This window comes from Aequorivita sp. 609 (assembly GCF_014212065.1).
Lineage (GTDB): Bacteria > Bacteroidota > Bacteroidia > Flavobacteriales > Flavobacteriaceae > Aequorivita > Aequorivita sinensis.
On sequence record NZ_JACJVM010000002.1, the window covers coordinates 57672 to 251936 of the forward strand.

General features: G+C 35.2%; 159 protein-coding genes, 3 tRNA genes and 2 pseudogenes (1 of these 164 cut by a window edge). 57 read left to right on the plus strand and 107 right to left on the minus strand.

The features are described 5' to 3' along the window. From sprA to H4O20_RS00320, 3 genes are all read right to left on the minus strand, one after another. Window positions 1-2390: the 5' portion of a cell surface protein SprA gene (gene sprA, locus H4O20_RS00310; RefSeq protein WP_139855563.1), read on the minus strand. The gene continues 4873 nt to the left of window position 1, outside the view; 2390 of the gene's 7263 nt are visible here — the first part of the coding sequence; it begins with the start codon at window positions 2388-2390; the stop codon falls past the left edge of the window. Between the two features lie 3 nt (window positions 2391-2393). Beyond that, the gene (gene ruvA, locus H4O20_RS00315; RefSeq protein ID WP_139855564.1) at window positions 2394-2975 is read right to left on the minus strand and encodes a Holliday junction branch migration protein RuvA; all 582 of its coding nucleotides are present in this window, start codon (window positions 2973-2975) and stop codon (window positions 2394-2396) included. A gap of 251 nt (window positions 2976-3226) precedes the next feature. Continuing rightward, window positions 3227-5509 carry an NADP-dependent malic enzyme gene (locus H4O20_RS00320; protein WP_185097904.1) on the minus strand — a complete coding sequence of 761 codons (2283 nt, stop codon included), beginning with the start codon at window positions 5507-5509 and terminating at the stop codon, window positions 3227-3229. A 196-nt stretch (window positions 5510-5705) separates the two neighbouring features. Between H4O20_RS00320 and H4O20_RS00325 the strand changes: the two genes are divergently transcribed. After that, window positions 5706-7580, plus strand: a complete 1875-nt coding sequence (locus tag H4O20_RS00325; RefSeq protein ID WP_282032552.1) for a hypothetical protein — start codon at window positions 5706-5708, stop codon at window positions 7578-7580. Window positions 7581-7609: 29 nt separating this feature from the next. On the opposite strand, the gene queG is transcribed toward H4O20_RS00325, so the two are convergent. The 11 genes from queG to H4O20_RS00380 all read right to left on the minus strand — a co-directional run bounded on the left by queG (window position 7610) and on the right by H4O20_RS00380 (window position 22857). Continuing rightward, on the minus strand, window positions 7610-8536 hold the full coding sequence (gene queG, locus H4O20_RS00330; protein ID WP_185097905.1) for a tRNA epoxyqueuosine(34) reductase QueG: 927 nt from the start codon (window positions 8534-8536) through the stop codon (window positions 7610-7612). 3 nt (window positions 8537-8539) lie between these two features. Beyond that, window positions 8540-9871 (minus strand): cytochrome P450, encoded by a 1332-nt coding sequence (locus H4O20_RS00335; protein WP_185097906.1) that lies wholly within the window; start codon window positions 9869-9871, stop codon window positions 8540-8542. Window positions 9872-9879: 8 nt separating this feature from the next. Next, the gene (gene ruvB / locus H4O20_RS00340) at window positions 9880-10902 is read right to left on the minus strand and encodes a Holliday junction branch migration DNA helicase RuvB (RefSeq protein ID WP_139855568.1); all 1023 of its coding nucleotides are present in this window, start codon (window positions 10900-10902) and stop codon (window positions 9880-9882) included. Window positions 10903-11122: 220 nt separating this feature from the next. After that, the gene (locus H4O20_RS00345; RefSeq protein ID WP_139855569.1) at window positions 11123-12952 is read right to left on the minus strand and encodes a cbb3-type cytochrome c oxidase subunit I; all 1830 of its coding nucleotides are present in this window, start codon (window positions 12950-12952) and stop codon (window positions 11123-11125) included. A gap of 29 nt (window positions 12953-12981) precedes the next feature. Further along, entirely contained in the window at window positions 12982-14043 is a 1062-nt protein-coding gene (locus H4O20_RS00350; protein WP_139855570.1) for a cytochrome c oxidase subunit II, read from the minus strand. Window positions 14044-14072: 29 nt separating this feature from the next. After that, on the minus strand, window positions 14073-15443 hold the full coding sequence (locus H4O20_RS00355) for a quinol:cytochrome C oxidoreductase (RefSeq protein ID WP_139855617.1): 1371 nt from the start codon (window positions 15441-15443) through the stop codon (window positions 14073-14075). Between the two features lie 39 nt (window positions 15444-15482). Next, entirely contained in the window at window positions 15483-16127 is a 645-nt protein-coding gene (locus H4O20_RS00360; protein WP_241836853.1) for a cytochrome c, read from the minus strand. Window position 16128: 1 nt separating this feature from the next. Further along, entirely contained in the window at window positions 16129-16665 is a 537-nt protein-coding gene (locus H4O20_RS00365; protein WP_139855572.1) for a DUF3341 domain-containing protein, read from the minus strand. 2 nt (window positions 16666-16667) lie between these two features. Beyond that, window positions 16668-18404 carry an NrfD/PsrC family molybdoenzyme membrane anchor subunit gene (gene nrfD, locus H4O20_RS00370; RefSeq protein ID WP_139855573.1) on the minus strand — a complete coding sequence of 579 codons (1737 nt, stop codon included), beginning with the start codon at window positions 18402-18404 and terminating at the stop codon, window positions 16668-16670. Window positions 18405-18440: 36 nt separating this feature from the next. After that, window positions 18441-21506, minus strand: coding sequence for a TAT-variant-translocated molybdopterin oxidoreductase (locus H4O20_RS00375; protein ID WP_139855574.1), 3066 nt, complete (start codon window positions 21504-21506; stop codon window positions 18441-18443). A gap of 31 nt (window positions 21507-21537) precedes the next feature. Beyond that, entirely contained in the window at window positions 21538-22857 is a 1320-nt protein-coding gene (locus H4O20_RS00380) for a c-type cytochrome (protein WP_139855575.1), read from the minus strand. 224 nt (window positions 22858-23081) lie between these two features. On the opposite strand from H4O20_RS00380, the gene H4O20_RS00385 reads away from it, so the two are divergent. Then, a complete protein-coding gene (locus H4O20_RS00385; RefSeq protein ID WP_139855576.1) occupies window positions 23082-23477 on the plus strand; it encodes an SPOR domain-containing protein in 396 nt (131 codons plus the stop codon). 126 nt (window positions 23478-23603) lie between these two features. Here H4O20_RS00385 and H4O20_RS15280 read toward each other — a convergent pair whose 3' ends face one another. After that, window positions 23604-23735, minus strand: a complete 132-nt coding sequence (locus tag H4O20_RS15280) for a DUF5916 domain-containing protein (RefSeq protein ID WP_368856694.1) — start codon at window positions 23733-23735, stop codon at window positions 23604-23606. Between the two features lie 614 nt (window positions 23736-24349). Between H4O20_RS15280 and H4O20_RS00390 the strand changes: the two genes are divergently transcribed. After that, window positions 24350-24511: a hypothetical protein gene (locus H4O20_RS00390; RefSeq protein ID WP_185097907.1), complete on the plus strand. Its 162-nt coding sequence runs from the start codon at window positions 24350-24352 to the stop codon at window positions 24509-24511. 3 nt (window positions 24512-24514) lie between these two features. Then, window positions 24515-25177: a T9SS type A sorting domain-containing protein gene (locus H4O20_RS00395; RefSeq protein WP_185097908.1), complete on the plus strand. Its 663-nt coding sequence runs from the start codon at window positions 24515-24517 to the stop codon at window positions 25175-25177. Between the two features lie 198 nt (window positions 25178-25375). On the opposite strand, the gene infB is transcribed toward H4O20_RS00395, so the two are convergent. Genes infB through rimP form a run of 3 tightly spaced genes read right to left on the minus strand, consistent with a single transcriptional unit; the run spans window position 25376 to window position 29995 of the window. Next, the gene (gene infB / locus H4O20_RS00400; RefSeq protein ID WP_185097909.1) at window positions 25376-28231 is read right to left on the minus strand and encodes a translation initiation factor IF-2; all 2856 of its coding nucleotides are present in this window, start codon (window positions 28229-28231) and stop codon (window positions 25376-25378) included. 59 nt (window positions 28232-28290) lie between these two features. After that, window positions 28291-29523, minus strand: a complete 1233-nt coding sequence (nusA, locus tag H4O20_RS00405) for a transcription termination factor NusA (RefSeq protein WP_139855581.1) — start codon at window positions 29521-29523, stop codon at window positions 28291-28293. Between the two features lie 10 nt (window positions 29524-29533). Further along, window positions 29534-29995 (minus strand): ribosome assembly cofactor RimP, encoded by a 462-nt coding sequence (gene rimP, locus H4O20_RS00410; protein WP_139855582.1) that lies wholly within the window; start codon window positions 29993-29995, stop codon window positions 29534-29536. A 161-nt stretch (window positions 29996-30156) separates the two neighbouring features. On the opposite strand from rimP, the gene H4O20_RS00415 reads away from it, so the two are divergent. Continuing rightward, window positions 30157-30978, plus strand: coding sequence for a universal stress protein (locus H4O20_RS00415; protein WP_185097910.1), 822 nt, complete (start codon window positions 30157-30159; stop codon window positions 30976-30978). A gap of 8 nt (window positions 30979-30986) precedes the next feature. Here the strand turns inward: H4O20_RS00415 and H4O20_RS00420 are convergent, their stop codons facing one another. The 32 genes from H4O20_RS00420 to hutH form a co-directional block, all read right to left on the minus strand. Continuing rightward, complete coding sequence (locus H4O20_RS00420; protein WP_185097911.1) at window positions 30987-32288, minus strand: phenylacetate--CoA ligase family protein; 1302 nt, start codon at window positions 32286-32288, stop codon at window positions 30987-30989. Between the two features lie 62 nt (window positions 32289-32350). Beyond that, complete coding sequence (locus H4O20_RS00425; RefSeq protein WP_185097912.1) at window positions 32351-34009, minus strand: C45 family peptidase; 1659 nt, start codon at window positions 34007-34009, stop codon at window positions 32351-32353. A 2-nt stretch (window positions 34010-34011) separates the two neighbouring features. After that, on the minus strand, window positions 34012-34899 hold the full coding sequence (locus H4O20_RS00430) for a cupin-like domain-containing protein (RefSeq protein WP_185097913.1): 888 nt from the start codon (window positions 34897-34899) through the stop codon (window positions 34012-34014). An 11-nt stretch (window positions 34900-34910) separates the two neighbouring features. Then, on the minus strand, window positions 34911-36449 hold the full coding sequence (locus H4O20_RS00435) for an NAD(P)/FAD-dependent oxidoreductase (protein WP_185097914.1): 1539 nt from the start codon (window positions 36447-36449) through the stop codon (window positions 34911-34913). After that, a complete protein-coding gene (locus tag H4O20_RS00440) occupies window positions 36446-40144 on the minus strand; it encodes a 1-acyl-sn-glycerol-3-phosphate acyltransferase (protein ID WP_185097915.1) in 3699 nt (1232 codons plus the stop codon). Before H4O20_RS00440 ends, H4O20_RS00435 begins: the two co-directional genes overlap by 4 nt. Next, complete coding sequence (locus tag H4O20_RS00445; protein ID WP_139855589.1) at window positions 40137-41330, minus strand: DUF2062 domain-containing protein; 1194 nt, start codon at window positions 41328-41330, stop codon at window positions 40137-40139. The genes H4O20_RS00440 and H4O20_RS00445 overlap by 8 nt, the downstream gene beginning before the upstream one ends. A 114-nt stretch (window positions 41331-41444) precedes the next feature. Next, entirely contained in the window at window positions 41445-41936 is a 492-nt protein-coding gene (locus H4O20_RS00450; protein ID WP_185097916.1) for a hypothetical protein, read from the minus strand. Window positions 41937-41991: 55 nt separating this feature from the next. Next, window positions 41992-42357, minus strand: a complete 366-nt coding sequence (locus H4O20_RS00455; RefSeq protein ID WP_185097917.1) for a 3-hydroxyacyl-ACP dehydratase — start codon at window positions 42355-42357, stop codon at window positions 41992-41994. A 1-nt stretch (window position 42358) separates the two neighbouring features. Beyond that, window positions 42359-43000: a hypothetical protein gene (locus tag H4O20_RS00460; protein WP_185097918.1), complete on the minus strand. Its 642-nt coding sequence runs from the start codon at window positions 42998-43000 to the stop codon at window positions 42359-42361. Next, a complete protein-coding gene (locus H4O20_RS00465) occupies window positions 42978-43607 on the minus strand; it encodes an outer membrane lipoprotein carrier protein LolA (protein WP_185097919.1) in 630 nt (209 codons plus the stop codon). Before H4O20_RS00465 ends, H4O20_RS00460 begins: the two co-directional genes overlap by 23 nt. Continuing rightward, on the minus strand, window positions 43600-44376 hold the full coding sequence (locus tag H4O20_RS00470; protein WP_185097920.1) for a polysaccharide deacetylase family protein: 777 nt from the start codon (window positions 44374-44376) through the stop codon (window positions 43600-43602). Before H4O20_RS00470 ends, H4O20_RS00465 begins: the two co-directional genes overlap by 8 nt. Beyond that, complete coding sequence (locus H4O20_RS00475; RefSeq protein ID WP_185097921.1) at window positions 44370-45434, minus strand: beta-ketoacyl synthase N-terminal-like domain-containing protein; 1065 nt, start codon at window positions 45432-45434, stop codon at window positions 44370-44372. The genes H4O20_RS00470 and H4O20_RS00475 overlap by 7 nt, the downstream gene beginning before the upstream one ends. After that, window positions 45434-46636, minus strand: coding sequence for a beta-ketoacyl-[acyl-carrier-protein] synthase family protein (locus H4O20_RS00480; protein WP_185097922.1), 1203 nt, complete (start codon window positions 46634-46636; stop codon window positions 45434-45436). Before H4O20_RS00480 ends, H4O20_RS00475 begins: the two co-directional genes overlap by 1 nt. Window positions 46637-46702: 66 nt before the next feature. Next, complete coding sequence (locus H4O20_RS00485; protein ID WP_185097923.1) at window positions 46703-46960, minus strand: phosphopantetheine-binding protein; 258 nt, start codon at window positions 46958-46960, stop codon at window positions 46703-46705. Beyond that, on the minus strand, window positions 46957-47574 hold the full coding sequence (locus tag H4O20_RS00490) for a 3-oxoacyl-ACP synthase (RefSeq protein ID WP_165146123.1): 618 nt from the start codon (window positions 47572-47574) through the stop codon (window positions 46957-46959). Before H4O20_RS00490 ends, H4O20_RS00485 begins: the two co-directional genes overlap by 4 nt. 52 nt (window positions 47575-47626) lie before the next feature. Continuing rightward, window positions 47627-48700 carry a methyltransferase gene (locus tag H4O20_RS00495; RefSeq protein ID WP_185097924.1) on the minus strand — a complete coding sequence of 358 codons (1074 nt, stop codon included), beginning with the start codon at window positions 48698-48700 and terminating at the stop codon, window positions 47627-47629. 9 nt (window positions 48701-48709) lie between these two features. Continuing rightward, entirely contained in the window at window positions 48710-49858 is a 1149-nt protein-coding gene (locus H4O20_RS00500; RefSeq protein ID WP_185097925.1) for a beta-ketoacyl synthase N-terminal-like domain-containing protein, read from the minus strand. Between the two features lie 2 nt (window positions 49859-49860). Then, window positions 49861-50289: a thioesterase family protein gene (locus H4O20_RS00505; protein ID WP_185097926.1), complete on the minus strand. Its 429-nt coding sequence runs from the start codon at window positions 50287-50289 to the stop codon at window positions 49861-49863. Beyond that, window positions 50279-51562, minus strand: coding sequence for an ABC transporter permease (locus H4O20_RS00510; RefSeq protein WP_260402620.1), 1284 nt, complete (start codon window positions 51560-51562; stop codon window positions 50279-50281). Before H4O20_RS00510 ends, H4O20_RS00505 begins: the two co-directional genes overlap by 11 nt. Next, window positions 51540-52283: an ABC transporter ATP-binding protein gene (locus H4O20_RS00515; RefSeq protein WP_185097927.1), complete on the minus strand. Its 744-nt coding sequence runs from the start codon at window positions 52281-52283 to the stop codon at window positions 51540-51542. The genes H4O20_RS00510 and H4O20_RS00515 overlap by 23 nt, the downstream gene beginning before the upstream one ends. A 39-nt stretch (window positions 52284-52322) precedes the next feature. After that, window positions 52323-53342 carry a BtrH N-terminal domain-containing protein gene (locus H4O20_RS00520; RefSeq protein ID WP_246051405.1) on the minus strand — a complete coding sequence of 340 codons (1020 nt, stop codon included), beginning with the start codon at window positions 53340-53342 and terminating at the stop codon, window positions 52323-52325. Between the two features lie 160 nt (window positions 53343-53502). Next, window positions 53503-53901, minus strand: a complete 399-nt coding sequence (locus H4O20_RS00525) for a hypothetical protein (protein ID WP_139855604.1) — start codon at window positions 53899-53901, stop codon at window positions 53503-53505. A 2-nt stretch (window positions 53902-53903) separates the two neighbouring features. Further along, the gene (locus tag H4O20_RS00530) at window positions 53904-54362 is read right to left on the minus strand and encodes an ABC transporter permease (RefSeq protein WP_185097928.1); all 459 of its coding nucleotides are present in this window, start codon (window positions 54360-54362) and stop codon (window positions 53904-53906) included. Then, a complete protein-coding gene (locus H4O20_RS00535) occupies window positions 54362-54799 on the minus strand; it encodes a hypothetical protein (protein ID WP_185097929.1) in 438 nt (145 codons plus the stop codon). The genes H4O20_RS00530 and H4O20_RS00535 overlap by 1 nt, the downstream gene beginning before the upstream one ends. Continuing rightward, window positions 54800-55933 (minus strand): beta-ketoacyl-ACP synthase III, encoded by a 1134-nt coding sequence (locus H4O20_RS00540; protein WP_139855607.1) that lies wholly within the window; start codon window positions 55931-55933, stop codon window positions 54800-54802. Then, window positions 55933-56850: a dialkylrecorsinol condensing enzyme DarA gene (locus tag H4O20_RS00545; protein ID WP_185097930.1), complete on the minus strand. Its 918-nt coding sequence runs from the start codon at window positions 56848-56850 to the stop codon at window positions 55933-55935. The genes H4O20_RS00540 and H4O20_RS00545 overlap by 1 nt, the downstream gene beginning before the upstream one ends. Window positions 56851-56984: 134 nt before the next feature. Beyond that, window positions 56985-57866 (minus strand): lipid A biosynthesis acyltransferase, encoded by an 882-nt coding sequence (locus tag H4O20_RS00550; RefSeq protein ID WP_185097931.1) that lies wholly within the window; start codon window positions 57864-57866, stop codon window positions 56985-56987. A 16-nt stretch (window positions 57867-57882) separates the two neighbouring features. Then, window positions 57883-58125, minus strand: coding sequence for an acyl carrier protein (locus tag H4O20_RS00555; RefSeq protein WP_139855619.1), 243 nt, complete (start codon window positions 58123-58125; stop codon window positions 57883-57885). Window positions 58126-58127: 2 nt separating this feature from the next. After that, complete coding sequence (locus tag H4O20_RS00560; RefSeq protein WP_185097932.1) at window positions 58128-59348, minus strand: beta-ketoacyl synthase; 1221 nt, start codon at window positions 59346-59348, stop codon at window positions 58128-58130. 12 nt (window positions 59349-59360) lie between these two features. Continuing rightward, window positions 59361-60113, minus strand: a complete 753-nt coding sequence (gene fabG / locus H4O20_RS00565) for a 3-oxoacyl-ACP reductase FabG (RefSeq protein ID WP_139855611.1) — start codon at window positions 60111-60113, stop codon at window positions 59361-59363. 488 nt (window positions 60114-60601) lie between these two features. Beyond that, window positions 60602-61735 (minus strand): WG repeat-containing protein, encoded by a 1134-nt coding sequence (locus H4O20_RS00570; RefSeq protein WP_139856644.1) that lies wholly within the window; start codon window positions 61733-61735, stop codon window positions 60602-60604. A gap of 61 nt (window positions 61736-61796) precedes the next feature. After that, window positions 61797-63323 (minus strand): histidine ammonia-lyase, encoded by a 1527-nt coding sequence (gene hutH / locus H4O20_RS00575; RefSeq protein WP_185097933.1) that lies wholly within the window; start codon window positions 63321-63323, stop codon window positions 61797-61799. A 101-nt stretch (window positions 63324-63424) separates the two neighbouring features. On the opposite strand from hutH, the gene H4O20_RS00580 reads away from it, so the two are divergent. Continuing rightward, window positions 63425-64702, plus strand: a complete 1278-nt coding sequence (locus H4O20_RS00580; protein WP_185097934.1) for an NAD(P)/FAD-dependent oxidoreductase — start codon at window positions 63425-63427, stop codon at window positions 64700-64702. A 2-nt stretch (window positions 64703-64704) separates the two neighbouring features. Here the strand turns inward: H4O20_RS00580 and H4O20_RS00585 are convergent, their stop codons facing one another. The 9 genes from H4O20_RS00585 to H4O20_RS00625 all read right to left on the minus strand — a co-directional run bounded on the left by H4O20_RS00585 (window position 64705) and on the right by H4O20_RS00625 (window position 77899). Beyond that, entirely contained in the window at window positions 64705-65304 is a 600-nt protein-coding gene (locus H4O20_RS00585) for a hypothetical protein (RefSeq protein WP_185097935.1), read from the minus strand. A gap of 209 nt (window positions 65305-65513) precedes the next feature. Further along, on the minus strand, window positions 65514-67829 hold the full coding sequence (locus H4O20_RS00590; RefSeq protein ID WP_185097936.1) for a GEVED domain-containing protein: 2316 nt from the start codon (window positions 67827-67829) through the stop codon (window positions 65514-65516). Window positions 67830-68896: 1067 nt separating this feature from the next. Then, window positions 68897-71749: a type I restriction endonuclease subunit R gene (locus H4O20_RS00595; RefSeq protein WP_185097937.1), complete on the minus strand. Its 2853-nt coding sequence runs from the start codon at window positions 71747-71749 to the stop codon at window positions 68897-68899. Window positions 71750-71753: 4 nt separating this feature from the next. Beyond that, window positions 71754-72671 carry an Abi family protein gene (locus tag H4O20_RS00600; protein WP_185097938.1) on the minus strand — a complete coding sequence of 306 codons (918 nt, stop codon included), beginning with the start codon at window positions 72669-72671 and terminating at the stop codon, window positions 71754-71756. 192 nt (window positions 72672-72863) lie between these two features. Further along, the gene (locus tag H4O20_RS00605) at window positions 72864-74060 is read right to left on the minus strand and encodes a restriction endonuclease subunit S (RefSeq protein WP_185097939.1); all 1197 of its coding nucleotides are present in this window, start codon (window positions 74058-74060) and stop codon (window positions 72864-72866) included. Window position 74061: 1 nt separating this feature from the next. Continuing rightward, entirely contained in the window at window positions 74062-75675 is a 1614-nt protein-coding gene (locus tag H4O20_RS00610) for a type I restriction-modification system subunit M (RefSeq protein ID WP_185097940.1), read from the minus strand. A 254-nt stretch (window positions 75676-75929) separates the two neighbouring features. Beyond that, window positions 75930-76619 carry a nucleotidyl transferase AbiEii/AbiGii toxin family protein gene (locus H4O20_RS00615; protein WP_185097941.1) on the minus strand — a complete coding sequence of 230 codons (690 nt, stop codon included), beginning with the start codon at window positions 76617-76619 and terminating at the stop codon, window positions 75930-75932. 1 nt (window position 76620) lies between these two features. Next, the gene (locus H4O20_RS00620; protein ID WP_185097942.1) at window positions 76621-77133 is read right to left on the minus strand and encodes a hypothetical protein; all 513 of its coding nucleotides are present in this window, start codon (window positions 77131-77133) and stop codon (window positions 76621-76623) included. Window positions 77134-77826: 693 nt separating this feature from the next. Then, window positions 77827-77899: transfer RNA gene (locus H4O20_RS00625), tRNA-Gln, on the minus strand. 196 nt (window positions 77900-78095) lie between these two features. Between H4O20_RS00625 and H4O20_RS00630 the strand changes: the two genes are divergently transcribed. Beyond that, window positions 78096-81419 carry a DUF2723 domain-containing protein gene (locus tag H4O20_RS00630; protein WP_185097943.1) on the plus strand — a complete coding sequence of 1108 codons (3324 nt, stop codon included), beginning with the start codon at window positions 78096-78098 and terminating at the stop codon, window positions 81417-81419. A 123-nt stretch (window positions 81420-81542) separates the two neighbouring features. Further along, a complete protein-coding gene (locus tag H4O20_RS00635) occupies window positions 81543-82184 on the plus strand; it encodes a polysaccharide deacetylase family protein (protein ID WP_185097944.1) in 642 nt (213 codons plus the stop codon). Between the two features lie 31 nt (window positions 82185-82215). On the opposite strand, the gene H4O20_RS00640 is transcribed toward H4O20_RS00635, so the two are convergent. Both H4O20_RS00640 and H4O20_RS00645 read right to left on the minus strand, forming a co-directional pair. Next, entirely contained in the window at window positions 82216-82512 is a 297-nt protein-coding gene (locus H4O20_RS00640; protein WP_139856137.1) for a co-chaperone YbbN, read from the minus strand. A gap of 138 nt (window positions 82513-82650) precedes the next feature. After that, entirely contained in the window at window positions 82651-83904 is a 1254-nt protein-coding gene (locus tag H4O20_RS00645; protein ID WP_185097945.1) for a metallophosphoesterase, read from the minus strand. Between the two features lie 209 nt (window positions 83905-84113). Here H4O20_RS00645 and H4O20_RS00650 point away from each other — a divergent pair, with 209 nt between their 5' ends. Further along, window positions 84114-86066, plus strand: a complete 1953-nt coding sequence (locus H4O20_RS00650) for a histidine kinase dimerization/phosphoacceptor domain -containing protein (protein WP_185097946.1) — start codon at window positions 84114-84116, stop codon at window positions 86064-86066. A 19-nt stretch (window positions 86067-86085) separates the two neighbouring features. Then, window positions 86086-86769: a LytTR family DNA-binding domain-containing protein gene (locus H4O20_RS00655; RefSeq protein ID WP_185097947.1), complete on the plus strand. Its 684-nt coding sequence runs from the start codon at window positions 86086-86088 to the stop codon at window positions 86767-86769. 431 nt (window positions 86770-87200) lie between these two features. Here H4O20_RS00655 and H4O20_RS00660 read toward each other — a convergent pair whose 3' ends face one another. Beyond that, window positions 87201-88586 carry a T9SS type A sorting domain-containing protein gene (locus tag H4O20_RS00660; RefSeq protein WP_185097948.1) on the minus strand — a complete coding sequence of 462 codons (1386 nt, stop codon included), beginning with the start codon at window positions 88584-88586 and terminating at the stop codon, window positions 87201-87203. A gap of 179 nt (window positions 88587-88765) precedes the next feature. Between H4O20_RS00660 and pyrH the strand changes: the two genes are divergently transcribed. The 3 genes from pyrH (at window position 88766) to H4O20_RS00675 (ending at window position 91544) form a co-directional block, all read left to right on the plus strand. Next, window positions 88766-89473, plus strand: a complete 708-nt coding sequence (pyrH, locus tag H4O20_RS00665; RefSeq protein ID WP_139856142.1) for a UMP kinase — start codon at window positions 88766-88768, stop codon at window positions 89471-89473. Between the two features lie 142 nt (window positions 89474-89615). Next, window positions 89616-90170 carry a ribosome recycling factor gene (frr, locus tag H4O20_RS00670; RefSeq protein WP_139856143.1) on the plus strand — a complete coding sequence of 185 codons (555 nt, stop codon included), beginning with the start codon at window positions 89616-89618 and terminating at the stop codon, window positions 90168-90170. A gap of 90 nt (window positions 90171-90260) precedes the next feature. Then, window positions 90261-91544, plus strand: coding sequence for a DUF5686 family protein (locus H4O20_RS00675; protein ID WP_185097949.1), 1284 nt, complete (start codon window positions 90261-90263; stop codon window positions 91542-91544). Window positions 91545-91575: 31 nt separating this feature from the next. Here H4O20_RS00675 and H4O20_RS00680 read toward each other — a convergent pair whose 3' ends face one another. Beyond that, window positions 91576-91908 carry a hypothetical protein gene (locus H4O20_RS00680; protein WP_185097950.1) on the minus strand — a complete coding sequence of 111 codons (333 nt, stop codon included), beginning with the start codon at window positions 91906-91908 and terminating at the stop codon, window positions 91576-91578. Between the two features lie 181 nt (window positions 91909-92089). On the opposite strand from H4O20_RS00680, the gene H4O20_RS00685 reads away from it, so the two are divergent. The 4 genes from H4O20_RS00685 to H4O20_RS00700 all read left to right on the plus strand — a co-directional run bounded on the left by H4O20_RS00685 (window position 92090) and on the right by H4O20_RS00700 (window position 98190). Continuing rightward, window positions 92090-94495, plus strand: coding sequence for an RND family transporter (locus tag H4O20_RS00685; RefSeq protein ID WP_185097951.1), 2406 nt, complete (start codon window positions 92090-92092; stop codon window positions 94493-94495). 106 nt (window positions 94496-94601) lie between these two features. After that, a complete protein-coding gene (gene asnS, locus H4O20_RS00690) occupies window positions 94602-96044 on the plus strand; it encodes an asparagine--tRNA ligase (protein ID WP_185097952.1) in 1443 nt (480 codons plus the stop codon). Window positions 96045-96133: 89 nt separating this feature from the next. Beyond that, window positions 96134-97585: an RNA polymerase factor sigma-54 gene (rpoN, locus tag H4O20_RS00695; RefSeq protein ID WP_185097953.1), complete on the plus strand. Its 1452-nt coding sequence runs from the start codon at window positions 96134-96136 to the stop codon at window positions 97583-97585. After that, complete coding sequence (locus H4O20_RS00700) at window positions 97585-98190, plus strand: hypothetical protein (RefSeq protein ID WP_185097954.1); 606 nt, start codon at window positions 97585-97587, stop codon at window positions 98188-98190. Before rpoN ends, H4O20_RS00700 begins: the two co-directional genes overlap by 1 nt. Here H4O20_RS00700 and H4O20_RS00705 read toward each other — a convergent pair. From H4O20_RS00705 to H4O20_RS00740, 8 genes are all read right to left on the minus strand, one after another. Next, the gene (locus H4O20_RS00705) at window positions 98185-98877 is read right to left on the minus strand and encodes a porin family protein (RefSeq protein WP_185097955.1); all 693 of its coding nucleotides are present in this window, start codon (window positions 98875-98877) and stop codon (window positions 98185-98187) included. The genes H4O20_RS00700 and H4O20_RS00705 overlap by 6 nt on opposite strands. Window positions 98878-98967: 90 nt before the next feature. Then, window positions 98968-99438 (minus strand): biopolymer transporter ExbD, encoded by a 471-nt coding sequence (locus tag H4O20_RS00710; protein WP_139856151.1) that lies wholly within the window; start codon window positions 99436-99438, stop codon window positions 98968-98970. Window positions 99439-99448: 10 nt separating this feature from the next. After that, window positions 99449-100078 (minus strand): biopolymer transporter ExbD, encoded by a 630-nt coding sequence (locus H4O20_RS00715; protein WP_139856152.1) that lies wholly within the window; start codon window positions 100076-100078, stop codon window positions 99449-99451. Beyond that, on the minus strand, window positions 100078-100503 hold the full coding sequence (locus tag H4O20_RS00720) for a hypothetical protein (protein ID WP_185097956.1): 426 nt from the start codon (window positions 100501-100503) through the stop codon (window positions 100078-100080). Before H4O20_RS00720 ends, H4O20_RS00715 begins: the two co-directional genes overlap by 1 nt. Window positions 100504-100521: 18 nt before the next feature. After that, the gene (locus H4O20_RS00725; protein ID WP_139856154.1) at window positions 100522-101325 is read right to left on the minus strand and encodes a MotA/TolQ/ExbB proton channel family protein; all 804 of its coding nucleotides are present in this window, start codon (window positions 101323-101325) and stop codon (window positions 100522-100524) included. Between the two features lie 302 nt (window positions 101326-101627). Further along, a tRNA-Ser gene (locus H4O20_RS00730) sits at window positions 101628-101715 on the minus strand. Window positions 101716-101874: 159 nt separating this feature from the next. Beyond that, on the minus strand, window positions 101875-102903 hold the full coding sequence (locus tag H4O20_RS00735) for an asparaginase (RefSeq protein ID WP_139856155.1): 1029 nt from the start codon (window positions 102901-102903) through the stop codon (window positions 101875-101877). A 73-nt stretch (window positions 102904-102976) separates the two neighbouring features. Beyond that, window positions 102977-103741, minus strand: coding sequence for a TatD family hydrolase (locus H4O20_RS00740; protein WP_185097957.1), 765 nt, complete (start codon window positions 103739-103741; stop codon window positions 102977-102979). A gap of 48 nt (window positions 103742-103789) precedes the next feature. On the opposite strand from H4O20_RS00740, the gene H4O20_RS00745 reads away from it, so the two are divergent. From H4O20_RS00745 to H4O20_RS00755, 3 genes are read left to right on the plus strand one after another with little or no spacing between them, the layout of a single operon-like run. Continuing rightward, window positions 103790-104236, plus strand: a complete 447-nt coding sequence (locus H4O20_RS00745; RefSeq protein WP_185097958.1) for a retropepsin-like aspartic protease — start codon at window positions 103790-103792, stop codon at window positions 104234-104236. A gap of 59 nt (window positions 104237-104295) precedes the next feature. Continuing rightward, window positions 104296-106305 carry an ATP-binding protein gene (locus H4O20_RS15285; protein WP_185097959.1) on the plus strand — a complete coding sequence of 670 codons (2010 nt, stop codon included), beginning with the start codon at window positions 104296-104298 and terminating at the stop codon, window positions 106303-106305. Beyond that, window positions 106302-106943 (plus strand): response regulator transcription factor, encoded by a 642-nt coding sequence (locus tag H4O20_RS00755; protein WP_139856157.1) that lies wholly within the window; start codon window positions 106302-106304, stop codon window positions 106941-106943. The genes H4O20_RS15285 and H4O20_RS00755 overlap by 4 nt, the downstream gene beginning before the upstream one ends. Before the next feature lie 90 nt (window positions 106944-107033). Here the strand turns inward: H4O20_RS00755 and odhB are convergent, their stop codons facing one another. Both odhB and H4O20_RS00765 read right to left on the minus strand, forming a co-directional pair. Further along, window positions 107034-108254: a 2-oxoglutarate dehydrogenase complex dihydrolipoyllysine-residue succinyltransferase gene (gene odhB / locus H4O20_RS00760; RefSeq protein WP_139856158.1), complete on the minus strand. Its 1221-nt coding sequence runs from the start codon at window positions 108252-108254 to the stop codon at window positions 107034-107036. An 87-nt stretch (window positions 108255-108341) separates the two neighbouring features. Then, entirely contained in the window at window positions 108342-111119 is a 2778-nt protein-coding gene (locus tag H4O20_RS00765) for a 2-oxoglutarate dehydrogenase E1 component (RefSeq protein ID WP_185097960.1), read from the minus strand. A 112-nt stretch (window positions 111120-111231) separates the two neighbouring features. On the opposite strand from H4O20_RS00765, the gene H4O20_RS00770 reads away from it, so the two are divergent. Continuing rightward, window positions 111232-111762 (plus strand): alpha-ketoglutarate decarboxylase, encoded by a 531-nt coding sequence (locus H4O20_RS00770; RefSeq protein WP_139856160.1) that lies wholly within the window; start codon window positions 111232-111234, stop codon window positions 111760-111762. Here H4O20_RS00770 and H4O20_RS00775 read toward each other — a convergent pair. Continuing rightward, a complete protein-coding gene (locus H4O20_RS00775; RefSeq protein WP_185097961.1) occupies window positions 111759-112733 on the minus strand; it encodes a polyprenyl synthetase family protein in 975 nt (324 codons plus the stop codon). The two genes, H4O20_RS00770 and H4O20_RS00775, sit on opposite strands and share 4 nt — an antisense overlap. A 227-nt stretch (window positions 112734-112960) precedes the next feature. Between H4O20_RS00775 and H4O20_RS00780 the strand changes: the two genes are divergently transcribed. The 11 genes from H4O20_RS00780 to H4O20_RS00830 all read left to right on the plus strand — a co-directional run bounded on the left by H4O20_RS00780 (window position 112961) and on the right by H4O20_RS00830 (window position 126585). Then, on the plus strand, window positions 112961-113572 hold the full coding sequence (locus H4O20_RS00780) for a TetR/AcrR family transcriptional regulator (RefSeq protein WP_185097962.1): 612 nt from the start codon (window positions 112961-112963) through the stop codon (window positions 113570-113572). After that, window positions 113565-114944 carry a TolC family protein gene (locus H4O20_RS00785; RefSeq protein ID WP_185097963.1) on the plus strand — a complete coding sequence of 460 codons (1380 nt, stop codon included), beginning with the start codon at window positions 113565-113567 and terminating at the stop codon, window positions 114942-114944. The genes H4O20_RS00780 and H4O20_RS00785 overlap by 8 nt, the downstream gene beginning before the upstream one ends. A 26-nt stretch (window positions 114945-114970) precedes the next feature. Beyond that, window positions 114971-116131 carry an efflux RND transporter periplasmic adaptor subunit gene (locus H4O20_RS00790; protein WP_185097964.1) on the plus strand — a complete coding sequence of 387 codons (1161 nt, stop codon included), beginning with the start codon at window positions 114971-114973 and terminating at the stop codon, window positions 116129-116131. Between the two features lie 14 nt (window positions 116132-116145). Next, window positions 116146-119643 (plus strand): efflux RND transporter permease subunit, encoded by a 3498-nt coding sequence (locus H4O20_RS00795; RefSeq protein WP_185097965.1) that lies wholly within the window; start codon window positions 116146-116148, stop codon window positions 119641-119643. A 189-nt stretch (window positions 119644-119832) separates the two neighbouring features. Next, the gene (locus H4O20_RS00800; protein WP_185097966.1) at window positions 119833-120153 is read left to right on the plus strand and encodes a hypothetical protein; all 321 of its coding nucleotides are present in this window, start codon (window positions 119833-119835) and stop codon (window positions 120151-120153) included. 3 nt (window positions 120154-120156) lie between these two features. Then, complete coding sequence (locus tag H4O20_RS15075; RefSeq protein ID WP_260402621.1) at window positions 120157-121113, plus strand: T9SS type A sorting domain-containing protein; 957 nt, start codon at window positions 120157-120159, stop codon at window positions 121111-121113. A 205-nt stretch (window positions 121114-121318) separates the two neighbouring features. Beyond that, a complete protein-coding gene (gene aspS / locus H4O20_RS00810) occupies window positions 121319-123073 on the plus strand; it encodes an aspartate--tRNA ligase (RefSeq protein ID WP_185097967.1) in 1755 nt (584 codons plus the stop codon). An 83-nt stretch (window positions 123074-123156) separates the two neighbouring features. After that, window positions 123157-123702, plus strand: a complete 546-nt coding sequence (locus H4O20_RS00815) for a hypothetical protein (RefSeq protein WP_185097968.1) — start codon at window positions 123157-123159, stop codon at window positions 123700-123702. After that, window positions 123674-124546 carry a tetratricopeptide repeat protein gene (locus H4O20_RS00820; protein ID WP_185097969.1) on the plus strand — a complete coding sequence of 291 codons (873 nt, stop codon included), beginning with the start codon at window positions 123674-123676 and terminating at the stop codon, window positions 124544-124546. The genes H4O20_RS00815 and H4O20_RS00820 overlap by 29 nt, the downstream gene beginning before the upstream one ends. Then, on the plus strand, window positions 124519-126315 hold the full coding sequence (locus H4O20_RS00825; protein WP_185097970.1) for a chloride channel protein: 1797 nt from the start codon (window positions 124519-124521) through the stop codon (window positions 126313-126315). The genes H4O20_RS00820 and H4O20_RS00825 overlap by 28 nt, the downstream gene beginning before the upstream one ends. A gap of 21 nt (window positions 126316-126336) precedes the next feature. Further along, window positions 126337-126585, plus strand: a complete 249-nt coding sequence (locus H4O20_RS00830) for a hypothetical protein (RefSeq protein ID WP_185097971.1) — start codon at window positions 126337-126339, stop codon at window positions 126583-126585. A 22-nt stretch (window positions 126586-126607) separates the two neighbouring features. Here H4O20_RS00830 and H4O20_RS00835 read toward each other — a convergent pair whose 3' ends face one another. Then, entirely contained in the window at window positions 126608-127057 is a 450-nt protein-coding gene (locus H4O20_RS00835; protein ID WP_139856172.1) for a nucleoside deaminase, read from the minus strand. Between the two features lie 105 nt (window positions 127058-127162). Here H4O20_RS00835 and H4O20_RS00840 point away from each other — a divergent pair, with 105 nt between their 5' ends. Continuing rightward, a complete protein-coding gene (locus tag H4O20_RS00840; RefSeq protein ID WP_221442657.1) occupies window positions 127163-128956 on the plus strand; it encodes a 1-deoxy-D-xylulose-5-phosphate synthase in 1794 nt (597 codons plus the stop codon). Window positions 128957-129008: 52 nt separating this feature from the next. Here H4O20_RS00840 and H4O20_RS00845 read toward each other — a convergent pair whose 3' ends face one another. Both H4O20_RS00845 and H4O20_RS00850 read right to left on the minus strand, forming a co-directional pair. Continuing rightward, on the minus strand, window positions 129009-131624 hold the full coding sequence (locus H4O20_RS00845; RefSeq protein ID WP_185097972.1) for a T9SS-dependent M36 family metallopeptidase: 2616 nt from the start codon (window positions 131622-131624) through the stop codon (window positions 129009-129011). Window positions 131625-131794: 170 nt separating this feature from the next. After that, window positions 131795-133123 (minus strand): deoxyguanosinetriphosphate triphosphohydrolase, encoded by a 1329-nt coding sequence (locus H4O20_RS00850; RefSeq protein WP_185098006.1) that lies wholly within the window; start codon window positions 133121-133123, stop codon window positions 131795-131797. Window positions 133124-133296: 173 nt separating this feature from the next. Between H4O20_RS00850 and H4O20_RS00855 the strand changes: the two genes are divergently transcribed. The 4 genes from H4O20_RS00855 to H4O20_RS00870 all read left to right on the plus strand — a co-directional run bounded on the left by H4O20_RS00855 (window position 133297) and on the right by H4O20_RS00870 (window position 141364). Beyond that, window positions 133297-136122, plus strand: a complete 2826-nt coding sequence (locus H4O20_RS00855) for a TonB-dependent receptor (RefSeq protein WP_185097973.1) — start codon at window positions 133297-133299, stop codon at window positions 136120-136122. 93 nt (window positions 136123-136215) lie between these two features. Next, on the plus strand, window positions 136216-137481 hold the full coding sequence (locus tag H4O20_RS00860) for a hypothetical protein (RefSeq protein WP_139856175.1): 1266 nt from the start codon (window positions 136216-136218) through the stop codon (window positions 137479-137481). A gap of 347 nt (window positions 137482-137828) precedes the next feature. Further along, a complete protein-coding gene (locus H4O20_RS00865) occupies window positions 137829-139043 on the plus strand; it encodes an OprO/OprP family phosphate-selective porin (protein WP_185097974.1) in 1215 nt (404 codons plus the stop codon). Between the two features lie 77 nt (window positions 139044-139120). Then, the gene (locus H4O20_RS00870; protein WP_185097975.1) at window positions 139121-141364 is read left to right on the plus strand and encodes an inorganic phosphate transporter; all 2244 of its coding nucleotides are present in this window, start codon (window positions 139121-139123) and stop codon (window positions 141362-141364) included. 91 nt (window positions 141365-141455) lie between these two features. On the opposite strand, the gene H4O20_RS00875 is transcribed toward H4O20_RS00870, so the two are convergent. The 5 genes from H4O20_RS00875 to hemB all read right to left on the minus strand — a co-directional run bounded on the left by H4O20_RS00875 (window position 141456) and on the right by hemB (window position 145186). Next, entirely contained in the window at window positions 141456-141932 is a 477-nt protein-coding gene (locus H4O20_RS00875) for a methylated-DNA--[protein]-cysteine S-methyltransferase (RefSeq protein WP_185097976.1), read from the minus strand. Continuing rightward, window positions 141932-143032 carry a CNNM domain-containing protein gene (locus tag H4O20_RS00880; protein ID WP_185097977.1) on the minus strand — a complete coding sequence of 367 codons (1101 nt, stop codon included), beginning with the start codon at window positions 143030-143032 and terminating at the stop codon, window positions 141932-141934. The genes H4O20_RS00875 and H4O20_RS00880 overlap by 1 nt, the downstream gene beginning before the upstream one ends. Before the next feature lie 116 nt (window positions 143033-143148). Then, window positions 143149-143619, minus strand: a complete 471-nt coding sequence (locus H4O20_RS00885; RefSeq protein ID WP_139856180.1) for a hypothetical protein — start codon at window positions 143617-143619, stop codon at window positions 143149-143151. 82 nt (window positions 143620-143701) lie between these two features. Continuing rightward, complete coding sequence (locus H4O20_RS00890) at window positions 143702-144061, minus strand: hypothetical protein (RefSeq protein ID WP_139856181.1); 360 nt, start codon at window positions 144059-144061, stop codon at window positions 143702-143704. 135 nt (window positions 144062-144196) lie between these two features. Continuing rightward, entirely contained in the window at window positions 144197-145186 is a 990-nt protein-coding gene (gene hemB, locus H4O20_RS00895; protein ID WP_139856182.1) for a porphobilinogen synthase, read from the minus strand. A gap of 189 nt (window positions 145187-145375) precedes the next feature. On the opposite strand from hemB, the gene H4O20_RS00900 reads away from it, so the two are divergent. Further along, complete coding sequence (locus H4O20_RS00900) at window positions 145376-148030, plus strand: DEAD/DEAH box helicase family protein (RefSeq protein ID WP_139856183.1); 2655 nt, start codon at window positions 145376-145378, stop codon at window positions 148028-148030. Window positions 148031-148169: 139 nt separating this feature from the next. Here H4O20_RS00900 and hemF read toward each other — a convergent pair whose 3' ends face one another. The 8 genes and pseudogenes from hemF to hemA all read right to left on the minus strand — a co-directional run bounded on the left by hemF (window position 148170) and on the right by hemA (window position 155067). After that, window positions 148170-149072, minus strand: coding sequence for an oxygen-dependent coproporphyrinogen oxidase (gene hemF / locus H4O20_RS15080; RefSeq protein WP_246051423.1), 903 nt, complete (start codon window positions 149070-149072; stop codon window positions 148170-148172). 321 nt (window positions 149073-149393) lie between these two features. Beyond that, window positions 149394-149747 (minus strand): annotated as a pseudogene (locus tag H4O20_RS15290) (transposase); the annotation flags it as partial. 99 nt (window positions 149748-149846) lie between these two features. After that, on the minus strand, window positions 149847-150620 hold the full coding sequence (locus H4O20_RS00910) for an EI24 domain-containing protein (protein WP_139856185.1): 774 nt from the start codon (window positions 150618-150620) through the stop codon (window positions 149847-149849). Between the two features lie 42 nt (window positions 150621-150662). Then, a complete protein-coding gene (locus tag H4O20_RS00915; RefSeq protein WP_185097978.1) occupies window positions 150663-151145 on the minus strand; it encodes a hypothetical protein in 483 nt (160 codons plus the stop codon). Further along, on the minus strand, window positions 151146-152174 hold the full coding sequence (hemE, locus tag H4O20_RS00920) for a uroporphyrinogen decarboxylase (RefSeq protein WP_139856187.1): 1029 nt from the start codon (window positions 152172-152174) through the stop codon (window positions 151146-151148). 50 nt (window positions 152175-152224) lie between these two features. Then, the gene (locus H4O20_RS00925; protein WP_185097979.1) at window positions 152225-152869 is read right to left on the minus strand and encodes a uroporphyrinogen-III synthase; all 645 of its coding nucleotides are present in this window, start codon (window positions 152867-152869) and stop codon (window positions 152225-152227) included. An 18-nt stretch (window positions 152870-152887) separates the two neighbouring features. Continuing rightward, window positions 152888-153802 (minus strand): hydroxymethylbilane synthase, encoded by a 915-nt coding sequence (gene hemC, locus H4O20_RS00930; RefSeq protein ID WP_185097980.1) that lies wholly within the window; start codon window positions 153800-153802, stop codon window positions 152888-152890. Between the two features lie 2 nt (window positions 153803-153804). Next, window positions 153805-155067 carry a glutamyl-tRNA reductase gene (gene hemA, locus H4O20_RS00935; RefSeq protein WP_185097981.1) on the minus strand — a complete coding sequence of 421 codons (1263 nt, stop codon included), beginning with the start codon at window positions 155065-155067 and terminating at the stop codon, window positions 153805-153807. Between the two features lie 274 nt (window positions 155068-155341). Between hemA and H4O20_RS00940 the strand changes: the two genes are divergently transcribed. The 10 genes from H4O20_RS00940 (at window position 155342) to H4O20_RS00985 (ending at window position 165756) form a co-directional block, all read left to right on the plus strand. Then, window positions 155342-156253 (plus strand): helix-turn-helix transcriptional regulator, encoded by a 912-nt coding sequence (locus tag H4O20_RS00940; protein ID WP_139856191.1) that lies wholly within the window; start codon window positions 155342-155344, stop codon window positions 156251-156253. 25 nt (window positions 156254-156278) lie between these two features. Then, window positions 156279-156863, plus strand: coding sequence for a Crp/Fnr family transcriptional regulator (locus H4O20_RS00945; protein WP_185097982.1), 585 nt, complete (start codon window positions 156279-156281; stop codon window positions 156861-156863). Between the two features lie 81 nt (window positions 156864-156944). Beyond that, entirely contained in the window at window positions 156945-157757 is an 813-nt protein-coding gene (locus H4O20_RS00950) for a type 1 glutamine amidotransferase domain-containing protein (protein WP_185097983.1), read from the plus strand. Window positions 157758-157779: 22 nt separating this feature from the next. Further along, a complete protein-coding gene (locus H4O20_RS00955) occupies window positions 157780-158412 on the plus strand; it encodes an NAD(P)H-dependent oxidoreductase (protein WP_139856193.1) in 633 nt (210 codons plus the stop codon). 210 nt (window positions 158413-158622) lie between these two features. Then, window positions 158623-159660: a ferrochelatase gene (gene hemH / locus H4O20_RS00960; RefSeq protein WP_165145909.1), complete on the plus strand. Its 1038-nt coding sequence runs from the start codon at window positions 158623-158625 to the stop codon at window positions 159658-159660. Between the two features lie 64 nt (window positions 159661-159724). Next, window positions 159725-161068 (plus strand): MATE family efflux transporter, encoded by a 1344-nt coding sequence (locus H4O20_RS00965; protein WP_185097984.1) that lies wholly within the window; start codon window positions 159725-159727, stop codon window positions 161066-161068. Window positions 161069-161111: 43 nt separating this feature from the next. Next, window positions 161112-161660: a CopD family protein gene (locus tag H4O20_RS00970; protein WP_185097985.1), complete on the plus strand. Its 549-nt coding sequence runs from the start codon at window positions 161112-161114 to the stop codon at window positions 161658-161660. Window positions 161661-161776: 116 nt separating this feature from the next. Then, complete coding sequence (locus H4O20_RS00975; protein WP_221442659.1) at window positions 161777-163189, plus strand: ATP-binding protein; 1413 nt, start codon at window positions 161777-161779, stop codon at window positions 163187-163189. A gap of 161 nt (window positions 163190-163350) precedes the next feature. Continuing rightward, on the plus strand, window positions 163351-164133 hold the full coding sequence (locus tag H4O20_RS00980) for an enoyl-CoA hydratase/isomerase family protein (protein WP_185097987.1): 783 nt from the start codon (window positions 163351-163353) through the stop codon (window positions 164131-164133). 57 nt (window positions 164134-164190) lie between these two features. Next, the gene (locus H4O20_RS00985) at window positions 164191-165756 is read left to right on the plus strand and encodes a hypothetical protein (protein WP_185097988.1); all 1566 of its coding nucleotides are present in this window, start codon (window positions 164191-164193) and stop codon (window positions 165754-165756) included. Window positions 165757-166003: 247 nt separating this feature from the next. On the opposite strand, the gene H4O20_RS00990 is transcribed toward H4O20_RS00985, so the two are convergent. From H4O20_RS00990 to H4O20_RS01000, 3 genes are all read right to left on the minus strand, one after another. Then, a tRNA-Asn gene (locus H4O20_RS00990) sits at window positions 166004-166077 on the minus strand. A gap of 162 nt (window positions 166078-166239) precedes the next feature. Then, window positions 166240-167565 (minus strand): RIP metalloprotease RseP, encoded by a 1326-nt coding sequence (rseP, locus tag H4O20_RS00995; protein ID WP_165145891.1) that lies wholly within the window; start codon window positions 167563-167565, stop codon window positions 166240-166242. A 228-nt stretch (window positions 167566-167793) separates the two neighbouring features. Next, window positions 167794-169725, minus strand: a complete 1932-nt coding sequence (locus H4O20_RS01000) for a M1 family aminopeptidase (RefSeq protein ID WP_185097989.1) — start codon at window positions 169723-169725, stop codon at window positions 167794-167796. Between the two features lie 123 nt (window positions 169726-169848). Here H4O20_RS01000 and H4O20_RS01005 point away from each other — a divergent pair, with 123 nt between their 5' ends. The 4 genes from H4O20_RS01005 to H4O20_RS01020 all read left to right on the plus strand — a co-directional run bounded on the left by H4O20_RS01005 (window position 169849) and on the right by H4O20_RS01020 (window position 173316). Beyond that, complete coding sequence (locus tag H4O20_RS01005) at window positions 169849-170523, plus strand: SCO family protein (RefSeq protein WP_185097990.1); 675 nt, start codon at window positions 169849-169851, stop codon at window positions 170521-170523. 174 nt (window positions 170524-170697) lie between these two features. After that, the gene (locus tag H4O20_RS01010; RefSeq protein WP_139854388.1) at window positions 170698-170922 is read left to right on the plus strand and encodes a FeoA family protein; all 225 of its coding nucleotides are present in this window, start codon (window positions 170698-170700) and stop codon (window positions 170920-170922) included. Window positions 170923-170962: 40 nt separating this feature from the next. Beyond that, window positions 170963-173062, plus strand: coding sequence for a ferrous iron transport protein B (gene feoB, locus H4O20_RS01015; RefSeq protein WP_185097991.1), 2100 nt, complete (start codon window positions 170963-170965; stop codon window positions 173060-173062). 107 nt (window positions 173063-173169) lie between these two features. Next, window positions 173170-173316 carry a hypothetical protein gene (locus tag H4O20_RS01020; RefSeq protein ID WP_158319109.1) on the plus strand — a complete coding sequence of 49 codons (147 nt, stop codon included), beginning with the start codon at window positions 173170-173172 and terminating at the stop codon, window positions 173314-173316. 215 nt (window positions 173317-173531) lie between these two features. Here H4O20_RS01020 and H4O20_RS01025 read toward each other — a convergent pair whose 3' ends face one another. From H4O20_RS01025 to H4O20_RS01055, 7 genes are all read right to left on the minus strand, one after another. Next, on the minus strand, window positions 173532-173945 hold the full coding sequence (locus tag H4O20_RS01025; protein ID WP_139854384.1) for a hypothetical protein: 414 nt from the start codon (window positions 173943-173945) through the stop codon (window positions 173532-173534). Window positions 173946-174084: 139 nt separating this feature from the next. Next, window positions 174085-175245, minus strand: coding sequence for a metal ABC transporter permease (locus H4O20_RS01030; protein ID WP_139854382.1), 1161 nt, complete (start codon window positions 175243-175245; stop codon window positions 174085-174087). Beyond that, window positions 175238-176356, minus strand: coding sequence for a metal ABC transporter permease (locus H4O20_RS01035; protein WP_185097992.1), 1119 nt, complete (start codon window positions 176354-176356; stop codon window positions 175238-175240). The genes H4O20_RS01030 and H4O20_RS01035 overlap by 8 nt, the downstream gene beginning before the upstream one ends. 155 nt (window positions 176357-176511) lie before the next feature. Next, complete coding sequence (locus H4O20_RS01040; protein WP_260402622.1) at window positions 176512-176832, minus strand: four helix bundle protein; 321 nt, start codon at window positions 176830-176832, stop codon at window positions 176512-176514. Between the two features lie 70 nt (window positions 176833-176902). Further along, a complete protein-coding gene (locus H4O20_RS01045) occupies window positions 176903-177640 on the minus strand; it encodes a metal ABC transporter ATP-binding protein (protein WP_139854376.1) in 738 nt (245 codons plus the stop codon). A gap of 141 nt (window positions 177641-177781) precedes the next feature. Then, on the minus strand, window positions 177782-178690 hold the full coding sequence (locus H4O20_RS01050; protein WP_185097993.1) for a metal ABC transporter solute-binding protein, Zn/Mn family: 909 nt from the start codon (window positions 178688-178690) through the stop codon (window positions 177782-177784). Window positions 178691-178733: 43 nt separating this feature from the next. Then, the gene (locus H4O20_RS01055) at window positions 178734-179387 is read right to left on the minus strand and encodes a metal-dependent transcriptional regulator (protein ID WP_139854442.1); all 654 of its coding nucleotides are present in this window, start codon (window positions 179385-179387) and stop codon (window positions 178734-178736) included. Window positions 179388-179583: 196 nt separating this feature from the next. Here H4O20_RS01055 and H4O20_RS01060 point away from each other — a divergent pair, with 196 nt between their 5' ends. Continuing rightward, entirely contained in the window at window positions 179584-181029 is a 1446-nt protein-coding gene (locus H4O20_RS01060) for a M17 family metallopeptidase (protein ID WP_139854372.1), read from the plus strand. 56 nt (window positions 181030-181085) lie between these two features. Further along, complete coding sequence (locus H4O20_RS01065) at window positions 181086-181403, plus strand: hypothetical protein (protein WP_139854370.1); 318 nt, start codon at window positions 181086-181088, stop codon at window positions 181401-181403. A 17-nt stretch (window positions 181404-181420) separates the two neighbouring features. Here the strand turns inward: H4O20_RS01065 and H4O20_RS01070 are convergent, their stop codons facing one another. The 4 genes from H4O20_RS01070 to H4O20_RS01080 form a co-directional block, all read right to left on the minus strand. After that, a complete protein-coding gene (locus H4O20_RS01070; protein WP_185097994.1) occupies window positions 181421-184069 on the minus strand; it encodes a carboxypeptidase-like regulatory domain-containing protein in 2649 nt (882 codons plus the stop codon). Between the two features lie 14 nt (window positions 184070-184083). Then, window positions 184084-184869, minus strand: coding sequence for a GLPGLI family protein (locus H4O20_RS01075; RefSeq protein WP_185097995.1), 786 nt, complete (start codon window positions 184867-184869; stop codon window positions 184084-184086). Between the two features lie 9 nt (window positions 184870-184878). Then, window positions 184879-185064, minus strand: a complete 186-nt coding sequence (locus tag H4O20_RS14965) for a hypothetical protein (RefSeq protein WP_221442661.1) — start codon at window positions 185062-185064, stop codon at window positions 184879-184881. A gap of 123 nt (window positions 185065-185187) precedes the next feature. After that, window positions 185188-185919, minus strand: a complete 732-nt coding sequence (locus tag H4O20_RS01080) for a TerB family tellurite resistance protein (RefSeq protein ID WP_139854362.1) — start codon at window positions 185917-185919, stop codon at window positions 185188-185190. Window positions 185920-186196: 277 nt separating this feature from the next. Between H4O20_RS01080 and H4O20_RS01085 the strand changes: the two genes are divergently transcribed. The 3 genes from H4O20_RS01085 (at window position 186197) to H4O20_RS01095 (ending at window position 188521) form a co-directional block, all read left to right on the plus strand. Further along, a complete protein-coding gene (locus H4O20_RS01085; protein ID WP_139854360.1) occupies window positions 186197-186607 on the plus strand; it encodes a BrxA/BrxB family bacilliredoxin in 411 nt (136 codons plus the stop codon). Window positions 186608-186927: 320 nt separating this feature from the next. Then, entirely contained in the window at window positions 186928-187671 is a 744-nt protein-coding gene (locus H4O20_RS01090; RefSeq protein ID WP_185097996.1) for a 1-acyl-sn-glycerol-3-phosphate acyltransferase, read from the plus strand. 169 nt (window positions 187672-187840) lie between these two features. Next, window positions 187841-188521, plus strand: coding sequence for an HD domain-containing protein (locus H4O20_RS01095; RefSeq protein ID WP_185097997.1), 681 nt, complete (start codon window positions 187841-187843; stop codon window positions 188519-188521). Between the two features lie 163 nt (window positions 188522-188684). On the opposite strand, the gene H4O20_RS01100 is transcribed toward H4O20_RS01095, so the two are convergent. From H4O20_RS01100 to H4O20_RS01110, 3 genes and pseudogenes are all read right to left on the minus strand, one after another. Beyond that, window positions 188685-190955 (minus strand): S9 family peptidase, encoded by a 2271-nt coding sequence (locus H4O20_RS01100; protein ID WP_185097998.1) that lies wholly within the window; start codon window positions 190953-190955, stop codon window positions 188685-188687. 439 nt (window positions 190956-191394) lie between these two features. After that, window positions 191395-193110: a helix-turn-helix domain-containing protein gene (locus H4O20_RS01105; protein ID WP_185097999.1), complete on the minus strand. Its 1716-nt coding sequence runs from the start codon at window positions 193108-193110 to the stop codon at window positions 191395-191397. Window positions 193111-193252: 142 nt separating this feature from the next. After that, window positions 193253-194149 (minus strand): annotated as a pseudogene (locus H4O20_RS01110) (PA0069 family radical SAM protein); the annotation flags it as partial. Window positions 194150-194265 lie beyond the last annotated feature (116 nt).

Below are 194265 nucleotides of genomic sequence, written 5' to 3' on the forward strand. Positions count from 1 at the left end.
TACGATGATTTTTGAGTTAGCGGACGCTCATTTAAGTTTAAATACGTAGCACCAATCATAAATTTATCACTGAATTTATGCTCGACATTTAAACCTGTAAATCGCTTACTTTGTTGACCAAAAAGTGAATTGTTTTCAGTGCTAATAGAAATTGGCGTTTTGCTGTTTAACAAACTTGGGTCTATAATTTTAACTCTACCTAATTGATAGTTTACTGTATAATCTACACCTTCAACTAAAGTACGACCACCAGCGGTAACAGTAACGGAACCTTGGGGAATGTTAAATGCCCCAATAGGAATACCATCTGCACCTGTAGATTTATAACTACCTTTTAGTTGGAATTTATTTTTCTCACTTTCTAATTGTTCAGCTCTAGTTTTTGTAGAAGTATAAAGCGATCTAAAAACGTATTTATGCTGGTTTGCATTATACGTTTCGGGAATATCATAGCTTGCAGGAGGAACTCCTGTAGTTGGTGTTTGATTTAATTGATCGAATAAGTGCTTACCGAAAGGCTCAACAGTAGGGAATATAATTCGACCATTTTGTGAATCTACGGTAATTCCATCTAAGAAATCAAAGAAACCATCCCCTCCATTTTGAGGATCGTTGTTAAAGTTAAGTCTATCTAAATTAAATACTCTAAGAAGAATTTCATCTTTTACATCTTCAGGAAGTTGTGCATAAGGATGACCAGGAGATGCTTGCGCTTCAGTAATGAAGTTTACAGGAGAAGGATCTGTATAGAAAATATTTAATTTAAAATCTTCCTTTTCAAGTTGGTAAGCTCCAATTGGATAGATGTTTTTCATCATCAAATCCCAAATTGGTTCGGTTACACTAGTAATATTACTCTTTAGAAGTTTTACTACCAGGTTTTGCGCCATTCCTACTTCATTGTTTCCTCCCGGAGGATTGCTGCCTCCTAATTCTCTTGGCCCTCCATTCGCTTCAACCCCGTCGCTAGAAAACTCTCCAACTTGGTAAACCTTTCCGTTTGCAGTAAATTGATAAGAAACCGCAAGAACTTCATCGTTTGATAAACTTTGATTTAACGAGATATACCCTAATTCAGCGTTTAATTTGTACTCGCTCTGGTCTAGTCTTCTCGCATTCTCAAGCGTAGCATAATCGATACCTTCACTTACTTGAACTCCAGAAAAACCTTGCCCTACAGTAGCAACGTCTCGAATAGCTGGGGTTAGTAAAGAAGATGCTCCACCATTTATTCCAAATGGGTTAAAATCGTTGTTCGCGTTATCTGGATATGCATTTCTTCCTACATTAATAAATCCTCCTGGAGGAGTGTTTAAACCAATGTTTAAAGGATCTGATTCCCCAATATCCTGAATTGCAACAATATTTCTTACGTTTTCAGTACGAGAGGTACGGTTTGTAACCCATACTTCCATACGCGTTACTTGTACATTGCTATTTACAAATGGATATTGCGCCAATGCACGATCGTAGTTATCTCTAAAATAATGTGCTAAGAAGAAGTGACGGTTTTCGTCGTAATCTAATGCATATAGTTCAAAATCGGTGACCGTAGCTCCACCTTCGGCAGTTACAGTTCGCGATTCAGATTTTTGTTCAGAAAACACCCCGGTTATGGTTGTTTTACCAAATTGTAGTTGTGTTTTTACACCAAAAAGACTTTGCGCTCCTTGAATTAAAGAACTGTTAAGCGGCATACTAACATTACCAACTTCAATTTTTTGAATAATATCGTCTTCTGTTGGGGTATATTCAAGTTTTATTTGGTTTTGGAAGTCGAAAGTACTTTGCGTATCGTAGTTTGCGTTTACCTGAAGTCTTGTTCCAACTTTCGCTAAAAGGCTTAAACTGATTCGCTGGTCAAAATCAAAAGAAAAATTTGTTCGGTTTCTCGGTGAAAAAGATGGGTTATCTTGCTTTGTATACAAAACACCAAGATCCATTTCAACAGAACCTTGAGGAATTACTTCAATTGAGGTACCTCCAAAAACAGTTTCAAAGAAGTTTGAATTCACATAAAACGTAGGAAGCAAGTTTTTCTGTTCTTCTTCAGAACCTTCTTTTCGTCCATCAGCAGCGTCGATTTTCTGCTTGAAGTACGATTTCATCTGCTCCTTTTGAATTAAATCTTGATATTCTTTAGGCGTAAGAATAGTTGGATAATTTATATTAAAACCGCCAAGAGTTTGCGAATAGATATACCTGTCGGTAATAGGGTCGTATGTGTATAAATCCTGGATGCTGGTTGGGTTTGGAAGTATCATATTCCCCATTTCATTACCAACTGCGGTTGAATCTTGTGCTAGCGAAGAGTTGCTAACCAAAATGAAACTTAACACTGCTAAAAGCTTGAAAAAGCTACCCTTGTAAACGTAATTTTTTGCCTTCAAATTTTATAAATTTTTTAAAGCTTGTTTAATAATCAATTCTACCGAAGCCTGTGGAGTTTCCTTAATAATGGCATCCACCACCTTTTCAGCCTTTTTGCGAATAAAACCTAGCGTCTCCAAAGCAGATAACGCTTCATTTTTATTCGTATTGCTTGTACCGGCAGAATTTCCTGACAAACCGTACACTTTTAAAATTTTATCTTTTAAATCCAACACTACTCGCTGAGCTGTCTTGGCTCCAATTCCTTTTACCGACTGTATAACTGCAATATCATTCTGTGCGATAGCATCAATAACTTGATCTGGGGATAATGACGAAAGCATAGATCTAGCCGTACTTGCTCCCACTCCTGATACGCTAATTAACAATCTAAATATTTCTCGTTCTGCAACACTGGTAAAACCATAAAGAATATGGGCATCTTCACGTACCTGCAAGTGAGTGTAAAGCTTTATACTTTCACTGGCGGGAATTTCGGAAAATGTATGCAAAGATATATTGATGAAATACCCTACACCATTGCAGTCTATCACTACGTCAGTTGGGTTTTTTTCAACTAATCTGCCCTGTATATGGGTTATCATATGTTAATAAAAACTAAAGGGTTCAAATATAGTATAATTATTTGCAACTGCCATTGGGGATTTTTGGAAATATAAATAACATATTAAGCTTAAAAACAAGGTGATTTGAATTATAAAACTTCAACAATAACTATCTATATTGTAGCTTTTATATAATTGTAAATAAAAAAGCATTGCTCTAAATCTAGGCAATGCTTTTTTAATGTGTATAAACTAACTTATAGAATTAATATAAAAATATCGAATTCTAATTATAATTTACCTCGTTTCTCCTTCTGCTGCGCATCCACAACGGCAACGGCACTCATGTTTACGATTTCATCTACACTAGCTTTCATCTGTAATATATGCACTGGTTTACGCATTCCCAACATTATTGGTCCGATAGATTCAACACCGTTTAGTTCTTTTAAAAGCTTATAATTGCTGTTTGCAGAATCTAAGTTTGGAAAAATTAATGCATTCACCTTTTTTCCAGCCAATTTTGAAAATGGGAACTTCTTCTTTAATAGCTCTGCGTTCAAGGCAAAGTCTGTCTGTAGTTCTCCATCCAAAATCATATCTGGATTACTCTTGTGAATGATATCAACCGCTTCTCTAACTTTAGTTGCGTGAGGATCCTTTGAAGAACCGAAGTTTGCATACGAAATCATCGCTATTACCGGCTCCATACCAAACATTTTGATGGTGTAATTGGTCATTCGAGCAATTTGGGCTAGCTCTTTTGCTGTAGGGTCAATATTTAAAGACGTGTCTGATATAAATATCGGACCACGTTTTGTGATCATTAAATTGGTTGTAGCAACTTTATTTACACCATCAAATTTTCCTATAGTTTCAAATACAGGTTTTACCACAAGTGGGTAAGAACGGGAGAACCCTGAAATCATCGCATCTACATCCCCTTCACTAACCATCATCCCTGCAAAGTAATTACGCTCTGTCATCAACTTTTGAGCATCGTATAGCGTAACACCTGTTCGCCTTCTCTTCATCCAGAATTTTTCGGCGTATTCATCAAATTTTTCAGGTTTTATATCACTCTTTGGATCAATAATTTCTATATCGGCATCAAACTCCAATTGCTCCATATAATCCTTAATAACATCTTTTCTTCCTAATAAAACTGGAATACCGATACCTTCTTCATATACAATTTGAGCCGCTTTTAACACGTCTAGATGATCTGCTTCTGTATATACAATACGCTTAGGTTTTAGCTTTGCTCTATTGATTAATAAACGAATGGTTTTATTGTCACTACCCATACGTTCGTATAGTTCATCTTGATACTTCTGCCAATCGGTAATTTCGTGTGTTGCCACTCCGCTTTCCATTGCAGCTTTTGCAACTGCCGGAGGAACAGCAGTTATTAATCTAGGGTCAAAAGGTTTTGGGATTATATATTCTCTACCAAACGTAAGCTTCGTTTCCCCGTAAGCAATATTAACCTGCTCTGGCACTGGCTCTTTTGCAAGATTTGCAAGTGCTTTTACAGCTGCCATTTTCATAGCTTCGTTTATTTTTGTTGCCCGTACATCTAGTGCTCCTCTAAAAATAAATGGGAAACCTAGAACATTGTTTACTTGGTTAGGATGATCACTACGTCCCGTAGCCATTATAATATCTTTTCTAGTTTTTACAGCTAAATCGTATTCAATTTCCGGGTCAGGATTAGCCATAGCAAATACAATAGGATTTGCTTTCATGCTCAACAGCATTTCTGGAGTTACAATGTCTTTTACTGAAAGCCCTACAAACACATCTGCATCTTTCATAGCTTCCTCCAAGGTGTCTATTTTTCGATGAGAAGCAAATTCTGCTTTTTCGTCCGAAAGGTTTTCGCGATCATCCCTAATCACTCCCTTGCTATCCAACATTACAATATTTTCTGCCTTTGCTCCGCATGATTTGTAAAGTCGCGTACAAGAAACCGCGGCAGCACCTGCACCACTAATTACGATAACAGCATCTTCAATTTTCTTATTTGCTAATTCCAAAGCATTGAGCAATGCTGCTGCCGAAATTATTGCTGTACCGTGCTGGTCGTCGTGCATTACAGGAATATTCAACTCTTCTTTTAACCTTCTTTCAATCTCAAAGGCTTCAGGAGCTTTTATATCCTCTAGGTTTATTCCTCCAAAAGTTGGCGCTATATTTTTTACGGTAGCGATAAATTCTTCAATATCTTCTGTACCAATTTCAATATCAAACACATCGATGTCTGCAAAAATCTTAAACAGCAAACCTTTACCTTCCATTACAGGCTTAGACGCTTCAGGGCCAATATTGCCCAATCCTAACACCGCAGTTCCATTAGAGATAACTGCTACTAAATTCCCTTTGTTAGTATATTTATATGCGTTTTTTAAATCTTTTTCTATTTCAAGACAAGGTTCTGCAACTCCTGGCGAATATGCTAAGGAAAGATCACGTTGTGTAGAATAACCTTTGGTTGGAACTACCTGAATTTTCCCAGGTTTTGGTTTTGCATGATATAATAATGCTTCTCTGCGTTTGCTCTGTTTGCTCATATTTCTTTACAACATTTATTTATAAAAATCACCAATCAATAAATCTAGTGATGATACTCCAAAGGTACGAGTTTTGAAATAATCCGTAGCATGAATAGCTTCTCGGTTTTTAATATGAATATTTAGAAATGTTTAAAATTTTAAAGCAAAGAAAATGCTTAGCTTTCAATACTTTTGAAAAGAATTAATCTTAAAGGTGAAATTGAAAAAGCTTTTATTTCTCATATTATTATTTTATACATCCTCCCAACTTTCCGCTCAAAACAAACAGACGGAAAAGGATAGTACTGGGATTTATCAAGAAATAGAGTCGTATTCTAAAAAGAGTAAGTTTACAAAAATGGTTCATCGGTGGCTATTTAGATCTACTGCTAATAAATCTAAGGTGGAACCTACCCATAAAAAGAACCCTAATTATAAAAAACACGAAGGAAAAATAATCCGTAAAATAATAATCAACACTAAAGATCCTTTTGGGTATTCTATAAATGATAGTACTCAAACTGCAAATAGTTGGCTAGAGAAAACTGGAAACAATCTACATATTAAATCTAAACCTTTAGCTATTCATAATTTCTTGCTTCTAAAAGAAAAGAAACCTTTAGACACCTTATTGCTTTTAGAAAGTGAGCGTTTGCTTCGTTCACAAAACTACATTCGTGAGGTTAAGATTGAAACCCAGGAAATCCCTAATTCCAAAGATTCTGTAGACGTAGTTATTACTGCGCTGGATTCGTGGAGTTTAACACCTAAGGTTCAGCTTTCTGGTTCTCAGACGAAATTCAAACTAAAAGAGCGGAACATTCTTGGTACAGGGCATCAGTTAAGACTAGAATTTTCAAATAGATTGGATGATGGAAGAGACGCCTACAAAGCAAGTTATAGCGTTCCAAACTTCTTGAATACTTTCATAAGTGCTGATGGAAGGTATTCTATTGATTACGAAGGTTATTTTGAAAAAACCCTAGCACTCGACCGCATATTCTACTCACCATTAACCCGTTGGGCGGGAGGAGTATTTTTACAAGAACGCTTTTTAGGAAGAGAACTAAAAAACGACACCGCAGGCTACGCAATAAAAAATATGAAATTTATTGCCCAAGATTACTGGGGCGGACATTCATTTCGGCTATTTGAAGGTAATTCCGAAAGAGAACGAACAACAAACCTTATTTTAAGTGCGCGTGCTTTACTAGTAGATTATAGAGATATCCCTCCAATTGAATACGATAGCATCCGATTCTTTTCCGATGAAAAATTTTATCTAGCAAGTATAGGAGTAGCCTCTAGACAATTCGTGAAAGACAATTATATTTTTAAAGATGGGATTACCGAAGATGTTCCGGTAGGCGTAGTCTATTCAATTACTGGGGGGATTCAGAATAAAAACAATAAAAACAGACCTTATCTTGGAGCGAAAATAGCCTATGGAAATTATTTTAAATTTGGGTTTTTAAGCACCAATTTTGAACTTGGAACATTCTTTAACGATGCGCATACGCAGCAAACTGTATTCAATTTTGAAGCCACCTATTTTTCGCACCTACTACAACTTGGAGACAAATGGAAAATAAGACAGTTTGTAAAACCTCAATTTGTAATAGGAATGAACCGTCTAGAATCTGAAGTGGATAGGCTAAGCCTAAATGAGCGAGGTTATTTTAATGGAGCATATGGTAACCTTTATTCCAATTATAGAAATGGAGCCATTCACGGCTTCGACGCCTCAATTGTAGGAACTCAAAAATATGTTCTTGCCTTGCAAACCCAATTTTACTCACCTTGGGAGCTCTTAGGTTTTAGATTTAATCCTTTCGTGAATGTTACCCTAGGAATGCTTGCAGAAAGTAATAGAAGTTGGAAACGAAATCCTATATACTCTTCGTTTGGACTAGGGTTTATTATCAGAAATGACTATTTGGTTTTTAGTTCTTTTCAGTTGTCGTTTGCATATTACCCTCAAATTCCTGGACAAGGAAAAAATATCTTTAAATCTAATGCTTTTGAAAGTGAAGACTTTGGCTTCCAAAACTTCCAAATTGGGAAACCTAGAACTGTAATCTATAATTAACCTTCAACTTCTTTATTCTGAAGCAGAAATCAATCTTTTAAAAATTGAATGTTTCTTGTGAGTCCGGTGTACTTTGTTCGCTTTACTGCACTCTTTTTAAATATTTCACGAAAAACGTCTTCGGTAATTTCCTTCCAATCTTTTTTCGTCATAGAAAGTAATTCAGGATGAGGATTAAAAAGCGGTTCGTTATGTGGTTTACTGAAACGATTCCAAGGGCAAACATCTTGACAAATGTCACAGCCAAACATCCAATCTTGAAATTTTCCTTTTTCTGAAATAGGAATTTCGTTTTTTAATTCGATAGTGAAATATGAAATGCATTTGCTTCCATCTACAACCCTATCTGCTACAATAGCATTTGTAGGGCAAGCATCGATACAAGCTGTACAAGTGCCGCAATGGTCTGTAACGGGATTATCGTTTTCTAAGTCGAGATCGACGATTAACTCGGCAATAAAATAAAATGACCCAGATTGTTTGGTGAGTAAGTTACTGTGTTTTCCTATCCACCCCAATCCACTTTTTGCAGCCCATGCTTTATCTAAAACTGGAGCAGAATCGACGAAGGCTCTTCCATTCACTTCACCAATTTCTTCCGATATAAAGTGCATTAGTTCTTTTAGCTTATCCTTTATAATAAAATGATAGTCGGTGCCGTAGGCATATTTAGAAATTTTATATGAATCAGGGTTTTGAATTTGAGTAGGGTAATAATTTAGCAATAATGAAATCACACTTTTAGAACCTGGCACTAGAACTGTTGGGTCTAGTCTTTTATCAAAATGGTTTTCCATATATCCCATTTCGCCATTCATATTATTTTTAAGCCATTTTTCTAATCGAGGCGCTTCTTCTTCAAGAAAAGCTGCTTTGCTTATACCACAAGAAAGGAACCCCAAGCGTTTTGCTTCGGATTTTATTAATTGCGAATATTTTGCTGCATTTTCAATCAAAACTTATCTTAAATAAAACTTCAAAATTGCATTTTTTGGTTTTAAGGTTATTAGTGGTTTTATTTCTATTGGTGAATTCTTTTCAGAAATCTTATATGTTTTTACAATTTCTGCAATCGCTAGTATCATTTCATACATTGCAAAGTTATTACCAATACACATTCTTGGGCCAGCGCCAAAAGGAAAATAGTGCCCCGAATACTCTTTAGCGTTCACATCGGAAAACCGTTCTGGCCTAAATTTCTCAGGCTCATCCCAGTTTTTTGGGTTGGTATGAATCTCTAACAATGAAAATAATAAACTTGAATTTTTCGGAATAAACATCCCTTCAAAAGTATCGTCTTCAATATTCACTCTATCTATAAAATATGCCGGAGGGTAAAGACGAAGTGATTCTTCTATTACATTCTTGGTATACGAACAGTTTTTAATGAAGTCCATTAAGCCTGTCGAATTCTCGGATGCGGCAGTTATTTCGGCATAAATCTTATCTTGTACTTGAGGGTTTCGAGCTAATAATTCACAAGTAAATGTAAGTGCATTTGAAGTTGTTTCGTGACCAGCAGTAAACAATATTAAAATTTCATCTATCAACTGCTTATCGTCCATTCCACTTCCATCTTCGTATCTAGCGTCTAAAAGCATATCTAGTAAGTCATCCTCACGAACGCTCGATTGTCTCCTTTCATTAACAAGTTTCTTAAGAATGTTTCTCGCTTCTTTAGTTTCAGCAAGATGTTTAGAAAGTTCGCCGCTCAACTTAAACCACCAGCCCAAGTACGGCATACGCAATTCCTTTACCAGCATGTGTTGAGCAGATTCGGTGATATGTTGAAGCCTTTTTATTTCTCGACTGTCAACGGCACTACTAAAAAGAGATTTTACTACCGTTTGAAAAGCGAGGTCGTTGAAAACAGGAAAGATATCTTTCGCTTTAGCCGTTTCAATTTTGGAAAGTTCAATTTCAATTGCACTTTGAATAGCGTCTAGTAAATTAACCAACTGTTTTTTATGAAAAGCAGGTTGAATTAGTTTACGTTGTTTTTGCCAAAACTCTCCTTCTGAAGTAAGAAGTCCGTTACCTACATACTTAACAAGATCTCGAGTTTGTATGGGAGATTTTTTATAATTCTTATGATTTTTCTGAAGTGCATATTGTGCTAAGCCAGCATCACGAGAAAAAATCACAGATTTTCCAAACCCGAGCTTCAACCGAAATGTGTCCCCCTTATTTTCAAAATTACTATGATGAAATGGCAGAGGGTTTTTTAAAATCTGAGTGGAGTGAATCAGAAATCGGAAGGCAGAAACCGATGGGATTTTCTTTACTTCCATAGCACAAATTAAAACAATTCACTTTGAGTTGAACCTCTATTCTTGCCAAGATGCTTATAAGCCGCCTCAGTAACTTCCCTTCCCCTTGGAGTTCTCATAATAAACCCTTGTTGAATTAAGAAAGGTTCGTATACTTCTTCTATGGTTTCAGGACTTTCCGAAACAGCGGTTGCAATAGTAGTAATTCCAACAGGTCCGCCTTTAAACTTTTCGATTATTGTAGAAAGAATTTTATTGTCCATTTCATCTAAACCGAAGGCATCTACATTCAAGGCGTTTAATCCAAACCTTGCTATTTCAATATCAATTTTTCCATTTCCTTTTATCTGAGCAAAATCTCTAATTCTACGTAAAAGAGCATTTGCAATACGAGGTGTACCACGGCTGCGTCCTGCTATTTCTATAGCAGCTTCCATAGCGATAGGCACATTTAAAATACTTGCACTACGCTGTATTATTGTAGTTAACAATTCGGTAGAATAGTATTGAAGTCTGGAAGAAATTCCAAAACGTGCACGCATAGGCGCTGTAAGTAAACCTGAACGGGTTGTTGCACCTACTAGCGTAAAGGGATTTAAATTAATTTGAACCGAGCGCGCATTAGGCCCAGATTCAATCATTATATCAATCTTATAGTCTTCCATTGCTGAATAAAGATATTCTTCAACAATGGGGCTTAAACGATGTATCTCGTCAATAAAAAGTACATCCCGTTCATCCAAATTGGTGAGTAATCCAGCAAGGTCACCCGGTTTGTCTAATACAGGACCAGAAGTTACTCTAATATTAACGTCGAGCTCATTTGCAAGAATATGTGCTAATGTTGTTTTACCTAATCCTGGAGGCCCGTGAAATAGCGTATGATCTAAAGCTTCACCTCTTTGATTTGCAGCTTGCACAAAGATTTGAAGATTTTCCAGTGCTTGATCTTGTCCTGTAAAGTCTTCAAAGCTTAATGGACGTAGTTGTTTCTCAATATCCAATTCCTGTGGGGATAAATTTTCGCCGGTGGGATCAAGGTTTTCATTCATAAAACAAATATAAGGAATCGGCAGATAGGAAGTGTAATTGTAATACCTGTAGAAATAAGAAAAAGCAGAAAAAACAACAAGCCGTGCTTTTTAGCACGGCTTGTCAAATAACTTGTAGTCTCCTCACTTCCTACTCATTATTATCTATTCAAAGATAACATGGTTTAAACTACTAGGAAATACGTGTTACTACTAATATTTTGCGTTAAACAGAGATTAATTAGTGTTCTAATTCATCCTCATTGTCCTGTAATGGCACGTTTTGAGGAACATAATCTTGACCAGCAATTACGTAATCTGTTTCGTCTTTATTAAGTTTACTATAATCGTAAGCCCAACGGTACACATGTGGTATTGGACCAGCCCAGTTTCCATGGATGTGTTTTTGTTCGGCTGTCCATTCTAATGTTGTAGAATTCCAAGGGTTCTTTGGACCTATCTTTCCGTAGAACATAGAGTGGAAGAAGTTGTAAAGGAATACTACTTGTACTGCAATCGTCATAATTGCAAATAGCGTCATAACAACATTAATATCATGTAAGTCATCAAAATATGGGAAACTTGTGTTGTTGTAGTATCTACGAGGTAGACCTGCTAAACCAACAAAGTGCATTGGGAAGAAAATCCCGTAAGCTCCAATTGCTGTTACCCAGAAGTGGATGTATCCTAATTTTTTATTCATCATACGTCCTTCAAACATTTTAGGGAACCAGTGGTAAACCCCAGCAAGAAGTCCATAAAGTGCCGAAATACCCATCACTAAGTGGAAGTGAGCTACAACGAAATAAGTATCGTGAACGTTAATATCTAATGCACTATCTCCAACGATAATACCTGTAAGACCACCAGTAATGAAAGTAGAAACAAAACCGATACTCCATAGCATAGCTACGTTCATCTGTAAGTTACCTTTCCATAAAGTTGTAATCCAGTTAAATGCTTTTACAGCAGATGGAATTGCAATAAGTAATGTGGTAAAAGTAAACACAGAACCTAAGAATGGATTCATCCCTGAAACGAACATATGGTGACCCCATACAATTGTTGAAAGGAATGCAATTGCAAGGATAGACGCAACCATCGCACGGTAACCGAAAATTGGCTTACGAGCATTTGTAGCCATAATTTCAGATACAATACCCATTGCAGGTAGAATTACAATATATACTTCAGGGTGTCCAAGGAACCAGAATAAGTGTTCAAACAATACTGGAGAACCTCCTTGGTGATGCAATACTTCACCCGCAATATAAATATCTGATAAGAAGAAAGAAGTACCAAAGCTTCTATCCATGATAAGCATTAAAGCAGCTGAAAATAATACTGGGAAGGCAACTACACCAATAATAGCAGTTACAAAGAATGCCCAAATTGTTAAAGGAAGACGCGTCATGGACATTCCTTTAGTACGCATATTTAATGTTGTAACGATATAGTTAAGCGAACCTAACAATGACGATGCAATAAATATTGCAATAGAAATCAACCATAATGTCATACCTGCTCCAGAACCTGGAATAGATTGAGGCAAAGCACTAAGTGGAGGATAAATTGTCCAACCTGCTGATGCCGGTCCTGCTTCAACAAATAATGAGAAAACCATTATAGCACTAGAAATAAAGAACAACCAATAAGAAACCATGTTTAGGAATCCTGAGGCCATATCTCTTGCACCAATCTGTAAAGGAATTAATAGGTTACTAAAAGTACCACTCAATCCAGCCGTAAGTACGAAGAATACCATTATAGTACCGTGAATCGTAACTAATGCAAGGTAAACACTAGGATCCATAACTCCATCTGGAGCCCATTTCCCTAGTAACATTTCAAAAATTGTAAAACTTTGGTCTGGCCATGCTAGTTGTATTCTAAACAATAATGACATTAGAATACCAATAGTCCCCATAAACAAACCTGTAATTAGGTATTGCTTAGAGATCATTTTATGATCTTGGCTAAAGATATATTTAGTTACAAATGTTTCTTTATGATGATGCCCATGATCTTCGTGATGATCTTCTATTGCGTGAGCCTGTGCGTGTGCTGACATATCTTTTTAAGCTAAATTTTCTATTAATATTATTTGCTAAGTTGTTCTGCCAAGGTAGGCTGTTCTGCCAACCAAGCATTATATTCTTCTTCAGATTCAACTACAATCTTCATTTGCATATTATAGTGGCTAATACCACAAATCTTATTACAAAGAATCATATAATCAAATTCATAAGGGTCTAGAGGTTCTTCACCAGCAGCTTGAAGCTCTTTACTCTTCTCGGCTCTAATTTCATTAATGTTTTGAACCTTGTTTATAATATGATCTTCTTGACGCATTTCCTCAGTTGTAACTGTAGGGGTAAATGCAAATTGAGTAATCATACCAGGAACACAGTTCATTTGCGCTCTAAAGTGTGGCATGTAAGCAGAGTGTAATACATCCTGAGAACGTATCTTAAACAATACTTTTCTACCAACTGGTAAGTGAACTTCAGTTACAACTTTGTCGTCTTGACCGTTAGGGTCTGAAGGATCAACACCTAAAACGTTAACACCTTCGATTAATCGAACGTTAGCATCACCTAGCGTGTTATCATTACCTCCGTAACGTGCTTTCCAATTAAATTGTTGAGCATATAGTTCTATAACAAGTGGATCATCATCCTTATCAACATTCATGATATCTGTCCAAGTGAAAAGACCATAAATAATAAGACCGGCAAGAACAATTACAGGAATAATAGTCCAGATAAATTCTAATTTATCGTTATCGGCATAGAAAGTTGCTCTTTTCGTTTTGTTACCTCTGTAAACAAATGCAAAGTAGTGTAACAACCATTGAGTTAGAATACCAGCCGCGAAAATAACGATCATTGAAATCAACATTAAGTTGTCAATTTGCTCACCGTGTTCTGATGCAGACTTTGGTAACAAGGTATCATACCATAACCAAAATGAAACAATAGTTAAGATATAGATAAAGGCTAAAAATGCTAACATTAAATAACCTTGGTGGTTATTGTCTTCATCCGAGGCAATATCAGAATGAGTTGTCGATTTAATCTGAGCCAATCGAAATATCCTGCTTATTTGCCAAACGGAGATTCCAAAAAGGAGAATTACTAAAATTACTAAAAATGCGGTCATCTTTAAATTTCTTCTTTTAAACTAAATGATTAAAAATGGTAGTTTTCACTTTCTTTAATAAATGGGTCGTTCTTAGGTCTAAGAGATACTTTTCCAAGTCCATTTCCAACAACCAAAATGAAAAGCCCTGCAAAGAATAACAATGCAGCTATTTCAGGTATTCCAAAGCCCCAGTTGTGTCCAACTGTTGATGGCATAACTAATAGGAAGACATCTATATAGTGACCTACCAAGATGAATACTGCTGCTATAACAACAAACCATGGAACTTTTTTGAAATCGCTATTCATTAACACAAGCATTGGGAATACAAAATTAAGTATTAGCATTCCAAAAAACAATCCTTGATACTCCTGAATTCGTATAATAAAGTAAGTTACCTCTTCTGGAATATTTGAGTACCAGATTAGCATAAACTGGCTAAACCATAGGTAAGTCCAGAAAATACTAAAAGCAAACATATACTTAGCTAAGTCGTGTAAGTGTCTATCACTTACAAAAGACAATAGCCCTTTGCTCTTTAAGTGAATTGTTACTAAAGCAATCACAGTGATTGAAGAAACAAACATAGTTGCGAATACATACCATGCAAACAATGTACTATACCAGTGTGGAGTCATAGACATGAACCAATCCCAAGCCATTGTAGCTTCAGTTAATAGGAAGAAGATAAGGAAGAAAACTGATGCCTTAAAGTTCTTTCTATAGTGATCGAAGTTATTTGCTTCAGCTTGTGCTAAAGAGTTTTTTCTTGAGTAGTAACGGTAAATATTCCATCCTAAAAGATAGATTGCGGCACGGATAACAAAGAATGGGAAGTTAAGGTATCCCGACTTTCCTTGTAAAATTTTATCTTCTGCAACTAAATCAGCATTTTGCCAAGGATAGAAATGTTCTCCTGCAAAAATTACAAGAACAAAAACAATAATTGACCCTGGTAATAAATAAGATGTTATTCCTTCCATTACTCTATATAGTACTGGAGACCATCCTGCTTGAGATGCAAATTGAATTGCGTAAAACACAAGTACACCTAAAGCAATCATCATAAAGAAGAATGCAGCTACGAATGTAGCAGACCAAGGTCTTGTTTGTAATTGGTGTAGTACGTGTTCTTCATGTGATGAAGCTCCGTGACCTTCAGCACTTAAATCGGTTGCGTGCTCCATTGCAGCTCCTGAGTACCCTTCTTCACCTCTTGCAATATCAATGAAGTTAGCAGTATCTTCTTTATGATCTACTGCATGGTTTTCGCCATGGTGAGCCTCTTGTTCTGCTAAAATCTTTTTAACATCATCAATGGTCTTGGGAGTAGTCATAAACCCAAAGATTATTCCTGCAAGCCCTAGGACCATTAGAACAATAGAAAACAGTTTTAATTTACTTGGTAGCGTATACATATCTTTAGCCATTCTCTTTAATAAATCATTAATTACGTTCTACTTTTGAGTAGAGTTGTCATCTGTAACTGAGGTAAGAGACTCCGTTAATTCTTTCTCAGCTTGCACTGTTTCAAGAACACCAGGTTCACCTTTTAAGGATGCTTTTAAGTCCATTACATGCATTGCTATTTGCCAACGTTCTTTTTCAGTTGTTTGCGAAGCATATGAACCCATTGCATTCAATCCATAAGTTTGTACGTGATAAATCCCTCCTGGTACAATTGTACGTCCCGCATCAGCAAAACTTGGAATACCTAAAAACTTTTCACGAGTTGCTAGGATTCCTTTTCCATCTCCTTTATCACCGTGGCAAACTGCACAATATATATTGAATAAGTCTGCTCCAACTTTTAAGTTTTCTTCAGTAACCTTATAAGGATTATCAAGTTCAGCTTTAGCTAAATTTAAACCTTCTGTACTGTTTTCATATTCATAAGGAACAAAACCACGAGGAACAGTATTTTCTACTGGCATCATTGCTGATTGTTGCCCTGGGAAAATTTCATACTCTCCATAGGTTTCGTAACCTACCGACTCATACATATTCGGGAAGTACTGATAATTTGGCTTTTTGTCATTAAAACAAGAAGTCAAAACTACAGAGGCACAAATTGCGATTGCTATGTTTTTTAATGTTTTCATACTAGTGGTCCTGCTCATTTTCAATTAAACTAATCTCTGATGCACCTGTGTCATACAAGAATTTAGAAAGCGTTTCAACATCGTGATTGTCTACATCTACTTCCATTAAGAAATGGGCATCAGTAGTACGTGGATCTGGATTTTCTGCTTTTCTAAAAGGCCAAAGCTTACTTCTCATATAAAATGTAATTACCATTAAGTGACCAGCGAAAAATACAGTCAACTCAAACATAATTGGGATGAAAGTAGGCATGTTTTGGTAGAAAGTAAAACTTGGTTTTCCACCAATATTTTGAGGCCAATCTTGAATCATCATATAATTCATCATCAGCACAGCAACTGTTAAACCACATAATCCATAAAGGAAAGATGTAATGGCTAGTCGCGTTGGAGCTAGACCTAATGCATGGTCTAATCCGTGTACTGGAAATGGAGTAAATATTTCAGAAATATGATATTTTGCCGCACGGGTTTGGTTTACAGCCTGCAATAACAGGTCGTCATCCGTGTAAATAGCGTGTATTTTCTTTGCAGCCATAATTATTTGTTGTTTTTTAGGATTAGCGCCTGTCCAGCCCAATCATCACGTTTGGCTCTTCCAGGGAATTCACTAACAATCTCATCTAATAAATCGTATTCACGGTCAGTCATTCTACTTACCTGATCAAAAGTAAAGATACCTATCTGATGCAGTTTTTGCTCCATTACAGGTCCAACTCCATTAATCAACTTCAAGTCATCTTGCTCTTCAACATCAGGATTAAATGTTCCTATAGTTGAAAGTAATGAGTCTACTTTTGCTTTATCAGACACAACATTTTGTGAAGCTACAGGCTTTTCAACTACCGGTCCACCGTCAAGTGCTCTTACGTGACTAACATCATTCCCGTGTTTCGCACGTAAATTCTTGAATTTTTCACCTGAAGATTTCAATATTGTTTTCACCTCTGCTTGTGCAATTACAGGGAAGGTACGAGCATATAGAAGGAATAGAACAAAGAAGAAACCAATAGTTCCTACGAACGTTCCTATATCAACAAATGTTGGTTGAAACATTGTCCATGAAGAGGTCAACCTATCTTTTGTAATGTTTACAACGATAATGTTGAAACGCTCGAACCACATTCCGATGTTAATCACTAATGCAACAATAAATGTCCAAATAATATTTCTTCTCAATTTCTTAACCCATAATGTCATTGGAACAACAAAGTTACAGATAATCAATGCCCAGAATGCCCACCAGTAAGGTCCTGTTGCAGCACCGTATGAAAGGTAAGTGTAATCCTCATAAGGAACACCAGAATACCACATCACAAAATACTCAGTAGCATAAGCAACTGTTACAATACCTCCCGTTAGTAGGATTACTTTGTTCATATATTCAATATGAACTATTGTAATATAGTTTTCTAGGTTAGAAACTTTTCTCATTATTATAAGAAGCGTTTGTACCATTGCGAATCCTGAGAAAATCGCACCTGCCACGAAATATGGAGGGTAAATAGTACTATGCCATCCAGGAACTACAGAAGTTGCGAAGTCAAAAGATACAATGGTGTGTACAGAAAGTACAAGTGGAGTCGCTAAACCTGCTAACACAAGTGAAACTTCCTCAAAACGTTGCCAGTCTTTTACACGCCCACTCCATCCAAAACTAAGGATTCCGTAAATCTTTTTCTGGAAAGGGCTTTTAGTCTTATCACGAATCATTGCGAAGTCAGGAAGTAATCCTGTCCACCAGAACACTAGTGATATAGATAAATAGGTAGAAATCGCGAATACGTCCCAAAGAAGAGGTGAGTTAAAGTTAACCCATAGCGATCCAAATTGGTTAGGTATTGGAAGTACCCAATATGCTAACCACGGGCGACCCATGTGTATAATCGGGAATAAACCTGCTTGAACAACGGCGAAAATTGTCATTGCTTCCGCAGAACGGTTTACAGCCATTCTCCATTTTTGACGGAAAAGTAAAAGTACTGCAGAAATAAGTGTTCCTGCGTGACCAATACCTACCCACCAAACGAAGTTAGTAATATCCCAAGCCCATCCAACGGTCTTGTTCAAACCCCAAACTCCAATTCCAGTAGAAACTGTATAAATAATACAACCTAATCCCCATAAAAATGCAATAAGGGCTATGGTAAAAACAATCCACCAAGATTTATTTGCTTTTCCTAGTACAGGAGCTGCTACATCTGCACTGATGTCTTGATAGGACTTTTCGCCCAGAACCAGTGGTTCTCTTATAGGTGCTTCGTAGTGTGACGACATATTTAATTATTAAATAATTGGTTCTTGATTAAATTATTATGCTTCAGAAGTGTTTTTAACTATCATTTGGTAGAAAACGTTTGGTTTAGTACCAACATTTTCAAGAAGATAGTACATTCTGTCATCTTTTTTCTTCTTAAGTATTTCTGATTCTTCATCATTTACATCTCCAAATACCATGGCTCCAGTTTCACAAGCATTTGAACATGCTGTTGCAAATTCACCATCTCTTACTGGCCTACCCTCACGCTTAGCGTCTAGTATAGTTTTCTGAGTCATTTGGATACATAAAGAACATTTCTCCATTACTCCACGAGAACGAACTACCACATCTGGGTTAAGTACCATTCTACCAAGGTCGTTATTCATGTTGTAATCAAACTCATCATTTTCACTGTATAAGAACCAGTTGAAACGACGAACTTTGTAAGGACAGTTGTTAGCGCAGTAACGAGTACCAACACAACGGTTATAAGCCATATGGTTTTGCCCTTGACGCCCATGAGATGTTGCCGCTACTGGACAAACAGTTTCACAAGGTGCGTGGTTACAGTGCTGACACATTACAGGCTGGAATGCTACTTCAAGGTTTTCATAGTTTGGCACCTCTACGGCTTCATAACTATCAAAAGCAGGAAGGTTTTCATACATCTCAGCTTCTTCCTTAAAGGTTTCCCCTGCAGAGTAATATCTATCGATACGCAACCAGTGCATATCACGGAACTTTCTAACTTCAGTTTTACCAACTACTGGTACGTTGTTTTCGGCGTGACATGCAATAACACAAGCTCCACATCCCGTACAAGCATTAAGATCTATAGATAAGTTAAAGTGAGTTCCGATAGTAGTATCGAATGGACTCCAGATATCCGCTTTTTTATCGCGAATTGAAATCGGAGCGTGATCGTAATCTACAACTGGAACAGCATTCCACTCGCTTACATCTTTAGTATTAAAAATTTCTAAAGTAGTATCTTTTATAATATCGTTACTACGTCCAGCCATTGTGCTTTGCAACTGCACACAAGCAAACTCGTGCATTCCGCTAGCTTTTTCGATATTTACCTTTTGAACATCAGAGAAATTCTGGTAAAGCGGGTAGGCATTAATACCTGTTTGCATTTCTTCTTGAATAGCAGCCGTTTTACCATAACCTAAAGCTAGACCAACAGATCCTTTAGCTTGTCCAGGTTGGATAATAACAGGAATTTTTTCAAGAACAACACCACCTACCGATACGTTTACATAACTACCGTTTAAGGCACCATTTGCAACGTTCTTATTAACAAGTCCTAACTCCTTAGCGTCTGCAGCTGAAACCGTAAGGTAGTTATCCCAAGATGCTCTTGTAATTGGATCTGGAAACTCTTGTAACCAAGGGTTGTTTGCTTGTTGACCATCACCAATACCTGTTGATGTATACAATGTCAACTCGTAACCTCCTTCTTGAGATAAAGCTGCAAGCGCACCATTAGATGTACTTTCTTGCATTAAACCAGAACCTTCAGTAGCTGGCTTAATTTCTTCCATTTTCATTTCTACATCACTAGAAACAAAACCATCGTGAAGCGCTTCATTCCAAGAACCTCCAGACAAAATAGAACTTGTCCAAACTTCTTTAATGTAATCGTAATATTTTTTTGAATTACCTGTCCACTGTAATATGCTATCTTGGAATTGACGCGTATTGAATAATGGACGGATAGTTGGCTGAGTAAGGCTATAAGTACCTTTCTTAATTTGTGCATCACCCCAAGACTCTAGGTAGTGAGGAGTTGCAGCAACTAATTGTGCCAATGATGCTGTTTCATCTTGCTTCATACTGAATGCAAGACTCATTTCAAGCTTTTGGTAAGCTTCAGCAAATTCTTTGCTATTTGGTAGCGAGTAAACTGGGTTTACACCTACTGTAATTAATCCTTTTATACTTCCCGAAATAACGCCGTTAACAACACTCATCACTTCGCTAGTACTTCCTTGTCTAACAAGTAATGGTTTATTAACATCAATTGCCTCACTATTAGCATTGAAATCCAAAGCTAACGTTTGCGAAGCTACATCTGGTAAGCCAGTCACTAATAATGCTTTTCCTCCAGCTTTCTGAAGTTGAGCTTTTGCTTTATTTACTGCGTCAGCAATATTTTCTGGTAAACCAGAAGTACTTCCACCAGTTAAAGCCTTAAGTATTTGTAATTGTTGAGATGGAGTTGCAGCAACACGCTTATCAGCTTTAGCACCAGTCAATGTAAAGTTAGCCTCAAACTGAATATGTCGAGACATTTTTCCATTTTTAGGCACTCTTCCTTGAGCATATCCTTTGCTATAGCTTCCTCCTTGCCAATCTCCTAAGAAATCTGCACCCACAGAAACAATAACTTCAGCTTTTGAAAAATCGTAATCTGGTAATGCGCGAGTTCCGAATTTATTTTGGAAAGCATCTAATGCAGCTGAACTAGACACGGTATCATAAACAACGTGACGCACATTAGGATACTTAGTAGTAAATTCAGAAATTAACTTAGATGTAGATGGACTCGCGAATGTTTGAGTAAGTAGAACTATGTCTTTCCCAGACATTTCGTTCATCTTCTGCGCAATAGCAGTATCAAACTCCGGCCACGACACTTCAGATCCACCAACCATAGGACCAGTTAATCTGTTTTTATCATATAATGATAAAACCGATGCGTGAACACGAGCATTTACACTTCCTCCATTTTTAGCTAAATCATTCTTCTCAATTTTGATAGGACGACCTTCGCGTGTTTTTACCAATATATTGGCAAAATCGAAACCATCCGCCATTGTAGAAGCATAATAATTTGCTACACCTGGAACAATTTCATCTGGCTGAACAACATAAGGGATAGATTTCACTACAGGTCCTTCACAAGCCGCTAAAGTTGCAGCCGCTGTAGAAAAACCTACATATTTTAAGAAATCACGACGCGTGGTAGAAGAAGCAGATAAAGCTTCTTTGTTTCCAAGAAATTCGTCCGTAGGTATTTCAGTTACAAACTCATTGTCTTGTAGCGCCTTCACAATAGTGCTGTCTTCATTCAGCTCTTCAACACTTTTCCAGTATTTCTTGTTTGATGCCATATTGCTATTTGTAATTATCCTTTTTTATTTATTAATAGTGACACTTGCCACACTCCAATCCACCCATTTCGGCGATTGTCAATTTTTCCACACCGTACTTCTTAGAAAGCTCTTCGTGTATCTTAGCGTAGTACTCATTAGACTCTAAGTTAACATTGGTCTCTTTGTGGCAATCAATACACCATCCCATTGTAAGTGGCGCAAACTGCTCCATAACCTCCATGCTCTCAACTTCCCCGTGACACTTTTGACAATCAACTCCCGCTACTGTTACGTGTTGAGAGTGGTTGAAATACGCGAAATCAGGAAGATTGTGAATACGAACCCATTTTACAGGCTTGGTTTCGCCAGTATATGCTTGTTGCTCTGGATCCCATCCAACAGCATCGTACAACTTAGCGATCTCACCATCGTAAAATTCTTTTGAGTACTCTTCAGTAGCAGTATCTTCTGCAACTTCAGAAATATTTTTATGACAGTTCATACAAACGTTTAACGAAGGTATACCTGCTGTTTTACTCTTTCTAGCTGAACTATGACAGAAGTTACAATCTATCTGATTGTCTCCTGCGTGAATTTTATGCGAATAGTGAATTGGCTGAACCGGAGCATATCCTTGGTCAACTCCTACTTGCATTAGGTACCCGTAAGCGAAGTAGCTTCCAAAAAGAATAAAGAAAATAGACGTAACTAATACCAAGAATTGATTCTCAGCAAAAGCCTTCCAGATTGGAGTACGCTTTTCTCTTTCTTCATAAACCACACCGTTAGCTTCAGCAATTCTCTTCAAGGTAGTAGATACCATATAAAGAAGAATAACCAACAACAAGAACACAAGAACTAGCGCACCTAACACTAAAGCATTAGAAACACCCTCACCTCCTCCTGTACTTGCAGCACCTCCAGCAGGAACTTCAGCAACAACAGGTGCAGCTTTTGGCTGACTTGTATACGCAAGGATGTTATCGATATCCTCATCAGACAGTCCCGGGAAAGCCGTCATGACAGCTTTGTTATTTTCTTCAAATAATCTCACTGCAGTTGCATCACCTGAAGCAATAAGAGCCGAACTATTTCGAATCCAGCTGTACAACCAATCACGGTCAAACTTATCGGCCACACCTCTTAAGGCAGGACCAACCGCTTTTTTGTCCATCTTGTGACAGGCAGCACAGTTTGCCTTAAATAATGATTCACCCGCAGCAACATCACCTCCAGCATCAGCCGGCGCATCCGCAGAAGTAGCTTCCGCTTCATCTTGAGAATACGAGGTAGTTGAAAAAGTTAGTGTAAGCACTAACAATAGAAGTGGCAATTTTGATCGTAGATGTATAAAATTCACCTTTTTCATACTAATGGTTAAATTATTGTCGATAGTTTGGCACAGAATTAGTTAGGTTATGTTTTAACAGAATTACTCTTTCCGTACCGCAAATAAAGGAGCAAAAATACATTATTAAGTCGATTTTGGAAATGCAAACAAAGTGTTAACCATTAATTTATATTAGTTCTAAATAATAAATTTGCGCTTCACTCAGTTATTAAGTTTTACATTTGCATTAAAGATATAATTATATGAAATCAACAACTTCTCACAAGATTTTTATAGCCAGCATTTTACTGATTTTAATATCAGCTAATAGCTATTCACAGAGCGCAACGCTTCAGGTAAATCAGGATCCAAAAATCACACAATTGTTAGATTTGAAAAAGAGTCTTGAAAAAGACAATAAGCTAACAGATGGCTACACCATACAACTTTATTACGGTGAATTGGATAAAGCCAACCAAATACTACGAAAATACAAGGGTAGTTTTAGCAATTGGCCTGCTTCTATTGAATACGAAACCCCGAACTACAAAGTATGGGCTGGAAGTTTTGATACCCGTATAGAAGCGGAAAGAGCTTTACTTAAAATACAACAAAGCTTTAGTTCTGCTTTTATCTTAAAGCCAGAAAGAAGAAAGTAACTTTACACTTCCAATTACTCCAGTCTAGAAAACGAAATTTTATCCATTTTTCTAGACTTCTCAATTTCCATCGATTTATTTTTAAACCAATTTATCATGCAGTAATAGCCGAAAATACTAGCTTACTCATAATGAAATATTATTAAGTTGGGGTTCGTCAAATAGGTTTTTGAAGTTACGGTGAAAGCTAATCCTAGCATCGTTTACACAACCTTTCATAGCATTTGGATAAAACAATATAAGTTGGTTACCTGGAATAAACTACCAAGAAAAACCCAGGCCATTTATATCATAATCTTTTGTTAGGAGACATACTTGGTCATTATATCTATGCTCGCAATTTATTTTACCCAAACCAGCAGTATCTTCCTCCTTAAATTTTGTCACTCCCTCCATTGCCCAACTTCCTTCTAGGTAAGTAAATAAATTAATTGTTTTTGCTTAAGTAGTTTTTAGGATAATAATATCCTCCCGCGGAATAGTCTCGGTAGTTTGTAATCTAGTCAAGACGCCAATAACAAAAATCGAAATATATAGACCTTTTTGAGCGACAGTTTCATTCGGATGGTTGGTTTACTAATAGACTTTTAAATAATGCAATTGCCAAACTATTATTTAAGAAATAGTTAAAGTATACAAATCTGAAAAAAGGGAAAATCCCCAGCATAATACAGGGAATAACCTATTTTAATTTTGAAGATTTTTGCATAATTTTAAGAAACTAATTAACTTTAATCCTCAAATTATCACATTACAAACCACAAATATTAAAAGCACCAATTCTTTTACTGTTTTTATTTTATTCTTTTTTCCTATTTGCTCAGAATAAACAAGATTATTATGTTGCCCAGGATGCCAGTTCTGCCTATTTAATGATAACAAGTACTAGCAACGGCACCAGCAACAATTATATTATAGATACTACTACAAATAGTGTTACAATAGACGTTTCTACCTATCCAAGCGGCACTTACAATATAGCATTGGTTTGCGATGGCCAAATACAAGATTCGAAAAACCTTTTAAAACAATAGATTATGAAAAAGACATTTTTATTATTTATTATGTGTGCTATATGTTCAACCAACTTTGCTCAAGATATAAGATTGTTTAAAAATCAATGGTTCTTATATTCTCTAGAGATTGAGGGAGTAAATCACCCCGTTCCGCAAAATAACGAAGTAGGTGATGTAGAGTTGAACGTTATGGAACTATTATTTACAACAGAGTTTTGTGATTTTCTTATTCAAGGAGACGAGATAACTATTTCCAACACCGAGATAATAATACCAAATTTTATTATTACCGGCTTAATTAGTTGTGAAATTCAAGAAAACATTGATTATATTGATTTATATTTCTTCCAATTCTTCAACGTTGAATTTGAAAATAGAATTTTTGAGTATGCTATTGACACAGACGGTAGTGGATTTGCACTAACCATCACTAACCAAGAAGGCTACAAAGCATATTATGGCAGTGTACCTCTAGGAGTTTCTAAGTTTAAAACCGCAGGGTTAACGATATATCCGAATCCCACTAATGAATTGTTAGTGATAAAAGCATTAAATGGAACAGGCAAATTTAAAATCCAAATTTATTCAACGGAAGGAAAACTTCTAAAATCACAAAATTTACATTCAAATGGTCAATCATCAATAAATGTCTCAAACCTTTCCAGCGGTATCCATTTTTTTTAAATATTGAAGATGAAGAAGGGAATACTGAAACAAAAAAGTTCCTTATAGAGTAAACTGTTAATTATACCTACAAGGAGATTGCTTAGTGCCTCGCAATGACACCTTTCAGGATACTTAGGATTTAAAATAGTTTAAACAAAAAAAACGCTCTGGAAAGTTAATTTTCAGAGCGTTTTAAATATTTATAGAAACTAGTAATTACTTCAACTTCTTTTTCACTGCTACTTCTTGGAAAGCTTCAATAATATCGTTTTCTCTAATATCGTTGTAGTTTTTAATTTGAATACCACAGTCGTACCCTTTAGATACTTCTTTCACATCGTCTTTGAAACGTTTTAAAGAAGCTAGTTCACCTGTGTAAACCACAACACCTTCACGAATCAATCGAATACCCGAGTTTCTAAAGATTTTACCTGTAAGCACCATACAACCTGCAATGGTTCCCACTTTCGATATTTTGAATGTTTCACGAATTTCGGCTGTACCAGTAATCTCTTCTTTCATCTCTGGAGATAGCATTCCTTCCATCGCATCCTTTACGTCGCCAATTGCATCGTAAATGATAGAGTATGTACGGATATCTATTTCCTCCTTATCAGCTATCTGACGCGCATTACCCATTGGACGCACGTTAAATCCAATTATAATTGCATCGGAAGCAGAAGCTAACAACACATCGCTTTCGGTAATTGGCCCAACAGCTTTATGGATTATATTAACCTGAATTTCTTCAGTAGATAGTTTTTGGAATGAATCTGTCAATGCTTCCACCGAACCATCAACATCACCCTTAAGGATAATATTAAGTTCTTTAAAGTCTCCAAGAGCAATACGTCTTCCAATTTCATCAAGTGTAATGTGACGTTGTGTTCTTACCGACTGCTCACGTTGTAATTGGGTACGTTTAGTAGCGATAGATTTTGCTTCACGTTCATCTTCAAACACATTAAACTTATCACCCGCTTGAGGCGCTCCATCTAAACCTAGTACGGATACTGGAGTTGACGGACCTGCTTCCTGAACATTTTTACCACGTTCATCTTGCATAGCTTTAACTTTACCACTATGCTGACCAGCTAGTAAGTAGTCTCCTACCTTTAATGTACCTCCTTGCACTAGAACCGTTGAAACATAACCACGACCTTTGTCAAGGAATGCCTCTACTACAGTACCATCTGCTTGGCGGTTTGGATTTGCTTTAAGCTCTAATAATTCAGCTTCAAGCAATACTTTTTCTAGTAATTCTTTAACACCAACTCCTGTTTTAGCAGAAATATCGTGTGATTGTATTTTTCCACCCCAATCTTCAACCAATAGGTTCATTTGAGCTAGTCGTTCTTTAATCCTTTCTGGATTAGCAGTAGGCTTATCTATTTTGTTTATCGCGAAAACTATTGGCACACCCGCAGCTTGTGCGTGACTTATTGCCTCCTTAGTTTGTGGCATAATATCATCATCTGCCGCTACAACAATAATTGCAATATCAGTTACTTGAGCACCACGAGCACGCATCGCTGTAAACGCTTCGTGACCAGGAGTATCAAGGAAAGCCAGTTTTTGACCTCCATCAAGCTCTACGGCGTACGCACCAATATGCTGCGTAATACCTCCAGACTCACCTGCAATTACATTTTCCTTACGTATGTTATCTAGCAATGACGTCTTACCGTGATCAACGTGACCCATTACTGTTACAATCGGAGCTCTTGGCAATAAATCTTCAGGAGCATCCACGTTGCGCTCTATAGACTCTTCAATATCTGCAGTTACAAATTCAACGTCGTATCCAAATTCATCTGCCACTATACTTAGTGTTTCTGCATCTAGACGTTGATTCATCGTTACCATCATTCCCAAACTCATACAAGCTGAGATAATTTTGGTAACAGGAACATCCATCATAGTTGCCATTTCACTAGCAGTTACAAACTCAGTAACCTTAAGAAGCTTACTTTCTGCTTCTTGTTGCGCCATTTCATCCTCAGTTTTCTGACGGTGGAAATCTCGTTTTTCACGACGGTACTTAGCACCCTTCCCTTTAGAAGACTTCCCTTGAAGTTTTTCTAAAGTTTCGCGCACTTGTTTTTGTACTTCTTCTTCGCTAGGCTCTTCTTTAGGAGTATTTGGACGCGGCTTTCTGCCTTTTCCACGATTATCTCTAAAGTTTCCACCTCCGGCAGTTTTAGGAGTTTCTTTACTTATACGACGACGCTTACCTTTTTTGTCTTTGTTAGCGTCGGTCTTAGGATCTTTTTTCTTTTCAGGTTTTTTAAATTGAGAAAGATCAATTTTTTGACCTGTAAAGTTTGGACCTTCTAGTTTGCGGTATTTTGTAGTTACCGTATCCGAATCTTTTTTTGAAGGCTCCTCTTTGGCTTCTTCTTTAGATTCAACCTTAGGCTCGACTTTCGGTTCTTCTTTAATTTCTTTTTTAGAAACAGGAGATTCAGCAGGCTTTTCTACTTCTTCTTTCTTAGTAGGAGGAGTTGGTTTTGTTTTTGGCTTTTCTTCTACAACCTTTTCTTCTTTAGCCTTTTCTTCTACCTCAGGTTTTTCCTCAACCTTTGGTTTTTCGGCTTTAGGTTTTTCTACTACAACTTCAGGCTTTTCTTGTTTTTCAACCTTTACCTTTTCTTCTTTAGCAGGCTCCACCTCAACTGGCTTTTCAGCAGCTTTAGGCTCTTCTTTTTTAGGTTTCCCTGTAGAAAGATCAATCTTACCTATTTGTTTAGGACCCTCAAGTTTAGCGCCAGCTCTGATTACTCGAGAGGCTTCTTCTTTCTTTTGCTTTTCTTCAAGCTCACGCTCACGCGCTAATCGAAGCTCTTCTTTCTCCTTGCGCTTTTCCTCACCAATTTCCTTGGATTCTACTTTTTTACTTTTGTCGGTTTCAAACTCTTCAAAAAGAACTTCGTATTCATCGCCCGTTATTTTAGTGTTTGGACTTGCGACCACATCGAAACCTTTTGTGCTCAAAAATTCCACGGCACGATCCAACGAGATATTAAATTCACGTAATACCTGACTTAGTCTTTTTTTCTTTACTCCAGCCATAAATGCTTTTTCCTGTTTTTCTTTTTAAAAAATTTGTATAAAAGTAGTCAAAGTTTCAACTACTCTTCAAATTCTTCTTTTAATATATTAATTACATCAAGAATGGTTTCTTCTTCCAAATCGGTTCGTTTAACCAAATCCTTGATATCGTGTTCTAGTACACTCTTAGCTGTATCTAGACCTATTTTATGGAATTCTTCGATGATCCAGCCTTCTATTTCATCTGAGAATTCACGCAACTCTACGTCTTCTTCTGCGCCTTCACGAAGCACATCTATTTCATAACCTGTTAATTGACCTGCAAGGCGAATGTTATGCCCTCCACGACCAATTGCTTTACTCACTTCTTCAGGACGAAGAATTACTTCAGCTCGCTTAGTCTCTTCATTTATTTTAATTGAAGTTACTTTTGCTGGGCTTAATGCACGAGTAATATATAGGTTAATATTACTTGTATAATTTATAACATCGATATTTTCGTTTCCAAGTTCACGTACAATACCGTGTATTCTTGAACCTTTCATACCAACACAAGCTCCTACAGGATCAATACGATCATCGTATGAATCTACAGCAACTTTTGCTTTTTCACCAGGAATACGAACTACTTTTTTAACAGTAATTAAACCGTCAAATACTTCTGGAATTTCTTGTTCGAATAATTTTTCAAGGAAAATTGGGTTTGCGCGCGACATAATAATTGTCGGTTTATTTCCTTTTAAATCAACGCTTTCAATAATTCCACGAACGTTATCTCCTTTTCTGAAAAAGTCTGAAGGAATTTGTTTATCCTTTGGAAGGATAACTTCATTCCCTTCATCGTCTAACAATATAACGGCACGGTGACGAATGTGATGAACCTCAGCAGTGTAAATTTCTCCTTCAAGATCTTTAAATTGCTTATAGATGATAGTATTATCGTGCTCGTGAATTTTTGAAATAAGGTTTTGACGCAATGCCAAAATAGAACGACGCCCTAGGTCGATTAACTTTACTTCTTCCGAAACATCCTCTCCAATCTCAAAATCCGGCTCAATTTTTTGTGCTTCGCTTAAAGAAATCTCTTCGTTTGGATCCTCTACTTCTCCATCTGCAACCACAACACGGTTTCTCCAAATCTCCAAATCCCCTTTATCAGGGTTTACAATTATATCAAAGTTATCGTCACTTCCATATTTCTTTTTCAGTGCATTTCTGAAAACGTCTTCAAGTATCGCCATAAGCGTTACTCTATCTATTTGCTTATCATCTTTAAACTCTGAAAAAGAATCGATTAGTGCTAAGTTTTCCATATCAATTCTATTAAAATGTTATCATCACTTTTGCTTCCATAATATCTTCATAAGGCAGTGTTGCCTCTTTTTGAACGGTAACTTTCCCCTTTCCTACTGGTTTAGGCTCTCGCACAGACCACTTCAAGGTACAACTTTCTTCGTTCGCAGCGATTAATTCGCCTTCAATTTTTTCTTCGTTTTTAGTTTTTATTTTAAGCGTTCTTCCTAAGTTCTTTTTATACTGCCTAGGTAAAGTCAATGGTTCTGAAACACCCGATGACATTACTTCTAAAGAGAAATCATATTCCTCACGGTCCAAATTATGTTCAATTTGTCGGCTAACAGCTATACAATCTTCAACCGTAACGCCTTTATCGCCGTCAAGGATGACCCGTATTTGGTTATCTTCAGTAATATTTAGGTCGATCAAAAACAGAGATTGGTTTTCTGCTAAAGCAGTTTCTAGTAGTTGTGCTACTTTTTCTCGCATCGTTTTTTAGCTATAAAAAGAGGGGACTTTTAGTCCCCTCAGATATTTTCGTATCAAAATCGGTGCAAATATACTATAATTTTTTAATATTATAAAAATCAAGGGTAACCGATTTATTTTTGTAAATTATCATCGCTTAAAAATTAATCCCAAATCTATTTATGAAACGTATTTTAGTTCCCACAGATTTTTCCGAACAAGCTGAAAACGCCCTTAAAGTAGCTATAAAATTAGCTAAAAAGCACCATAGTGAAGTTTACGTTTTGCACTCTTTGGAAATTCCAATGCAATACGCTACTGCTAAAGATTCTGGCAGCCTTCCCGAATCGTTGTATTTTATAAAACTTACTGAAAAACGCTTTAACGACCTTAGAAACAGCGAATTCCTTGAGGGAATTACGATAAACGAGACAATTGGTCACAACGAAATTTTTGAAGATATTAATGAAGCTTGTAAGAATTATGACATAGATCTTATAGTTATGGGATCTAATGGTGCTAGTGGATTTAAAGAAATGTTTGTAGGAAGTAATACAGAAAAAGTTGTTCGCACCGCCGAAGTTCCAGTATTGGTGATAAAAAATAATCATTCGGAATTTAATGTGGAAGATTTTGTATTTGCAACTGATTTTTCTGAAAATTCACGCGGTACATTGATTAAAGCTTATGATTTCGCTAAAAAAATTGACGCAAAACTACATTTGCTATACGTGAACACGCCTGCAGGTTTTAAAACTTCTGGCCAAGCTCAGAAATTAATGGAGGATTTTGTAGATGGTATAGGAATTGAAAATTACTCTCTAAACATCTATAACGACACTACCGTGGAAAAAGGAATACTAAATTTCACAAAATTTATAAATGGTGAATTAATTGGAATGGCCACTCACGGACGCAAAGGTATTTCACACTTTTTTAATGGAAGTATCAGTGAGGATATGGTAAACCATGCTAATATGCCAGTAATTACATTTAAGAAATAAAGAAATACCTACTTATTTTTTTGAAGCCTGTGATCTATCAAGTCCACAGGCTTTCTACTTAAAGGTGGAAACCTTAGTGCTTGAATCTCTTCAGATGAGGCATATTCTAACTTAGGCGCTACTCGTAATTTTGCTCTAAAATGATCTTTGATATCTAAAAGAAGCTCTTCGGAAATATTATCGGATGCAATCTTTATTAAAATTTCATCGGTACCTAATTCATTGTGAAACACTTCAATAACGTAGCTTTCAACTTCTGAAAAGTTATTTAAAATATTATACATCGCCGGCGGATACAAGGTAGTTCCCTTATATTTAATCATTTGCTTTTTACGCCCAACAACCGGCCCTAAGCGCATGGTATTACGCCCACACTTGCACTTTTCATCATTTGCTTGAACCATATCACCTGTTTTAAAACGCAATAACGGCATCGCTTCAACACCTAATGTGGTAATTGTAAGTTCGCCCACTTCACGATTTTTTACCGGATTATTATTTTCATCCAAAATTTCAGCAATAATCAATTCCGGATGGTGATGACCGCCAACGTGATATTCACATTCATTAAATGCTGTACTCATTTCGGTAGAAGCATAAGTTGAAAACAACTCAATATCCCAATCTTTTTTAATTTTTTTTGACAGTATATTCAAAGAAAAATCTTGATCGCGAATAGGTTCACCAATGCATATAGCTGCTTTAACACCTGTATTTTTTAAATCTATATTATGCTGTTTGGCATATTCTATAAGTTTTAAAAGAAACGAAGGCACTGTAATTAAGTAAGTAGGATTAAATTTTAAAATTGAATCCCATTGTAGCTCAGGAATCCCAGATCCAACTCGAATGATTCCCGCTCCCAATTTTCGAGCACCTAAAAAGTAAGCCAACCCTGCCATAAACCTGCGGTCGATAGTGGTCATCAACTGCATCACATCGGTCTTCTTAACTCCTGCACACTCAAATGAAATCGCTTCGTTATAGGCTAAGCGATTTAAATCGTTATCGGTAAGTGCAAATATTACAGGGTCACCCAAAGTTCCAGAGGTTGTAACATAGTCTATAATCTCAGCTCTTGGTACACATATAAAATCATCATTGTAACGCTGCAGAAAATCTTTAGTAGTAACAGGAATTTTATAAAGGTCTTCGAGCTTCTTTATTTCTGAAACATTAATATTGTTTTCCTTAAAAAAGCGCTTGTAAAATGGAGATTTCTTATTTAGATATTCTAGCGTGTCTTTAAGCTTCTCTTCTTGAAAGACTTTTATTTCTTCTTTGGATGCTTTTTCTATTTTTGGAATCATTTACTGTTCTTTTTGGAAGCAAGACTTTAAGGCTTACTAAACACCACGCCTTTTTAATTCTGTTAGTTTAATTTCCGAAGATATTTTTTAATTGTCTGTCTATCGGTAACTGTTGTTATTTCTTTGGTCAACGCTTTTTCAAAAGCAAGTTTTGCGGCGGCGTCATATTTTTTTCCAAAGTAATACTTTCCTATTAAATAATAGGCTTTCCAATACTCTGGGTTTTTTTGTTGTAAAGTTAAAATTGTTTCCTGGGAAAGTGTATCTTTTTTCGAAATAGCTTTTTCAACTTTCCGCTCCAAAACTCGGTATTCTTGGTAGTCTTTAAATTCTTTTGAATGTATAAACTTATCTTCAGGAATATTCCCATTCCCGTTTGAAACGGAAGTAATTGCTGGATTGTCTTCCCTATTCATAAAAATCTCGTTTAAATCGTATTCCACAAATTCACCCAATTGATAGGGATTTGAAGAAACCCATACTTTTTTACTTTCAGGTTTAAAAACAATCCCGTGATGGGCCAAAAGTTGGTTTAAGGCTTTTTCATTTCCAAAACCTATTTCTTTGTTACCTAACCCCTTTTTATTTCGAAGAATGGAAACCGCATCTTTAACATCAATTTTTTCTTTTTCTGAAATCAGTTCTAGCATTCTTTCAAAACGGTACATAGAATGACTCTCTTCTATCCATTTTATATTGCGTTCGTCATTTTGATATTCTTCACTTTGAAAGTGATTACTGCATATAAGTTTATTGGTGTTTTCTACTTCATAAACACCAAAATTATCCGGTGAAACTTCAATAACAATTGCTTTTTTATCCTTAGCACTGCCAATAAAAATAGCTTCAGATACAAATACTTCACGCTTTTTTGCAATAGCAATTGCCTCATCTATAGTAGATGCATATTGAAGAATTTCGCGTGTTACTATAGATATTGGTGTTTTAGCAACTAATGGAATTTTAGATTTTCCGGCATTTATAGTAACCGTTAAACCTTGCTCGTTCATTCCAGAAACAACGCCTATCATTCCGCCCCAAGTTACCGACATAAACTTGTGCCCTTTTGAAGGGTTTACAAAAGAGATTATTTTCTCCTTCGCAAAATCATCTCCAGCATAAAAATCAAAATTTCTTCCAATTAGCAGGTCATTATCGACTGTTTTATCTCCCCAAACAGCGAAAGATGAACAACCAACCAGCATTAAATCTTGCATTGCATGGCCTATATCGTGAGCGCCGTGCAAGTATAGTATTCGCAAATAAGGCTCGCCAATTTCACTGAAATTTGATGATGAATATTGTGAAAGACCATAAATTTCGGTTTTATATTCCTCAGGGATATGTTGATACATTTGGCGATTGTACCAAGCCAAAAACTTACGAAGTAAGAATTGTTGAAACTTTGAAGGGATTATATCTTCCACCATATTGAAGATATAGGCCTCCTGTCTTTGAAGTTGTTTCTGCGTAAGGCTTCCAGTTATTTCCCCAATTTGTAAGGGATTTCCTTCTACATATAACTCCCACAGACCTTGTTTGTTTTTTAAGAAGAAGTTATTTCCAGCTATAAAAGTAGAATCGTTGATTTTAATTTTTTCAGGAATTGAAGAATTGTAGCCACTAACATCAGGTCTATTATTAATAGATTTTGACACTCCACACGAATTCAAAAGAAATATTAACAACGCAAATGCAAGTAACTTTCCTGAAATCTTCATCCTTATAAATTTTGATTATTCAGCTTGGCTACCCTATTATTTGTTTTCTTATAAGTACGATTTTCTTTATAATCAATCCACTTCTGCCCAAATGATTTACGCATTATATTTTCGAAATGTCGCATAAAGAATACGTTGTAAAGCATATTCCCAAAACGCCCTAAATGCCGTGGAAAAGCCCGAAGTGTCATAGAAAAACCTCCATTTAGATATTTTATATAGTGCCAGTAGCCGCTTGGCATATAAAGCGCATCACCGTGTTCCATTGTCGCGTGAATTCCTTCAACATATTTTAACGCAGGATACTTTTCAAAATCGGGATTATCTAAATCTATGGTTTCTAAATTATGTACTGCAAATGGAATTTTATATAAATACTTAGTTTGCTCGGGAGAGAAAAGCAAAACACTCTTAGTCCCCTGAAAATGGAAATGCACTAAATCTGCTAAGTCCATGTCGTAATGTGGTAACACCTTAGACCCTTCACCTCCAAAGAATAGTACCGGAAGACGTTTAAAAAACTTTAAACCAATATTGGGGTATTCAAAATCTTTTAGAAGTTCTGGCAACTTCACCTTAAGATCGTAGAAGAAAATTCGTAAATCGGTAGGTTTGGATTTTATAAGATCGATATAGTCAGACATTTTCATTTCAGTAGCAGGCTCGGCCGAGTTCTGCTTCCCTTTTGTAGGCTCATTATTATAAAGCGGAACCAGTTGATCTCCAGCGTGTTTTTGAATATAGTCCAAGTTCCACATTTTAAATGCCTTCCAATCTTTTGTGAGTCCTTCAATTAAAACAGGCTTTTGAGGTTTGTAATATTTCTCAATAAACTCTTCCTTAGAAATATTCCGAACCCTTTCAATAGGTTTTGATTTGATTTGTGACATCTCTAAACTCTTTAAGTTATCCTTTCCGTATTTGAAGCTTCTAAAATTTTATTTAAAAGGTATTCCCCTCCTAATATTTCCGAACAAGTTACTACTCCACTAATTGTAACGCCTAAAATCCCGTGCATATTTAAACTTTGCCCAGTAAAATAAAGGTTATTGATTTTAGTTCGTGGAGACACGAAAGATTTTAATGGACTATTAGCGTCTTTAACAAAGCCATACATCGATCCTTTACTACACCCAATATAATCACGGTAAGATAAAGGGGTTGAAGCGTAAACTGCTTCTATACAATCTCGTATGTTGGGGAATTTTTTCTCTAACTCCTGAATAACTACCTCAGCCTTTTGTTCCTTAAACTCTTCATAGGTTTGCCCTCTCTCATTTTTATCGGCGGCTGTGTTGAAAGTATTTATCCAAGGTTCCATTTCTTCAAAATGCATATAAGTCATAACCGTTAAGTTATCCCCATACTCATCTTCATCCTTCTTAATTCCCATAGAAACCATATACACTTCAGGCCAACTTTCTTCAGTATACTTATGTGCATCCCAAATAGCTTTATAGTCTTTAAAATGATAGTAATTATGGTTTAAGTATTTAAAACTATTGGGTTTCAATACTAAATAAAGACTAAAAGCAGCAATTGTACTTTCAATATTTTCAATACGTTTGGTATAGGATTTTCTAAAATGATTTTTACCAATCATCTGCAGGGTCATCTTAGGGTCTATATTAGAAATAAATATATCGCCTTTTATTGCCTTCCCATTTGCAAGTTCGACTGCTGACACCTGTCCATCCTCTGTAACAAACTTTGTTACTTCGTGGCGTTTATATGCCTTTCCTCCATTTTCACGTAGCCTAGCAAGCAGTGCCTTGGTTATTTGACTTCCACCATTTATACAACGATACGAGCTTTCTATATAAGAGTTTACTGACAATGCGTGCATATACAAAGGAGTGCGTTCCCCCTCACCAGCATATAGCAAATTACTTCCTCCTAATACAGCTCGAAGTTTTTTATTATCTGTAATAGAATCTATAAAGTCTTTTATTTTCACTTCAAAAAGTGAAGTGTTTTCATAATATGGTTTTCCAAGTTTAAGTCTGTAAAGCGGAAAGAAATCGCAAGTTTCCTTCATTTTATTGCAATAAGCATCTATTGCCTTTTCTTCTTCAGGAAATTCCTCAAGGAGCGTTTTTTTAAATCTTTCGTAACCTTGTGCGTATTTGTACTCCTTTGGGTCATTGTCAAAAGTGATTCTATCAAAACCATCTTCGTCCATTTTCTTTAGTGTAATATCGTCAAGAATACCTAAATACTTAAAGTACCTATTCAAATTTTGTCCTTCCGAAAGTCCTCCTATATAATGAACCCCTGTATCAAAAATGGTTTTATTACGTGAAAAGGTTTGTAGATTCCCACCAAATTGTTGGTTCTTTTCGAGCACACAAACACTATACCCTTCTTTGGCTAGTATAATTGCCGATACCAGCCCTCCTAGGCCGCTACCAATAATTACTACATCGTATTTCTCAGTCATTCTGCTGTGGTTCTCGATAGATTAAAAATACTAATATTCGTGTTTTGATATACTCTTTGATAGTCTAATGTAACAATATTTTCCTTCTCAACAAGGGATACATCTTTCAGAAAGACAATGGTTTTCACAGAAATTTGCGGTAAAATGTCTATTACTTCAGCAAGGTGTTTTTCAGAAGAAATTACTAGCATTTCAACATCTGCGTTCAATACAGCTGAGATAGAAGATTTAAAATAGACCTTACTGTATTTATTAGTTATATAACTATTTTGAAGTATTGCTCTTTTATCTGAATCTTCAATGTAGCTGAAAATTTTTCTATCTGGCCCATCGAGATTTAAAAGAAAGTCGAGTTGCCCAAGATCATCTGAAATATGTGCAATATTCCCACGCTTTTCAATGTTTCTTAGGGTTTCGAAATACGGCGCAGCATTTTCTTTTAAATCCTTCTTTACAGCCTTATAAACTGAATCTCCCTTATATCGATATTCTTCTAAAACAATATTGTGAAAATATTTTACACCTTCAATTTCGTTTCTAATTTTTAAAAACTCATCTCTAAAATACGCGCCTATTTGTTTTGCTTGTTGCCTATGAGTTTCTCCATAAGAAGTGTCTTCGACTTTTATACGCGGTAAAATCTTTACAGTAATGCTACCATCTTTAATAATAAAGCTTCCCTTAGGATTTACTTCGCTATTTCCGTGAATTAGTACCGGTAGAATATCCAAATTGAATTGGTTTGCCAAATAAAAAGCACCTTTGTGAAAACGCTTAATTTTATTGGAGTCACTTCTAGTGCCTTCTGGAAAAGCCATCAACGAATATCCTTCCTCAATTTTCTTTTTTAAGGGCTCTAAGCTATTTTCAATTCCACTTGATACAGGGTAGAAATCTGCTTTTTGCACTGCTTTCCCAAATATTGGAGAATTATAAACCCAATCGTTTACCAAGAAACAGATTTTTGGATTCAACATCCCCACCGCCAAAATATCTAGAAAGGAAGTGTGATTGGCTATAATTACCGCAGGTTTTGAAAAATCCTCACCCGATTCATTGATTATAGTTTTCTTCACAAAGGGATTGGTGTATAATACCGATTTAAAGAATTTCGATATTATCTTATGAAACCATCCCATAGATGTTTTCTTACTGATTGGTAAGATTGGCATTAAGGTTACACTGTAGATTGAAAGCAATATTCCTCCTAATCCGAAATAACTAAACGACAGTATAGAATGCACAAACATCCTAGGAGTTATAGGGCGTTTTTTTGAGCTGCCAATAAAAAGTTTAAACAATAACGGTTGCACTGTGAAAGCTGTAAACATTGCCGAAAATATTCCAATGATCGAGACTATAGATATTGAATACAATGCCGGATGTTTAGCAAAAATTAGAACTCCAACTCCAAGAATCGTGGTTAAAACCGACAGTATTATTGATGTTCTATTGGTTACCATTACTTTTTCACCCGTGGCAAGCTCTTTCAATAAGCCTTTAGTCATAAAAATGCTATAATCGATTCCCAATCCAAAAATGAAAGTGGAAATTATAATATTGAAAATATTGAATTGAATATTGAGCAATCCCATTACCCCTAAGGTTAGAAACCAGGTTAGGAAAATTGGGGTTGCAGTAACCAAAGTGAGAGAGAAACTTCGGAAGAATAAAAACAGTATTAATAAAACCGCCAGCAAGCAATACCCAATCAGGCTGTTGAAATCGTTTTTAAGATTTCCTAAGAAGGTTTCATTCATTTCCTGCCTATCAATAACATAGGTATTCGGGATTTTCTTAAACCTATCTTTTATGTCAGAAACATCTACATCCTCTAGTTTAACTAGAGTTGTAATTGTTGTAAATCCAGCTTCTGTAGTGATATAATCCTCTAGAATAATCGATGGAATTTGCTGATAATCCTCAGGCTTTAAAGTGTTGAAGTCTTTATTCAGAAAATTGTAAAACTTACTAAAAGTTGAAGGTTTAAAACCAAGTTCTTCCCCACTGTCAATAAGATTATTTGCCGTACTATCCTTTCGAGATTCACTCCAAAACTGTTGCCAAACAGATATTTTATTTCTTTGGTCACGTTGTGAATGTACTAAAGCTCCAATAGAACTAAAACTGCTTATTTTATCATCTTCTTTAAGTAATTCTAAAGTTGCGTGAATTGAATCGTTTAGCTGAAGCGTACTTTCTACAGATTTCCCATAAGTCGCTAAGTAGACCGATTTTGAGGAAATATCTGTCAACTCATCCAAATGCTGCATTGCAGCTTTCAACGCTTCAGGCTCATAATTTAATTTTGAAATATCTTTATCAAATTCAACCTTATTGAAGGTGAACAGACTTACCGCTAAAACCGCTCCTAGACCTATTAACAACCATTTATTTCTATGGTAGGAATAATCGGCGATTTTATCCAACACATTAACTTGCTGCTTTTGCGAAAGTGGATTTTTGTAAACTAATGGAATAAATAAAAGTGCAAAAACCGAAGCACCCAAAACACTTACTGCAGCAAACATCCCTAAATCCTGTAAGGCTTGAGAATCTAAAAACAACAAGCATAAAAATGCTAACGCCGTTGTTAAACTGCTCATCAATATTGGTTCTGCAACATCTTTATATAAACTTTCTACCGTTTCGTTATTGCGGATATGGGTGAGTATATGAAGTGAATAATCCAATGTCACCCCCAGCAAAACTGAACCTATCCCTAGTGAAATTGCAGAGATATTGTCTCGAACTAAATACAATAGTGCAACTGCTAAAAGTCCACCGAAAAGCGTTGGTACAAATAAAATTATGGGAACATATATCTTTCGGTAAAAGAATATAAAAACTAGAACCAATAACGAAAAGGCGATACCTACGGTAAACTGTATATCACTTTTAATTTGCTGGGCATTGGCAACTGCAATTAACGCAGCTCCAAAATATTCACTTTTTACTTTTCCTGAATATTTAAGATCTAAAGATTTTTGTAGCGCATATAGTTTTTCGGCAAACTTGCTGTTTTCAGAAGTCTCACTACTTGCATATTGCGGAGTGATAAAAAGAAGAAGATTTTTTTCATCTTTACTTACTAAAAACCCGTCTTTCAATACAAATTCGTCTGTGACACCAAGCTGTCTAAGCTTTTTTAAGGCGATAAGTGAAAGCCCCAAAGGGTCTTTTAGAATAATATCTTTCGTTACTATTCCAGAAGGGGAGATAAGTGTTTTGTAATTCGCTGCTGTTATAGCCGAAACACTATCTTTTTCAAGTTTATTGGCAATGGTTTTATAATCATCTTTATCAAGAAATAAAGGCAAATTTTCGTACACAAAATTCATAGTACGAAGTAAATCGTCATCGTTTACTTTCCCTCTAATATTTTTGATGTATTGAGATGAGTGAGTTTGTAAGCTATCGATAAATTCTGAAGCGTAATCGGTAAGTTCTTCAACGGCTACATCTTCATTTTTCTGAAGGGTGACAATAATTTTATCAGTAAAATTTACTGATTTTAATACTTTCTGAAGGTTTTTAGACTCTCCTTCTACAGGTATTAATTTAGAAATATCTTCTTCAAATTGAATTTTGGTAACAAGGAACACCAAACCTGAGAGCAACAATAAAAAAATAATTGCGCTTCGGGATTTATTATTTTGAAGAAATTGATATGCCTTAAAAAACCATTTACCCATTCTTAAAAATCTTTTTACGCTCAAACAACGTTAAGACTAAGTATCCTGCAAGTCCGCAGAAAATTGCTGCAGAAATTGAAAGAGCCAAACTGCCAACAATATAAGATTTTAAATATTTCACTAGCTCTAAACTGGGATCTATTTCATTAAATGAAAGGACAAAGTTTTCACCTAAAAGCCAACTCCCAAGTTTTAAACTGAAATAAAGAATAAAAGGAATAAATGGAGGCAAGCTTACATTAGAAAAAGCAAATGCAATTACCTTATTTAGCTTCAAAAGAATTGCCAAAAATATAACGGATACAGTATGAAAACCCCAAATTGGAGACAAGCCTATAAACACTCCTAAAGCGATTGAAAAAGCTTTCTTTTCGGCAGAATCATCGCTTTGAAGTAGGTCTTCCATCAAGAACCTTTTAAGTCCTTTTTTTTTTAGTTTCCTAAAGAGATCTCGTGGTTTAATATATAGGAAGGTAACAAGTACAAGCCAAGTGTTTAAGATACTAATTCGTGTAAAATCTTTAAACGGACGAAAATGTGATACTCTATTTTCCAACTCATAGTGAATTTGAATTGGAATGTTCTTCACTTCTATCCCACTCCAGGCAGATTTGACTATGGCTTCAATTTCAAATTCAAACTTATTGGTGTAAAAGCTTAAGCCTTTCATTGCGTAAAGCGGATATAACCTAAAGCCAGACTGGGTGTCTTTTAAGCGAATTCCCGTTTCTACCCAAAACCAAAAATTTGAAAACTTGTTTCCAAAACTACTTTTCTTAGGTACTCCCGTTTGCCCCATATTTCGTGCGCCGATAAGGAGTAGCTTTTTATTTTCTGACTTTTCTAAAGCTTCTGTAAAAACTGGAATATCTTCTGGAAAATGTTGACCATCACTATCAATGGTAATGGCGTAATGGTAACCCAAACTTTCAGCGTGTGCAAAGCCTTGTCGCAGCGCATTCCCCTTTCCTTTATTTTGTGCAAGGTTAATTAACTCCAATTGCGGAAACTTTAGCAATATTTCTGAAGTTGAATCTGTGGAACCATCATTCACCACAATTACATTTTCAGTGTAAACCAAAACACCTTCAATTACCTGTTGCAAGGTCTTGTGATTATTATAAGTAGGAATAATCACGCAACACTTCAGGGAATTAAATTTATCTGAATGTAGTTTTTGGCTCATTATGAAGTTTTATTCTTAGTGTCCTCTGTGTCTTTGCGGTGTGTAACTACCACTGAGGAATAGAGCACGCAACAAATATAAGTTATTGCAGTTGAAGTAATGGTTTTGCTTAGTTTAATTCAACCCTAACTTTTCAGTTTCATTAAAACTATTAGAGTTTAAAACAAAATCTTTTACAATGGTTTTTAAAGTCTTAGAAGGTATAGTTCCGTAATTCTTTAAAATAAAATTTTTATCAGCCTCAATATTTTTGTGATACCCTAAGAATTTAGGCGAATTTTCTTGAACTGATAAACGGATGTATCTAATTTCGGTATTCTGCGAATCTAACTTTATAGCAGATTCAAGTAAAGAAACGCCTTCTTTAAAAAAATCTTTCTTATCGCGTTTATTTTTTGAAAACTTGGCTTTCAACGTCAATATTGCTCCTTTGTAGGCATGCAATACAGGCTTGGTCGATGTATTTATTTTTGCAAGCTCGCCGTACAATTTCTCGGTTACTTCGGTGCTCTCAACTGCTTTTGGGTATTGAGTACGAATTTCTCCTAAATCTTGGGCGTTTCCAATAAAGGAAATAAAAAAGAATATAATAAATATGTTTTTCATAGTTGTAAATTCTAAATCTAAAAGGTTTTAAAACCTTGTTAGGCTTAGATAAATATTAAATAACTTTAAACGTAGCACTTAACTTAAGAGCTATAGTATCTTCGAAAGATGTAGTGTTTTTCACCTTTACCTCTCCATTTTCTTCAGTAATATCTATGGCAAGCTGCAATTCTGAATTCTTTTCAGGATTGATAATTGCCATAAACTTTATATTGGAAGAAACCGCCAAAAACAATTCCTTTTCTACTGTTTTTTCAGTGAGCTCCTTTATAATCTGAATCATACAAACTCCTGGCATAACTGGATTTCCAGGAAAATGCCCCTTAAAAATATCGTGATTTTTATCTAAGTGTACTTTTGCTAAGATGCCTTTTTCAGTCTTTTCGATAGCAATTATTTTGTATAAACCTTCTATGAGCATATTATTCTTTTTTGAATTTTTCCAAGTCTATCGTTAACTTGAAGTTGTTGTGTTTTATACTTATGATGTCTGCGATTTCTTTTTCAGTTGAAGTAAAATCAACCTCAACTTTTTCTTTTCTTTTAGTTGTATTTATAATTTTTTGAAGCTTTCCAGTTTCTTTTTCAAAAAAGTAATAATTGAATCGTTCCTCGGACTGTGTTTTAAAAACATTATGCACTTCAGAACTAAAAGCTTCCAAAATATCAGATTTTTCGGTTATCAATAATTTGAAATCGTCTCTCAAAATATTAATTATAAAATTTTTATCTAAATCTTCAACAACAAAATTCTTGGTAAACTTATCTCCATCAAACTGAAAGTCTAATAATTTACTTCCAAATTCAGTTGTAAAAACTACTCTGTGATTTTCTAGACCTGTCTTTTTTACAATTAATATTCCACCGAAATTTTTATTGTAAACCTTGATTTTCGCTTTATAAACATAGTCTATTTCTGGATTAGAAAAATATAGATTTTCGACCACTTTATTCAATTTAGCAACCTCATTCAAATCTATTGGTCGCAATCCTTCTGTGGTCTTTAACGAGCAAGAAGTTAAAGAGAAAACAAGGGATAGACTAATTACTGAAAACCGAATCATTAATCTTACTGTTTAAAACTCGATTGCTAAATATAATCCTTGTAAAGTCTTTTGATGGCTCAATCATTTTTACCTCGTGAACCTGTGCATCGTCTTTGTTGAAAAGCAATTCGAAAGAAGCTATATAATTAGCTATTTTTTTGTCTTTAGGCACAAAAACGGCTTTGTAATATTTCGATACTTTATAAAATGAAACCGTAAAATCGGCGTCGTTAAACATATTGCCTTTTACGCTATTTACGATTAACTCGTTTAATTTCTTAAAGAGGTTGCTATTTCCAATATCGACTTTACTTTTAGTGCCTCCATCATTGATAAGCAGCTTATCTTCTTTAAAAATAACGCTGTATTGATAAGGATTTGTGTACTCCCATTTTACCAAATTTGGAGCTTTAAATACCATTTTCCCTGAAGTTTTTACATCATTCGCTAAAAAGTCTAGGTGCTTGAATTGCACAAAATCAGCTTTAATTGAATTTGTGCTTTTTGCAGTAGTGATAACTTTTTGTTTGAAAGCAGAAATTTCAGAAGCACTCATCGCAATTTCTTGTGCTGAAATGCTACCGCCGATTAAAACAAAAACTAGTAAAAAAAGATAATTACGCATATGGTTCTATTTCTAGCAAACGATCTACCGAAACCGACTGCAATTCGTGCGGAGTCAAAGTTAACAATAACTGTTCCAATACGGCAACGGATTTTGAACTGCTATCGTGAAGTAATACAATATCACCTTTTCTCAAGTTGGGAATAATGCGTTTTAAAATCTTTTCTTCCGAAAGATTCGTAGTATCCAAACTGCGCTTACTCCAACCGATAGAGTGATGCCCAGTTTTTTTCAAAGCTTTCTTGATATTCGGATTTGTTACACCAAATGGAGGACGAAATAATTTAATTTCCTTGCCTGTGATTTCTTTCAGAACGGAATCAGATTTTTTTAAATCGGCTATAATTTTTTCAGAAGAAAAAAAACCAAATGAGTTGGAGTGTGAAAATGAGTGATTTCCTATAGTATGTCCATCTGCTATTATTTCACGGACTAAGTCCGGATGCGTTTCAGCATTTTTTCCTATTATGAAAAAAGTAGCTTTTGCGTTGTGTTCTTTTAAAAGTGAAAGAATTTTTGGTGTATAATCTGGATTTGGTCCATCGTCGAAAGTGATGGATATATAGTTTTTTGAAGTTTTATAATTGTGGTTTAATGACTCTAAATGATAATTCCATTTTATTTGAAAAGACCCAATAGCAGTAATTACTATCCAAATAATTACAAATAACACATAAAGCCAAACCGGAACATCACCAAAAAAACCTGTTAGCAGCAATCCAAAAAAGATTACTAAAGCTAAGGCGTTTATGGTGTAGAATTTCAACATTTTTTCAGGAGTACAAGACTGTGGTTTTCACCGCGATATTGGTTGTAACACAGAACAATGTTAGTTTCTGCTGATTCAATATCGTTCAAATTCACTATAGCAGGAATTTGTTGTGTTTTAATAATTTTTGAAGCCAACCAAACCCCGAATGCCGACACTGTATTATTTTCACCAACTAGGTGTTTGTAGTAAACCTGCTTAGTGTTTTTGAAGATGTTTTCAGATAGTTGATTGTAATATCCATCAAAATCTACATCACCATTATTACCAAACACCACAAGATCTAAGTCTTCAGGCTTTAAGTTATTTTCTTCTAAAAAGTTTTTAATTGTTTCAGAAACCTTGTCTTTTTGAAGAGTATTGTATGTTTCAACAGCAAGTAATTCAGCATAACTGCTTTCTTTCCTATCGTTAGAAACCACGAAGAAATTAGCACCTTCACTAAACACAGCACCTTCAGTATTGGAATTTAAAACCTTTGAAATGGTTACTGCTGTAGGTTTAATATGATTGATTACCCGATGAACATTGGTGGTATGTGCGCCTAATTCTTCTACGCCCCCTACTAATATGTTATTTGCTTCGTCATTTTCTAGTTGCATTTTAGCGTCTATCAAAGCAGATTCAAACGAAATGGCAGCGTGAACATAAGTGAAATTATAAGCTTTACACTCCATTCCTAAAGCTATCTGCCCAGCAACTGTATTGTGTGTACTTTGTATAAAGGAAGTAGGGGTTAAGTATTGCTCGTTGTTATCAATAATAGCACTCACAAATTTTTCAGAATCGATCATGCAACCCATTCCTGTTCCTGTAATTATAGCATCTACCGTTTCGATCCCTGCTTCTTCCATTGCAAGTTTTGAAGCTACAACACCCATTTTAATTCCTTTTGCCATCCGTCTAGCAGCTGCAGGCGGTATGTGCTCTTTATAGTTTGGGTCGAAGGCTGGAATTACATTGTCATTATATTCAATAATATCATCTAAAAAGGATGCACTCTCAAAGGTTTTTTGAGGTGAAATAGAAGCGATACTATTAATATACACCTTTTTCATTAAGCTTCTTTTGAATAGATAACAGTTGAACAATTACCGCCAAAACCTAATGAATTTGAAAGCACAGTATTTAATTCTTTCTTCTTTAATTCGGTTTGTGGAATTAAATTGAATTCCTTCATCTGAGTTTTAAAATTCAGGTTGGGAAAAATTAAATTTTCTTGTAATGCCAAAACTGAATATACAGCTTCAATCGCTCCAGCTGCGGCCAAAGTATGACCGGTATATGCTTTTGTTGAGCTAAATTCAGGCATTTCATTCTTAAAAATGCGAAGTATTGCTCTCCCTTCCGAAAGATCGTTATTTCCTGTTGCAGTTCCGTGAGCGTTTATATAATCTATATCAGACGGATTTAAATTGGCAACTTTTAATGCCTTTTCCATCGCTAGTGTTGCTCCATCACCATTATCAGAAGATGCTGTTTGGTGAAATGCATCATTGGCATTTCCATATCCTTTTACGTAAGCGAGTACCTTTTTATTTTCAGCTTTTACCACTTTATCACTTTCTAGAACTAGAAAGGCTGCTGCTTCTCCAAGGTTTAGTCCTTTTCTATTTTCGTCGAAAGGAGTGTTGAAGGTATCGCTTAAAATCATCAAGGTTTTAAATCCGTTGATGGTAAATTTTGAAAGACAATCGGCTCCGCCTACTACTACTCTATCTAGTTTTCCAGATTTTATAAGTCGGGCTCCCAACATAATTGCATTGGCAGCAGAAGAACAAGCCGTACTTATAGTTGTTACAAAACTTTCTTCAATGCCTAATTGCTCTGCAATTTTTTGTGTAGAATCTCCAGCGTGATGACTTTCAATATATTTCTGAGGTTCTTTTTCGGTGAGATATTCGTAATAGTACTTTTCAGTCATATCCATGCCGCCTACACTCGTACCCGAAACAATGCCTGTTTTATATTTTTTAATATCGGTTATTCCTGCCTGAGTAATGGCTTCTTTAGCTGCAATAACACCTAACATCGCAGTACGCGAGAAGTTGTTCTCAGGTGGAAGACCTAGTTGAGCGATTAATTCATCGTTTGTGAATTTAATTTCGCCAACCATAATTTCTTCGCGTTGTATGGTTTTAATATTATCAACACGAGTAATCCCTTTTTTTTGATTTATAAGCGCATCAAAGTTTTCAGCTACATTGTTTCCAATGGCCGAAATAATCCCCATTCCGGTTATCGCTACGCCTTTACTCATTTAAACTAGAGACTTTATAATAATTTCAATAAGGTTTTGACTGCCCTCAGTCTATAAATTCAAAAATTACTTAGTGCGGTTTGCTTCTATATAATCTGCCATTACTTGTACAGATTCAAATATTTTGCGTCCTTCTTTCGGATCATACAAACGGATACCGTAATCTTTGTCCAACATTACGATAAGCTCCAAAGCATCAATAGAATCTAAGCCAAGACCATCACCAAAAAGTGCGTCATCGTCAGCAATTTCTTCAACTGAAACATCTTCAAGGTTTAATTGCTCAATTATTTTCGCCTTTAATTCTTCTTTTAATTCGCTCATAATAAATTATATAATCTGTTTATTTCTTCAGTGTTATGTACTATTTCGCCTTTGCTTTCAACTAAATATAAAAAAGCTTCATAGCTATTTTCATCAAAATCTACCCAGCCGCATAATACCTTTTCTGCTTTGTTATTTTGCAATAAATTATTGGCATACAGATATAAATGCTCGGCATTGAAGCGGTCAAAGATAAAAAAACTATTCTCAGAATAAAGTTTGTGTTTTATACTTATCTCCCCAAGACAAATATTCGGTAAAGTATAAACAAAAACTGCCGGACTAGGGAAATATTCCTCTTGGTTTTCAATTGATTTTTGGTGTTTTCTATCTGTATCTAAACTCGATGCTTTATTTGAAAATATAAGGGCAATATTGTTTTCCTCTTCACTTAAACTTTCTTGCTTCAACAAAACATCAGCCGCTAGAAATGCCAACTTACTGAGGTTATCCATCTTGAAGAACTTAGAATAACTTGTCTCCAAATGTTTATATGCACTTTTTATAAAGTTTGGAAAATCAGCATCATCTCCTTTAAAAATCACATTTCCGTTTACTGAAACAGTTTGGTTTTTAATATGTGAGTAGCTTTTTATGTGAAGTTTATTCGTCAATTTTATAATTCTTTAGAATCTTAAGTTCGTATAGATGCTCAAAAACACCGTTTTATTGTGATTTCTTTTTACAAACTAACATAGTGTGATACTCCCCGATTTTACAATCTTCGTGTAATTGCAAGCCGGCTTTTTCAATCAGTTTAATAAATACACTCGCAGGGTACATTTTACTATTTCCATTTGCAAGTACTGTAAAATAAAGTGAAGTTGCTTCTAATATAAACTGCGAAGCTTTAAATGCTTGTCTATCTGTAAAGGTTTCTACAATAATCAACTCGGCATTATCATTCATCGAATCTGCGCAAGTTTTCAAGATTTTTAAAATTTCATCCTCTGAAAAACAATCTAAAAACTGACACATCCAAATAAGATCTGCACCTGTTGGTATCTGTGGATTTTCTGAAAGCCAATCTATTGGGTGACCTTTAATTCTGTCTTTAAAGCCTCGTTTTTCGGCATTGGCTAAAGCCATCTTCAATTGTCCAGGTAAATCAACAATAGTAATGTTTACGTCTTTATTAAATTCGGCACATTTAATTGAAAACTTCCCGGTATTACCTCCAATATCAAATAGGGTTTTTATGTCCTTTTGAAAAATCTTCTGAAGCGCTTCATCAAAAATATTATCTGAATAATGATGATCGAAATCGAACCAAGCTTTTTGTTCCTCTGGTTGTAATTTTGAAAGCCCTTCGTATATAGTTGGCCATTCGCCTAACTCTTTAAGCCCTTCAGGTTTTCCAGTTTTTATAGCATCGTTTAAATGAAAAAGACCTTTGTAGCAAACTTCATTGGTAAAATTTAGGTTTACGCTTGTTGTAGTGTCGTAATTTAAAAAATAACCAACCTTAGACAACTCATACTTTCCTGCTTCACACTTATTAACGATATTTGATGTTTCTGCGATTTCAAGAAGCACCCCCACACCATATGAGCTTAGTGAAAGTTTTTCAGAAATTTCTTCGGCTGTAGGTCCTCCACCTTTTCTATTTTCAAAGATATAATCTAGGATTCCTAATTTCCGAAGCGAAACTGAAGCCTGAAAAACAAATGGCGCAAAGGCTATGCGATGCGCTTCTTCCAAAGCTTCAAATGCGTTAATATTCTTTTTATTTGCTTGCATTATGGTTGGTTAATTGGTTGTTTTTTGAAAAACTATTGCTGTATTACAACCTCCAAAACCTGATGCAGTTTTTAGGAAAACATTCAAGGTTTTCGGTGTATTGGACGTTATTATGTTTATATTTTGTGAAACCCCAAGTTCGGTAAATCCTTTGGAAGAAAAAAGTAAATTTTTCTTTACAGAATGCATCCCCACGATAGTTTCTAATAATCCAGAAGCACCCAAAGTGTGTCCGAAATATCCTTTTAAGCTATTTAAAGGTACGTTTTCTAATTGTAATCTATTAAATGCAATTGCTTCCATTTCATCGTTAAATGCAGTAGCAGTTCCGTGAGCCGACACGTAATCAACATCTGATGCCTTTATACTAGCCTCTTTCATTGCTGCCTTAACACTTCTATATAAACCTTCACCCGTTCGTGATGGGCCCGAAATATGATTAGCATCATTGCAAGTAGCGTCGCCTAAGATTTCAACCGCTTCACTATTTAAGTGATTTTTTGAAGAGGTAACCAAAATACTTGCTGCCACTTCGCCTAGGTTAATTCCTATTCTATTTTTATCGTAAGGCTTACAAGGTTCTGATGAAAGGGCTTGAAAAGAATTAAATCCAGATAATATAAATTTAGTAACTAAATCTCCACTTGTAATAAAAACGTGGTCGTATCTATTTTCAGCAATAAAACGCTTTGCTACCGAAATTGCTAAAACCCCCGAAACACAAGCATTAGAAACGACTATTGCCTCACTTTTAAACCCAAAGAAATCCTTTAGGGTTTTTCCTAACTCACTTAAATACGAGCGACTTTCGTGAAAACTACTTTCTTGTTCAAGAACGTCAATATTTCCTTTAGTTGTCGAAATTATTAGCCCAACCCGCTCATTTAAAGTTATCGAAGATGCATCTATAACTTTTTTTAACGACAGAATTAACATCTGTTCAAGCTTAGTATATTTTGATGCGTCTGATATTTTGCTGAATTCTTCTCTTACTACCTCGGTAGAAAGTAAGGAAGCGCAAAACGGTTGAGGTAAGAGAGAATTGTTGTCATATCTATCTAATCCTGAAACGTCATTAGACATTTTTTCAATAACAGTTTCAGAATCAAATCCAAGACTTGAAAAAATATTATTATATGAAAGATATGTTTTAGCCATTTTTAAACTCCCATTTTCTCTCTCCACTTAGCAAAAAACTCAGGCATTGTAAGAGAGAGCTTTCCGTCTTCATTTAAAAAAACCTGAATAGTTTCCCCTACACATACTTCTTTCCCTTCAGGGTTATAGATTTTGTATTTAAAAATCATTTTTGCTGCACGCGAGGGTACAAATGTGGTTTTGATAGTTGCTACATCTCCATATCGCAATGGTAATTTATGCTCACAAGTAGATTTAACAATTGGTGAGGTGTATCCATTGGCCTTTTGCTCTAAATACGAAATACCGTGTTCGCGCCCAAAGGCTTCTCTACCGTCTTCAAAGTATTGTATATAATTCCCGTGCCAAACAATCCCTAACGGATCGGTTTCGGTGAAACGCACTCGTATTTCAGAAGTGAAACTTATTTCATTATTTTTATCAGACGGCATTTTTACTACGATTATAAATTATTGCTATTAAAATTGTTAGCAGGAAAAACAGCAATAATAATGAAATTTCAGGAAGGATTTTAACAAAACTCACATTTCTTAAAAATACATCATAAAATGCTTCCAAGCCCCAATTCATAGGAGATATTTTTGAAATCAACTGCATAAATTTTGGCATCACAAATACTGGAACCCAAACCCCACCGAGTGCGGCTAAAATTACGACCGTTGTTGCTCCAAACGGCGCTGCTTGCTCTTGGGTTTTTGCTATCGTTCCCAAAAGCAACCCTAAACCAATAGCAGCCAATCCTGAAAATATAGCTACAACATATAGCAAAAACAGTTTACCTGTTACATCCACCACAGGAAGTCCGATGGCTGGAAAAACATATATTCCCACCAACAACATTAATGTAAATTGAATAAGGCAAACCCCTAAATACACTATCGTTTTTCCTCCTAAAACTGTGGCATAATTTACAGGTTGAGTTCGTAATCGAACAAAAGTTCCTTGATTTTTTTCTTTTACTAAATTTATTGAAAGCGGAACAATAATGAAAAAGATTGCAAACAACGTCCAAGCTGGAACGTTGTGTTGTGCCGAGTTTGGAATAATTTCTTCATTGTTCTTGGTTGGTAAAATTTCCTTGAAAGCAATAAAATTTTCTGTATCAAATATCGATTCGTCCTCGTCTTCCCCCAATTCAGATTGAAAAGCTTTGTAAATACTTTGGGTTTCAATTTTTGAAATCATTTTATCGATTCCATTTTTAACTGAAGACTTAAAACTCACTTGTGTAGCTGGATCAAAATAAAGTCGGACTTCCTTAACGGGAATAGTTTCTTTTTCAACAAGCGAACTATCTTCCTCCAACCCAAATTTGGATAAAATCTCTTCAACATTTTGATTTACTTTCTTCTGAAGAGACGTAGAGAGACTTTCAGGAATTACGATAGCTAGCTGATATTTTCCTGCGAAAACAGCTTCTTTCGCTTCTTCTTCAGTGACTTTTTGAAGAATTTGAAAGGAATTAGATTCGGAAAGATTATCTATAATATTCTTTGAAACTTCCCCTTTATCATTATCCACTAACAGCACAGGAATTTTAATGTCGCTAATGGTTTTAAACGTACTATCCTGAACCAAAGTAATAACAACAAGCAATAACATTGGCATCACGAAAAGGATTGCTATTCCGCCTAAATCGCGTAAAAGCAGTAGCATTTCTTTGTATGTTGAAGCCCAAAGTTTATGCATAATCGCGAAGTGCATTACCCGTTTTTGCCAAAAACACATCTTCGAGGTTGTTGGCAGCGGCTTGATTGTTTATCAATTCAGAAGGGACTCCTTCAACAATAATTTCTCCATTATCGATTATAGCAACACGCGTACAAAAAACCTCAGCTTCGTTTAAATGATGCGAGGTGTAAACAATAGTTGTTCCCTGCTCGTTTAAATATTTTAGATGGTCTATAATTACGTTTTTTGACTGTACATCTACTCCAACTGTTGGTTCATCTAGAAACAACACTTTTGGTTGATGAAGGATTCCCGCTATTAAGTTTACACGACGTTTCATTCCTCCAGAAAAAGTTGCTGTTTTTTTATTGGCGAATTTTGAAAGCCCCATTATCTCCAAATGTTGCATGATAGATTTTTTTAAGTCCCCACCTTTTATACCGTACATACTTCCGAAATACTCCAGGTTCTCATACGCAGTAAGTGTTGGGTAAAGTGCGTATTCCTGAGGAACAATTCCTATTAATTGTTTTAGCTGATTTTTATGCTCTTTAAAATTCAAACTATTAATAGTAAACGTACCTGAAGTTGGCTTTAACAGTGAAGTTAGCATAGAAATTAACGTGGTTTTACCTGCTCCGTTTGGGCCGAGTAAACCGTAAATTTCACCCTCCTCAACTTTCAAATCAAGGTCTTTAACCGAAAATAATTCGGCGCCTTTGTATTTTTTTGAAAGTTGATTAATCTGTATCATATGCTGTACTAAATCCCACTAAGGGTTTTTAAAACTTAATTAGATTGCCTTTTTCAATTTCTTAAAAAACACTTTTTCTAAGTCGGCTATATGGTCTAACTGATTTGCTACTTGGTTATAGTTTTCGGATTGTCCTACATCACTTCGCGATCTATTTTTATAAATCCTTGAAGCTTCAACGGCAAAGTCACGCCATAAATCCCCGATTTCAGTCATTTCTTTTGCAAGTTCTGTCAGGTTTTCATTTCCTAATAACTTACCAGATTCTTGAAGAAATGCTGCATAAATATATCGGAATCCACCGCCTCCAGTTCCTATTTCTTCCTGCATTCGCACTACTTGACCTAGATAATGATTCGCAGTTTTAATTCCTTTCTTCTTAGGCCATTTACGAATTAAATTTGCAATAGTTTTAATTCCCTTCACTCCTACAATTGGAATGGGCGCAAGCATGGTTTTACAAGTATCTTTAATTCCTGAAACAATAGCTTTTTCAAGTTCCAATTTTTCAGGAAAAGAAATAGGATAATACATATGCCCTTTAGGTGCAAAGGCCCCCTTAGCAAAACGCACTTTTTCCAATTCTTTTTCAGAAAGTGAAGTAACTTCTTCCATTACTGGGTCGCTAATTAAATAACGGCCATCTTGCTTTCCATACACCACCATATTGTGAGCGTTGAAATGGAAACGGTATTCATCAGGAAAATATAAAAGGTTATAAACGCCCACTTGTAAACCAACAGGATTGTTGCGCTCCAGATTTTCATCTAATTTGCTTTGTGCTTCTTTTGGATTACTGAACTTTTCACGCTTCATTTTTATACCAGTACGCTTGGCAAATTTTTTAAAAATATGACCAGGCATAGCGCGATATGTAATTACAGGTGCGTGATTTACTTTTAGAAATGGTATATAACAGAATAGTAATCCACTGCCGATACCAAAAACCATAGGCTCGCTAACGCTAAAGCCGTTGTGTTTCATCAAGTTTGAAACTACCCCGTTCTCACAGTGAGCAGCTTGATGGTGGGTAAAGTTAATTATGGTTTCTTCTTTCAATATTAATGTTTTTAACCACAAATCTAAATAAGAAACAACTATCGTATTTATAGAGTTGCGGCAATTTGTATTCGGTTAAAATTTAGGTTTTAACTGGATGAATTACGAAGTTTTAAAAGCGCTCATTAAAGGAATTAAATGTCTATTATTTTGAGAATTATCACTTTACAGTTTTTAACTCATCGACTGAAATTTCGAAAACCTCAGCGTACTTCTGCAAAGTATTAGTTTTTAACTTTTTAAAAACCGAAGGTTTAAAATGTCTTTTTACCCTCCATTGCCATAAACCAACATAGCTCGCTAAAATCCCAACATCCATTTTATGGAGTTCCATATAATATTCTATCGGGCTAGTTTTTCCTTCTAAAACACGCTTTTTTGCATCTTCAATTCTTTCGTTTATTTCATCAATAGCATTATTTAATGCCACTGTTTTAGGCTCCCAACCAGTGCTATTTGCTGTGGTATATTCACCATTTTCGTCAATCGCATAACAGAGTTCGCGAAAATTTGCAGATTCTAAATTACTCTTATCTTGTGGTACTTCTTCCTTTTTCATTATCAGACCTCATGTATTAAAAAATTCATAGTAGAAGATACAATTAATTTTTCATCGATATAGGTTTCAGTGTCTAAACTGCACATTGTCATTTCGCCTGTGTCAAACCGTGAAAGTAGTTTTGCCTTTGTTATAATAGTTTCACCTACCTTCGGTAACTGAAGTATCTCCACTTTTCTTACAGCACTTATATAACCAACTAGCTTGTTGCCCGTTCCTTTTACATCGTCTTTTTCAAAAAATGTTTGTCCAACTACCCCAGAAGCTGCCTGTGCAGCATTTTCTATAAGTCCAGTTTCTGATAGACTTCCGTTTTTTATAAAAACACACTCTTCAGCTATATAAAATTTCGTTGCAACAGAATCATCGTTTATATCCACAACCGAATCTACCATTAACATCGGCTTACGATGTGGTAGAAAATTTGAAATATCAATATCTGAAATATCGGTAGACTTCATTAGTTAGCTAATACAGTTTTCATTTCACTAGATGCAATTACTTTTCCATCGCATTCAGTTTCAACATTAACAAGTGTAACTCCCATAATATCGTGGAGTATATTTACAGTTGTTTTTAATTCTGCTCCCACTTCAGGAAGTTTAAAAATTTCAGCTTTTTTTATGGCTCCAATATAACCTATTGGTGCTTCTTCATTTTTTAAATGATATTGATAACCCGTATAAAGTGCCACCGATTGAGCCATATGCTCTATTAAACCTGGCGCAGTAAACTTTTTGTTTTGAGTGAAAATATTTTCTTCGGAAATGCTAAAGCCTGCTACTACTTTATTTTCTTCAAAGTGAAGTAGTTTGTCTACCATTACAAACGGCGCTTTCTGAGGAATCAATTTTCCGATGAAATCTTTATCCGTTATTTCTTCCGTGAATTTAATCATTTATACTACTGTTAGGTATGCGTAAGAATATGCAAATCGCGCACTTTCAGGAACCTGAAGGAAAATTCTATCTCCTTTTTTAAGTTTTCCGGAATTAATTAATTCCTCCAACATAAGATAAATTGAACCTGCACCTACATTCCCTACCTTTTGAAGGTTTAAAAACCATTTTTCCCAAGGCATATGGAGCCCTTGATTTTCAATTTCTTTATATAGGTTTTCTTTAAAGTAATATGAAGAAATATGCGGTAGGTAATAGTCGATATCATCTTCTGTGATATTGTGCTTTTCCATAGCCAACTTCATACTTGCCACACCTTTTTGAAGGATATTTTCACCAAGTAATTTTACATCTTGCTTCATAGCAAAAAGTGACCTTTTCCCCCACTCGTCTGCGGGATATTCACTCCACGGCTTTAGGTGTCCGTTTTCTAACTTATCTCCACCTGCATACATACATGTTTCAAGCTCGAAGGCATAGCTATAGCCTTCCATCCATTCAATTTTTAGGGGTGTTTTTCCGTTTGGTTCACTTTCTAAAAGCACAGCTCCAGCACCATCAGAAAGCATCCAACGCAAAAATTCTTTGTTGAAAGCTAGAATAGGTTGCTCTTCTATTGATTCTAAATGAGCCACTTCATCTTCAAAAATATCAGATTTCATCCAAGAAGAAGTTCTCTCGGAACCTGTACAAACTGCATTTTTTACTTGATCAGACTTCACAGCCATATAGCCGTACTTTAAAGCATTCATTCCCGCGCAACAAGCACCCGAAGGAGAATTAACTTCAAGGTTTCCATTCTTTAAAAATCCGTGTACCATAGCTGCGTGGCTTGGTAGGATTTGATCTGGACTTGAAGTTCCGCAAGAAAGTAGTTCGATATCGTTTTTGCTAAAAGTATCGTCGCACAAAGCCTCGACTGCTTCTGCTACTAACTGTGCATTGTTATGAGTTACATTTCCATCTTTATCGATGGCGTAATAACGCGTTTTAATTTGGTTGTTTCTAAGAATAATTCGGCGTGCTTTTGAGTTCTTGCCGTTAATTATACCAAGTTTCTCCTCCATTTCCTCATTTTCAACGGGGTCGTTAGGTAAAAACTTCGAAATTCTAGTAATGTAAACGTTCTTCATTAATCCTTCTTTAATTCAACTGATGAATAATAAGCTATATTTTTTTGTATTTTACGATACATGGGGAGATAGGTAAGTAAAAATACAATAAATACTATTGGGGCTATAAGCCATATTGCAAATAACAAATAATATTTAAAATAAACGAGCCATTTCTTTCTTTCTTCGCCTTCTTTTTTAATTAATTGATTAGCCCATTTTGTAAAAACCATGTTTCCTCTAATGTCCGTGGCAATAAGTGATGCTTCAACCTTTACTGCTCCAATACTCAATAGATTACTTTGTAAATCTGAATAGTCATTTTTTAACAAAGCCGCTTTAATTGGGCCTCCGAATCGTGATGAAGCTTGAATATCACTATCAGAAACTCCTGGCTTCGGGAAGACACCAAACATTCTTGTTTTTTTACCGCCCATTAGCCAATGTACGATTGTTATAACACTAATGTGATTTAGGTTTTTATCTACCAAAGCTATGTTCCCAACTAGTTTGGCACTGTTTGCTTGTAGCAACTTCTTAACTTTTTCCTGAGCCATAATCCACATATTTCTACTTGCGGAAACAGTAACTACAGGAGTGATGTTAAGTAAGACTTTAGCTTCTTCCGATTTTAAAAATGAATTTATAGGAATTGACGGCGTTAAATACCAAGTTGTATATCCTAAAATTACTAAGTCGTATTTCTTTTGAAGCACATTAGGTGGTACTGCTTCTAAAGGTGTTGGAATTTGAAGAAAAGTTTCAGGAAAAGCGCCATAAAATTCTTCTTGAGTCCAAGGGAAGGGAAATTTTTTCTTCGGAACTATTTCGTGATAAGAAATATTTACTTCTTCACCAGAGAGCGTTGTTGCAATATTATTTAAGATATTAGTTAACTGTCCAGTTTGAGAATAATATACTATTAATACTTCTTTCATAAGCTGTTTATTTACACCTACAAGATCTTGGAAACCTAGCAGGATATGCTGGGATAATGACTTCCTACAGAAAAACTTTTCTTACCATAAAAGGTCTTGCTAGTCCTTTAGTTAGGTGGCAAGAAAGATAAAAATTAGTCATCTGTTTCCCAAAAATCAAAATAATTAAACCACTGCAAAGGATACTTTCCCAACATCCACTCTACACTTTCTGTATATTTTTTTAACAACCCTTGTGCATCTCGGCTTTTCACTTCGGCTTTTCGAGCGTATAAGTGGTAATGCTTGTTAGTTTCTTTCATAACATAAACAAACAATACAGGCACATTTAATCTGCTGGCTAAAAGAAATGGTCCTGCTGGAAAATTAGCTTCTTTCCCCAGCAACGATTCCGACAACACCTTTTGATCTTTCATATATCTGTCGCCAGTGAAGCAAACTAATTCTCCATTACTCAATGCGTTATTAATTTCAAATATATGTGACATATCGTCCTTCACCAAAATAAATTTAATCTTAGAACGCACAGTAACTTTCTCCATATACTCTTTGATATTTCGATGTTCAGCATCTGTGGTTACAAGACTAATTTGAGATCTAGTATCAATTTCTTCGAAAAAGAATTCAGCGATTTCAAAATTCCCAACGTGAGCACTAATAAGTATTCCTCCTTGTTGCTTGTCAAGCAAGTCAGTTATATTTTCGACACCATCACATTCATGAGTGAATTTATTTTTTAAGCCTGAAGAGATTGCGGCTTTATCGATAATAGTTTTTCCGAAAACGTAATAACTTTTATAAATACTCACCAAGCTTTTGAAGCTTGAATATTTAAGTCTTTTTCGAAAATAGTAATAAATAGATTGGGTGCTCTTTCCTGCGAAGAAAACATAATAAAGCGCAACAAAGTAAAGCAAGCCATAAGCTGCTCTAACACCAAGTTTTCTTATAAAAAAAATGAATATTTTATACCCTAAAACGGTGCCTTTGCTTTTGCCTTCCCACTCGCCCGCCATATTAAAATAGGGTGTTTTATCCGATTTTTGTTTCGATTAAATCGTAAAAATCTTGAAGAGTTAGAATGTTTTGAAAATCTTCACCAGTTAATTTAACTCCAAAGTTAGCTTCAATAGCAACCACCAAATCCACGAAATCTAAGCTATCTAACTCAAGCGTTTCCTTTAGGTTTGCATTTGGTTCTATATCATCTTTATCCACCTCAAATTCATCTACCAAAAAGTAGTTGATCTTTTCTACTATAACTTCTTTGTTCATTTCTAAAGTTTGCATTTTTTAATAATTAATGCGGAATTGGTACCACCAAAGCCAAATGAATTCGACAAAAATACATCAATTTTTTTGTTTAACGTTTTGTTAACAAGGTTTAATTTTGAAGCAGCCTCGTCCACACTTTCCAAATTGATGTTTGGTGCAACAAAAGAATGCTCCATCATAAGCATTGAATATATTATTTCGCTAGCTCCAGCCATCCAACATTCGTGTCCTGTCATTGATTTTGTTGAACTAACGCAAGGGCCATTTTCACCAAATACATCGGTGATTGCAAGGGCTTCATTGGCGTCTCCTACAGGAGTTGAAGTTGCGTGTGCATTTACATAATCTACTTCTGATGCTTTAATATTTGCTTGCTGTAAGGCCATTTTCATTGCTCGAGAAGGGCCATCGACGTTAGGAGTAGAAATATGATCCCCATTGGATGAAAATCCGTACCCAATAATTTCGCCTAAAATTGGTGCGCCACGCTTTACTGCACTTTCGTAACTTTCTATTACTAAGGTAGCAGCTCCACCACTAGGCACCAAGCCATCGCGATCTTTATCGAAAGGACGACTAGCTTTAGTTGGATCTAATTGAGTAGAAAAAACTCCTAAGCCATCAAAACTTCCCATAGCAAATTCGTTTATTTCTTGAGCTCCTCCTGAAATTACGCAGTCTTGTAATCCGTTTTTAATTAAAAAATATGCCATCCCAACAGAATGCGACCCACTTGCACAAGCTGCACTAATTGTAAAATTAATCCCTCTCAACTTAAAAATAGTTGCAAGATTCATCGTTACAGATGAGTTCATTGCTTTAAAAATGGCACCTGACCCTACAAGAGTTGTATCTTTCTTTTCTCGAATTTTATCTACCGATTCAATTACCGATTTTGCTGTACTATCATTTCCGTAGAGAATTCCTACTTCATTTTTTTCTAGAAATTGCTCGTCTATTTTTGCATTTTTTAGGGCTTCCAAAGTAGCTGCGTAGGCATACGCTCCTTCTTCACCTAAACTAACACGTTCGCGACGAGAAAGTTGTTTCTTTAAATCTGGCTCTTCTACCCATCCTGTCAAACAAGAACGGTAACCAAAATCTTTGCGTTTTCCGTCGCAGATAATGCCAGATTTTCCGTTATATAACGATTCTTTTACTTCTTCTAGGTTCTTCCCTATACAAGAATAAATACCCATACCGGTTATAACTACTCTTCTCACTTTTCGTTCAATTTAGGAATAAATACCTCCATTAATATTAATAACTTCCCCGGTAATATATGAAGCTTTATTGGATGCTAAAAAACTTACTAAATGCGCTACCTCCTCTGCTTCACCAAAACGATTGGCTGGAACCATTTTTTTAAGCTCTTTCTGGTCAAGCTCAGCAGTCATATCACTATTTATAAATCCTGGTGCTACTGCATTTACAGTAATATTGCGTTTAGCAACTTCTTGAGCTAAGGCTTTTGTTGCTCCAATAACCGCCCCTTTTGCAGCAGAATAATTTACTTGGCCCGGTGTTCCCTTTAGTCCAGAAACTGAAACCATATTTATTACTCTCCCGTATTTATTAACCAACAGTTTCTGAATAAGAGCATTGGTAACATTGTAAAAACCATTTAGACTAGTGTTAATAACACTATTCCAATCGTCCTGGTTCATCCACATAAACAACCCGTCTTTGGTAATACCTGCATTGTTTACAATTACCTCAATAACAGCTTCTTTGTTTTCTGAGTGCCAAGCGTCCAGTGCATTGTTTACAGCTTCGGCATTGGTTACGTCAAACTGCATAATTTCACCTTTTCCCCCAAGGGCTTCAACTTCGTTCAGGGTTTGTTGGGCTGCTTCTTTGTTGCCGTTATAGTTTATTAGAAGGCCATAGTCTAAATCTTTTGCTAATTGTATACAAATGGCACGACCTATCCCGCGTGACCCTCCAGTTATTAATGCGTATTTCGGTTTGTTTTTTTTCTCTTTCATATAAATTTATCACACGGAGTAACCCCTCCGCCTTCGGCACCTCCCCTCTAAAGAAGGGGAGGAACTTTTTAATATGTTTAATTCTTAGTCTTTTACTAAAATATTACAACTAATAATCAATCAGCAAAAACATTTAAATTATTCTTTGTAATCGGCCCCACATATTCCTTGAAAAAATGGGAGGAACTTTTTAATATGTTTAATTCTTAGTCTTTTACTAAAGATTACAACTAATAATTAATTAGTAAAAACCCATAAATTATTCTTTGTAATCAGCCCCACCTATTTCTTGAAAAAAGGAGAGGAACTTTTTAATATGTTTAATTCTTAGTCTTTTTCCAAAAGATTACAACTAATAAATAATCAACAAAAACACTTAAATTTTTCCTTGTAATCAGCTCCACATATTTCTTAGAAAAAACAGTTGAAACATTTTACAATATATTTAAATCTCAATCTTTTATTCCCAATTTTCTTCAGTAGAAATTCTATTTAGAAACATCTACAAAGTTTTCTGCGTTTTGGAACCATTTGCCGACTACTTGGCCATTCTTATTTATAAACCCCCATTCTTTCTTATACTTCACACGCGCAAGTCCGTTTTGGAAACCTTTTTCAGATCCCTTTTGTAAAAACCCAAACATACCAATTGAAATATCATATTCCATAGGAATTACTAGATTTCCTGTTTTGTCTATAAAGCCCCAAAGTTTTTTCTCTTTTACGGGTGCTAAACCATCATCTGAAAATATCTCGGCGTCTCTGTATTTTATATCTATTACCTTTTCACCTTTTTCATTAATGTATCCCCATTCCTTTCCCATATTAACTGGAGCAAGACCTGCATTAAACGCACGAACTTTATCGTAAGTTGGCTGTACAACCCATTCTCCCATAGCATTTACAAATCCCATTTTACCTCCGCTTCGTGCATAAGTTAGCGATGAATCATTTGTGAAATCCCACATTTTCTCAACGCCATTAATCGGTGTAAAGGTTCCGTTGTTGATCACACCAAAGCTATCGCCTTTTTTAGCCCAAATACCATTTTTGCTAAAATCGCCAATCTCATCGTATTCAGCAGCTACAAACACCTTTCCTTTATTGCTTATCAACCCCCATTTTTCTCCTTCTTTAAACTTTGCATAGCCATCGTTAAAACTTTTAATTTCATCGTATTTTGTTTCAACAATCGCTTTCCCACTGGTGTCTATCAAACCTACTTTATCACCACTTCTAATAATTGCCACGCCCTGATCGAAGTCGTAATACTTATCGGTGGCAGGTGTGTTAAGGGTTTCGCCATTAGTGTTTATATACTTCCACTCTTTACCTTCTTCAACTAAAAAGTATCCAGAATTATAAGGCTTTATGCGATCGTAGGTAGGTTGAATTACCCACTCTCCTGTGGCGTTTATAACTCCCCATTTTTTGTCTTTCATTACTGCAGCGTACTTGCCCGAAAAGCTACCTGCTTTGTCATACTGTGGTTGAATTACAAATTCACCAGATCTATTTATATAACCAAAGCTTCCGCCGTCTCGTACTAAGGCGAGTTCTTGGGCGTTTACAGCACTAATCCCCATCAAAAAAATGCTCAGAATTGTAAGTATCGATTTCATAATATTTTTATTTTAAGTTAGTTAAAGTTAAAATAAACAATTTTGAGGAGACTGAATAATTTTATTTGGAAGTATTCATCAAGTACTCTTTCACCTCATTTACATAAGGATACATTACCACATCCTCTTTAAATACAGGCACTATCGCACGAATTTGCTGATACATTTTTTTGGTTTCAGAAGACACTTGATTTTGTACTTCTAGATATTCAATAGCTTGAACAATAGTAATTAACTCTATTGCAACTACTTCGAATGCATTTTCTATCACTTTTTTAGTGATAAGCGCAGCATTTGTACCCATACTTACAATATCTTGATTGTCGTTATTGTTTGGAATACTATGAACATACATCGGATTGCTAAGCATTTGACTTTCTGCTGTTGTTGAAGTTGCAGTAAACTGAACTCCTTGCATTCCGAAATTTAAACCTAATTTCCCCAAATTAACAAATGGAGGAAGAATATCATTAAGTTTTGAGTTCAATAAATAGTTAAGTTGACGTTCCGAAAGCATTGTCATTTTAGCCACAACAATTTTCAGTTTATCCATTTCTAATGAAATATAATCGCCGTGGAAATTTCCGCCGTGATATACATTTCTATTTTCAACATCTATAATAGGATTGTCGTTTGCAGAGTTTACTTCTTCTATTAAAATATTTTCAACAGAATCGAGCGTGTCTAAAACTGGACCTAATATCTGCGGAACACATCGCAAAGAGTAATACTCTTGTACTTTTTCAACAAAAACATCTTCTTCTTTAGTTCCGTTATATAAATGGTGTTCACGTTTTCTTGTAAGCGTACTATCCCTTAAATGCGTGCGCATCATCTCGGCAACTTTACGTTGGCCGTTGTGTCTTTTTGTTTGATTCAATTCGAAAGAAAGATGATCGTCGTAAGCTTTTACAATTTCATTGATGGCAGAAGACGCTTTAATCATCCAATCCATTATAATTCTAGTATAAAGTACATTTACAACACCAATACCCGTCATAACCGAAGTTCCATTCATCAGCGCTAGACCTTCACGTAACTCAACTTTTATAGGTTCGAGGTTTTCTAGTTCGAAAACTTCTGCTGTATTTCTTCGTTCGCCTTTATAAAAAACTTCACCTTCGCCAATTAGCACCAATGCCAAGTGTGCCAGTTGTACCAAGTCACCACTCGCCCCTACACCTCCGTGTTCGTAAATTAGCGGAATAATATTTTTGTTAAGCAATTCGCTCATCAAGTTAACTACAGACGGATGAACACCACTATTACCTAGGCTTAAAGTATTTAATCTAGCCAACATTGCCGCGCGTACGTGTTGAGCAGAAATAGGATTCCCCGTTCCAGAAGCGTGGCTACGGATAAGATTGTATTGCAATTGAATGCGTTCGTCGTCTTTAATCTTGTATTGCGCCATCGGACCAAAGCCAGTATTGACACCGTAAATAATTTTATTTTCAGAAAATTCTTTCAGAAAATTAAAACTACCTTGAACTCTTTCTATTATATCTTTGTGAAGTTGGACAGCTTCATTTTTGAAGATCGTTTTTTCAAAATCTGCTATTTCCAGTTTTCCTTGTAGTATTGGCATTTATTCTTGAATCTAAGTGTGTAAAAATGTGTACTGCGAAAATAAATTGGTAACTTTCCACTGCAAATTTATATTTTTTTAACAATCTATTTCTTAATTATATGAATGATATTAATGTTGATGTGTTAATAATTGGAGCTGGTCCTTCGGGGTGCGTGGCTGCTGCTTATTTAAACAACAATGGAATAAGCTGCAAAGTAGTTGAAAAAAATATCTTTCCACGTTTTGTGATAGGCGAAAGTCTATTACCGCGTTGTATGGATCATTTTGAAGAGACTGGGCTATTAGATTGTTTGATGGCACAAGGATTTGAAATAAAATCTGGAGCTCGATTTTTAAAAAACAACATTGTTTGTAATTTCGATTTTAGCAAAAAACACACTCCTGGTTGGGATTACACCTGGCAAGTCCCTCGTGCTGATTTTGATAACACACTGGCTAAAGAAATAGTGAAGAAAGGCGTAGATGTTTCGTTTGGGCATGAAGTTGTCAATGTGCAATTCAATACTAACGATGAGGATATTAATTTGACTCAAGGGGTGGGAAGCTCTACCACAACTGTAAAAGATGAAAATGGAAAAGAATATAAAATAAATGCCAAGTTTATAATTGATAGTAGTGGCTACGGAAGAGTTTTACCTCGATTATTAGATTTAGACAAACCTTCTTCTCTTGATGCTAATTCAGCAATATTCACTCACGTTAAGGAAAATAGAAGACCTGAAGGGGTAGAAGGAACTATTATAACCTTTGACGTTGTAAGAGATGATGTTTGGCTTTGGGTGATTCCTTTTTCAAACGGTGTTACTAGTATTGGTTTTGTAGGACCAACCTCGTTTATAGAATCCTACAAAGGCACAAATGCAGACAAAATGAAGGAAATGCTAAAAATTTCCGGTTACTATTACGATAGACTAAAAGATGAAGAATTTTTATTTGAACCTTATACAATTAAAAATTACTCTAAGGCTGTAAAACAACTTTACGGAAAGGGCTATGCTCTTACCGGCAATAGCGCCGAATTTTTAGACCCGGTATTCTCTTCGGGAGTAACTTTCGCAACCGAATCTGGATTAAAATCGGCCAAACTAATAACCAAAGAATTAAAAGGTGAACAAGTAGATTGGGAAACAGAGTACACAGGGTATATAATGAGAGGTGTAGATGTATTTAGAACCTATGTAAAAGAATGGTACACAGGGAATCTTCAGAAAATATTTTTTCACCGACCAGAAAATCCTGTTATTAAAGAACAAATTTGCGCTGTACTTGCAGGTTATGTTTGGGATGAAACCAATCCTTTTGTAAAAAACCACAACCGTTTGGTTAAAACGGTTGCTAAGGTTATTGATATGGAAAATCAGCGATTAAGCGAGTAAAGTTATTTTGCTTTCTTTTTTATGTTGTAAGCAACTTCCTTAGCTAGTTTGGCATAAGCTTCAGAAATTCTGTATCCAGAATCGAAGTCGTAACCCATAGCGCCACTCCCTTCTACTTTGGTGTAATTGGCAGACCATAGTACTTCGGAGGGGTTACTTGTTTTATAAACCGAAACCGTAGCTTCAAGCTTAGCGTTTTTTCTAACTATCCCAACGTTGTATCCTGCCCACATCATTGTGGAATGTATTTTCATTGTGTATTCGGCATCTATATCTTTGGCTACGCGTACCTCACCATCAAAACGCTTGTTAAAAGATTCGATAAACTTTGGCTCATATCTTTCTTCCCTATCTGCAAACCAAGATTTTTTAAATTCCTCTCCAGCTCCAGCCTCCTTATTTTCACGTTTTTCCATTTTATCCTTTAAAAACGCTTCTTCCGAATCGTATTTTGGAATCTGAACTCCAGTGTAATCAAACTCCAAGTTATAGACTGCAATACCCTTAAGGTTCTTGAAATCCCCTTCTATCACCTTTACTTTCTGTGAAAACATAACTGTAGAACTCAGTAAGATTGAAAGGATTAAAACTATTTTTTTCATAATTAAAGTGTGTTAGTTAAATACATCTTTTAAAGATAGTTATCATCTTCTAATAAATTATTTAAATCGTTAAAATAATATCGAGACGTATTTACCGTATAGACTTAGCAAATTTTTGTTTGCTAAATATCTACTTCAAATAAACTAAAGAATAAAAAAAGCTGCCTCCTAATAGGAGGCAGCTTGAATTGAATTTAACTAAAAATTAATTACTGCTTTATAACTTTGAAGTTTTCTGTTAATCCGCCTTCAAAAGTAACACGGAATAAGAAAGTTCCAGTTGATAATGCAGAAACATCAACCTTACCGTTAGATACGTTTACGCTGCTCATTACTTCTTGACCCAATAAGTTGTACACTGAAATTGACTCAATGCTTAAGTTTGAAGCAATGTTAAGTTCATTTTGCATTGGGTTAGGGAAGTACGAAAAGTTAACTGATGAAAAATCATTCACACCTGCAGTACTGTCTACTGTTAGGGTATAATCTTCAGTTTCTCCGTATCCTTGAGTTTCATCACAAGACATATCCCAAGTAGCTGTAGTTTGTCCTACTGCTGCCACACGAACTCTCATTCTGTAATCTCCATCTGCAAGACCAGCTGGTATCGCTAATTCACCAGTTAAAGCTTCGTCAGATCCAGTTCCGATATAGAAAAACTCAGACTCCTCAAAAGTTTCGCTGTTGTCAAAATCGATCCATACAGATACAGACTCACTTGCCCATCCATTTCCTACACTTACCGAAATTGGGTACGTTTCACCTGCTGCAACAGTTCCAGACATAGCAGTATAATCGCCATATCCATCAGGGCTACAAGTAGTAGTATTGTCTATTTCTTGGAAAGTTACATTAGTAATCATATCGTTATCTGTACAATCTAATACAGGGATACAGTAACCTCCACCACCAGTACCAGCTCCTACAGTGAATTTATAATCTTCAAATTCTCCGTAACTAAATCCAGTTTCACAAGGATCAACATCTCCATTTGGATCTAACCAATGGCTAGCAATACGCATACGAGTATCTCCTTCTAAAGCATCAGCAGGCACTGTAAATGACCCAGAATGTGAGTTCTCATATGAAGTAGAGTTGTAAACTACTTCAGTAGTAGTATCAAAAACACCATCTTGATTCCAGTCTACCCAAATTCTAAATCCAGCAGTTCCACCTTCCACATCAACAGCAAATTCAACTTCACCACCAAGCTCTTGAGCTACAGTATGTGTATCATAGAAATCTCCATATCCGGCAGGTGAGAAACCAGACGCCATATTTGAAACATTCTCAGAACCTCCAGTCGTACTAAAGTTGTCTATAAAACGAGTATCGTTTGTTCCTTCAGGTATACAGTAAGTAATTGTTCCACCACCAGTGTCACAATTTAAGTCGCTAAATGTAGCTTCTTCACCACCTGGAAGAACGCCGTCTAAAATTTCGTTCCCATCAGTTAAAATGGTGTATGCTGGAGTATTATCTCCAAACGTACCAATAGAGTTAATATAGAACTCTAGCGGCCCCTCAGCATTTGTTGTTTGCTCGTCGTAGTAGCCTTGACCGTAGCCGCCTCCAGACAGCAATACAGCACCACCAGCTTCTCTTAACTCCCATTCAACTTCATCACCAAATCCAGTACCCTGAACGATAACTGTCCATTCGCAACCACCGCCACCACCAGCTTCTTCACCGTGAATTTGGAATGGCACTCCTTGTGGTGTACTAGTTCCTGAATCCAACCAAGGACCCCATCCTGTTGAAGATTTTTGAAGGGCGTCTCCTGTTGAATCAGCACCTAAAACCACTACCGGCGGCTGCCAAGGTCCAGACCCTCCGGTACCATCAAATGAATATTCTAACCAGTATGTACCAGCACTTAAAGTAAGACCTGTAATAGCAGCATTTACTTTTTGAATCATTCTTTGTCTACCTCCTTGGTCATCCTCCGCAACTCTAAATGTATTAATATCTTCTACAGAAGTGAACACATTAGTTGTTTGGTCTCCCCAAACTATAGTAGAAGCTGCATCACTTGGGTCTCCATCCCAGATTGTTACATACATTGCATTAATACTAGTGGAGGTAGCACCTGTTTGGTATGCATACCCAGTAATTTCAGTGATTTCAGTTTCAGCAAGTAATTCAAAATCATCTGCAAAACCAAATCCAGCTGCGTTTGAAACGTTTCCACCAAGGGTGTTCATTCCTAATGTAATAGATTCTAAAACACTCAAATCTGGAGTTCCAGCTACATTTACAAGAGGTCCGTTATCGTAGACAACCGTCGCTTGAGTACGTGGGTAAGAAGATGTTGACGCGTTTTGGAAAGTAAACGTATTTGGATCTACTCCATTAACGATAACTTCTCCTACACCATTAGTTCGTTCATTAAAATTAGTCCAACTTGAATTAGCTTTAGAGCTACTCAAATTTGTTTGCGCCTCGCTATTCGGAACTGCGCCGAAAAACAACATGGTAGACATAAGCCATGTTCCGCATAAATACTTTGGTATTTTTTTCATCATAATTAAAAGATTTGGGATTAATAATTAAGTTATTATAAGAAGTAAGCACGGCTTACCATTTTTTATTTGTGTAACACATTACAGCAATCAAAACTTAACTCATATAGTTATAACATTTTACAACTAAATAGCATTCGATACATTTTTGGAATGGAGTCTTTGGAAATTACATCTACCGCCGTTGTACGTTTTGCAAGTTTGTTAATTCTGTGATTTACAATTTTAGCAAGACGATTTAGACTTCCTTAATTTAATAGCACAAAAATTGATTTAATGTGTTTTTAAATTAAGGTTTTAAGGAATTAATAAAAGCTAAAATTTTTTGCTTTGAAGAAAGAGCAGGGGATGTAAGAATAGCAGCGAATAAGTAATTTACTTTCATAATTCGAGGTTAATTAATGTTAATTCCTTTCAAACTTAGGAATAAATTATGATAAAAACCAATTCTTTTAAAATCTTTTTTAAAAAATAAAATCCTCTTAATAAAAACGCTCTAAGCCATAGTAAAATCAAGCTTTTTCAGTAACTACCTGTCAATCAGAAACATCCAATTTTACGATGTTTTTCCACTTAAAATGAACTGTCTAATTTTCATTATTTTTATAATAATAAACACACATATATTTCATTATTAATCATTTAACATAATTAACTAGGTTTCATTTATTTATTTCTTAAATACTTGATATTTTAACCTTTGACAAACCGTTAAATAGTCTAAAGCAAGTTTTATTTGGAAAAGGTTTTATAGAGGAGTTGAATAAGACTAAAAAATTAGAAATCAGGATGGCTTAAATGAGGATTAATTATTTAAAGCGTTTATTGGAACTTGAATGGGCAATGTTGGAAGTGTTTAAAGGAATTCTGATGAGGTCATTAGCGAACTCAAGATTCTATTTGTAGAATATTTATAAAAATTAGTACTGATTAAATATATAAATTGATATTAAAAGAAAGTTCTTGATATTGATGGTTTAAGGCCAATAACAGTAGCTTGAATTAGCAAATAAAATCGCTTAACCCCTTATTAATAAAGGACTAGGTAAGATGGTAAGGTGATTTTTGTTTTAACCATCCATCCCATTAATGAATGTCTCCACAAACTCCACTACCTTGTTTAGAAGTCTATCGCCAATAGATTTTCTTTTTAATACAGATGGTTTATCACCATCAATTAAATCAAGGAGTTCATCACGCAAAGGCTCGCGTTCGGCGTAGAGATAGTCCTCTATTAGTTTTTGGGTTTTTTCGGAAGATAGATGCTCTTCTTTTACAAAAGCTTCAAAGGCTTTTTGTTGCTCCTCTGTCCAGAACTTATCAAACTCTTGTGGAATGGTATCTGAATCCTCTATGACAGGTAAATTCTCCTGAATAAACTTTTCAATTAATTCGCGCTTACTTCTTAGATTTGCTTCACCTGTTAAAAGATCCACGACTTCTTTTTTCTTTGCTTCTTGTTCTTCTTTATTGGCGCCTTTCATATCTGCCAACAACTTCAATATATAAGAAACATTGATGTCGTCACGGTGAATTAGTTCCAATTCAAAATCTACATCTTCAAGAATAGAAACTTTTTCTTTGCTATGATCCTGTTTTACCTTCTGCCATAAATCCAAATACTTACTTCGGAAATCATTGAACAGCTGCTCTTCCATTTCTAAGTCTGCCCAATCGAAATTAGCAAAAGTGGTCATTGTATTTTTTAAGCGCATTAACTCTCTAAACGCTTTAATAAACTCCAATTCATCTTCTTCGCTTACAAGATCGTTTACACTATTAACCGTTGGCGTGATTTCAAGTAGCTTGTTATAAGCTTCATTAAACTTCTCGGCATAATCCTCATAGGGTTCCATAATAATCACCTCAATAGCTTCCTTATTACTAAAGAGTGTGATGGCCTGGTCTGTAACTTGCTTTAGGTTTCGGAAAACAACGATGTTTCCTTGTGATTTTAACTCGTTGATAATTCTATTGGTACGAGAATAAGCTTGTATTAACCCGTGATACTTTAGGTTTTTATCTACGTATAAAGTATTTAAGGTTGGGCTGTCAAATCCAGTAAGGAACATATTTACTACCAGTAGAATATCAATTTTACGCTCTTTTACTTTTTTTGAAATATCGTTGTAATAATTGTAAAAAGACTGGCTGTTTTTAGTTGTGAAATTGGAACCAAACATTTGGTTATAATGCCCAATATAACTTTCGAGCTTATCTCTTTTATGCAGGTTTAAACCATACATTCCTTCAGGTTCTGCAGCCATTGCCATTTCGTCTGGAATATAGCCATTGGCGTCGGCATCTTCCTCGTTGGCTACATAACTAAAAATGGTTGCAATTTTAAGATTGTGCTTTCCTTCTTCTTTCTTTCGTTGAAAAATATCGTAGTAGTCTACCAGCATATCTGTACTACTAACACAAAACAGCGCTGTAAATTCTCGCGCGTGCGTTTTGCGATCGTGATTTGCAATAATGTAATCTACTATCTTCTCTAGACGTTTTGGAGATTCCATCAACTCCTTGCGATCGATGTCTTCTACTTCAATGTCTATTTCCGTGGCACTCTCTTTTTTCTTGTATCTACCTACATATTCTACTGAAAACTTTAAAACGTTTTCATCTTTTATAGCATCGGTAATTACGTATTTATGAAGGCACTCGCCAAAAAGTTCTTTGGTGGTTCTTTTTCCTAATTCATTTTTTACAGCATTATCTGCAAAAATTGGAGTGCCCGTAAAACCAAACATTTGGTGATCGTTAAAGAAAGCTTTTATGCGGTTATGAGTTTCGCCAAACTGACTGCGATGGCATTCATCAAAAATAAACACAATGCGTTCATCCTTCAATTTTTCCATCTTGGCCAGATACTTCTTTTTGCTGATAGCAGTATTTAGTTTCTGAATAGTAGTGACAATTAACCGTGTATCATCACTAAATTGCTTTACTAAGGCTTTGGTATCATCGGTGCCATCTACACTACCTTTGGAAAAGCTGTTGAACTCTTTTATGGTTTGATAATCTAGGTCTTTTCTATCAACCACAAACACCACTTTTTTCACCTGTGGTAGTTTCATAATTATCTGACTTGCCTTAAAAGAAGTCAATGTTTTTCCCGAGCCTGTAGTATGCCAGATATAGCCATTGTGATTACTATTCTGAACTTTATCAATAATACTTTCCACCGCGTAATACTGATATGGCCTTAGCACCATAAGTATTTTATGGGTTTCGTTTAGCACGATGTACTTACAGATCATCTTAGAAACGTGGCAGGGCTCTAAAAACTCACTGGTAAAACCGTTAAGAATATTGGTTAATCTATTGTTTTCCTTATCGGCCCAATAGAAGGTCTGTTTAAAGGATTGGTTTCTATTATTAGCGTAATATTTAGTGTTTACACCATTGCTGATTACAAAGATTTGCACGTACTGGAACAATGCCGACTTTGAGCCAAATGAATGCCGCTGGTAGCGGTTAATTTGGTTAAAGGCTTCTTTCATTTCAAGACCTCTACGCTTTAGTTCTATCTGCACTAAAGGCAAACCATTTATTAATAGCGTAACATCGTATCTGTTCTTGTAATCGCCTTCCATAGTAACCTGTTGGGTAACTTGGTATTCGTTTTGACACCAATGTTCAGTGTTTAGAAACTCAAAATAAAGGTTATCGCCATTGTCGCGGACAATGTGTTGCTTCTCGCGAAGGGTTTTTGCTTTTTCGAATACAGAACCTTTGCTTAGAATGTTGAGTATACGGGCAAATTCATTATTTGTAAAAGTAGTTTTGTTGTGCTTTTCTAATTGGATTTTTAGATTGGCCAATAATGCAGCTTCATCAGGAATGCTGACTTTGGTGTAGCCGATGGTTGATAGCTGTGCTACCAATTGATTTTCTAATACTTGTTCTGCTTGTGTACTCATATCTTTATTTCCAAAGTGGTTCTTTTTGCCATTGTGGTTTTATTCCTAAAGCATTGGGATCTACATTGGGGTATTTTTTGAATAATTCGTTTAATTGAGTTGAAAAGCCATTCTTAGGTTGAATTGTATTTAATAAATACTGCATTAAACATATATGTATATATAACCTAGAAAATTCATGCTGTCGAGGTACATTCTCTTTTTCATTAATCCAAGGATTTGGAGGTTTAGGAAGTAGTTTTACAGTAGCTGGTAAATTTCTATTCCATAAGCGTGAATGATGCGCACAAAAATTTCTTATTTGGGCAATTGATTGCAGCCAACTTGGTAAGTAAGTGTGGTTTACAGCACCAAATTCTTTGGCAATTGTATCTTTTGCTTTTATAGTATGTTTTAAATTACCATATAGTTTTGATAAGTTGCCGAAACTCACTTGCTCTAAACTTTTCCAAGCTGGTGGAAACCTAAAATCATTTTTATATTTTTTAAAATGACTTTTGATGGTAACATCTTTGCTTCTTGCTCTTGTAATCTCTTCTTCTATTTTAGCAAGCGTTTTAGAAAATTGTAAACGATCATTAAAAATCTCTGAATTGCAAAACCACCAAGGATCAATCTCATGCGATAAATGATAAATTAGTTTGGTGCGTAAACTAATTTCAATTTTTTCAATTACGCCAAATAATAATAAGCGCAATTCTGCATCAAAATTATACAAAGCAATTACATCTTTAAACTTACTGTTTGGCTTGAAGGTATGCTCTTCTTTATTCTCTTGCATTACATACCAATATTCTCCTAAACGGTAATAGCTAATGTTGGCCAAATACTTTGCAGCGATTATGTAATTTGGAATTTCTAAACCACGTTTTTGAAGTTGGTTTATTTGCTCCTCTATGGTGAATGCCTTTTTGCTAAACATAGAAAGGTAGTATTAAAAACAGCAAAAAAGGAAGGGTATATAAAGCAAAAGACACACCCTGGGACGCTGTTCTTATGGGTAGCGTGGTGTGTACTGTTGGTACAAATATACAAACTATATGGGATATATGACTATGTTTTAACATATTTTACTGCAATTTATTACCGTTAGTATTTACTGCAAATTATTGTATCACACAAACATCTGCTGCAACAACCCTTTTTTATAGGTTTTCGTTTTTTCTATCTGCTTATCTACCAATTCAATTTTTTTATCAATAGCGGATAAAAAATTGGCGATTTTGGTTTGTTCTTTTAAACATGGAAAAGAAATTTTAATTTTTGAATATGCTGAAATCCAAAACCTTTTATGTTCATCACCTTTTGGGTAATTTATCATTTGCATAACATTGTAAAGAAACCTTATATCAGATATCTCAGGATTATTTTTTAAAATTTTCATTGCGGATGATTTTACTTTAAAAGGAAAAGCAACAAATTGGGTAGCCATTGTAAAATCATCAAAAATAATAACAGGAAATGATTGATAAATATTTTCAGTTTCGTTTGTATAGCCTAAAATGAATGATTTTCCAGCGGTTAAAACTGGAGTTTTATATTTATCATTATATTCGGTTGAGTTAACAATGTACTTTGTAGGCTGTTCATAATCCAATAATGTTCCCAACTTCTTCTTCTCCCAATCAGGAAAATCCTTGCCTTCATCATCCACTTCGGCTCCGCTCAGTGCTGGCCTAAATCGCAACTCCTGCTTAAATAGCTGCTGCGTCAGGCCTTTTTTATACTCCTCCAACAGGCTTTTCTTTTTTTCTAAGCTTTGCAGGCGGTTGTCTATGGCCGTTAGGAATGTGGCTATTTTTTGTTGTTCTTTTAAACCTGGATATGAAATCTTCGTTTTATGCAATTCCTTGCCAGATATCCCTTGAACGGTTGTGCCTATAGCTTTTTTATTTATAGCTTTTTGAAAAACAGATGAAAGCATATAGTACAGTAAATATGAGTTGGTAAGATTATCATTTCCTCTGAATTTAATCACTCTTTGAGCTAGAGCTATGTTTTCCAAATTAACCTGAGCTACATTACCCATTGGTGCTTCAGTTGTAAATAACACATCACCAATCCTTGGCCTGCCTTTACTCATTACTGTCGAGTAATCTATCTTGTCTACATATTCTTTCGAACAATTATAATCGATAAATCCTTTCTTAATATTTTTAGCTGTAACCAAAAAATGACCTTGTTCAGACTTTTGAGGTGCCCTTCCTCTATAATCTACATAAGAGGTAACATTATTTAAATGTGATCTTTCCCAATCCTCTTTAAACTCCGGAAATCTCAATTCTGGCACTAATCGTTTTTCGTTCTGCATCTTAAAAAGGAGTTTTAATATTCAATTCGGCACAGAATGAAGCGATAAGGGCGTCAGTTTCTTTTAAATTAGCATCTAAAGCCTGTATTTCTTCGGCTACAGCTTTAATATCCACAGGTTCTTCTTCTTCAAAGGTATCTACATAGCGTGGAATGTTTAAGTTGTAGTCATTCTCAGCTACTTCATCTAAAGAGGCTACATAACTGTATTTATCTTCGCTCGTACGATTGCGGTAGGTGTTGACTATTTTTTCTATATCGCTGTCACGCAACATATTTTGGGTTTTCACCTTCTCGTAATGTTCGCTGGCATCGATAAACAGTATATCGTCTGGGTTTTCTTTACACTTTTTAAACACCAAAATACAGGTAGGAATACTGGTGCCGTAGAATATGTTTGCTGGTAAGCCAATTACCGCATCCAAATAGTTTTTCTCTTTGATAAGGTATTCCCGAATAAGTCCTTCGGCTCCACCTCTAAATAACGCGCCGTGCGGCAACACTACTGCCATTTGTCCATTTTCGGCAAGCTGATATATCATATGTTGCACAAAGGCGAAATCGGCCTTGCTCTTGGGTGCGAGTTTGCCGTATTGGCTAAATCTGTCATCACTCATAAAAAGCTGGTTGGCACTCCAATTAGCAGAAAAAGGAGGATTTGCAACAATGGCTTCAAAACGGAGATCTAAATGCTGTGGATGCTCTAAGGTGTCTTCTTGTTTAATATCAAAATCACGATAATGCACGCCGTGCAAGATCATATTCATTCGCGCCAAGTTGTAGGTGGTGCGGTTAAGTTCTTGTCCGTAAAAGTTGGTTACTTCTTCCACTTCCTTCGCAACCCGCAAGAGCAATGAGCCACTACCACAGGTTGGGTCATACACAGATCTAAGTTTGGTTTTTCCTGTTGTAACCAACTTTGCTAAAACCATACTCACTTCTTGGGGCGTGTAAAATTCGCCTGCCTTTTTACCTGCACCACTGGCAAATTTGCCAATAAGATATTCATAAGCATCGCCAAGAACATCAAGTTCAGTTTGCTCTAATTTAAAATCTATTTTATCTAAATGAGCTAGAACTTTAGCAATAATTTCATTTCGGGCTTCTGGTGTTTTCCCTAGCTTGGTAGAGTTTAGATCCATATCCTCAAAGAGGTTGTCGAAATCTTCTTCACTCTCCGTTCCCATCGTACTGTTTTGTACGTTGTTTAAGATTTTCTGTAAATCTTCGAGTATAAAGTTATGCTTGGTGTTGTAGCTATGAACTTCTTCGGCAGCTAAATCTAAAGCAATTTCCTCATTGTGATTCCCACGTTTGGCCACTGCGCTAAACAGTTCTGAAGGTTTTAAAAAGTAGCCTAGTTTTTCCAAAGCTTCTTCTCGAATGGCTGCAATATATTCCTTGCCATTTTCAGAATTTTCGTCTATATCAGTGAACACTAAACCGTCTGGTTTTAAAATAGTGTTCGCATAAATCTCCATGCGTTCGGATAAATACTTGTAGAAAATAAACCCTAAAATATAATCGCGGAACTCATCGGCGTTCATTTTACCTCTAAGGGTGTTGGCAATATTCCAAAGTTGTTGTTCGAGTTGTTTTTTATGATCTTCAGACATTAGGTAGCTACTTTTTTGAAAAAAAACTAAAAATATGATTTTAATCTGACTTGACAAAAGCTTTAATAATGGCTATATCTATCGATTGCTTTTTTACTGTTAAGCACGTTTGATAGCATGACTACACCTTGCTCTGTAAAGGCAAATGGAAAAATAAAAGTAGTTTTTAACACTTTAATATTGATACGGTTTTCCGTAAGAAAATTTTAATTTCAAGTTTATTCTTGAAAACCTAAAATTCTTATGTAAATGAATTAAGGTTTCAAGCAAAAATCGATTTTTTCCATTATCATTTGAAACCTTTCTTCTTGGGTCTCATAAAAAAGATTTGCAAGCATAGCCTCTTGAAGCTTTGGACTATTTTTTATAGATTTTAACTGTTCCAAAAGGAATGTTTTTACTTCTCCTTTTTCGTCACACACTATCTCGTGCCAATCTGTACGATTGTCTAAAATATAGGTTATATCTTCAAAATCGTGACTAAATCGAGGATCGGAACCACCACGATCTAAATGTGCTGTAAATTTACTTGCTAAAAAATAACTCAATGGCATTATTTGAATGGTTAAACCATCAATATCTACTTGTTGTAAATTATCAAAGCCACCTTCAAACCAAGGATTAGCTGGTGCCCAACCTACAGGTTTTGTTGCCATAACATCAACCAAAACATCATCAAATTTAAAGCGACATATAACATCTAAATCGGCAGTTTGTTTAAAACCTCTTTTAGATAGTTCTTCCCTTATTTCTTCTAAATGAGCTACGGAAGCTACTTTTATACTAATATCAATATCCTTTGTAGGACGTACATCATCTGCTGCTGGGTCATTAATGTATAGACTTACTGTTGCTCCTCCTACATAAATTACTTGACTATTTAGGTCTCCTAGAGCTTTAGCAACCTTTTGGATAACTTTTCTATTTATGATAGTATTTTTCATACTAATTAAGTCTCTCTTTTAATTCATCCATAGCCATTTTCTGTTCTCTTACATTACCTAAACGTATAGCGTCTAATAAAGCTAATAATTCATAAAGTTTTACATCCTTTAAACAAGCCTTTGGAACATTTGGATGTAATGGTTCAACAGAAAAACCTCTTTGACTCCCTTCGCTATATGGCCAAACAAAATTTTGGTTACTTTGAATCTTATTTATCAAAGGCATAGCACTATGAGCCGTAACGATACCTCTTACCATTGCTCCAGGCTTTTGAGGATACACATACTTGAGGCCAAAAAACACAAATTCTTGAACTGCTGACATTAGTACTCTTTTCTTATTACTTGCGATTAAACCTGCCATCACACTTCTGTTTAATGACTCGCTTACTTCACTTTGACTTATATAAAGTTCATTAGCTATATCTTTCATATACCATTGTTCCTTTCCTTTGGCTATAATTTTCAATAATATAACTATGTCGTGAGGGCGCATTCCGCTATGTTTTTTCATTACTTGTACATTTGTAATTCGCGATTCGCGATATGCGAATTTACTAAATTTTTATTTGGTTTCAATTACAAGATAGTTATTGTGCTTTTCTCTGTGAATTAAACCTACTTCTACAAATTTGGTGATGTAGCCTTCTGAAGTTTTATGTGAAATGTTTTATTTGCAATATAAATCATAAAAAGAGAAGAATAAAACCTAAAAACGGATCATTCTCAAAAGTTGTGTGTGAATTGAAATATTCAATAAATAGCCTAAAATAAAAAAGTCCCAACCTTAAAAAGATTAGGACGCCAAATGGGGAACGGCATAACCTAAAAGCTTATAGCCTTTAGGTCATGCCACCCACAGTCACATGGGCCGAAATTGAAATATTCAATAAATAGCCTAAAATAAAAAAGTCCCAACCTTAAAAAGATTAGGACGCCAAATGGGGAACGGCATAACCTAAAAGCTTATAGCCTTTAGGTCATGCCACCCACAGTCACGTGGGCCGAAATTGAAATATTCAATAAATAGCCTAAAATAAAAAAGTCCCAACCTTAAAAAGATTAGGACGCCAAATGGGGAACGGCATAACCTAAAAGCTTATAGCCTTTAGGTCATGCCACCCACAGTCACATGGGCCGAAATTGAAATATTCAATAAATAGCCTAAAATAAAAAAGTCCCAACCTTAAAAAGATCGGGACTTTTGTTGGCCCACTAGGGCTCGAACCTAGACTCTTCTGGACCAAAACCAGACGTGTTGCCAGTTACACCATGGGCCATTTCCATAATGAGGTTGCAAATTTAATACATATTTTGGCTTGTACAAACTTTTTCGAAAAAAATTTCACCTTCTTTTTTTAATTTCAATTTTTACTCCTAAAAAAATAACATAGCAATTTGAACGTTACACCATTTACCTATGTAAGCTATATATATTATTAGTAAATTCGTGCCATCAAAACTTTAAATGTACTTATGGGTCCTTTCAACTTTAAAAAATGGAACAATATCACAGGTTGGATTGTTTTTGCTATAGCGCTTACTACTTACTGGCTTACAGTAGAACCTACAGCAAGCTTTTGGGATGCTGGCGAATATATTACCACTTCAAGTAACCTTGAGGTAGGTCACCCTCCAGGTGCTCCATTATACCAATTACTTGGGGCATTTTTCTCAATATTCGCACCAGATGCCACATATATCGCACTTACCATTAACCTAATGTCGGTATTCTCAAGTGCATTTACCATATTATTTATGTTTTGGTCGCTTACAATATTGATGACCAATCTAATTTCTAAAAAACAAGAAATAGAAAAAACCAACGCTTTAGCAATCTTAGGAAGTGCTGCTGTTGGTGCTTTAGCCTTTGCTTTTACAGATAGCTTCTGGTTTAACGCAGTAGAAGCCGAAGTATATGCAAGTGCGGCTTTTCTAATGTCGGTTTTGTTTTACACCGCGCTTCGTTGGGAACGCGAAATGCTTGAACCAAGAGGGAATCGATGGGTAATTCTTATTGCCTTTATTATCGGACTTTCATTTGGGGTGCACTTTATGGCGCTACTTACCATTCCTGCTATAGGTTTCTTATACTTCTTTAAGCATTACAAAACAGTTACAATCAAGAATTTTATCATTGCAAACGTAGTTACTGTAGCCATCCTACTCTTTATCTTTAAGCTATTGCTACCAATGTCTATGAAATTCTTTAGTGCTTCCGAAGTGTTTTTTGTAAACAGCGTAGGCCTTCCTTTTAACTCCGGAACCATAATAGCTGCTTTACTTTTCGTTGTAGTATTTATCTACACCTTGCGATTAACACGTAAAAAAGGTTTTGTACAACTTAATACAATTCTGCTTTGTGTGCTTTTTATCTTTATTGGATTTAGCAGCTGGTTAATGCTTCCAATCCGTGCTAATGCAGGAACAGTAATTAATGAGAACAACCCAAACAACGCCCGTGAACTCTTAGCGTATTACAATAGGGAGCAGTATCCAGAAACACATTTGTTTTATGGACCACATTTCACTGAAAGCTATGTAGGTCTAGATGAAAACAATCCGTATAAGGACGATAAGCCAAATTACGAAAAAGATGAAGCTACCGGGAAATATGTTATTGTAAACAATTACAAAAACGCAAGTCAAAACACAGATGACGCCCAAAAAGGATTTTTACCACGTATGTGGAGCACCGAACACAGCGCCAACTATATGGAGTTTACTGGCGGATTAGATTTTTCGGTTAAAGCTGAATATCTAAACGAGCCTAGATTGATTGATGAAGTAAATAAATTTAAACAAGCTCACGCTCAAGGTTTGGTTGATACCAAGGACTTCGACAAATTCCTAAAGAATTTCGGTCAGTTTTTAGATATTAAGAGGCCTACCTTTCTTCAGAATATGAAGTTTATGTTCGAATATCAATTTGGATATATGTATTGGCGCTACTTTATGTGGAATTTCACAGGTAGACAAGACGACATCCAAGGTCAGTACACCGATCTACACGGGAATTGGCTGAGTGGAATTAAGTTTATAGACGAACTCCGCTTAGGAAGCCAAGACAACTTGCCAAGCGATATAAAAAACAATAAAGCACGAAATACTTACTTTTTCCTTCCCCTTATTCTAGGAATTATAGGCTTAGTTTTTCATTTTAAAAACGATCAAAAGAGCTTTTGGGTATTATTAGTGTTCTTCCTGTTTACCGGACTTGCCCTAAAAGTTTACCTCAACGAACGACCCTTCGAACCTCGTGAAAGAGATTATGCTTTAGTGGGTAGTTTTTATGTGTTTGCAATGTGGATTGGTTATGGTGCCTATGCCCTTTTCGATCTTGCAAAGGAATATATAAAACCTAAAATTGCACTTCCGGTGGTAATGATTGCTACTGCTTTGGCAGCGCCTATATTATTGGCATCACAAAACTGGGACGATCACGATCGTAGCAACCGCTACACTGCCCAAGCAATGGGGAAAATGTACTTAGATTCCTGCGATGAAAATGGAATTGTATTTACTATTGGAGATAACGACACTTTTGCCCTTTGGTATATTCAGAATGTGGAGGGTTATCGTCAAGATGTGCGTGTGGTAAACACAAGTTTATTCCAAACGGATTGGTATATAGACGATATGAAGAAAAAAGCTTTCACCAGCGACCCAATACCCTCACAATTAACCCATCACAAATATAAAGCGGGTACTCGCGATTTCCTTATTCACCAAAGAACAAATCAAGATACTATTGACATTAAAACTTGGATGAATTTTGTTGCAAGCGACAGTCCTGCCACGCAAATGCAATTACAAAATGGTCAACAAGTGCATACATTCCCTTCAAAAGTAATTCGCATTCCTGTAGATAAGGAAGCAGTTTTAAGAAACGGAATTGTTGACGCTAAAGACGCCGATAAAATTGTTCCTTATATCGATATTAATGTAAAAGATGACGTTATCTACAAAAACCGTATGATGATGTTGGATATAATCGCAAACAACAATTGGGAGCGACCAATCTACTTTAGTGGTGGAAGCTTTGGTGACGACGATTACATCTGGATGAAAGAATACCTACAGCTTGAAGGTGTAGTGTATAAATTAGTACCAATTAAAACACCAATGAACAACCGCAACCCTTATGAAATGGGTCGTATAGACAGCGATAAGATGTACGATATCGTTATGTCTTGGGATTGGGGTAATAGCGGTAGCCCGGATATCTATCACGATACTGAAACACGGAGAAATGGTATTACCTACCGAAGTAATTTAGCGCGTCTTGCAGAAACCTTAATTAATGAAGGGAAAGAAGAAAAAGCTGAAAAAGTACTAGACCTTGGGATGGAAAAAATGCCGGTGAAGTATTTTGAATACTACTCGCTCCTGGAGCCTTTTGTTATAGGATATTACGAATTAGGTAAAAAAGAAAAAGCGCGTCAAGTATATAATGATGTTACTAAGATTTACCAAGAACATCTTATTTACTACAACGGTCTTAAGTTTAATAGACAACGCAATATTGCTTCCGATATCATAAGTGATATGGAGCGCTACAGGAGTTTAATTCAGTTTGTGATTATTTACGACGATGAAGAGTTTGCCAGGTCTGAAGCAAAAAAATTCAACGATTATTTAAAGATGTTCCGTCATTTCTATACTCCAGATGAAGCGATTGACTTAGATCGAGAAATGGAAGCTAAAGAAACTCTTGAAGTGGAATTAGATTCTAGCTTACTAGAAAATATGCAGCTGCAACCTTCTGAAGCTGTTGAAGAGGAATTGCCGGTAAACTAAATTTAAGTATTTGGTTTGTTGAAAGGAAACCTTCAACAAGAACAGACTTTAAAATTAAGAATAGCATTTATAACATTGTTTAAGCTTATTCAACTTTAAAAATTGAAATTTAAAATCGTAAAAATGCCCAGGTTTATTCAGCGGTTATACCCTGAACGGATTTGGGCATTTTCGCGTGCTAAAAATTCAGTTTACCTCACTTTTGACGACGGCCCTATTCCTGAAGTTACGCCTTGGGTGTTAAACGAACTAAAGAAACACCAAGCCAAAGCAACCTTCTTTTGTATTGGCAACAACATTCAAAAGCATCCTGAGGTTTTTAAAAATGTAATTTCTGAAGGTCATACAGTAGGGAATCACACCTACAACCATTTAAACGGATGGAAGACAAAAACTTCAAATTATATCGAAAATACCGAAAAAGCCTCTAAGCAAATACTCGATACCATAAAACAAATTAGTGGTATGGATCAGAAGTCATTTGGCTCAAAGTTATTTAGACCTCCTTATGGGAGAATAACTTCAAAACAAGCTAAAATACTTCAGAAGAAAGGCTATAAAATTGTAATGTGGGATATAATAAGTTTTGATTACGACGCTTCCATTTCAAAGGAAAAGTGTCTTCAAAATGTACTGAAAAACATAAAGCCTGGAAGTGTTGTGGTATTTCACGACAGTTTAAAAGCCGAGAAAAATCTCAGGTATACTTTACCTAAAGTATTGCGTTATATCTCTGAAAAAGGCTGGAAGTGTGCCTCACTTTAATATATAGTTACTAAAAACAAATCTTTAGCAACTAAATATATTCTTTAATAAGTCCGATAAGAGTATCGGCATCTTGTTCACCTCCTTGTCGCCATTTCATCTCTGCATCTTTATAAATCATAAATGTAGGAAGGTTTTTAACGCGTAAAGCATCAGAAAGTTCCTTGTTTTTTTCTACATCTATTTTTATGACGCGTGCATTTTCTCCTAAAGCAGTGGCTACTTCACGCAATACTGGATGCATCTTTTTAGAAGTTTCATCCCATTCTGCATAAAAGTTTAATAGCACTGGAGTGCGGCTTTCAATTAATTCTCCGAATTTCGACATTCATCTAATGTATTAGTTGAACAATGTATTACAAATATAATAAAATAACTTCCTAATGTTACGTAGCACCTGTAATGTATGCTTAGGAATAGTTTGGTGTGTTTCACTTAACCACTTTACAAGATAACAATTAATTAGTTAGGCTTCTCTTAAATTTTTACTGCTTTTAGTTTGAGTTTGACCTTTTTTAAGTTTAATCACAGTTATTTCCGGCCACATCCCCATTCTTCCTGGATAACCTAGAAATCCAAAACCTCGATTTACGTTTATATATCTTCCAAAATCTTGATAAATTCCTGCCCAATTTTCATACCTGTACTTTATTGGGCTCCATTTAAAAACTCCAGGAATATCAATACCAAACTGCATCCCATGTGTATGACCGCTGAGAGTAAGGTGAAAGTTTCGTGGGTCTTTTTTTACTTCAGATTGCCAATGTGAGGGATCGTGACTTAAAAGGATTTTAAAATCTTCTTTTGAAATTCCTTCACAAGCTTTGTCGAGATCCCCTGCTTTTTTAAAACCGTTTTCTCCCCAATTTTCAACTCCTACCAAAGCTATTTTCTGACCGTTTTTAGTAATAAATCGGTTCTCATTCAAAAGCAAATCCCAGCCCATTTCTCTTTGGCTTGATTTTAGCCTGTTAAGGTTTTCTATTTTTTCTGAAGCACTATTCCACTTTACATAATCGCCATAATCGTGATTTCCTAAAACCGAGAAAACACCGTGTGGGGCTTTTAATGTGCTAAACAACCCTTTCCAATCGTCCATTTCTTCAGCGAGATTATTTACCAAATCCCCTGTAAACACAACCATATCACTTTGCTGTTCGTTGATAAGATTAACGGCGTATTCAACCTTGTTTCTATTGCTAAAACTGCCAATGTGAACATCGCTAATTTGTGTAAGTGTAAACCCATCAAACTCATCAGGTAAGTCGTCAAATTCTAATGCGTATTTTAAAACTTTGTAATTGTACCTCCCTTGAATCATTCCATAAATTAAAGAGGCAAATGGAATAGCAGCAATTCCCAAGGCGAGTGTACTTACAAACTTTCTTCGCGAAGCCATAAATGGTGTTTCACTGCTTCCTGCTACTTTCATATAAGTACCCACAAAAAACCTCCCTATATCTTCAGCAAACATAAAAATAACGAGCAGTAATTTTGGAACAAATAGCGCAAGGAAAGCTCCAAATACATACATAGTGCTTATCCCCATGTTCTTTCCTGCTCCCATTGCCGACAGCTCATAAATTAAAGCTCCCAAAACAGCTAGTGACAGCAAAACATAAATACCGTAAACAAAGGGATTTCTAGTAAGTGTTTTCACAGCCTGAAAGGCATAAATATCAACGAGAATATAAACTGAAATAAAAATAAACCAACGCATAGTGTAGATAGAATTTTTAAAAGTAACAAGACTGGAAAACCTTTATCGCAAACTTCACTTTATTTTAACGATTATCAAAAACGGCATGTTTTTAAGCCATATAATATTATAAGCAATAAAATAGTTTAGTGCCCCATCCCTTTATATAATCTCAGTGCTATAAAGCTGTTAAATATTATTTTAGTATTTTAGAATCAGAATACTAAATATTGAGAACCTCACTTCTTTTTTTAGCTATTATTATCGGCTTTTCTGGATTTTCACAAAAAAATCCAGAAACTAATGCTGCGGTTATAGATTCTCTTTTAAAGGTCACTGAAAGCTTATCTTCAGCAGATGAAAAAATAACAGCATTAAACACTTTTATTAGCAATTTACGATATGGAGCGGGAAGTGAAAAGCTCATCAAAAAAGCGGAAGAAGTTTCTACCATAAGCAATACTCCCAAGCTTCTCGCCACAACATATTATTTTTACGGAAACTACTATTACTACAATTCGAAGTTAGATTCATCACTTTATTATATCGAAAAATCAAAATCCTTAATTGAGGAAGAGGATTTGCCATTCTTAAAGTCTTCATTGTACAATACTGAGGGTGGCGTTTATAGAATAAAGGGAGATATGCCACAGGCACTTGCACTAACCCTTAAAGCACAGGAATTTTTAGATAAAGTAGATACCAACAAGCTAAATGATCTAGATCTTAGAAAATTAAAAAAAGAGCGATTGTCCCTAGACAATAGTATTGCTAATTTCTATAATCAAATGGAAGAGTACGACAAGGCCTCCATTTATTATGACAAAGGGTATAAAGATGCCTTAAACGACAAATCATACATAGCTGCTGGAGTTTTCATTACTAACAAAGGTGATTTGTTTTTAAAAACTAACAAACACGAACAAGCATTAGAAGCTTTTCTCAAAGGAAAAGAATTAAAGGAAAAAGGTAACGCACCTCCTGTAATGCTAGTAAATTCAGATTTAAACATAGGAATTGCGCACACAAACATGAACAATTTTGAAGATGCCTTGCCCTATCTAAACACTTCGATCGCCTTTTATGAAAGCAATAATATGTCTGGCCGACTAGCAGAAACACTAGCTTATAGAGGCGACTTATTTTTAAAGCAGGGAGAATATTCGCAAGCAATTGCCGATTGCGAAAAAGCCAAAGCAATGACTTCCATGTCTGATGGAATACAAGTATTTTCCAAAGCATGTAACTGTTTGTACACAGCATATAAAAGCACTGCCGACCTAAGCAAATCGCTTGAAAATTTTGAATTATTTGTCGATGCTAGAGAAACTATTTTTAATGAGAAAAACATTAGAAAACAAACCCAACAGGAAATGCAGTTTGAATTCAATAAAACTTCTGCACTTAAAAATGCCGAAATATCGGCACGTAAAAAAGAAAGTCAACTTTATGGTGTTCTTTCAGGCATAGGTTTTCTATTTGCAGGATTTTTAGGGTTTTTCTTTTATAAAAACAGAAAGAAAAACCGCTCTTTGGCAAAACAGAAAAAACTACTAGAAGCTACTATTGACGAGAAAAACGTGCTGTTAAAAGAAACTCATCACCGTGTAAAAAATAGCTTCCAAATAGTTTCATCACTCCTCTATCTTCAGTCCGAAAGCATGGAAGATAAAAAAGCACAAGTTGCCCTTCGTGAAGCTCAAAACAGAGTGAAGTCGATGGTGTTAATTCATCAAAGACTTTACAACAAAGACCAATTAGTAGGGATTAACAGTAAAGAATATTTGGAAGCATTAACCAAAGATATTTTTGAAACACATCAATTTAAAAGTGAAGTTTTACCTTACAAATTAAATATTGAACCTATAGTATTGAGTATTGAAACAATAACCCCTATAGGTTTAATTTTAAACGAATTAATTGTCAATGTTTTAAAACACGCTTATAAAACTATTAAACCAGAAAGCATTCTTTTAATTGATTTCAGAAAAATAGATGACGAGCTTGTGTTAAAGGTTCTTGATAATGGACAGGGTTTTGAAGGCGAAATTAAAGATACCTCATTCGGAATTAAATTAATGAAGGCATTATCAAAAAAACTAAAAGCTACTTTAGATTATAATTCGACAGTAAATAAAGGCACTGAAGTAATTTTAAAAATTAAAAAGTTTGAAATACTTTGATTAAACTAAGCTAAATATTTTGAGTAAATTAAATATATACATAGTTGAAGACGATCCGATAATCGCAATAACCTTAGAGTCTATTTTGCAGAAAAATGGATACAGTGTTTGCGGACATGCCGATAATGTGGACGAAGCATTAACCGAAATTAAAAGCAACAAACCAGATCTTGTTTTAGTAGATATTCAACTCGATGGTGAAAAAGACGGTGTTGATCTAGCAGAAAACCTAGACATGCTTAACAAACCTTATTTGTACCTAACGTCTCAAACAGATCCGCATACCATAAAAAGGGTTAAGCAAACGCGCCCATTGGGGTATATTGTAAAACCATATACTGAAAATGGATTGCGAAGTAATATTGAAATTGCTTGGAATAACTATATTCACGATGAAGAATTTCTTTCTTTTTCAGCAGATAATGAACTTTATAAAATAAAGCAATCACAAATTCTCTACCTGAAAGCCTATGACAATTACTGCTATGTTATAACTACCACACGTAAGTATTTAGTCCCTAAAACGCTCAAGTACTTATCCTCTCAACTCAACCAAGAAAAGTTTGTTAAAACACATCGTTCCTATATAATCAATTTATTAAAAGTTGATGCGTTGTGTAAAAATGTTGTAATTATAAACAACATAGAAATTCCTATTAGCAACTCTCGAAAATCTACGCTAAAACAGCTAATTCAAAGTTAATTTTTCATTCACTAAAAATTACATCGCACTCACTAAAGAATCTAAGTTAATTATTTTTTACAGTTTATATTCGATTTGTAATTATTGGCAAACGCACTTTTAAATAAAGATTTTGTTGCCGATAATGAATCAAATTAAAAAGGTATAAAATTTGGCTATGGTTAAAATCGTAATATATATTGGTTTAGTTAATAGTATTTTAAACCATAGCTTCAATTGAGTTTTCAATTGATAATGAAGATAGCCACGGTGGGGCGTGGCTATTTTTATAAAAAACAATACCGAGATAAATTAAAGTAATTGTGGGGATAATTAATTTATAATTAGAAAACTAACTAACCGTGTTTTCAATATTTCGGTATAAAGGAAAGTCGCTTTTGAGGAGGAGCGACTTTTTCTTATTTAGATAAACACAGAAAGCATAAAATAACCTATAACTTACTTATTTTAAAAGTTTGCGACTTATCAGCCGAGTCAACTTTCACCAAATAAATTCCAGTGTTAAATCCTGAAAAATCTATGGTAGTATTAACCGACTGTGGAAAGTGTTTAGAAATTTCTCTCCCTGCCAAATCGTAAACCGAGATTCTGCTAATTTCTTCTACACTCTGAACATTAATAAAATCTGATGTAGGATTTGGGAATATTAACACCTCATTTATTTCAGGTTCATTTACCAAAAGATTGGTATTTATTCCAAAAATAGTTTCATAAGTCTTTCCACCAAACGTAACTGTCACATTATAAACGCCATCTTCCCAAGTACTGTCTGTAGGCCAAATCCAATAGGCCCAAGCAGCAAAATTATTAGGCCATTCCGAGATAAAATCGTAATCCCAAAGTATATTTCCGTTAGGCTTCTTCACTTGAATATTAGTTATATCGCCTGTTTGAATATCTCGATAGAACAATTTAAAATAAATCGTTTCGCCAGGTAAGAAATTGAGTTCTTCATAAGTACCTTCAATTTCTCCACAGTCATCATCTAATATTTCCGAATAATGAGTAGAAAGCGTAAGTATTTCGGGAACCATATAATCAGGTTGCTCAATCCACCAACTATCAGAATTTAAGTCATTACAAGGTCCAGCGTATGGGTCTATAAGATCTCCGGCAGCATCGTGAACTTCAAAATGTAAATGTGGAATTGTGCTACTTCCCGAGCTTCCGGCCAATCCTAAATACTCACCACTTGCCACGGTATCACCCACGTTTTTAGTTGTTGTACTTCCGTCTTTAAAATGCCAATACCAAGATTGCGACCCATCGGAGTGTTCTAAAATAACGCCGTTCCAATTTGGGTTCCCATTGTTTACACAGTTCTTATCAAAATATCCATCCTTCTTCTGAATTATTATTCCAGGAGCTGCGGCAACTATCTCCATAACATTTTCTTCCATTTTCTTCCATGGATATGGCCACACTACATAATCTGTTCCGGCGTGATTTCCAGTTGCCCAATCATAAGTTCTTTCCCCGCAGTTATAATCTAATAATTGACCACCAGGAGCTATATTGTGATCTACCTGATTGAATAATGAATAATATCCATAATCATTAAATCCTGACTTTGCTTTAAATGGAAGTTCAAAAAGCGGATGTGTAGTTGTTCTATACTGAAAAATTTCTGGATTAACTTCAAGAATTGCTCGTTTATTGGTTTCAATTTCTTGCAAAATATTCTGCCTATGCGCATCGGGAATACACTCTATTTCTGAAATAGTAATAGGATTAAAATAAGCCTGAGACGGAGTGCTGTTTTGAGCAAATACAATAGACGACACGCTCAATAAAAAATAAAATATTGATGTTTTCATAATGTGAGATTTTTAAGATTAGTATGCCTGTTTACCTTTCTATCGAAAAAAAATCAAGAAGTCATCATTTAAAAGCAGTTAACTTGTAAGTGGTATTATATTTTTTCAAAAACTACTTTTAATAATTAGTTATCGTGCATCAATATTTTTCTTTATTTTTGCCGCAGTAAACCCACACTATGGACTACAAGAGAATATTATTAAAACTTTCAGGGGAAGCCTTGATGGGCGAACAACAATACGGGATAGACCCAGTTCGTCTTAAAGAATACGCTCAAGAAATTAAGCAAATAACCGATAGAGGTGTACAAGTAGCTATAGTTATTGGCGGCGGAAACATCTTTAGAGGCTTGGCAGGCGCTAGCAGCGGAATGGATCGAGTTCAAGGTGATCATATGGGAATGTTAGCCACTGTAATTAATGGCTTAGCATTACAAAGTGCACTTGAAAATGAAGATATCCCAACCCGATTACAAAGTGCTATTAACATCAATGAGGTTGCAGAGCCTTTTATTCGTCGTAAAGCAATTAGACATTTGGAAAAAGGTCGAGTTGTAATCTTTGGAGGAGGTACTGGAAACCCATATTTCACTACAGATTCGGCTGCAGTTTTAAGAGCAATAGAAATTCAAGCTGATGTAATCTTAAAAGGAACTCGCGTAGATGGTATTTATACTAGCGATCCAGAAAAAGATAAACTGGCAGAGAAATTTGAATTTATCAGTTTTGAAGACGTGCTTCAAAAAGGATTAAAAGTAATGGACACTACTGCATTTACTTTAAGTCAAGAAAACGAATTACCAATCATTGTTTTCGATATGAATACCAAAGGAAACTTACTTAAAGTAGTTTCTGGTGAAAATATTGGAACAAAAGTAAATTTATAACGCTAACGCCACTTTAAGCGGTTTTTGTGTTATAAAATAATATTGAGTTTTGAGTTTAAAATTCTTAATTTTGAACTATTCAATTTTCAAAAACAGAAACTATAAATAATAAATACGTTCGGTTATCGAACTAAGTCGAGATATGGAAGACGAAATAGACTTTATAATTGATGGTACTAAGGAAGCAATGGCAAATGCGCTAAAGCATCTTGAAAAACAACTAGTAAACATACGCGCTGGAAAAGCTTCTCCTTCTATGGTAGGAAGTGTAATGGTAGATTACTACGGTAGTCCTACTCCATTAAGCCAAGTTGCAAATGTTAGCACTCCAGATGGAATGACAATTTCTATTCAACCTTGGGAAAAAGGCTTAATTCCAGAAATTGAACGCGGTATTCACTTAGCAAACCTAGGTTTCAACCCAATGAACAACGGGGAGAGTGTAATTATAAACGTACCACCACTAACTGAAGAACGCAGAAAAGATTTAGCAAAGCAAGCAAAAGCAGTTGCTGAAGAAGCAAAAATCGGAGTGCGTAACGACAGAAAAAATGCTAACAACGATTTAAAAAACTTAGATATCTCTGAAGACCTTAAAAAGAGTTTGGAAGAAGATGTTCAAGAAATGACCGACACTCACATCAAAAAAATCGATGAAATTTTAGCGAAAAAAGAAAAAGAAATTATGACAGTTTAATTTCCTTTTTCGTTAAACTATATACAATAAAGCGGCACCTGTGCCGCTTTTTTTTATTTTTACGACACTAATCAACAGTTTATTACACCTATGCGTAAGATTTTATTTTTATTCTCCTTTTTAATAGGAGTCACTGCTATTGCGCAAGTAAACAATGAAACAAATAACGATTCTGTAACGGGAATTAAAAAAACTTTTTTAGAATTCTCTAAAGAAAAAGGATATCCCCTTACTACTGGATATTTCCCTGTTGGTTTTTTCGATATCGATTTAAAAACCCTCGTAAAGTACAACAATCACGAAGGATTACGCCTTGGTGTAGGAGGACTTACCAATGACAAGCTTTTTGAAAAGTATAGATTTGGCGGTTATGTTGCCTATGGGTTTAAAGACAAGGAATTTAAATATAGCCTCGGTGGAAGTGCAAGAGTAAACAAAGAAAAAAAAACCTGGATAAGCTTGTACTATACCGATGACATTAAAGAAATTGGTTCTTATGACTTCCTAACCGATGCAAGATTTTACTCGCTATTTGAACCAAGACTTTTAAATGTTATTGAGTTTTACGACTATAAAGAGTGGCAAGCCAATATACAAAGTGAATTATCTCCAAGTATATTGACCGAATTCCGCGTAGCACATTCAGACGTAAACAATTTTGAAGACTACTATTTTATAGATGAAGGAAAGACATATAACCAATACAAATTGGCAGAAGCAATTCTATCTTTCCGCATAAAATTAAAGACAGACACTATAGTAAACGACGACGGAAATAGAGTGACAACCGATAGACTTCCTAAAGTAAGCACACAAATTACAAAAGGATTTAAAGACGTAGCTGGCAGTGATTTTAATTACGCCAAATTTGGACTTAAACTCGATTACGAAATAAAACGAAAAAACCTCTCTTCTACCAGTTTCATACTTCAAAGTGAAATTGCAACGGGAGATTTGCCTTTAACGCATTTATTTCACGCTTTTCCAAACCAACCTATTAAAGAAACACTTATAAAACGTTTTTCTGTAGCAGGTGTACAGAGTTTTGAAACGATGTATTTTGGAGAATTTTACTCCGATAAATTAGCAATGCTTCAAATGAAGCATACCTTTAGGAGGTTTAGATTAGCTGAAAAATGGAATCCAGAATTGGTGTTAATCTCTCGTCACGCTATTGGAGATATGAAGGATACAGACCGTCATTTCGGTATTCCTTTCAACACTTTAGACCATCCGTATAACGAAGCAGGATTAGAACTGAATAAAATAGCACTTGGTTTCGGACTTAGCTTTGCCTATAGATATGGCTATTATAGCCTACCAAATTTTGAAGACAATATATCATTTAAATTTACTTTCAATCTGAAAGTTTAGTAATAAATCTCGTTAGCTGAAAAATAGAGCTTTAACATAGTTTTCCACCTATCACATTGAGAGCTTTCCTAAATTGAGGGTCGTAAATGGAAGAGGTTTTATAAGTCCATTCTCCACCATTCTTCAATAACACTTTTAATATTTTAGGTTCGTTATTAGAAAACATTCGAGCTGTATATGACATTTGGATGTAGAGTTTTCTCCACCATGTTTTATTTGGGTTATAGTGAAAAATCTCTTTTATTTCAGAATACGTAAAAGATTTGTATGCCCAATGGTCAATCGCTTTGATTTCAAAATGCTTATCAAATATTTTAATCGATGGAAACCCGCTCTTTTCAAATATTAAAACTTCTTTTTGCATTTTAAATCAATGGTTATTAGAAAAATACATGTAGTCTACTACCTTATTCTCTTATAATCGTAAATCTAAACAAATTCTAAAACAATTCTTCTAACGCATTAAGATACTCCAAAATACCCTTAAAAATAAATCGCCTACTTATGGGGAATCCTTACCTTTGCGGAATCTTTAAAAAATTGCTTTGAACAAACTTTTTAGCATCGGATTTTGGAGTTGGGTTGCACGATTTATCTTGCGTAACCGAACATGGATTTTAATTGTAATTGCCGCAATTACAGTACTTCTTGCACTTCAGTGGAAAAACATGCGCTTTACATATACCGAAGCCAATCTACTGCCAGATGACCACCCAATAAATCTTGAGTACAATAAATTCCTTTCGCATTTTGGCGAAGAAGGAAACCTTATCGTGATGGGCGTGAAAGATTCGTCTATTTTCACACCTGAAAAATTTAAAGCGTGGAATAAACTTTCTGAAGACATCGGGAAGTTTAATGAGGTAGAACTCACACTTTCGGTAGGTAACCTTCAAAAACTTCAAAAGAGAACCGATACCACAGGTTTCGAACTCGTACCCTTTATAAGAGATTCAATCTTTACCAGTGAAAATTTAGCAGGGTATGAAGACGAACTCTTTAACAAGCTTCCATTTTATGACGGTTTAATTTATAGCCCAGACAAACAGTCTATTCGCTCGGCTATTTATATGAAAAAGGACATCGTAAATACCGCAGCGAGAAAAGATTTTGTGGTTGACGATTTAATTCCACTTATCAAAAAGTTTGAAGAAGATACTGGTGTAAAGGTTTATACCTCTGGCATGCCCTACATCCGTACACTCAACTCACAAAGTATTATTGACGAAATCGGATTATTTATTGGGGCGGCACTATTTATAACCTCCCTGATATTTTTCTTCTTTTTCCGCTCTTGGCGCGCTACGTTTATTTCAATGTTTACCGTGATAATTGGGGTAATGTGGGCCTTTGGATTCTTAGGGTTACTGCAGTATGAAATTACTGTTCTTACAGCGCTAATTCCTCCATTGATTATCGTAATTGGAATTCCAAATTGTATTTTCCTAATCAATAAATACCAGCAGGAAATAAAACTTCACGGAAATCAAGCAAAATCGTTACAACGCGTTATTGCTAAAGTGGGGAATGCAACCTTAATGACCAACCTTACAACTGCCTCAGGTTTTGCTACTTTTATTCTGGTGAATAGTGAATTGCTTAGAGAATTTGGTATTGTAGCTTCTATCAATATAGTGGCGATTTTTTTATTGAGTTTATTCATTATTCCAATTATATATAGCTATATGGCGGTGCCTAAATATAAGCACCTAAAACACTTGAACAAAACGTGGATAAACAGTTTTGTGAATTGGATTGAGCGCATGGTAAAAGAACAACGCATTACCATTTCCATTACGGCACTGCTACTTCTTTGCGCAAGTATTATTGGCATTTATAACATCAAGATTTCTGGTAGTTTAATTGAAGATATGCCTAAAAACACTGGCTTCTTTGACGATATTCGTTTTTTTGAAAAGGAATACGAAGGTATTATGCCATTAGAGATAATGGTAGACACCAAAAAGAAAAAGGGAGTGATGAACCTTGCTACCTTAAAACGAATTGACAGGCTACAAGAACATATTAAGGAAATTCCAGAATTTGCTAAACCGATTTCGGTAGTAGAACTGGTAAAATATTCTAAGCAAGCCTACTACAACGGAAATCCTGACTACTATCAACTTCCTAATAGTCAAGAGCGAAGTTTTATTCTTTCTCACGCAAAAAGCAGTAATACCGATACAAATATGCTTAGCAGCTACGTAGATAGTACAGGGCAGTTTGCACGTATCACAACTTTTATGAAGGATACGGAACCAGATAGATTCGACCGTATAGAAGAAGATCTAAATGCTGAAATCGTCAAAATTTTTCCTGAAGAAAGATACAACGTTACTGTTACTGGAAAAGCATTGGTATTTCAAAAGGGAACTCACTTTTTGGTAAACAACCTTATCCTTTCCCTTTCACTTGCAATTTTCTTAATTGCATTATTTATGGCCTGGATGTTCCGAAGCTTCAAAATGATTATTGTTTCGTTAATCCCTAACCTGCTCCCGCTAATAATAACCGCAGGTGTAATGGGGTTTGTTGGGGTTCCTATAAAACCATCTACTATTTTGGTATTTAGTATTGCATTCGGGATTTCGGTAGATGATACTATTCACTTCCTGGCAAAATACAGGCAAGAGCTAATTGCAAATAATTGGAAAATCAAGAAATCGGTATATGGTGCACTGCGCGAAACTACAGTAAGTATGTTTTACACATCTATTGTACTGTTTTTTGGGTTCTCAGTGTTTACAATATCTAGTTTTGGAGGTACAGTAGCATTAGGAGCATTAGTTTCAATTACGCTTCTTTTTGCTATGTTATCCAACTTGTTATTGTTGCCTACGCTGTTGCTTTCCCTTGAAAAGAGCATTGCAAATAAGCAAACTATGAAAAAGCCTGCTATTGAAATTTTATCTGATGGAGAGGATGAAGAAAATGATGAAAAATTAAAATAGCAAATTCAATTACACATTAAACAAAACCTTATCAATTTGGAATTTGGTGCTTTTACTTTTATGGAATTTTATTTAAAAGTATCTTTGTTCCACTTAAAATATGACCATGCGACACAAAACTATTGATGAATTGCTGAATAGCGAAAAAACCCACATTGAAGTAACTGTAAAAGGTTGGGTTCGCTCATTTAGAAGTAACAGATTTATAGCGCTAAATGACGGATCAACAATTAATACGCTTCAATGCGTAGTGGATTTTGAAAATTTTGAAGATGAAGTTCTAAAAAAGGTGACTGTTGGTGCAGCAATTAAAGTTGTAGGAACACTTGTAGAAAGTCAAGGGAAAGGTCAGAAAGTAGAAGTTCAAGTATCAAAACTTACTGTTTTAGGGGAAGCAAAACCTGAAGATGTAAAACTTACTATCCTTTCACCAAAAAGACATACATTAGAAACTTTACGCGAGCAAGCACATTTACGTATTAGAACCAATACTTTTGGTGCCGTAATGCGTACACGTTCAAAACTTGCATTTGCAGTACACGAATATTTTCAGAAAAACGGATTTAACTATATGCACTCACCTATTATTACAGGTAGTGATGCTGAAGGTGCAGGTGAAATGTTCCGCGTGTCGGCTTTAGACCCTAAAAATCCACCCCTTGATGAAAATGGAAATATAGATTACAAGCAGGATTTCTTCGAAAAAGAAACAAATCTTACTGTTAGCGGACAGTTAGAAGCTGAAACTTACGCAATGGCACTTGGTAAAGTTTATACTTTTGGACCAACATTCCGTGCAGAAAATTCGAATACTAGCCGCCACTTAGCTGAGTTTTGGATGATAGAGCCAGAGGTTGCATTCAACGATTTGGATGCGAATATGGATTTAGCTGAAGACTTTATTAAATATGTAGTAAAATACGCTTTAGATAATTGTGCTGACGATCTTGAATTCTTAGAGAATAGATTGTTGGAAGAGGAAAAGAGCAAACCGAAAAATGAACGTAGCGATATGAAACTTCGTGAAAAGCTACACTTTATCTTAGACAACAATTTCAAACGTGTAAGTTATACCGAAGCGATAGATATTCTTAAAAACTCTACTCCAAATAAGAAGAAAAAATTCAAATATCTAATTGAAGAATGGGGTGCAGATTTACAGAGTGAGCACGAGCGTTTCTTAGTTGAAAAACACTTTAAATGCCCAGTAATTCTTTTTGATTATCCTGCAAAAATTAAAGCTTTCTATATGCGTTTGAACGACGATGGAAAAACGGTTCGCGCGATGGATGTACTTTTCCCTGGAATTGGAGAAATTGTTGGCGGGTCTCAGCGTGAAGAACGCTTTGATGTATTGAAGGAGAAAATGGCCGCAATGGACATTGACGAAAAAGAACTATATTGGTACTTAGATCTACGTAAGTTTGGAACTGCTGTTCACAGTGGTTTTGGGCTTGGATTTGAGCGTTTAGTACAGTTTACAACAGGAATGGGGAACATTCGCGATGTAATTCCTTACCCAAGAACTCCAGGTAACGCAGAATTCTAATTATAATAACATAAGATTGTATTAAAACTAGCTACTTAATTATTTTAGTAGCTAGTTTTTTTTAACTTTATGATGTAGTATTTATAACCATGTTAAAGCAACAATTAAATTTTAAACTATCCCAAAAATTATCTCCTCAACAAATACAGTTGATGAAGATGATTCAATTACCTACGCAAGCATTCGAACAACGAATTGCGCAGGAATTGGAAGAAAACCCAGCTCTTGAAGGTGGCAAAGAGGAAAGCGATGAGTTTGATGACGAATTCAGCAACGAGGAATACGACGAAGGCAACGAAGTAATCGAAACCGATATAAACGTTGACGATTATCTTAGTGATGACGAAGTGCCAAGCTATAAGCTTTCTGCAAACAATTACAGCGCAGACGATGAGGAGAAACAAATGCCTTATGCGGCCGGAACCTCATTTACGCAGCACCTAATGACGCAGTTAAACACCTATAGATTAAATGAAGAAGAAAAGGAAATAGCAATTTTCTTAGTTGGTAGTGTTGATGAAAGTGGGTACATCCGTCGTGATTTACAGGACATAGTAGACGACCTTGCTTTTACTCAGAATATATACACTACCGAAGATAAAGTAGAAAAAGTTCTGAAAGTAGTTCAAGAATTAGACCCAGCAGGTGTTGCCGCTCGGGACCTACAAGAGTGCTTGTTGATTCAGTTAGAGCGAAAAGAACAAACCCCTTCTATTGCACTAGCAATTGATATTATAGACGACTCTTTCGACCAATTCAGCAAAAAGCATTATAAGAAATTAATTCAAAAATTAAATATTACTGAAGACCAACTCCGTGAAGCAATTCACGAAATTGAAGCGCTAAACCCAAAACCAGGAGGAACGTATTCTGGTAACAATAGAATAGTTGAACACGTAGTTCCCGATTTTACTATAAGAATTGTGGATGGAGAGTTAGATTTAACCTTAAACGGAAGAAACGCACCCGAACTTCACGTTAGCCACGATTATAAAAATATGCTCAAGGGCTACAAGGAGTCCACAGAAAAATCGAAGGCACAGAAAGATGCTGTTATGTTCATTAAGCAAAAGCTAGACGCCGCAAAATGGTTTATAGACGCTATTAAACAACGTCAGCAAACTCTTTACATTACTATGAATGCAATTATGCATCATCAAGAAGAGTATTTCTTAAGCGGTGACGAACGAAAGCTTAAGCCAATGATCTTAAAAGATATTGCCGATAAGATTAATATGGACGTATCAACTGTGTCACGAGTTGCTAATAGTAAGTATGTTGACACCCCTTACGGAACAAAGTTGATTAAGGAATTCTTCAGCGAATCGATGAAGAATGATCAAGGTGAAGATGTTTCCACAAGAGAGATTAAAAAAATACTTGAAATAACTATTTCCGAAGAAGATAAGCGCAAACCACTTACAGATGATAAGCTTGCGAAAATTTTATTGGAAAAGGGCTATCCAATTGCACGTCGTACTATTGCTAAATATCGCGAACAATTGGATCTGCCAGTAGCAAGACTTCGAAAAGAAATCTGATGAATTTATTTCTTAAAAGTGCCTCGTATATCTTTCACCCTCTTTTGATGCCGCTATTGGGTGTTATATTGTATTACAATGTTACCCCTAGGTATGTAGATGCAGAAATAGTTCGAGCCGAGCTTTTAGCTATAACCATTATTACTGTTTTGATTCCCTTGGTAGTATTTTTCTTGTTGAAAAACTTAGGAGCAGTTGAAACTATTTATTTAAGAAACGTAAAAGAGCGAAAGTTCCCCTTAATGATTCAGTGCATTCTGTTGTTGCTAATCATTAAAATGGTTTTTGACATTTACGACGATCCGGAATTGTATTACTTTATAGTCGGTATCCTGTTTTCTACTTTTAGCGCTCTAATAATGGTGTTTTTCAAAGTAAAAATAAGTTTACACCAAATGGGAGTAGCAGGTATACTAATGTTTCTGGTAGGAATTAGCGCACATTTTAAAATCAACTTATTAGTCTCAATCAGTTTTTTTCTATTTGTAAATGGCTGGGTTGCTTCTTCTCGCTTAAATGCTAAGGCTCACGATTATCGCGAATTAATGCTTGGACTTTTTATTGGAGCATTGCCTCAACTTATACTATTCAACTTTTGGTTATAGTATAAAAAATATTATACCCAATTTAAGAGATCGGAATTCAAAAGGCTCACCATCAACAGTCTTAGCATTATCGAAGAAAGGATTTATACCGTAGGCCGCAAAGAGGTTGAAATTACTAAAACCAGCGCTCAGGGTAGCCGTTAATCTCAAAGGGTTAAATTCGGGTATCTTAGTTTGGTTAACGTTATTTCCAGGCTGTTTAAATGTAGATTTATACCAAAAGGCATATCCTACTCTAAACCCAGGATAAACACGCCAAAAAGCATATTTTTCTGGAGTAGATGTTCGCCATCTAAATTCAAAAGGAACCTCAATTATACTGGTATTAAAGCGATTTCGTGAATAGTCTACATCCTCATCTAAAACCTTAAATATAGTTTCATCATTTAGCGATTCACCTATAAACAAATTTTGACCGTACTGATCTAATGCGATACCAAGTCCCACGGCTATTGCAATATTACGTTGCTTATTGATGGGCATATCTCTTAGAAATCCAAAATGAATTCCACCTGTCAATCCTCTTGTAGATGCCCCTGAAGGAAGATTTAATGGTACATTATAAGTAACCCCCAAATAGAATTGATCCTCTCTATAAACTGAATCTACCACAGGACGTGGCAATGTGTCTTGCGCCAAAGCAGCCAGTCCCGTAAGAATAAAAAGGAATGTGAGAATTTTATTCATAGCGATAAAGATAAACGTATTTTCAGAATCTTGGAAACAAAAAAACGCCTCATTATTATGAGACGTTTTTATTTATAAAAGTTGTTATACTTAGTCTAACTCATTACCTGGAGTAGTGATGTAGATAATTTTAAGCATATTAAGATCACGCAATTCCTGCTTAATGTCTGTTACCATTCCTGTATTAGTTTCCTCATCTACTTTAAGAGCAACCATTACTTTATCCTGAAGTTCAGGACGAAGTTTTTGACGTGCTTCAGTAAGTGCGAATTTAATGTTAGATATATCTGTATACTTATCCCCTATTTGAATTTTCGCCTCAGTACCAAAACTCTCTTGGTAACGAGCTGAAGGTTTTCCAGCATAAATATACACCGATCTATCTTTCTTTAATTTCTCAACTTGGTCTGCTTTAGGTAATTTATTTTGAACCAATAAATTATCATCACGCAGTACAGTTACTACCATAAAGAAGAATAGAAGCATAAATACAATATCCGGTAAAGATGCTGTACTTACAGGCGGTAATTCATTACTTTTTTTCTTTCTAAACTTTGACATAGTTGTAATATTATGATCCAGATTTTTTAGGTTCAGCTTCTGACAGCTTTTGAGGGAATAGCTTTTGAATTGTTTGCAATTTTTCTTGCAATTGTTCTTTTGCTACTTCACCTTTAATCTTTCCTTCATCTAGATCTTTGGTCATTTCGGTAAACTTCCAGCCATAAAGCCTTTGTGATTCCCGATCTCTTAAATAGTTGTATGCTGCCACCAATTCATTTTGAACAGCGATATACATTTTATAAGAAGTAAGCCTATCGTTCTGAACAGATATTACTGCTTTATCAGGGTTATCTGAAGATTCAGGATTACGACTTCCTTTACAATAGTCGCAGTATTCTGGACTTCCAGCAGGTGCTCCACCATTATCTAAGAATTCAATTGCTGCTTGACGCAAGTCTTTAAGATCCATTAGTTTCTCTTCAACTAGCAATTGATCCTCTCGGTTAACATTTACGATAAAGAGGTTCTTTTCTTTAATCTTTACTTGTTCGTCCGTTGGCGGTTCTTTAGGCGGCAACTGTCTTCCAATCCCACTATCCTTTTCGATGGTAGTAGTTACCAAGAAAAAGATAAGCAATAGGAAGGCGATGTCTGCCATCGACCCAGCATTTACTTCCGGTGTTGCTCTTCTTGCCATTATTTTGCTAGTTTTTTGATTCCGCTAAATACCATTGCTGCAATAGCTAAAACTCCTAAGATGTAAAAGGTATATAAACCTGTACCCACCCATTTTGAGCCACTTGCAGAAAGCATATCGCCTTCACGCATTGCCATTGGAGTGCCTTCAGCTAAAACATAAGAGATTAATACAATAAGTAAGAATGCTCCTACTGATAGTAATGTTTTCTTTACATCTCCGGCAAAAATACCTTTAAGAACGAAGAAGAGAACAAATACTAAGATTAAAGCGAAAGTGATATAGGCCACATACAAGAAGCCATCTACTCCTGCGCCAGTTTCAGCGACTGCAGTATCACCTTTTGAGATGATCATTGCAAGAAAAATAATTCCCGCAACGCTTAAAAGCAATGCTACAATTTTTAATATTTTATGTAATGCCATCTTGTGGTTTGTTTAAATTTATTTTTTTGAGTTGTAATCGAACAACATATCGATTAAAGTGATAGAAGCATCTTCCATGCTGTTTACAATACTATCGATTTTAGCGATAATGTAATTGTAAAAAATCTGAAGGATAATCGCAACGATCAAACCAAATACAGTTGTTAAAAGTGCAACTTTAATACCACCAGCTACAAGAGAAGGGTTCATATCACCAGCTGCTTGAATTTTATCAAACGCAGTAATCATACCTATTACAGTACCCATGAAACCAAGCATCGGTGCAATAGCGATAAATAGAGAGATCCATGATACGTTTTTCTCAAGTTGTCCCATTTGAACACCTCCGTAAGCAACTACAGCTTTTTCAGCTAAGTCTATACCTTCGTCGGCTCTATCAAGACCTTGATAGTAAATTGATGCAACAGGACCTTTTGTGTTTCTGCACACTTCTTTAGCAGCGTCTATACCACCACTGTTTAGTGCGTCTTGAACATCCTGAGCTAATTTTTGTGTGTTGGTTGTTGAAAGGTTAAGGTAGATAATTCTTTCAATAGCAATTGCCAATCCTAGAATTAAACATAGAAGTACAACCCCCATAAATCCAGGACCACCCTCTACGAAACGTTCTTTTAATTCTTGATGGAATCCTTTATCAGCAACATCGGCAGAAGCCGTTTCGTCCTGAATAAAAGATACTGTTGCTGCTGCTACCAAAGCTTGTGAGCTTGTTGGTAATGTTTGCGCTGTTGAAGCGTTTGCGTTTAACGTGCCTACAAATACCATTGCGGCGAGCGCCATAATAGAAAATAATTTTTTCATTGCTATCGACTTAAAGTTTGTTTTTAGTTAAAGGTTTAAAGATATAAAATAATTTAGTTAATCTACAAGAATATTAATATGTACTAAAAAGGAATTTCCAATCCACCCTAAATAGGTTAATATCAGCTTCCTTTTTAAATTTTAATGAACTTTTATACTTATATATAGTATCAATTTTTCTTGATTGAAATCTGTTAATTATCTTAATCAAGTCTATCGTTGCTACTATTGCATTTATTTCTACTTTATTTAGTTGCTAGAGCACGCTCTTTCATTACCTTAATAATGCAAAAATATACTCGCAGAGAGGAAGGGATTCGAACCCTCGATACGCTTTTGGCGTATACACACTTTCCAGGCGTGCGCCTTCGACCACTCGGCCACCTCTCTAAAAAATGTTTTTTAGCTCAGAACAAATCTGAAGCAAAAATTTATTTCAAATATTCGAATCGAACATCTACTTATTAGTTACAAAAAAAGGTGCTTCCGCTTAACGAGTGCCAAATATCAAAAAAAAATCAACGCCATAAAAAAAAATAACAGATTAATTTACTGCATTTCTCCTCTTAATGAGGTTTCGAATATAGTTTTGAAGCTATTTGGAGATACATTTTCACCTAATAAGTACATTAATTTAGCCAATGCAGCTTCTGTAGTGCTATCCTTTGCACTAATTACCCCCATTTTTTTAAGCTCTGTACTAGTTTCGTAAAGACCCATGTTTACGCTTCCACCAGTGCATTGGGTTACATTTATTACCGGAACTCTTCTTTTTATAACATTCTTAAGCGAATTGATAAACCATTCTTCAGTAGTTACATTACCTGCACCGTAGGTTTCTAAAACTAAACCTTTCATTTCAGGATAATCGAATAAATACTTAATAGTTGACTCATCTATACCTGGAAAAATCTTAACCAACAGTATATTGCTCTCCATCGTTTTATGAACTTTAAGTCTTTTTCTGCGGTTTGGTTTGTAAAGCGCTTGATTATTAACCACTAAATGCAACCCACTTTGAACCAATTCTGGATAGTTTGGCGACTCGAAAGCCTCAAAATGCTCTGCATTAATCTTAGTTGTTCTATTTCCTCTATATAGTTTGTACTCAAAATAAAGACAAACCTCCGCAATTTTCGGAACGCCCTTTTCTCGTAACGATGCAATTTGAATGGAAGTAATTAAATTTTCTTTTGCATCGGTACGTAAATCTCCAATTGGAAGTTGGGAACCAGTAAAAACCACAGGTTTTCCTAAATTCTCCAACATAAAACTCAAGGCCGATGCCGTATATGACATTGTATCGCTACCGTGCAATACTACAAACCCATCAATTTCATCATAGTTTTCTTCAATAATAGTAGCTATATCTACCCAATACTTAGGGTTCATATTAGAACTATCAATGGGTTCAGGAAAAGAGGTTGTAGTAATATTACAGTCTAATAATTTAAGTTCGGGAATATGATTTAATAATTCATCAAAATTGAAATTGCGCAAAGCACCAGTTTCAAAGTCTTTTATCATCCCGATAGTTCCACCTGTATATATAAGGAGTATGTTAGGTTGGGTTTTCATATTAATCTCTAAGCTTTTAAATGAAAAATAAGATGTTGCGATTTAAAAGGTTTCACGATAAGGCTCTTAGTCATCAAACTTTAAAAACCGCTTTGGAATTTTCAGTCGTTATACGAGCCACTTCTGCTTCAGAAATATTGTATAACTCTGAGAGTTTTTTACAAATTAAGGCCAAATAACTACTTTCATTACGTTTTCCTCGATAAGGAACCGGAGAAAGATAAGGCGAATCGGTTTCCAAAACGATATGTTTCAAAGGAATTTGGTTTAAAAAAGTATCAATCTTTCCATTCTTAAATGTAACTACACCACCTATCCCCAATTTCATATTAAATGAAATAGCTCTTTGTGCTTGTTCAAAATCTCCGGTAAAGCAATGGAAGATTCCAAAGAGGTCTCCACTTTTTTCAGTTTCTAAAACTTCAAAAATTTCATCAAAAGCATCACGACAGTGTATTACTATAGGCAGTTTGTATTTTTTTGCTAATTGAATTTGGCGTTTAAACGCTTTTTTTTGGATTTCTAATGTAGAAGTATCCCAATAAAGATCAATTCCTATTTCGCCAACAGCAAAGAAATCTCGTTTTTCAAACTGTTCTTCTACATGAGCTAATTCTTCTTTATAGTTTTCTTTAACTGAAGTTGGGTGTAGGCCCATCATTAAGAAAACATTTTCGGGATATTCCTTCTCTAGATCATACATAGATTCGGTAAAACCTGAGTCTATTGCAGGGATAAAAAAACGTGTAACCCCTGCATCAAATGCACGTTGCATCATATCTGCTCGGTCATCAGAAAAGGCGTCACTATATAAATGGGTATGGGTATCTGTCATCATAACTGCAAAGCTACTTATTTTGTTTACTATCTTTGAGCAAAAAAATTGATGCATTTACGAGAATTTCTTGAAACTCAAGGTTTTTATCGCATTCCACTTAAAAAATTAGCAACAGGGCATTATTTGTTCTCGGCTAAAATAAATGGTGTTTCAGGCGATTTCATTTTAGACACTGGTGCTTCTACCAGTTGTGTAGGCTTCAAAAACAGCACTCACTTTAAACTTATTAGTGAAGAAAGCATGATTAAAGCTGCTGGTGCCGGAGCTATAAACATGGAAACTATGCTTTCCAGAAAAAACATTTTTGCATTTAAGAATTGGAAGATTTCTAATATGGATTTTGTGTTATTTGATCTCACTCATGTAAACGCAGCATTAGCACAAGTTGAAGAAGGACCTATTCACGGTATTATTGGAGCCGATTTTCTAAAAAAGAATCGCGCAGTTATCGATTATGGAAGAAATTGCTTTTATATAAAGCTACCGAGTCTTTAACTAAAAGAATTATTGTATTTTTTTAAGTACATTTATAGTAAATAGATGATAATATAAACGTGCTCAAGAACCTAGCTATATTTTTTATTATTATTGCGTTATCCCCCATTTGGGGATTCAACGCGCATGAAATTAAGTATTCTGGATTTGCTCAAATCGAACAATCTAGAACTGAAAAGTTAGCAACTTTAGACAGTCTTATTTCCCTAAATAAGAAGACTAATATCGATGCTTTTATTCAATACAGTATTGAATACGTTAAATTAGCTCAAGAACTAGACTTTATAGAATCTGCTGCTAAAAAAGCGATCGATCTACAACGTCCACTTACAAACTTTCGCAACGACCCTTTAAACGCAATAACCGTTATAAACAGCGTTCTCGCGCGAAAGTATAAAATAAACGACAGCTTATTACTTGGAGGTTTATATCTAAAACGAGGTATGGCAAACACACAAGTTGATGCTAATAAAGCAATCTCCGATTACAATAAAGCATTTTTAAATTTCTCTTATTGCGATTCACTTAGTATTGCAGAAACACATTATTATCGCGGGCAAGCATACTCAAGTTTAGGAAAATTCATACTTGCAGGGGAAGACCTACACAAGGCATATTCGATTTTTGAAAGTCAAAAAAAGTACGACTGTATGATTACTGCTCAGCAAGGAATCATTAATATGTTTAGTAGAAATGGTTTTTATGAAAAAGCAAAAACAGAAAGAAATGCCCTAATAGAGAAAATTAGAAAATTAAAATTAAACTCCTTCTTATCTCAAGAGTACTATAATCAAGCCATTGATTACCACAAAATGGGCGATAAAAATGCTGAATTTAAATCTTTGCTTTTAGCGGTAGAAAACTTTGATAATGAAAAGTCTAATAAAACTGTATTTATAAACATTCACTCAAGTCTTGTAAACTACTACTGCGAGCGATTCCAGATTAAAGAGGCAAACATTCATTTAAACCTATTAGAAAATATAAAACTTGACATTCTTGAAGACCAAGTAACAAAAATTAAATATTTAGGTGCAAAGGCTAAATTTTTACAAACCACAGGTTATTACGAAGAAGCTGAAAAATTTGCCGTTCAGTGTTTAGAAATCGCACAAAGCATTAATTCTGAAGACGATATAATGAATTCTTACAAATTCTTATCAGAAATCTACTTTGATATGAAAGAGTACAGAAAAAGCATCGAAAGTAACCGCGCCGCATCTTTAATAAAAGATTCCATTTACAATAGAAGTACCGCAAATGCATTAGCTTACTATCTTTCTTTATATGAAACTGAAAAAAAAGAAAAAGAACTAATTGAAAAAAACACAAACATTAGCTTACTAGAAAAGGACAATGAAATTTTTAAAAAAGCAATGGTTTTTGGTGGAATAGCTTTAATCCTAGCTTTCGGAGTGGTTATTTTATATCGGAATCAAATACATTTAAGAAGTAATAAAGATCTTCAAGAAAAATTCAGTCAGGAATTACTTATTTCTCAAGAAAAAGAACGTCGCAGAATATCGAAAGATTTACACGATGGAATAGGGCAACAATTACTACTCATAAAAAACAAACTGATTAAAAAAGGCACCCCAGAAGTTAAAGAAATGGTGAATCATACTATTGAAGAAGTACGAAGCATATCAAGAGACTTGCACCCATTTCACCTTCAAGAACTAGGAGTTACCAAAGCCATAGAAAACACAATTAGGCAAATAGATGAAAACACATCCCTTTTCATTTCTTCAGAAATAGATAATATAGATAATTTATTTACTAAAGAAGAGGAGGTCAACATATATAGAATAGTTCAAGAAAGCTTAAGTAATATTATAAAACACGCAAATGCTGAAGCTGGGAAAGTTTCTATTAAAATATTGTCAAACAATATACTTATTTCTATTCGCGACAATGGTGTGGGTTTTGATTTTACTGACAAATACCAAGATTTAAAATCTCTTGGGTTAAAAACGTTACTAGAACGCACTAAATTTCTAAAAGGGCAAATGAAAGTAACTTCAAAAAAAGACTTTGGAACATTATTAGAATTTCAACTACCATTATGAAAAAGCATAAACATTCAATTATTATAGCAGATGACCACCCTTTATTATTAAAAGGGTTAAGTGATTTTTTGATTGAGAAAAACTATAATTTAATTGGTAGTGGAAATGACGGAAGGGAAGCTTACAACTTAATTGTGAAGGAAAATCCCGACATAGCCATTATCGACATACAAATGCCGTATATGTCTGGGATTGAAATTGCACAAAAATGCAAAGGCCTAGAAGGTGTTGATACAAAAATTGTACTTATCACTCTTCATAAGGAGAAGGAGCTTTATCAAAAAGCACAAGAACTGAATATATTCGGATATATTTTAAAAGAATTTGCTTTAGATGAAATTGAAAATTGCATTAAAACCGTGTCTAAGGGGGAACCTTTTTTCAGTAATAGAATCATGGAGCTGATTGACATTAATCCTGTTGAAAGCAATGATTTAAAAAAGCTCACGCCCTCAGAAAAAAAGATTCTGAAGCTTATTGCAATTGACAAAACTAATAAAGAGATAGCTTCACTACTATTTATATCCTACAGAACGGTGGAAAAACACAGAAGCAATATTATCAACAAATTAAACTTAGAGGCTAAAACCAATAGTTTGCTTATTTGGGCGAAAGAAAATCATGAAAAATTACTATAAGGTTGTTCTTTTCAATCTTATATATTAATTATTACAAATAAAAAAATCCGGCCAATAGCCGGATTTTTTAATAGATATCTATTCGTTAGATTATAATTCTAACGCTTTTTTCACATCGTTATTCATTAATAACTCAACTGGATTTTCTAATGCTTCCTTAATTGCAACTAAGAATCCAACTGATTCACGGCCATCAATAATTCTATGGTCGTAAGAAAGTGCAACAAACATAATAGGTGCTACTACTATTCCTCCATCTCTTACAATAGGGCGTTCAACAATATTGTGCATTCCTAAAATTGCAGATTGTGGCGGGTTGATAATTGGAGTTGAAAGCATACTTCCGAAAACTCCTCCGTTAGAAATTGTAAACGTACCACCTGTCATTTCATCAACAGTTATTTGACCATCTCTAGCTCTAAGTGCAAGGCGCTTCACTTCATCTTCAACACCTCTGAAACTTAAATTTTCAGCATTTCTAATTACAGGAACCATTAAACCTTTAGGTCCAGAAACGGCAATTGATATATCTTTAAAGTCGTAAGAAATCTTATAATCTCCGTCAATCATAGAGTTTACATCTGGGTATAGCTCTAATGCACGAACAACTGCCAAAGTAAAGAAAGACATAAAGCCTAATCCTACTCCGTGTTTAGCTTTAAACTGTTCTTTATACTGACTTCTTAATTCGAAAATTGGCGACATATCTACCTCGTTAAAAGTAGTAAGCATCGCTGTTTCATTTTTAGCTGAAACCAAACGTTCTGCAACTTTTCTACGTAACATAGAAAGTTTTTTACGCTCGCTTCCACGGCTTCCTGTTCCTGGAGTACCCATAGATGGAGTTGCCTTAATAGCGTCGTCTTTAGTTACGCGACCGTCGCGTCCACTTCCTTTTACATCTTTAGAAGACATTCCTTTCTCGTCAAGAATCTTTTTAGCTGCTGGAGATGGAGTACCTGTAGCGTAAGATTTCTTTTCTTCTTCCTTTGGAGCTGCTGGTTTAGAAGGAGCCTCTTCTTTCTTTTCTTCTTTTTTATCAGCTTTAGGAGCATCTCCGCCACTTGGCTTTGCAGCGTCTGTATCAATAATACAAACCACCTGCCCTACTTCAACTGTATCACCTTCTTCAGCTTTTAAAGTAATGATTCCACTCGCTTCTGCCGGAAGTTCAAGAGTTGCCTTGTCACTATCTACCTCAGCGATTGCTTGATCTTTTTCCACATAATCGCCATCGCTTACTAACCATTCGGCAATTTCAACTTCTGTGATGGATTCTCCCGGAGACGGGACTTTCATTTCTAATGCCATATTATTTCTGTTTTATATAAACCTTCGTTTATTAATCTAATAAATTTAAATGTTTTTACTTTATTATTTACAAAGTAAGCATAATTCTTACTTCATGTCTTTATCAAACACGTTTTCAATTACTTTAGCGTGTCTTGCTTTTGAGCGAACAGTACTTCCTGCAGCTGGAGCAGCATACATTTTTCTACTGCAAACTCTAAAGTTTTTAGCTTCTTCAAAATGCATCATTAAATAAGAATAAGCTCCCATATTTTTAGGTTCTTCTTGTGCCCAAACTATATCGTCTGCATTTTTATACTTCTTAATAATCTTATTAATCTCATCGGTTGGCAGTGGAAATAATTGCTCAATTCTTACCAACGCAACATCATCTCTTTTCAATTCTTCTCTTTTATCAAGAAGGTCGTAATAGAATTTACCTGTTACAAATACCAATGATTTTACTTTTGACGCTTTTACCTCCGCATCATCAATAACCATTTGGAATGTACCATTTGCAAATTCCTCCTTAGTAGAAACTACTTTTGGATGACGCAGTAAACTCTTAGGAGTAAATACAATTAATGGTTTGCGGTATTTAGTTTTAATTTGTCTTCTCAATAAGTGGAATAAGTTTGCTGGTGTTGTAACATCTGCAACAAACATATTATCTACAGCACATAATTGTAAGTAACGCTCCATTCTTGCCGATGAGTGCTCTGCACCTTGGCCTTCATAACCGTGTGGCAATAACATTACCAAACCATTTTGAAGCTTCCATTTATCTTCAGCAGCTGAAATATATTGGTCTATCATAATTTGAGCTCCATTACTGAAATCTCCAAATTGTGCTTCCCAAATGGTTAATGTATTAGGGCTAGCCATAGCATAACCATAATCGAAACCTACAACTCCATACTCAGAAAGCAATGAGTTGTAAATATAGAAATTAGCTTGATCGCCTTTTAAGTTGTTTAAAAGAACTACTTCTTCTTCGCTATCTTCAACTTTTATTACTGCGTGACGGTGAGAGAAAGTTCCACGTTCTACATCCTGCCCACTCATTCTTACATCGTGACCTTCTTTCAACAAACTTCCATAAGCCAATAGCTCACCCATTGCCCAGTCAAGTTTGTTCTTCTCAAAGTACATTTCTTTTCTAGACTCAATAAGCTTAGCTATCTTCTTAAGGAATTTCTTATCCTTTGGAAGCGCTGTAATTACCTCAGCAATTTCATCAAGCATCTTTAAATCAAATGTAGTGTCAACAGGCTCTAACATCTGACCATCTTCAGAATATTCGTAACCATCCCATTCATCTTGCATAAATGGAGTAACGGTTGTTTTATCCTCTTTTCTTGAGTCTTCTAGATTTTCCTCTAGTTTATCCTTGTATTCTTTTTCTAGTTTAGCAACGTATTCGCTATCGATTACCCCTTCACTAATCAATTTTTCAGCATAAATATCTCTTGGATTCTTGTGCTTAGCAATTGCTTTGTAAAGTTTAGGTTGTGTAAAACGAGGCTCATCACCTTCGTTATGTCCGTATTTTCTATAACCTAATAAATCAATAAACACATCTCGACCGTACTCCATTCTGAAGTCAAGTGCAAAGTTCATTGCGTGAACTACAGCTTCTACGTCATCTGCGTTTACGTGAAGTATTGGAGATAATGTTACTTTAGCAACATCAGTACAGTATATAGATGAACGTGCATCTAGGTAGTTTGTAGTAAAACCTATTTGGTTGTTTACTACAATATGTATTGTTCCGCCTGTTTTATAACCGTCAACCTGTGCCATTTGCACAATTTCATAAACTAGACCTTGACCAGCAATTGCAGCATCACCGTGAACAACTATTGGCAATACTTTGCTTGGGTTGTCTTTGTGATGGTCGTCTTGTTTAGAACGTGCAATACCCTGAACTACTGCTCCAACAGTCTCCAAATGTGAAGGGTTTGGCGCAATGTTCAAGTTGATTTCTTTTCCTGAATCTGTTTTACGTTTTGAAGTCCAACCTAAGTGGTACTTAACATCTCCATCAAAAATATCGAGTGCGTAATCTTTACCGTCAAATTCACTGAAAATATTCTTTGCACTTTTTCCGAATATATTTGTAAGAGTACTTAAACGACCACGGTGAGCCATTCCCATTACAAATTCTTCAACACCTCTTTCTGCTGCGTTTTCGATAAGAGTATCTAAAGCTGGAATTAAGCTTTCACCTCCTTCTAAAGAGAATCTTTTTTGCCCCACATATTTAGTGTGAAGGAAATTCTCGAAAGATACTGCCTCGTTAAGCTTTTTAAGAATATGCTTCTTTTGGTCTACAGTAAAGTTTGGCTGATTGTCGTTAGCATTTAGTCTTTGCTGAATCCAATCTATTTCTTCGGGTTTACGAAGAAACATATATTCCATACCTATAGATTCGCAATAAATTCTCTTAAGGTGCGTGATGATTTCTTCAAGAGTATTTTCCCCTATACCAATAATTTCTCCCGCTCTAAATTTCGCTTTCAAATCGTCTTGTGAAAGTCCGAAATTCTCAATATCTAAGGTTGGGGTATAAGTTCTACGCTCCCTAACTGGGTTTGTTTTTGTGAAGAAATGCCCTCTTGTGCGATAGGCATCAATTAATTTTATTACTTGGAATTCCTTAATTACATCAGCACAAATTGCACCTAGATCATAATCCTGAGGATCTGTTGAAGCAACTCCTGAATCCGCAAAGAATTCTTGACTTCCTGGCTCTGAGCCAAAATCAAACCCTTGGAAGAATGCTCTCCAACTTGGTTCAATGCTATCTGGGTATTGTAAATATTTTTCGTATTGTTCTGCGATTACAGATGGATGAACCGCGTTTAAGAATGAAAATTTATCCATGATAAATATACAAATGGTCTTTTAAATAAAACGGTACAAATTTACAATAATTAAGCACAATAGGCGGCTCGATTTCATATATTTATTGTTTGAAACTCATAAAGTATTCATAATGGAAAAGACAGTATATAGACTAATTGCTAAATTATTACTAATTTTAGTAATATTCTACTCAAATAATGCGAATGCTCAGGAGAAACAGTACAACTTTTGGGACCATGTGCGATTTGGTGGTGGCGTGGGTTTAAATTTTGGAAACGGTTACTTTAGCGGTACGCTAGCTCCAAGTGCTATTTATCAATTTAACAATCAATTTTCTGCAGGAGTAGCACTTACAGGAACTTATGCAAGTTTAAAAAATAACAATTCTGCAACTATTTTAGGTGGAAGTGTGCTCGCACTTTATAACGTAATTCCTGAAATTCAGCTTTCAGCAGAGTTTGAAGAATTAAACGTAAACCGAACTTATAAATATATAGGTAGCCCCGATGTAACAAGAAATTATTGGTATCCTGCCCTATATCTCGGTGCTGGATTCCGAAGTAATAATTTTACTATGGGAGTTCGATACGATGTACTTTTTGATAAAGATGAAAGCATTTACGGGAGTGCCTTTGCTCCATTTGTAAGAGTGTATTTTTAAACGTTTCGCTCCATCAAGCTATTTCCAAACTGACGAAGCATTTCTCTTTTCTCATCAGTAATGTTTATTTCGTTCAACACAGAATAAGCCAAATTACTGTATTTTTCAATTTCAACTTGAGTAGCTTTCGCCGCTCCAGAGTTAACAAAAATATCCTTAACTGTTGAGATTTTATCAGCTGGATCTTTTGGATTAATACTGTAAAGATGTTCCAATTCTTCAGCTTGAACTTTACTGCTCTGTTCTATTGCTATTAGGTAAAGAAAAGTTTTTTTGTTTGCAATTATATCGCCACCAACTTGCTTCCCAAATGTTTCTGGGTTACCAAAAACATCTAAGTAATCGTCTTGTAATTGAAATGCAATTCCAAGATTTCTCCCAAACTGATAGATTTTATCCTTATCACTTTCAGAAGCATCAGCAACAATAGCTCCCATTTTCATAGCCGCTCCAACCAAGACAGCGGTTTTATGGTCTATCATATTAATGTACTCTTCTAACGAAACATCATCACGAGTTTCAAAATCCATATCGTGTTGTTGCCCTTCACAAACTTGTAAAGCAGTTTCACTAAAAAGTTTAGCTAAATCCTGAAATGTGTTCGGATTGTAATTTTCAAAAAATCTATATGCTAAAATTAGCATAGCATCACCGGAAAGAATACCTGTATTTACATCCCACTTTTCGTGAACAGTTGCTTTACCTCTACGTAAAGGCGCGTTATCCATAATATCATCGTGAATAAGCGAGAAGTTATGGAACAACTCTACTGCCATTGCTGCAGATAAAGCCTCTTTATAATCTTTACCAAAAAAATCACAAACCATCAGCGTTAGTGCTGGTCTAATTCTTTTACCTCCTAATGAAAGAATATACTTAATAGGATCGTAAAGTTGAGCTGGCTCGTTTTGAGAAACTGCTTTTTCAAGATTTTGATTGAGAAGTGTGTTGTATTTCGATAAAATTTCCATTGAATAAAAAATTTTGGCTAAGGTAAAATAAGCATTGCAAATGCACACAATTTATAACCGAAAAAGAGTTGAAACTTAAAAAGTAGATTTCTCCTTTTGAAGAATAACACAAAAATTTATTCATCACGCCCGCTATTACATCCTCACATCCAAAATGTTAAATAAAATAAAACTTTGGAAACTACTATTGTTTTAAAAGTTTCCACAACCTATCTTTGCACCCCATTATGAAAGAACGAATAATCCATAAAGCTACAGACCTCTTTTTAAAGCTTGGTTTTAAGAGTGTTACCATGGATGATATAGCTCAAGAGTTAGCTATATCAAAAAAGACGATTTACACACATTTTAAGAATAAGACTGAACTTATTAAAGAATGTGCTTGGTTTATGCTAGACAATATCACGACTGGGATAGACGAAATATGTGCATTAGATATAAATCCGATTGAAGAATTATTCAAGATTAAGAAATTTATAATGCAGAAATTGAAGGATGAACATTCATCTGCACAATATCAGCTAAACAAATATTACCCCGAAATAAGTTCGAATATTCATAAGAATCAGCTTGAAAAAATGTTGGAAAGCACCCAAAAGAATATAAAAAAGGGCATAGAACAAGGCTTATACCGTAAAAACCTTGATTCAGATTTTATAAGTCGTCTCTATTTTATGGGGATAACCAACATTCACGACCAAGCATTATTTCCTATTGAAAAGTTTTCATCAAAATATAGGGCTGAAGAATACTTAGAATATCATTTACGAGGAATTGTAACACCTGAAGGATTAATGACACTAAATAAATACCTTAAAGAACATCACACTAATGATTAAAAGAATTTTAATAGTCAGTATTATACTGTTCAGTTTTGCAGGATTTTCTCAAGAGCAAAAAGAATATAGTTTTAGTCTTGAGGAAGCAATTCTATTTGCTTTAGATAGCAATTACACTTCTATTAATGCTAGACGTGACATTGCTAAGGCCATAAAGCAAAAGTGGGAAACTACAGCTCAAGGGCTACCGCAAATTAGCGGAAGCGCAACTTATCAAAACAACTTAAAACAGCCAGTAACCTTGCTTCCTGGGGAGCTTGCAGGTGGAGAACCAGGCACATATCTTCCAGTAACTTTTGGTACAAAGCAAAATGCCAATGCAGTAGCTACTTTAAACCAACTTATTTTTGATGGCAGTTATCTTGTAGGTTTAAAAGCAGCAAAAACATTTTTAAAATACTCCGAGAATTACAATGAAAAAGTGCGTTTAGAAGTACGCAAAGGTGTTATTAATGCCTACGGAAGTGTTCTACTTTCTGAAGAGTTGGTAGCTATTTTTGAAAAAAACAAAACCAATCTAGAAAACAATCTTTTTGAAACCAGGAAAATATTTGAAAATGGATTGGCCGAAGAAGAGAGTGTCGAGCAGCTAGAAATTACACTTTTAGACATCGAAACACAATTAAGCAATGCCAAAAGAAGTCGGAAAATAGCAAAGCAAATGTTCAACCTTTCTTTGGGAATAGATGTTGACACTCCAATTATGTTAACAGACGATTTAGACAAATTAGCAGATGCAAATATTAGTCTTGCACTTTTAGACGATTCAATAAATTTTGAAGAGAATGTAGATTTCAAAATTGCAAACAATCTCGTTCAACAACGTTTTTTTGAAAATAGATTAGAGAAGAGTAAAGCACTACCAACACTTTCGGCCTTTATAAATTACGGCACCTCGGCAAATAGTGAAGATTTTACATTTTTCAATGGAGACCAAAAATGGTATCAATCCTCAGTACTAGGTGTAAGCTTGAACATTCCTATCTTTAGTAGTGGTATGCGAAGCGCTGCGACACAACGCACAAGAATTGCTTTAGACCAAGCTAAAACAGATTTAGAAAACACCAAGCAAGAAATTAAACTCGATTTAACTACGGCCCAAAGCAATTATCAATTCGCAATCGAGAATTATGAAAATTCTAAAAAGAACTTAAGATTAGCAGAGCGAATTGAAAATAAAAATCAGGTAAAATTTACTGAAGGCTTATCAACGAGTTTTGATTTACGACAAGCACAAACACAATTATATACAGCGCAACAACAGTATTTTCAATCGATGTTGAATGTAATAAACGAAAAAGCAAATCTGGAAACAGTTTTAAACATCCCGCAATTACGGATAGTTTCGGATGAAATAAAAGGAAAATATTAACCCTACCGACTTAAATAAATCAAAAAATGAAAAAAACATTCCTACTTATAATCTTTATAGCCACTTTGGTTTCTTGCGGCGGTGACCAAAAATCTGTGGATTCTCTCATAGAATCTGGAGATCTTTCTGCAATTAAGACTAAAAGAACTGAACTTAATCAACAACAAAGAGACCTTAAGGCTGAGATCGACAAGTTGAATGAATATATCGATTCTCACGAAAAAAAGGAACGCCCAGCGTTAATCACTGCTGAAGTGATTAAAGACACTGTTTTTAAACACTATGTTGAAGTGCAGGGGAATGTTGAAACAGATCAAAATGTCGTATTGAATGCCGAATACTCAGGTGTACTTACCAACATATACGTAAAAGAAGGTCAGCGGGTGTCAAAAGGGCAACGTCTTGCAAAAATAGACGATGGTGGTTTATCTAGCCAAGTAGCGCAACAAGAAGCACAACTAGCATTAGCAAAAACAACTTTCGAACGTCAAGAAAGACTTTGGGAACAAAAAATTGGTTCAGAAATTCAGTATCTCCAAGCAAAAACCAATTACGAAGCAGCAAGGAACACCACCAATCAGTTGCGCGCTCAATTAGGAAAAACAATCATTACTGCGCCATTTAGCGGAGTGATAGATGATATTATTTCAGATCCAGGTCAAGTAGTTGTACCGGGACAAACTCCAATTATTCGACTAGTAAACTTGAGTGATATGTATGTTAAAGCGTCAATACCTGAAACCTATTTAACAAACATTAAAAAAGGGACACGTGTTGAAGTAAACTTAGCGTCAATTAATGAAAATTTTACAGGAACTGTTCGCCAAGTAAGCAACTATATAAATCCGAATAATAGAAGTTTTGAGATTCAAGTTGAAATTCCAAATAAGGACGGGAATGTAAAACCAAATCTAATTGCAACAGTTAAGGTTAACGATTACAGCGCTGAGAATGCCATTACTATACCTGAGAATATTCTACAAGAAAATGCTGCAGGTGAAACTATTGCATACGTATACAAACCTATAGACGACAGTATTGGTGTTGCTAAACGCATCATTATTGAAACAGGGCTTTCATACGGTAACCACACCGAAGTAAAGTCGGGACTCAAAAAAGGTGATACTATTATAAAAGAAGGTGCAAAAACACTTCGCGACGGTCAAAAAGTAACTATCAAACAATAAGAAACTCTTGCAAAATGAGCAAAAACCCGTATAAAGAATTTAGTATATCATCTTGGGCTATCGATAACAAAATGACAGTTTATGTGGTAATGGCTATTATCCTGTTTTTAGGTGCCTTTGCCTACTATAGTATGCCACGAGAGGCATTTCCTGAAATTATTGAAACTAAGATTTATGTAAGTTCGGTTAACCCAGGAAACTCTGCCGAAGACGTAGAAAAGTTTATAACCGAACCCTTAGAAGAAGAGTTTAAGGATATTGCAGGAGTAAAAGAAATTACTTCTACCACACTTCAAGATTACTCTATAATTATTGTAGAATTTGAAGAAAGTGTAGAAATTCCTGTAGCAAAACAATCTGTTAAAGATAAAATAGACCTTGTAAAAGCGGAAGCTACTTGGCCAGTACTTACCAATGGAGCTAAAGTTGAACCAAATGCTTTCGATTTAAATTTTTCGGAAGAATTTCCTATTCTAAATATTAACCTTACAGGAGATTATACCGTTCAGACATTAAAGGATTACGCTGAATATCTTCAGGATAAAATTGAAATGCTGCCTCAAATAAAGGAAGCTACTATTCGAGGGGCTGAAGAAAAAGAAATTGAAGTAGCTGTCGATATTTATAAAATGTCTGCTTCTCAAGTGAGCTTCGACAATATTATAAATGCTATTAAAGGTGAAAATACTACAATTTCTGGTGGTAATATTATAACCAATGGGGTTCAAAAAAACATTCGTATTACGGGTGAAATTCAAAACCCAAAAGAGCTAGAAAGGCTTGTAGTTAAAAAAGATGATGGGATTGTTTTCCTAAAAGACATTGCCGACATTAAATTTCACGAGAAAGATGCCACAACATTTGCTCGTGAATACGGAGAACCTGTTGTGATGCTCGATGTTAAGAAACGAGCAGGAAAAAACATGATTGAGGCGGTTGAGCTAATTAAAGACCTTATTAAAGACGAGCAAGATAATTACCTTCCAGAAACGCTTCATATAAGTCTTTCTAATGACCAATCAATCAAAACTGAAAACCAGGTAAACGACTTGGTAAACAACATCATTTTTGGAGTAATCTTGGTGGTTTTAGTCCTGATGTTCTTTTTAGGATTTAGAAACGCGCTTTTTGTTGGTTTTGCCATCCCACTCTCTATGCTTATGTCCTTGTTTATACTATCGTCAATAGGTTTTACGCTTAATACAATGGTGCTTTTCGGACTCGTTATGGGTCTCGGAATGTTGGTAGACAATGGAATTGTGGTGGTAGAAAACGTATACACCTTGATGAGTGAGGGAATGTCGCCTAGAAAAGCAGCAAAACAAGGTATGGGTGAAATTGCTTGGCCTATTATTGCTTCTACTGCTACTACACTTGCAGCCTTTTTCCCGCTCGGACTTTGGCCAGGAATGATAGGTAAGTTTATGATTTATTTCCCAATTACGCTGTCTGTAGTATTGAGTTCTTCGCTTTTTGTAGCCCTTGTAATTAACTCCATGCTTACTTCAAAATTTATGAAGATTGAAGAAGAGCCGCTTACAAAGCGAAAGCTTATTCGCTGGAGTTTAATATTGTTTGGAGTTGGAGCATTGCTTCTGATTACTGGATTTATTATAGATATTGCTGCCTTTAGAGGATTTGGAAATTTAGCAATCCTAACCGCTATAATGCTTTGGTTATACAAATATGTATTGGCAGGTGCAGTTGAGTATTTTCAGTATAAATCTTTGAAAAAACTTGAAAACTTCTATGAAGGCACTTTAAAATATGCATTAAAAGGAACCAAAGCCTACGTGTTTTTCTTTGGTACAGTGGTATTGTTAATTCTTTCATTCGTCTTAGTAGGCTTAGTACAACCCAAAAGGCTTTTCTTTCCAGAAAATGAACCGAATCAAATTATTACTTATATAGAATATCCACAGGGAACAGATATTGAGAAAACAAACGAGCTTACCAAACAAGTTGAGGAACGTATATATAAAGCCATTTCAAAATACGAAGACAATGGCTACAATTATATGGTTGAATCTGCAGTTTCGCAAGTAGGCCAAGGTGCTGGAAACCCACAAACCGATGGGGGCCAAAGTAACGATATGCCGCAGAAAGGGAAAATCACTTTATCTATGCGAGATTATCAATTGCGACGTGGTGTAAAAAGTAGTGATGTTTTAGAAGAAGTTCGAGAATCGGTAAAAGGTTTTCCAGGAGCTTCTATTATTGTTGAAAAAGATGCTGCTGGACCTCCTGTTGGATACCCAATTAATATCGAATTAAGTGGGGATGATTATGAGGAAATGCTTCACGAAGCCGAAAATCTTCGTTCGTATATTGAAGGGTTAGGTATTAGCGGGATTGAAGAGCTAAAAATAGACGTAAATAAAAGTAAACCTGAGATGAATGTAACTGTAGATCGTGAAAAAGCGGGACAGTTAGGTATTAGTACAGGGCAAATTGGGCAAACGTTACGTCGTGCCATTTTTGGAGAAGAAGCTTCTACTTACAAAGATGGAGATGACGATTACGAAATAAACGTACGTCTTTCAGAGGCATCGAGGTATGACGAAAGTGCACTTTTTAATCAACCAATTACTTTTAGAAACAATCAAGGGAAAATTGTTCAAGTACCCATTTCAGCTATGGTTACCAAAAACAATACAGCTTCGTTTAGTGCAATAAAAAGAAAAGATTTAAAAAGAACCATTACTGTTTATTCAAACGTAATTGGAGGTTATAACGGAACCGAAATTGTAAACGATTTAAAAACCGAACTTCAAAATTACGATTTACCTAATGATGTTAATTTAACCTTTACAGGAGAGCAAGAAGAACAAGAAGACAATATGGGCTTCCTAATGATGGCGCTATTTTATGCTTTAGGAGGAATATTATTAATATTGGTTGCTCAGTTTAACTCACTTTCAAAACCTATTATAATTCTTACTTCGGTAGTATTAAGCTTAGCAGGTGTATTCCTCGGATTGGTAGTTTTCCAAATGGATTTCGTAATTATTATGACGATGATGGGAATTATCTCGCTTGCAGGTATTGTTGTAAATAACGCTATTGTACTTATCGATTATACCCAGATTCTTATAGATCGTAAGAAGTATGAGTTGCAAATGGACGAGGAGCAAATGCTTACCAAAAAACAATATTTTGAGATTATTGTAGCGGGTGGAAAATCCCGTTTGCGTCCAGTGCTATTAACAGCGATTACAACCGTTTTAGGGCTTATCCCGCTTGCTATCGGATTTAACATTGATTTCTTCGGTTTGTTTACAGATTACAGCCCTAATATTTATATTGGTGGGGACAACGTAATTTTCTGGGGACCACTGGCTTGGACAGTAATTTTCGGATTAATTTTCGCAACTTTCTTAACCTTAATTGTGGTTCCGGTGATGTTTTATTTGGTGAATCGCGCTAAAATTAGACTGAGAAAGAAAAAGCGATTAAAGCAGTTAAAAAAGCAAAGAGCTAAAGAGGCTAATAATTACGAGCGGATAGCCTAAACTATTAATATTCAATAAACACTGAAACCCTTTTGGCTAGCAATTTTCCAAAAGGGTTTTTTATTGTACATACTTAAACTTAGCAGAAAAAAGGGGAAATCCCCCATCATATTACAGGGAATTACCTATTTTTAATTTTGAAGATTTTTGCATAATTTTAAGAAATCAACTAACTTTAATCCTCATATTATGACATTACAAGCCACAAGCCACAAGCCACAAGCCACAAGCCACAAGCCACAAGCCTTAAAAGCATTAATACTTCTACTATTTTTATTTTATTCTATTTTCCTATTTGCTCAGAATAAACAAGATTATTATGTTGCCCAGGATGCCGGTTCTGCCTATCTAATGATAACAAGCACCAGCAACGGCACCTCCAACAATTATATTATAGATACTACTAATAGTATTACAATAGACGTTTCAAGCTATACTAGCGGCACTTATAATATAGCATTGGTATGCGATGATCAAATACAAGATTCGAAAAACCTTTTAAAGCAATAGATTATGAAAACTATAATAATTCTAATAATATTGACTTTATATTTTAATATCAGCAATGGGCAGATTGTAAATATACCGGATGCAAATTTTAAAAATGCTCTTATTGACGAAGGGGTTGACACCAATAACGATGGTGAAATACAGGTGAGTGAAGCCGAAGCAGTTATAAGTTTAAATGTGTGGTTTAAAAATATTTCTTCCATGGAGGGAATTCAGAGCTTTATAAACATTGAAACATTAATTTGTTCTAATAATCAAATAGCCTTTCTAGATCTTTCTCAAAACCTAAACCTTGTTAATTTATATTGTCATAATAATTTATTGAGCGAATTGGATGTGTTACAAAATTCTGAATTAAAAGTGTTATGGGTCGCAGAAAATTTACTTAGTGATATAGACCTTCAACAAACTTTGCAGCTTGAATCTTTTATTGGTGATGGTAATTTTTTTACCAGCTTAGACTTATCGGAGAACTTTAATCTCTTGAATTTTTCGTGTACAGATTGCGAATTAGAAAATTTGAGGATTGATAATGGTAATAACCACCATGTAAATGATATGTTTACAACTGGAAACCCCGATTTGGTATGCATACAAGTTGACATTGAGAATGCTAATTATCCAGAATGTACAACTGGATTACCTATAACTGGATGGTGTATTGACTCGTGGACTTCATATAGTGAAGATTGCTCCTTAGGTTTAAATGCTGAACCCCTAGACTATTATGGCATCTACCCAAACCCAGTAAACGAAGTTTTACAAATAATTTCGCCTAACCGTAAAGGAAACCTCAATATTAAAATATACAATACTGTAGGTAAACTTTTAAGCAATCAAACTTTAGATTTCAACAAGCAAAGTTCAATAGACGTTTCAAATCTTTCCAGCGGTATCTATTTTTTAAATATTGAAGATGAAAGCGGAAATACAACTATCAAAAAGTTTGTAAAAGAATAAATAATCTAATGTACCTAACAGCATTTTTATTAACCTGCAAAGATTTAAAAAACTTTGCAGGTTTTTTTACTGAGTATTTCTATATAATTCGTGTCCCAAGCCTTCGGGAGTGGCAAAACAGCCACAGAAATAATAATCCGCACAAAACCACAACAATTCGCTTTATACTTGTTAAATTTGCCCTGCTAATTTTTTTCAGAATAAGATGTACAGAACGCATAATAACGGCGAACTACGCGCCGCAGATATCAATAAAGAAGTAACCCTTTCAGGATGGGTACAAAAAACTCGTGATAAAGGATTTATGGTTTGGGTGGACCTTCGTGACCGCTACGGCATTACCCAACTTATTTTTGACGAAGAACGTACCCCAAAAGACGTAATGGACAGATGTTCAAAACTAGGGCGAGAGTTTGTGATACAAGTAACGGGAACTGTGATTGAACGCGTTTCAAAAAATCCCAATATGCCGACTGGGGATGTGGAAATATTGGTTTCTAAATTAACTATATTAAACGAATCGCTTACGCCTCCATTTACCATTGAAGATGAAACAGATGGTGGTGAGGATTTACGTATGAAATATCGATACCTAGATATTCGTAGAAATCCAGTGCGAGAAAATCTTATTTTCCGTCACAAAGTTGCTATTGAAGTGCGTAACTATTTATCAAACCAAGGTTTTATTGAAGTAGAAACTCCTTATTTAATTAAATCGACTCCTGAAGGAGCGCGCGATTTTGTAGTGCCTTCAAGAATGAATGAAGGACAGTTTTATGCCCTTCCACAATCGCCACAAACCTTCAAGCAATTGCTTATGGTGGGTGGTTTGGATAAGTATTTTCAGATAGTAAAATGTTTCCGTGACGAAGATTTACGTGCAGACCGCCAACCAGAATTTACCCAAATAGACTGCGAAATGGCTTTCGTAGAACAAGAAGATATTTTAAATGCTTTTGAAGGTCTAACGAGACACCTTTTAAAAGAAATTAACGGCGTAGAGATTTCTGAATTCCCAAGGATGACATACGACGAAGCAATGGCTAAATACGGAAACGACAAACCAGATATCCGATTTGGGATGGAGTTTGGCGAGTTAAATGAAGTAGCTCAACACAAAGACTTTGGCGTTTTTAACCAAGCTGAATTAGTGGTTGGAATTGCAGTTCCTGGTGGAAATGCGTTTACAAGAAAAGAAATAGATAAATTAATAGACTGGGTTAAACGTCCTCAAGTTGGTGCTTTAGGAATGGTTTATTCGCGTTGTAATGACGACGGAACCTTTAAGTCTTCTGTAGATAAATTTTTCGATCAAGATGATTTAGCAAAATGGGCAGAAATTACAGGTGCAAATCTGGGCGATTTAGTATGTGTACTTTCTGGTGATAAAAACAAAGTAAGAGCACAACTAAGTGCTTTAAGAATGCATTTAGCAGAGCAACTTGGTTTAAGAAAGAATGACGAGTTTGCACCACTTTGGGTAATAGACTTCCCACTTTTAGAATGGGATGAAGAAACGGAGCGTTACCACGCAATGCACCACCCATTCACATCTCCAAAACCTGGACAACTAGAACTTCTGGATACTAATCCTGGAGAAGTAAAAGCAAATGCCTACGACTTAGTTTTAAACGGAAATGAAATTGGCGGAGGCTCTATCCGTATTCACGATAAGAAAACTCAGTCATTGATGTTTGATTATTTAGGGTTTACACCTGAAGAAGCAAAAGCACAGTTCGGTTTTTTAATGGATGCCTTCCAATACGGTGCACCTCCACACGGTGGATTAGCTTTTGGACTGGATAGACTGGTTTCTATTTTGGGCGGACAAGAAACAATACGCGATTTTATTGCATTCCCTAAAAACAATTCGGGACGCGATGTAATGATAGACGCCCCTGCTCCAATTGATGAAAAACAATTAGAAGAACTTCACCTTAGGGTTGAATTAAATAAATAAAACACCTTAAACCTAACAGGTCAGAGTGCTTCTTGTATCGCAATGTCGGTTAGGTTTTTTGATTAAGGTTATCAATATAATTAATGAAAGCTCTAAAAATCATCACATTTATAGTTCTAGGTCTTTGCATTATAGCACTCTTTGTCTTTTTTGGCGGTTGGTTGTATTACCACAAAAAATTCCCAGTTAACGAGGAGGCCTATCCAAATTATGTGGGGTACATCAATCAAGAAACAACAGCCTTAAATAGAAGTTACAATCTTTGTGATCCTAAAACAATATATCACGTACATCACGGTGCTTCAGAAGAAGGATATGTTGGTAATAAAAAGCAGTATAGGGATGATATACTGGCGCAATACAAAAACAATAGTTATACAGATTCTGGCTATCTAAACTTTAGATTTTTGGTTAATTGTGAAGGAAAACCAGGATGGTTTGAAACTATTGAAGTAGACACAAATTATCAAAAAACACAATTTTCAGAAGAATTAGTCTCCCAATTACTCGCATTAACAGCTCAAGCAAAACATTGGAATATAATACGTTTTGATGAACAACCCGTAGATTATTATATGTACGTATCGTATAAATTAAAAGATGGAGAAATTACTGAAATATTGCCTTAGCCTACTATTTATTGCAGCTGTGTTTACTTCTTGTGAAAAAGACCCTTCACAAATGTCTGAAGCTGAAAAGAAGCAATACTCGGTTGAATTATACAAAGAAGCAGTAGGCTTACACGCTGCACAAGGCGACCCAAGAGTTATGACAAAGCTGGAAGCAGCGGTTGCCATGGACCCAAACAATTGTAAAGCGCTCCGAGAACTTTCTGTAGCCTATTTAAAGCGGGGATTGATTGATGAATGGAAAATTAAATTCGACAAAGCCGCTAAATGCGATCCAAAAATTTGGGTGCCGTGGCGAGGGTATCTTTACCTACAGTTTTATAGAGATTATGAAAAGGCTATTGCAGATTTTGATGCTTCAGATACTTTAACCCCAAACTTCACCGATGCACCACAGGGCCACAGTGTAGATTATTGGCGTGGATTGGCCTATCTAGGCCTAAAAGATTACGAGAATTCAATTAAGTATTTAAACCGTTATTTAGATGATGTAACAGAAAAGAATGGTGAAGATTGGGCTGAGCCTACTGCATTTCTATATAGAGGAATTGCTCATTATGAAAATAACACCCCTGAAGCTGCCCTAATAGACTTTGACAAGATGATTTTCTATAATCAAAACAAGACGGCAGATGGAAGTTATTATAAAGCTTTAATTTTATTTGAACAAAATAAATGTGAAGACGCTAAGAAAGAATTAGAAACAGCCTTTAATAATTTTAAAAATGGTTATTTTAACAAACACGTTTACACCGAAGCTTTAAAACAGATCTATATTCAGGACTTAAATAATTTAGAAAACGCGATTAGCAATCAATGCCCGCACAAAAAAGAAGCATATTAGCACGCCTACTTATCTGGCGAATTAAGAATATATCAAATCAGCGATTTGTATATATCTTAAGTATAATTGTAGGTTTCTTATCAGGCGTTGTGGCTGTAATTATCAAAAACGGCACTCACTTTATTCAGCTTTTACTAGAAGGAAAATTAATTGCGGAGTACTATTCTGCTTTTTACTTTATCTTCCCACTTATCGGACTCGGAATTACTTATTTAGTTATTAAGTACTTAATCCGAAATAAAGTAAACCACGGCATCCCTTCTACCCTTTTTGCTATATCAAAAGAAAAGGGGTTGATGAGGCGTTTTCAAATGTTTGGAAGTATGATTGCCGCCCCAATTACAGTAGGTTTTGGTGGATCTGTAGGGCTTGAGGGGCCCACTGTTGCTACAGGTGCTGCAATAAGTTCGAATCTTTCACGCGTATTACACGTAGACCAAGCCACCCGTACTTTATTAATAGGATGTGCTGCAGCAGGGGCTATGTCGTCTATGTTTAAGGCTCCAATCGCTGCTATTATTTTTGCGATTGAAGTTTTTAGTTTAGACCTCACTTTAGTTTCTATGGTTCCTTTGCTGTTAGCTTCGGTTTCAGCAATTTTAACTTCTTATTTCTTCTTCGGAAATGATGTTCTACTCCCTTTTAAAGAAACCGACACCTTTAATATTAGTAATATTCCTTTCTATATAATTCTTGCAGTAATAGCTTCATTAGTTTCAATATACTTTGCAAAAACCTATGCATTCTTTCAAGATATGTTCGAGAAGATAAAATCGCCAATTAAAAGACTTTTTATAGGTGGTTTAAGTATTGGTGTACTTATATATTTTATCCCACCCCTTTATGGAGAAGGTTTTGACATTATAAACGATATAGTAAAAGGAAAACCAGAGTTAGCTTTACAGAACAATATATTTAATCTAGACCTAAATAGTGTGTGGATGGTGATTGCATTATTATCTGGATTAGTCTTTTTTAAAATTATAGCAAGCGCTTTGACCTTTGGCGCAGGAGGTGTAGGAGGTATTTTTGCACCAGTACTTTTTATGGGAAGTATAATGGGGAATGTTGTGGCCAAAATAATAAATAATTGTGGATTGTTTCCAAATGGAGTTTCGGAAAGTAATTTCACTTTAGTGGGAATGACAGGCTTAATGGCAGGAGTACTTTACGCTCCTTTAACCGCAATTTTCTTAATCGCAGAAGTAACCGGAGGCTATGAACTCTTTATTCCTTTAATGATTGTAGCTACCATATCATTCTCTATGACAAAGTACTTTATTCCACATTCGGTTTATGCTATGGAACTAGGGAAAAAAGGAGATTTAATTACTCATAATAAAGACCACGCAGTGCTTACATTAATGGATATAAAAACTGTGATTGAACGTGATTTTATAAGTGTTAATCCACAAATGAATTTAGGTGAAATAGTAAACCAAGCGGTTGTTAAATCTAAAAGAAATATTTATCCTGTTTTAAACAAAGAAACAAAGGCTTTGGAAGGAATTATACTTTTAGACGACTTAAGACCTGTGATGTTTAATCAGAGTTTATACGAAGAAATGAAAGCTAGCGAGTTAATGCATCATCCACCTGCAGTGGTTAACCTCAGTGAAGATAAAATGACAGAAGTAATGAAAAAATTTCAAGATACTGGCGCGTGGAATCTCCCTGTAATTAAAAATGGCGAATATTACGGATTTATATCAAAGTCTAAGTTACTCACAGCCTACAGAAAAAAGTTAATTGATTTTTCTAGAAACTAATACCTTAAAGAATACGTATTTATGAAGTATATTTTAATAATATTATTAATTGTAGTTTTCACAGGATTGGGAAGCGGATTTTATATAAAACCAGAAGATGAATCCACTGGCAACTTACTTATTGGTTTAAGTATTTCACTTGGCTTTTTTATTTTGATGCCTCTGTTTATATACCATCGATGGAAGGATAAAAATGTAAAAGACTATATGCTAACCAAGGAGAATATCCTTAAAATGCAAGAGTATCAAAACTCAAAAGATAAAAAGTAATTTTTTTTGGCTTAGTGCAAATCTAATTTAGATTTCTTTTTTCTATAAAAAATCGCTTCAATAATGTAGAAGCTTCTTTTTCCATAACCCCTCCTGTCATTACAGTTTTCGGATGAAGTTTTGTGTTTAATGAAATACAACCTCTTGCTTCATCTCTCGCACCGTAAACTATTTTTGAAATCTGACTCCAAAACAAAGCTCCCGCACACATTTGGCATGGCTCTATTGTTACGTACAATGTACAATCGATAAGGTATTTTCCGCCTAAATAATTGGCAGCAGAAGTAATGGCCTGCATTTCGGCGTGAGCAGTAACATCGTTTAGTGTTTCTGTTAGATTGTGAGCTCGAGCTATTATTTGATTGTTAATTACCACTACAGCTCCAATCGGAATCTCTCCTTTTTTATAAGCTTCTTCTGCCTCTTGATAGGCGCGTTTCATAAAATATGTATCGTCGTAAGGATTGATCATTTTAATAAATTGTATTCTAAATTCAGTTTAAAATTACGATTAATTGAATTAGGATTTACTTAATTGACAAATTAACGAATTCTCCAATTAACAAATTCCCAATAAATGTATCTTTACCACGTGTTAGTAAACATTCTAAATAATATTAAATCTCCAGAGGACTTACGTACGTTGCCTCAGGAAAATTTGCCACAACTGGCACAGGAACTTCGTGAGTTTATAATAAATATTGTTGCCACTAAAGAAGGCCACTTGGGTGCTAGTTTAGGCGTAGTAGAACTTACAATAGCCTTACATTACGTGTTTAATACACCCGAAGATATTTTAGTTTGGGATGTGGGTCATCAAGCGTATGGCCATAAAATTTTGACAGGTAGAAAAGAAATTTTTCACACTAATAGACAGCTTAATGGTATTAGTGGCTTTCCAAAACGCGAAGAAAGTGAATACGATACTTTTGGAGTGGGACACAGCAGTACTGCAATTTCAGCAGCATTAGGAATGGCGATTGCTTCAAAACTAAGAGGTGAAACAAACAAACAACATATAGCAGTGGTAGGAGACGCCTCCATAGCTAGTGGAATGGCCTTCGAAGCGCTAAATCATGCTGGAGTTACAGATACTAACCTATTGGTGATTTTAAACGATAATGCCATTGGAATCGACCCTAGCGTAGGTGCCTTAAAAGAGTACTTCACAAAAGTAAAACTTAACGGCGCAAAAGAAGCCGATAATATATTCGAAGCCTTAAACTTTAATTATTCCGGCCCTGTAGACGGTCATAATTTAGATCTTGTAATCTCAGAATTGGAGCGATTAAAAAATATTCCTGGACCAAAACTTCTTCATTTAATCACCAAAAAAGGAAAAGGATTACGTCAAGCAGAGGAAAACCAGGTGGTTTATCATGCTCCTGGGAAATTTGATGCCTTAACAGGAGATCTTGCGCCAAGAAGCAACGAAGTTTTACCTCCTAAATTTCAGGATGTCTTCGGAAAAACACTAGTAGAAATAGCTACTACAAATAATAAGATAGTTGGAATTACTCCAGCAATGCCTACTGGAAGCTCGTTAAAATTTATGATGGACGCTTTTCCTAATAGAGCTTTTGATGTTGGGATTGCAGAGCAACACGCTGTAACATTTGCCGCAGGATTGGCAACTCAAGGTTTTACCGTATTTTGTAATATTTATTCAACCTTTCTTCAAAGAGCCTACGATCAAGTAATACACGATGTATGTTTACAAAAAATTCCAGTTATTTTCTGTTTAGATCGAGCTGGAATAGTAGGTGAAGATGGAGCAACCCACCACGGAATTTTCGATTTGGCATACTTAAACTGTATCCCAAACCTCATCATTTTTGCACCGAGAGATGTAGTTGAACTTCGCAACATTATGTTTACCGCTCAGCAAGGGCTACCGTTACCAATCTTTATTCGTTATCCTCGAGGTAGAGGAAAAATTATTGATTGGAAACAGCCTTTCAAAGCTATCGAGATTGGAAAAGCAAATGTTTTAAAGGAAGGTTTAGATATAGCGGTTATAACAATTGGTACAATTGTAAACGAGGCATTACAAGCTATCGAAATGCTTAACCCTTCAGATAAGAAAAAAATAAGCGTTGTAGATATCAGATTCTTAAAACCTTTAGACGAGGAATTACTTCATAATATATTCCAGAATCACCATACTATAATTACTATTGAAGATGGAACTACTACTGGCGGTTTAGGATCTACCATTGCTACTTTTGCTGCTTCGATGGGATATACTAATAAAATTGAAATTTTAGGCATTCAAGATACATTTCTAGAACACGGAACCACTTCAGAATTACGTGATATTGCTGGAATATCCCCAGAAAAAATTAAGCTTACACTTCAACATTATATATAAAAAAAGAGGCTCTTTTGAGCCTCTTTTAATTTTTAACTGATAATTTCTTTTCTTATTTAATTATCAGTTTTGAAGTTTGAGTTTTATCACCACCTTCTACTGTAATCATATACATACCGGTAGATAATTCACTAGCGTCAATTAATGCAGTATGGTGTAATTCAACTTGTTTGTTGAATACTAATCTTCCATTAATATCATAGATTGAAACTTTAGTATTACCCAGGTCAAATCTAGACTTAATATTAATATGTCCATTAGATGGGTTAGGGTAAATAATGAAATTATTTTCTATTTCATTGTTTGCTGTTCCAAGAGGACAATCTGCAGGTACGTCAAAAGCTTCAGTTCCATCTTGCTTACTTGCAACACTTCCTTGATTAGCGCTAAATCCTAATCCTCTACGAGCAAAAACATTCCAAATTAAACATTTGTTAGCTCCACCATTAATAATTTCGTCTGCTTCAAGAATAGCATCTCTACCATCAATAAATCCTGGACTACATCTTTGCAATTTTAAACCGTCTACAACTAACTGTAACGCCATATTATTTCCGCCAGTACCATTGTAAATATCTTCATCAAAGCCATACTCATCTATAAATGCCCAAGTTAAATCCCATAACATCGTAGCCCAAACCGATCCTACTCCGTGAGGCACAACTTGAGATTTAATACTGTTATAAGTAAAGTTATTGATTGACATATCGGTAGTATAAGGTTTGGATCTAATTCCATCACCTGCTCTACTTTCGCCGCTGATATAAGTTCCCATTCCTCTTACATCTTCACCAGATTCACCAGGTAACATAGTTATCATAAGGGCGAAATAATCGCTCCAACCTTCACCCATTTGCTCTTCGTTTTGTAAACATCCTGCAGCAGCTGGACCTCCAGTTAATCTGTTTGAGATTCCATGTCCGTATTCGTGAGCTACAATAGTATTATCTACATCTCCGTCACGTTGGTTAAAATCTGTTCCAGAGCCGTCATCCACTAAAGTTGTACTAATAGTTTCACCATTTAGCAATGCATCAATAATAGCATCTCCATCACTTTTAAAGATCATAATCGAAGGAATTCCAAGTCCTGCTCCAGAACCTCCCATTCTTATTGGGTCGCCTGGTATATTATTTACCATTACAACAGCTACAGCTCCTGCATCTTCTGCTGCTTGTACTTTTTGTGCGAAACCGCATTCTCCTCTTCTTATAACAACAATTTTGCCGCTAAGCTCAGAAGCATTTGTTACGTTATCACACCCATCGTGAGGGTCTGTAGAGTTTCCAGAGTTATCGTCTTCAATTAATGCTAAATTAGCTGTAATTGGCGTTGTTGGAAGTGGCGTTCCACCACCAGTAAAAGCTGATTTATGTGCGTAATAATCCCCAGCTAATGCTCCATTATTTACAGTCATAAAAGTACCTAAAACATTTTGAGGAGCAGACCATAAGTACATTTGCATTCTTCCCGAATATCCGTCTGGTGGAGTCATAAAGTTGGCATTGTTGAAACCACCACCATCTTGAGCTTCTGCTACCACATGGTCACCTTCAGCACCTCCATTACCATAGTTATTAGCCTGGAAGTTTCCACTTTCTTCATCGAAACCATAATGGTAAAATACATCGTGCATGATGTTGTTCATATAGAATAAGTTTGTGATAGCTGCTTCTGTATAGTTTGATGGATTTTGGGGTAAGTCGAAAGGAAAATCAAACTGTAGCGTTGCTCCTCCTTCAGCTTGCATACCTGCACCATTATTACCTGCAATATCTTCTTTAGCCAAAACATTGTTTCCACGAGTAGTAGTGTATTCAGCACCTGCAACACCGTCTGTATCGTGCCATCCAAATGGTGAAGCTACAACGTTAGAAGGGTCCGAAACTAAAACATCGTCTCCATCATTTGGCGCTCCAAATGGTATTGGGAATACTCTGTATGCAGATCCATTTACAACTGGCTGATGAAAGTCTGCTGAAGATTTTTTAGAAAATAAAACACTCTCAGTTGCCTCCATAGTGTGTGAGTGAGGTTGAGCCTCAAAATTGCAACTAGCAACCCAGTCATTTATTTCCAACAGTTTTCCTGTTAAGGCATCAATACGTACACTATAGTAGTTTTGAGCATCTTTTTTATAAATACTAACATCCCAAGCCAAACGCAAAGTTTGGTTGTCGTTTAATCCTTGATACACAAGAGTTACAGGAATGTTGTTTATTGAAATATTTCCATCAGTAAAAACATAAGAGTTATTTCCCACTGTCTCAATAAGGTTTAAACCTGTTGGAGCTGGAAGACCCAATTCTGATGCAGCATTCGAAATTGCCGATAGAGCAGAAACAGAAGGCTGAGTAGTGTTCGCTTTAAGTGCGATATTGTTTGTAAATGCTAATTGAGCTGAAATAACTGATCCTTCTCTTAGTACAAAAGAAGAAATAGCATTGTGAATCTTAATTCCACGAAAACGCTGTTCTACATAAACATTGTCTGCTTGTAAGCTTTTTGAGTGACTTTGTGAAGTAATATTTATGTCTGAATAATCTTGTTGTTCAAGATTTAAGTTCGATCTATTTTGCTGAAGATAGGATTTAATGGAATTGGTGTAATCCTGGGCAAAGCTTAGATTAAAGGTTAATAAAATGAGTGAGTAAATAATTTTTTTCATGAAAATTTGATTTAATATTATAAGAGTTTGCCGAGATTAGTGTTCCAACTCTACAAACAATTGTGAAACTAAAAGAGCAATGTAGCCGCTAAATTTAACATTAATTAAGGTATTTATTAACATAACAGTATATTTTAACATTTACTGTGTCAATGGCATACCCTTTATAATTAAAGATTACCATTTAATTTTTGAAAAATCTGAAGTGCATTGCCATCTGGCATTCTTGAAATATGGTTGCAGCTTTCCATTAAATATTCATATACGCTCTTAGATTTTGTCTTATCTAGAGCAGCAAGCTTTAATAACACCTTATCTTTTTGACGTGCTTCACCATTATATGTGTTTTCAAAAGCAGTTGTATAGGCATCTAATAAAGTAGTAAGGATAGTATAACCTGCAATTTCTTTTTCCATTACTTCATTACTTTGATAAATCCTATCTACGCTCACCTCAATAATATCGGCGATTTGAGCTTTGTATTGACTTTTATCCAATAGTGAAACAGAGAATGTACCTTTAAGTATTTCCTCTTCATTTTCAAGGAAGATGGTGGCGGCTTCTGCAATTAAAGTATTTATTGCAAGCGAACGTAAATATGCTAATCTATCTGAGGAAGTTGAAAGTTTATAGTACACATCACTTTTAAGATTGTTTCTAACTAAATTTATAAGATACTCTAGGGCAACTTCTTCTTCAATCAACCCAAGGTTTATCCCATCTTCAAAATCGATAATGGTATAGCAGATATCATCAGCAGCTTCTACCAAATATGCTAAAGGATGACGTGCATACCCCTCGCCTTCTCTTTTTAACAAACCAAGATCTGAAACTACTTCATCAAAAAATTCAACATCACTTTGAAATACACCAAACTTTTTATCTGCCACGTGTTGTGTAGGTTTTTTAGGAAGTGATTGCTTAGGATACTTCATAAAAGCCCCCAAACTTGCATAGGTCAGACGCAATCCGCCAGAAACTCCATTTTTAGATTCTGTCAAAATTTTGAAGCCGTTTGCATTTCCTTCAAAATCTATTAAATCCTGATACTCCTTATCAGTAAGTTTATCTTTAAAACGCTTCCCATTCCCATTTAAGAAATAATCCCCAATAGCTTTTTCCCCACTGTGACCAAAAGGAGGGTTTCCTATATCGTGTGCTAAAGCCGCAGCGGCTACTATTGCTCCAAAATCGTTTGCTTGGTAACCGTGTACACTTTCAAGATGTGGGTGTTTTTTTAAAATCTGTTTTCCAACAGTCCTTCCTAATGAACGTCCAACAACAGAAACCTCTAAACTATGAGTAAGACGAGTGTGAACAAAAGAAGTTTTAGATAAGGGTATAACTTGAGTTTTGTCTTGCAGACTTCTGAAAGCAGAAGAAAAAATAATTCGGTCGAAATCAACTTCAAAACCTATACGAGTTTCGTTTTCTTCAATCCTAAGTCGTTTGTTTTTATCGCCTTGCTTTCTAAGTGAGAGCAACTGTTCCCATTGCATCATAAGTAATAATATTTTGAAGGCAAGATACTATTTTCAAAAGGGAAGTCAATATTATTTTTTGAATCGCTCTTAACATTAAGCTAACACATTGGTTACTTATTGATAATTCATAATTAACGTAGACTTTACAAGGTAGAGGTTTCTTTGCACCAATAAATCAAACGGCAAAAATGAAAACACTTTTTAAAACTTTATTCTTACTAATTACGTCAATTACATTCGCTCAAAGCGGATCTATTGTTGGACAACTTACCGACACCGATTACAATAACGAACCTCTTCCTTTTGCAAATGTATTTTTAAAGGGAACTTCAACTGGAGTAACATCTGATATAGACGGGTTATATTCTTTAGAAAATATTGAACCTGGTACTTACACCGTAGTTTATAGCTACGTAGGTTATGAAACTGTTGAAATTCCCAATGTAAATGTTACTGCTAATAAAGTAACTAATATTAATGTGCCGATGGGTGCAAGTGCTGCCGCACTAGATGAAGTTGTTATAAAAACTATAACTCGCCGAGAAAGTGCAGTTGCTTTACTACTAGAACAAAAGAAAGCTGTAGGAATTTCCCAATCTATTGGTGCTGAAGATCTTTCTAGAAAAGGTGTAAGCGACGCAGAGGGCGCCGTAACCAAAGTAACTGGAGTGAAAAAACAAGCCGGGACCAAAAACGTTTTTGTTCGCGGTTTAGGTGATCGTTACAATTCAACAACCTTAAATGGTTTGCCACTACCTTCAGAAGATCCTGAATACAAGAACATTTCTTTAGACTTTTTCGCTTCAGATATTATCGAGAGCGTAGGAATCAACAAAACTTTCTCCGTACCACTTTACGGCGATGTTGCGGGTGCTAATATTGATATAGTAAGCAAAGAACTTACGGGTCCTGGAAGTTTACAATTTTCAATTTCACCAGGGATAAACTCTCGCGCAATCGGGAAGGATTTCTTAACAATGGATAACGCTAAATATATTGGTAACATCCACAATACCAATGTTCCAATTACCAATTTAAACATTCATTCTTTCGACAATAATTTTAAACCAGAAACTCAGAACGCACAGCTAAACGGCAGCTATTCACTTTCTGGTGGAAAACGAATTGAGCTTGGAGAAAATCAATTGAGCTTTTTCATTGTTGGAAGTTTAGATAACAATTATGAATATCGCGAAGGTGCTTCAGACAGAATAAATGCAGCAGGTGGTTTTAATCAGCAGTTTGATAAAACTGAATACAATTATAATGTGTCAAAACTTGCAATGGCAAATGTAAAATTTCGTTTTGAAGAAGGAGATTACATTTCTTTAAACAGTATGTTCATCAAGAGCAATACTCAAAGCATTTCAGATTATTACGGTTTAAAATCAGGATTAACTGAAAACGATGAACCTGGAAATCCAGTTCGTGCTTTTATTAGAAGACAACAGGAAGAAGAAAACAATCTCTTTGTAAACCAGCTTTTAACTTCACTTACACTTTCAGAGAAATTAAGTTTAGATGCTGGGGCTTCATTTAATACTATCCGCGGATACGAGCCAGACAGAAGAACAAACACTTATGTAATCGATGTAAATAGCGACGTGGCAAAAGCTGCTTCTGGAAGTGCATTAAACAATCGTTTCTACTCAAATCTTGAAGAAGATGATTTGGCTGGAAAACTTTATTTAACCTATGCTTTAAATGGAAAAAACGAATTTAGCAACAACAGTAAAATTCGCTTAGGGTACAATTACAGAAACACCGATCGCTCTTTCAATTACACTCAGATAAACTATATTTTAGACAGTCCAACAGTTGTTGATATAGACAATCCAGACACTTCACTATTTAATCAACAGTCTCTGAACGATGGAATTTTCAGACTTACTACCAATCGCGGGGATGGTCGTGACGGTAATGATCCTTTTATACCTTTTTCTTATAACGGAAAGAGAACTTTACACGCTGGTTTAGGAGATATTAGCTATGACTTTTCAGAAAAATTTTCAGCGAATATTGGGATGCGTTATGAAAAAGTAAAGCAAGAAGTGTTTTTCGATACTAACCTTGCCACTACAAACGATCCAAATACCGATCCTTCGCTAATTGATGAAAACTTTATCCTTCCAAGTTTCAACTTGAAGTACAATTTCAATGAAAACAGCATATTGCGTTTGGCGGGAAGTAAAACATATACACTACCACAGTTTAAGGAAGTAGCTCCTTTTTTATATGAAAATGTAAGTTTCAACAGCTTTGGAAACCCGTATTTATTAACTGCTGATAACTACAATCTAGATTTAAAATACGAATACTATTTCAGTAGAAGTGAAATAATAGCCGTAACAGGTTTCTACAAAAACATTCAAAACGCAATTAACCGAATTGAAGTTAATTCGGCTGCTGGAGAACTATCCTATGTAAATACGGGCGATGCAAATATTGCAGGAGTAGAGCTTGAATTGAGAAAAGACATCTTAAATATTACAGATGAATCAGACAACGAAAAGAAATTGACATTTGGTTTAAATGCTTCATATCTGTATTCAAATCAAAAACTTGAGGATGTTCCAACAGATAATCTTACTGTGAGATTTACAAATAAAGAAGATGAATTAGAAGGTTCTTCTCCATTCATCTTAGGAACCGATTTAACCTTTAACTTAAACAAAAACAATAGCGGAATTACAAGTTCAGTTGTTTTCAACTACAATAGTAAAAGTATTTACTCTCTAGGAACAGGTGGTGACGATGCAAATCCTGGTTCTGGAAAAAGCAATATTATGCTTGCCGCTGTTCCTACTTTAGATTTCATCAACAAAATTGCCATCAATAAAAACTTCGGAATCAAACTTAACATTAAAAACATATTGGATCCTGAGTATAAATTGACGCAAGCAGTAAACAACATTGGTGTTGCTAATCCTGCATTACCTAACGGACAAGAGATTCCAGTTGAAAGTTATAAAAGAGGAGTTTCTTTTAGCGCCGGCGTTTCGTATTCATTCTAAAAAACTATTAACCCAAACTTAATATTAACCTAAACCAAAGGAAACACTACAACAGTTTCTTTGCATCAAACTTTAAAATCAAAAATGAAAACAATGAAAAAATTACTTTTATCAACCTTTGTATTAGCAGCCTTAACAATTAGTAGCTGTAGTAAAGATGATAGTAGCGATCCAGTTGCTGTTACTTGTAATGACGGAATTCAGAATGGAGATGAAACTGGAGTAGACTGCGGTGGTTCTTGCGAGCCATGTGCTGTGGAAGGTCAAAAAGACGGAATTATAAACTCTCAAGACGATCCAGATTTAGATGCGTCAGATCTTAAAGGAAATGTTACTGCCGATGTTCGCCTTACAAATGATACAGTTTGGGTTTTAAGTGGTCCATTAAGCGTAAAAGAGGGGGCAACTTTAAGCATAGACGCTGGAACAACAATTAAAGCGGTTGCTGGTGGAACTAATGTTTATCTAGTAATTGAGCAAGGTGCAAAAATTAACGCAGAAGGAACTGCAGATGCGCCAATTAGATTTACTTCAAATGCTTCTAACCCTCGATCTGGTGACTGGGGAGGAATTCTTATAATCGGGAAAGCACCTCTTAGTGGTGGTGGAACTGCTACAACTGAAGTTGTTGACCTTACTTACGGTGGAACAGTTGAAAACGACAACTCTGGAGTAATGAAATATGTTGAAGCTTCTTACACTGGTGCTAGAATAAACGGTGATAAAGAATTTAACGGAATTACTTTTTACGGTGTTGGAAATGAAACAGTAATTGAAAACTTAGCAGTTTTTTACTGTGATGATGATGCCTACGAGTGGTTTGGTGGTACTGTAAATGTAAAAAACCTAATTGCAGTAAACATTAAGGATGATATGTTTGACTGGACTCAAGGTTGGACTGGAACTGCAAAAAACCTTTATGGATTACGCGAATCTGACTTTACAGCAATTACTGAAGACCCTCGCGGATTAGAAGGCGATGGTAACCTAGATGGTAACTCTCCTGGTGACACTGGACAGTCTAACCCTACAATTGATGGTTTAGTTTTAATAAACGGATCTATCATTGAAATGGCAGATATGATTAAGGTACGTCGTGGAAGCGGACTTACATTAACCAATGCTTATGTAGCATTTGCTAACGAAGATGCTAAAGCTTCAGACTTTATCGATCTACAAGATGGTAAGGGTAATGCAAATGGCTCACTAGTAAATATATCAATTGTTGGAAATTCTTCAACAGGACTTGATATAACAGACGTAAAATCAACGGAAAATGCTGTAATTGAAGTGACAGACGGGACTACTCCAACTGTAAGTAGAGACCTTTTCAATTGGACAGCATACGATTTTGAATAAGTACTTGAATTAGCAAAATCCTAAGCCCAGTTTCAGTTGAAAACTGGGCTTTCTTTTTTTAAAGCAATTTCGAAAAACATAAAACCAATAGATAATAAATATCTCAATTTAACCATTTGGTAATATTATGTTTACCACAATTAAACATTGAGTTTGTTTCTTTGGTTCAGCTTTAAGAGCAAATTTAAAATCGTTTTAGTTTTTGTCGACTAGATTTTAAACCGGGCTTCACTTCATCGTGAAGCCCTTTTTTGCTTAGTATTAAATAATTAATTTCAATTCTTAACATTCAGGTAACATTAAATTCGGTTCTTTACAGCGACAAAAACTAAAAAATTGATTTCTTAATGCCACACAAGTGCTTATTAATTAGCTTCTTGGTACTTTTCTGTTCAGTTGTGTCTGCTCAAGAAGAATCAGGCAATCCATTTACTTTTAAATGGGAAAACGGCTTCAAACTCAATAGTCAAAACAATCAATTCTCCCTAAAATTTGGCGGTCGAATAATGGTCGACCACGCTTATTTGTTTCAGAGCAGCGAACTAAACGAAAGTTTTGGACCATTAACATCAAAAAGTGGAACGGAAATTCGCCGTGCTAGACTTTATTTTTCAGGAGATATTTATAAGAACACCTTTTTTAAGTTTCAAGTAGATTTTGCTGGAGATCAAGTATCGTTAAAAGATGTTTACATCGGATTCAAAAACATTCCAATAGTCGGGAAAGTAACGGTCGGACATTTTAAAGAACCTCTTCGACTTTCTGCAATAAACAGTAGTAAATACACAACATTTTTAGAGCCAGCTCAAAATATAGATTTTGCACAAGTTCGCAATAACGGTATTCTTCTATCCAACGATTTTTTAAACCGACGTTTATCCGCACAATTTGGAGCTTTTAGAAATGCCGACAATAACAGCAATGATGTTTTTGCAGATGACGGTTATGTAATTGGGGGAAGAGTTACTGGATTAGTAATTAATGAAGAAGAGAAAAACCACCTATTGCATTTAGGAGCAGCTTACAGCTATAGAAACCCAAAAAGCAAGGAATATAGCGTTTCTGTTAGACCAGGGGTACACCTAGCTCCTAAATACCTGGCTACAGGCCCAATTGAAAACTTAGACTATGTGGGACTTAAAAATTTTGAATCCGCGTACGTACATGGAGCCTTTTCATTCCAAGGAGAGTACTTAACAGCATCGGTAAATACCTACTCCAGAACTTATAAATTTTCAAATTATTATGGGGAATTCAGTTATTTTTTAACAGGAGAAAGCAAGAAATTCAAAGGGTCTTATGCCGGTTTTGACAGGGTAACACCTAACAAAAACTTCGGTGGAAATGGCAAAGGCGCAGGAGCTTGGGAAGTAGCATTACGATATTCTGAAACAGACTTAACCGATAAATCAGTTCTTGGTGGAAATCAAAAAGATATCGCCGTAGCACTTAATTGGTATCCAAATCCAGTTACGCGATTGATGCTAAATTATGTTTGGGCGGATATTGAAAGTAAAGGCCAAGGAAATTATTTACAAGGAAGATTACAAATTGAATTTTAAATTGCATAGTTAACAATTTGGTAACAAACACTCCTTTTTTATATAGGAAATTTGCACCAATTTAATAATCGACAAAAATGGACAATATTTATTTATTAATGATAGTTGCACTTGTTGCTTTAGCCATAGCAGATTTAGTTGTGGGTGTAAGTAATGACGCTGTAAACTTTTTAAACTCTGCAATTGGCTCAAAAGCTATTCCGTTTAAAGGAATATTAATTATAGCCAGTTTGGGAATCTTTATTGGAGCCGTATTTTCAAGCGGAATGATGGAAGTCGCCCGAAAAGGAATCTTCGTCCCCGGGGAATTCTATTTTGATGAAATTATGATCATCTTTATGGCCGTAATGATTACCGATATCTTACTGCTGGATTTTTTCAACACCATTGGTCTACCTACATCTACAACGGTATCAATTGTATTTGAATTATTAGGAGCCGCAGTAATTATGGCGCTTATAAAAATTGGCCATAACGATGCCGAAACAATCTCTTCACTTTCAAAGTATATAAACACTGAGAAAGCTGTTGAAATTATTGTGGGAATTCTCCTCTCCGTCGTCATTGCCTTTACGGTCGGGGCGATAGTACAATACCTATCTCGATTAATTTTCACCTTCCATATAGAGCAAAAGATGAAATATTTCGGAGCTATTTTTGGAGGGATTGCTTTAACTGCAATTAGCTACTTTATTTTTATGAAAGGACTAAAAAGTACACCTTTTTACAGTAGTTTTAAAGGAGTAGTTGAAAGTAATACAGCTTTAATTATAGGTATAAGCTTTATTATTTGGACTGTATTCTCGCAACTATTTATGATGGTTACCAAAAAAAGCATCCTGATAATAGTAATTGCAGTAGGGAGTTTCAGTCTTGCTCTAGCATTTGCTGGTAACGATTTGGTTAACTTTATTGGTGTGCCAATGGCCGCTTACCACAGTTATATGGATTGGTCTACATCTGGCGTTGATGCTTCTGCATATGCAATGACAAGTCTTGAAACAGCAGTACCTGCAGAACCATTTTTATTGTTTGCTGCAGGAGCAATTATGGTTTTAACATTATGGTTCTCTAAAAAAGCAAGAACGGTATCTGATACAGAGATCGATTTAGCACGTCAAGGAGATGGTCATGAGAAATTTAGCCCTAATATGTTATCAAGGTTTTTAGTTAAATCTAGTACTTATTTAGCTACATATTTTGAACATATTCTTCCAAAATCAATGCAGGAGAAAATAGATAAGCGCTTTGAGAAGCCAGTAATTGAATTACCAAAACACAAAGCATACGAGATGCCTGCTTTTGATATGATTCGTGCTTCTATTAACCTTGTTGTTGCAGGTATATTAATTGCTACTGCTACTTCAATGAAGCTTCCTCTATCCACAACTTACGTAACTTTTATGGTTGCCATGGGTACATCCTTAGCAGACAGAGCTTGGGGTCGTGAAAGTGCTGTTTACCGCGTTGCAGGTGTACTAAATGTTATTGGAGGATGGTTCTTTACTGCCTTCGTTGCATTTACTGCAGCAGGAACCTTAACTTACTTAATTTTTATAGGAAGGGGAACTATGATTGCTGTACTTCTTCTATTAGCTATTTTATTGTTGGTTAGAAACTACATTTCTCACAAAAACAAGGCTAAACTTAAGATGAATAAAACAGGTTTAAAGAAAACCGAAAGTAAAACTGTTCAAGGTATTATTCAAGAAAGTGCTGAAAACATTAGTAATGTTGTTTCTCGCTCAAACAAGATTTACACCGATATGTTGCGAGGCCTTGCAAAACAAGACACTAAGAAACTAAAGAAGAGTAAAAAAGGTGTTTCAAAGTTAAATGATGAGGTAGAAGAATTGCGAGATAACTTATTCTATTTCATTAAAAACCTTGACGATACAAGTGTTCGTGGAAGTAATTTCTACATCATTATCTTAGGTTATTTAACGGATATCGCTCAGTCGTTAGAATTCATTTCTAAAGCAAGTTACAAGCACGTTAACAACAACCACAAAGCACTTCGTTTCAACCAAATTAAAGATCTACAAGAAGTTGATAGACATCTTGAGGGCTTATTAAATGAAATTGAAGATATATTCGACAAGAAAGAATTTGAACGTATTGGTCAAGTTTTAAATAGAAAAGAGGAAATTTACGCTAGTCTTTCAAATAAGATTGAAAAGCAAATTGCTCGAACCAGAACTGAAGAATCTAGCCCGAAAAACACTACTTTGTATTTCAGCTTACTGCTAGAAACAAAAGACTTAGTGAAAGCCTTGATGAACTTGATGGAGGAGTATCACTCAAGTTATAAAAAAGCGTAATTCATCGCTTTTAAATAAAAATCCCTCGGTAAAACTTTCTGTTATTACTGAGGGTTTTTTTTATCACCTATTTAAATCGTACCGTTTTTAACTAAAACAAAGATTGTTGTTGCCAAGGATTTTCGTGTTCTAACAACCATTTCTTACGATGTAGTCCGCCAGCATAACCCGTTAAGGATCCATCACTCCCAATTACTCGATGACAGGGAATAATAATCGAAATTGGATTTTTACCATTTGCTGAAGCTGCAGCTCTTATAACTTTGGGATCGCCAAGTTTATTTGCTATTTGCTGATAATTAAGTGTTTTCCCAAAAGGAATATTTAAAAGTTCGTTCCAAACACGTTTTTGAAAATCTGTACCCTTTGGAGAAATTTTCACATTAAAGGTTGAACGTTTACCTTCAAAATATTCTTGAAGTTGAGTAACCACATCATTTAATTCCTTTGGAATATTTTCTGAAATAGCTAAGGAATCATCATCCTTAAAAAGTATGGACGATACTCCTTCTGAATTCCCTACAATTTCTATAACTCCAATTGGAGATTGCGTAAAAACTGTGTGCATTACTCCGATTTATCTTGAGGTTTGTCAATATCATTAATTTGAATTCCTATTCGCTTAGCTCGTTTTTCCCAGTTCTTTCGGGCTTGTAGTTGTAAATCTTCAATATTATCACTCTCGTCCATGATTTCGAGACCTAAAAGAGTTTCTATGATGTCTTCCATAGTAACTACCCCAATAGTATTGCCAAAATCGTCCACTACCGCAGCGATATGAACACGTTGCTTAATAAACGTCTCAAACAAATCTGGAATTGGTTTTTCTGCCGAAACCATAAATATTTCTCTCCTAATATCGCTTAATAACTTGTCGCCACGCTCTTCAACGATTTCTTCTAAAACATCATCTCTTAGCACGAAACCGGTAATGTTATGCGTTTTATCTTTATAGACAGGGATTCTTGAAAATCTTAGATTTTTATTTGATTCATGAAATTTTTGAAGAGTCATTTTTTCATCTTCTAAGGTTACAACAGGAAATGGTGTCATTACATCTTTTGCTTGTACACTTTTAAAAACCAAAAGATTTTTAATTACCGTAGTCTCATTTTCTTCAAAAACACCTTCTTCTTCGGCAGCATCGGTAATCGCCATAAATTCTTCACGACTCATAGTACTTACATGAGCTGATTTTCCAACCATTTTGGTCACAATCATCAATAGCCAAAGTATTCCCGTATACTTTAAAGGGAAAATTATTATCTTCAAAAACATAGCTGTAAAAGAGCCTAAACTCTTCCAGTATGTAGCTCCAATTGTCTTTGGGATTATTTCTGAAACTATAAGAATTAAAATTGTCATTATAGCTGAAACAATTCCAACTATATTCATTCCAAAAACCTCCACTTTATACGGTAGTTTTTCTGCTTGTACTCCCACCAAGATTGCACCCACAGTATGAGCAATTGTGTTGATAGTAAGTATTGCTATTAAAGGCTTATCTATATCCTTCTTGAAATTGGTGAGTGTTTTTGCATAACCTTTTCCTTCTTTGGTTTTCATTCGTAAAAACGTAGGAGTGAAACTCAACAATGCTGCTTCTAAAATAGAGCATAAGAATGAAAATAATATCGATAAAACCGCATAAACTATTAATAACGTCATATATAGATGAATATTTTTTTTGATAAAAATAAAGATTTATAAACGTTATTAACGATAAGGTCTTGTTAATTACATAAAAAAAACCGCCTCATTGGGCGGTTTTAAATGAATTATGTTTAAGAAGCCTTTAATAACGGTCTTAATGTATTTTCCCAACGTTTAGCGTTTTGCAAACTAATATATGGGTCTGTACTTAGTTCCTCATCATCGTATTCGTTGTAAAATGTTATTTCTTTACTGCCGGTGTTTTTAATAATTTCAAGCCCAACCCAATCTAATGTTTTTTCGGTTTGCTTTATACTCTTCACTCGACAAGCTTTTACCTCCTCCATATTTACAATAGTAAAATCGGCTACTGGATTTTTCTTAGTAGAATAAACCATTTTATTAGTGTTAGGATCAACACCAATCACTACATTTCCGAGGATTTCTAAATTGTCTAACCTAATTCCATTTTTTTCAGAAAGGGAATTGATCGTTTTTTTTACTTTTCTGTCAAGTCCTGATGCGTTTACAATCATATAGCCTACAGGTACAGCTATCAACAATAATATTATTAGCCCAATTAGGGATGCACTTATTTCCATAATAGATAATTTTTAGATGAATAAATTGAATAAATAATGGCTTGAAAATCAATTCAAACCAGACGAATTAATTATCCAAAAATTACCAGAAGAAATGAAATGGAAAGAGATATTGAAAAATCAGTTCACGTTTGTCCTTTAAAGAAAAAGAACATTTAATAACTGAAGAATTACAGGTATTTGGAAACTCTTTATTAGAATAAAAAAGCCCGGTTAATCCTGCATTCGAAGATTCATTTTGGGTGATAGTTTGAGAAGCCTCTCCTATTGATACCTTATTAATTTCAAAAGGCTTGCTATTATCATCTTGTTGAAACTGAGAAACAACAACAGCTTTATCTGTAGTAGAAAGTACTTCACTTGCAATAGCAACATTCCCGAATACCAAAAAAGTGGCAATCGTAATTAAGAATGTATTTATATGTTTTTTTGCAAATTTCACTAAACAAATGTAATCTAAAATTGAATTCGAAAATTTAAATTTTTGCTAATTATTAAATCCACTAAAATATTAAGAGCGATGTTTTTTAGACTATAATCTAAAAAACATCGCTCCTATTATCTTATGAGGTTCAAGCTATGAAATAATCTTCACAACGTCTTTAGCAAAGTAACTTGCAATCATAGAGGCTCCAGCTCTTTTTATAGCTGTAATTTGCTCCATCATAACTGCATCGTGATCTAACCAACCTTTTTCAGCTGCAGCTTTTAACATAGAATATTCTCCACTAACTTGATAAACTGCCACAGGAACATTTACCTCATTCTTAATTTCACGAACAATATCTAAATAGCAAAGCCCAGGTTTTACCATAACAATATCTGCTCCTTCTTCAATATCCATTATGGTTTCACGAATAGCTTCTTCGCGGTTCGCAAAATCCATTTGATACGTTTTTTTATCCTTTGGAATATTTTTTAAATCTACTGGAGCAGAATCTAGTGCGTCCCTAAATGGACCGTAGAATGCAGACGCGTATTTAGCGCTATAAGCCATAATCCCGGTATTGTGGAAACCTTCATCTTCCAATAAGGTTCTAATCTCAAAAATACGTCCGTCCATCATATCACTAGGTGCAATAACATCGGCACCTGCCTGAGCGTGACTAAGTGACATTTCGGCTAAAACGGCACTACTATCATCGTTAAGAATTATTCCTTCAGATACAATTCCATCGTGGCCATAGGCTGAAAATGGATCTAATGCCACATCGGTCATTACAAGCATTTCAGGTACAGCATTTTTAACTGTTTTAATAGCACGTTGCATCAACCCATCAGGGTTTAATGCCTCTTTTCCGGTGTTATCCTTCAATTTATCATCAACTTTTACGAAAAGCAAAACCGACTTTAACCCAAGCTTCCATAGTTCCTTTGCCTCTTTTTCAAGCAAATCTAAACTCAACCTATAGTAATTTGGCATTGAGGCAATTTCCTCTTTAACACCTTTCCCTTCAACAACAAAAAGCGGAACGATAAAATCATTCGGACTTAAAATTGTTTCGCGAACTAAACTTCTCATACTTTCACTAGTTCGCAATCTTCTGTTTCTTCTTAATGGATACATATCTATTTAGATTTTAAATTTTAGACTTGAATTTTTAGATTGTTTGATAAATCTAAAATCGCCGATTTAAAAATCAAATCCGCAAAATTATTCTACCAAAAACCATATTTTACATGATATTTTAAACTCGTTAAAATACTTTATTTTTAGCGTTGCAAATTTACTACTATAATCTGAGCCTTCCATATATTGAACACGCTATCCTCATCCCTACTATTCAAATTTACCTGGCGAAGCTATCAAGCGCGTTTTTTGGAAGATTTCGAAATGCATATAGAAGATAAACATTTGCATATAGTAGCGCCTCCTGGCGCTGGAAAAACTGTTTTGGGGTTAGAAATGGTACGCAGAATAAACAAAAAGACACTCATTTTATCCCCCACTTTAACAATTCGTAATCAATGGTACGAGCGAATGTTAGAATGTTTTGTAAACGGTGAACATTCAATACAAGTTTCCTTCAACTTAAAAAACCCAAAAACACTTACCTTTTCTACGTATCAATCTTTACATTCTTTTTATAAGAATGAAATGGAAAGTTCTGATACTAAATTGCTTAATTTTTTTCAGAAATGTGGAATCGAAAATCTTCTTTTAGACGAGGCGCACCATCTAAAAAAGGAATGGTGGAAACCCTTAATTAGTTTAAAACAACTTCCAGATTGCACTGTAATTTCTCTGACCGCAACCCCACCATATGACAGTGAAGCCAATGAGATAGCCAACTATTTTAAATTGTGTGGTCCTATAGATATGGAAATCGGCTTACCAGAATTGGTAAAGGAAGGGAACATATGCCCACATCAGGATTATATTTATTTTTCGCTACCGGATGAAGAACAAATTCGATATATAATCAAATATCGCGAGCAGATACTAGCCTTTGTTTCATGGTTAAAAGCAGATGAAGATTTTAAAAACTTTATTCTGAAGCATCCATTTTATGAGAATACTGAAAATTTACTAGAAGCTATTTACGAACATCCAGATTTCTATTCGGCGATGCTTATATACTTAAATTCGATTGATTTTGAAATTCCTTCAGAAAAAATTGAAGTATTAGGGGTGAACCCAAAAAACATCACCTTCCCTTCATTTACTTATGAGTGGGTTGAAGCTTTACTGCAACCCCTTTTAGTTGATAATAGAGAGGTTTATATTGATAATGAAACTCTGCTAAATACCCTTGAAAAGAAGCTGCGAAAAATTGGTGCTTTCGATAAACAACGGATTAATCTTGTTGGCGAAGGCAATCTGTATCGTTCCCTCTCCCAAAGTCCTTCAAAGCTTAGGAGTATTGTTGAAATCACGAAGATAGAAAGTGAAAACTTAGGGAATTCACTGAGAATGGTAGTTCTTTCAGACTATATCAGAAAAGAGTATCTCGATTTTAAATATGGTGAGACGCTTTCAGATATCAACAAAATGGGGGTAGTTCCTATCTTTCAGCATCTTCGAAACAACATAAAGAACGACGATTCTTTAAAACTTCAAAAAAGTAAATTAGCCGTACTTACTGGCTCGTTGATTTTAATTCACAATTCGGTGTTGAATGAATTAACCTCTAATATATCTAGAAATGCTTTCACTCAATCCATTTTATGGGACACAGAGTATATTATTATCAAGCCAACATTATACGGAAAAAAGCAAATAATAGGCGCTATAACGCAACTATTTGAAGATGGATTTATTCAAGTCGTTGTTGGCACGAAATCGTTATTGGGTGAAGGCTGGGATGCACCAGCAATTAATACACTCATTCTAGCCTCATATGTTGGCTCCTTTGTAACCTCCAATCAAATGCGCGGTCGGGCACTTCGCATAAACCCTTTAAAACCCGAAAAAGTAGCAAACATCTGGCATCTTGCTTGCGTGGATCCCACTAGTAATATTGGCGGTGCCGATTTAGAAACGTTAACCCGAAGGTTTAATGCCTTCTGCGGAATTTCTCTTGAAAGACAACCTTATATACAAAACGGTATTTCCCGTTTTAAAATAACCAGGGCGCTCTCAGAAGTAGAAGTTTTAAATGAGAAAATGTGCTCTTTGGCATTAAATCGCCCCAACGTAAAGAAAAGATGGGATAAAGCGCTAGAAAAGGGAAACATATTGATTCGAGAGTTGAAGCTAGATTTTGAATCCAAAACAACTTCCACAAAACCAAAAAAGTATTATTATAGAGATTTAGTGAAATATGCCTTTGTCGAAATTTCAGTATTAATGGCAATTACCATTCCTGAACTTTTTTTAAAAAACTTTTTCACCTTAGTTTCACGTGGATTTCTTTATTTCTTCTATGCCGTAGGAAGCGGAATTGTTTTAATATTTGTCCCAAAAACTTTTAAAGCACTCAAATTATATCTTAAATATGGCAGAAGAGATAAACAGTTGAAAAAAATGGCAAATGCCTTAAAAGCAGCTATGATTGAAAAACAGATTATAAAATCTGCCGCAACCGAAATTGAAGTTGTAATTGAAAATATTAATCAAACGGAAATAAGCTGTTTTTTACAAGGTGCCACAGTTAAAGAAAGTTGGCTTTTTACAGATTACCTTGAAGAAATTATATCTCCTGTTGAAAATCCGCGCTATATTGTTAGTCAATCTGGCTGGTTTAGAAATAAATTGGGGCTTGCCAATTATTACAGCGTTCCAAAGCTATTTGCCGAAAGGAAAAAGGATGCAGATTTATTCTTCAGACATTGGAAAAAATACAATGGAAAGGCAGAACTCACTTTTACTAGAAATGCTATAGGCAGAAAACTATTGTTAAAAGCCCGCTTTCATTATTTTCAGCATGGGAACAACCTAAAATCAAAAAAGTCGTTGATATGGAAGTGATGGTAGTTCCCTGCAAAGGCGAAGCTAATTCACTTATGATCTGGGACTCCCTTGCAGGAACAGTGATATTTGTATCGCTGTGAAGAAAACTAGTCTGCAAAAGAAAGTTTCTGGACAATCAAGAAAATGGCTGTGCAGATTAAACCCACTCTTTAGGGTTTCTTAATACCTCAACAAGCTTTTCTTCTTCACTCCCCGCCTCTGGATGATGATCGTACTTCCATTGAACGTGTGGCGGTAAACTCATTAAAATACTCTCTATACGACCGTTGGTTTTTAATCCAAACAAAGTTCCTTTATCGTGAACTAAGTTGAACTCAACATAACGCCCACGACGAATTTCTTGCCAAGTTCTATTTTCTTCAGAATATGAAAGGTCTTTTCTCTTTTCAACAATCGGCAGATAACAATCTAAGAAACTATTACCAACTTCGGTTACAAAATTGTACCAGTCTTTCATATTCATCTCATCGGTCTTCTTTAAATAATCAAAAAACAAGCCTCCAACTCCACGAGCTTCATCGCGATGAGAATTCCAAAAATATTCGTCGCAACGCTTTTTGTACGTCGAATAAAACTCACTATTATGTTTGTCGCAAGCTGTTTTGCACACCTTGTGAAAATGTGCTGCGTCTTCTTCAAATAAGTAGTAAGGTGTTAAGTCTTGTCCTCCACCAAACCAACTATCTACAATATTTCCTGCAGCATCGTACATTTCAAAATAGCGCCAGTTTGCATGTACTGTTGGTACCATTGGGTTTTTTGGGTGTAGTACTAAGCTCAAGCCACAAGCAAAAAAATCTGCGTCTTTTACTCCGAAATACGCCTGCATACTTTCAGGTAATTTCCCGTGTACTTCACTAATATTAACTCCTCCTTTTTCAAAAACATTTCCGTTTTCAATCACGCGAGTTCGGCCGCCACCGCCTTCTTTGCGAATCCATTTATCTTCTTGAAACTTCGCCTTACCGTCTATTGACTCTAAGGCTGAAGTTATTTCGTTTTGTAAATTTTTTATGTAGGCTACAAATTGTTCTTTCATATTCTTTTTAGTTTGGGAGTTTGGGTCCACAAAACAGTTGCTTTTGTTGTTATCGCCGGGTAAGTCAAAATTATTTTGAATCTGACTATTTCCTGCAAGATGTTCCCCCGCCTTTTCTGCGGGGGCTCCTTGTAGGTCTTCTCCTGCAAGTATTTCTTTATTATGTGAATACGCCATATTTTCTATAGATTCAAAAAGAGTGTTAACTATATAATCTTTTGAAATTTTAAAATATTCTGGTTGACTTAGATTTAAATAATGATGAAAAGAGGAAAACTTATACTTTGTAATATCCTGTGTTTCTTTAGGATTATTATGAATATAAATTAAAAGAGACTTTATATAGTTTTCATCCTTAACCTTTATTCTTTTAAAATGCTTTTCAAATAAGCTTCCCGTACGTCCTGCAAATTTATTGAATGCCTTTGCATAAGCATTGAAAAAATCGGAAATACTCTTAGTAAATTCTTCCGGTTTCGAATTAACTTGAATAAGAAAATGGAAGTGATTATCCATTAAACAATAACCAAAAACTTCAACATTCTGAGCAACATATTTTCCAAATAATTGAAGAAAATAGCGTTTGTTTTCTTCAGTCTTAAAAATATTCTCCCCATTAATACCTCGATTGTAAATATGGTAGTAATGTGATTGTTCAATTGTTTCTAGTTTCATAATCCTTCGTTTTTAATACCTACAAGGTCTTAGAGACCTTGCAGGATGTCTTAGAGACCTTGCAGGATGGTTTCAAAACCTTACCAAAACGCAGACGAGTTACAGTATATTAGACACCCTTTGAGTTGTTTTTTGGTTTTCCAAAACTTTTAAAGTTTCTGTGCTTGCTGCGGTTACTGAAAGAGGTAAAACCAAGATAATTCCAACCACAGGAATTAATAGTACAAGCATAAATACAATACCGTTTCCTATTGCCAAACCTCGGTTTTTCTTAACAAATTGAATGCTTTCAGCATATTTAAAATGTCGCTCTAACGTATAGTCCATATTTCCAAAGCCTGCGTAATAACTCTGTATTAAAAACAACAAAATTGATGATGCTATTCCAATTACAGGGATAAAACCGATTAGAATTATAGGTATGGTAATCATTAACTCCATCAATAAGTTTCGGACATTTAGTCGAATTCCTCGCCATAATTGCCCCGCATTGGTTGTGTTTCTATGCGAGTGGTCTATGTTGTCCACCCCGTATAAATGCTTTTCAATTTTTTCTGAAACAGGACTCATAAAAGGTGCACTAAGTGCCATTACAATATGCCTATAAAGAATAAGCCCAAGTGCAATGATAATTAAGGCTCCTATAAATTCGCTTATCGTTTTAAAAGTCTCCGCTCCCCATTCCCAAAACCAAACTTTTGATATAAATGCACCAAGATTATCACTTAAACCCCAAGCTGAAAACGCAATTAAGATTGCCGTAAAAAAACTAATTGCCATCGGCACTCCAAAGTACTTCCAAAGCCCAAGTTTACTTATAAGCTTGAAAGTTCCAACGTATGCTCTTATGCCTCTTAGAATGTTTTTAATCATAGTTTTGAGTTTCAAACGTTGCAGAATAACTATAATGACAAACTAGGCTATATAGACCAACTTATCATCAAATCTCTCAACCTCTTCAACAGTTTCAATCTTTGCCGCTTCCTCTGCTTTTTGTTTCAAAAAAGTTACAATTTCTTCCTCGCTTTTATTCTTTATTTCTTCATAAAAAATAATTCCCATTAAATTATTATGGATATCCATGGCTCTATCTAATGGTTCGTTAGGTGAGAAATCCTCGTGCCAATCGGTGAACTTTTTAGCCCAAGCTTTTGCTTTTTCCTCATTCCTCCTCCACTTTAAGCATCTTCGGATTATCAATATCACCCAGAAGGCGTGCCTAAATGCATTTGCCGGATTATTTAAATGATGCGTATTGCCGTATTCTTTCTGTGCAATAAGCATACAATTTTTGGTGGCAAAAATGGTTGGAATTCCGTAAAACGGATTTCTAATAAAAAGACCAAGCAACCCAAAGAGTTGCTTGAAGTCTAATCTATTAAAAATTCGCCAAAGCATTTAATCTTGTTTGTATTCTTTTACAGCTTCTATAAAAGCACCTGCATTCTCAATTGGAATATTAGGTAAAATACCGTGTCCTAAATTTACTATATAACGATCTTTTCCAAACTCATCAATCATCTGTTTCACCATCTTTTTAATTTCAGACGGCGGACTGAAAAGTCTAGTCGGATCAAAGTTACCTTGTAGAGTGATGTTTCCTCCTGTTAAGTATCTAGCGTTTTTAGGAGAACAAGTCCAATCTACACCTAATGCAGAAGCACCACTTTTAGCCATTACATCTAAGGCAAACCAGCATCCTTTTCCAAATACAATAACTGGAGATTCATCTTTTAATGCGTCGATAATCTGTTGAATATATTTCCAACTAAATTCTTGATAATCGGTTGGTGAAAGCATTCCACCCCAGCTATCAAAAACCTGAACAGCATTAACACCTGCTTTTACCTTTTCTTTTAAGTATAAAATTGTAGTATCAGTAATCTTCTGAAGCAATTCGTGTGCAGCAACTGGTTGTGTAAAACAAAACTCTTTTGCTTTGTCAAAATTCTTACTTCCTTGACCTTGCACACAGTAGCATAAAATTGTCCATGGACTTCCAGCAAAACCAATCAATGGAATTTCATCGTTTAATTTTTCCTTGGTCATTTTAATAGCTTCCATTACATAGCCAAGTGTGTCATTAATATCTGGTACAATAACGCGTTCCAAATCTTTTTGAGAACGGATTGGCTCTGGAACCCACGGGCCAATTCCAGGTTTCATTTCTACGTGAATATTCATGGCCTGTGGAATCACCAAAATATCACTAAATAAAATAGCAGCATCCATTCCGTAGCGACGGATAGGTTGTACTGTAATTTCACTAGCGAGTTCAGGAGTTTGGCAACGAGTAAAGAAATCGTATTTCTCTTTAATCTCCATAAACTCCGGAAGATATCTTCCTGCTTGACGCATCATCCATACAGGTGGACGCTCCACGGTTTCTCCGCGAAGTGCTTTTAAGAATAAATCGTTTTTTATCATAGCATTATTATTATAAACCTAACAGATTTAACCCCATAGGCTTACAGATATTAAGTTCGTAACGTTTTTACAGTCTTCGCTATTACACTTTCAACAATTGTAGCGTTTGAAACAACTACATGATCTGTGTAATTTTTAGCTTCTGAAGCAGTTGTTGTGCCAATGCACACAGCCAAGGCTTCAGTTTTATTTTCTTTAAAATAACTTCTTACACCACTCGGACTAAAAAACATGATTGCATCAAATTGTCTTTCAATCTTTTTAGGTTGTAAGCTTGTATTGTATACTTTTATTTCTTCGAAAGAGACATTATTTTCATTTAAAGCTGAAGGGATAACGTCGCTTCTTATATTTCCACAGAAAAAATAAAAATGATCGTTTTTATGATTTTCAACTAAATATGGCGCTAATTCCGAAGCATATTCAGTCATTTTGATCACTTTTTGACCATTTTTCTCTAAAAGTGCCTTAGTCTTTTCTCCTACACAATAGCAATTCTGAATTTTAATATTCGCATGTTGAATAGCACTTACAGAGTTTTGACTCGTAATTATAGCATTATCAATTTCAGAAGGCGCTTTAAAGTCTATAAAGTCGATTTTTATTGCGTTGTATTCTACCAATGATATCCCTGCGTTAAGCAACAATTCCCTTTGGGAAAAGCTCAGTTTTTTGGTAGACAGAACGCTCTTCATTACAACACTATTAGCAGCCTATTTATTGGTATGCTGTTTAATTTCGGCCATTAATTCTTTTCCTCCATTAGACAGTATACTTAAAGCACATTCTCTTCCAAATCTTTTATAATCTGATGTTTTTACGCTTTTTTCAATTTCAAGCATATCTTTTCCATCTAAAGAAAATAAGCATCCTTTAAACATCACCTCATCGTCAATAATTTGAGCATATGCACCAATTGGCGCAGTACACCCACCCTCTAAAGTGTTTAAAAATTCTCTTTCTATGTGGGTGCATATTTCTGAAGCGGAATGATTCAATTTTGATGTAGCTTCTATTGAAAACGGATCGTTCTCCATTGCAACTATCACCATCGCGCCTTGTGCTGGCGCAGGAATCATCCAATCTAAGTCGATGAATTTTCCTGGCAACACATTAATTCTTTCCAATCCTGCCTTAGCAAAAATTGCTCCCTCCCATTTATTGTCTTTCAATTTCTGAAGACGGGTATTTACATTTCCGCGTAAATCAACCAAATTATGATTGGGATATCTGTGTAACCATTGTGCTTGTCTGCGAAGACTTCCAGTTGCAATTGTACAAGGTTTTTCAAAGTCAACCTCAGATTCAACTACTAGAATATCCTGTGATGTAGCTCTTTCTAATACTGCAGTTTGCACTATTCCTTTAGGTAAAAGAGTAGGTACATCTTTCATACTGTGCACTGCTATATCAACAATACCGTTAATCATAGCTACATCTAGCGTTTTGGTAAATATACCAGTAATACCCATCTCGTAAAGAGGCTTGTCTAGGACTAAGTCTCCTTCTGATTTTACGGGCATTAGCTCGGTTTTATAACCTAGATTTTCTAGTTTAGATTTTACAGTATTGGCTTGCCAAAGTGCTAGTTCACTATCGCGGGTACCAATTCGAATGGTTTTTTTCAAGACTAAGCAGTTTCAAGTTGGAAAACTCTTCTAATTAGTTCAATACTTTCGGCAGAGCCTTCTTCGCCTTTTAAGTGATTGACAAAATGTGTAGTAATTTTTTGAATTAGCCTATCGCTGATAATATCGGCTTGTTCTTGATTAAAGCCTTCTATCTTTTTACTTTGATAGTCTATCTCACCTTCTTTAATTTCAGCAAGCTTAAGTTTTAAAGCTCTAATGGTAGGAGCAAATTTTCTGTTGTCCGCCCATTTATTGAAATCTTTTTCAATTTCAGAAATAATCTTTCTCGCTTTTGGCAATTGTGATGCACGTTGTTCTAAGGTTTCATCGGTTAATGCTGAAAGTTCATCCAAATGAACTAGCGTTACCAATTCATTTTCTAAAACATTTTCAGAAACGTTTTTAGGAATTGAAAGATCTAAAATTAAAAGTGGTCTTTTTAAATATAAAAGTTCCTTTGAAATAGTTGGCTGTTGTGCGCCTGTTGCAACAATAAGAATATCGGTTTGCGCTATTTCACTTTGTATATCGGCATAATCCTTAACCACCAAATTAAATTTACCTGCAACTTTCTCAGCAGTTTCTTTGGTGCGGTTTATAAGGGTTATATGATCGTTTTTTGTGTGTTTTATTAAGTTCTCACAAGTATTTCTACCAATTTTTCCAGTTCCGAAAAGTAAAATATTTTTTTCTGAAACCTCTGGAACCATCTTCATAATGTATTGCACCGCGGCAAAACTAACAGATGTTGCTCCTGAAGAAATTTTAGTCTCATTTTTTATACGCTTACTTGCTTGAATAACTGCATTTGCAAGACGCTCCATAAATGGATTGAAAATATCGTGTTTTTTAGACTCGCGAAACGAATTACGCAACTGACTAATAATCTCGAAATCTCCTAAAATCTGACTATCTAATCCAGTTCCAACAGTAAAAATATGCGAAACGGCATCGTGGTTTTTATAAATATAGGCTACTTTTTCAAACTCTTCTACAGTACCATTTGTATATTCGCATAGTAACTTTATAAGCTGATATGGATGTTGTGCAAAACCATAAAGCTCCGTACGATTACAAGTAGAAATAACGGTAAGTGATGGAATTCTATTTTCTTTCGCTTGCTTTAAGATTTGCTTTTTTGTATTATCATCAATACTAAAATGACCGCGTATCTCGGCATCTGCTTTTTTATAGTTTAGTCCAATCGCGTAAAAATGACCCTCAAGGGTTTCACCAGAATATGACTTTAAGTTATTTTTCATCCACAAAGTATATTTGAGAAATAGAAATTAAGGATGCCTAGCTTATTCATTTCTGTAGTATGTAAAAGATTTTTAGGCATAATATTAAAACTAGGCAAATGTACTGTCATACTTTTTCAAAAAGTAACGCTAGCGGTATCTTTTGTATCGCTACGTGTTAAAATTAATCAAAATATGACATTTATCATATATAATGCCCTAATTTAGCGGTTTCCCAACAAATATAACATATTTTTATTTAGAACTATTCTAAATAAATCAATTCAATATCTAAATGAATAATCAAAAAAATACCGCTCAAAGTTTACATGAAAACGGGGTAGGTTTTTATGAAGAAATAGCAATTGAAACTGGTTTTTTCATTTTAAAATTCAACAACGAAACTAATGATAATCAAATATTTAAGCGAGAAGTAAGTTCTAACTTTATTCAATTTCACTTTTGCATAAAAGGAGCGGCATCATTTTCATTCAACAATGGTAACTACGTTCTACCTATAAAAGAAAATAACTCACTTTTACTATATAACCCTCAAAGAGATTTACCGTTAGATTTGCACGTAACCCCTAACACCTGGGTGCTTTCAGTATTGCTTCCTATTAATAAGTTCCACAGTTTTTTTTCAACGGAAGCCGATTATATCACCTTCTTAAATGAAGAAAATAAAGACCGGAAATATTATAAGGACAGTCCAATTTCACCTTCTATGGCAATTGTGTTGAATCAATTGATGAATTACAACTTACACCCAACTATAAAACCTCTCTATTTTAAAGGGAAAGCTTATGAGTTGCTAAGTTTATATTTTAATCGTCCTGCCGATGCCGACATAGAGCAATGTCCGTTTTTAGCAGATGAAGTGAATATTTCAAAAATTAAACAGGCCAAGCAAATTATTATCTCTAGAATGGCTGAGCCACCTACCCTACAACAGCTTGCCGATGAAATTAATTTACCAATTAACAGATTAAAAGAAGGATTTAAGCAAATTTACGGCGATTCGGTTTTTAGTTTTTTATTCGACTATAAAATGGAAGTTGCACGTCAATTATTAGCAACAGGATCACATAACGTAAACGAAGTTGGGCTTAAAGTAGGATATAGTACTTCAAGTCATTTTATATCCGCATTTAAAAAGAAATTCGGCACTACTCCAAAGAAATTTTTAATGGGTCTTAATGTTTAAACATCCTAAATACTAAAGTTTTTAAATGTCTATTGAAACTGAACTAGTAGAAACCATCTTTAAAGATCTCACTTTCACTTTTGAAGAGAAACAATTACTAGCGCAAAGTTTTAAAAAACTAAATCTTCCAAAACACAGTTTATTGCTAGAAGCTGGACAGCAGGTTTACGACCAATACTTTGTTGCAGACGGATGTTTACGTACATATTATATAGACCCAGAAGGGAAGGAACACACGGTTCAATTTGCAATAGAAGATTGGTGGATTAGCGATTACACAGCATTTTTTAGCAGCAGCAAAGCAGTAATGAATATTGAATGTATTCAGGATGCTACACTTTTTAAAATATCTAAAAAAGACATGGAATTGCTTTATTTAAAGATTCCAAAGCTAGAATCTTTCTTTCGCAAAAAAATGGAGCGCGCCTTTGCCTCTTTTCAAAAAAGAATAATTTCTAATCTCGCTCAATCTGCCTCCGAGCGTTATTTAAATTTTGTAAACTCCTATCCCAATATAGAGCAAAACGTAAAAAACTACCATATTGCTTCCTATCTAGGAATTACCACCCAAAGCCTTAGCCGAATTCGCAAAGAACTAGTAAAAGGTTGATTTATTACCATAGGTCAATTTTTTTGACAATTCTACCCGCTACCTTTGCTGTTATAAATAAGTGAATAGAGTTTAAAGGCTATGAAATTATTCATTAAACAGAATTTAATTCTTTTTACGGTGATAATCGCCGCGTTAACTTGTTCTTGTGGAAACTCACAAAAAGACGAGATAACAAATGAAGAGTTAAAGCCATTAACACAAGAAAAGATGAAAAAGGTATTATTTGTATTGACAAGTCACTCTGATTTAGGAGATACAGGAGAGAAAACGGGATTTTGGGTAGAAGAATTTGCTGCTCCTTATTATTTACTTAAAGATAAAGGTGTTGAAATTACAATAGCATCTCCTAAAGGAGGTCAACCGCCGATGGACCCAAAAAGCGAATCTCCCGAATCACAAACCCCAGCTACGGTTAGGTTTTATAAAGATAAAGAAACGCAAACCATACTTGGCAACACAGTAAAACTAGAAACAGTAGATCAAGCAAACTTCGACGCTGTTTTCTATCCTGGTGGACACGGACCGTTATGGGATTTAGCTGAAGACAAAAATTCTATTGCACTTATAGAGTCATTTTATAATAACGACAAAACAATTGCAGCTGTATGTCACGCTCCTGCAGTATTCAAGAATACTAAAAAAGCAGATGGCACACCTTTGGTTAAAGGAAAAAAGGTTACAGGTTTTACTAATAGTGAAGAAGATGCTGTACAATTAACCAATGTTGTTCCATTTTTAGTTGAAGACATGTTGAAAGAAAATGGAGGAGAATATTCTAAAGGTGAAGATTGGGCTGTTTATGCAGTTGAAGATGGACTATTAATTACAGGTCAAAACCCAGCATCTTCAGAATTAGTTGCTGAGAAATTATTAGAAAAATTAAATAAGTAAAAGTTAAGAAAACCATAGATATATGAAATTAATTGAAGATTTGAAGTGGCGTTATGCTACTAAAAAAATGAATGGAGAAACCATTCCACAAGAAAAACTTGATTATATATTAGAAGCAGCGCGATTAGCTCCTTCGTCTTCTGGACTTCAACCTTATAAAATATTTGTAATCACTAATAAAGAGTTATTACTTAAATTAAAGCCAGCAGCTTGGGATCAAAGTCAGATTTTGGATGCTTCACACGTTTTAGTTTTTGCTTCTTGGGATGGGTATACTTTAGACAGAATAGAATCTGTTTTCAATTACACAATGAATGAGCGTGGATTACCGCTTGAAACTATGGACGCATATAAAAACAACCTTTGGAGTATGTACGAACCACTAAGTCAAGAGTGGCATGCACATCACGCTGCTAAACAAGCTTATATTTCATTTGGTTTGGCTATTGCAGCTGCAGCTGAGCAAAAAATTGACGCTACACCTATGGAAGGATTTACTCCTGAAACTGTAGATGAGCTTCTAGACTTAAAGAAACAAGGTCTAAAGAGTACACTTATTTTAACGCTAGGTTACCGCGATGAATCGGAAGACTGGTTGGTAAATATGAAAAAAGTACGCACTCCAAAAGAAGAATTTATAACTGAGATAAGTTAGAGTTTGATTAATTGTTAGTTTGTAAACCCCCGATATTCAACGAAAATTGAATTTTCGGGGATTTTTTTATTTTAATATTTTCTGCTTCAGAAATTAAGGCTTAAATAACACATAAGCTTTTCTAATATTGCCATAGGATTAATTACCAATATCAATCTTGAAGGTTCAATTTTAAAAGAGTAATTTTGTTTTTTTAAATTTAAATCACAAATGAAAGGAGTTCTCCTAGTAAATCTCGGTTCACCTGATAGCACCGACCCGAAAGACTTAAAAAAATATCTTGACGAATTTTTGATGGATCCACGGGTTATTGACGTTCCCTTTTGGCTTCGCTCTTTTATAGTAAGAGGAATTATATTAAACACTCGACCTAAGAAATCAGCCGAAGCTTACAAAAAGATTTGGTGGGATGAGGGCTCTCCTTTAATTGTAATTTCAGAACGACTTCAAGAAAAAATTCAGAAAAAAACTACAATTCCTGTTGCTTTGGCCATGCGTTATGGAAGTATGACCTTAAAAAAAGGGCTACAAGAATTGGTTGACCAAGGCGTGGATGAAGTTTTAACGATTCCATTATACCCACAATTTGCAATGGCTACAACCGAAACCATTGATGTGAAAGTGGAAGAACTAAAAAAGGAGTTTTTTCCGCAACTTGAAATAACATCACTTCCGGCTTTTTACAATAAGCCAGAATATATTGAAGTACTTTCAAAAAGTATTGCCGAAAGTTTGGAAGGTGTAGATTATGAGCATTTGCTGTTTAGTTATCACGGTGTTCCTGAACGACATATTTACAAAAGAGATATAACTAAAAGTCATTGTAAAATAGACGGCAGCTGTTGTGTAACAGATTCTCCAGCCCACGAATATTGCTATCGTCATCAATGTTTTAAAACAACCGAATTAGTTGCCGAAAAACTAAACTTAAAACCTGGAACATATTCTAATGCCTTTCAGTCGCGTTTAGGTTTTGATCCTTGGTTAAAACCACCTACAGACAGAACAATTGAAAGATTTGGATTAGAAGGAGCTAAAAAAATTGCAGTTGTAACACCTGCTTTTGTGAGTGATTGCCTAGAAACACTGGAAGAAATCGCTATGGAAGGTGAAGAAATTTTTCACGAAGCTGGCGGAAAAGAATTCACAACAATACCTTGTCTAAACGATCGTGACGATTGGGTTGATGTTTTAACAGGCTGGATTGACCAATGGAGAATTGCAGATGTAAAAACGGCAATTGCCTAATTGAACCATATCTCTTTATATAAAGAGAATGCAATTTTCAGGGTAATAAATTTTCAGAAACTATATGAAACCTAATCAGTCTGATGCTCTTGGTACCGATGCTATTGGTAGCTTATTGGTAAAACAAGCTTTACCCGCCTCAATCGGAATTTTAGTGATGTCACTCAATGTAGTGGTAGACACTATTTTTGTTGGGAATTGGATTGGTTCTATTGCCATTGCAGCAATAAATGTAGTTCTACCTGTATCATTTTTTATTGCCGCTTTGGGTATGGCAATTGGTATTGGAGGATCTTCTATTATATCTAGAGCTTTAGGTTCTAACAACAGGGCGAGAGCTCTTAAAACCTTTGGAAATCAAATCACACTAACGCTGTTGCTTACTGTAGCAATGGTGATTTTTGGATTAACTTTTATTAACGATTTAATTCCAGCTTTCGGAGGTAAAGGCGACATATTTGAGCCTGCAAAGATTTATTATCGCATAGTATTATACGGAGTGCCCCTTCTCGCCCTTAGTATGATGGGAAACAATGTAATCCGCGCTGAAGGGAAACCAAAATTCGCAATGATTGCGATGATTATTCCTTCCATAGGAAACCTCCTTTTAGACTATATTTTCATTTATATCTTCGATATGGGGATGGCAGGTGCCGCATGGGCGACCACTATTTCATACTCCTTATCTTTCTTTTACATACTTTATTATTTCTTAAGCGATAAAGCTGAACTAAAAATAAACTGGTCACATTTTGGACTTGACCTTTCTATATTAAAGGAAATATCGGCTTTAGGGTTTGTAACCTTAGCGAGGCAGGCAGTAGTTAGTGTAACCTATCTGTTAATGAATAATATTCTCTTTAATTTTGGCGGCGAAGCTTCAGTTGCAGCCTATGGAATTATTGGGAGAATGTTGATGTTTGCACTCTTCCCAGTTCTAGGAGTTACCCAAGGATTTCTACCTATCGCAGGTTATAATTATGGCGCAAATAAATACAAACGCGTAAGAGAAAGCATTAACAAAGCCATATTATACGCAGGAGGATTAGGGATTTTAATTTTCATATTAATAATGTCGTTTCCTGAAGCTATAACTTCCGTATTTACTAATGACCCCGACATTCTTTCAGAAACTCCGCATTATATGCGCTGGGTGTTTGCTGCTACTCCTATTATTGCAATTCAACTAATAGGTTCGGCTTACTTTCAAGCAATTGGAAAAGCAGTTCCCGCTTTGCTGCTAACATTAACAAGACAAGGTTTTTTCTTTATCCCATTTATTTTTATTCTTCCGTATTACTTCGGTGAATTAGGGGTTTGGATTTCTTTCCCAGTGGCAGATATACTGTCTACTATCGTTACTGGATATTTTTTAAATAGAGAAATTCGAAAAACCCTAAAAGAATAAATATTAAAAGGTTACTTTTAAACTGTTTTTCTATACTATTTCAATGGAACAATACTACCTATACATAAAATCACTTCACCTTATTTTTATAGTTACTTGGTTTGCTGGACTTTTTTATATTGTTCGCTTGTTTGTTTATCAAATTGAAGCTTCACAAAAACCTTCTCCTGAAAAAGAAATTTTAGGAAAACAACTCAACATAATGGCTTCTCGATTATGGAATATCATTACTTGGCCAAGTATGATTCTAGCAGTATTTTTCGGAATATGGCTTATTAGTATGCGAATGTTTTGGCTTACAGATGCTTGGATGCAAGTAAAATTAGCGTTTGTAGTCGCGCTTATTATTTATCACTTAAAGTGCCATCAAATTTTTAAACAACTTCAAAAAGGGGTAATTAAACACACTTCAAATTCAATGCGACTCTTTAATGAAGTGCCGACCATCATTCTCTTTGCTGTTGTATTCTTAGTAATCCTAAAAAGTGCTGTAAACTGGATTTACGGAACTGTAGGAATCATCGCTTTTTCTATGTTATTGATGATGGGATATAAAATGTATAAAAGAATTAGAGAAGAAAAGAACAATTAAGAATTATGAAATTTAAATTCTGAATTAAAGCGGATTAATTATTGCTATCTTTCTTCTTCAAAATGATATAAGTGTACTTTTATAAAAAATCGCTACGTACTAGAATCTTTCTCTCCATGATTTTCTTAGTCATTGGAGCCTCAGTACTTATTGTTATTGTTACCGTTAATCAGTACAAAACAGAAGCTGAAGATTATCATCGTGATCGATTGTTACGTAAAGAATCGGCTATTCGTGCTAACATTAAATACGTTTTAGACAATACTACCTATCCCGAAGAAACAAACCAAATTCCTCTAATTTTTAAGGATAAGATATACGAAATAAAAGATATCCACGGACTCGAAATTTTCCTTTACGACCTCGATGGGAATCTTTTAAAATCTTCAAGACCTTCTTTTTTCAGAGATACAGTCTCACAAAAAATCCCAGACTTGGTTTTGGAAAAGCTTCAAAATTCATCAAATAAAAACTATATAAAAGCATTTGAAGAAGGAGGCCAAAAATACCAATCGTCTTACACTTACATTACAGATAGTTATTTTAAGCCCCTAGCGATACTTAACCTACCGTATATAGAAGACGATGACCTAATCAACAAAGAGCTTATAGACTATCTCTACAGGCTTGGAATCGCCTATTTACTAATGTTGTTAGTGGCGATTGCAATGGCATATTTTCTTTCAAAATATATTACTCGATCTTTAAAGGAAATAAGTGAAAAGTTAGCAGAAACCCGTTTTGATACTCGAAACAAGAAAATACACCTTAGCGACACTCCTTCCGAAATCTCAACACTTATCAATGCGTATAATAGAATGATTGACGAATTGGAAAAAAGTGCCGCACAGCTCGCAGCTAGCGAACGTGAAACTGCTTGGCGTGAAATGGCAAAGCAAGTAGCACACGAAATTAAAAATCCGCTTACCCCTATGCGACTTACAGTTCAGAGTTTTGAACGGAAATTTGATCGCAACGACCCAGATATTGAACAAAAAATTGCTGAGTACACCAACACCATGCTTCAGCAAATAGACACTTTGAGCTCCATTTCTTCGGCTTTTTCAACCTATGCAAAAATGCCAGCGCAGCAAGATGAAACACTAAACGTAGTTAAAATCACAAAATTAGCCTTAGAGATTTTTACTGAAGATTATATATATTTCTTTTCAGAAGAAGAGGAAGTTCGCGTACTATTCGACAGAACACAGCTAGTTAGGGTGGTTACCAATTTGGTTAAAAACAGTATTCAATCTATTGAGCAGAAAAACCCTGAAGAGCCACGAATTGATGTGGAAGTAATAGCTAAAGAAGCTTTCGTAAGTATACGCGTTACAGACAATGGAATTGGCGTACCAGACGAAAACAAAGAAAGAATTTTTGAACCGCAATTTACCACTAAATCTAGCGGGATGGGACTTGGCTTAGGAATGGTGAAAAATATAGTTGAGAGATACGGCGGAACAATATCGCTAACTTCGACTTCAGAAAAAACCACTTTTGAAGTTTCATTCCCAGCAATGCAATAGGTTTTTAGTAGCTTTGTGGTAACAACTTTTATAAACGTAAGTTCTTGCTGTCGCCGAAATAAAATTCCATACAAACTGGCATCCGAAACTAATAGTATCGAGATCTTAAACTGAAAAAAGTTAGTGTAAAAAAGAAAAAGGATTATCTAAAAAAATATAAAATGAGCTATCAAAACATACTTTCCGAAACTGATAATGGGATTACTACCATCACAATTAATCGACCATCAAAATTAAACGCTTTAAACCGTGAAACTATACAAGAACTTCACACTGCTTTTAAAGAAGCAGATGAATCTTCAGAGACGAAAGTGATTATTGTTACTGGTAGTGGTGAGAAAGCTTTCGTAGCAGGTGCAGATATTAGTGAGTTTGCAGATTTTTCGGTAGCTGAAGGAGGAAATCTTGCCGCTAAGGGACAAGAATTACTTTTCGACTTTGTTGCAAACCTAACTACTCCTGTAATAGCAGCTGTTAATGGCTTTGCTCTTGGTGGCGGACTAGAATTAGCTATGGCAGCACACTTCCGTATAGCTTCAGACAATGCTAAAATGGGATTACCAGAAGTTTCACTAGGTGTAATTCCTGGATATGGAGGTACACAACGCCTTCCTCAGCTGGTTGGTAAAGGTCGTGCTATGGAAATGATTATGACAGCGGGAATGATTGATGCTAACCAAGCCTTGCAGTACGGATTAGTAAATCAAGTAACTACTCCTGAGGCATTAATTGAAACTACTGAAAAGATTGCTGGGAAAATTATGAGAAACTCATCTGTTGCAATTAAATCGGCTATAAAAGCGATAAACGCTAATTACGAAGACGGCGTTAACGGATTTAATATTGAAATTGAAGAATTCGGAAACTGCTTTGGTACCGAAGACTTTAAAGAAGGAACACAGGCTTTTCTTGAAAAGAGAAAAGCAGATTTTCCTGGGAAATAATATTTTTCAAGGAAGCGGATATTTTTCATCTTAATAATTTTAATTATTTCACAATTTATGAAAAAACTACTTTTTCTATTCTGCTTATTTTTGAGTTCATTAGTCCACGCACAGGCAGATTCGCTAAAGGTTGCGGCAAGTGAAATCTTTAAAGATGAAAAATATAAAACAACCCTACTCTTTGCCAAAGAAGATACTAACGGCGATATTTTTACGGTTCGAAATTATTATTCAAGCGTTTCAAACCCCAAAGGATATTATATTGAGCATTACAGCAAAGATTTAAAATTGCTTAAAAGAACTGAGGTTGAAGTAAACCGGAACGAAATAAAAGGTTTGTTTTTAACCGAAGATTCAGTGGTTCTACTACAATTTCAATACAATTACAAAGCGAAAGAATATGCCTTTGCTACTTTAACTTCTTCAAAAGAAAATTTCAATTTTAGTGAAAAAGAAATCTATGCTTTAGACAGGAACCGCATAAACAAATACGATCATTTTGGCATTCGCAGCGAGCCAGAATACAATCTGCATCACAATTATAACTTCGGTGATATTGTGGAATCTGAAAATGGAGAATTTACAGCACTAAATCTATTTACCAAAACTAAAAAGGGCAGTGCATTGTTGGTTATTGCTTTTAATAAAAATTTAGAAAAGCTATATGAATACGAATTTGAAAATATAATTTCTCTTAATGAAGCAGAAAATAAAAGTCTGCAATTGCAGTACTTTAATATGGTTATAGACAACGAAGGGAAGATCTATTTTTTAGGACGGGTTTTTAACGACAAGATAGTTTTAGAAAAGAAAAACGCTCCAAATTATTATTTCATCCTTTTTTCAGCAGATAAAGTTTCTAAAAAACAACAGCCAATTTCCATAATGAGCAACAATATTATTCGTTCGCTCCAATTGATAAACAATGCAGATAAGCTTGCCGCAGTAGGACTTTACACAGATCCGTCAACCACAGGTTTTTTTGACAATTACATGGGATACAGTGGTGTAGTGCGATTTAATTTAGATCTAAAATCGTTAGCGACCTCCTCGGAATCCTTCCAGCCTTTTTCCGAAAAATTTATGATAGAAAAATATGGAAAAGTAAAAGAGAAATTAAAATCTTCGCTCTCGTATAGAAATACATTTATGCTAGAAAATGGTGACGTAATTATTAATTCTGAAGAATTTTGGATGGATGGATCTGGCGATTATGTAAATGCAAATAGAATCTATAAAGACATTATTAGTTGCCGAATAAGTGGTAATGGCGAATTAGTTTGGGCAAAAAACATCAATAAAAAGCAAAACGCTTGGTCGCTCGACAATATTCCTTTCCTGTCGTATGCCTCCACAGCCAAAAACAATGTTTCGTATTATTTTATGAATGCGGCTTCCGATTTAAAAATTTTAAAAAACAATGATGTTGAATTTAAAGAAGGACCTCGATTATATCTTTTAAAAATGTACGAAACAGGCACATTTAGATATGAGAAAATTTTGTATCCCGATATTTACAATGCACAGCTCGGACTGCGATTTGGGGTACTGTTAAACAAATCGGATATATTGGTACAAGCAGAAAGCAATAAAAAACCAATGTTGGTTAAATTATATTTTTAGTTCTCCATGCATCCTCTAAGTTTTTAGAGTATTCCTTACTCTTAACCAAAGCATGGATCATTCTCAAAAGTTGTGTGTGAATTGAAATAGAATTCTCACTCGTTGTAGATTAACCAGAATATTTGCATAAACACAACAATTGTTCTTGATCCGATTTTTGCATAAACACAACAATTGTTCTTGATCCCACAATATTCCATAACAGTATAAAAAACAAAAAACCCAGACGGTTGTCTGGGTTTGTTTGCTCCTCTTCTTGGGCTCGAACCAAGGACCCTCTGATTAACAGTCAGATGCTCTAACCAACTGAGCTAAAGAGGAATTTATGTCTTGCCTTTGCTAGCTTTTGCTTGCTATTACAATCTCTTAGATTGCGTAGGCGGGTGCAAATATAAGCCTTTTTTACATTCATCAAAATAAAAAAATAAAAAAAATTAAAAATTTTAACTTTTTTATCTTTCTGCTTAAACTTGCAGGTTTCTATTATTCAAATAACCAGCGATATATGTCATTTCCATTGGCGAAAAGAACCAAAGCAATTAATATGAAAAATCCAACCATTTGAGCATACTCCATAAACTTATCGTTAGGTTTTCGGCCTGAAATCATTTCATATAATAAAAACATTACGTGACCTCCATCCAAAGCAGGAATAGGCAGAATGTTCATAAACGCTAATATAATAGATATAAGCGCGGTTGTTTCCCAAAACCTCACCCAATCCCAAGCTTCTGGGAAAAGGTTACCAATGGCTCCAAAACCTCCAACCTTAGTAGCTCCTTTCTTAGTGAATACATATTTAAATTGCGATGCGTAATCCTTAAGCGTATTGTAACCATAACCAAAACCGCCAACTATACTTTCACCTAGAGTATATTCCACCTTAGTCTGTCCCACTTGTGAAATAACTTCTTTCCTAGAAACATTTATTCCTATTAACCCTTCCTCATTAGGCTTAACTCTTAAGGTATCTTGGCTGTTGTTTCTTTCTACAACAATAATATTTTCATCATTAGTAGATAGCAACTTTTGAAACTCATCATAATATTTGATATTGGTTCCATTAACAGCAATAATTTTATCGTTCTTCAAAAACCCTGCTTTGCCAGCAGGATAATCTGCTAATACAGTGTCTATAATTGTTGATGTTCTTGGAAGAAACGGAAAGTGCGTGTCATTCTGAAACATTTTTGTTCCAGCGTCATCAGGTACTGAAATTGTTTCAATAGTTCCATCTGCATGTTTTACCTCAACCGAGGAAACATCGCGTAAAAACATATACTTGTTGATTTTCATTACATCTTCAAACGGCTCTCCATTTACTTTTAAGATATGATCTCCATTTCGGAAACCGTATTCTTCAAATTGCTCTGTAACTGCAAAACCTTGAGGAATATCTTCGTTGGTAGTAATACTACTTCCGTTGAAATACAGAAGACTCATATAAATAACAAAACCAACAATAATATTAACTGTAACCCCACCAAGCATAATAATTAGTCGCTGCCAAGTTGGTTTACTTCGAAACTCCCATGGTTGTGGCGGTTGTGCCATCTGTTCCTTGTCCATACTCTCGTCAATCATTCCGGATATTTTCACATAACCTCCTAAGGGCAACCAACCGATTCCGTAAACGGTTTCGCCTATTTTCTTTTTGAAAAGTGAAAATTTCACATCAAAGAAAAGATAGAATTTTTCAACTCTAGTTTTAAAAAGTTTTGCGGGTATAAAATGCCCTAACTCGTGAAGGACAATTAACAATGAAAGACTTAAAAGTAATTGTATAGCTTTAACAGCAAATGGACTCATAATTTCTTGAATAGATATTTATATAAAATAGTCGCGATTTTAAATAGGACACTTAGTCAAAAATCGAACCAATTCTTCAATTTTTCTAAGCAGTACAAATATAGCTCCATTGAAAAATCGCACAAAAGTAATCTTTTAGAGCTTGCAAAAAAAATAAGCGGATGTGTTACTTCTTATTAATTAATGAAATATACCTGTATAACTTCAATCGCTTTTGGAAGAAACGAACTACTCTTTTACCATGGTTTTATTGATAACCCCTTCGGATGTTTCTATCTGAAAAAATAAAATTCCACTTGATAAGTCTGAAACATTGATACTTTCTGAAAAAGCTTCAGCATAAAGTAATTGGCCTAAGGCGTTAAATATCCTAACTTGAGAAACATTTAATGATTCAGATTTACTCAATTTGATTTCGCTTGATGTGGGGTTTGGATACAATACAATTTGATTTTCTAAAGTGAATTCATTAACCCCTAAAATTACTTGGTCATTTCTTGAGATAATATCATTTTCAGGATCGAATTGAACGTTTTGAACGGTAAAATTTACAGCCGGCTGAAAGTTTTGCCCATTAAAAGTATTATCAAGAACAATGTCTAAAGTTTCACCTTGCGTCCCTGTCAATCGCAAAGGCACAGGTACTTCAAAATAAGATACAGAGGAATGACTTTGCGACTGATTTATTCTCACATTAATATTACCTGTAGTTGTTTGATTCCAACTGATATTAAAACTTGGATAGCCTTCGCCATAAACCCAATCATTAAAAAATTCGGAAAGGTTTTCACCGCTTGCATTTTCTAAGTTTCTAATTAAATCAGGCGTTTTTGCGTATCCATAAGAAAGTAATGGATCTGACAAATAATCTTGTAAGCCTTGAAAAAACACTGCATCTCCTAATTTCTTCCGAAGCATATGAATTACCATTGCCCCCTTACTATAAGAAAGCCTGCTGTTAAAAATTCGCCCCACAGTAGTAGTGTCTTGAGCAGGAATATAAACCGACCCATTTGGAGCATCGGTAATGTAGGAGGTTTGGTCTTGTTTCCAACTATTAAAAGCACCTGAGCCGTCAAGACTTTCTACAACCATTCCCGACATATATGTAGCAAAACCTTCATTTAACCAGATATCCTGCCAGCTTCCACAAGTAACTTTATTTCCAAACCATTGATGCCCTAATTCGTGAGCTATCAATCCACGAGAAAATCCACCCATAAAAGAAACAGTGGTATGTTCCATACCTCCGCCCCAACCAAATTGAGCGTGACCATATTTTTCTTCAGCATATGGATACGGTTCAAACTTGTCGGCAAAAAGATTCATGATATCAACCGTTACAGGAGTTTGGGTTTGCACATAACTTAAATCTTCTGGATAAACATAATTGACTATTTCAAATGGATTTCCATTGTTATCAACAGTATGCGAATACACCGAGTAGTTTGTTACTGCAATGGCAACCAAATATGCTGGAATTGGATATTGATGACGAAAATGAGTGGTTTTATTATTTCCATTTACCGTCTGATTTATTTCTAAACCATTGGAAACAGCAATATATTCCTCATTTGAAGGATTATATCGTGGTGTAGTGAGATATACATCAAGTAATTCTATTTTGTCTATTAAGTCTTGCTTACAAGGCCACCAAGCTTTTGCTCCAAAAGGTTCCGATAAAGTCCATAAAACAGGATCGCCTTGATGAGTCGCTATCTCAAAAGATCCAAAGCCAGAACTTATCGGGTTACCAGAATAACTTATAGACAGTGAATCTAAAACACCTTGATTTTGAATCTGCGGTAGTGTAATTACAACCTCATCATTACTGTTTTGGGTGAATGAAAGCGAAACTCCTCTTTGTTTTACTTCTGAAACGGTCATATTATCGACCAATTCAAAAACAATAGAACTCATATTTTCTTTTGCTTCAAAATGCGAAGTTACCTTTCCACTTATATAAGCTTGAGTAGGATTTACATTCAATTCTAAGCGCGCGTATTTTAAATCGTAATTGCCTGTATTCATATTGCGTTGTGGAGCAAAATGACCACTTGCCGATTTTGCTTCAGCTTCACTAATTTCGTCCAAATAATGATTTTGTGAAAATGCGATGAAGGATATAAATAGGAAAAACGGAAGAACTAAATGTTTCATTTCTGTGATATTAAAGGCGGTGACTGAATACCGCTAAATTAAGGTGTTAAATGTATTCATTTTGATAGTTTTAGGGCTTATTTTTGCAATTTAATATAAATCATCAGTCTAAAATCTTACGATATGCTTACTTTTTTTAAGAAGTATAAATTCTTTGGAATTGTTTTTCTTATCATTTCAATTATCATAATTACCATTATATATTCTGTAATGAAACCGAAAGAAGTGCTACGCGTTTATCAACCTGCCGATGTAACAGCAGAATTAGTAGACACGACAATGCAATACGTGAAAAAATACCACACTATCGCCGATTTTAGCCTTCTAAACCAAAATGGGAAAACGGTAACACAAGATGATTATGCCGATAAAATTTATGTGGCCGATTTCTTTTTTACTACGTGCCAAACCATCTGCCCTATTATGACAGACCATATGGTAAAAATTCAAGAGGAATTAAAAGACGACGATGAAATTTTACTACTATCTCACACCGTTACTCCCGAAATAGATAGCGTGCCTCAACTTAAAAAATATGCCGTTGAAAAAGGGGTTAATGATGCTAAGTGGAATTTGGTTACAGGGGATAAAAAAGAAATTTACGACCTCGCTCGAAAATCATACCTCGCTGCAAAAGACGTTCCTTATGAGGAGTACGATTTAATTCACACCGAAAACTTCGTACTTGTTGATAAAAAGAAACGCATCCGTGGGTTTTATGACGGTACAGACCCGGAAGCTATCGAAACACTTCTTCACGATATTGAAGTTCTAAAAAAGGAAGATTCAGAAAGATAGTATTGTAACTTTTCAATTGAATAATCTAAAAGCTTTCCCTTTCTGGGTACAAGTGAATACAATAAAGGAGAGAAATCTTAAAAAAGAGGTCAAATTTTTCTGATTCGTGAGTTCTGAATTCTGAATTAAAAAACTTACTTTTGCCTTGTTTAAATTCAATCTAAATAAATAGAAGTGCTAACAATCGCATCTTTAAAGAAAGGACAACGCGGAATTATCAAAGAATTTTCTGTTGATGTAGTTCCGTTGAAGCTACTAGAAATGGGCTGCCTTCCGGGCAATGAAGTCACTTTGGTTCAAATTGCTCCTTTTAGAGATCCATTGTATTTAAACATAAATGGAAGTCATTTAGCTATCCGTTTAGAAATGGCTTCTAAAATTGAGATTGACCTGATATAACATCAAAACTGCATTCGCACCAAGTTAATGGAGCTGAAATATGGCAAAACAAATTAACGTAGCACTTATTGGAAACCCAAATACCGGAAAAACCTCTGTTTTTAATAGGTTGACTGGAATGAACCAAAAAGTGGGAAACTACCCTGGAATTACTGTTGAAAAGAAAGAAGGTACATGCAAATTTGGACGTAATTGTAAAGTTCATATTCTAGATTTGCCCGGAACTTACAGCTTAAACGCTTCTTCTTTAGATGAAAATGTTGTTATTGAGCTTCTTTTAAACAAAAATGATAAAGATTTCCCTGATGTAGCTGTGGTAGTTGCCGATGTTGAAAACCTGAAGCGAAACCTTTTACTTTTCACCCAGATAAAAGACTTAGGAATCCCTACCATTCTAGCCATTAATATGTCGGATAGGATGAAACGTAAAGCAATTACGCTTGATGTTTCCTTACTTGAGAAGAAACTAAACACTAAAATTGCACTTATCAGTTCAAGAAAAAACCTTGGATTTGATTACTTAAAAGAACTGATTGAAAACTACAATCAGCTTCCTACTAAACCTTGCTTGAATGCATCTAATATTGCCCCTGAGTATTTCGATAGATTGCAAAAAGCTTTTCCTAATCAGGACCTTTACAAACTGTGGCTTGTAATTACGCAAGATGTAAACTTTGGAAAATTAGACCGAAACGAGCTGCAAGGGGTAGCATCCTTTAAAACAGAATCAACAAGTAATCTTAAACGCCTTCAGCAAAAAGAAACTATCGCGCGGTATAAGTTTATTAATGAAACTTTAAAAGAAACGCTACACATAGACACTGCTAAAGCGAAGGATTTAAGAAGTAGATTAGACCGAGTTTTAACCCATAAAGTTTGGGGATATGTTATTTTCTTCGGAATTCTTCTGCTCATTTTTCAAGCAATTTTTGATTGGAGTGCGTACCCAATGGACTTTATAGACAGTTCGTTTGCTTCGTTAAGTGAGTGGGCAAAAAACACATTACCTCCGGGTGATTTCTCAAGTTTAATTGCGGAAGGAATTATCCCTGGCTTGGGAGGAATTGTAATATTTATCCCACAGATAGCCTTTCTTTTTCTGTTTATTTCAATTTTAGAAGAAACAGGATATATGAGTCGTGTGGTTTTTCTTATGGACAAACTTATGCGACGTTTTGGTCTTAGCGGGAAAAGTGTGGTACCCCTAGTAGCTGGTACTGCTTGTGCTATTCCTGCAATAATGGCCACGCGAAATATTGAAAATTGGAAGGAACGACTAATCACTATTTTAGTTACGCCTTTTACAACTTGTTCTGCTCGACTTCCTGTTTATTTAATAATCATCTCTTTGGTGATTCCCGATACAAGGGTTCTCGGTATTTTCAGCTTACAAGGTCTAACCTTAATGTTTATGTATATTTTAGGGTTTGGCGCGGCAATTTTATCGGCCTATATCCTAGATAAAATTTTGAAAGTTAGAAGCAAGAGTTTCTTTGTAGTAGAAATGCCTAACTATAAAGTGCCATTAGCGAAAAATGTAATAATCACAGTAATTGAAAAAACCAAAGCTTTTGTTTTTGGAGCTGGTAAAATTATTTTGGCTATCTCCATTATTCTTTGGGTTTTAGCTTCATATGGCCCAGGAGATTTTAATGATGCAGAGGAAATTGTAAAAAGTGAATACGCTTCTCAAAATCTGTCGGATGATGATTTAGAAATGCATATAAATTCTTTCAAACTTGAGCATTCCTATATCGGTCATGTTGGCCAATTTATAGAACCAGCCGTAAGGCCTTTAGGCTACGATTGGAAAATAGGGATTGCCTTAGTGAGCTCATTTGCTGCAAGAGAAGTATTTGTAGGAACGCTAGCTACAATTTACAGCGTGGGTAGTGATGACGAACAAACTATAAAAAGCAGAATGGCAGCCGAAGTAAACCCAGTATTAGGCGGGCCATTATTCAATTTTGCTAGCGGAATTTCGTTGCTTTTATTTTATGCTTTTGCAATGCAATGTATGAGTACACTTGCCATTGTAAAAAAAGAAACTAACAGTTGGAAATGGCCTATGTGGCAGTTAGTTGTAATGACCGTTATTGCTTATGTGGTGTCTCTAGCTGCTTACCAGTTCTTGAGGTAATTTCCCTGCTAGCACCTTCCCCTATTTCAGGGGAAGGTGGCATCTATTCTGCGAAGCAGAAATAGATGGTGGAAGGGGTAAAGTAATAATTTTAAAAATAAAATATTATGCAAACAATACTAGTAATAATAGCATTTTTACTTGCAGTTGGATTTTTAATTACAACATTCATCTGGAATCCTTTTAAAACAAGTAAAACTTCAAAAAATAAAATTGGAGATCATTCCGACTGCAGTAAATGTAGTTTTCATTAATTTTTATTGAACAAGTGCTATTATGATACTTATAGGACTTTCCGTATCTTTGTACTATGCAAACAATCTTAGTTTTAATCACCTTTTCTTTAGCCGCAGGCTTTTTACTTAAAAAGTTTGTCTGGAACCCTATTTTTGAATCCCGCCAAAACTCTAGCAACACCTTAGATGGAGGAAAAATTAAGTGTGGAAAGAAGGACTGTGGGTGCCACTAATTAGCTATTTTTCTCCTCACAAATCAACAATACATAACCAGTATCTTTTCCAGTACTTTCAGATGTTGGATAAGGATTTAGCGTTAAACCATTAATTACAAATTTATCTGAAGTAAAGAGATTTGTGTTCTTTTCTTCTCCAGGTCTTGTTTCACCAAAAATCAAGGTTACTTCCTCGGTTTTCCCATTTGAAGTTACTTCAGCTTTTACAATAGCTCTTCCTGCCCACATACAGTTCACACCTTCAGGACAACGAGAATCTTCAATCACTTCTAGAAATTTTACTGAAACACCTTTTAAAACTACCGTTTCACCTTCTGGTATCTTTACCCCTATTTTAGGAGTTTTAGGTGAATCTTGTCCAAAAGAAAGACTTGAAATAAGAATTAATATAGCAAATAGTGAGTTTTTCATAGTTGTGAAATTTATAATTTTTAAAGATAATTAAAAATATTCTACTTTTTGTTTTTAAAAGAATACCAATAATTACGAAGTTTTATCAACTTCCAGCCTTTTCCTATAGCCATTGAAAGCACTCGTACTTTCAAAATGCTTAGCCTCTAAACAAAAAGAAATCATCCTTTATGTTTTCAATTTTATCGTCTCTGTTAGTAAGGATATAATCTAAGGCCTTACCGGTAAACTCCTTTCCTTTTTCAGTAAGGGAAACAATGTGGTTGTCAATGGTGATCATATTATTTTTTAACGCCAGATCCACCACAGATTTCGATCTAACTTTTTGCCAATTTATGTGCTCTTGCAAGTGATTTATATGACGTTCGCTCTTTTCTGTATGATTATTTAAATGCAGTAAAAAAGTAATTAACGAAACTTCTGTTCGCTGTTGTTTTTGTCTGTATAAAACTGAAATCAAACCTTTTTTAGGTGCGAATAAATAAACAAGTAGGAAAACAATTCCTAATACAGTTGTCATAGAACCCGATATAGAAGCATCCAATAAATGTGCCAACCAATATCCAGCTATTGCAGAAAACACTCCAAACACAACAGATAAAACCAACATTCTTTTTAAATCGTTGGTAAGTAAATAGGCAGTTGCTGCGGGTGCAATCATTAAGGCTACTACCAAAATAGCTCCTACTGCATCAAAGGCACCAACTATGGTTACTGAAGAAACAGACATAAGTCCATAGTGCAATACAACCGGTGAAAACCCTAAGGCTGACGACAATCCTACGTCAAAAGTGCTCACTTTTAATTCTTTAAAAAACAGAATTAGAAGTGTTATAGAAACTAGTAAAACTCCGCCCATCACCCAAAGTGATTTTGGCCCCATATCCATTCCTGAAATAAACATTCTATCGAAAGGCGCAAAGGCAAGTTCTCCTAATAGAACAGCATCTACATCTAAGTGTATATCGTTGGCGTTCTTGGCGATTAAAATAACCCCAATACTAAACATAGTAGGAAAAACTAAGCCTATGGCCGTATCTTCCTTCACTAAGCCCGTTTTTTGAATTACCTCAACAAGAATCACAGTTATGACTCCTGTAAGCGCAGCGAATAATATAAGTAAAGGCGAGTTTAAATCTTGAGTGATGAAAAATCCAATTACAATTCCAGGTAAAATTGAGTGACTAATAGCATCGCTTATTAATGCCATTTTCCTAAGAACTAGAAAAACTCCAGGTATAGCACATGCAACTGCGACAATAGCTGCGATTAGTTGTATTTCCAGCTGTGGATTACTCATCTTTTAATTGTTGGTTATATAAGTTTTTAGCTTCTTCAAATCCAATATTGGTCAAAGACCACTCTTGGCCTTTTAATGTTATCCATTCTTTTTCTTCCATTTTACGAAGGGAATTTTTAGAAAATCCTTGGAAATTATTTAAAATACGAATGGCGTGTGGATGTGAAATATTTTGATGCGTTTTTGCAATATCGTACATAAACTGAAGTGTTTTCTTCAATTGTAAGTCATTTCTGTTTTGTCTAAATCGGATTTCTCTAAATACAATTCCTCTACCTGGTGAGAAGATAAATGAAAACAATACGAATACTGCGGCTACTAATACAATTACTGGTCCTGTGGATAGGTTGTTTTGAGTTGCGCTAATTGCAGTTCCGAATATCCCTGCTAAAGCGCCAATTATAGCCGCTAAAATTACCATAGTGCCTAGACTATTTGTCCATTGTCTAGCAGCAGCAGCAGGCGCCAATAGCATTGCGCTCATTAATACCACTCCTACTGTTTGAAGTCCGAGAACAATAGCCAAAACAATGAAAAACGTAATAAGTGAATCGATAAATCGCACATTAAACCCTAGGGTTTTAGTGTAATCCATATCAAAAAGCATTATTTTAAATTCTTTCCAGAAAAGCAGAAGTATTATTAAACACACTCCTGTAACACCAATCATTATGAACACATCACTTTCAACTAGTGTAGCTGCTTGTCCAAATAAATATTTATCTAATCCTGCTTGATTGGCATTAGATTGTTTTTGAATATAAGTAAGCAACAACATTCCAAAACCAAAAAACAACGACAACACCAATCCCAGGGCAGTATCACTCTTTAAGTGGGTTTTTGTTGTGATACCTCGTATCCAGAAAGCTCCAATCAACCCACAAATTAATGCTCCCATTAATAAAATGTAAGTGTCCTTTGAACCCGTAATTAAAAAAGCAATTGCGATTCCTGGTAAGGCTGCGTGCGAAATTGCATCTCCTAACAGACTTTGCTTTCGAAGCACTGCAAAACTCCCTAACATCCCGCAAATAGCCCCCAACACCGCAGTCCCCAACGTAATAGTTCGCAGGGTATAATCGGTCCAGAGTAGATTAAAATATTCAATCATAATAGTCGGTAGTCTATAGTTTGTAGACGGTAGTGAGTTTAGTTATAATTTTAATAACAAGCCTATTCATAAAGACTCATTTTTACAGACTAAAGCCTAGCCGTCAACCAACTATTTCTTTTTAAGATATTTTTGAAGTGAAACTGTCATTTTAGCTAATTCTGATGGTTTATTTCTTGTGTTTTATCATCTTCTTTAGTTATAAAACCTTGCCTTTTGACAATAGTTGAGCAGACCAAACATTCTTTTATAGAATCCCACGCCATTTGTAAATACATATGAAATTGAGGATCGGTATCCCCCGCACCTTCAGCAATATTTAATGGGATAGAAACTGAAGCTCTTTTATCTTGGGATGTCAAACCATATAATTCATACTTCGGAAACTTCTTAGTCATAGCATTTACATCATCCACGAAATCTAAAGACTTTTGATACACAGTCAACTCTTCAAACTTAAATTTTGAACTTTCCATATTATATCATTTTTACAATTTACATTCTTACAACTACCGACTACTATCTACCGACTAAAGCCCTTATCCTCTATTTATTAACCGCCACCTTGTAATTAATCCCGTAGGTTTTTGTCAGGTTATCATCATTAAAAATATCTTTCACGGGGCCTGTTGCAATTTTCTTCACGTTTAAAAAAGTCACCCAATCAAAATATTCTGGAACGGTCTGGAGATCGTGATGAACTACAACGAGAGTTTTACCGGCTTTTCGTAATTCTTTTAAAATATTGATAATTGCAATTTCCGTTGTGGCATCCACACCTTGAAAAGGTTCGTCCATAAAGTATATAGAAGCGTTTTGAACTAAAGCTCGTGCCAAGAATATTCGCTGTTGCTGTCCTCCACTTAACTGACTAATTTGCCTACTTTTAAATGAAAGCATGCCCACCTTTTCCAAGGCTTCCAGAGCAGCTTTCTTTTCTTTTTGTCCAGGGCGTTTTATCCAACCTAAACTGCCATAGGTACCCATTAGCACTACATCTAAGGCTGTTGTAGGAAAATCCCAATCTACACTTCCTTTTTGAGGCACATAAGCTACAAGCTTACGTTGCTTATCGTAAGGTTTTCCAAAAATTGAAATACTCCCTGCAATGGGCTTTATTATCCCTAAAATAGATTTAATTAAAGTGGATTTTCCCGCACCATTAGGGCCTACTATAGCCATTAGCACACCTTCGGGTACCTCCAGATCTATATCCCATAGTACAGGTTTATAGTTGTAAGCAACCGTGAGGTCGTCAACACTTATCGCTAATTTTTCATTCATATTATTTAAATATTTAGGCCAATTCTTCAGCAAGATCAGAACATCGCAAGAAGGCCCGCGACCAAGTCTTGAACTACTTTTCTATACTTAAAGAATCCATTTTCATTGATTTCGTTTTCGTTTTCGTTTTCGATTTCAAAACTATCGCAGCGCTTCCACTATTGTATTCACATTGTATTTAAACATTCCAATATATGTTCCTTCTTCGGTCCCTGGATTTCCAAGAGCATCACTATATAAAGACCCTCCAATAGTGACATCGTGATTTTTTGAAAGAACGGCTTCACGAAGGGCTTCAATAGTACGACGCGGAACAGAACTTTCTATGAAAATCGCTTTAACTTTATTGTTGATAATAAAATCTGATAGTTTTTGAACATCTTGCACTCCAGCTTCTGTAGCTGTAGAAAGTCCTTGAAGACCTACCACTTCAAAGCCGTATTTATTTCCGAAGTAATTAAAAGCGTCGTGAGCCGTCACTAATATTCTTTTCTCCTTCGGAAGGGTTTCAATCTTGTCTTTGACTTCAATTTCTAACGCATCGAGTTTTTCTTGATAAACCCGATTGTTTTCACTGAAATAATCTAATTTTTCTGGATGTGCTTCAGATAGTACGTCAGTTACTTTATTCGCAAACTGCTTAAAAAACTGAATATTAAACCAAACGTGTGGATCGTAATTGGAAGCAAATAATTTGGAGGAAATCAATTCGTCTTTATTAATGAACTCCCCCAACCCGATAGTTTTTTTACCACTAGCTTCCATTCGCTCAAATACATCTACTAGTTTTCCTTCTAAATGCAAACCGCTGTAAAATATTATCTCGGCATTGTAGAGTTTTGAAACATCGCCTTCACTTGCTTTATATAAATGCGGATCTACTCCAGCGCCCATCAAACCCTCCACCTGAACGGCATCACCACCAATATTTTTCACTAAATCGGTAAGCATAGTTGTAGTAGTTACCACTTTAATTTTACCATTATCCTCCGCAGCATTTTTGCAGCCAAAGAGAAGTATAGCTAAACCGATTATTAAAATTTTCTTCATTATTTATAATATTTTTTGAGCTATTTTATATAGTAAACAAACCTTAACTTGTCTGTACGTACAGGTTATCGGCAATTGTTTTTGATATAAAGAAGTTTTCATTTTGAACTTCAATAACCATTGAGCCATCAAAAAATTCTTTCCCCATTACCGTAATTCTTGTGCCTATACTGATATTTTTTTTATCTAAGTATTGCAAAAACTCCCCTGAGCTTTCTTTAACACCAACACAAATACCTATTTGATTTTTCTTTAATTCGGAAAGCAGCTTTTTCTCTGTTCGCTTCATTACTCCCTGCTCGTTTGGAATAGGATCCCCGTGAGGATCGAAGTCTGGGTTCCCCAAAAAATCGTCTAAACGATTAATTAATTCCTCACTTTTAATATGCTCTAATTGTTCAGCAATGTCGTGAACTTCATCCCAATGAAAATTGAGCTTTTCAACTAAAAAAACCTCCCAAAGTCGATGTTTTCTAATTACATCTGCAGCAATTTTTCTACCTTTTTCAGTTAGCTGAGCTCCTTTATATCGTTTGTAAACAAGCATTTTCTTTTCAGCCAGTTTTTGAACCATATCAGTCACCGACGAAGGTTTTGTTTCCATACTCTCTGCAATAGCATTAGTACTAACTTCTCCTTGGCTTTCTAGTTCTAAATGAAAAATCGCCTTTAAATAGTTTTCTTCCGCAAAAGTCATAACAAAATTAAGTTTATGCAAAGATATAATTTTTTTGGTTTAAAAAATATATTTAGATTAATCTAAAAGTTGTAGTCTAATGATGCTCATTTGCTTCTATTACACAGTAAATTCAAGTTCAAAATACTCACTGTATTCACTATCCAAAACATCAAAAATGTGTATATTGATTTTTTAATTTAAAAACTTGATCGACTTGAAAAACTCTTATTTAAACCTTGAATTAATCTCTTATAATTCAACTAATAATACCTCTAAGGACGCAGCAAAGGTTGTTTTCATTTCTGAAGAAAAACAATTGGAGAAGCACAATCTAAATTCTTCGTTATCGAAAAAGATTACTTCAATTTTCAAAAATGAAAAAGATGAAATTATTACCACATTTGAAGATTCACAAAGCTTTTGGGTGATTGCTACCACTGACGATGCTGAAAAAAATAGAAAACTCGGAATTTCTCTTTACAAAGCATTAGCAAAAGAAAATTCTGAAATTTCTATTCTGGAAGGCTTAAACAGTTTGACAGATAAGTCAAAAAACTCCTTTTTAGAAGGTCTACTTATGGGGAGTTATAAATTCAACCCTTACCTTAAAAAGAAAGAAAACAAAGAATTGAAAGTTTATGTTTCAAATGACGAATTTTCCGAAACCTCTCTCACTCAAGTAACTAATTTAATTAACGGGGTTGCATTAACTCGAACATTAGTAAATGAGCCGCCAAATAAATTGGATTCGGTTATGTTTTCTGAAAGAATAGCTGAAGCAGGAAAAAAGTACGGTTTTGACGTTGAAGTTCTTCAAAAGGATAAAATAGTGGAATTAGGTATGGGCGGACTTTTGGGTGTAAACCAAGGTTCGGAAGTTCCTCCTACTTTTAACATTATGACCTATAAACCTAAGAATGCAAGTAATAAGCAACCGCTTGTTCTGGTAGGTAAAGGTGTGACTTTCGACACTGGAGGGTATTCCTTAAAAACGGGAGGACATATGTCTACTATGAAATCGGATATGGGTGGAGCAGCAACTGTGGCTGGAATAATGGCAGCTGTAGCTAAAAATGAACTTCCATATTATGTAATTGGACTTGTACCTGCTACTGATAATAAAATCGATGGAAAAGCGCTTTTAGTGGATGATGTTATCACAATGATGGATGGCACCACGGTAGAAATTCAAAACACAGATGCTGAAGGTAGACTTATTTTAGCAGACGCTTTATCTTATGCCAAACAATATAAACCTGAACTTGTAGTGGATATGGCAACCTTAACCGGTGCAGCTGCGGCCATTACTGGACCTTTTGGAATAGCCATGGCTGGAAATAAGCAGGAGAAAATGGATGAATTAAAACAAGCCGGAGAAAACACCTACGAACGTCTTATTCAGCTACCGTTTTGGAAAGAGTTTGAAGAACTTCTTAAGAGTGATGTTGCCGATTTAAAAAACATTGGAGGTCCAGTAGGGGGTGCTAGTACAGCGGGGAAATTTCTAGAGCACTTTACTGATTACGATTGGATACACTTAGACATCGCTGGTCCTGCATTCTTAAAAGATGCGCAAGGTTCTAATCCTTCGGGAGGAACTGGAGTTGGTGTTCGACTTTTATACGATTTTATAAAGTTGAGAGCTAAAGAAGGTAATTAAGATGAAGTTTTAATTTTTGATTTCTGACTCTTTAGGAATTATAAAACTTTGGTGGTTTGAAAAAAGATGATGATAAAATAAAAGCTTTGCGATGGAGCTATGAAATAGTTGCCTCAGAGAAACTTGGTTCCATTAAAGATCGATCGTATGAAGAGCTAAAAGAAAAATTAGCTGGTTATTTGAACTCTTTAATGTTAAGCGATTATAATAAACTAATAGCTATTTTATATCGAATTGATATTTCACAAGAAAAAGCTGTGGCCGCACTTGCCGAAAATGCAGAAAAAGAATCTGCCGGAGAAACTTTGGCGCGTTTGATAATTGAAAGACAACTGGAAAAAGAAAAAACGAGGAGGAAATATAGAAGTTTTTAATTGTAGAGAATTAATTTCTATAAGCGAATGTTCGCTTTTAATAGAAGAAATCTCGGCAAAAGTTGATATTCGGATTTAAAAATTCCTGTATCGTCAATATTGATGTTTCTAAAAGTTTTGGTGTTCAACAGGTTTTTTCCAACCAATGATAAAGAAAGTCTGTTTTTTATGATTTGATACTTCCCTTCAAAGTCCATAAAGTAATAGGTATTATTATCTTTATCCAAATTTGAAAAATAATTCCTAGACGAATTCAAAGAGAGATTTAGCTTTTCCAATGGCTGGTACACTATATCCAAAAAGGTTCGGTTTGTAATATTTTTCTGTTTTATGGTGGTTTTGTATTCGCTATTAAACCATTCTGTTCCAATATGGAAATTGAGTGGCCCTATAAAAGCAGATCTTAATTCGCCGCCATAATTAAAGGTTGAAGAGCTTACCTTTCGCAAATTACCATTTAAGCTATTCTGAAAATTCTGTTTGTTATATCCCAATTTCAGTTTTATGTTTGAAGCTAACCACTGGAGATAAATATTGGAATCTGTCTGGAAACTTATAAAATCCTTATCCTTTAAACGTATTAATTCATTTAAAGTGTAGTCTGGCGTAATCACCGATTTAGAACCGAGGTAATCATAATTTTTCACATAGATAAATGAAGTGTTCGCATAAAAAACACTTAATATAGTGCCTAAGGTATAATTTAAATAGAAGGTACTGGATCTTAAAGGTTCAATATTTTCCAAGCCCTTTGAAAATCGATTGTATTGGATAAGTACATATCCATTCTGAACACTTCTTAAGGAGGGGTTTTTGCTTTCATATTTAAAAAAGGAAAGAATGCGGTTGGTTTTGTTCAATTCCCAGTCTACAGTTATTTTTGGATTGATAAAGAATGGTGATGAATCAAGGTTTTGATCCTCAGCTTCTAGATGGTTAAAGTGCTTTGCGAAATGTACATTCCCCGTAAGCGCCACCGAACCCAATTTTAATCGATACGACGGTTCAAAAAAGATATTGAATTCTTTATATTTTGAATTATTCTGAAACTCTTCGGGTTTTTTATCAATACCGTCAAGCTTAAAAACAGAGTTATAGTCGTTATAAGTATAATCCAAGCCAACTTTTGCTTCCCACAAATCATTATTTGTTCTTCTAGTAAATAAACCGGCATCAAAACCGGCAGTATTTAAAGCCTGCCTACTTTCTTGGAAAACGCCGATAATTTGATTGTCATTCTGAAATAAATCCTCAAACAAAAATCGATTGTTCCCATAGTTTTGCGGATTATCCGAATGAACATAATATCCATTTATAAGCAGGGCTTGATTCGCTTTTAATTTGTTGATGTATTTAAATCTTTGATCTATTGTAAATGGATCTTCGTTTAAGTTTTCATTGGAAAGATCTGAGTTAAACTGGAGCGAAGTATTGGTTCGAGTACGATTGCCACTGTATTTTCCAGAATATTCTATTATTTCGGTTTTGGATTTGTCATAGGTTAATTGTGTGTTTGCAAATCCTGAGAATGTTTTTCCGTAAAGTCTATAATCTTCTGTGGTAGTAAAATCTCCTGTCGGTAAAAAATAGGTATCCGTAGATTTTCGGAAGAAATCGTTTTCGTCCCAATTTAAGAACCCGATGGTCTTTAATTTTAATTTTGGGCTTATGGTATAAATATCGCTTAGGGAGGCCATTTCGGCATTGTTGAAATTGGTACGCTCCTCGCCAACATCTGGTTTGTGATTTATCAAGTTAATAAATGATGCTGCTGTTTGAGTCTTCGCTGTACTGCCAAGTTCATTTCCTTCTCCCGAATCCATCATTTCCGAAAGGGCTGCCGTGGTCTCTAAACCAACATTGTTGAAATTGGTAAAGCCATAAAATTTATCTTTTTTTCTAAAGGAAATAATATTTGCACTGGCATCATACCTATTTTCGGAAGCAAGACCATAACCAGGTTTTAAGGAACCGAACAACTTATTTTTCACATTGTTCTTTAAGGTAAGATTAAGCGCCACTCGGTCGCTATCCTCAATCCCTTTTAATAATCGGTTATTAGAATATTTTTCATAAACCTCAACTTTATTAATTACCGTCGCATCTAGGTTTTTGGTAAGCAGTTTATATCCTTTTTCAAAAAGATCGTCGCCCTCAATCATCACTTTTTCAACTTCCTTGCCTCCTATTTTTATTTTACCATCACCATCCACATTAATTCCAGGGATGTTTTTTAGTAAATCTTCCACCGTTTCTTCATTTCCTTTTTTAAAGGCGTCTGCCTTAAAAATAATAGTGTCTTTTTTTATGGTTATTGCCTTTTCAGAATTTATTATTACCTCGTCCAGTGAAAAGGTCTCTTCTTTTAAAACCACGTTGAGATTGTAGTTTTTACCTTTTTCTAAGGAGAGCACTTCTGTCTTTTTTTGAAACGAAATGGAACTAAATGTCAGTTCAAAATTGCCAACTTTATCCGTTATTAGTTCATAGCTACCATTTTCTTGTGTAGTGGTAAAAGCAATTATGCCATCCTCATTTTGAGCTTTTAAAAAAACATTTACATAGGGAATGGGTTTTTGTAAAGTATTTGAAACCGTTCCAGAAACAAGGCTTTGGGAATAAGCAAAATTGCCCGATAACGAAAGTACCAGGCAATTTATAATCAATATGAAATATTTCTTTATTCTGTGTCCCACTCGTATTCTAATTCAATACCATTTCTTTTGATTTCAGATGAAACAAGTTTTGCACCTTTAGGTAAGCGTGCACGCATCGCCTGTATAACAGTAGATGATGCCTTGTTAGATTTTTCAATAAACTCTCGATATTCAAGAATAGTATCAACAGAAGGTTTTTGAACTTTACTCTCTGCATTTTTAAATGGTATTTGTATATGTTCTGAGCTAAAATATACTTCGCCTGTTAAATCATAAACTTCCAGAATCAAGCCTGGTAACCCACTAAATTTCCACGGACCGAAAGAGAGCGGTATTTCACTTGTAAACCAAGCTTCATAATTTCTGCCTCTGAAAGTTGTAGTAGCTTTTTGACAATTATAGCCAGATATACCTTTAAATTCATCGAGCAATACCCACTTTATAGAAGCGTTGTCATCATAAAGATAGTACTTTAGAACACTGTTATTATATATTGGTTCTCTACATGTTATTGTACGACTATGTAAATTATTATAATATAAATTTCCAATTTCATCCGTCCCTACTTTAATGTTTATTTCAACATTTCTATTATTTCCTGCATCTTCTTTTGTATTTTGATCTTTCTCGGTTTTATTATTACGTTTTAGCTGAGGTAAATAAATAGAAGCATCTTTAGTAAAAAAAAGATTATTCTTAGTTTTGTTAACTTGACCTCCACCAAAATTCAATACCGATGAATAGACAATTTTTCCTGTTTGTGCATAAGAAACCGAAACGATTAAAAAAAATAATAAAAAATATTTCATACTAGATATTTAGCATGGAAGTGTAAAAGTTTCTACAATCACTTCTATCCAAGTACCGTGATTAATTGTCGTAATAACGGTTACTAAAATTTCACAATTATCGGAAATTAAATTTTCTGTTTCTGTAATTAATTCAATCCGATCAGTTTTTTCATTGTTTTCTATTAAAGTACTATTTGCTGCAAATGCTCCCAATGAAAACAAACAAATTGCTAATGTTTAAAACTAAAGATTTATATTCAGTTATGTTGCAACTGTGTAAACATATCCTTTTTTTTTACAAAAACAAAAATTTTTAACACTTTTTTATGATTTATTTTAAAACCCGCGCTCCTTCTGAATCTGCTCGTAAGCCTCCTGCACTTTCCTAAATTTTTCTTCACCCCCTTTTCGGTGGGCTTCGTCTAGGTGTGTAAGTTTATCGGGATGATATTTTTTCACCATGGTGCGGTAGGCCGTTTTAATTTCGGCAGCGGTTGCATTTCGGTCTATTTCTAGAATTTTATAGGCGCTGTCCGGATTTTTAAAGAACATCGCTTTTATACTTTCAAAATCACGTGCATGGACTCCTAAAAAACCAGCAATCCTATTTATTTCATTTACTTCGGCCGTTGAAACAGTACCGTCTGCATTGGCAATACTGAACAAAAAATGAAGAATCTGCAATCTACTTTCATAACGCGTCCGTTGGCGTAGAAGCGTGCCGATAGTTTGGGCAGAAATCTCTCTGTTTTTAATTACTTCGTTAAAAACTCTAAAAGTGGCATTTGCCCGATCTTTCCCGTAAGCTTGAACAAAATACTGCCTTACAAAGTCTAACTCTGTCTGACTAACTTTCCCGTCGGCCTTAATCACTAATGAAGCTAAGGAAAGTAAGTTTAACTCAAAATCGGCTGGCGTAACTTGTTGGCGTGTAGATCCAAAAGAAGTTTGAAAAGTTTTACCTCTTACGCTTATGTTATCCAAGAGACTTCCAATAAAAAATCCTGCAATTGCACCTGGAAAACGGTATAAAAAATAACCTAAAACGGCTAATAACCAACGAAGCATAAACGTGAATTTTGTTTTTTTGAAGCGACAAAAGTACTGAATTAAAAAAACAAAACTCAAATTTCAAATAAAGGAAAACCACCAAACTTCAAAACCCAAAATCCAAATAAGTATAAAATTCTAAAAAATATCACTATTTAAGATTTTCTAGACCTTTAAAGTTTCGAGATTACAATTTGGGATTTTTTGGGATTTGGATTTTGTTATTTGGAACTTTTCTAGATAAGAATTAGTATCTTTGCATCAAAAATTTAATACACTTAAAAAAAGAAATATTATGTACCCAGCAGAACTAGTAAAACCAATGCGTGAGGACCTAACTAAAGTAGGTTTTTCCGAATTATATACAGCAAACGACGTTGAAGAAGCACTAAAAAAAGAAGGAACTACTTTAGTAGTTGTTAACTCTGTTTGCGGATGTGCAGCTGCTAATGCTCGTCCAGGTGCTGCTATGTCTCTTCAAAACGATAAAAAACCAGATAACCTTGTAACTGTATTTGCAGGAGTTGACCGTGAAGCTGTAGATGCTGCAAGAGCACAAATGGTTCCTTTCCCTCCTAGCTCACCATCTATGGCATTATTCAAAAATGGTGAATTAGTACATATGTTAGAGCGTCATCACATTGAAGGGAGACCAGCTGATATGATTGCTGAAAACCTTAAAAATGCATATAACGAATATTGCTAAACAGAAATACATCCGGTGATTAAGCTGAACAAACCCTTAACCATAGTTATAGGCATTTTAGCTTTGGGAGCATAGCTTACAACTTGTATGAAAACCCTAGTGTTTCGTATTTGTTAGGGAAGGAAGTAAACAACTGGCTTTATAGAGGCTTTTGGCTACTAATTATTATCGTTAGCGTTTATAATTATATTTATTTAGACCGAAACACACTAAAGAACAAGTCGAAGTCCAAAAAATAAAGTTTTTCAAAAAGGAGAACTGAAAATAAGCGAATACAAAAACCGTCTTAATTAAGGCGGTTTTCTTACTTTTGACAACCAATGAAAACACTTTTAAAAATTATTAGTTATCCTTTTACAGTATTGTTTTACCTGCTTTTCGGTATTACAATATTGATTTTTCACCCTATTCAATGGGTTGCTTTTAATTGGTTTGGATACTCAGCACATAAAAAAACTGTCGATATTTTTAACTGGACAATCCTGCGTTGTCTGCACGCTGTTGGAACTAGATTTCACGTTGAGACAAGTGATAATATTCCTATTAACGTTCCTATAATAATTGTTTCCAATCATCAAAGTATGTGGGATATTTCGCCGATAAGTTGGTACTTGCGAAGGTATCACCCTAAGTTTATTTCAAAAATAGAATTGGGTAAAGGAATCCCTTCTATTTCCTACAATTTGCGTCATGGGGGCTCGATTTTAATTGACAGAAAAAATCCGAGACAAGCTATTGTTGAAATGGTTAAGTTTTCAAAATATCTTCAACAGCACAATAGAAGTGGAGTTATATTTCCTGAAGGAACACGAAGTAAAACCGGAGTTCCAAAGCCATTTAGAAGAACTGGATTGCAAACCCTTTTCAAAAAAATCCCTGAAGGTTATGTAGTTCCCGTTACTATCAATAATTCTTGGAAATTACAGCGCAACGGGATGTTCCCAATTCAAATGGGGGTTTGTTTAGAGCTAATTGCCCACCCAGCATTAAAAATTTCGGATTATGAAGTTGAGGCCCTAATCGACCAGGTGGAAGAGACTGTGGTGTCAAAGATTCATAAATAAATGCTAGTGTTTTTTGAAAAGAAGCTAGACTCGCTCTGCCGCTAGAGCCTAGAAATTAAACATAGAAACACTTAAATTATCGTATTTAAATGATGAATACGAAGAAAACCTACAATCTCCTTCCCAAGATTGCTACCTATTGTTTACACTTTGATTAATTCTTAAAATAATGACTTCAACATCCATTTTCGACGACGCTTCAGTAGAAGAAATAATCCGCAATACAATTGCATTTGTTAAGGATGAATTGAAAGATGCAGAAGGCGGACACGATTGGTTTCATATTGAAAGGGTTTACAAAAATTCAATACATATTTCCGAAGGCGAAAAAGTTGATAAAATTGTAGTTGCCTTAGGAGCTTTGCTTCACGATATAGCCGACTCAAAATTTCACAATGGAGATGATACTGTTGGGCCAAAAAAAGCGAGAGAGTTTTTAAAAACCCAAAACGTTGGCGAAGAAATCATCGAGCACGTGGTGAAAATCATAGAAAATGTTTCATTTAGTGGAGGTAATAAAACTCAGGAATTCACTTCCCTAGAACTCGAAGTTGTACAAGATGCAGATAGATTAGACGCCCTAGGAGCAATTGGAATCGCTCGTACTTTTAATTACGGAGGTTTCAAGAATAGAAAACTCTACGACCCCGAAATAACGCCAAAATTAAATATGTCTCCTTCGGAATACAAAGCCTCTAACGCTCCCACTATTAACCATTTCTACGAAAAACTTTTGCTTCTAAAAGATAGAATGAACACCGAAACCGGACGTAAAATTGCGATAGAAAGACACGTGTTTATGGAAACATTTCTGGCACAATTCTACGCAGAATGGAATGGTAAAAAATAAAACTATGTGTCCTCTGTGTCTCTGCGGTGAAATAATTACCGCAAAGGCGTGAAGAACGCAAAGAAATGAAAAAAACCTATCAAACTTGACGTCCAATAGGTTTTATAATTTCAGGATTTTTTTAGTCTTAAGTCCTACGTCTTATAGCGCAGCGGTCTTAAGTCTACTTCAAGTGCTGAGCAAAAAAGCCCATCATCGCCTTATAAAAATCCAAGCGGTTCTCTTCTTTAGCAAAACCATGTCCCTCATCGTATTTTACCATATAAGGCACTTCCACACCTTTACTGCGTAAACTCTCAACAATTTGGTCGGCTTCATCGATGTTTACTCTTGGGTCGTTAGCTCCTTGGACAACGAAAAGTGGTTTCGTAATTTTATCTACGTGCAAAGCTGGAGAGATTTCATCCATAATAGCTTTTTCTTCTGGGATTTCTGGGTTGTACCAGATTTTGTATAACAACTCGCGATATTTTTCCCAGTATGGAGGGATAGTGCCCATAAAAGTATGAAGGTTACTAACTCCAACATAGTCAACTCCACAAGCATATTTTTCTGGAGTTTTTGTCATTCCTCTTAATACTGCATACCCACCGTGACTTCCGCCGTAAATTGCAACGCGATCTTTATCTACCCAGCCTTGAGCAATTGCGTAATCTACACCGTCTTCTACATCGTCCATTGCCTTACGTCCTATCTGACCAAAACCAGCTTTTAGGAATTCTTTTCCATAACCACCCGAAACTCTAAAATTAACGTGTAATGTGGCATAACCCCTGCTTGCAAATAATTGTGCTTCTGGATTAAAGCCCCAGTAATCTCTAATGCCTTGTGGTCCTCCGTGAGGATTTACTATTAATGGCAATTTTTGACCTTTTTTATAATCTGCAGGTAAAGTGATGTAGCCATACAAAGTAAGTCCATCGCGACTTTGAAATTTAATTGGCTTCATAGTAGCCATATCTTCAGCTTTAAGATGTGGTAAAAGCTTGTATAATAGTGTTACTGTATCCTTTTCAACATCATAAATATAGTACTCCCCTACAATTTTATCACTTGTTACAGCAATCATATACTGAGATTCATCATCTGTTTTTCCTATGGTGAAAAATTGCTTTTCTCCAAATTCCTTTTTTAAACGAGCATATATCTTTTTATAGGTTTCGCTCACTGGTTTAACAACTGTTTTCTCCCCCGTGTAGCTGAAGTAATCTATTTCATAGTTTCTCTTTCTTGAAAGCGAAACACCCGACACATCAAATGTATCGTTACTGAAAAGTGTTTTAAGCTTCTTATTTGCTTTTAAGTCGTAAAGTTGGATTTCAATTTTATCGCCATCTAGGTTTGAAATTACATAAGCGTCATCAGGATTTTCGGTAGCTGGGTTAAATGAGATAATTCCAAATGTATCTCCAAACTCTGTAAGCTTTACACGTTTAAATTCTCCATCAATTTTATAAAGTAATTCCATATTAATACCATCTACAATTCTATTGATGGCGCGTAGGTTTCCTTTTCTATCAAAATCGTAAGAACTTACAGGTGGATCACCGGCTTTTACGGTATATAGCTTCGTAACTTCACCTGTATTAATATTTAGACGGTAAGGCTCCTCTTGCTGCGGATTGTCTTTATTCATCTGAACAATCACGTGATCTTCATCTTCTTTCAAGGATTCAATAATATTTACCTTTACCCCTTCAAAAGGTGTTAATTCACTTTTATTCTCTCCCGTTACATCCACTCCATAAACGTGGTGATTTTCATCTCCACCTTTATCCTGCATGTATAGAATTCTGTTATTATTTGCCCAGAAAAAGCCGCGAATTACATCTTCATCTTGTTTAATAAGTAACGTTTCTTTTTGGGTAGCGGTTTCTTTTAAATACAAATCTCGTTCTCCAGTTTCTCTTCGCTTTAAGTAGCTAATAAACTTGCCGTCTGGTGAAAGTTGAAAAGAATAAGCTTCAGGAGTTTTAAAATAATCTTCAACAGAATATTTAAAATTTCCTTTAGACTTTGCCGTTAGTTTCGCCAATTCCTCATCGGTTGATGGGAGCGCTGTATTTCCTGGTTTTGTTTTTACTGTTTTCTTCAAGGTTAATGGATATTTTTGTCCCATTTGTTCAAAAGTTCCTTCAATAGTTTCTCCAGAAACTGCACCAGTATAGGTGAGACCCATTTTGGCGGAAGTAATGGTAACATTTTCGTCTTGCAAAACTACAGAATCAAGTTCTATTCCGCTTGCTCCTTGCATAGGAACATCCAGGGTTGCCCTATGCCCATCATCTGTAGGATAAATGTTGAAAATAAGCTCCATCTGCATTCCCTGAACTTCAAGAGTTCCGCTGTATGCTCCGTCTAATTTTTGCGCATTTACAGTTCCTACTAAAAATAGCATTGTAAGTGCGATTGAAAACTTCAATATTGTTGTCATAAGTGTTTGGTTTAAAATATTAGTTTGATTGAAAGGTAAATAGTTACGCCTATAATTACGCCAATGGCAAATTTTATTAGTTGAATGCGTCTTGCTGTCTTGTTCTTCATCATATTTTATTTTTAATTATATAGTCACCTTGCCAATGCTTGACAATCGAAATTGAGTTACCATTGGTTTTCATTATTACTCGTGATGAGATTTCAATTTTAGGGTTTTGTGCGTTCATATTACGAAGTTTTAGTTGTTGATTTCTAAAACAAAGCTGCGACACAAAACACTATAATAAAAGGTAAGCATCCCCAGATTTAGGAAAATAGGGATGTTTTGAAACGTGTAAGATAATGAAAATGAAGGTTATAAGGTTTGTTTCAGTGATTCCGAAGTAGACGGAATTCAACAACCCTATATTTATAAATTTCGGGTTGAAATGGGGTTTTTAGGCGATATTCTTGATTTCTTTAATGTAAAAAGAAGGGTTTAATCCTGTATCTTTTTTGAAGTATTTGGTAAAAGAATCTGCCGATTTATAACCTACTTCTTCAGCGATGGATTGAATAGAATACGACCTGAAAATTACATCGTTTTTAAGACGAAGTATAGCGTAATTGATGCGAAGATCATTGATGTATGTATTGAAGTTTTTTCCGTAATGTGAATTTATAACTTTAGAAAGATAAGAAGTATTTGTGCCTATTTTCTTGGCAACATTATAGGAGCTACATTCTTGCTTTAAGAAATATTCCTGCTTTTCAAGTTTTTTAAGACCATCTAGAATATGTTGCTTAATGTCTTCAGGTACATCATTACTGTTTTTTTCTTCTAAATCCTCATCCTTCGTATCTATAATTTCATCCGATTGCTTGGCAGCTTCAATTTTGGCCAGTAATTGCTCGAATTTAAACTCATTTGCCTTTTTGTTTTTATAAAAGCGAAGTAAAACGAAAAGTAGAATTAGTATTACTAGGGATGCGCTTAACATTAAATAGTTAAGGTAGGATTGCTTGTTTTCTTTTTCGGTTATAAGCGAATTGACTTCATTTCTAAAAGCTTCTCTTTCATTTTCTAATAGTGATTTTTTAGCACTGTCCTTGAGTTCAGTTTGTTTTTCTTTAGAAGTGAGATATTTTTCAAAATAGAAACTCGCTCTTTCAAAATTTCCTGTTTGTTTATAGGCTTCGGCAAGTTTCTCATAATAATCTTTCATAAAGCCTTCTTCAACAGAAGTAACATTATAATCATCCAAACCCTTCTGTAAAATTTCGCTAGATAAGTGATAATTACCTTCTGCCAATTCAATTTTACCTATAAGATAGGCGTAGTTTATTTTTATAAGATCGTATTCGGTTGGGCAAACATCAAAATATTTGTGATAGAGTTTTTTAGCCTCTTTAAAACGTTTTTCTGTATAAGCAATCTCAGCTTCTGCAGCATACGAAAAAGCCATATAGCATGTGTCTAAATCCTTTTCAGAAAATTGTTTTATTTTATCGACATATAATTTTGCCGAATCTACTTTTTCCAGCTCGAGGTAAGAATTTGATAAGTAAAAACTTATCATGGCTATTTTTGAGTTTATAGATTTTTGTGTGAAAGTTGAATCTGCCGTTTTATTTTCAAAGAAATCAAGCGATTTTTTACGAATATTTATTGCCTTTCTAGTATCGCCACTAACATCAAGAACGGAAGCAATTTTATTATAGGCTATCTGTTTATAAAAATTACTTTTATACGTTTCAGCCAACTGAAGAAGATCTTCATAATACTCCAATTGTGTTGAAACATCACTAACTACCAATTGCAAATCCGACAAATAGGCCAGTGACTCCATTTCTTGTTCGCGCAAGTTATGTTTTTGGGCAAAATGCATATTTTTTTCAGACTGTTCGCTAGACTCTTTAAACATTCTGTTGTGATAATAGGAAACGGCAATAGCGTTTAGACCAACCCATTCATTTATTAAGTCATTCTCTCGTTGACTTTTTAGAATATAAGCATTTGCAGCAGTGATGGTTCTATCTACGTCGGTATATGAATATTTATGTATTGTATCGTTAATACTATCGAAAGATAGATGTGAAAATTCACCTTCCGATTGAGAAAGTGAAGTTGATATTGAAAGTACTATTAAAATAGCAGAACAGAAAAATTTCATTTTTGCTAAAAGTAAGGCGTAAATATACTAAAGCAAACAGAAAATATTTGTAATAATGTTACAGATTACACAGTTTATAAAATAACAATTAAAGAATATTGTAATAAAACGTTTTTCTATTAAGATTAAGATGAATACAAAATTAGAACAACTTCAACTGTGGATTTTTAAGTTCTAGAAAGTGAGATGTATCTAACTTCTTTTTTGATTTACCTTTTAGATATCGATTTTTAGCTATTGCCATAGTGTTTTTAACTTGGTTGCTAATAGTTCCTTCTCCTTTAATACGTCTTCCCCAATTACTGTCGTTTAGACTTCCTCCGTGACATTCAGCAATTTGATTCAAAATGCGTTCTGCTTTATCGGGGATAGTTTTATACGCCCAGTCTTTAAAAATTTCAGCAATTTGTCCGTTCAATCTTACAATAGTATAATTCACATCAACCGCTCCAAGTTCTGCTACTTTCTTAACTAGTGGTAGAATTTCATGACTGTTTAATGAAGGGATTATCGGGGCCATCATTACCCTTACTGGAATGCCATTTTCAGATAAAACTTTAACTGCTTTTAACCGTTGTTTGATACTGGCCGTGCGAGGTTCCAATAATCTTCTAGTGTCTTCGGAAAGCGACGTAATAGAAATATTAACTTGAATTATATTCAGTTTTGCCATTTCCTTCAGTATGTCTAAATCACGAAGAATCAATGAATTTTTAGTGATTATTCCTGTAGGATGTTTCCATTTCAACATTATTTCTAAACACTTTCTTGTTATTTCGAGTTTGCGTTCAAGAGGCTGATAACAATCGGTATTTCCAGAGAAAACAATAGTATCACCTTCCCAATTTTTGGAAGTTATTTTCTCTTCTAAAAGTTGCGGTGCATTTTTTTTAAAAAGAATTTTTCGTTCAAAATCCAACCCAGCACCATAACCCCAATATTCGTGACTATTCCTTGCATAGCAATAAACACAACCGTGTTCGCAACCTTGGTAAGGGTTTGCAGAAAACCCCATTCCAACATCGGGACTATTTACTTCTTAAGTTTGATTTTTACTAAATAAGTTAATTTTAAGTATTAATCAGAAAGAACAAAAGAGCGGAGTAAGGTTACTATATACGGTGAAGCTTTAGACTTCGACAACATTGATAATCC

Excerpts from the sequence above, each read along its gene's own strand:
- ruvA (WP_139855564.1), bottom strand. The coding sequence starts at position 2,975 with ATGATAACCCATATACAGGGCAGATTAGTTGAAAAAAACCCAACTGAC.
- H4O20_RS00320 (WP_185097904.1), bottom strand. The coding sequence starts at position 5,509 with ATGAGCAAACAGAGCAAACGCAGAGAAGCATTATTATATCATGCAAAA.
- H4O20_RS00335 (WP_185097906.1), bottom strand. The coding sequence starts at position 9,871 with ATGGAAGTAAAGAAAATCCCATCGGTTTCTGCCTTCCGATTTCTGATT.
- ruvB (WP_139855568.1), bottom strand. The coding sequence starts at position 10,902 with ATGAATGAAAACCTTGATCCCACCGGCGAAAATTTATCCCCACAGGAA.
- H4O20_RS00345 (WP_139855569.1), bottom strand. The coding sequence starts at position 12,952 with ATGTCAGCACACGCACAGGCTCACGCAATAGAAGATCATCACGAAGAT.
- H4O20_RS00350 (WP_139855570.1), bottom strand. The coding sequence starts at position 14,043 with ATGACCGCATTTTTAGTAATTTTAGTAATTCTCCTTTTTGGAATCTCC.
- H4O20_RS00355 (WP_139855617.1), bottom strand. The coding sequence starts at position 15,443 with ATGTATACGCTACCAAGTAAATTAAAACTGTTTTCTATTGTTCTAATG.
- H4O20_RS00360 (WP_241836853.1), bottom strand. The coding sequence starts at position 16,127 with ATGAAAACATTAAAAAACATAGCAATCGCAATTTGTGCCTCTGTAGTT.
- H4O20_RS00365 (WP_139855572.1), bottom strand. The coding sequence starts at position 16,665 with ATGGCTGCAAAGAAAATACACGCTATTTACACGGATGACGACCTGTTA.
- nrfD (WP_139855573.1), bottom strand. The coding sequence starts at position 18,404 with ATGTCGTCACACTACGAAGCACCTATAAGAGAACCACTGGTTCTGGGC.
- H4O20_RS00375 (WP_139855574.1), bottom strand. The coding sequence starts at position 21,506 with ATGGCATCAAACAAGAAATACTGGAAAAGTGTTGAAGAGCTGAATGAA.
- H4O20_RS00380 (WP_139855575.1), bottom strand. The coding sequence starts at position 22,857 with ATGAAAAAGGTGAATTTTATACATCTACGATCAAAATTGCCACTTCTA.
- H4O20_RS00385 (WP_139855576.1), top strand. The coding sequence starts at position 23,082 with ATGAAATCAACAACTTCTCACAAGATTTTTATAGCCAGCATTTTACTG.
- H4O20_RS00390 (WP_185097907.1), top strand. The coding sequence starts at position 24,350 with ATGATAACAAGTACTAGCAACGGCACCAGCAACAATTATATTATAGAT.
- H4O20_RS00395 (WP_185097908.1), top strand. The coding sequence starts at position 24,515 with ATGAAAAAGACATTTTTATTATTTATTATGTGTGCTATATGTTCAACC.
- infB (WP_185097909.1), bottom strand. The coding sequence starts at position 28,231 with ATGGCTGGAGTAAAGAAAAAAAGACTAAGTCAGGTATTACGTGAATTT.
- nusA (WP_139855581.1), bottom strand. The coding sequence starts at position 29,523 with ATGGAAAACTTAGCACTAATCGATTCTTTTTCAGAGTTTAAAGATGAT.
- rimP (WP_139855582.1), bottom strand. The coding sequence starts at position 29,995 with ATGCGAGAAAAAGTAGCACAACTACTAGAAACTGCTTTAGCAGAAAAC.
- H4O20_RS00415 (WP_185097910.1), top strand. The coding sequence starts at position 30,157 with ATGAAACGTATTTTAGTTCCCACAGATTTTTCCGAACAAGCTGAAAAC.
- H4O20_RS00420 (WP_185097911.1), bottom strand. The coding sequence starts at position 32,288 with ATGATTCCAAAAATAGAAAAAGCATCCAAAGAAGAAATAAAAGTCTTT.
- H4O20_RS00425 (WP_185097912.1), bottom strand. The coding sequence starts at position 34,009 with ATGAAGATTTCAGGAAAGTTACTTGCATTTGCGTTGTTAATATTTCTT.
- H4O20_RS00430 (WP_185097913.1), bottom strand. The coding sequence starts at position 34,899 with ATGTCACAAATCAAATCAAAACCTATTGAAAGGGTTCGGAATATTTCT.
- H4O20_RS00435 (WP_185097914.1), bottom strand. The coding sequence starts at position 36,449 with ATGACTGAGAAATACGATGTAGTAATTATTGGTAGCGGCCTAGGAGGG.
- H4O20_RS00440 (WP_185097915.1), bottom strand. The coding sequence starts at position 40,144 with ATGGGTAAATGGTTTTTTAAGGCATATCAATTTCTTCAAAATAATAAA.
- H4O20_RS00445 (WP_139855589.1), bottom strand. The coding sequence starts at position 41,330 with ATGAGCCAAAAACTACATTCAGATAAATTTAATTCCCTGAAGTGTTGC.
- H4O20_RS00450 (WP_185097916.1), bottom strand. The coding sequence starts at position 41,936 with ATGAAAAACATATTTATTATATTCTTTTTTATTTCCTTTATTGGAAAC.
- H4O20_RS00455 (WP_185097917.1), bottom strand. The coding sequence starts at position 42,357 with ATGCTCATAGAAGGTTTATACAAAATAATTGCTATCGAAAAGACTGAA.
- H4O20_RS00460 (WP_185097918.1), bottom strand. The coding sequence starts at position 43,000 with ATGATTCGGTTTTCAGTAATTAGTCTATCCCTTGTTTTCTCTTTAACT.
- H4O20_RS00465 (WP_185097919.1), bottom strand. The coding sequence starts at position 43,607 with ATGCGTAATTATCTTTTTTTACTAGTTTTTGTTTTAATCGGCGGTAGC.
- H4O20_RS00470 (WP_185097920.1), bottom strand. The coding sequence starts at position 44,376 with ATGTTGAAATTCTACACCATAAACGCCTTAGCTTTAGTAATCTTTTTT.
- H4O20_RS00475 (WP_185097921.1), bottom strand. The coding sequence starts at position 45,434 with ATGAAAAAGGTGTATATTAATAGTATCGCTTCTATTTCACCTCAAAAA.
- H4O20_RS00480 (WP_185097922.1), bottom strand. The coding sequence starts at position 46,636 with ATGAGTAAAGGCGTAGCGATAACCGGAATGGGGATTATTTCGGCCATT.
- H4O20_RS00485 (WP_185097923.1), bottom strand. The coding sequence starts at position 46,960 with ATGAGCGAATTAAAAGAAGAATTAAAGGCGAAAATAATTGAGCAATTA.
- H4O20_RS00495 (WP_185097924.1), bottom strand. The coding sequence starts at position 48,700 with ATGCAAGCAAATAAAAAGAATATTAACGCATTTGAAGCTTTGGAAGAA.
- H4O20_RS00500 (WP_185097925.1), bottom strand. The coding sequence starts at position 49,858 with ATGGCTAAAACATATCTTTCATATAATAATATTTTTTCAAGTCTTGGA.
- H4O20_RS00505 (WP_185097926.1), bottom strand. The coding sequence starts at position 50,289 with ATGCCGTCTGATAAAAATAATGAAATAAGTTTCACTTCTGAAATACGA.
- H4O20_RS00510 (WP_260402620.1), bottom strand. The coding sequence starts at position 51,562 with ATGCACTTCGCGATTATGCATAAACTTTGGGCTTCAACATACAAAGAA.
- H4O20_RS00515 (WP_185097927.1), bottom strand. The coding sequence starts at position 52,283 with ATGATACAGATTAATCAACTTTCAAAAAAATACAAAGGCGCCGAATTA.
- H4O20_RS00525 (WP_139855604.1), bottom strand. The coding sequence starts at position 53,901 with ATGAAAAAGGAAGAAGTACCACAAGATAAGAGTAATTTAGAATCTGCA.
- H4O20_RS00530 (WP_185097928.1), bottom strand. The coding sequence starts at position 54,362 with ATGAAGTCTACCGATATTTCAGATATTGATATTTCAAATTTTCTACCA.
- H4O20_RS00535 (WP_185097929.1), bottom strand. The coding sequence starts at position 54,799 with ATGATTAAATTCACGGAAGAAATAACGGATAAAGATTTCATCGGAAAA.
- H4O20_RS00540 (WP_139855607.1), bottom strand. The coding sequence starts at position 55,933 with ATGAAGAACGTTTACATTACTAGAATTTCGAAGTTTTTACCTAACGAC.
- H4O20_RS00545 (WP_185097930.1), bottom strand. The coding sequence starts at position 56,850 with ATGAAAGAAGTATTAATAGTATATTATTCTCAAACTGGACAGTTAACT.
- H4O20_RS00550 (WP_185097931.1), bottom strand. The coding sequence starts at position 57,866 with ATGGCGGGCGAGTGGGAAGGCAAAAGCAAAGGCACCGTTTTAGGGTAT.
- H4O20_RS00555 (WP_139855619.1), bottom strand. The coding sequence starts at position 58,125 with ATGAACAAAGAAGTTATAGTAGAAAAGATCAACTACTTTTTGGTAGAT.
- fabG (WP_139855611.1), bottom strand. The coding sequence starts at position 60,113 with ATGAAAGAGAAAAAAAACAAACCGAAATACGCATTAATAACTGGAGGG.
- H4O20_RS00570 (WP_139856644.1), bottom strand. The coding sequence starts at position 61,735 with ATGAAATCGATACTTACAATTCTGAGCATTTTTTTGATGGGGATTAGT.
- hutH (WP_185097933.1), bottom strand. The coding sequence starts at position 63,323 with ATGCCAATACTACAAGGAAAACTGGAAATAGCAGATTTTGAAAAAACG.
- H4O20_RS00580 (WP_185097934.1), top strand. The coding sequence starts at position 63,425 with ATGAATGATATTAATGTTGATGTGTTAATAATTGGAGCTGGTCCTTCG.
- H4O20_RS00585 (WP_185097935.1), bottom strand. The coding sequence starts at position 65,304 with ATGAAAAAAATAGTTTTAATCCTTTCAATCTTACTGAGTTCTACAGTT.
- H4O20_RS00590 (WP_185097936.1), bottom strand. The coding sequence starts at position 67,829 with ATGATGAAAAAAATACCAAAGTATTTATGCGGAACATGGCTTATGTCT.
- H4O20_RS00595 (WP_185097937.1), bottom strand. The coding sequence starts at position 71,749 with ATGAGTACACAAGCAGAACAAGTATTAGAAAATCAATTGGTAGCACAG.
- H4O20_RS00600 (WP_185097938.1), bottom strand. The coding sequence starts at position 72,671 with ATGTTTAGCAAAAAGGCATTCACCATAGAGGAGCAAATAAACCAACTT.
- H4O20_RS00605 (WP_185097939.1), bottom strand. The coding sequence starts at position 74,060 with ATGCAGAACGAAAAACGATTAGTGCCAGAATTGAGATTTCCGGAGTTT.
- H4O20_RS00610 (WP_185097940.1), bottom strand. The coding sequence starts at position 75,675 with ATGTCTGAAGATCATAAAAAACAACTCGAACAACAACTTTGGAATATT.
- H4O20_RS00615 (WP_185097941.1), bottom strand. The coding sequence starts at position 76,619 with ATGAAAAATACTATCATAAATAGAAAAGTTATCCAAAAGGTTGCTAAA.
- H4O20_RS00620 (WP_185097942.1), bottom strand. The coding sequence starts at position 77,133 with ATGAAAAAACATAGCGGAATGCGCCCTCACGACATAGTTATATTATTG.
- H4O20_RS00630 (WP_185097943.1), top strand. The coding sequence starts at position 78,096 with ATGGGTCCTTTCAACTTTAAAAAATGGAACAATATCACAGGTTGGATT.
- H4O20_RS00635 (WP_185097944.1), top strand. The coding sequence starts at position 81,543 with ATGCCCAGGTTTATTCAGCGGTTATACCCTGAACGGATTTGGGCATTT.
- H4O20_RS00640 (WP_139856137.1), bottom strand. The coding sequence starts at position 82,512 with ATGTCGAAATTCGGAGAATTAATTGAAAGCCGCACTCCAGTGCTATTA.
- H4O20_RS00645 (WP_185097945.1), bottom strand. The coding sequence starts at position 83,904 with ATGCGTTGGTTTATTTTTATTTCAGTTTATATTCTCGTTGATATTTAT.
- H4O20_RS00660 (WP_185097948.1), bottom strand. The coding sequence starts at position 88,586 with ATGAAAACATCAATATTTTATTTTTTATTGAGCGTGTCGTCTATTGTA.
- pyrH (WP_139856142.1), top strand. The coding sequence starts at position 88,766 with ATGGACTACAAGAGAATATTATTAAAACTTTCAGGGGAAGCCTTGATG.
- frr (WP_139856143.1), top strand. The coding sequence starts at position 89,616 with ATGGAAGACGAAATAGACTTTATAATTGATGGTACTAAGGAAGCAATG.
- H4O20_RS00675 (WP_185097949.1), top strand. The coding sequence starts at position 90,261 with ATGCGTAAGATTTTATTTTTATTCTCCTTTTTAATAGGAGTCACTGCT.
- H4O20_RS00680 (WP_185097950.1), bottom strand. The coding sequence starts at position 91,908 with ATGCAAAAAGAAGTTTTAATATTTGAAAAGAGCGGGTTTCCATCGATT.
- asnS (WP_185097952.1), top strand. The coding sequence starts at position 94,602 with ATGCGACACAAAACTATTGATGAATTGCTGAATAGCGAAAAAACCCAC.
- rpoN (WP_185097953.1), top strand. The coding sequence starts at position 96,134 with ATGTTAAAGCAACAATTAAATTTTAAACTATCCCAAAAATTATCTCCT.
- H4O20_RS00700 (WP_185097954.1), top strand. The coding sequence starts at position 97,585 with ATGAATTTATTTCTTAAAAGTGCCTCGTATATCTTTCACCCTCTTTTG.
- H4O20_RS00705 (WP_185097955.1), bottom strand. The coding sequence starts at position 98,877 with ATGAATAAAATTCTCACATTCCTTTTTATTCTTACGGGACTGGCTGCT.
- H4O20_RS00710 (WP_139856151.1), bottom strand. The coding sequence starts at position 99,438 with ATGTCAAAGTTTAGAAAGAAAAAAAGTAATGAATTACCGCCTGTAAGT.
- H4O20_RS00715 (WP_139856152.1), bottom strand. The coding sequence starts at position 100,078 with ATGGCAAGAAGAGCAACACCGGAAGTAAATGCTGGGTCGATGGCAGAC.
- H4O20_RS00720 (WP_185097956.1), bottom strand. The coding sequence starts at position 100,503 with ATGGCATTACATAAAATATTAAAAATTGTAGCATTGCTTTTAAGCGTT.
- H4O20_RS00725 (WP_139856154.1), bottom strand. The coding sequence starts at position 101,325 with ATGAAAAAATTATTTTCTATTATGGCGCTCGCCGCAATGGTATTTGTA.
- H4O20_RS00735 (WP_139856155.1), bottom strand. The coding sequence starts at position 102,903 with ATGAAAACCCAACCTAACATACTCCTTATATATACAGGTGGAACTATC.
- H4O20_RS00740 (WP_185097957.1), bottom strand. The coding sequence starts at position 103,741 with ATGATGACAGATACCCATACCCATTTATATAGTGACGCCTTTTCTGAT.
- H4O20_RS00745 (WP_185097958.1), top strand. The coding sequence starts at position 103,790 with ATGCATTTACGAGAATTTCTTGAAACTCAAGGTTTTTATCGCATTCCA.
- H4O20_RS00755 (WP_139856157.1), top strand. The coding sequence starts at position 106,302 with ATGAAAAAGCATAAACATTCAATTATTATAGCAGATGACCACCCTTTA.
- odhB (WP_139856158.1), bottom strand. The coding sequence starts at position 108,254 with ATGGCATTAGAAATGAAAGTCCCGTCTCCGGGAGAATCCATCACAGAA.
- H4O20_RS00765 (WP_185097960.1), bottom strand. The coding sequence starts at position 111,119 with ATGGATAAATTTTCATTCTTAAACGCGGTTCATCCATCTGTAATCGCA.
- H4O20_RS00770 (WP_139856160.1), top strand. The coding sequence starts at position 111,232 with ATGGAAAAGACAGTATATAGACTAATTGCTAAATTATTACTAATTTTA.
- H4O20_RS00775 (WP_185097961.1), bottom strand. The coding sequence starts at position 112,733 with ATGGAAATTTTATCGAAATACAACACACTTCTCAATCAAAATCTTGAA.
- H4O20_RS00780 (WP_185097962.1), top strand. The coding sequence starts at position 112,961 with ATGAAAGAACGAATAATCCATAAAGCTACAGACCTCTTTTTAAAGCTT.
- H4O20_RS00785 (WP_185097963.1), top strand. The coding sequence starts at position 113,565 with ATGATTAAAAGAATTTTAATAGTCAGTATTATACTGTTCAGTTTTGCA.
- H4O20_RS00790 (WP_185097964.1), top strand. The coding sequence starts at position 114,971 with ATGAAAAAAACATTCCTACTTATAATCTTTATAGCCACTTTGGTTTCT.
- H4O20_RS00795 (WP_185097965.1), top strand. The coding sequence starts at position 116,146 with ATGAGCAAAAACCCGTATAAAGAATTTAGTATATCATCTTGGGCTATC.
- H4O20_RS00800 (WP_185097966.1), top strand. The coding sequence starts at position 119,833 with ATGACATTACAAGCCACAAGCCACAAGCCACAAGCCACAAGCCACAAG.
- H4O20_RS15075 (WP_260402621.1), top strand. The coding sequence starts at position 120,157 with ATGAAAACTATAATAATTCTAATAATATTGACTTTATATTTTAATATC.
- aspS (WP_185097967.1), top strand. The coding sequence starts at position 121,319 with ATGTACAGAACGCATAATAACGGCGAACTACGCGCCGCAGATATCAAT.
- H4O20_RS00815 (WP_185097968.1), top strand. The coding sequence starts at position 123,157 with ATGAAAGCTCTAAAAATCATCACATTTATAGTTCTAGGTCTTTGCATT.
- H4O20_RS00820 (WP_185097969.1), top strand. The coding sequence starts at position 123,674 with ATGGAGAAATTACTGAAATATTGCCTTAGCCTACTATTTATTGCAGCT.
- H4O20_RS00825 (WP_185097970.1), top strand. The coding sequence starts at position 124,519 with ATGCCCGCACAAAAAAGAAGCATATTAGCACGCCTACTTATCTGGCGA.
- H4O20_RS00830 (WP_185097971.1), top strand. The coding sequence starts at position 126,337 with ATGAAGTATATTTTAATAATATTATTAATTGTAGTTTTCACAGGATTG.
- H4O20_RS00835 (WP_139856172.1), bottom strand. The coding sequence starts at position 127,057 with ATGATCAATCCTTACGACGATACATATTTTATGAAACGCGCCTATCAA.
- H4O20_RS00840 (WP_221442657.1), top strand. The coding sequence starts at position 127,163 with ATGTATCTTTACCACGTGTTAGTAAACATTCTAAATAATATTAAATCT.
- H4O20_RS00845 (WP_185097972.1), bottom strand. The coding sequence starts at position 131,624 with ATGAAAAAAATTATTTACTCACTCATTTTATTAACCTTTAATCTAAGC.
- H4O20_RS00850 (WP_185098006.1), bottom strand. The coding sequence starts at position 133,123 with ATGCAATGGGAACAGTTGCTCTCACTTAGAAAGCAAGGCGATAAAAAC.
- H4O20_RS00855 (WP_185097973.1), top strand. The coding sequence starts at position 133,297 with ATGAAAACACTTTTTAAAACTTTATTCTTACTAATTACGTCAATTACA.
- H4O20_RS00860 (WP_139856175.1), top strand. The coding sequence starts at position 136,216 with ATGAAAAAATTACTTTTATCAACCTTTGTATTAGCAGCCTTAACAATT.
- H4O20_RS00865 (WP_185097974.1), top strand. The coding sequence starts at position 137,829 with ATGCCACACAAGTGCTTATTAATTAGCTTCTTGGTACTTTTCTGTTCA.
- H4O20_RS00870 (WP_185097975.1), top strand. The coding sequence starts at position 139,121 with ATGGACAATATTTATTTATTAATGATAGTTGCACTTGTTGCTTTAGCC.
- H4O20_RS00875 (WP_185097976.1), bottom strand. The coding sequence starts at position 141,932 with ATGCACACAGTTTTTACGCAATCTCCAATTGGAGTTATAGAAATTGTA.
- H4O20_RS00880 (WP_185097977.1), bottom strand. The coding sequence starts at position 143,032 with ATGACGTTATTAATAGTTTATGCGGTTTTATCGATATTATTTTCATTC.
- H4O20_RS00885 (WP_139856180.1), bottom strand. The coding sequence starts at position 143,619 with ATGGAAATAAGTGCATCCCTAATTGGGCTAATAATATTATTGTTGATA.
- hemB (WP_139856182.1), bottom strand. The coding sequence starts at position 145,186 with ATGTATCCATTAAGAAGAAACAGAAGATTGCGAACTAGTGAAAGTATG.
- hemF (WP_246051423.1), bottom strand. The coding sequence starts at position 149,072 with ATGAAAGAACAATTTGTAGCCTACATAAAAAATTTACAAAACGAAATA.
- H4O20_RS00910 (WP_139856185.1), bottom strand. The coding sequence starts at position 150,620 with ATGATTAAAAACATTCTAAGAGGCATAAGAGCATACGTTGGAACTTTC.
- H4O20_RS00915 (WP_185097978.1), bottom strand. The coding sequence starts at position 151,145 with ATGCTTTGGCGAATTTTTAATAGATTAGACTTCAAGCAACTCTTTGGG.
- hemE (WP_139856187.1), bottom strand. The coding sequence starts at position 152,174 with ATGATAAAAAACGATTTATTCTTAAAAGCACTTCGCGGAGAAACCGTG.
- H4O20_RS00925 (WP_185097979.1), bottom strand. The coding sequence starts at position 152,869 with ATGAAGAGCGTTCTGTCTACCAAAAAACTGAGCTTTTCCCAAAGGGAA.
- hemA (WP_185097981.1), bottom strand. The coding sequence starts at position 155,067 with ATGAAAAATAACTTAAAGTCATATTCTGGTGAAACCCTTGAGGGTCAT.
- H4O20_RS00940 (WP_139856191.1), top strand. The coding sequence starts at position 155,342 with ATGAATAATCAAAAAAATACCGCTCAAAGTTTACATGAAAACGGGGTA.
- H4O20_RS00945 (WP_185097982.1), top strand. The coding sequence starts at position 156,279 with ATGTCTATTGAAACTGAACTAGTAGAAACCATCTTTAAAGATCTCACT.
- H4O20_RS00950 (WP_185097983.1), top strand. The coding sequence starts at position 156,945 with ATGAAATTATTCATTAAACAGAATTTAATTCTTTTTACGGTGATAATC.
- H4O20_RS00955 (WP_139856193.1), top strand. The coding sequence starts at position 157,780 with ATGAAATTAATTGAAGATTTGAAGTGGCGTTATGCTACTAAAAAAATG.
- hemH (WP_165145909.1), top strand. The coding sequence starts at position 158,623 with ATGAAAGGAGTTCTCCTAGTAAATCTCGGTTCACCTGATAGCACCGAC.
- H4O20_RS00965 (WP_185097984.1), top strand. The coding sequence starts at position 159,725 with ATGAAACCTAATCAGTCTGATGCTCTTGGTACCGATGCTATTGGTAGC.
- H4O20_RS00970 (WP_185097985.1), top strand. The coding sequence starts at position 161,112 with ATGGAACAATACTACCTATACATAAAATCACTTCACCTTATTTTTATA.
- H4O20_RS00975 (WP_221442659.1), top strand. The coding sequence starts at position 161,777 with ATGATTTTCTTAGTCATTGGAGCCTCAGTACTTATTGTTATTGTTACC.
- H4O20_RS00980 (WP_185097987.1), top strand. The coding sequence starts at position 163,351 with ATGAGCTATCAAAACATACTTTCCGAAACTGATAATGGGATTACTACC.
- H4O20_RS00985 (WP_185097988.1), top strand. The coding sequence starts at position 164,191 with ATGAAAAAACTACTTTTTCTATTCTGCTTATTTTTGAGTTCATTAGTC.
- rseP (WP_165145891.1), bottom strand. The coding sequence starts at position 167,565 with ATGAGTCCATTTGCTGTTAAAGCTATACAATTACTTTTAAGTCTTTCA.
- H4O20_RS01000 (WP_185097989.1), bottom strand. The coding sequence starts at position 169,725 with ATGAAACATTTAGTTCTTCCGTTTTTCCTATTTATATCCTTCATCGCA.
- H4O20_RS01005 (WP_185097990.1), top strand. The coding sequence starts at position 169,849 with ATGCTTACTTTTTTTAAGAAGTATAAATTCTTTGGAATTGTTTTTCTT.
- feoB (WP_185097991.1), top strand. The coding sequence starts at position 170,963 with ATGGCAAAACAAATTAACGTAGCACTTATTGGAAACCCAAATACCGGA.
- H4O20_RS01020 (WP_158319109.1), top strand. The coding sequence starts at position 173,170 with ATGCAAACAATACTAGTAATAATAGCATTTTTACTTGCAGTTGGATTT.
- H4O20_RS01025 (WP_139854384.1), bottom strand. The coding sequence starts at position 173,945 with ATGAAAAACTCACTATTTGCTATATTAATTCTTATTTCAAGTCTTTCT.
- H4O20_RS01030 (WP_139854382.1), bottom strand. The coding sequence starts at position 175,245 with ATGAGTAATCCACAGCTGGAAATACAACTAATCGCAGCTATTGTCGCA.
- H4O20_RS01035 (WP_185097992.1), bottom strand. The coding sequence starts at position 176,356 with ATGATTGAATATTTTAATCTACTCTGGACCGATTATACCCTGCGAACT.
- H4O20_RS01040 (WP_260402622.1), bottom strand. The coding sequence starts at position 176,832 with ATGGAAAGTTCAAAATTTAAGTTTGAAGAGTTGACTGTGTATCAAAAG.
- H4O20_RS01045 (WP_139854376.1), bottom strand. The coding sequence starts at position 177,640 with ATGAATGAAAAATTAGCGATAAGTGTTGACGACCTCACGGTTGCTTAC.
- H4O20_RS01050 (WP_185097993.1), bottom strand. The coding sequence starts at position 178,690 with ATGAAGAAAATTTTAATAATCGGTTTAGCTATACTTCTCTTTGGCTGC.
- H4O20_RS01055 (WP_139854442.1), bottom strand. The coding sequence starts at position 179,387 with ATGACTTTTGCGGAAGAAAACTATTTAAAGGCGATTTTTCATTTAGAA.
- H4O20_RS01075 (WP_185097995.1), bottom strand. The coding sequence starts at position 184,869 with ATGAAATATTTTTTATTATTTTTTTTAATCGTTTCGGTTTCTTATGCA.
- H4O20_RS01080 (WP_139854362.1), bottom strand. The coding sequence starts at position 185,919 with ATGCTTCGTTGGTTATTAGCCGTTTTAGGTTATTTTTTATACCGTTTT.
- H4O20_RS01085 (WP_139854360.1), top strand. The coding sequence starts at position 186,197 with ATGTACCCAGCAGAACTAGTAAAACCAATGCGTGAGGACCTAACTAAA.
- H4O20_RS01090 (WP_185097996.1), top strand. The coding sequence starts at position 186,928 with ATGAAAACACTTTTAAAAATTATTAGTTATCCTTTTACAGTATTGTTT.
- H4O20_RS01095 (WP_185097997.1), top strand. The coding sequence starts at position 187,841 with ATGACTTCAACATCCATTTTCGACGACGCTTCAGTAGAAGAAATAATC.
- H4O20_RS01100 (WP_185097998.1), bottom strand. The coding sequence starts at position 190,955 with ATGACAACAATATTGAAGTTTTCAATCGCACTTACAATGCTATTTTTA.
- H4O20_RS01105 (WP_185097999.1), bottom strand. The coding sequence starts at position 193,110 with ATGAAATTTTTCTGTTCTGCTATTTTAATAGTACTTTCAATATCAACT.